The sequence below is a fragment of the Azorhizobium sp. AG788 genome, assembly GCF_943371865.1.
GTDB lineage: Bacteria > Pseudomonadota > Alphaproteobacteria > Rhizobiales > Xanthobacteraceae > Azorhizobium.
Genome location: NZ_CALRWL010000003.1, coordinates 1 through 228,099 on the forward strand (window position 1 = coordinate 1; position 228,099 = coordinate 228,099).

Genomic DNA, 228,099 nt, shown 5'->3' on the forward strand with positions numbered 1-228,099 from the left:
GCGGTTTATAGGGGGCGCCCTTTTTCCTGTCAACACCCGAAAATCGAGTGACGAAAGCTCGACCCGCGCTGTGGACAGCGAAGGCGAAAAGAACCCACAACCGCATACTCCATCAGGATTGCGACGCCCGCAAGACCCTGTGTGAAAACACGGCGGATGCGGCGTTCGGCCCGGCATGAGCGATGGGCACGGATGCCGGTCGAAGCGCGGAGAATCCTGCCGCAGCAACGCTTGCCGTGTCCTTGAGGCCGTGTTGGAAAAAAGTGCGGGCAAGGGCGAATACTGCCGGCAGGCGCGCGGCAGGGCCGGAAAAGCCGGATTATTCAGCCAAGAAGCTGTCGCAGGCGCGCCGCCGATGCGGCCAGCCGCCCGGGGCGCGGCTGGCTCAGCCGCTGCGCCAGCGCATCCCGCGCCTCGGTCATCGCGGCCAGGGCCGCGGTGCGGTCCATCAGGGCAAGCTCGGCGGATTTCAGTTGGTCGATGAGCCGGTCACGGTCGGCTTCGGCGGCGACGGCCCGCCGCAACTCGGCGACGTGCGCGGCCGCCAGCGCGATCTCGCCACGCAGGTGCAGGTCCCGCTCCGCCTCGACCTCCCCCACACGATGGGCAAGACGCTCTCGGTCCTGCATCGACGTGGCCGCCCGTGCCTGCAGGTCCGCCGCGGCCCGATCACGGGCGGCCTCGGCCGCGCGGGCGCGGTCCCGGAGGAGATTGAGTTCTGCGGTGAGCGCCGCCTGCGCGGCCACATGGGCGGTGACCAGGTCGGCGACCTCCTGCCCGTGCCGGCTTTGCGCCTGCAGCGACAGGTCTTGGGCCTCGCGCAACGCGGCGGCTTCCACGGTCGCGGCGCCGACTTGCGCGGCCAGAGCGTCCCGCTCGGCGCCGGCCACGTCGGCGCGCTCCGCCGCGGCACGGGCACAGCGCTCCGCCTCGGCCACCTGCGCCGACTGGGCCTTGCGGATCTTATGGACAAAGAACTCGTGGCGCTCCCATTCCGCGAGGGCGGCGTCCTTCAGCGCTTCCACGAACGTCGCCGCCTGCGGGGTGCGGCAGCTGGCGCTGATCATCTTGGTGAACTGGTTGATGGTATCGACCACATCCTGGGTCGAGCGGACCGCCATTGGCGAGGCGTCAAAGCTCAGCCGCACGTCGGAGAGATCCACGGGGCTGCCGACCATCCGGCTCAGTTCCACCTCCACCTTGCGCCGAAGCACCGGATGGGTCGCCATCGCAGTGACATCAACCAGAAGCTCGCTGTCCTCAAAGGCCTGGGCCGAGAGGTAGAGATGCAGGATCAGAAAGGCCTGAAACAGCTTCTCGTCGGTGGGGGAAATGGTGCGGTCGGCGGTCCATAGATCCACCGCCGCCAGAAACGGATCGTGCCGCGACGCCTTGAGGGTGAGGTCGATGGTGTTGAGGAAATAGGGATTCCCATCCATCGCCTGACCGGCATAGGACGCCCATTGATGGAAGAGATTGCGGTGGCAGAACACCGTTCGCCCGCCAAAGGCCTTTCGCAGCGCCCGGGCCCGTCCCAGGCTACGGGTGCAGCACAGGACCGGAATCTTGCGGTTGGCATGGGCATTGGCGATCAGACGCGCCACATAGCTGCGCGCCGCATCGGGCAAGTCTCCATCCACGCCGCCGGCGGGAAGGAAGGACTCGAGCGCCATGTCCGCGGAGAAGCCGGGAATGCCGCCGGCGTCTTGCAGCAAGGGCAGGAACTCGAGGAAATAGGGCGCGCCGGAGGGATGCCGGGAGTCCCATCCGCTGTAGTTCAGCCCCGCAATATCCCGCACCGTGAGATGGCCGAGCGCTTCGTGGAAGATCTCGTAATAGGCGGTGGTGTGCGGCGTGGCGCGCAGCTTGCTCCAGAGCCAGGTGCTGGAGGTGCGAAAACTGGAGTGAACGAAGACCGGCGAGATATCCAGATGGGGGACGGCGATGGCGGCCGAGGAGCCAAGGTCTTTGGAGCCAAGGTCTTTCGTGCTGTGGTGCCCGCCCGCCAGGGCGCGGGACCCACGACCGGCGCCGCCGCTCGACACCGGGTGCCCTGCGTGCACCAGGACCGCACGGGAAGATTTACGTCCGCCCGGCATGACACCTCCGGCCGCCCGCTGCCCCGCTCCCGAATGGCTTCACCGGGTCGCCACCATGAAGAGACGCACCGTGGAGACACGCACGATGGGGAGACGCGCGATGGACAGATTCAGGATGAGTGCTGGCATGACAGACCAAAGTCGAACCGCTCATATTTAAAACGCCGCACGAACGCGACAGGTATAAAAAAACCGCGCGCAGCCATTGGCGCTCGAAAATGCCATGAGAAATGGTGAATTCTGCAACCGCTCATACAATGATGCGCACAGACGAGCCGGCGCATCAATCGTCTTCGACGAGAAAAACGGTCACAATTTTAAATGCTCGCAATATAGCGGCCGAAGATGGCAGCGAATTATTGCATCGCAACACGGAACAACTGGCGATGAGGGTGTTTTCCACCGCACCTTCTGTGGGCGCCGCTGCAAGCGGGGCGCGCTCAGGCGCCGAGCCGGTCCGCGTGCCAGGCGATATGGGCGCCCATGAAGGTGGAGATGAAATAATAGGAATGGTCATAGCCCTCGCGCAGATTGAGCGTGAGGGGAATGCCCGCCGCCGCGCAGGCATCCGCCAGCAAGGCCGGGCGCAGTCCGGTGTCCAGGAATGGGTCGGCGGTGCCCTGGTCCACCAGCAATTCGGGGACGCGATGGCCGTCGGCGATCAAGGCGGTGGCATCATAGGCCCGCCAGGCGGCGGGGTCGGGGCCGAGGTATTTCTCCAGCGCCGGGCGCGACCAGTCCGCCGTCATGGGCTGCACGATGGGGGCGAAGGCCGAGCAGCTCTTGAACCGATCTGGGTTCTTGAGCGCCAGGGTGAGTGCCCCGTGCCCGCCCATGGAATGGCCGAAGATGCCCTGGCGGCTCATGTCGGCGGGAAACTGCGCCGCCACCAGCGCCGGCAGCTCGTCACGCACATAAGAGGCCATGCGGTAGTTGGCGGCATAAGGCGGCTGGGTAGCATCCAGATAGAAGCCGGCGCCGGAGCCGAACTGCCAATTGTCCGGCTCGTCCGGCACCCCCTCGCCGCGCGGGCTGGTATCGGGGCACACGATCATCACCCCGCGCTCGGCGGCGGCGGCGCGATACTCGCCCTTCTCCATCACATTGACATGGGTGCAGGTAAGGCCCGACAGATACCACAGCACCGGCACCGGCCCGCGCGCCGCCTGGGGCGGCACGAACACGGCGAAGGTCATGTCGGTGCCGGTGGCGGCGGAGGCGTGGCGATAGACGCCCTGCATGCCACCCCGGGCGCGGACCTTGGACAGGGACTGCATCAGTAGATCACCACCGAGCGGATGGACTTGCCCTCGTGCATGAGATCGAAGGCGGTGTTGATCTCGTCCAGCGGCATGGTGTGGGTGATGAGATCGTCGATGTTGATCTTGCCCTCCATGTACCAGTCGACGATCTTCGGCACGTCGGTGCGCCCGCGGGCGCCGCCAAAGGCCGAGCCGCGCCAGTTGCGCCCGGTCACCAGCTGGAACGGCCGGGTGGCGATCTCCGCCCCCGCCGGCGCCACGCCGATGACGATGGAGGTGCCCCAGCCGCGATGGCAGGCTTCCAGCGCCTGGCGCATCACATTCACATTGCCGGTGCAGTCGAAGGTGAAGTCGGCGCCGCCGTCGGTCAGGTCCTGGATGGCCGAGACCACCTTGTCGGAGCCCACTTCCAGGGGATTGATGAAGTCGGTCATGCCGAACTTCTTCGCCATTGCCACTTTGGCGGGATTGATGTCGACGCCGATGATCTTGTCGGCGCCCACCATGCGGGCGCCCTGGATCACATTGAGGCCGATGCCCCCTAAGCCGAACACCACCACATTGGCGCCGGGCCACACCTTGCCGGTATAGACCACCGCGCCGATGCCGGTGGTCACCCCGCAACCGATGTAGCAGATCTTGTCGAACGGGGCGTCCTCCCGCACCTTGGCCAGAGCGATCTCGGGCAGCACGGTGAAGTTCGCGAAGGTCGAGCAGCCCATGTAATGGAAGATCTCGCCGCCATCGCAGGAGAAGCGCGAGGTGCGATCCGGCATCAGGCCCTGGCCCTGGGTGGCGCGGATCGAGGTGCACAGGTTCGAACGCTGCGACAGGCAGGTTTTGCACTGCCGGCATTCCGGCGTGTAGAGCGGAATGACGTGGTCGCCCACCTTCAGCGAAGTCACGCCCGCGCCCACTTCGCGGACGATGCCGGCGCCCTCATGGCCGAGGATCGCGGGGAACTTGCCCTCGGAATCCAGCCCGTCCAGCGTATAGGCGTCGGTGTGGCACACGCCGGTGGCCATGATCTCCACCAGCACCTCGCCGGGCTTGGGCCCGCCGATCTCGATGGTCTCGATGGTCAGCGGCTTCTTGGCTTCCCAGGCGACGGCGGCACGGGTTTTCATGGGACACCTCGGGTGCGGGGCTCGCGGCGGTCGTGCCGGAACACGGACAGGATCGGAACAGGCGCGGGCGCGCCCTATTCGGCGGCTTCGCCGTGGGGCACGGCGGCATAAGGGGCGTTGGGGTCGCCCGGCGCGGTCTCCCACGCCAAGCCGGGAATGGCGACGATGCGCTGGCCGCGGCCATCGGTGCGGCAGACGATGGCGCCCTGCTCTTCCATATAGGCCAGGATGCGCCGCGCGCGGCCGGAGGAGCGGCTGCCATAGGCATGGGCCACCGCCGCGTCGGACGGGCAGGGCTGGGTCTCGAACGCGGCGCGGGCCAGCACCAGGAACACGCTCTGCATGTCCTCGGGCAGTTGGCCGGCCATGGCGATGACCTCGCCCCAGGGCGAGCCTTCCTTGTCCAGTTCGGCGCTGTCGATGCCCGCATGGGCAATGGCGAGGCGGCGGCGGAAGGCGCGCAGGCTCAGGGGCTCGCCGGTGATGCGGCGGATGCGGCAGCGCACCAGGAAGTCCTGGTAGAGCACGGCGGCGGTGCGGAAGCCCGCCTCAGGATCGGTCAGGATCTCGCGCAGGGCCAGATCGATGGCCGCTTGGCGCTCCTCCGGCTCCATGGCCGGGGCGGCGGGCGCCGCCGTCGCGGGGATACGGGTGGCGCGGGCCAGCTGGGTGAGGATGTCGGCGGTGGGCACCGGCGCGGGCGCGCGGCGGGGCGGCGGCAGGATGCGCTCCTCGTCGGGGGCAGCGGTAAAGATCAGGTCCTGCGCATCGCCGCCCTCCATGGGGCCGGGCAGCGGCAGCAATTTGGGGCTGACGGAACGGGCGCCAGTTTCCACCCCGCCGATCTTCACCGGCAGCGGCCGGCGCGACAAGGCCGGCCCGAGGGCGATGAAATGCCCGGACTGGAGATCGCGGAACATCTCCGCCTGCCGGCGCTCCATGCCCAGCAAGTCGGCGGCGCGCGCCATGTCGATGTCGAGGAAGGTGCGGCCCATGAGGAAGTTGGAGGCTTCCGCCGCCACATTCTTGGCGAGCTTGGCCAGGCGCTGGGTGGCGATCACCCCCGCCAGCCCGCGCTTGCGGCCGCGGCACATGAGATTGGTCATGGCCCCCAGCGAGGCCTTGCGGGTCTCGTCGGAGACCTCGCCGCCGACGGCGGGGGCGAAAAGCTGCGCCTCGTCCACCACCACCAGCATGGGATACCAGTGGTCGCGCTCGGCATCGAACAACCCGCCCAGGAAGGCGGCGGCGGCGCGCATCTGCTGCTCGCTGTCCAGGCCCTCCATGTCGAGGACCACGGACACCCGATGCTGGCGCACGCGCGACGCGATGCGGTGCAGATCGGCCTCATTGCGGGAGGCATCCACCACCACATGGCCGTAGCGTTCGGCGAAAGTGACGAAATCGCCCTCGGGATCGATGATCGCCTGCTGCACCCACGGCACGCTCTGCTCCAGCAGGCGGCGCAAAAGGTGCGATTTTCCGGAGCCGGAATTGCCCTGGACCAGCAGGCGGGTGGCCAAAAGCTCTTCGAGATCCAGCGCCGCGGACACGCCCTGGCCCGTGAGACCGAGATCGATCGAAACCTTCATCGGCCCTCAGCCCTCACTTCGCCGTCGCACGACAGCGCCGCGCCGGCTGCACTTTATCAGGTTTGCCACCGCCACAAGACTCATGCGCCCGCTGATTTCCCGTTGGACAACGCAAAATCGGGCATGGCGTCTGCGGCCGGCGTCTGCTCCGGGCAGTTCATACCGATTCCCCCTCCGGTTTCAACCGCCGCCCGCACGGAGGTATCGACGCCCCTCAGGCGATGCCGCGGTCCCGGTCGCGGTCGGGATGGTGGAAGGCCAGCACCACGATCACCGAGGAGAAAGCCATGGTTGCCATCAGGATGAAGCAGTCGGTGAACGATCCGCGCAGGTTCAAAACCGCACCGGTGACCACCGGCGCCATGAAGCCGGCCACCGCGAAGGCAAAATCCATGACGCCGAGCGCGGTGGCCGCGCGCTGCGGCACCACGTCCACATTGACCGCATAATAAGCCGCATTCGCGCCCATGGAGGCCGCCACCGCCACCGTGATGCCGGCGATGGCCACGGTGAGGTTGTCGGTGAGCGCCACCGGCACGATGGCCAGTGCCGCCACCATCTGGCTGCCGGCGATGAGATAGGAGCGTGCAACCCGCAGCCGCCCGGTGGTCTTCAAGAGATGGTCCGACCACCGCCCCATGGCCCACAGCACCACGGCGGCGGAAAGCCAGGGCAGCACCGTGAACAGGCCCACCGCAGCGAGCTTCAATTTGTAGGCCTGCTCCAGATAGCTGGGCAGCCAGGACATGAAGAAGAACAGGAAATAGCCGAACACGAAGAAGGCCCATTAATTGGCCAGCAGGGTCGGATTGGTGAGCAGCAGGCGGATCAGGCCGCCCTGCGGCGCGGCCTCCCGCCGTGCCACCGGCGGGGCCGCGATTTCGGGGGCGCGGATCTGGGCCAGTTCCGCAGCATTCACGAACCGGGACTTGGCCGGATCGTCGCGGAACAGGAAATACCACGCCGGCACCCACACCACGGAGAGCGCGAACAGCACGGCAAAGGTGGCGCGCCAGTCCAGCCATGTGAGCAATTGGGTCACGATGGGCCCACCGATGGCCAGCGCCAGCGGCACCGCCACCAACGCATTGCCGAGCGCCGTCGCCCGCTCGTGCGGCGCCAGCCAACGGCTCACCGCGCCGGTGAGCGCCGGGAAGTTCGGCCCCTCCGAGACCCCCAGCAGCACCCGCGCCGCATAAAGGCTCATGAACCCGCCCGCCAGCGCCGTGGCGCCGATGGACACGCTCCACAGGATGGCGGCCATGGTGAGCACGATGCGGGCACCGTACTTGTCCACCGCAAAGCCACCCAGCAGCGTGGTCACCGCATAACCGATGCCGAACGCCCCCAGAATGCTGCCGGCGGCGGCCGGCGACAGGCCGAGATCGCGCTCCATCATTGGGATCGCGTAGGAAATGGCGGCGCGGTCAATGTAATTGACCACGGTGATGGTGAACAACAGGAAGACCACAAACCAGCGGTATCTGCTGGCGCCCACGCCTGCGCTGGACATCGCCACCATAGTGCCCTCCCCGGCGCCGCCCGGCGCAATGGCGCGAGCTTAGCCCAGATCGGTCGGCGATGGGACGCCGGGCAACCACCCATGCACGCGCGCGCCTCCGTTGTCCCCCGGACGGGGCGGCCTTCCGGCGTAAGAGCAACGGCTCCAGATGTGAGGTCACCGCGCCCGGGCTCTGCGTCTCGTGCCACCATGGCGCTGGCGTCTCCATTCTGGCATTGACCGGTTTACGCTGCCGCGTTCGTTCGCCACAGGAGCCTTGATCCCGCATGCCCGTCCGCCCGATCGTGCGCTTCCCCGATCCGCGCCTGCGCGCTGTCGCAACGGCGGTTTCCAGCTTCGATGCCGCATTGGCCGCGCTGGCCGCCGACCTGCTGGACACCATGCGCGAGGCCCCCGGCATCGGCATCACCGCGCCGCACATCGGCGTCGCGCAGCGGGTGGTGGTGCTCGACCTGCCGGAGGCGGGCGTGTCTTATTATGTGAACCCGGAGGTGATCGCCGCCTCGGGCGATGTGCAGCGCCACCCGGAAGGCAGCGTCTCCATGCCCGGCGTGGTGGAGGATGTGGAGCGCCCGGCCTGGGTGAGCGTGCGCTACCAGGATCTGACCGGCGCGCCGCAGGAGATCACCGCCGAGGGCCTGCTGTCCGTCTGCCTCCAGCATGAGATCGACCAGTTGGACGGCATCTTCTGGACCCAGCGCCTCTCCCGCCTGAAGCGGGACCGGGTGGTGAAAAAATACCAGAAAATCCAGTCAGGCGTCCGCGCCTGACTGGATCTAAGCCTTGGGTCGTTGCTCGATGAGCTTGATGGCGGCATCGATGTCGGCGGTATCGGCGAATGCGGCAATGGCCGGATGCCCCACCTCGATGAACTGGATCACCAGCCAGCGCGTATCCGCCGGCAGCGCGGCGATGATCTCACTGATCTTCAAACCGGCCTTCCAGCGAATGCGGTGAGTCTCGACGAAATACGCCAGCACGCCGGACCGCAGCATGCCATCAAGGAAACTGTCGCCGACGAAGACCGTCGGCGGGAGCAGGCGCGGGTCCGGCGAGGCCTGCGTGGCATGCTCAAAAATGTCGGTGCGAGCTGCCTGGGTGAAGCCGGCCGGCCAGTCCCAGGTCTGGCCGATCATCAGCATGTCCTCGGACGGGGGCACGAACAGCGGCATGAACATGGCGATCCCGCCGCTGCCGCGCTGGGTCACGATCTTCAACGGATGCGTCCAGACCGAGTTCGGCCGGCCTTCGATCTTGCTGATCTCATCCACCAGCGCCTTGCCGACCGGATAGGCCGCAGGATCGTTCCAGTGGAAATCCGTCAGATGGAAGATCCGCCGCGACTTCATGGCGGTCCGCAGGATCTCCGTGCTGTCAACGAAGCTCACCGCCGGCAACGCCCGCAGCTTGGCCACGAACTCATCGATCCGTGGCACCGCCGGGCGACGGACCGCGGAGGACGGCAGCAATTCCGGATAGAAGCGGTCGCTCATCATGTTGATCACGAAGGCGGTCTGGATTCCCGCTGCCTTCAGCGCGCGCGTCAGCCGATCGATCCCGGCGATGGCGGGCGCCTCGGCCGTGACGAGGGCCCGCTCCATATAGGGCTCCTCCACATTCAAGGTCGAGCGATAGAACAGCTGGCCGTCGCGCCCGACCAGCACGCGGTCGGACATGCCGAACACGGAGAAGTCCACTTGCGTCTTCAAGCGGATGAGGATGGGCCGCAGGCCGAAATGATCGGCGAACCAGCGATCCGCCACGCGCGGAATGGCGTCCAAGGGCGTCGCGGCGGTGACCGGCGGCGCAAGGGTCCGGTTCTCCTCCACGGGCGGGATCGGCACCAACCCCGTCAGCATCTGCAGGCCGGGTAGAAGCGTCAGGCCAAAGAACACGGCCACGAAGGCGATGCGCCACATGCTGCTGCGGTCCCTGGTTCAGAAGCGGAAATAGATGAAGGGGTTGAAGCCGTTCGCGGCGATCAGCACCGACGAATAGACAAACAGAAGCAGTGCCGTGCTGCGCTGGGCGAGCGCACGCAGGGGGCCGGCCGGTTCCGACCCGATGCCCGCCAGGATCCGCCCCACCGGCGCGACCGAGAGCACGGCGCCGAGGCAGAAGAACACGATTTTGTCCGGCGTCAGGAACGCCAGGACATCCACCGGCGCAGCGGCGTGACCGAACCCGGCCATGGCCTTCAGGAACGTCCCTGCCGCGCCCAGGCTATCCGCCCGGAACAGCACCCAGCCGACCATGACCAGCAGCAGCGTCACGGGCCAGCCGATCACGCCCGGCAGGGCACCGCCCCGGCGGATCGCCACCCGTTCGATGACCAGGAGCACGCCGTGGTAGCAGCCCCAGGCCAGGAAGGTATAGGCGGCGCCATGCCAGAGCCCGCACAGCACGAAGACCGTGAACAGGTTCACATAGGTCCGCACCGGCCCGCACTTATTGCCCCCGAGCGGAATGTAGAGATAGTCGCGGAACCAGCGCGACAGCGTCATGTGCCAGCGGCGCCAGAATTCGGTGATGCTGAGCGAGCGATAGGGCTGGTCGAAATTCTCCGGGAAGCGGAACCCCAGCATGCGGCCGAGCCCGATGGCCATGTCCGAATAGCCCGAGAAGTCGAAATAGATCTGCAAGGTGTAGGCAAGCGCCCCCACCCAGGCCGCGGCGGTGCTCAGTTGCTCCGGCGGCAGGCCGAACATGTGGTCGGCCAGCGTGCCCATGCCATCGGCGATGATGATCTTCTTGCCCAGGCCCCAGCAGAACCGCACGATCCCCGCCTCGACGTCGTCCAGGGCGATGGGGCGCCGCAGGATCCGGTCCTGCACTTCCACATAGCGCACGATCGGGCCGGCGATCAGCTGCGGGAACAGCGTGTGGTACATGCCGAAAGTGACAAATCCCCGCGCCGGCGCGATCTCGCCGCGGTAGATGTCCACCAGATACGACAGGCCCTGAAAGGTGAAGAAGGAGATGCCGGCGGGCAGGATGATCCCCGCGGGGGCCAGCATGATCTGGATGCCGGCCGGCATCAGCGCGTCATGGCTGACGCCCACCAGGAAGGTCCAGTATTTATAATAGATCAGCGGCAGGAGGTTCAGCAGGATGCCGAACCAAAGCAGGCCGAACCGCGCCCGGCCGGCCGGTGTCCGGGCGAGCATCACGCCGATGACCTGATTGACCACGATGGAGGCGATCAGCACCAGGCTGACGAAGCCCGCATCGATCGTATAGAAATACAGACTGCTAATCAGCAGGACAAGATTACGAATGCTCGCCGGAACGGCGTAATATATAAAGAAGAAGATCGGAAGGAAGGCGAACAAAAAGCCCGGCGAACTGAACGACATGGCCCGGCTTCCACCTTTTCGTGCCGATGTTAACTGTATTCGACGAGGTCGAACGCGTTCAGCCCTTCAGGCCGGCGGCAGTCCATCGTGCAGGTAGCATGGGCGGACCGATCAGGCAATCATCGCCCCCTGACGTTGCAACGCCGCCGTTGCTTGATCGCCGCACCGCGCCGAACACCTTGCACGACCCGCCGGATGCCTCGCCGAAACGCCGCGCGCCCCGTTCGACATCCGCCGGTCGGCAGCGTCGATCCTGTCCAAGGTCTGCGCCCCCGGGGCGCACGCCTGATGCTACCCCCTCACAGCACCGACGAAGCTTCCGCCGGTGAATGGGCCAGGGCGTGGGCCATGTATTCCAGCGCGTGCCGCACCTTGTCGCGGCCCACCGGCCCGCCCAGGCAGACACGGGCGGCTTCCGGCGGCGCGCCGTCGACGCAGAACGCATCGCTGGCGACGATGCCGATGCCGGTGGCCTGCATGTGGCCGACAAAGGCCGAGCGGGTCCACGGCTCCGGCAATTCCACCCACAGATTGAAGCTGAGCGGATCGGCCCGGAAGCTGCCCTTGGGCAGGATTTGGGTGGCGAGCGCCTGCCGGGCAGCGGTCTCGGCGCGGATGAAGCGCAGGATGGTGTCGGCGGTGCCGTCCTCGATCCAGCGGGTGGCCAGCGCCACGGTCAGCGGGGAAGCCATGACATTGGCCGCCCGCAGCGCCGCCGCGAACGGCCAGCCGGCCCGCGCTTCCGGCGCGATCACATAAGCCGCCCGCAGGCCGGCGCCGATACATTTGGCCAGCCCCGCCACATGCCAGGTGAGATCGGGGGCGATGGCGGCGAACGGCGGCAGGCCGTGGGCGGGGATGAAGCCATAGGCGTCATCCTCGACGATCTTCAGATTGAACCGCCGCGCCACCGCCACGATGGCCGCGCGGCGCGGCTCGGGAATGGTGAGCGTGGTGGGGTTCTGCAGGGTCGGGTTGAGATAGAGCGCCTTCGGCGACAGGCTGCGGCAGGCTGCGGTGAGGGCGTCCGGGTCGATCCCGTCCGCATCCATGGGCAGGCCCACCAGCTTCAGGCCCAGCTGGGCGGCGATGGAGCGGGCGCCGGGATAGGTCAGCGCCTCGCACAGCACCACGTCGCCGGCCTTGGCCAGCAGGCCGAAGATGCCCAGCAGGGCCGCATGGGCGCCGGGGGTGACGAAGATGCGTTCCTGCGCCGGCACCAAGGCCCGCCGCCCCAGCCAGGAGGAGGCGGCATCCTTGTCGGCGGGCGCGCCGCCGAAGCTCTGGTAGCGCAGCAGCGCCACCAGGTCGCGGGACACCTCCACCAAGCCGTCCTGCATCCGCGCGATGAGCGCGGGATCGTCCGGCTCCGGCGGCAGGTTCATGGTGAGATCCACCAGATCCGGGCGGGCGGAGCGCGCCTGCGCCGCCGCGCGCGGCACGCCGCGCACAAAGGTGCCCTGGCCGACGCGGGATTCCACCAGCCCCCGCTTCTGCGCCTCCACATAGCCCCGCGCCACGGTGGTGAAGTCGATGTCGAGACGGCTCGCCAGCTTGCGCTGCGGCGGCAGGCGGTCACCGATGGACAGGCGTCCGGCCTTGATGTCCTCGGCGATGCCATCGGCAATGGCGAGATAGCGCGGCTTGTCGCTGCGCGTCAGGTCCGGCGTCCAATCGGGCATGGGGCGGGGTGTCTTCTCCATGCGGACGGATCGCTTCCGCCCGCTCAAAATTGACTGTATAGTGTTGCAGTCATCGCTTGTCACGCGGTGCGGCGACGGCGGGCGTGGAAAAATTCCGCGCTGCAACACATGGCATTGCGTGCGGATCAGGCATCGGGCTGCCGGATTCCTCGGCGTGTGACTGCGAGTCGAGCACCGGGTCGCTGGCGCCTTCCGCTGCATTGATCGCAAGATTGAATGCATTTTGCATGCATTGCTGATGTTATGTGCAATCTGTCAATTGGCACATTGATTGCAATTTTCCCCTCGTGACCGCCCTTGCCCCCAGCAAGGCCGCAGGTCTCCCCCACGAGGAGAAGCCGATGCCCGCCGTGACCGCCCCCGCCCACCAGAAGGGTGATTTCTTCGTCGATTACGAGGACAAGAAGTTCGAGGACGTCAAAGCCCAGCCGGGCGAAAAGGCCCTGGTCACCTTCCATACGGTGGCGTTCGAGGGCTCCATCGGCTTCGTGAACCTGCTCCAGGCCACCCGCCTCAAGCGCAAGGGCTTCGAGACCTCGATCCTGCTCTATGGCCCCGGCGTGACGCTGGGCGTGCAGCGCGGCTTCCCGAAGCTGGGCGACGAGGCCTTCCCCGGCCACATGAACTTCAACAACCAGATCGTCAAATTCATCGAGGAAGGCGGCAAGGTCTATGCCTGCCGCTTCGCGCTCCAGGCCCTCTACGGCCATGGCGAGCCCTCGCTGATCCCCGGCATCATCCCCATCAGCCCGCTGGACGTGCTGGACCTGGTGCTGCTCCACCGCCGCGACAACGCCTTCATCCTCGACACCTGGACCCTCTGACGGCGCCGGCGCAACCAGCCACACCGTCACCTCAGGTCTCGTCATGGCCGGGCTTGTCCCGGCCATCCACGCCCGGCGGCCGGGCGCACCGTTCCATGCCCCGCTCTTTCGGCTCGGCGTGGATGCCCGGGACAAGCCCGGGCATGACGACCGGAACGTCAGGACAGAAAGGAAGATGGCCATGTCGGCCAAGACACCAGAGAAGCGCATCGTCCGGGTCGCCGCGGTGCAGATCGCGCCCGATCTCGACGACGGCGCCCGCACGCTGGACCGCGTGCTGGCCGCGCTGGCCGAGGCGGCCTCCAAAGGGGTGCAGATGGTGGTCTTTCCCGAGACCTTCCTGCCCTGGTACCCCTATTTTTCCTTCGTGCTGCCGCCGGTGCTGACCGGCGGCGAGCACATGCGGCTTTATGAACACGCGGTCACCGTGCCCGGCCCGGTGACCGAGGCCATCGCGGCCGCCGCCCGCCGCCATGCCATGGTGGTGGTGCTGGGCATCAATGAGCGCGACCACGGCTCGCTCTACAATGCCCAGCTGATCTTCGACGCCGACGGCACCCTTCTGCTCAAGCGCCGCAAGCTCACCCCCACCTTCCATGAGCGCATGATCTGGGGCCAGGGCGATGGTGCCGGCCTGAAGGTGGTGGACACCAAGGTGGGCCGTGTCGGGGCGCTGGCCTGCTGGGAGCATTACAATCCCCTCGCCCGCTACGCCTTGATGGCCCAGCACGAGGAAATCCACGCCGCGCAATTCCCCGGCGCGCTGGTGGGGCCGATCTTCGCCGAGCAGATCGAAGTCACCATCCGCCACCACGCCTTGGAGAGCGGCTGCTTCGTGGTCAATGCCACCGGCTGGCTCACCGAAGAGCAGGTGGCCCGCATCTCCCCGGACGAAAAACTGCGCAAGGCCCTCACCGGCGGCTGCATGACGGCGATCATCTCGCCCGAAGGCAGCCATCTGGTGCCCCCGCTCACCAGCGGCGAGGGGCTGCTGGTGGCCGATCTCGACATGGCCCTCATCACCAAGCGCAAGCGGATGATGGATAGCGTCGGCCATTACGCCCGCCCCGAACTGCTCAGCCTCGTGCTCGACACCCGCCCGGCGCTGCCCATGCACACCGATGCCGCCTTTCCCTCCCCGCCATCCTTCGGGAGTCGCCGCGATGAAGCAGACCAGCCCCAGCACCGCCCCCATCCTGCCGCTGCCGACGGCGGAGCTGATGAACGAATTGCAGTCCTACGGGGTCCGGCTCGCTGATCCTTCCGCCGGGGCTGAAAGCCGGCGCGGCGGGGCCGGCCCCTCCGACCACAAGGCGCTGACGCTGGACGGCATGACCGTCATGGTGCCGGTGCACACGGCGCCGGCCGCCCGCAGCCCCTATGCGGTGGAGACCCCCGACGCGCGCGGCGCCAGCCGCATCACCCGCGACGGCCTGCCCATCGCCCAGGTTTCGTTCCCGCTGCGGCCGCGCTTCTATGAGCGCACCACGGCGGACGGCATTCCCTATTCCAAGATCGCCGTGCTGCACGGGCGCGACGTGCTCGCCACCACGGTGTTGCAGGAGTGCGTGCGCTTCCAGAGCCGCACCAAGACCTGCCAGTTCTGCGCCATCGGCCAATCGCTGGCGGAGGGACGCACCATCGCCCGCAAGACCCCGGCGCAACTGGCGGAAGTGGCGAAAGCCGCCGTGGAGCTGGACGGGGTCACCCATATGGTGATGACCACCGGCACCCCGCCGGGCAAGGATCGCGGCGCCGCCATTCTCACCGAGAGCGCGGCGGCGGTGAAGGCTGCCGTGGACCTGCCGATCCAGGCCCAGTGCGAGCCCCCGGACAGCGACGCCTGGTTCGCCCGCATGAAAGCGGCGGGCGTGGACGCGCTCGGCATGCATCTGGAAGCAGTGACGCCGGAGGTGCGCGCCCGCATCATGCCGGGCAAGGCGCAGGTGCCGCTGGAGCGCTATTTCGCCGCCTTCGATGCCGCCGTGCCGGTGTTCGGGCGCGGGCAGGTGTCCACTTATATTCTGGCGGGCCTGGGGGACACAAAAGAGGCGATCCTGGGCATGTGCGCCCAGCTCATCGCCCACGGCGTCTATCCGTTCGTGGTGCCGTTCATCCCTATTTCCGGCACGCCGCTGGAAGGCCATGCGGGGCCGACGCCCGGCTTCATGCACGAGATCCTGGCGCCATTGGCGCAGATGGTGCGGGCCGCCGGCCTCCGCGCCACCGACATCAAGGCCGGCTGCGGCAAGTGCGGCGCCTGCTCGGCGCTCTCCACCTATGAGCGGGGGATCGGCTGATGTTCGACGCCTTCAAGCCGTTCACCGCCAGCGAATTCCAGGTGAAGTTCGCCATGGACCCGTGGGAGCGCGCCGGCGCCGCGGCCCTGCGCCGCCGCGTGTTCTGCGGCGAGCAGGGGCTGTTCGGCAGTGACGACCGCGACGCCATCGACACCCACGCCATCCCCATCGTCGCGCTGTCCCTGTGGGGCGTGGCGGCGGATGCGGTGGTGGGCACGGTGCGCATTCATGAGCCGGAGCCGGGCATCTGGTGGGGCTCGCGCCTCGCGGTGGCGGAAGACTATCGCAACGTCGGCACGCTGGGCTCGGCGCTGATCCGCCTCGCGGTCTCCTCCGCCCATGCCCGCGGCTGCCGGCGCTTCTTCGCTTATGTGCAGAGCCAGAACGCTTTGCTGTTCCGCCGCCTGCGCTGGCGCACCCTGGAGATCGTGGATCTGCACGGCCGCCCGCACCATCACATGGAGGCGGACCTGGCCTATTACCCGCCTTTCGCCGCCCCGGAGACCGGGTTCCTGGCCTTCCCCAAGCGGGCCGCGTGATGGAACAGGCGCTTGCCACCCTTGCCCACACCCTGCGGGCCAGCGCCGGCCTCGCCGGCAAGGCCGACATCGCCCAAGTGGCGGCGCGGCTCGGCCTGTCGGGGGCGGGCGCGGTGCCGGTGGGCGATGATTGCGCCGCGCTTCCCGATGGCGACGGCTGGCTGCTCTTGGCCATCGAGGGCTTCATGAACGGCTTCGTCGCCGGCGATCCCTGGTTCGCCGGCTGGTGCGGGGTGATGGTCAATGCCTCCGACATCGCCGCCATGGGCGGGCGGCCGCTGGCGGTGGTGGATGCGGTTTGGGCCGATGGCGAAGACGGCGCCGCCCCGGTGCTGGAGGGGCTGGCCGCCGCCTCCTCGGCCTTCGGCATTCCGGTGGTGGGCGGGCATACCAATATCCGCAATGATCGCGGCCAGCTTTCGGTTGCCATCCTCGGCCGGGCGAAGCGCCTGCTCACCAGCTTCGATGCCACACCCGGCCAGCGGCTGGTGGCGGGCATCGATTTGCGCGGGCGCTACCGCGCGCCGTTCGACAATTGGGAAGCGGCCACGGACGCCCCCTCCGGGCGCCTGCGCGGCGATCTGGAAGTGCTGCCGCTGATCGCCGAGGCGGGCCTGTCGCGCGCGGCCAAGGACATCAGCCAGGGCGGCATCGTCGGCACCGCCGCCATGCTGGCGGAATGCTCGCAGGTGGGCATCGCCCTCGACCTCGCCGCCGTGCCGCGCCCGGAGGGCGTGGATCTGGCCCGCTGGCTGCTCACCTTCCCCTCGTTCGGCTATCTGCTGGCGGCGGACCCGCAGGACGTGCCGGCCCTCGTCGCCCGCTTTGCCGCCCGCGGCATCGCCGCCGCCGACATCGGCGCGGTGACCGCAGACCGACGCGTGACTCTGAGCGATGGCTCAGGGAGCGAGACCATCTGGGACTTCACCCAGCGCCCGCTGCTGGGCTGCGCCCCCACCGGAGCCGCCGCATGAGGGGGCCGCTCGCCATCGCCATATTGGCCCATTCCACCAATCCGCGCGGCGGGGTGGTGCATGCGCTGGAACTGGGCGATGCCTTGGTGCGCCTGGGCCATCGCGCTTGCGTCCACGCGCCCGACGCCGCCGGACGGGGCTTCTTCCGCGAGACCCTGTGCGAGACCCTGAGCATCCCCGCCCGCGCGGTGACCGGCGACACCACCGCCTTGGTGGAAACCCGCATCGACGATTATCTCGCTTACTTCACCGATCCGGCCCACCGCGCGTTCGATGTCTTCCACGCCCAGGACGGCATTTCCGGCAATGCGCTGGCCACCCTCAAGGAGAAGGGCCTGATCCGCGCCTTCGCCCGCACCGTCCACCATATGGACGCCTTCGCCGATCCCCGCCTTTCGGTCTTGCAACAGCGCTCCATTGTCAGCGCCGACGCCCTGTTCACAGTCAGCCGCACCTGGCAGGCGCATCTGGCCGAGACCTTCGAGCGCCCCGCCGTGCGGGTGGGCAATGGGGTGGATCGCACCCGCTTCTCGCCGCGCCCCGATGGCCGCGATGCGGCGCTGCGCCAGCGCCTCGCCTTGGGGCCGGGGCCGGTGTTCCTGGCGGTGGGCGGCATCGAGGAGCGCAAGAATACCGTGCGCATCCTGGAAGCCTTCATCCAGGTGCGGGCGGTGCTGCCCACGGCGCAATTGATCATCGCCGGGGGCGCCTCGCTGCTGGACCATGACGCCTACCGCCGCGCCTTCGCCCACACCTTGCGCGCCAGCCCGCTGGCGCCCGGAGCGGTGATCGAGACCGGGCCGCTGGCGCAGGCGGACATGCCGGCGCTCTACCGGGTGGCGGATGCCCTGGTGTTTCCCTCGCTCAAGGAAGGCTTCGGGCTGGTGGTGCTGGAGGCCATGGCCAGCGGCCTGCCGGTGGTGGCCCCGGCCATCGCCCCCTTCACCGAATATCTGGGGCCGCAGGATGCGGCCTGGTGCGATCCGCTCACCGCCCATTCCATCGCCGACGCCATGATGGCGGTGCGCACCGAGCCGCAGCGCGGGCGGCTGGTGGCGCGCGGCGCCGAAGTCGCCGCCGCCCATGACTGGCAGCACACCGCCCGCGCCCATCTGGCCGCCTATGAACAGCTGACGGAACCCGCCCATGCCTGAGATGCGCTTTCATATCCGCTGGCCCGATGGCCGGGCGGAGGCCTGCTATTCGCCCTCGCTGGTGATCAAGGATTATCTCGTGCCCGGCCAGAGCTACGAACTGGCCGATTTCCTCGCCCGCAGCCGCACCGCCTTGCAGATCGCCAGCGACCGGGTGGCGGCGAAATACGGCATGCCCTGTTCCCGCGCCCTCAATCAGCTGGCCCGCATCGAGGCCGCCGCCCGCCCCTTTGCCGACAGCCCCCAGCCGCGCGTCACCGTCGACGCGTTCGACGAATGACCTTCGGAGCCCCAGCCATGACCGACATCCCACATCATTCCGTGATCGTCATCGGCGGCGGACAGGCCGGCCTGTCCATCAGCCATTATTTGAAGCAATACGGCGTGGATCACGCCGTGTTCGAGAAAGGCGAGGCGCTCGCCGCCTGGCGCGATCAGCGCTGGGACAATTTCTGCCTGGTGACGCCCAACTGGCAATGCGCTTTGCCCGGCCATCCCTATGACGGGCCGGAGCCGGACGGCTTCATGAAGAAGGACGAGATCCTGGCCTATCTCGCCGCCTTCAAGGCCAAGGTGGATGCGCCTCTGTTCGAGGGCGTAGCGGTGAAGCGCGTCTCCCCGCGTGCCGGTGGCGGCTTCCATGTGGCCACCAGCGCCGGGGACTTCACCGCCGATCAGGTGGTGGCGGCCTCGGGCGGTTATCACACCCCCATCATCCCCCGCTTTGCTGAGCGCTTGCCCAAGAGCATTGTGCAGCTGCATTCCGAGCAGTATCGCAACCCCGCCGCCTTGCCGGACGGCCCGGTGCTCGTGGTGGGCTCCGGCCAATCCGGCGCGCAGATCGCCGAGGATCTGCATCTGGCCGGACGCCAGGTGCATCTGGCGGTGGGCGATGCGCCGCGCTGTGCCCGTTTCTATCGCGGCCGCGACGTGGTCACCTGGCTGGCGGACATGGGCTATTACGACATGCCGGTGGAGCGCCATCCCCTGCGCGAAGGGGTGCGCGACAACACCAACCATTATGTCACCGGCCGCGATGGCGGCCGCGACATCGACCTGCGCAAATTCGCGCTGGAGGGCATGAAGCTCTACGGCCTGCTGGGCGATCTCGACGGCACCACCCTCTCGTTTGCCCCCACCTTGCGCGCCGCGCTGGACGAGGCGGACCGGGTCTATAACGGCATCAATGCGTCCATCGATGCTTATATCGAGAAGGCCGGCATCAGCGCCCCGCCGCCCTCGGTCTATGCGCCCGTGTGGCAGCCGGAGGCGGAACCGGCGCGCCTGGATCTGGCGGCGGAAGGCATTGCGGCGGTGATCTGGTGCATCGGCTTCCAACCGGATTTCCGCTGGCTGGATGCCCCGGTGTTCAACGGCGCCGGCCAGCCCAAGCATCATCGCGGCGTCACCTCGGAGCCGGGGGTGTATTTCCTCGGCCTGCCCTGGCTGCACAGCTGGGGCTCGGGCCGCTTCTCCGGCGTCGATCGGGACGCCCGCTATCTGGCCGAGCGCATCACCGAGGCGCTGGCCGGCACCGCCGCCCAGCCGCTGCGGGCAGCCAGCTGACGCCACACGGCGCAGCGCAGAGGAGGAGCCGGCCATGAGCATTCTGGTGTTTCCCCGCCGCGCCAACGCCCCGCCGCCGGTGCCGCAGGCGCTCTCGCCGCTCGCCCCGGCGGTGGTGGTCGGCATGCCGCATCTGAGCCTCGGCGGCCTGTCGGAAAGCTGGCTGCTGAAAGAGTGTGGCCACCGCCACTGGTTCCTGCTGGCGGGGGCGGCGGGCGAGGCATTGCCGGATTTTCGCGACGGGGACGGCGCCCCGGTCTACGCCGCCTTCTGCGGTGTGAGCGTGCGGGAGGCGGCCCTGGACGCGGTGGCCGAGAACGACACGCTCAGCTTCGCCTCCTCGCTGGCCCATGTGTCCCGCACCCAGTTCTGCAGCCGCCATGTGGTGCGCCTGGGCGAACGGATGGTGGCCGAGGTCGAACTGGTCTCGGTGTTCGTGAAGCGCCTGGAGCCGGGCCGCAACCGCTCCGCCGCCCGCGTGCGGCCGGAGGGCCTGCCGCCGTTCGTGCCCGGCGAGGTGAGCCGCACCGCGGCGCTGGCGGCGGCGCTGCGCAGCGGCCGCTGGGACGCGCATCTGGGATTCACCCGCGGCGCGGCGAGGGATCTGGGGACAATGGTGCTCAACCCCTGCCCGTCGCAGGATTTCAACGGCGCCCACTTCCTCTATTTCGCCGCCTTCCAGGCCTTCGCCGACCGCGCGGAATGGGAGCTTTTGGCGCCGGCGCCGGGCACGGTGAGCGTGGAGCGGGACATCCTCTATCACGGCAATATCGAGCCCGGAGAGCGCATCATCGCCCGGCTGAAAGGCGAGCGCCGGGCGGGAACGGATCTCGCCCACTGGCTGGCGCTGGAGCGGGAGGACGGCGGGCGACTGGCGGATGTCTTCACCCGCCGCCGCCTGCCGTGACCCGGCTGCGCCTATTGCTTCTCGATGCCGGCCTTGTCGATCACCGCCGTCCATTTGGCGATGTCGGACTTCAGCCGGTCGCCCAGTTCCTGCGGCGTGCTGGCCTTGGCTTCGATGCCCAGTTCCAACAGGCGCTTCTTCACATCCGGCATCACCATCACCTCGCCGATGGTCTTGTTGAGGATGGCGATGACCTCCTTCGGCGTGCCGGCGGGGGCGAAGATCGCGTTCCAGGAGGTGACCTCGAACCCCTTCACGCCGCTCTCGTCCACCGTCACCAGGTCCGGCGTCACCGGCGAGCGCGCCGGCCCCGACGAGGCCAGAGCGCGGATCTTCTTGTCCATCATCATGGCCTTGGCGGAGGCATAGCTGTCGATCATCAGATCCACATCGCTGCGGGTGGTGGCGATCACCAGGTCCGGCGTGGTCTTGTAGGGCACGATGGTGAAATCGATGCCCGCCATGGACTTGAACAGCTCCGCCGACAGATTCTGGCTGGAGCCCACATTGACGGTGCCCACATTCAGCGCGCCGGGATTGGCCTTGGCGAAGGCCACCAGATCCGCCACCGACTGATATTTGGAACCGCCGCCGGTGAGGAACAGGAAGTCGAAATAGCCCAGCGAGGACACCGGCTCGAAATCCTTCACCGGATTGAACGGCAGCTTCTTGAACAGCGGCACCGAGATCGCCGTGCCGTTGGTCATCAGCGCCAGCGTATAGCCATCGGCGGTGGCCTGGAGCGCGGCGCGCGCGGCGGTGATGCCGCCGGCGCCGGGCAGGTTCTCGATCACGAACTGCTGGCCGAGCTTCTCGGTGAGCTTTTCCGCCACCACCCGTACGGTGATGTCGGCAATGCCCCCCGGCCCGAACGGCACCGTGATGCGCACCGGGCGGGTGGGATAGGGGGTCTGGGCGATCGCCGGGGCAACGCTCGCCAGAAGGGCGGCGGCCACGGCGCAACCGGCGGCAAGCCGGGCAAGAATGCTCATGTTGTTTTCTCCCTGGGATGACGATGGCGCCGGTTGGTCCGGCGTCTGCTCAGTGGGGCCTTGGGCGGCTCAGCCCTTCAGATCGGACAGATCGTCCACATAGACGAGGCCGGCGGCTTTCAGCGGCTCGCGCATCTTGTAGAGGTCGAGGCCGAGCGTGCCGGCGGCCAGCACCGCGCGCTTGGCAGTCTCGTTTTCCTCGCGGGCCTTGGCCTTGGCGGCCACCGCCTCGGCGGTGGCATGGGGCACCACCACCACGCCGTCGTCATCGGCCACGATCACGTCGCCGGGGTTCACCAGCGCGCCGGCGCACACCACCGGCACATTGACGCTGCCGATGGTGGCCTTCACCGTGCCCTTGGCGGAGATGGCGCGCGGCCACACCGGGAAGCCCATCTCTTTGAGCGTATCCACATCGCGGCAGCCGGCATCGATGATCAGGCCGGCGACACCGCGCGCCTTCATGGAGGTGGCCAGCAGATCGCCGAACATGCCGTCGGTATTGTCGGTGGTGCAGGCCACCACGACGATATCGCCCGGCTTGCACTGCTCCACCGCCACATGCAGCATCCAATTGTCGCCGGGCTGCGCCAGCACGGTGACCGCATTGCCGGCGATGCGCGCGCCGGGCCAGATCGGCCGCATATAGGGCTTCACCAGACCGAAGCGGCCTTGCGCCTCATGCACGGTGGAGACGCCGAAGCCGGCCAGCGCCGCCAGGGTCTCAGGCCCCGTGCGGGGAATGTTGCGAACGACGACGCCGATCATGCCAGCTCCTCCAGAACCATGGGGAACAGGCGCTGATAGGCTTCGCCATAGGTCATGGCCCGGCCGGAATTGCGCCCGCCCTGCATGCCGCGGTTCAAGGCCACGCGGGTGTAATATTCCCAAAGGTGCTTCTGCGCCGCGAGCACCTCGAACGCCTTGCGCTTCACCTCCCACACGTCATCGATATTGAGGATGACGTTGGGCTTGTAGTCGCACTGTTCCGGCTGGTGCGGCTCGAACAGGAACACCGGCGGGGCGGAATAGGCGCGGGCGGGATCGGGCTTGTGGCCCGCCGCCTGGGCGATGATGCGGGCCTCCTGGGCAAGGCGCGTGGCCTCGGGATGATCCACATTGTAGGGATCGATCAGCGCGTGGGTGAGCACGAAGGCCGGCTTCTCCTCGCGATAGATATCGATCAGGCGATCAAGAATGGCCTCGGTGCCGCGCAGGGGATAATCGCCCGCATCGAAGAACTCGATGGAGGCGCCGAGGAGCGCGGCGGCCTCCTCCGCTTCCGCCTTGCGCTGGGCCTTGACGTCTTCCAGCTTCACGCCGGCGGTCTTCCAGGCCCACTGGCTTTCGCCGCGCTCGCCATAGGACAGGCAGGCGATCTTCACCTTGTAGCCCTTGCGCGCATGCAGAGCGATGGCGCCACCGGCGCGCCAGACGAAATCGCCCGGATGGGCGGTGACCACGAGGGCGGTCTTGGTTTGCGACATGGGAACCTCTTCACGCATGAAAATGGGATCGGCGGCTCATTCTGCCGCGACGGCCGCCGGCCAGGCGACATTCACACCGGGGCGGATGAACACCCGGCCATCGAACAACGGCCGCGCGGTGCGCAGCAGCCCGGCACGCTCCACCACCGGACGTTCCACGGTGCCGCCCAGCTCCAGCCGCACCGAGAACTCCCCCGTGGGATGCTCCACCGACAGGGTCTTGACCGGCCCCTCCGGCATCACCGCCACGGCGGCGGCGGGCGAGCCCGGCAAAGCGCAGGCGGTGGCGACCGTGACCGCCGCGAACACGCCGATGGAGGCGTGGCATTCGTGCGGGATGAAGCTGCGGGTGGAGACCGCGCCGCCGGCCTTGGGCGGGGCCACCAGGATCATCTTCGGCACCACCTTGGGGCCGACATCGCCCAGATTCATCAGCGGACCGGCGGCAAGGCGGATCTCCTCCAGCCGGGCCTTCAGCTCGGTGTCCTTGTCCAGCACGTCGCGCGGCTCATAGCCGGTGCGGCCCACGGACGAGGCGGCCAGCACCACGCAGGGCATGCCGTTGTCGATCAAGGTCACCGGCACCCCGGCCACGGTATCCACCACATTGCCGGTGGGCAGCAAGGAGCCGCACACCGAGCCGGCGGCATCCAGGAACACGATGGCCACCGGGCTGGCGGTGCCGGGCACGCCGTCGATGCGGGCGGTGCCGCCATAATCCGGCACGCCGTCCGGGGTTTCCACGGTGAGTTCGGCGATGGTGCCGGTGTTGACCGTGCGCACCGTCACCCGCGTCTGCGGTGACGTTGCGGTGATGAGCCTCCGCTCAATGGCGAACGGCGCGATGCCGGCGAGGATGTTGCCGCAATTGGGGGTGGTGTCCACCAGGGGCTTGTCCACCCCCACCTGGCAGAACAGGAAATCGATGTCGCAGCCCGGCAGATCGGACTTCGACACGATGGCCACCTTGCTGGTGAGCGGGTGGGCGCCGCCGATGCCGTCCACCTGGCGCGGGTCCGGCGAGCCCATGGCCGCCAGCAGCAGCGCGTCGCGCGCCGCAATGTCGGTCGGCAGATCCGAGGCCAGGAAATAGGCGCCCTTGGAGGTGCCGCCGCGGATCATCATGCAGGGAATGGAAGACTGGCTGCTCATCATGCGGCCCTCACCGGTTGCGCGTCCACGTCCTCGCCGTCCAGCACCCGCTTGAGGCGGTCTTCATCAAGGGCGTTCTCCCATTTGGCGATGGCGATGGTGGCCACCGCATTGCCGATGAGATTGGTGGGGGTGAGGCCCTCGGACATCAGGCGGTGGATGCCGAGGATCAAAGCGACGCTCGCCACCGGAATGGTGCCGGAGGAGGCCAAGGTGGCCGCCAGCACCACGAATGCCGCCCCGGCAATGCCGGCCGCGCCCTTGGAGGTGAGCAGCAGGATCAGCAGCAGGCCGATCTGGTGGCTGATGTCCAGATGGGTGTTGGTGGCCTGGGCCAGGAACACCGCCGCCGTCGCCAGATAGAGGCAGGTGCCGTCCAGATTGAAGGAATAGCCGGTGGGGATGACGAGGCCAACCACGCTCTCCTCGCACCCGGCCTTGGTCATCTTCACCAGCATCCGCGGTAGCACGGTTTCCGACGAGGTGGTGGCGAACACGATCAGCAATTCCTCGCGGATATAGCGGATCAATTTGAAGATGCTGAAGCCGCAGAAATACGCGATGGGGCCGAGCACGCCGAACACGAAGATCAGGCAGGTGACATAGAAGCTGATGAGCAGATTGCCCAAGGAGATCAGCGAGCCGGCGCCGAACTTGCCTACGGTGAAGGCGATGGCCCCGAACGCGCCCAAGGGCGCCGCCCACATGACGATGCCCACCACCTGGAACAGCATCTGCGACACCGTTTCGGTGAGATCCACCACCGGCTTGGCGCGCGGCCCCATCCAGATCAGACCGAAGCCGCACAGCACCGAGATGAACAGCACCTGGAGCACATGCCCCTCGGCAAAGGCGCCGATGAAGGTGTTGGGGATGATGTTCATCAGGAAGGAGACGGTGTCGGTCTTCTCCGTCTGGGCCAGATAGCCCTTGATGGAGGTGGTATCCACCGTGGACAGGTCCACATTCATGCCGGCGCCGGGCTGCCAGAGATTGACCATCACCAGCCCGAGGATGAGGGCGATGGTGGTGAGAATCTCAAAATAGATCAGCGCTTTGATCGCCACGCGCCCGACCTTGGCCATGTCCGCCATCTTGGCGATGCCATGCACCACGGTGCAGAAGATGATGGGGGCGATCAGCATGCGGATGGCCTTGATGAAGGCATCCCCCAGCGGCTGCATCTTGGTGCCGAGCTGCGGATAGAAATGGCCCACCAGGATGCCGATCACCATGGCGGCGATCACCTGCACCCACAATTGGGCATACCAGGCCCGTGCGGGCTTCTTGACCGCCAGCGGCGCAGCCATTCCGGTTACCGACATTCTCGAACTCCAGGGTGCAAGTGGTGGCGCGCCATGAGACCGGCGGCTGAAACCGGCGGCGGGATCAGGCGGCGTCGAAGCCGAACAGGCGGGCGGGATTGTCCACCAGCACCTTGCGCTGCAGCTCCGGCTCCGGGGCGAACAGCGGAATGAGGTCCACCAGGTCGCCGTCATTGGGCATGACCTTGACGTTGGGGTGCGGCCAGTCGGTGCCCCAGATCACCCGGTCCGGCGCGGTTTCCAGGATCTTGCGGGCGAACGGCACCGCATCGTGGAACGGCGGGCCGGCCGTGGAGACGCGCTCGGCGCCGCAGATCTTCACCCAGCACTTCTCGTCGCGCTGCATCAGGTCGATCAGGGTGCGGAACGGGGCCTGGTCCAGCCCCTCATTGGCCTGCACCCGGCCCATATGGTCGATGGTGTAGGGCACCGGCAGGCGGGCCAGCATGTCGGCATATTGGGGAAGGTCGATGGCATCGAAATGCAGATCGATGTGCCAGCCCAGCGGTGCCACCATGGCGACGATGCGGTCGAACACGTTCATGTCCGGCACGCCGCCCAGATGGCGCACGAAATTGAACCGGCAGCCGCGGAAGCCGCCGGCATTCAGTTCCTCCAGCCCCTTCTCGGTGATGGTGCCATCGATATTGGCCACCGCGCGATAGGCGCCATTGGACTGGGCAATGGCATCCAGCGCCACCCGGTTGTCGGTGCCGTGGACGCTGGCATTGACGATCACCGCCCGCTCGACGCCGAGGGTGGCATGCAGCGCCTTGAAGGCGGGCAGCGGCGCATCGGGCGGGGTGTAGGAGCGCTTGGGATCATAGGGATAGACATCGCCCGGCCCGAAGATGTGGCAATGGGTGTCGCAGGACCCCGGCGGCAGCTTGAACGCCGGGGTGCGGGTGTCCGGATCGGGGCCGGGGATGGTCTTGATGGGGCCGGGGGTCAGGGTCATGATGAACCTAATGGCTTTGATGAGCAGATGATGATCAGGACGCAAATCCGAACAGGCGGACCGGATTGTCCACCAGCAGCTTTTGCTGCTGTTTGGGGTCGGGCGCAAACTGCGGAATGAGATCCACCAGCACGCCGTCATTGGGCATGGCCGGCACATTGGGATGGGGCCAGTCGGTGCCCCAGAGGCAGCGGTCGGGCGCCGCCGCGATCAGCGCCTGGGCGAACGGCACCGTGTCGGCATAAGGCGCACCGGTCGCGGTCATGCGCTCGGGGCCGGTGATCTTGATCCAGGATTTTTCGTCGTTCCGGATCAGGTCCACCAAAGCGACGAACGGCTTCTGTTCCAGCCCGCCCGCCGCCTTGATCGTCCCCATGTGGTCGATCACGTAAGGCAAAGGCAGCTTTTGCAGGATGGGCACGAACTCTTCGATGATCGCTGGCTCAAGATACAGGTCCACGTGCCAGCCATAGCCCTTGATCTTGTCCGCCACGGTGTTGAACTTGGCCATGTCCGGCCGCCCGCCGAGGCGGCCGAGGAAGGTGAAGCGGCAGCCCTTGAACCCGGCTTCGGTCAGCGCCAGCAGTTCCTTGTCGGTGGTGGTCTCGTCCACATTGGCGATGCCCTTGTAGGCGCCGTTGCTTTGGGCGATGGCATCCACGATCACCTGATTGTCCAGGCCATGGACTGTGGCATTGACCAGCACCGCCCGGGTGATGCCGATCTTGGCATGAACCTCGCGGAACGCCTCCAGCGGCGCATCGTGCGGGGTGTAGCTGCGCTTGGCGGCGTAGGGGTATTTCGCGTTGGGGCCGAAGATGTGGGTGTGGGTGTCCACCGCGCCGGCGGGGGCCTTGTAGGTCGGGGTCTTGGTGTTGGGGTCCGGCGGCAGGATGGTGGGCGTCAGCGAAGGGGCTGCCTTGTCCTGCGCAATCGCCGGCCCGGTGGGCAGGCCGGCGGTGGCGGCGGCGGCGAGCCCCGCAAGGCAGGTGCGCCTCGACATCTGTGCCATGGTCGTTCTCCCGGTGGTCCGGCCCCTTGGGGGGCGCTGGTTTTTGAAAGTGGCGTGAACTCAGGTCTTGGGCTTGGCTTAGGTCTTGGGCTTGGCTCAGGCTTTGGGCTTGGCGCCGCGCTGCTGCGCCTCGGCCACGGCGCGGGCGAGATCGCTCACCACGCCGATGTCGGCCAGCATGTCGGCGGCCTCGCGCATTTCGGCGGCGCGGCGGATGCCGTGGGTGGCGACGCGCTCGGCCATGGTGTCGGCCAAGGTTGCGAAATCCATGCCGGGGAAGCTGGCGCTGAGCGAGCCGAACACCTCGTCTTCCACCTGGAAGGCGCGGGCGGCTTGGGCGCAATCCACGATCAGCGCCTCGATGCCCTTCACCATGATGGAGCGGCAGAGCTTCATGGCCGAGGCCCGGCCATGGGTCTCCGACACCGCGCGGATGTTCAGGCCGAGCGGGGTCAGCGCCTCCACCATGGCCTGCGCCTGCGGGCCGCCGGCCAGGATCGGCACCGCGATCCGCGGCGCGCCCACCGGCGCCATCACCGCGCCTTCCACATAGTCGGCGCCGCTGGCCTCCACCAGGCGGGCGGCGGCGGTCTTGGTGTGGGGGGCGGCGGAATTGAGATCCACCATCACCTGGCCCGGGCGCAGATAGGTGGCGGCCTGCTCGGCCACCGCCAGCACCGCATCGGCGGTGACGGCGGAAAAGACGATGTCGGCGCCGTCCGCCGCATCCGCCGCGCTGGACGCGGCGCGGGCACCGGCGCTCGCGGCACGGGCTAGGAGGGGGGCGGCCAGATCCGGGTGTTCGAACTTGATGTCATAGACTGCGACGGCGGCGGCGCCGTTCTTCAGCAAATCGGTGGCGAAGATGGTGCCCACCTCGCCGAAGCCGATGATCCCGATGCGTGGCGCCATGGCACGTCGTCTCCCGTTCGGCGCTGTCGCGCTCTGTTGCGGCGACCTTGGCGGATGCGGGTGGGATGAATCAAATGACAAGTTTTCCGCGATTAGTGAAAAACTTGCATCTTCACGCCGGGCGGCGGCCCCCGAGCCGGCTTCGGATCAGGCCCAGCAGCGCATCGGCGGCGGGCGACAAGGGCGCGCCGCGCTTGGTGAACACCGCCAGGGTGCGGGTGACCGAGGGGTTGCGCAGCGCCACCAGGGCCAAGCCCGGCGCGCGGGCCACGTCCAGCGCCAGCTTGGGCACCACGGTGAGGCCGATGCCCGCCTGCACCATGCTCACCGCGGTCTGCACATGCTGCACCTCATAGCGCCAGTTCAGGCTTTCGCGCCGGCTGCCGAGGGCATCGTCGATCAGCGCCCGGTTGCCCGCCTGCGGGCTGATGCGAATGAGCGGCGTGCCCTCCAACTCGCCCCAGGCCACCGACTTGCCGGCGGCGAAGGGATGGTCGGCGGGGCACAGCAACAGGAACGCCTCCTTGCGCAGCGGCGTCATCTCCAGGTCCCACACCGCGGCGGTGACAATTCCGATGCCGAACTCTGCCGCCCCCGAGCGCACCAGCCCGGCGATCTCGGAGGCGGAATTGTCATAGACCTTCACCGCCACGCCGGGATGGCTGCGGGCGAAATCCTGCAGGGCGAGGGGCAGATGGTTGGCGGCGATGGTGGGCAGGCAGCCCAGCGCGATGCGCGCCTGATGCTGGCGCGCCTTCTCGCGCAGCAGATCCACCTCGCCTGCCAGTTCCGCCAAAGCGCGGCGGGCCTTGGGCAGCAGGCTCTCGCCATCGGGGGTCAGCGTCACCTGGCGGGTGGTGCGGATCAGCAGGCGGATGCCGAGGTCATCCTCCAGTTTCTTCATGCGGTGGGAGAGCGCGGTCTGCGACAGATTGAGATGCGCCGCCGCCCGCAGGAACGAGCCCCGCTCGGCAATGGCCAGGAACGCCTGAAGGCCCAGGAAATCGATCCGCATGGCCCTTCACTGGCACAGCGGCCGCGGGGAGGAAAGGGGGCGACGTGTTCACAGCCCCGTCGCCAGGGTGTACACTTGCGCCATGAAACAGAAGCCGGATCCTCGAGCATCAGATCCTCGGACACCTGCGCCGTTTGTCCTCGGCCGGGCCCGGTTCGAACAGATCAGCGCGGTGGAGGGCATCTCGACGGCGCCGGAGACCGCCCGCATGTTCGCGGACTTCGACCGCACCGGCGCAGATGCGCAGCAGCGGCGCGCCCTCGTCCTCGCCAAGTTCCGCAGGACGGCCTGACGGTTCGTGTATCAGGGCGATCCTGATCCCGATTGCTATCCGGGCACGAGCGTCCTGCGCAATCTGCTGGATCTGCGGACGCAGGACGATCTCGACGCCTTCGAGCACGAAGCCGCGCTCGCCCGTTCCGACGAGCCCCTGCCCATCGGCGGGCTCGACGTCCGGCACTACCAGGCCATACATCACCATCTGTTCCAGGACGTCTATGCCTGGGCCGGAACCTTCCGCACGGTGCGGATTTCCAAGGGCAGCAGCATGTTCTGCTATCCCGAACACATCCCGGCCGAAATGAGCCGCCTGTTCAAAGGGCTGCGCCACACCGTCCTCGAGTCTCGCCTCGACGCGGTCACGTTCGCGGACAGGGCCGCATCCTTCCTCGCGACCTTGAACGCCATCCACCCGTTCCGGGAAGGCAATGGCCGCACGCAGCTGACCTTTCTTGCCTTCCTCGCCCACGAATCCCGCCATCCGTTGGATTTCGGGCGCGTCTCCGCCGATCGTCTTCTGGATGCCCTGATCCGGAGCTTCGCCGGTGACGAGGCTGCGCTGCGCGCCGCCATGGTCGATCTAACCGGACCGACGCAGCCTTAAGTCCGGCCCGCCCCCTCACCCCGCCGCACTCATGGAGGAGCGGAAGGCCCAGCCGGCCATGCGCCGTTCCAGCACCGCGAACACCGCGTACATGGCGATGCCCTCGATGGCGAGCGCCAGCAGGCCGGCGAACACCAACGGCATCTGGAAGTTGGAGCCCGCCTGCACCATCAGATGGCCCACCCCGGCATTGGCGCCGATGGTCTCGGACACCACCGCGCCCACGAAGGCCAAGGTGATCGCCACCTTCAGCGCCCCGAACAGATAGGGCGCGGTGCGCGGGATACCGACCTTGCGCATGATGTCGAGCTTGGAAGCGCCCAGCGCCCGCAGCACGTCCTCCAGTTCCGGCTCGGTGGTGGCAAGGCCCGTGGCCACATTCACCACGATCGGGAAGAAGGAAATCAGGAAGGCGGTGAGGATGGCCGGGATCTCGCCGATGCCGAACCACATGATCAGGATCGGCACCACCGCCACCTTGGGGATGGAGTTGAAGCCGATCATCACCGGATAGAGCCCGCGATAGATGGCGCGCGACCAGCCCACCACCAGCCCGAGCGCGATGCCGAACACCACCGCCAGGATGAAGCCGGCCACCGTGGTCCACAGCGTGACGAAGGAATTCTTCAGCAGCGGCCACCAATATTGCGCGGCGGCGGCGAAGATGGCGCTGGGCGCCGGCAGGATGAAGGTGTCGATCTTGAACAGGCGGCAGGCCGCCTCCCAGATCACGAACAAAGCCACCGTGAAGGCGACGGGGGTGATGTCCTCGGCCGCGATTTTCATGCCTGCCGAACCTCCGCGATCTTGCCGCGCAATTGGTGGACCAGATCGGTGAAGGCCGGCTCGTAGCAGACCTCCAGCGGACGGGGACGGGGGAAGTCGACGCTTCGGCTCTCGACGATGCGGCCGGGCCGGGCGCTCATCACATGGATGGTGTCGGCGAGGAAAGCGGCCTCGCGCAAATCATGGGTCACCAGCACCACGGTGAAGCCGAGACGCTGCCACAGGTCGCGCAGCACTGCCCACAGCTCCTCGCGGGTGAAGGCATCCAGCGCCGCGAACGGCTCGTCCAGCATCAGCAGGGCGGGCTCATGGATCAGCGAGCGGCACAGCGAGGCGCGCTGCTGCATGCCGCCGGACATTTCCCAGGGAAAGCGATCGGCGAAATCCCGCAGCCCCACCACGCCCAGCAGATCCAGGGCGCGGGTGCGATAGGCGGCCTTTTCGGCGCGGAAGCGGCTGCGATGGGGCTGCACGATCTCCAGCGGCAGCATCACATTGTCCAGCACCGTGCGCCACGGGAGCATGTTGGCGTTCTGGAACGCCATGCCCGCCACCTTCACCGGCCCGGTGACGATCTGCCCCTCCACCGACACCGTGCCGGAGGTGGGCCGGATCAGGCCGGTGACCAGCTTCATCAAGGTGGACTTGCCGCAGCCGGAGGGGCCGACCACGGCGGCGAACTCGCCGCGCTTCACATCGATGGAGGTGTTCCGCAGCGCGGTCACCTCGCCGCTGCGGCCTTTGTAGGACAGGGTCACGTCATCCAGGCGGATCAAGGAGGTTTGCCTTCTGGTTTGGCCGAAGGGCCGGTCCCGTGCGCGGGGCGTCGGCCCCGCCGTCCTGCGGCGGCGCTCATCGGAGCGCACGCCGGCCCAATCTCCGCGCCCCCTGCGGGGCAGGATTTACCCGCCGGGCGGACCCGGAAAGCCCTCTCCCGCTTGCGGGGGAGGGTTGGGTGGGGGCGACGGCCGCAGGCCGGCGGCGTGCCGCCCGGAGCCCCCCCTGTCGCTTCCGGCGCGGGCGGTTCCGCGCTGCCGCGCGGCCCCCACCCCCGCCCTCCCCCGCAAGCGGGAGAGGGAGCCATGGCGCGTCTGCGGTACCGGCATTCTGCGGCGAAGCAGCGGATCGCAAAATCGCCCCTCCCCCGCGCCACCTGCCCGCCTTCGCGGGGAAGGGGTCGGGCGCGGCAAGCGGCGAAGAGACGACGCTACTTCACCTTCCGCTCGGCGGCGGGGGGCAGGTATTCTTCGGTGAAGATGTCCAGCGCCGCGGGCTTGGCCTTGAAGTCGTAGGTGACGGCGATCTGCTCGATGGACTTGGTCATGCGGTCGTAATCGATGCCGCCGATGCCGTTCTTGGTCACCCATTCGGTGACGATATTGTCCTTGAGCGCCATCTTCAGGCGCGCCAGTTCCACCGCCTCGTCGCCGGTTTCGTTGCGCTTCATCACCGACTTGATGGCCGCCTCGGGGTCGCGGGCGGTCTCGATGATGCCCTTGATGGTGGCGCGCACGAAGCCGGCCACTTCCTTGGGATGGGCCTTGGCGAACTCAGGGTTCACGATGACGGCGTTGCCGTAGAGCACCAGGCCGTAATCGGCCATCAGCATGACCTTCACGTCCTCGGGCTTGATGCCCTTCTGCAGCAGGTTGAAATAGGACGAGAACGAGAAGCCGGTGATGGCGTCCACCTTGCCGTCCGCCAGCATGGGCTCGCGCACCGGGAAGCCCACGTTCTCCACCTTCACCTTGTCGGCGTCGATGCCGTTTTCCTTCACGAACGCCTTCCATTGGGCGAACGCGCCGTCGGGCGCCGGCGCGCCGAGGATCTTGCCTTCCAGATCCTTGGGCTTGGTGATGCCGGTCTTGGCCAGGGTGACGATGGCAAACGGCGGCTTGTCATAGACCATGAGGACGGCTTTCACCGCCTTGTCCGGATTCTGGTCGCGGAACTTCACCAGCGAGTTCACATCGAAGAAGCCGAGCGGATAGGTGCCCGCCGCCACGCGGGCGATGCCGGCCACCGAGCCGGGGCCGGTGTCGATGGTGACGTTCAGGCCCTCAGCCTTGTAATAGCCCTTGTCGATGGCGACGAAATAAGGGGCGGAGGGGCCCTCGAACTTCCAGTCCAGGGCGAACTTGATGTCGGTGTCGGCCAGAGCCGGCGCCACTGCCGCCAGCAGGCCCAACGCCCCGGCCACCCCCGCCCCGATCAGCCCGCGAATATTGTGCTTCATGGCCACGTCCTCCCGTTGCCTGGGGCAAAGCAAGGCACATGCCACCGTGAGAGGCAGTCGCCCGCAGTCTCACGCGGGGAGAAGTGAGACGAAAATGGGCATATGCCTGCGATGCCGCCCGAAGCATGGGCGCAACGTTGGTTACACCATCGCGCGGCGGCGAGACCGATCGCCGGGAGCCACCCGATCGGTCCCGCAGACCTTAGAAGGCGCCGCCGTCGAGGAAGCGCTCCACCTGGGCCTCATAGGGCGCGGTGTCGAAGCCCTGGGCGGCGATCCAGGCGTCGTCATAGAAGGTCTTGCCGTAGCGCTCGCCGCGGTCGCACAGCAATGTCACCAGCGACCCCTCCTCGCCGGCCTGGACCATGGCGCTGGCCAGGGCGCACAGCCCATAGAAGCTGGTACCCGTGGACGGACCCACCCGCAGCCCGAGCCGGCGGGAGAGAACCCGCATGGCGCCCACAGAGGCCGCATCCTGAACCTTGAGCATGTGGTCGATCACCTGCGGCAGGAAGGACGGTTCCACCCGCGGCCGCCCGATGCCTTCGATCCGCGAGCCGGTGCAGCCGGTCAGGGCGCGATCGCCGGAGAGAAAGGCATCATAGAACACCGAGTTCTGCGGATCGACCACGCACAGCTTGGTGGCGAAATGCCGATAGCGCAGATAGCGGCCGATGGTGGCGGAGGTGCCGCCGGTGCCGGCGCCCACCACGATCCACTGCGGCACGCCATGGGGCTCGCCCTGCATCTGCTGGAAGATGGATTCGGCGATATTGTTGTTGCCGCGCCAATCGGTCACCCGCTCGGCATTGGTGAACTGGTCCACATAGATGCCGCCGAGGCGGGCGGCCAAGGCCGCGGCTTCCGCATAGACCTGGCCGCTGTCGTCGACGAAATGGCAGCGCCCGCCCTGGCGCTCAATGTCCTCGATCTTCTCCGCCGAGGTGGTGCGGGTCATCACCGCATAGAAGGGCAGATCCAGCAGGCGGGCGAAATAGGCTTCCGACACGGCGGTGGAGCCGGAGGAGGCTTCCACCAACGGCACGCCCGCGCGGATCTGCCCGTTGCAGATGCCGTACAGGAACAGCGAGCGGGCCAGGCGATGCTTGAGGCTGCCGGTGGGATGGGTGGATTCATCCTTGAGATAGAGGGTGATGCCCGGCAGGCGATGACCTTCGAAGCGCAGCAGATGGGTGTCGGCGGAACGGCGCAAATCCCGCTCCAGGATCGCCAGGGCCTGATCGGCCCATCCGCGGTCCCGCGCGCGCTGCGCATCGCGCTCGGTGAAGGCCCAAATGGTGTCGGCGGAATCGGGCACAGCGCCCTCCATGTCGGTAACAGGGTCACGAACATGCGCAATGTTCATGCTAACCCCCGGGCCTTCCGGTAGAAAATGCCCGAATTTCGGCGCAATCTTCCTCCTCCCGCAGGGGAAATCATCCCCCGTTAGCAATGCTTTTGCCCCAACAACCGGTGATCCTATTTCACCGGAAGGCGTAAGGGCGCAATAATTTTGGCGCAACAGGGGTTTGAGCCGGTTGGTTGCATCTTCGCGCAGGTCCCTGTCCACTGCTGACGGATGGGGAGTCACCGTGTTATGGGCGAGATATCGAGCAACCTTTTGGAGCAAAAAATGTCAGCACAACCTGATGGTGCGCAGTTCAGCGACCAGGACTTTGGTGCCGACCCGTTGCAGCGGGTAACCCTGGGTTATCTGATCAACCTGCTGGCGCGCCTGTTGGCGCAATCCCTCAAGGCCCGAAACGGGATCGACGGCATCTTGCCCGGCCAGTTTCCCATCGTCCTCGAACTCTTGAAGTCCGACGGCCCCACCCAGCGCGACCTGTGCGAGTTCGTGAAGATCGAACAGAGCACCATGGCCAATACCCTGAAGCGCATGGAGCGCGATGGCATCATCGAGCGGCGCGCCTGCGCCGACGATGGCCGCCAGGCCACCGTGCATCTCACCGCCAGCGGGCGCGACCTGGCGCAAACGGCGGTGATCAACGCCTTCGACGTCAACCGCGTCGCCCTTGAGGCCCTCGACAAGGATGCCCAGGTGCAATTGCGGACCGGGCTGATCGCCATGGTGGAGCGGCTTGAGGCCGACATCGCCCGCCATCGCTGACGAAATTGCGAACTGGAAGGCGGATTTCGCTGGAAGGGCCTTTCGGGCCTGACGGCGTCCCGGCTTCCGCGTCTGGCGTCACGCTAGGCAAATCGGCGTCCCGACGGATGAATCTTTCGCCAGAGGACGATCTAGAAATAAATAGCTAGCCATGCAAACCTTTCGGGGGACAGGTCCGACCGGAAGAAATCGGCCGCGCCCATAAACATTGCATGCTATCAAAGTGGAGGAAGCGACGTGAAAGCAGCCGTCATCAGCGCCCACGGCGGGCCGGAAAACCTCACTTTCATGGCCGACTGGGCAAAGCCCACCGCCGGTGCGGGTGATGTCATCATCCGCGTGAAAGCCAGCTCTCTCAATTATCACGATGTCTTCACCCGCCGCGGCATGCCCGGCATCAAGCTCAACCTGCCGGTGGTTCCCGGCCTTGATCTCGCCGGCGAAGTGACCGAGCTGGGCGAAGGCGTCACCGAGGTGAAGGTGGGCGACCGGGTGCTGGTGGATCCGCTCAACCGCGTCGAAGGCGGCCTCATGGGCGAGACCAACGACGGCGGCCTGCAGCAATATGCCCGCGTGCGCGCCCACCAATTGGTGCCGATCCCCGACGGCGTCAGCTTCGAGCAGGCCGCGGCGCTGCCGGTGGCCTATGGCACCGCGCACCGCATGATGTTCACCAACGGCCAGATCAAGGCCGGCGACAAGGTGCTGATCCTCGGCGCCTCCGGCGGGGTGGGCACCGGCGCGGTGCTCCTCGCCAAGCTGGCCGGCGCCCATGTGATCGCCTGCGGCTCCAGCGAGGCCAAGCTGGAGAAACTGAAGGAAATCGGCGCCGACGAGGTGATCGACTACACCAAGGTGGATTTCGCCAAGGAAGTGTTCGCGCGCTTCGGCAAGCCCCACCGCCGCACCACCGAGGGCGGCGTGGATGTAGTGGTGAACTTCACCGGCGGCGATACCTGGGTGAAGTCCATGCGCGCGCTCAAGCGCGGCGGCAAGCTGCTCACCTGCGGCGCCACCGCCGGCTTCGATCCGGTGGAAGACCTGCGCTTCATCTGGACCTTCGAGCTGAAGATCCTCGGCTCCAATTCCTGGGCGCGGGAAGATCTCACCGCTCTGCTGGGCTACATCGCCGAGGGCCGGCTGAAGCCGGTCATCGACAAGGTGTTCCCGCTGGAAGAAGCGCAGGAAGCCCTGCGCCTGATCGAGGAGCGCGAAGTCATCGGCAAGGTGATCATCGCCCCCTGACCCCTGCCCCTGTCCTCTAGATTGCGGAAGACCCTCATGAGCGAGACAGAGCAAAAGACCCTGCCCACGGTGGCCGAACTGGACGCCCGCATTCGCCGCGCGCCCTACCACCAGTGGCTGGGCATCTCCGTGGTGGGCGTCGGCGACGGCGAGATCGTGGTGGAGCTGCCCTGGCGGGAGGAGTTCGTGGTCAATGCCGAGGTCGGCTACACCCACGGCGGCATCCTGGCGACCATGGTGGATCTGGTGGCCGACTGGGCCATCGCCACCAAGCTGGGCCGGCCCTTCCCCACCGTGGACATGCGGGTGGACTACCACCGCCCGGCCATGAAGGGGACGCTGACCGTGCGCGGAAAAGTCATCCGCCTCGGCTCCACCTTCACCACGGCGGAAGCCACGGTGGAGGATGCCAGCGGCAAGCTCCTGGCCTCAGGCCGCGGCACCTACGCCACCAGCACCAAATAAGACCCAGGCCCGGCGGCCTCCCCGCCGGGCCGTTTTGTTTGCGGATTGCGCTTTTCATTGCTGAGACGCCGGAGACTGGGCATGCACGATACCGAGACCTTCCGCGGCTTCCTCGACCGGCTCCGTTCCGCCGGCGAATTGATCGACCTGCACCAGGCCGTGGACATCCGCCACATCGCCACTTTGGTGGACCAGTCCGACAAGGCGTTGTTCTTCCACAATGTCATCGGCTACGACGTGCCGGTGGTCTCCGGCATCATCCGCACCCAGAAGCGGGCGATGATGTCGCTGGGGGCGGACCAGTATTCGCAGATCGAAGCCAAGCTGAAGGGCGCCATCGATGCCCCCGTGCCCCCCGTCACCCTCAACAGCTCGCCCACCCATGAGGTGACCATGAGCGGGGATGAGGTGGACCTCTACAAATTGCCCATCCCCATGAGCTCGATCTATGACGGCGGGCCGATGATCACCGCCGGGGTGGTGATCGCCCGCGATCCGGAATATGGGCTCAATTCCGGCATCTACCGCTTCATCGTCAAGGAAAAGAACCTCACCGGCATCGACATCGTCACGCCGAACAACATGCGCTTGTTCGCGCAGCGGGCGTTCGAGGCCGGGCGGCCGTGCCCCATCTCCATCTCCATCGGCACCCACCCTTACGAGATCATGGGTTCCGGCTTCCGCGCCCCGCTGGGGGTGGACGAGATGGCCATTGCCGGCGGCCTGCGCGGCGGGCCGGTGCAGCTGGCGCCGTGCCAGACCATCGACGTGCCCTATATCGCCGACGCCGAGATCGTGCTGGAAGCCGAGATCCTGCCTACCGGCTGGGTGTGGCCGGAAGGCCGGTTCGGCGAGTTCACCCGGCTCATGGGCGGGCTGCACTGGAACCCCATCGTGCGCATCAAGTCGGTGTCCATGCGCAAGGACGCCATCTATTACGCTTTGCACATGCCGTGGGAGAACACCTGGCTCGCCGCCCCCACCCGCTATGCCGCCATCCGCCAGGCGCTGAAGACCGCCGGCGTGGTGGTCAAGGACATCAATGTCACGCTGGGCGGCTGCGCCTTCTGGCACGCGGTCATCTCCATCAAGAAGCAGCCGGGCGAGGGCAAGAATGCGCTGCTCGCCGCGCTGTCGGTGATGGATCTCAAGCATGTGGTGGTGGTGGATGACGACATCGACGTCTTCAATCCCACCGACGTGGAATGGGCCATCGCCACCCGCGTCCAGGGCGACAAGGACATCATGATCGTCACCGGCGCGCGCGGAAAGCCGCTGGATCCCAGCCTGCCACCCACCCCGCCCGGCGTGGTGCCCACCACCGCCAAGGTGGGCATCGATGCCACCATCTCCGAAGGCATCCCGAAAGAGCGCTATGAGCGCATCGCCTATGCCTATGCGGACACCGCCAAGATCGGCGACTACGCCTCCGGCAAGACCGACCCCGCCGGGGCGCTGGGCAATGAGGACGAGGTGGTGAAGCTGGCCGAGGCCATCGCCGCCATGATCGGCGAAACCCCGCGCTACTATACGGACGTGGCCGAGGCCTTCTCCAGCTACGCCTTCCCGGTGGTGGCCCGCGCCTTGGGCCATCTCCACGCCACCGAGCGGCTGTGGCAGGATCCACGCGGGCGCATGTGCCTGCGCGGCTCGGCCTTCGCCGCCAAACCGCCGGGGCAGTAAGCTTCGCCGGGCCAATAAGGTCGCCGGCACAACACGGTTTTCGGCGCCTGCCACGCACATGCTGGACGCGCCGCCGCCACCGCCGCACAGTTACGTCAAGTGTGACATCGATAACGATAAGGTCCGCAGATCCAACCATGCGGCCAACGCCTTGGGACAAGACCGGTTTCCACGTATCCAGCGAGGGCAAACATGCGTCACGTCTTCTCATCCCTGATCGTCGCCGGCAGCCTGCTGCTGGCCCTGCCCGCCTCTGCGCAGACCCTGCTCAAGTTCGGCGCGGCGCAGAATTCCGCCGGCTCGCTGCCGTTGCTGGTGGCGCAGCAGAAGGGGCTGTTCGCCGCCGAAGGGCTCAAGATGGAGCGGCTGGACTTCAAGGGCGGCGCCCCGGCGGTGCAGGCCTTGGCCGCCGGCAGCATCGACATCTGCATCTGCGCCGCCGATCATGCGGTGCGGCTGCAGGAGCGGGGCCTGGGCGGCAAGGTGCTGGTGGCCCTGGCCGACCAGCACAGCTACGCCATCATGGCGCCTGCCGCCTCCAAGGCGAACAGCCTGAGAGACCTCAAGGGCCAGAAGATCGGCATCACCTCCGCCGGCAGCCTCACCGACACCACCCTGCGCTATGCCATCAAGAAACTGGGGCTCGATCCCGACAAGGATTTCGAGATCCTGTCCATCGGCACCGGCGGACCCATGCGGGCGGCGGTGGAAAGCGGGGCTGTGGCCGCCGGCCTGTTCTCCACCCCGGACATCCAGGCCAATGAGGCGCGGCCGGGCGTCTACAAGATCGTCGATGATTTCCGCAAGATGCCCTATGCGGCCCAGGACCTGGTGGTCACCGACGGCTGGCTCAAGGCCCATCCCAATGAGGCCAAGGCGGTGGCCCGCGCCGTGGTCAAGGCGCTGAAGCTGATCCAGACCGACCGCTCCGCCTTGCGGGCGGCGGTGGTGGAGATGTTCCCCAGCTTCGATCCGGCGCTGGTGGACAAGGTCACCACCGACGTGGCCGCCGGCTATCTCTCCCCGGACGGCAAGCTCAATCCCGAGAGCTACAAGACGCTGATCGAGATGATGACCATCGCCGACCCGGCCATGAAGAAGGTGCCCTACGACGACATCGTCGCCCTCGCTTACTATCCGCAGTGAGCGTGGTTCTGATGTCAGAGACCATCGCCATGGCCGAAGACGACACCGTGGCCGCCCCCGCGCGTCCCAAAGGCGCCTGGCGCATGGGTGCGGCGCAGGCGGCCCTGATCCTGGTGCTGCTGGGCCTGTGGGAAGCCGCATCCTGGACCGTGCTGAACCCGTTCTGGAGCAGCCGGCCCACGCTGATCCTCCAGCGCCTGTGGACCCTGGCCCGCAGCGGCGAACTCTGGGTCCACTGCTCCATCACCCTCCAGGAGGCCGGCGCCGGCCTGTTCCTCGGCGCCCTGGTGGGCGTGCCGCTGGGCATTGCGCTGGCCCGCGCGCCGCGCACCGCCAAGGTGGTGGAGCCGGTGGTGATGGGCCTCTACGGCCTGCCACGGGTGGCGCTGGCGCCCCTGTTCATCCTGTGGTTCGGCATCGGCCTGTTCTCCAAGATCATGATGGCCTTCACCATGGTGGTGTTCATCTTCATGCTCAATGTGATGGAGGGCATCCGCACCATCGATGCCGACCATCTGGACCTGATGCGCTCCATGCGCGCCGGGCGCTTCTATCTGGTGCGGCGGGTGCTGCTGCCGGCGGTGACGCCGTGGATCCTGGCCTCGTTCCGCATCGGCGTCGGGCTGGCGCTGATCGGCGCGGTGGTGGGCGAACTGATCGGCGCCAATCGCGGGCTCGGCTGGTATGTGGAGAAATCCGGCGGCCAATTGGACACCACCGGCGTGTTCACCGGCCTGGTGGTGCTGATGATCCTGGCCATGCTGGCCAACCAGATCATCGGCTTCGTGGAACGGAGGGTGGTGAAATGGCGCTGAGCCAAGCGGACATTCCTGTCCAACCGCGCGCCGCCGCCGCGCTGCCGCCCCGGGTCCGCATCGAAAACCTGCGCATCACCTTCCCCCGTCCCGACGCCCCGCCCCTGGAGGTGCTGTCCGGCATTTCCCTGGACGTGGCGGACGGCGAGTTCGTCGCGGTGGTGGGGCCGAGCGGCTCGGGCAAGTCCACCATCCTGCGGGCCATCTGCGGCCTGCTGAAGCCGGCCGGCGGGCGGGTGCGGGTGGACGGGCGCGATGTGTCGGCCCCACCGCCCGAAGTGGGCTTCATGTTCCAGAAGGACGCTTTGCTGCCCTGGCGCACGGTGGCGCAGAACATCCGCGTCGGCGCGGAGCTGGGCGGCGTTCCGGCCAGCCGGCAGGCGGCGCGGGTGGCGGAGCTGATCACCCTGCTGCGGCTGGACGGCTTTGCCGATGCCTGGCCCAAGCAATTGTCCGGCGGCATGCGCCAGCGGGTCTCGCTGGGCCGGCTGCTGGCCTATAATCCCAGCCTCATGCTCATGGACGAGCCGTTCGGCGCGCTGGACTACCAGACCAAGATCTCCATGGGCCGCGAATTGCTGCGCATCTGGGAGGCCGAGCGTCGTTCCATCGTCTTCGTCACCCACGATATTGAAGAGGCGGTGGCGCTGGCCGACCGGGTGGTGGTGTTCAGCGCCCGCCCCGCGCGCATCGTCGGCGACTATAAGGTGGACCTGCCCCGCCCCCGCGACCTGCGGGCCATGCGCGGCGAGCCCGCCTTCGTGCACCTGACCGAGACCATCTGGTCCGATCTGGCGCTGCCGGTGTGAGCGGCGAGGACACATGATGGACCAGTCCCCGGATGATGGCGATGCCGGCGAGGCGCTGAAAGCCTTCGCCCTGAAGGTCTATGGCACCGAGGGGGTGCCACCGGCCTGCCTGCTGCTCCAGGAGCGGTTCGGCCTGGACGTGAATGTGCTGCTGTTTGCCGCCTTTCTCGGCGCGGTGCGCGGCGAGGCCCTGGCGCCGGCCGATCTGGACACGGTGGCCGCCACCGTGGGCGACTGGCACCGGGAGGTGGTGCGTCCGCTGCGGGCGGTGCGCCAAAGGCTGAAGGCCGGCCCGGCTCCGGCGCCGGACGCGGCCACCGGCCTCCTGCGCGGCAAGCTGCAGAAGCTCGAGATCGAGGCGGAACTGATCGAATTGGCGGAACTGGGCCATCTGGCTGCCCGGCTGGGGGCACCGGTGGCCATCGGCACGCCCGAGGCCCGCGCCCTGGCCGCCCTGACCATGGTGGCCGCCGGCAGCGCCCATCGCCCGTTCAAGATTGACGAACGCGCGGCCCTGGCCGCCATCGCCACGGCGGCGGCGCAAGAGGGTGGCGACCCCGCTTGAGAGCGGGCCGGCATCAGTGGAGGCCGGGCTGGGGACGCCACGGGCCGTAGACGGACGGGATTGATCGCGGCAGGTTCCGTGATCCAGGGAGCGGACATGAAACGCCTGATCGTCGCCATCACCGGGGCCTCCGGGGCCATCTACGGCATCCGGGCCCTGCAATTGCTCAAGGACGTGGCGGAGGTGGAGACCCACGTCATCCTCACCCCCTCGGGCCTGCGCACCATCGTCGAGGAAACCGACTTCAAGCCGGACGACGTCCGCGCCCTGGCGGACCAGCTCTACAATGCCAAGGACATCGGCGCCGCCGTCTCCTCCGGCTCGTTCGTCACCGCCGGCATGCTGGTGGCGCCCTGTTCCATCAAGACCCTGAGCGGCATCGCCCATTGCTATAATGACGAACTGGCGGTGCGCGCCGCCGACGTCTGCCTCAAAGAGCGTCGCCGGGTGGTGCTGCTGCTGCGCGAGACCCCTTTGCATGCGGGCCATATCGAATTGATGGCCCAGGCGACCCGCAACGGCGCCATCATCATGCCGCCGGTGCCCGCCTTCTACCACCGCCCCGCCACCTTGGACGACATGATCAACCAGACCGTGGCCCGGGCGCTGGACCTGTTCGACATCTCTTTGCCGCTGATCAAGCGCTGGGGCGGCGAGACCGCGCGCTCCTGACCCAGCGATCTGTCCCGCGCCGGACCTATTCCCCCTGCGCCAGCAAAGCCGCATTGCCGCCGGCGGCGGCGGTGTTGATGGTCACGGTCTGCTCGCTGGCAAAGCGCAGCAGATAGTGCGGCCCGCCCGCCTTCGGCCCGGTGCCGGACAGGCCATGGCCGCCGAACGGCTGCGCCCCCACCACCGCGCCGATGATGTTGCGGTTCACATAGATGTTGCCCACCGGCAGCCGGGCGACGACCTTCTCCACCAGGCTGTCGATGCGGGTGTGCAGGCCCAAGGTCAGGCCGTAGCCGGTGGCGGCGATGGCATCCAGCACCGCGTCCAGATCCTTGGCCCGATAGCGCACCACATGCAGGATCGGGCCGAACACCTCTTCCTTGAGGTCGCCCGCCTGCTTCAGCTCGAACACATGCGGCGCCACGAAGGTGCCGGCCGCAGGCGCCGTCCCGGCATAATGCACCTTGGCAGTCCCCTTCAGGGCCTGCGCATAGGCCTCCAGCTTGCCCTTGGCCTCGGCATCGATCACCGGCCCCACATGGACGGAAGGGTCGCGCGGATTGCCCAGCTTCAGGGCGCGGGCGGCGCCGACGATCATCTCGATCATCCGGTCGGCCACATCCTCCTGCACCAGCAGCAGGCGCAGGGCCGAGCAGCGCTGGCCGGCGGAGCGGAAGGCGGAGGTCACCACGTCGTCGGACACCTGCTCGGGGAGCGCGGTGGCGTCCACGATCATGGCGTTGATGCCGCCGGTTTCGGCAATGAGCGGAACAATGGGACCATCCTTGTGTGCCAAGGCGCGATTGATCAGCCGCGCCACCTCGGTGGAGCCGGTGAACACCACGCCGGCAATGCGCGGATCGGCCACCAGACGGGCGCCGATGGCGCCGTCGCCAAGGACCAATTGCAGCGCGCTGACAGGCACTTGCGCCTCATGCAGCAGCTTGACCGCCTCAAAGGCGATGAGGGGGGTCTGCTCGGCCGGCTTGGCCACCACCGTGTTGCCGGCGGCCAGCGCGGCGGAGATTTGTCCCATGTAGATCGCCAATGGGAAATTCCAGGGCGAAATGGCGATGAACACGCCGCGGCCGCGCAGCGAGAGCACATTGCTCTCGCCCGTCGGTCCGGGCAGCACCGCCCCCGCCCCGCACAGCCGCCGCGCCTCCCCGGCATAAAAGCGCAGGAAATCAACGGCTTCGCGCAGCTCGGAGATGGCATCGTCCAGGGTCTTGCCGGCCTCGTCCTGGAGCAGGGCCAGGAAGCTCCCCTGCCGCGCCTCCAGCAGCTCCGCCGCCCGCTCCAGATACCCCGCACGGGTATCCGCCGGGGTCCGATCCCAAGCACGGAATCCAGCAATGGCAACGCTTATCGCCGCCTCTGCCGCCGCCGCATCCGCCTCGGTCACCCGCCCGATGCGGGCGCCATCATTGGGGCTGCGCACCTCCCGGACCGTCCCGGTAAGCGCCACCCCCTCCACCAGCGGCGCCGCCGTGACCTCCCGCCGCTGCCCGGCCACATCCGCCAGCAGATCGGCCAGCGCCTCGCGGCTGCCCAGCTCCACGCCGCGGGAATTTACCCGTCCGGGGAACAGGTTACGGGGCAAGGGGATGTTCAGATTGCGCGCACCCGCCGGCGTGCCGATCAGGCTGGCCGGCCGCCGCAGCAGTTCGGCCACCGGCACCGCCGGATCGCCGGCGACCGAGACGAATGACGAATTGGCGCCATTCTCCAGCAACCGCCGGACCAGATAGGCCAGCAGATCCCGATGCCCGCCCACCGGCGCATAGGTGCGGCAGCCCAGGCTCGGGTCGGACGCCAGCAGCTCGCCATAGGCCTGCTCGCCCATGCCGTGCAGGCGCTGGAATTCGAACCCGCCCTGCCCGCCGGCCAGCTCCACCAAAGTGGCGATGGTCTGGGCATTGTGGGTGGCGAACTGCGGAAAGATGCGCGGCCGCAGCGCCAGCATCTTGCGGGCGCAGGCGAGATAATTGAGGTCCGTCATGGCCTTGCGGGTAAAGACCGGAAAGTCGTCCAGGCCGCGCTCCTGGGCGCGCTTGATCTCGGTGTCCCAATAGGCACCCTTCACCAGCCGCAGCATCAGCCGGCGATCCAGCTTCTCCGCCAGCGCCGCCATATGGTCGATCACCGCCGCGGTGCGCTTCTGATAGGCCTGGATCGCCAGCCCGAACCCGTCCCAGCCCGCCAGCGAGGGGTCCGCCAGCACTGCGTCGATCACGTCGAGCGAGAGTTCGAGGCGGTCGGCCTCCTCCGCGTCAATGGTAAAGTTGAGATCGAAGGCCTTTGCCTGCCGCGCCAGATCGATCACCAGCGGCACCAGTTCCACCAGCACCGCATCGCGATTGACCGCGTCATAGCGCGGATGCAGCGCGGAGAGCTTGACCGAAATGCCTGGACGATCCGGCAGCGTGCCATTGCCGGCGCGGGCGCCGATATCGGCGATGGCATTGGCGTAAGAGCGGAAATAGCGCTCGGCGTCATCGGCGGTGCGGGCGCCTTCGCCCAGCATGTCGAAGGAATAGCGATAGGCCCGGCCGCTGGCGGACTGGGCGCGATCGAGCGCCGCATCGATGGTCTGGCCCAGCACGAAATGATTGCCCAGCACCTTCATGGCCTGGCGAGTGGCGGCGCGCACCGCTGGAACACCAAGACGCTTGGTGAGGCGGCCAAGCACGCCCTCCGGCGTCTCTCCCGGCTGGATCACCCGCGCGGTGATGCCCAGCGCCCAGGACGAGGCATTCACCAGCAAGGCATCGGACTTGGACGCGTGGTGCAGGAAGTCGCCCTGGGCCAGCTTGTCCTCGATCAGCCGATCGGCGGTGGAAGGGTCGGGCACCCGCAGCAGCGCCTCCGCCAGGGTCATCAGCGCCAGACCCTCCTTGGTGGAGAGGGCATATTCCCGCAGCATCTCCTCGATGCCCCCGAGGCCGCCGACGCCGCCACCGCTGCCGCCCTTGCGGATGGCCTCCACCAGCCGGGTCGCCAGCGCATCAATGCGGGCCTCGGCGGCTGCGGGCAGGCCGGCCTGGGCCAGCAGCGGGCCGGCCAGTTCCGCATCGTCCGGCGCATAGGGCGCGACGAAGGGCGGGACCGGGGACGACGCCACGGGGACGAGGGCGGTGGACACAAGGTGGGGCATGACACTCTCCGGCAGGTTTCTCCGCATAATCCAGCAACGACCGTAGCTCTATGGCGATTTTAGCCATATGTCCTTATATTCTAAGGAAAACAGGGAGATTAGGCGTCAATCATGGGCGACATTGATCGCACCGACCGGCGAATTCTCGCGATCCTTCAAAGGGATGGCCGCATTTCCGGGGTGGAACTGGCCGAGCAGGTTGGCCTCTCCCCGACCTCCGCCGGCGAGCGGCTGAAGCGGCTGCAACGGGAAGGCTATGTGGCCGGCTTCGGGGCGCGGCTCGACCCGCACAAGCTGGGGCTGGGCTTCCTGGTGTTCGTGGAGGTCCATCTGGACAAGACCACGCCGGACGTGTTCGAGCGCTTCGCCAAGGCGGTGCGGGCGGCGCCGGAAGTGCTGGAATGCCACATGGTGGCGGGCGGCTTCGACTATCTGCTCAAGGCCCGGCTGCCGGACATGGGCGCATATCGTCGCTTCCTGGGCAATGTGCTGCTGGGCTTTCCCGGGGTGCGGGAAACCCGCTCCTATGCGGTGATGGAAGAAGTGAAGAGCGACGCCCCGCTGCCGGTGTGATCGAGCGCCCGCCGAAAGTCCGGCTTTGCTTGGGCCTATGGATGAGTCCTAATGCGCGCCCGCCCGGCCCCGGGGCCAGGTGCGGCACCAACGGACGCGTCGGTCACCGAGCGATCGGACCGGCGGAAGAAACAAGGGGAGAGCGATGTTTCCTGAGCTGCGCCTGCTGTGCTTCGAAGACCTGGAACTGGGGATGACGGAAATCCTGACCAAGACCATCGCCTCCTCCGACGTGGTGGGCTTTGCCGAGGTGACCGGCGACCGCAACCCGATCCATCTGTCCGAGCATTTCGCCGCCCGCACCCCGTTCGGCACCCGCATCGCCCACGGTCTCTATACCGCCAGCCTGATCTCGGCGGTGCTCGGCACCCGCCTGCCCGGCCCTGGGGCAGTCTATATTTCGCAGACGCTGAATTTCCGGGCGCCGGTGAAGATCGACGACACCGTCACCGTCAAGGTGGAGGTGGCCGAACTGATCCCCGAGCGCCGCCGCGCGCGCCTCGCCTGCACCTGCAGCGTTGGTGACGAACTGGTTCTGGATGGCGAAGCCTGGGTGAAGGTGCCGCCGCGCAGCGAGACCGAGCGCTCGCCCTTGGCCCGCCCCGCCGCCGGCTGATCGGCTACGCCGCCGGTGCGGGCCTTGCGTCGCACCACAGATGCTCAGAAAACGACAGTACCCGATCAAAGCCAACGGCGCCTGGGAAGGCACCGTTGGCACGAGAGGTCGTCCTATTTGAAGCCGGCGTAGAGCGAGGCGCCGGTGGTGGCCGGCGAGGAGATCATCACAAAGACCTGCATTGCCTTCTGCACATCGGTGATGGGCGCGTTGGTGACATAGACCACGTCACGATTGAAGATCGGGAAGTGCTGCGCCACGAACAGGCTGTTGGTGTCACGCAGATCCAGACGATAGACCACCGGGGTCAGGCCGCCGCGCACCACCAGCGGGCTGTCGGGCCGCAGCTTGCGGGCGATGAATTCCGGCTCGTAACGCAGCACGAACACGCCCGACGGATCGGCGCGGGCATCCTGCAAGCCGCCCGCCTTGACCAGGGCGGTGGCCAGCGTGATGCCGGAGGCGTTGAACGGGATCTCCGCATTGGCGCCGGTGGCGCCATAGGCCAGGAACACCTGCGGGTCGCGGATCAGGGTCAGCACGTCGCCGGGCTGGAGATAGATGTTCTCACGCGGATTGGCGACCACCTGCTCCATGGCCACGCGCACCGTGCGCTGGCCGCGGGAGAGCTGGATGAAGGTCTCGCTGACCGGCGCGCGGACGCCGCCGGCGGTGGCCACCACGTCCAGCAGCCGGTCGCCCTTGACGTTCAGCGGCACGCGCGCGCCAGCAATGACTTCGCCGGTGACGGTGACGGTGTTGCTCACCGACTTGACCACGGACACCAGGACCTGCGGCTGGATCGCCTTGCCGGTCAGGGCCTGGACGATATCGTCCTGGATCTGCGCGGTGCTGCGGCCCGCGGCCTGAACTTCGCCCGCGTAAGGAATGGAGATGGTGCCGCTGGACTTGACGGCCTGCTCGGGAATGGTGGCGGTCTTCGATCCCGTGGTGAAGCTGCCGGCCACGACGGCGGAGGAGAACAGGCCGCCGGCGCCGGCTTCCCAGATGGTCACGGCGACGTAGTCGCCCACACCCACCACCGGGGTGCGGGCGGGTGCAGCAGAGCCGAGGGTGGTATAGAAACTGTCGGGCGCGCGCTGGCGGACGATGTTCAGCACCGCATTGTCGAGATCCACGATCTCGTAGCGCTGGATGTTCTCTTCGTTGGCCTGCGAGATCACCGACTTCGCGTTCGGCCCCACCTGCGGCAGCGATTCGGCGCAACCGGACAGCGCCAACGCCACACTCGCGAGGAAAAGCGGCCAACCCAACTGCTTGCGCATGAACGCTCCGTCTTCAACCACGTCGCCAGATACCATGCAGGCTGGGATGTACCAAGCCTGCCCGGCCGGAGGGCCACCACTCCTCTTAAAGCTGTTTCCCCTTTGCCACACCTGCGCAGCGCTCCAAACCGCCGCATATCGTTAACGCCTCTGCGTTTGGCGGCACCCGTTTACGGAGCATATTCGCCGTCGCCGACCTCATGCTTGTCGCATCGCAACACCGCCCATCGCCAAGCTGAGGGTTGGATTTTTCATCGGCACAACCTGCGCCGCTGCAAAATCCCGGCGAGAGACCCGGATTCCGTTGCGACAGCGCGCACAACACATTCCACACGCGCTGCGATTCAGGATAGATTGCACGCAAAGAGTGAGCCGCCACAAGCAAGGGTACCGCTGGGAAGGTCTGGGATATTGACCGTCGAGAGGGTCCGCTGCGATAAGGGAAAACGTCGCTCCAAGCACCGGAAACCCTGCGTTTCTCAAGAACCCTCATCCCCAGGTGAATGCATTGCGGTTCAAAAGTCCTCCCGGGATCGGGGCTTCGGATGCAACAGTGACAGCAATCGTTGGAGCCGCGTGTCGCCTTCCGGGGGCGCCTGACGAAGCCCGTTTCCGCCGCCTGCTCGCGGACGGCCGCTGTGCGGTGCAGCGATTCCCGGAGAACAGGTGGAGCGTCGAGCGCTTCCTGCATCCCCGCGCCAGCGAAGCCGGCTTCAGTTATTCCTTCGCCGGCGGCTATCTGGATGCCCCGTTCGACTTCGATCCCACCGTGTTCGGCATGTCGCCCCGCGAGGCGGCTCAGGTGGACCCGCAGCAGCGCCTGCTGATGGAAGTGGTCTGGGAAGCGCTGGAAGACGCGCGCATCGCGCCCTCTGCCTTGGCGGGGCATGAGGTCGGCGTCTATGTGGGCGCCTCAAGTCTCGACTACGGCAATCTCCTGGCCTCCGATCCCGCGGCCATCGAGAGCCACTTCATGACTGGCAACACCTTGTCGGTGGTGTCCAACCGCATTTCCTATGCGTTCGACTGGCGCGGCCCCAGCTTCACCGTGGACACCGCCTGCTCCTCCTCGCTGGTGGCGTTTGCGCAGGCGCTGTCCGACCTGCGCAGCGGGCGGATCGACACGGCGGTGGTCGCCGGCGTCAACATGCTGCTGACACCGGCCTCCTTCATCGGGTTTTCCCGCGCATCCATGCTGTCGCCGACCGGGCTATGCCGGCCCTTCTCCGCCGACGGAGACGGCTATGTGCGCGGCGAAGGCGCTGTTGCCTTCGTGCTGCGCCGGCAGGACCTAGCGGCACCTGGCTCGGTGCGCGCGCTCGTCATCGCAGCCGGGGTCAATTCCGATGGCCGCACCTCCGGCATCGCCTTGCCCGGCATGCACGGCCAGCGTTCTCTGCTGGAACGCCTTTATGGCGACGCCGGGCTTGGCCCGGACCAAGTCGCCTTTGTGGAAGCCCACGGCACCGGTACCCGCGTCGGCGACCCGGTAGAGGCCCATGCCATTGGCTCGGTGCTGGGACGCGGGCGCGCCGCGCCGCTGCCCATCGGCTCGGTGAAATCGAACATCGGCCATCTGGAGCCTGCCGCGGGCGTCGCCGGCCTGCTCAAGGCGCTGCATGCGCTGGAAACCCGCGAGTTCCCCCGCTCGCTGCATCTGGATGCCCTCAATCCGCTGATCGATTTCGGCGACCTGAACCTGCTGCCCGCCCGTGAGTCCGTGGCGCTCGATCGCTCCGCCGCAACCCTGTATTGCGGCGTCTCGGCCTTCGGCTTCGGCGGCACCAATGCCCATGTGATCCTGGCCAGCGCCCCGGCAGCGGCGGAACCGACCCAGCCGGCATCGGAGCCCCCCCGGCACCTGACGCTGTCCGCCGCCAGCGCGGAAGCCTTGATGGCCACCGCCGCCGCCCATGCCGTGCTGTTGGACGAGGGCGTCGATCCCGCGCGCCTGGCCGCAGCGGTGGCAGGCGGCCGCGAAACCTTGCGCCACAGGCTGGTGCAGGTGCTCGACGCCGGCGCGGTGATGGCCAAGTCCCTGCACGATTATGTCGGCAGCGGCAGTTCCAAGGGCGTGGCCCTGGGCAACGCCCCCAAGGCCGACGTGTCGGTGTGCTTCGCTTTCTCGGGCAATGGCGCCCAATATGCGGGCATGGGCCGCGCGGCCTATCTGCGCAACGCGGCCTTCCGCCAACGCATCGACCAGATCGACGCCGCCTTCCACGCGCTTGCCGGCGGCTCGATCAAGGACGATCTGTTCGACCCGAACCTGGGCCAGCGGATCGGCCGCGCCAGCGTGGCGCAGTATCTGATGTTCGCCGTCCAGTCCGCCGTCACGGCGGCACTTGCCGCCGAAGGCCTGCGGCCGGACATGGTGCTCGGCCACAGCATCGGCGAGGTCGCCGCAGCGGAAGCCTCCGGCGCCATCGATCTGGCGCAGGCGGTGCGCATCATCCACGCCCGCGCCACCACCCAGGAAGCCACTCACGGCATGGGCCTGATGGCGGTGTTCGCCGCCAATCGCGCGCGCATGGAAGAGTTCCTGGCCGGGTTCGAACGCGACGACATCGAGATCGCCGCGGAGAACGGCCCTTCGTCCATCACCTTGTCCGGCACGGGCGATGCGGTGCACCTTGCCACCCGCACCGCGCGCAAGCAGCGCATCGCCAGCCGGACGTTGGATCTGGAATATCCGTTCCACTCCAAGCTGTTGGAGGTCACGCACGACGATTTCCTGGCTGCGGTGGGCATGGTGCAGCCCGGTGCAGCCCGCGCCACGATGATCTCCACCGTTACCGGCGGCGCCCTCGACGGGCAGCAGTTGGACACGGCCTATTGGTGGCGCAACGTCCGCCAGCCGGTGCAGTTCAAGCAGGCGGTGGATGCCGCGTCCGAACTGGGCGCTGGCCTGTTCATCGAGATCGGCCCGCGGCCGATCCTGCTGTCCCCCATCACCGAGACCCTCAAGGAGCGCGGCGCCAGCGCCAGCGTGATCTCCAGCCTGCTGGAGAGCGACGAGCGTGATCCGGACCGCGACCCCATCGCCTGGATCGCCGCCCAGGCCCATGCCCACGGCGTCGCTTTGGCGGTGTCGCCCCTGGCGCCGCAGGTGGACCGGTCCCTGGACCTGCCGCATTACCCGTGGCAGCGCTCGACCTATCGTTTCCACGGCACCTCCGCCGCCCTGGACCTATTCGGTGACCGGCCGCGTCACCCGCTCATCGGCGGGCGGCTGGCGGACGGCCAGCCGGAATGGCGCACGACGCTGGACGCCGAGGTGGTGCCCTATCTCGCCGACCATCTTGTGGACGGCGAAGTGGTGGTGCCCGGCGCCGCCATCGTGGAGATGGTGCTGGCGGTGGCCCGCGAACTCAGGCCCGAAGGGCCGCTGGGCGTCGAGGATTGCGACATCCTCCAGCCGCTGGTGCTGCCGCGGCAGTCCATGCGCGAGATTTCGGTGCGCTATGCCGCTGCAACCAGAGATGTGGAGCTCTTCAGCCGCCCGCGCCTCGGACCCGACGAATGGACGCTGCATGCGCGCGGCCGGCTGGTGGACGTGGCCCATGCGCCGCGCACGCCGGGCAAGCCCCGCGGTCGCCTGTTTCAGGCCACGGCCGACGAAATCTATGCCCGTACAGAAGCCTGCGGCCTCGGCTATGGACCGGCCTTCCGGCTGGCGAAGTCCATCAAGCGCGATGCCAAGACCATTGAGGTGGAGCTGACGCCCGCCGAGGCCGGCACGGGCGCCTTCACCCGCCCGCAGCTGCTGCATCCGGCGAGCCTCGACGCGGCTTTGCACGGCCTGTTCCTGCTCATCGACATGGAGCCGGGCGTCCGTCGCACCTACCTGCCGATCCGGCTCGGCCGCCTTGCGCTGTTCCGCGACCATCCCGTGGTCACCGCCGCAACCATCACGGTGGACCGGCATACGGACCAGTCGCTGAAGGTCCATATCCTGCTGAAGGATGCGGACGGCCTGGTGGTGGCCGAAGTGGAGGACGTGCTGCTGAAATCGGTGGTGCTCTCCCGCACCGACCCCGATGCGGATTTCCTCTATGCGGCACTCCAGCGCCGTGGGCGGATTGCCGGGCGCATGGATCTACCCGCCATCGCCGCCAACGGTGTTGCCGCCGCCCCGGAACCGGACGTCTCCGACGGCTGGCTGATGCTGCGCGCCTTCGTGCGGGCCGTAGGGCACCGGGCCCTATGGAAGCTGGCGGACACTGCGGGTCTGGTGCATTGGGCAACCCTCACCACCACCGGCAAACTGGCTGCCCCATCGCTGGCCTTCGCCGCCATGCTGGCGGAGGAATTGGCCGCCGCGGAACTGGCCACACCGGAGCCGGGCGGGTTTCGCCTCACCGCCGAGTCCGGCCTGCCGGATCCCGAGCGAATCCTGCGCACCTTCGCAGCCGAGTGCCCGGGCGCCTCCGCGGAACTGTTGCTGGCGGCATGTACCGCCGCGGAAATCGACCAATTCCTCGCCACCGGCACCGCCGTCCATCACCGTGCGGAAGTGCGGGAGCAATTCTCCGCCCACGGACTGATCTTTGCCCCGACGGTCCGCGCACTCACCGCCGGGCTGGATGCGGTGCGGGCGGCAGGCGCCGGCGATGTCCCCCACGTCCTGGTGGCCGAGGCCGATGGCCGGGGGCTGCTGACGCCTTTGCTGGCGCTGAGCCGCGCCGGCCAGATCCGCCTGACCGTGGCCGGGCTGGATGCCGCCGCCCTCGAGCGTCTCCGCCGCCGCCTGCCGGCCACCGCAGCGGTGGATTTCCTCGCCCTTGATGCGACGCCAGACCCAGAACGACGTCCGGCATATGACATCGCCCTGATTCAGGGCTGGCGCGCATCCCGGAGCAGCGGCGCCACGCTGATCGGCAAGATCGCCGAACAGGTCGGGACGGGAGGAGCGGTGATGGTCGCCCAGCCCGCCGCCGATCCGGTGATCGATTTCTTCCTGGGCACCGATGCGGACTGGTTCACGCGGTCCGCCGACCTCACTTTGCCGCTGGGACAAGTCCCGTCGACGGACGAGACCCGCGCGGCGCTGGGCCAGGCCGGGTGCAGCGACATCCGCGTGCTCGCCCTTGCCGACGGCGGCTCATGCCTGGTGGCGAAGCCCCCGGTTCCAATGAAGCCCGCCTCGGAGCGGCCCTTGCGCATTCTGCGGGCGGGCGCCGGAGGCAGCCCGCTGGCGGCTGTGCTGTCGGAACGGCTCCAGGCGGCGGGCCTGGCGCTTACCGACACCGTGGCCTTCGGCGGCATCGAGCCCTGTGACGCGGACTTCATCTGCCTGCTCGACAGCATCGGCGGCGACGACCGTCAGCGGGCCGAACAGGAGATTGCCCACATCATCACCGCCCTTGGCGAGGCCACGACCGGCGGCGCGAAGCCGCGCTTGTGGCTGGTGGTCCGCGGCGCCCATGCGGCACCGCTGGATCCGGTCGCCGATGCGCTGTGGGGCTTCGGCCGCGTGGCGATGAATGAGTTTTCCGATATCGATATCCGGCTCGTGGATATCGCCCCGGCCTTGAGCCCCCTCGACGCCGCCCATCGCCTGGGCGCGCTGTTGGCCGCGCCGGATGCGGAGCGGGAGGTGGTGCTGGACGCCGACGGCCTGCAGGTGATGCGGGTGCACCGGGGCCTGCCTTTGGCCAAGGTGCCGCTCGGCCCGGAGACCGGCCTGACCCTGGAATTCCCCCGCAAAGGGGTCCTCGACCATTTCAGCTGGGTGCCCAAGCCCCGTGTCGTGCCGGACCGCGCCTCGGTGGAGGTGGAAGTGATCGCCGCCGGCCTGAATTTCCGCGATGTCATGCTGGCCATGGGCCTGCTGGATGACGACGTGCTGGATGATGGCATGGCTGGCGCCGTGTTCGGCTTCGAGTGCGTCGGCCGTGTGGTGGCGCTGGGCGCCGGCGTCCGCGATCTGGCCATCGGCGACATGGTGGTGGGCTTCGCCAAGAACGCCTTCTCCACCCATGTCACTGCGCCGCGCCGGGTGTTCATGCCTTTGCCCGCCGGCACCACGCCGGAAGGGGCGGCCGGCATCCCCGTGGCCTTCCTCACCGCCTGGTATGGGCTGGTGGAACTGGCCAAGGTGAAGCGCGGCGAGCGGGTGCTGATCCATGGCGCCGCCGGCGGCGTCGGCCTCGCCGCCATCCAGATCGCCCGCGCGCGCGGCGCCACGGTCATCGCCACGGTCTCGACCCCGGACAAGCGCGCCTTGGTGCAGTTGTTCGGCGCCCACGAGGTGCATGACTCCCGCTCCCTGGCCTTCGCCGACACCATCCGCCAAACCCATGGCGGGGTGGATGTGGTGCTGAACAGTCTCAGCGGCGAAGCCATGCGGGCCAGCTTCAAATGCCTGAAGCCGTTCGGCCGCTTCGTGGAGCTGGGCAAGCGCGACTATGTGGCCAATACCGAGCTGGGCCTGCGGCCGTTCCGGCGCAACCTGACCTATTTCGGTGTCGATCTCGACCAGTTGCTGGCGCAGGATCCGCGCCTGGTGGCCAAGGGGCTGAAGGAACTCGCCGCCGGCTTCGCCAAGGGCATCTACGCCCCCCTGCCCCACCGCACCTTCGCGGCGGAGGAGATCGGCGAAGCCTTCCGCCTGATGCAGTCCGCCGCTCATGTGGGCAAGATCGTGATCCGCCCGCCGGTGTGTGCGGACGTCACGATCCCGCAACCGCTTGCCCCCGCCTTCACCCCCGGCGATGGGGTGCAATTGGTGGTGGGCGGCGCCGGCGGCTTCGGCTTCGAGACCGCCGCATGGCTGGCCCAGAGCGGGGCGAAACGGGTGGTGGTCGCCTCCCGCCGCGGCGTGGTGGACGATGGCCTCCAGACCCGGATCGCCGCCTGGCGGGCCAAGGGCATCCTGTTCGCCGTGGAGCAGGTGGATGCCAGCGACGGCGCCTCGGTGGATGCGCTGATCGCCCGCGTTGCCGCCACTTACGGCCCGATCACCGGCGTGTACCACACCGCCATGGTGTTGCAGGACGGACTGATCCGCGGCCTGGAGCCCGAAGCACTGGCGGCGGTTCTGGCGCCCAAGATCGACGGCGCGGCCCATCTCGACCGCGCCACGCGCGACCAGCCGGTGGCGCAGTTCGTGCTGTTCTCGTCAATCTCGGCGCTGATCGGCAATCCGGGCCAGGGGGCCTATGTGGCGGCCAATGCCTATCTGGAGGGCCTGGCCCGCAAGCGCATCGCCGAGGGCCTGCCGGCGCTGGCGGTGGGCTGGGGCGCCATCGCCGATGCGGGCGTGCTCGCCCGCGACCAGGCCACCGCCGAGCAGTTGGAACGGATCAGCGGCATCACCGGCCTCGCCTCCGCCGATGCGTTGAGCCGGCTCGGCCGCCTGCTGCGGGCGGCGGGGCGGTTGACCGACCCGGTGGTCTATTGCGCCCGCTGGCAGCGCACCGGCCTGATGCGCGACCTGCCGATCCTCTCCACGTCGGCCTTTGCGAATGTCTTTGACGACGAGGGCCAGCAGAACGAAGCCGCCGAGATCGACATCGCCGCCTTGATCGCCGGCAAGAGCGATGCGGAAGCCCAACGATTGCTCGGCGACCTGATCGCCGGCAAGATCGCGCGGATTTTGCGTCTGTCCGCCCAGGAGATCGACGTGGATCGGCCGTTTGCCGAAATGGGGATGGATTCCCTCATGGCGCTCGAGCTGAGTATGAATATCGAGCATGAGCTGGGGGTCGGGCTGCCACTGGTGGCGATCACCTCGGTGCCGAATTTGCGCGAACTCAGCCGCCGCCTGCTGCAATCGGTGCGGACGCCCGGAGCCGCCGAGACCATTGACGCCGGGGATCGCCGCCTGATCGCCATGCATGGCGGGGATGAGGCCGATTTTGCCCAGATGGGCGACAGGCTCGCGGCCCGCCGCAACCAGGTGACGAGGGTGATGTGACCAAGAAGCCCACCGCCGACCGCCTGACCGCTACCGAGCGGACTGCCTTCCTCTCCTCCATGCGGCGGACCGCGGCCCCGACGACAGCGCGCGCCGCCACGGCCCCCGCCCCGGTGCGGGACGTCTCGTTCGAGACCTTGCCCGCGTTCCGCATGCTGAAGACCCAGCGGGCAGCGGGCGACATGTTGGGGATCGGCAATCCGTTCTACCTCACCCATCAGGTGCGGGCGGGGGCACGAACCGTCATCGACGGCCGGCCCATTCTCAATTTCGCCTCCTATGACTATCTGGGCCTGAACGGCCACCCGGAGATCACCGCCGCGGTGGCACAGGCGGCGGAAACCTGGGGCACCAGCGTCTCCGCCAGCCGGCTCACCGCCGGCGAGCGCCCGTTCCATGGCGCATTCGAAGCGGCGCTGGCGGCGCTGTACCAGACCGAGGACGCTCTGGTGTTCGTGGGCGGGCATGCCACCAATGTCTCGGTCATCTCCACCTTGCTGGGCCCCAAGGACCTGGTGATCCACGATGCCCTGGCGCACAATTCCATCGTCGTCGGCGCCGATCTGTCCCACGCCAACCGCAGGATTTTCGCCCACAACGACCTGGAGGCCCTGGAGGCGATCCTGGAAAGCGCCCGCGACAAGCACGAGCGCTGCCTGATCGTCACCGAGGGCCTGTTCTCCATGGATGGCGACGGCCCGGATCTGGCCCGCCTCATTGAGATCAAGAGCCGCTGGGGCGCCTGGCTGATGGTGGACGAGGCCCATTCCCTGGGCGTTCTCGGCGCTACCGGGCGCGGGCTGTGGGAGCACCAGGGCATCGATCCGGCCGGGGTGGATATCTGGATGGGCACCTTGTCCAAGACCCTGGTGGGCTGCGGCGGCTATGTGGCCGGCCCGGCGGATCTCATGACCCTGCTGAAATTCCAGGCCGCGGGCATGGTCTATTCCGTCGGCCTGCCAGCCACCACGGCTCTGGGCTCGCTCACCGCACTGCGCCTGATGCTGCGCGAGCCGGAGCGGGTGACCAAGCTCCAGGCCAATGGTCAGCGTTTCCTGGAGACAGCCCGCGCCGCCGGGCTCGATGTGGCCACCAGCTGGGGCTATGCGGTGACCCCGGTCATCGTCGGCGACAGCCTGCGCACCGTGGTGCTGGCCAATCGGTTGCTGGCGCGCGGCATCAATGCCTTCCCCATCATTCCGCCCGGCGTCCCGGAAAAATCCGCCCGTCTGCGTTTCTTCATTTCCGCCAGCCATTCGGACGAAGATATCGACACCGCGGTCGCCGCCGTATCGGAAGAGCTGAACAAGCTGATCGAAGAGGGCGTTTCTGTCGCCCATTATGCCGAGCTGATGAAGTGACCTGCGCCGCCCCTCGCCACATGCGCCGGGGGACACAGGCTTGAGCACGCCCGTCGTGGCCGCACCAGGAAACGCCGGCTTCACCGTGATCACCGGCGCCTCAAGCGGGATCGGCGCCGCGCTGGCCCGCCAATTGGCCAGCGCGGGCCACCGCCTCGCCCTGGTCGGGCGCAATGCGGAGCGCCTGGACGCGGTGGCCGGTGCCTGTCGGGTGCTGGGGGCCGAATGCCACATCGGCCGGTTGGACCTGCGCGATCGCGACAGTCTTGCAGCCTTTCTGGCCGACCTGGAGCAATCGGGGCCCATCGACCTGTTCATTTCCAACGCCGGTATCCTCGATGGCCGGCGCAACGGTGAGGCCGTGGAGGGCGCAGCGGCCGCCCACCGTGTGCTCGACACCAACCTTCTGGCCGCCATCGACGCGGTGCATATGGTTCTGCCGGGCATGCGCGCCCGACGCCGCGGTCGTCTGCTGTTCATCGCCTCACTCGCCGCCTTCGCCCCCTTGCCCGACGCCCCGGCTTATTCCGCCGCCAAGGCCGGCCTGCTGTCCTATGGGCTGGCCCTTCGGGACGCCTTGCGCGGGCAGGGCATCGGGGTTTGCGTCGCGTGCCCGGGCTATGTGAGCACCGGCATGAGCGACCTTCACCTCGGCCAGCGGCCGGGCGAAATCTCAGCCGATGATGCGGCCGCGCGCATCCTGAAGGCGCTGGGCCGCGACCGAGCCCTCTCGGGTTTTCCGTTCGGCCTCTACTGGGTCTCGCGCCTGTCGCTGCTGGCGCCGGCCTTTGTGCGGCGGCTCGGGATGCGGGGGCTGAGGTTCCACGTCGGGAACTGAAAGGCGGGTCGAGGGCGCGTGCGGGCTGGCCCAATTCCCCTACGGGAGCAACGCAATCTCAAAATTGCTGCATTATCGTGAGATCGCGCTGCGGCGGAGCGGATGCAGGCGGCCTGGCAATCTGCTAGGTTGGCGCATCTTCGGATGGCCGGCGGAGACAGGCTAAGGGATGAGCGTAACCGAGCGGTCCTTGCCGGCGATCGTGACCAATTTCCTTGCTGGTGCAAAGCCGCCCAAGGGCCTTGGTCGCGGGGCGGAAGCCTATATCGCCAATCTTCAGTTCCGTAAGAACATCACACGGATCAGCTTCATCGCGCTGGTGCTCGTTCCGACGGTTCTTGCCACGCTGTTTTACGGGCTGCTGGCCGCCCCGCGCTATGTGTCCGACGTGAAGTTCATCGTCCGCAGCGTCTCGACGCAGCGGGCCACCGGCCTGGACATGCTGTTCCGCACCTTCGGCATCGCCAAGACCGTGGACGATGCCAACGTCATCCAGAAATACCTGCAATCCCGCGATGCGATGCAGGGCGTGATCGATTCGGGCATTGACGTAAAAGCCATCTTCCAGCGCCCGGAAGCCGATTGGTGGTCGGCCTACCCCTACGTCTGGCGGCGGGACAGCCACGAATCCCTCTACGACTATTTCAGCGGTCATGTGACCGTCGATGAGGACAGTACGAAGGGCATCATCGAACTCAAGGTGGAGACTTTTCGGCCAGCGGATTCGCTCGAACTTTCAAAGACCCTGCTGCGGCTTGCCGAAGGCATGGTCAACAAGATGAACGAGCGGGCGCAGCGCGATGCCATGGGCGCGGCCAATCGCGAAGTGACCTTCGCCATGGACACGGTGATCCAGGCGCAGGCCGCCCTGACGGCATTCCGGAACAAGGAAGTCATCGTCGATCCGTCCAAATCCACCTTCTCGCTCATCGAGACCATCGGCAATCTGACCACCGACCTCTCCTATGCCATCGCCTCCCTGAAGGAGATGCAGACCTCCTCGCCCAACAATCCCGGCATTCCGGCCCAGCGCGCCAAGATCGCGGCGCTGGAGGATCGCGTCCGGGCGGAGCGGGCGAAAATGGCCGGAGGCGACGACTCGCTCGCCAACAAGATCGCCACCTATGAGCAATTGGCGCTGCGGCGTGATCTGGCGGATAAAGCGCTCGCATCCTCCATGAATGCCCTGGACACGGCCCGCCAGGAAGCGCGCCGCCAGCACATCTATGTGGAGGAAGTGGTCGAGCCGAACCTGCCGGATGAATCCACCGAACCGCGGCGTCTGCGCGCCATCATGACGGTCCTGGTGTTCGGCTTCGCTGCGTTCGCGGTGATCTGGATCATCTCCGTCGGCTCGGGGGAACACGCCCAATGAGCCTCTTGCAAGCCTTTGCGCGGTTCGCGGAACTGCCGCCGACCAACGGGTCGAAGACCTCGTTCGTGGCCGCCCTGAACGTGCAGCGCCGGGTGATCACCGCCCTCATGCTGCGCGATGCGCTGACGCGCTTCGGCCATGAGAATCTCGGATTTTTCTGGCTCATGGGCGAGCCGCTGCTGATGACCTGCGGCGTGATGATCATGTGGACCATGGCCGGCATGGACCATGGTCACGGCGTAGGCCTGATCCCGTTCGTCCTCACCGGCTACGCGATGCTGACCTTGTGGCGCCATCTTGTGGGGCATCTGGTCCATGCCATGACCCACAATGCGGGGCTGATGTTCCATCGCAACGTGCGCATGCTCGACGTGCTGGCGGCCCATGTGATCCTGGAGAGCCTCGGCGGCCTCGCGGCCTTTTTCATCGCCTATATTCCGCTCTACATGTGGGGCTCCGTGCCGGAGATCCATGACCCACTGCTGCTCATTGGCGGCTGGGCCATCCTCACTTGGCTGGGTTTCGGATTCGGCCTGTTCCTGGCCGGCGTATCGGAGATGAGCGAGGCCCTGCGCCGGTTCGTGGCGCCGGTGATGTACGTCACGCTCCCGCTCACCGGAAGCTTCTACATGTTGAACTGGCTGCCGGAGAAGGCGCAGAAAATACTGATCTGGTCACCGCTCGTGCATCCGTTCGAGATCTTCCGCGCCGGCCTGTTCGGGCCGGAGGTTCACGCGAAGTTCAGCATCCCCTACATGGTTGTGGTGTGCACGATCACCACCGCTGCGGGCCTTGCCATGGCGCGGGCCGCGCAAAAACACGTGCAAGTCTCATGAGCCGGACCGTCACCGATTCCGCAGCCGCCACCGGCGCGGCTCCCGCCGAGGTGGCGGCGCCGGCCCTCCCGGTCATGCGCCGGATTGAACTCATTCCGCTCGTGCCGGATGCCGGCGCCGAGACCCGGGACTCCGAGCACCCCAGCACCCCACCCCTGCCGTTCTGGCGGCGCTATGCGCTGTTCCTCAGCCTGTTCGTCCTGCCCGTGTTTCTGGCCATCGTCTATTTCGGCCTGATCGCCTCGGATATCTTCATCTCCGAAGCCACGTTCCTAGTACGCTCTTCCTCGCGTACCAGCGGGTCGAGCCTCTCGATGATGATGCAAAGCGACAGCATGTCGCGTGCCGCCGATGAGACCTATGCGGTCGCCGAGTACATGCTGTCCCGCGATGCGGCCACGGAGCTGGCGAAATCCGCCAACCTCAAGGCCATCATGGCGCGCGAGGAAGCCGACATCTTCAGCCGCTATCCAAGCCCGCTGGGCAAGGACACGCAGGAACAGTTTTATCGCGCCTACCGGCGGATCGTCGACGTGGTGACCGATGGGGGAACCGGCATCTCCACCTTGACAGTGCGAACCTATCGCCCCGAGGACGCCTCGACCTTGGCCCTGGCGCTCCTCGGCGTCACCGAGAAGTTCGTGAACCGGTTGAACGTGCGTTCCAATGAAGACGCCGTGAAATTCTCCGAGACGATGCTCAAGGAAGCCCAGGCACGCTTGGCGGACGTCGAGAGTCGACTGGCGGAATACCGCAACACGCAACTCGTGGTGGACCCGGAAAAGGAATCCACTCAGTCGCTGGCCATGCTCGGCAAGATGGCGACCGAAATCGCCCGCCTGGAAGCCACGCTGTCGCAGCAAAGGGCCATGGCCCCGGACAGCCCAGCCAACGCGCCCCTGACCGAACGCATCTCCGCCTATCGGGCCGAGATGCAGAAGCAGCGCAAGGCCGTGGTGGGCGGTGCCGACTCCATTGCCAGCAAGCTGCAGGGCTATGAACTTCTGGTGGTGGAACGTGAACTCGCGGCCAAGGCCTTGGCCGCGGCGACAACCTTCCTGGAGAGCGCGCGGCAGGAAGCCCAGTCCCAGCGCATCTATCTGCAGACCATCTCCGAGCCGAACGTTCCCGACCAGGCCCTGCAACCCAAGCGCTTGCTGGGCGTGATTGCCGTCTTGTTCATGTCCCTGTGCGTGTATTGGATCGCGCGCAGCCTGGTGGCGAACACCCTGGAACACCAGGCATGAACGACCATTGGCTGCCAGCGGATCGCCAACAGCCGCTCGCCCTGGCGGGACCGCCTTCCAGCAGGGCGGCCGTGCCGTCCATTCGCCTCGACCAGATCGTGAAGGAATATCATACGCCCATCGGCATGCGGCGGGTGCTCGACGGCATCGGCTTTGAGATCGTGAAGGGCGAGAAGATCGCCGTGCTCGGCCGGAACGGAGCCGGCAAATCAACCCTGGTGAAGATCATCGGCGGCGTAGAACCCCCCACGTCCGGCACGATCACCCGCGACCTCAGCATGTCCTGGCCCATCGCCTTCTCCGGTGGCTTCGACGTGACCATGAGCGGCCTGGACAACATCCGCTTCATTGCCCGACTTTATGGGGTGGATGGCGGGGATGCGGTGGCGCGCGTTGACGACTTTGCGGAGCTCGGCCGGCTGCTCAGCCTGCCGGTGAAGACCTATTCCTCCGGCATGCGCAGCCGGCTCATGTTCGGATTGACCCTGGCGGTGGACTTCGATTGCTTCCTCATCGACGAGGTGATCTCTGTCGGCGACCAGCGGTTCCAACGCAAATGTCACGATGAGCTGTTCGTGAAACGCGCGGGATGCGCCATGATCCTGGTCAGCCACGACATGCACATGATCCGCACCTATTGCAACAAGGCCCTGGTCCTGAAAAACGGGCGCGGTCGGGTGCTGGAAGACTTAGAGTTAGCCCTGAGCATTTATGAGACCATGTGACGGCGTGCGCTGCTTCATCAGACGTCGGCCGCCAGGCTCCATGAGGATCACAGACCATAGGGGCCGGCCCTCATGTTGATATCCACGTTTGGGCCTCCGTCAGGCTACACGCAATTTTGCCTCTTCATGATCCGCGCACTCGCCGAGGAGGTCCTGCAGGACCTCGATTATATCGCTGTGGACGAGATCGAGCAGATGCGGGCGGCCTGGGCGAAGCGCCAACATCCACATGTTCTCTTTTTTTCCTACAGCCCTGAGCGGGCGATGGTCGATGTTTTCCTGAAGCTTGACCGTCCCCTTCTTATTCTTACCGAGCACGTGGACGACATCACTACATACATCATGCGCGAACGGGCTCAGACATGGCCCTGGGCGGTGCGCCTGACCCATCAATGTCTCTTTGCCATCAATGATCTGATGCTGGGCTCGCGGGCGCTGATCCTGCGACGCGAGTATGAGCTGACCTTTGCCGAGTTCTTTCAGGCGATCGCCACCCATTTCCAGATTGAATTGGAAGAGCGCCACATGTTCGGGATCATGGCGCGGGCGAACTTCGGCGCGGACTTCGCTTTGTCCGACTCCATGGAGAAGGGACTGCTCGCCCGCTGGGAACATGCCCATCCGATGTATGAAGCGCCCGAAGGGCTTTCGCGCAGCGATGCCAAGGTCATCGAGCAGATCAACGCCCCGCTTAAATCTCTCATGAGCGGCCGCAACGTGGATCACTTCTTCTGGCCACAGGAAATATTCATCCCTGCGGATACTCCAAACGAGATTCTCATCGGCCCGATAGAGATGCTGGGCCCGGCCCGGTGCCTCTCTTACGGGCCCTATCTCCATCTCCCCATGGGTCGGTGGGATATCGCCGTCGAGCTTGCAGTCGAGGCGAACCTTTCGGGCAACCGCATCGAAATCCAGTTCGTGCACGGCAGCACTGTGGTTTCCGATGCGTTCGACCTGCCAAAGGCCGGTTCCTTTCTGGTTCGAGCGCACCTCGACATTGATGAGCCGCGCGCACCACTGGAAATCCGAATCTTCATGCGCGAGGGCGCCATCGAAGGGCGCCTCGATCTCAAGTCGGCGGTCGTTGATGCGACCGACGGCCCGGCCGCGCGCCGCGCCCCCAACCAGCGGAGCCTGCGACAGGACGCCTAAATCGTTCGCAGGCAGACACCCGGCTGCACCTGGCGGATGCGACTCAAACCAGACCAGCGCGTTGAAGCACGATCCCGGCCCGATAGGGGATATTGAGCAACTCATGCGCGCTCAGCGGCGTCAGTCCCATAGGTTCGATATCGTGGAACGCGAGCCCCATCGCCTCAAGCTCTGCCAGGAAGATGGGCGGATCGAAGCCCGCCGCAGAGATTTGGCCCGGTGACCACTCCATCACCGCACGGAGTTGCGGGTTGGTGGCGAAGGTCTCCTGTGCGCCCTGGAACACCAGGGGCTCGGCCCCCTCGACGTCCACTTTCAGGAAATCTACCCGTCCACCCATCTGCGGAAGCAAGTCGTCGAGCCGCACGCCTCGCACGGCAAAGGCTTGCGAGTCCGGCTCGGCAAGTGTGCGGATAAAATCCTCCGGCATCTTCGCAATGCTTGTATTGGCAGAACGGGTTCCGCGGCTGTGCAAAATTACATCTGCAGTGCTGTTTGACGCAGCGGCATGGATGACGCTGGCGATGCCTTCAAACCCATTGACGTAGATATTGTCGCGGGCAACGGCATAGACGTTCTGCTCGGCCTCGATACCAAGAATCCGGCCACTGGGACAGAAACGCGCCATAAGGCAGGTAAAGTACCCGAAATTTGTACCGACATCGATACAGTGACTATCCGGCTTCAGGTTGTCGGCAAAATAATTTGTCAGAATCTCTTCGTATCGACCCGAGACAATGAACCATGGGCTCAAGATGCGATCATCGGCTTCAAGAATGAAAGCGATGACATTGTTTCGCACCACACAACGGGTCAAGACGCGGTTGTTGCCAATGTAATTGGCGCGCCCGCCATGGCTGAAATACTCGATCTGATCGAGCTTCTGCTCGATGCGCTCGAGCCTTGCCAAGACGTCCTCAATGGCACTGGGCGGGTACATTTTCGCAAGAATGCCCATGATCTGGCGGGCGATTCTTTGCGCAACGCCATCCATCAATCTGCTCGCCTTCAACGCATGCTCCCGTGCGATCCTGGTGCCGGACACTCGTACAGCGCCGGGGAGAAACTTGATAGCCGCGCGGCGCGGCTGGCTGGTCAGCGCCGATGTCTCCGTTGAGAAAGGCCCATGCCTTGATTACACTAGCCGATCATAAAGGCTCTTCACCCGCTCCGCATAACGGGCCATGGAAAAGAACTCCGCCCGGACCCGGCCACGGGCCACGAGATCCGCGCGCAGGGTCTCGTTGGTGTCCAATTCGCGCATGGCCAGCGCAATGCTGCGCGTGTCGTAGGGATCCACCAGCAGCGCCGCGTCGCCGGCGATCTCCGCCGTTGCCCCCAGGTCCGAGGTGATGACCGGCGTGCCCAGCAGCATGCTCTCCAGGATCGGCAAGCCGAACCCCTCATAAAGTGAGGGGAATACGGTCGCCTTGGCGCCGCGAATGACGCTGGTGAGCAAAGAGAACGGCGCATATTCCAGCTTCCGCACCCGTTCGCGGGTGAAGGTGCGGCTGCCGACCTGCTCCACATATTGGTTGGTGGTGGCGCTGATGAGGCGCAATTCCTGCTCCGCCTTCCAGGCCGTATTGCCCAGCAGCACCAGGGGCGCCTCGATCTGGCTGCCCAGATAGGCCTCGATCAGCCGCCCCACATTCTTCTTCGGCTCGATCGCCCCGAAAAACAGGAAGTAACCCTTGTAGGGCAGGCCGAAGGCGCCTTCGATGTCGTTGCGGACCTCGTCTTCCGAGCGGTTGAGATACTTCTCCGGGATTTCCGCCGCCTGATAGGTGTTGGTCACCTTGTCCGGCGGGCACCCCAGAAGCTCGATGATGTCGTTGCGCGAGGTCTCCGACACGGTGACGATATGGTCGGCGGTCTGCACCAGCTTCTGCGACAGGCGCAGGTAGCGTGCCTTGTGATCCAGCGTGGTATAGGGCAGCCGCAGCGGCACCAGATCGTGCAGGGTGTAGATGTTCTTAGCGCCCGGCAGCGTCAGGGGCAGCGGATAGGTCCAGTGCATGATGTCCACGGGCGGCAGGTCGCGCACGGGCATGAAGCCGTTGGTCAGCGCGAATTGCGTGGTGGCGGCGCCGAACAGGTCATTGGCATTCCAGATCCGGTCGAAATGCGGCATGCGGGAGCGCTGGGACTCGATGATCACATCGCCCGTTACCGGCACCTCGAAGGCGCGGGGACCGAACGGGCGCGGCATCAGCCGCTGCAGATCCCGCCCAATCCTCTCCCAGGCATTCTGCGGCTGGTGCGGATCGAAGAAGGAGATTTCCCGCAGCAGGGACGACCGGCCAGGCCCGAAGGGTGCACCGTACAGGATCTCCGTACGCAACCCGATGTCGCGGCAGGCATAGCTCAGATTGCGCGCATAGGTCGCAACGCCCGTCCCCTTCTCCAGACCCAGGTTGAACCCATCGATCATGATCGAGTGCGGGGCGGCCCGGCGGTTCATGCGGATGTCCTCTGAGCGTCAAAACGGCGGGAGCGGACCACGCCACGAATCGGCAGCGGAGGCAACCGCCGGTCCAGCAGACACGCCGGGCGAGATGGCCCACCAACGGCTCTCGGCGCGTCGCACGGGCGGGGCCATGCCGGGATATGCGCCCGCCTGCCGCAGGTATCCAAATCCTGTCACGCAAGGCTCTGACGTAGGGGGAAACGTTAACGCGCCGAGCGGATATTTCCCATGGGGAGCATGGGAAATTGCCGCATTGCGGCGAAGAAGCTGTTGCCCCCTGCGGTCAATGCTGCGAAGAAAGATGTGGTGGGTGGTGGAGAAGCTCCCTTCGAGGGGACAGTGTTTTTCTCGGCGGTCGGGCACCCAACCCCTTGCGACTGCACATGCCTGTGTCGGCGTTGGAGTATGTTGGTGACCGTTCCCATCGCATATGATGTGACGCGCCTGTTTTTCGGTCCGCTGAGTCGCACGCCCCGCGGGATCGACCGGGTTGACTTCGCCCTCGCCGCCCGGCTGTTCCGGCAATCTGCCCAACCCTGCGTCGGCGTGATGCCGACCCTTCAGGGGATGCGGGTGTTCGAAAAGCACGCGGTGCGTCGCGGCCTGTTCCGGTTGCAGAAATTGTGGGCCGAGCGCCGCGGGATGGAAGATGACGTGCTCTGGCACCAGCTGGTGCAAGAGCTGCGCGGCGAACCCACCGGGCGAGAGGCGATGGCATCACCGCCGCGCTTCAGCCGCTGGCAGCGCGCCAAGCGCATGGGCTCGCTGGTCTCGGCGACCGGGTTCCAATTCGGCAGTTCAGCCAAGCATCATGTCCCCGATCGCGCGGTCTATTTGAACGTCGGGCATGTGAGCCTCGCCATGCCGCTCTACCTGCGCTGGCTGGATGCGCGGCCGGACGTCACGCCGGTCTTCATGCTGCACGACGTGATCCCGCTCGACACGCCGCAATATGTCTCGCCCGCCTCCGCGCGGCATCACGCCACCATGGTTGCGTCCACCGCTCGTTACGCCGCAGGCCTGCTGGTGACCACGGCGGCGGCGAAGGATACGGTCCGCAAGGCGCTCGGCCGGTTCGGCCGCGATGACATCATGACGCTGGCGCAGCCCCTGCCCGTGCCACGGGTGTTCGATACGCCGGCGGCCAAGGATTCCACCCTCGACGGCGCCAATTATTTCGTCATCTGCGGGGCCATCGAGCCGCGCAAGAACCATTCCCTGCTGTTCGACGTGTGGCGGGGGCTGGTGCAAGACATGGGGGAGGATGCCCCTCATTTGGTCATCATCGGCTCGCCGGGCTGGCGCAGTCACGAGATCCTCGCACCGGTGCGCGAGAACAAGGCGCTCGGCGCGCGCGTTCATGTGGTTTCCGGGCTCTCCAGTCCCTCGCTAAAGCGGCTGCTGACCGGCGCCATCGGCCTGCTGATGCCGTCACATGCGGAGGGCTTCGGACTGCCGCTGATCGAGGCGAGCCGCCTTGGCGTCCCGGTGATGGCCTCCAACATTCCCGCCCACCGGGAGGTTGTCGATGACAGCGCCCTGCTGCTGGATCCCTGCGCGCCGCAGGCCTGGGATTGCGCCATTCGCGCCTGGACCCGCGGGGAGCGCCCCCAGGTCGCGCCGCGCCCGGTGCAACACGCCGTGGACGCGCGCGAAGCCTATTTCGTGGCGGTCGAGACCTTCCTCAGCCAATGTGCGGCGCACCGATATGCGGAGCGGGTGGCGAGCGGCGCGGTCACCGATACCCGCCGTCACGGCCCCAACGGGGAGGCCCTCGTTCCGGCTGCACCGCGCGTCCGCCCGGCCCGGATCGAGTCGCTCTAGAGCCGGTGCCGGAACGATGGGACCCGATTTCGTTCGGCATGATGCGGTGCGCAGGGTAAAGGCTGTCGGGATGGCGAACGTCCATCCGTCTGAACCGGAGACCGCCGCTCAGCGTTGGCGACACAGCGGTCCCGAAATGGGGCGGACGTCCTCTTACCGCCATGACACGGAGACCATTCGCCAGTGACGCGCCCGGCCGAAAGCCTGTTCGAACGTTTCCACGAAAGCTTCCTCGCCGCTCCGGAACGCACGCTGCTGCGCTGGATGGCCGCGCGCCTGCCGTCCTGGGTCATGCCCGACCATCTCACCGCCTTCGGCGTATTCGGCGCCGTGCTGGTGATGGCCGGCTACCTCGCCTGCCATGTGTCCATCCACTTCCTGTGGCTGGCGAACCTGGGTCTGCTGGTGCATTGGTTCGGGGACTCTCTGGACGGTACGCTGGCGCGGGTGCGCGACATTGCGCGGCCCCGCTACGGGTATTTTCTCGACCAGAACATTGATGTGGTCGGCAATCTGCTGATTGCCGCTGGCATCGGCCTGTCGCCCTACGCCCGGCTGGACACCGCGTTGCTGGCGCTCACCGGCTACCACATGGTGTCCATCTATGTGTTCGTGCGCAATGTGGTGCGACGGGAGTTCCACTTGGCGGTCATGGGTTTTGGCCCGACCGAGGTGCGCATCGGCATTCTGATCATGAATGCCACGCTTCTGCTCTTCGGTGCGCCCTCCTTCGAGATCCTGTCGCAAAGATTCACCTGGTGCGACTTGGTTCTGATCGTCACCTTCGTGGCGCTTTCCATCATGTTCGTGATCTCCGCCACGCAGGAGGCGCGGCGTCTCGCCATTGATGACCAGCCCAACGCCCAAGACTAGGTCGAAGGCTTCCTCTTGGCTGAGGTCGACACCCGCTTGCCCCCAGCGCAGCCCTCAATCGCCGGGTCGCACGCGCGCCTCATCCTCGCCCGCAATGGGAGCGCCATGTGCCCACCCAGACCGGATAGTGTTCCTCGGAGCTTGCGATCCGCTTTCCGAGCAGTAACAAGGCAACGACCAGACAAGCGGGAGATTGACCACATGACGGACCACGACAAGACGCCGGTACAGTCTCATTCGGGACCGGCCGCAACGCCGGCGCCGCTGGAGGTGAGCATCCCCATTTCATTGGGTGAACTGCTCGACAAGGTCAGCATCCTGGAGATCAAGTCGGAGCGCATTACCCAGCCGGAGCGCCTGGTCAATGTGCACCACGAACTGGCGCTGCTGAACGCGGCCCGCGACGCCACCCTCGGCCCACTGAGCGCTGAAATCGCCAGTCTTGCCCAGCAGTTGAAGGCTGTGAACGAGCGGATTTGGGACGCGGAGGAAGTCGTGCATGGAGAAGACCATGCGACCTTGAGCGATGCCGCTTTTCTGCGCCAGGCGCGCATCGCGTTCGAGCAGAACGACTCGCGCGCCCGCCTGAAGCGCAAGATCAACGACCTGACCGGCTCCGCGGTGGTCGAAGAAAAAAGCTACCCGAACTTCGGCGAGGAAGGCTGAACCATCGCTGGCAAAGCGGCATTCTTGGCCCACCCGTGATGGCACTCTGCAGGATTGACGTGCCGTCGATCTGGGACACGGAGAGGCCGACGACGACCGCGTGCCGGGAGCCGGTCTCCTGGACCCGCCGCAGCGCGAAGCGCACCCTGCGGCGGCGCTAATTTGCCCCTGCACCTTCGCATGGGTGCGGACCGGCAGATATGATCCCCGGTCCGCACCCGGTCTTCAGTGACGTCAGCTTGCCGTGGGCTTCAGGCGGAAAATGACCACGTCACGCACGTTGACCCGCGCACCGGGCGAGACATGCAGGCGCAGCTCAAAGCGATCTTCGGGCTCTGTGAGGTCGAAGCTGAAACCGACCAGCCCGGCGATATCCGTCAGGATCTCATCGCCGGAGACGCTCCGCTTCCCGACGATGACCGACCCGCCTTTGCAGCTCGCATCCACATCCAGGGCGACGGTGTGCGCGCATGGGGCGGTTTTCCGGACGTGAAAGCCACCGAAATAGGTGCCCGGGCTCAGGGCCAGATAAGGACCGAAACTCAGATACCCGGGGCTACCATCCGAAGAGCGCGACCCGTCCGCTTGGTCAACACCGACATCGTGGGGAAGGTCGACCACGTTCTTGCGATAGTAAACGGTCATCGAGGCGCTCCTATTTGTTGAAGGCAGATGCGGAGTCTGCCGATGCAAGGCCCAGGCTGCGTTGTGTGATCCAACGGAACGGCGTCGCACACGCGGCTGGTGTTATCCGCAGCATGCTTAAGCCGAGAAATTGAACAGCCGTGACGGATCCTGCCGCGCCGCCGGATGCCCCGCGTCATGTGCCTTCGTGTAGATGGCCCGGAATGCCGCGATATGCTTCGAGAACCCGTCGAGATGCTTGAGGCGCATCAGAACCCGTGCGGCGGAGAAGTAGGCTGCGTTGCCCGCCCGGTCATCCTCGAAAATTTCCCGCCACATCAACTCCACCAACCACAAGCGGTTGGCCCGGCGGCGATCCACCTCCTGCGGCGGGCATCCCATCCGCTCCGCGAGATCCCACGCGCGCGGCAATTGCTCAAGATCGAGCAGCGTTCCATAGGCCTGCCAGGACACGTTGGAGTTCACCACCAAGGACGGCTCGCCAATCCAATAGGCCGACGCATCCGCCATATAATGGAGCGTGTAGTAAGACGTGGGGATGCACGACAACATGGTTGAAAACGGCCGTTCGCTCGTATCTTGACAATATGAGCGCATGCCATGATCGCGGCGATACACATGGGAATAGATCGCCGTATAGAAATTCTCGCACTTGGCTGCCAGCGCCTTGACCGTCGCCACCTCATCCGGTCCGGCGGGTTCAAGAATGTTGAAGTTGCTCAGGAACACGTCGAAGTCGGTAACGGTGCCCGGGTCCTTCTCCGACGTATAGCCGTAGTTCATATAAATCAGGGAGATCCGCGGACGCTCGGCGATGATCCTCAGAACCTGCTCGATCACCCCGTCCCGCGTCAGATCATCGTCCCCCAGGATCCAGATGTAGTCCCCCCGGGCCCGCTGCGCCGTGACCGCGAGATTTCCGAGCATCCCGACATTTCGCGGATTGCGGATATAGGTAAAATCAGCGCGATCCAAATAGGGCTGGACGACTTCGGGGGTGTTGTCGGTGGACGTATTGTCGACGACCAGCACTTCGAGATCGGACCTGACGTGCGGAATTTGCCTGAAGATATTTTTCAGGTTCACGCCGAGCCAGCCGGCTCGGTTATAGGTGCTGATACAGAGTGACAGCCTGGGGCGACGACGCAGTAAGGTCAGCCGCTCGAACACATCGGGTTGGCGACGGGTGTCCGGCACCGTCAGGCCGTCCCGCAACCGATCCGTCGCCAGCGCTGCGGCAATATCGTCCGCATAGTGCTGGAAGGATCGGACGGGGCGGGCCATCGCCTCCCCGGCCAGCTGGCTGCGCCATTCCGCGTCGGTGAGCTTAATCAGTTCCTGCGCAAAGGCAGGCGCGTGCCGCAGGTCCGCACTCACCACGCCATGACCCGCGAACGAAGCGGCGGCGCTCGCGGCCTTCTGCACCAGGCACGGCACTGCGTGCCACAGGCTGGCCGTCACCTCCGGCGCATCCGCTGCCGCCTCGCCCACATAGACGGCGAAGCTCGCGGCCTCAATGAGTTCCCAGGTCCGCGCCTCGCACGGTCTCTGCTCCCACTGCGCACCGGGAACCGTCTCAAGCGCGACCTTCAGCGCCGCGTCGGTGATGACGTCGGACTGGGGCAACAGGCAGACGAAATTGAACTTCAACCGGGTGGGCGAGAGCTTGATGGCCCGCGCGGCCGCATCGAACATCGCTCCGAGGTCGGCTGGATCATCGCTCGCCACCCACACCACACAGCGGGAGATGGCCTGATCGCCGCGCTTGGCCCTGAGGCGCCGTTCCCGCCCGACGATTTCGTTCGCGGGCGCGACGATCTGGAAGCGCTCCTCCGCACCGAGCACCTTCGCCGGCGAGGACAGAAGGAAGGCATAGAGATCGTCGTGCAGCGGCTGGGAGACCGCGAGAACTTTATCGAGTTCTCCCAGTGCGGCGTAAGCCTCGCGCGGGGTCTCGGGCGTAGCGGCGCCGGGGTCCCTGGGACGCTGAAGGGCGCTGATCCGGAGGCCAAAGCCATGCGCCGCGTGCGTAACAACCGTCAGCAGGCCGGCCTCAAGGGCATCAGGCATGAAGATCCATCCCGGCGCACCGGGGCGCCCGGGCGCAACCCACGAGGACCAGGTGAATCCGTCATACCCGTCCGTGTCCTCCAGCCCGTCCTCGCCGGGCGTGAAGCGCTGGGCCTGGAGGTCCCAGCTGATCGGAATGAGGTCGATGCCCCGTGCGGACAGCGCTGCCACAAGGTGGGCGTCACGCCCCTTCAGCGGACCGGCCGACCCGTCGTGCCAGACATAGAGCGAGGTGAGGTGGCGGGCCGGATCGGCAGCGTCGACCAACACGCCCTTCAGCTTCCGCACATAGGTTTCCCAAGGGTCCGAGCCATGGGCGTCGTTGACGGTGGGAAGCGCAACCTTCTTGGTGAGCGGCACCACGTCGGCGAGCTGATATTGAACGAAGAAGGCGTTGAGGTCGGCGGCGGCGACATCCGAGCCGGGAAGAATGACGTCCGCCAGCAGCAGGGCCTGCATGTGCAGTTCGTGCTGTTCCGCAAAGTGCCTGGCATAACCCTTCGAAAACAGCGGCTCGGCCCCGTGGAAGATGAAGGCAGACTTCACCCCGAGCCGGCGGCCTTCCAAAATCATGTCCATGGTCAGCAACGGGTAACGGCCCGGCGTGTCATGGAATGGCTCTGGCACCACCAGCCAGTCCCCGGCGCTGCACGAGGCCGGGTCCACCAGGACGGGCGGCTGGCCCGGTCCGGTAAAGCGGGCCGCATGCAGCCCGGAGCCATTCGCCGCGCCCAATTGGGTCCATTGCTTATGGGTTGGCAGTTGCAGCCGCTTGGTGGCGGCATCCCAAACCACGAGGTGAACCGGCTCCCCGCGTTGCTGCCATGTCCGGGCGAGACGAGTGACAAAGCGTGATGGCTTGGCAACATCGCCATCCACCACGCCGACCAGCAGGAACACCGCCGGCCCGGATGAGCGGATGGCGGGGGCGGAGGCAGGCGCGGCCAGACCCGCCTCGGCCGGTGCCGGCGCGGGAACGGCCGGTTCGGCCGCGGGCTCGGGCACAACCACCCCGGTGGCCTGACAGGCAATCTGGAGAAACTGCGTGCCTGTGAGCGCCAGCGGAGCCGGACCCGTGGTCGCCGGCCGCTGCCACGTGCCATCCAGAATGCGGGTCACGGCGGCAGCGAACTGCCACTCGCCGAAGTCGTAATAGGTCTTGATGTGCGCGGCGATTCCCAGCGCCATCAGATCGCGAACCGGCAGGTCCTCCACATAGGTGCCGCGCCCGAGATAGCTCGGGAACACACCCGCACGGGTGAACACCACCGCCTTTTCGGTGGTCATGCCCAGGCAGCTGAGACTCTCGAGATCGTCGGTCCGGGCGGGGTCGTTGAAGAAGACGAGAAGGCTCGCCCCGGCAAAATTGCCGATGATCGTGTCGGCGCCGGTCGGTATGGCCGTCACGGAGAGGGTGAGGCCGGGATATCCAGCATTTGCCACGTCAAGCGCGGCGATCCGAGCCCGAAATGCCTCGATTTCAGTGTCGCGGGCTTCGAGGTAGATCTCAACCTCGGGCAATGCCTCGGCGATCTTCGTCACCACCTCTTCAAGATTGGACCCGCTGGCGGCGAACCCGAGCATCCAGATGGATGGCGGATCACGACGCGATGCAGCTGCCGTAAAGAAGGGAACGATGGGCTGGCGCGGCAGGATGACAACGCTGTCGCTTGGCCCCGAGAATGTCAGTTGCGCGGCGCGCGGGTCGGCGGCGACGATCAGTTTCGGACCGGATACCCCTTCCACCACCGCCGTCCACTCGGCGACTTCACCGGGGCCGGCGCCCACCAAAATGGCGGCCGTGGGTTCAAACGTCTTGATGGTCTCCCGCAGCTCGGAGGCGTCGCCGTACGGCAGCGAGAGGATTTGCCGATTGCCAGACCGGCCCAGCGAATCTAGCAGCCGCTTGGCATAATCGGAGGCATCGAGGGCTTTTCCCGCTGCCCGCGACAGAACCAGAACACGCTCTGTCCGTAACGACAGCACCTGGCGGGGAGTGGCCGCCTCTCCGGGCGCAGCGTCGACGCCCAAAGCGATCAGCATCTGGTGGAAGCTGTCGCTGAACGCGGCCCGCGACCAATCCTGCTGGAGCTTGAGCACCTGCGGTGTCGTGGTCGCCATCGCCTGACGCAGGCCGATGACCGGATAGGGGGGGATGTAGCGATGAATATGCCGGAACGTGTCGTTGGAGAGCGTCAGCAACGGGCGACCGGACGTCACAGCCTGATCGGTCGTGGCCGCCAGTCCCGGTTGCGCCCGCGTATACATGAAGCAATTGAGATCATTACCGGCGCACCAGGCGACCAGTTCGTCGGGCGACAGGAAATCGTAGGTAAATCGGATTTCTATGCCCGGCTTGGCGATCTTTTTGCAAATCGACTCGATGTAGCGAGGATAATCCTGCTGGTGAAAGCTCTCCGTAAAAACATAGGTGCCGCTGGGGATGTTGATCCGCACGATGGCTCGGTCGAACTCGCGATTGACCGCCTCGACCAGCAGTTCAAAGCCTTTCCCCGGCGTCCCGAAACCGAATGATCCGATGACAGGAATCTCGTTCCGCTCCAGGCGCCCCATCCACGGGTCGCCGTCGAGGGGACGCGGGAACGGGAAGATGCTGTGGGTCGGATCCGCGGATGGGTCCAGCGCAATATGGCCGTCAAACACCCCCGGCGGGACCAACTGCAAAGGGTCATTGGGGGCGAGTTCAAGAACCACGGTAAACTTGGGCCGCGGCAGCCGGGCGATGCTATCCGGACTGAGCGTCGAGGCCATCGTGATGAAGTGCCAGTTGAACACATAGAAATCGTATTCAACCGTCTCTTGGCCCGAATCTGGACTCTGGCCGTCCGTGCGCCGAAGCTTCCCCTCACGCGAAAAGAGCTCGATATCCATCGAGTCGAGAGAAAAATATTCCAGATCATAAAAGGGTGAATCGCAAATATTGCGATACACCATGCGTCCGCTCTCATAAATGCTGCACTGTGCGGCGGCCGTATTTACATAGGCGCCACGCAAACGCTTCGACGGCGCGGCGGTGGACTGAGTGGACGGTGCGTTTTCGGATTTTGTGCGCATATCCATCACTCTCAATCGCCCCGCCGCTGCGTGCGGACCACAGCTCGTGCAATTCCGATCAAGCACTCGCCTTGGCGAGCGATGTTGTGCGTTTCGGCCCAATGGCGCGCCGCCCGATTGACTTCGAGCGCCTCAGGGGTCGCGGCTGCCAAGTCCGTCAGGGTCTGGAACATACCCGCGGCCAAGTCCTCCGGCGCAGTTCCCGCGGTTCGGAAGACCGCGCCGCCGAGGTCATCAAAGATCTCTAAAGGCGTGACAAGAACTGGACAGCCGGCCGCAAGGCCATAACGAGTCGATGCGCTCGCGGACTCGCCGGTCTTTTGGTAGGGGTTTATGAGGAGATCCGCCTCCCCCAACAGTCGGAGGCACACCGCGTCATCGAGAAACGCACTCACGAACTCAATGTCATCTTCTAACCCAAGAGCCTGAATGGCATCGCGAACTTTCTGGGCTTCGAGCTTCGAGGCGGGGTCGGGGTACTCCGCATTCAGCATGCGGCCTCGTACGGGACGGCCGTCGCGCTTGAGCTGGCCTACCGCGTGCACAAACTCCAGAAGACCCTTGTCCGGCAGGCAGAAACCAAATGTCGTGACCAGTGGGGTCGCGTCGACATTGCGCATGGAGCGCACGGCTCGCTGCTGGACCAGGACGCCAAGCGGGAACAGGGCCGCATTCTCCGCAAGCCCGAGGGCCTTCAGCCGGTTGAGATCACTCAGGCCATGAACCAACAGACGGTCGCATTTGCGGAACACATCCGCATAGTCCGCGAGTTGAATATCCAGAATATTCGCGGGAGGATCTAACGTAGAATGAAGCTCAATAACGACCGCAATTTTCTTTGCGAGAAGAGATTCGATCCACCCCTTCAATTCGCGTGAATTAAAGAAACCATAATTGAACTGAATAATAATAACGTCGATTGAGCAGGATTCTAGATACGGATCAATCGCGCTGAGACCATTGACACCGACGCTTTCATTCCAGATCCGGACGCAATTTTTATCATCATCGCGTAATTTTTCACCCATTTTGGCTTGGGCGGCGAAGACAATGTAGTCTTTTGACGAAATATTAGCGAGCAAGTGCCCCATATAAGTGGCAATACCGCACTTACTGTTCCAGGTGGAGACGAAACCCACCCGGGATTCGCGGGTGGCAGATCCAGGGCGGGCACCCTCCGTTTGCGCGAACTTTGCCGCACGAAGTGCCACGTCCTTCCAGCTCGCCTGCCCGATCAGATGCTTGCGCCCGGACCACGCCTTGGCAAAGCGCTCGGCGGGCTCGGCGCGAAACGCCAGCCACAGGGCTTCATCCAGCGCCTTCGGCAGCGCTTCGGCCCACACCGACGCGATCAACTCATGGGAGGTTTTGGCGTCCTGAAACTCGTAATCCACCAGCCAGGCGTTGTCCCGATCACAATAGTCCATATGCCCGCCCCAGGCGGTGGCGACCACCGGCAAGCCGGACAGAAGCGCATGGGCGATCGGCAGGCCATAGCCCCCCGCGCGGCTCGGGGCGAGGAACACTTGGCAGCGGCAGTAGAGCGCCTTCAGTTCGCCGGCGGTCAAGGCATCGGTAAGGACAATGACGTCCGGATAGGTCCGGTTCTTGGCCCGCAACGCCTTCAAGGTGGCGGTCAAATGCGCGGGCACGGGCCCGGTTGGCCGGACAATGAGGGATACCGCATCGTCGCTGGCAAAAACGCGCCCGAAGGATTCCAGCAGAAGATCCACGCCCGAGGCCGCATCGCAATCGGACACGTGCAGGAAGCGGAAGCTCTTGCCCGGCGCCTGGTAATTCAGGGCGGTTTCGATGCGCTCCCAGCCGTCGAGCCCCACGCCGACGGTCGCGGTGGGGATCGCAATGCCGTGGTCGATGAGAACCTTCTCCGCATGACGGGACGCACAGGCCACACCGGACAGCGTGGCGTTGATCCGCGCCATATCCTGCAGCGAATAGCCGCTCTCGCCCCAGTCGAACCCCACCAGCAGGGCAGCGTCCGTGGGAGACGCGCCGAGGGAGGTCGCGTCAGACGAGACCAGGGCGGTCACAGTCGCCCCACCGGCGCGACCGGCCGGCAGAACATCATGGCCAAGTTCCGTCAAAGCCTGCGCGAAGTCATGCGCCGCCGCGCCGCCCAAGCCGCTTGATGGCCCATGCCCGGCTTCAACCGACCAGGTCAGCGCCGGAGACCAGAACGCCTCGAAAGCCGGGCCGCGCGCACTGGCGGTGGAATCCCCTCCACCGCGGCGGACCTGACCGGTGGAGGCGCCCCCAGCGGCGGGGCCCCAGCCGCGCTCGACCTTGTCCTGGAGCAACTCGACGTCCTGGCCGAGGGACGACATCGCAGCGGAGATGGCCTCGTCGACATGATGCGCCAGAGCAGCGCGCCAATCATGGTGCTGAAGGTCCGCTCTGGCGCTGGCTTCGGCCACCGCCAGCTGAGCACGCCGCTCGATATCCTCCCATAACGCGCGGATGCGCTGCTCGCCAAACGCGGCTGCCTCATGGGTGGTGAGCTGGGCGCGCCGCTCGATGGCGTGGCGGAGGGCATCCTCCCGCTGGGCGGCTGCGGCATCGGCCTCGGCCAGGACCAATTGCGCACGGCGCTCGATTGCTTCGCGAATCTCCGCGTCGCGGCCCAATTTCCTGGCTACCCGCTTGATCCATGACGTCATAGTCGCTGCCGCCTCCCTATTCGCCGCAACGGCAGAGTATTAGAGCGGTTAAAAACGACCGCCTCCACTCTCATGTATGCCAGACGCGGCGAAATAGACAATTAAGAACCGCACGCCGATAGGAATCGGCAGAGTGATGTGAAATGGCTCGTGTTCGGTACCCCCTGAGGACCTCAGAAGGACCATTGGTCGGGATACAGCACACGTAGATGATGGCAGGATTGGCCGCTACGTCAGGTAGCTCAACCTGATGAGGGCACATGTAAGTGCCACTTGGACATCCGAATGCCGAGGGCCAGGAGGTCGATCCCCGGCGCCTCGGTCGTCAGCCATTCGCCGCAGAGCATAGCTGCGGCGCGACAGAGGAACGGTCGCACGAGGCGGAGTGCGCGCACCGGGACGGAACCGCCCCGCCCCGGTGAGCACGGGCAAGGCCTCAGACGATTTCGATTTCGGGGAACGGGAAGATGAACTTGCCCCCCTTGGCGATGTATTCCTTCTCGCGCTGGAGGATACCCTCCTTGAAATGCCACGGCAGGACCAGGAAATAGTCCGGCTGCATCGCCCGCGCTTCAGCCTCCGAGATGATCGGGATCCGCGTGCCCGGCGTCACCTTGCCGAACTTCTCGGTATTCACCTCGGCAATGGCGGACACCTCTTTTTCGGTGATGCCGCAGAACTGAAGCGTGACATTGCCCTTGGTCGAGGCGCCATAGCCCAGGACCTTCTTGCCGTCGGCCTCCAGCGCCTTCAACAGTCGGATCAAATCGGCCTTGTGCCGGAACACCCGATCCTCGAATTCGCGGAACGGGCGCACGGTGTTGAGACCCATGCGATCTTCCTGCTCCAGGAGCCAGTTGATGACCGCATCATTGGCCTTGATCGTGGATCCCTTGCGGGCGGCCGTCACGGCGAAGCTGCCGCCGTTCACGCCATTCATCTGCACATCCACCAGCCGCAGATCCGCCGCGTCGAGGATCAGCTTCACCACGCCGAGGCTGTAATATTCCAGATGCTCATGGCAGATGGTGTCATAGGACGTGGTGCGCAGCATGGCTGGCATATAGCTCTGCTCGAAGTGCCAGATGCCTTCGGGAGCCAGAACCGATGCGATGTCGCGGGCAAAGGCGATCGGCTCGTCGAGATCGTAGAACATGGCGATCGAGGTGACGATCTTGGCCGACTTGTCAGTCATCTTGCGGAAGTTAGCGGCCGAGAAGAAATCCGGCACCAGCTTGATATCGTCGGGATAATACTCGCGGAACTTGGCGCCGGTCGGATCGATGCCGACACGCTCCAGGCCCGGAGTGGTATAGGCCTTCAGCGACGTCGCGTCGTTGGAGCCGATATCCAGCACCACGTCGCCGGGCTTGAGGTCGGCGAGCTTCTCAAGGAAACCGATCTTGGCGCTCAGATGGCGCACCATCGAGGCGTTCAGCCCCGAGCGATAGCCGTAGTTATCACCATACATTTCTGCGGAATTGTAGGTATGAGCGAGCTGAAGCAGGCCGCTGTCGGGGCACCAGACGAGATCAAGCGGGCCAGACGTCACAGGCTGCCCCGGCGAGGGGAAAACACCCGTAAGTTCCTGGTGGCCAAGCTGCAGTACGGTGATCAAATTCTTGGAGCCACTGACGCGGCAGCCATCGATCTGCTTGTAGGCCTCGCTCATAAGACGTGATTCCTTTGCTAAGGCGCGATTGGTAGGTTGCTTTATACCGCTAAAATCGAATGCGTCACAAATTGCGAGACTAGGTCTTGCCATCGCGCCGACGACGCCAAGGCCTAGCTGCAAAAGGTGTCACTCGACGCCACCAGCGAATCGCTGAAGCGAGATACGCAAGTTCAAGCCGGACGACATCAAAACATGATTTAGGCCGTTTTACGTACTCAGACCTTAGATCTGCGTTACGCTTGTGGGGTGGGGTGCGCCAGACGACCGCGCCACCACTCCAACAATTCTTCGAGAATCTCCTCGATGGGACGCTTTGGCGCCCATCCGGTGAGCTGCATGAGCCGCGCAGAATCTCCCACCGCGCGGGGAATATCTGAAGGCCGCAGACGGGCAGGGTCGATCTCCACTTCGAACGGCCGTTTTGAGGCCTTCCGAAGCAGTTCAAGCAACGCCTCGATGCGGTAGGCGTGCCCCGAGGAAACGTTCACCAAGACCCGGCTCTCCGGTTCCGGATGAGTCAGCAACCGGACATAGGCATCCACCACGTCGGCCACATGGAGGAAGTCGCGCTCCGCGGAGAGATTGCCCACACGCATCACCGGCGGGATCTGCCCCGCCTCGATGCGGGCGATCTGCGCCGCAAACGTTGGCAGGACAAAGCGCTCGTCCTGGCCGGGACCGGTGTGATTGAAGGAGCGGGTGACGATCAGTCGCTTGGTTGCCGGCAAAACGTCGCTCAGCATGCCCTCAGCGGCCAACTTCGAGGATGCATAGGCGTTTTGCGGCCGCGGCACCGTCTCCTCCGTCGCCACACCGTCCTTGAAGCTTCGCCCGTAGACCTCACCGGATGAGGAGAAGAAAAACACTCCTTCCGGAGCGTGACGCGCAACGGACGAGGCAAGCGCAAAGGTGCCGCCGAAGTTCACGCGCCACGTGGCTTCCGCATCGCTCACCACATGCGACTGGGCCGCCAGATGCACCACCACCTGCGGGCGGAGGGCGGCAACGAGATTTTCCACCGATTGAGGGTCCAGGAGGTCGGCCTTGCCCACCTCCCAGCCGCGCGGGATGGCCTCGTCGCTTTCACGGCTCAGCAGAACGCGCCGATGCGCCGGAAACGCGGCTTCGAGCGCCGACGCAAAGTAGCCACCGACAAAACCGGTGCCACCAACCAGGAGCAAAGCTGGCGTGTCGGGCATGAATCAGGCCCGCCGCAGCCGTTCCAGGTCCGCATCGACCATCTCGCGGATCATCTCCTGCAAGGTGATCTTCGGCTCCCAGCCGAGCTTGGCCTTTGCCTTGGCCGGATTGCCCAGCAGGACATCCACTTCCGCCGGCCGGAAGAATGCGGGGTCGATTACCAGATGATCCTCCATGGGGAGGCCCACATGCTCGAATGCAATCTTGCACATGTCGCGCACGGTCGTCGTCTGGCCGGTGGCCACCACGTAATCATCGGCAACGTCCTGCTGCAGCATCAGCCACATGGCGCGGACATAGTCCTTGGCATGGCCCCAGTCGCGCTTGGCATCGATGTTTCCGAGCCGCAATTCGGACGCCAGGCCCAGCTTGATGCGCGCCACGCAGTCGGTGACCTTGCGCGTCACGAACTCGATGCCGCGCAGCGGGCTTTCGTGGTTGAACAGAATGCCGGAGGACGCGTGGAGCCCGAAGCTCTCGCGATAATTCACCGTGATCCAATGGCCATACAATTTGGCCACGGCATAAGGCGAACGCGGGTAGAAGGGCGTCGTCTCGCTCTGGGCTGCTTCCTGGATCTTGCCGTACATCTCAGACGACGACGCCTGATAGAAACGCGCCTCAGGCGCGACAATACGGACGGCTTCCAGCACGTTCGTAACCCCGACGGCGGTGATGTTCGCGGTCAGAATCGGCTGCTGCCAGGATGACGCGACAAAAGACTGCGCCGCGAGATTATACACCTCGTCCGGCTTGACCTCGCCCACCAGGCGAATGAGGCTGGAGAGGTCCGACAGGTTGCCGTCCAACATATGGACGTCCTTGTCGACACCGATCCAGCGTAGGCGATGGTCCGCGACGCCGAAATGCGACGAGCGCCGGACGACGCCATAAACCTCATAGCCATGCTCAAGCAGAAGCTGGGAAAGATAGGCTCCGTCTTGTCCGGTGATCCCAGTCAGCAACGCACGCTTGGCCATCAACGCCCCCAAACATCTGCAGAACGGCCTTCCTTATCCGAAGACCAACAACCTGTACACCCGTTCACATTGAACGTTTTTTAGCCTGCTCCCCAGGGAGCAGTCAGATGTCCGAGCAGATCCGCGAAAACCCGATCAGGCCTGCGCTCATCGCCTCAACGATCTGCATTCATTCCATATTCCCCGCGGCGAACCCATGTTCCATCATGAGCTGCGTCGAGAGGGCCTCGGCTTGGCTGTGACGCCCCAGATGGCGGAGCAACCGCACTTTCTCCCGCATGAGATCCACCGAGGCCGGCCCGTTCGCCCCCGCGCGAATGGTTGCGTCGTAGGCCTTTTGATAACGCCCGGATTCTCTTAACACTGTGGCATATTCAAGCCAAACGCCGGGGTCGGACGGCACGGCCGCGAGATAGGTGCCATAGAGGGCGCAGGCCACATCCCATGAGCTCCGGTCACGCGCCGCCTGTGCGTTCAGGAGCGCGCGCAGATCGTCCCCTGTCAGGACCTCGGGCGGCCGCTCGCTCGGCCCTCTGCTGTCCGGGGTAAAGGGGCGGGCGCCGTGATGGCCTTGGCCCTCAGATGAACCCATCCCGGAAGCGGCCCCTCGCCCCCACGCCCCCAGAGCGCTGAACTCGCGCACGGCCTCCGTGCCGCCGCCCAGTTCGGCGGCCAGGCGGAATGCCTCCCGCGCCTCGTCGAAGCGGTCCAACAGTTTCAGGAGGTGACCGAGTTGGAGGCAGGCCTCGGGCTGCGCCGGGTTGAGGTGCATGGCCTGCCGATAGGCCGCTTCCGCGGGGCCAAATTGCCGGGCTTCCTTCGAGACGTTGCCGAGTTGGACCCAGATGGCGCCATCGGCAGCCTCGGCCTCCAGATGCGCCCGGTAGTGGCGGGACGCCTCAAGCCAGTTGCGCGCGTCCCTCGCCGCGTCGCCGAGCATGCGGAACGACGGCCGCGTGGCGTCATCCACGGCGCGCCGCATCTCGTCCGCGCGCGGCGTGTGGGGGGTCCGCTCCAGCAGTTCAGCGCAGCGGCGGAAGACCGCCTCGGCCTCACTCTGGCGCCCCATGGTCTTCAGCAGATGGCCCAGATGGAGCAGGACGTCGGCATCCTCAGGCGCAGATGCAGCCGCATCCCGATAGGCCGCTTCTGCGCCGGGAAGGTTACCGGCCTCCTTCAAGGCATGGCCAAGCTGGACGCGAACGCCCCAGTCATCTGGCTTCACGGCAAGGTAGGCGGCGTAGGACTGTCCCGCCGCGGCCCAGTCCCGGGCATCGCGCGCCGCATCCGCGCGCTGCAGGTCCCGCATCGCGCGCCCCGTGCCGGACGCCAGCCAGCGCAACCACATCGCGCTCATGACAGGATCGCTCCGTATGTCGCCGCCGGGTGCTCCCCAGCGGAAGTGCGGCAGGCGATGCCGCGGGCGGCATTGGCGCCGCGCCGCGCCTCTGGGGAGGCCCGGCGGCGCTGCGCCACCGCTTGGGCCATCGGCGTGGCACTGGCCACGGGCATGAACCCGTCCGCGCCAGTCACCCGGCGCGGACGGGGCGCATTCGCCAGGATCGGAATGCCGGCCGCCATATCGTCGAGCAGCGTGAACCGCGCCTCATGGGTGCGGGAGAGGCGGCGGCAGAGATTGAGCAGCCGCGTCTCACCTGCGGTCTCCCCGGGCGTCATGTCACAGGGATTGAAAACGGCGATCCGCATCATGCGGCTCCCGTCAGGCGAGCCAGATCCGCAAGGACGATCTGCCCGGACGCGCGCCAGGAATAGGAGTCCGCACGCCGGATCCCCTTCAACGCGAGGCTTTTTCGCAGCGCCGCATCCTCGATCAGGCGCTGGAGGGCGGCGCTGATGGCGTCCATATCATAGGGGTCCACCAGCAGCGCGGCATCGCCGGCGATCTCGGCCATGGCCGAGCGATCCGAGGTCAGAACCGCAGTGCCGCACCGCATCGCCTCGAGGATCGGCAGCCCAGAGCCCTCATAGAGGCTCACACAGGCGCTGAACATGGCCCCGGAATAGAGGCACGCCAGTTCCTGCTCCGCGCCATCCGGCAGGATCTTGACCGCGCCCTCAAGGCCCGCCGCCCGGCGGAACGTCAGGATCTTCTCAACATCCCACCCCATCGTTCCGACGAACACCAGATCGGGCGCAGACGGGAGGCTTTGGCGAAGGGCCTGATAGGCCATCAGCAGACGCAGGTGGTTCTTGCACGGCTCCAGGGGCGCAACCGCGAGAATATATTGGCCGCGACCGAGGCCGAGTGGGGCCAGAGCCGTGTCGACCGCGGCGTCGGACTGAGGGGCGATGCCCTCGCTCGCCGCATTCGGCACCACCACGACCCGATCGGAGGGGATGTGCAGCTGGGTGACGAGGTCATCCCGCATGCAGCCAGACACCGCATAAACCCGGTCGGCATCCCTGAATCGCTTCACCGTCTCGGCGAAAGCCAGCCGTGCGTCGGCACGGACATACTGCGGCAGAAGGATCGGGGCGAGATCGTGTGCCCAGGCAATATTCACCAGCCCTGGTAGGGCGATGGGCGTAAAATGGTTGGCCACATAGGCTGTGCATCCATCCGCCTTCAGCCGCGCGGCGAGATCCCGGAGCATGCCCGCGCGTTCCGCCAGCGCCCGCGCCCGGCGCAGATCATGGATGATCTGGGCGCCCGGCCCCGGCTGCATGCGATAGGCCGGTTGCGCCGTGAAGTGCACGTCGACCGAGACCTCGGCGGCCTGGTCCGGAAACAGCGAGAGCGGAACGAAGCCCGCACCGTCGGTCCAACGGCCGCCGGCGTCGGCCTCGAAAAAGCCCTGCGCCAGACGGCGATCGGCCCCGGAGACCCGCACCACCTGACCTTGCGCCGAGATCTCGATGCCGGACACGCGGATGCCGCGACGCTGCGTCCCCCAACTCCCCGTTTCCGCCGTCTGGCTGCTCCGGCTGAGCACGGCAAAGCTGCGGCGGGGCGTCGGCCCCGCATAGCTCGCCACACCGCCCGCCATTGAGGCCGGCACGATCCGTCCATCGACCAGGAAGCGGAGATCCGGATCGTCGACCGTGGGCCAAGGCTCCCGCTCCTCGCCGGAGACCGCCAGGGGCGCATGGACCACCGGCGGCACAAAGGTCAGCCCCGCCAGGGCCTCGGGCCGCACCGGACCGTGGCGGGGATCGCAGACCAAGGTGACGCGAAACGCCGGGCTTTCCGCCTTAACCGCGTTGAGGATGCCGCAGGCGACCGCATAGACCCCGGCGGGACTCCCCTGCTGAAAGCAGCCGCCGTCAAATGCGATGTGCATGCGTCACCAAGGGCTGTTCAAGGAAGGGAGCGAGCACTCCCTCCCATTTGCGCAGCGTCGCGATGGTGGAGAAGAACGCCGCCCGCGCGCTCTGGGCGCGGATGAGCGCCATTCGCAGGTCCTGGTCCTCATGGACCATGACCACGCGCGCCGCGACGTGCTCAATGTCCGCATCCCGCACCAGAAGGCCCGCCGGGCCGCAGGTCTCGGTGACGGCACTGGAGGCCATGGCCACCACCGGGCAGCCCACGGCAAAGGCCTCGACCAGCGGCACCATGAAGCCCTCATGCTCACTGGCGGACACGAAGGCATCTGCGGACGCCAGCGAGGTGCGCAAGGCCTCGCGCGGCTGATTGACCTCGAACACCACGTCCTGCTCGATCCCCAGGTCCTCGCTGAGCCGGCGCAGGCTGAGATAATAGCCGCGCTCCCACACCTTGCCGTGCAGCCGCAGGCGCACCGGCTTGCCCGCCATGCGCTTCACCAGCGCCGCGATGCGGATCACATTGTCGGGCCGTTTGTTGGGAACATAGCGACCGATAAAGGCCAGGTTGATCGCCCCGGCCATGTGGCGCTCAAGGAAAGCCTCATTGTCCCCCGCACGGTCACGATAGAAATGCTCGTCGTAGAAGACGGGGATCACCACCGACGCGGGATACCCGACATCGGTCAGTTCCTGGGCATTATAGGCGGAATCCGCGACCACGGCGTCGAACCCGTGCCGCATCTCGCCGAGCATGGCCCGCGCCTGATCGCAGACGTCCGCCAGCCAGATCTGATCAAACCGCCGGAAGAAATAACCGGGGGTGATATTGTGATAAACCATGATTTTGCGACAAGACAGCTCAAGCAAGCGGCTGGCATTGGCGTCAAAAAAGGCGTGATGAAAGATCAGAACGTCGTCAGGATCGGGTTGTAGCGCGATCAAATCGGCCACAGTCCGCGTAAACGCCGGTGCTGCGGCCAGGGAATCTTCGCCGCAGACCAGAAACGACGAAACTCCGACCCGCAGCAGAGCGCGATGGAGGAATGTTAGTGAAAATCCGACCGCATCGCGCGCGACGATGGCTGGCGAATAGTGAAAAACCCGCATCAGTCCCCCGCCTTGCGCACAGCGTCTCCATGCAAGTGCCGCGCTTCGTCCAGGAGAGACCGGGTCAGGTCGAACATGGCGGTGAACTCGGCCTTGGCTGCGCTGAGCATAGCCTCCTGGCTTTCACGCACCCCATCCAACACCATCGCAGGCCGCGCACCGACCGCAGCAAGCTCGTCGGAGACGGCGTCGATGCGCCCCTCGGCCTTGGCCAGCATGCGCTCCATCCGCTCCAGGGCGGCGGTGAAGGCCTGGTCCCGCGCAGCCTGGAGCTGCTCCATGCGCACCAGGGCTTCAGCCATGCCGTCAAGGGCCAGGCGCAGACTGTGCGGGTCATCGGCATTCAGGGCTGGGGCGCTCTTGGTCCCTATCGGCCCGTCGGCCACACTGCCCTGCCGCAGCTGGAACCGATCGATCACCCTCTGGGCCGCGGAGGCGATCCGATCATCGTCCAAAGTCGTGGGCGTTGCTTCAGTCATGAGGGTGCAACCTGTCCAACACGGTCTGCAGAGGCGATAGCACAACCGCCGGTGCACCGTCCCTGCACGGACACAGAAATCTCCGGGGCCGATGGCGATCCTCGGCCCGCGCCATCTTAGCGTCGCATCGCCGCCGTCACCGGCAATCCACCGGCGGGCCGCAAGGTCAGGCGACACGCCGGCTCCACCTGCGTGCCCGCGGCCATCCGAACCTTGAATTGCTGCACCAGGATGGCGAAGCACAGGATGGATTCGGTCAAGCCGAACGCCAGCCCGGCGCAGATGCGCGGGCCGACGGCGAACGGGATGTAGGTGTAGGGCGTCGGGCGGTCCTTCAGGAAGCGCTCCGGCATGAAGCGCTCGGGCTGGTCCCACAGGCCCACCGAGCGATGCAGCAGCCAGGGCACCACCACGATCAGCGCCGCCGGATCTATGTCCACCCCGGCGATCCGGTCCGCATCCTTGGCCTGGCGGGCGAGGATCGGCACCGGCGGATAGAGCCGCAGCGTCTCCTCGATCACCGCGCGGCACCAGTCGAGGCGCGGCACGTCCGCCACCGTGGGTGGCCGGTCGCCGCAGACGGTGGCGAGTTCCGCCAGCACTGCCTCCTCCACCCAGGGGGCATTGGCGATGAGATACCAGGCCCAGGTGAGGGTCGCCGCCGTGGTCTCGTGCCCGGCCATGAAGATGGTGGCGGCCTCGTTGCGCAAAGCGGAGACGTCGAGGCCCAGGTCCGGGCTCTTCTGCTGGCGCTTCACCAGCAGGTCGATCATGGAATTGTGGTCGCCATGGCCCGACAGATGGTCGGACACCACCTTGCCGATCACCCGGTCGAGCTGGGCCACGGAGCGCCGCAGGCGCGGGCCGCGGAACACCGGCAGGCCCTCGTCGGCACCGAGAAAATAGCCGAGGTTGAAATTGTCGATCAGGCTCTGATAGCGGGTGAAGGCGTCCACCGCCTCGTGCGCGGCTTCCGGGCCGAGATGATTTCCGAACACCGCGCGGGCGATGATTTCGGCGGTGAGTTCCGCCATCTCGCTCAGGGCATTGAAGGTTTCACCGGCGGGACGGGCGCGCCAGCGCTCCACCATGGCCAGCGTCACCGCCTCCATGGTCAGGCCGAAGGTGGGCACCCGGTTCTTGTGCACGATGTCGCTGACCAGGGGACGGCGGCGCTTCCAGGTCTCGCCGTCGGAAATGAACAGCCCGTCGCCCAATAGATATTCCAGCGCGCGCCGCATCTGCGGGCTCTTGCGCTCATAATTGTCGTGGCGGGTGGCCATGACGTATTTCACCGTCTCCGGCGAATTGGCCAGGAACACCTGCCGGCCGAAAATGCGCATCTGCCCGGAGGTGGATTTGTAGTCGCTCACCTGCCACAGCGAGATCAGATTGTGCTTGGCGGCGAAGATCATCTCCAAGGTGCCGAGGCGCTTGGGATGCGGGCGGGGCCGGGCGGGCGCAAACCAGCCGGGACCGCTCTCTTCCAGAATCGGCGCCGGCGTATGGAAAAACGGCATCAAGCATCCGCCCCCGGCGACGTGTGGCATGGCGTGGCGCCCCGCGCTGCGACGGGCGCGTCGTGTGGACGCCCAGGCTTTAGAGCAGATCGTGGCACCGATACAGCGTCAATGCCGGCGGCAGCGACGCCGTCAGGATCACGCGCGGGCGTAGATGTCTTCCAGGCGCACAATGTCGTCCTCGCCCAGATAGGAGCCGGTCTGCACCTCGATCAATTCCAGCGGGATGCGGCCGGGATTGGCGAGGCGGTGCACGCTGCCGCACGGCAGATAGGTGGACTGGTTTTCATGGAGGGTGGAAACGCTGCCGTTCAGCGTCACCTCGGCGGTGCCGCGCACCACCACCCAATGCTCCGCCCGATGGTGGTGCTTCTGCAACGACAAGGTGCCGCCGGGCTCCACCACGATCTTCTTCACATGGAAGCGCTCGCCGCGGCAGATGGTCTGGTAGGTGCCCCATGGCCGGTGCATCTTCAGATGCTCGCTGACCTCATTGCGCCGGGACGCCGACAGGCGCGCCACCAGCGCCTTCACATCCTGGCTGCGATCGGATGGCATCACCAGCACCGCATCGTCGGTGGCGATCACGCTGAGACCCTCAAGGCCGATGCCGGCCACCAGCTTGCCGTCGGAATAGACATAGGAGCCGCGGCTGTCGGTGAGCGCGACCGGACCGTGGGTGACGTTGCCGGCCTCATCGGCGGGGTTCACCGCATGCACCGCATCCCAGGCGCCGATGTCCGACCAGCCGAAATCGCCCGCCACCACCGCCGCGACTTGGGTGTGCTCCAGCACGGCAAAGTCGATCGACTTGGACGTGGCGGCAGCGAAGGCGTCCGCATCCAGGGCGAGGAAGCCGAGATCCTCCTGCGCCTTGGCCACCGCGGCGGTGACGGCAGCGGTGGTGTCCGGCTCCAGGCGCGCGCCTTCCGCCAGCATCAGGCCGGCGGGAAACAGGAAATTGCCGGAATTCCACAGATAGCCGTCGCTCACATAGCGTTCCGCCGTGGCGGCGTCGGGCTTCTCCACGAATGACGCCACCCGCATGGCCGCGCCATCGAGGCTCGCGCCGCATTTGATATAGCCATAGGCGGTGCTGGGCGCGCGCGGCTGAATGCCGAAGGTGACGATATGCCCGGCCTGTGCGGCGGTAGCAGCCTCATCCACGCACGCCAGGAAGGCCTTGGGATCGGTCACCACATGGTCCGCGGCCAGGGCCAGCATCAGGGTGTCGGCGCCATAGCGGGCCTCCACATAGGCCGCGGCCGCCAGCAGGGCCGGCCCGCTGTCCCGGCGCACCGGCTCCAGCAGCACCGTGGCGTCAATGCCGATCTCGCGGGCCTGACGGGCGGCGAAGAAGCGGAACTCCGCGCCCGTAATGACCACCGGCGGATGGAACACCGGCCCCGCGGCCACCCGCAGCAGGGTGTCCTGATAGAGGGTATGGTCCGAGACCAGGGCCAGAAACTGCTTGGGCAGGCTTTGGCGCGACAGCGGCCACAAGCGCGTCCCGGTGCCACCGGCCAGAATAACCGGGACGATCTGCTGACGCGGACTCATGGCATCCCCATAGATCACAGAAGTAAATTCGGTCGCACAGCGGCCACTTGCCTGTCACTGCGGAAAAACGCCGCGTACTGGACCGATGATGATTTAGGAATTGTTAACCTTCATGATCTGCGTCTCTTAGCGGTGTGCACCGGGCACCCACAGCACGTCGTTGGCGCCATGGCCATTGACGTAACGGCCGGCCACGAACAGCAGGTCCGACAGGCGATTCACATACTGGATCGCCGGCGCGCTCACCGCCTCGCCCGGGACCTGCGCCAGGGCGACGATGTCGCGCTCGGCCCGCCGGATGATGGTGCGCGCCAGATGCAGATGCGCGGCGGCCGGCGCTCCGCCCGGCAGGATGAAGGAGCGCAGCGGGGGCAGCTCCGCATTCAGCCGGTCGATATCCTCTTCCAGGCGGGTGACCTGCCGCGCGACGATGCGCAACGCCTCGTACGCCGGCGGCGGCGCGTCGGGCCGCTCGGGCACGCACAGATCGGCGCCCAGGTCGAACAGGTCGTTCTGCACCCGCGCCAGAATCCCATCCACCTCCGGCTGGGTGTCCAGATGCAGGCGGGCGATGCCGATGGCGGCATTGCCCTCATCCACGGTGCCATAGGCGGCGACCCGCAGGTCATATTTCAGCACCCGCTCGCCGCTGCCGAGCCCCGTGGTGCCGTCGTCACCGGTGCGCGTGTAGATCTTGTTCAGCTTCACCATGGCCTTGGTCTGCTTTTCCCTGTCAGTGCCGCATGGCGTAGATGGTGACCATGATCACGACCACGGCCACGAATTGAAACAGGACGCGCAGCTGCATCAGCTTCTGCGAGCGCTGCGGCGAGCCGCCGGTGGCCAGATTGGCCAGCCCGAGGATCAGCACCCCGGCGACGCTGGCCAGCGCCAGCGGGATCAGCAGATAGATGGACCAATGCACCATGGGACCGCACCTTGTCGCCATCGGCACAGCAGCGTTCCGCTCACGCTTTGCCGATCAATGGAAGCTTTCCCTAGCATAAGTGCGAAATGAGGGCACCGGGCCGTGCGGTCGCGGCGGCCGATCCGGTCCGTGCCGGTTTGCACTCCTTGCGCTGGGCGCAGGTCCGCCATGCAGGAGATGTCGCCATTTTGTCATTTCAGACTTGAATATTGCGCTGCAACCGGGCACGGACAACCGCGATTTCCTCCCCCTTTCGCGTCGCCGCGCCGCAGAGCTTTGCCATGACCGCCCGCAAGTCGTCCCCCACCGCCCGTCCCAAGTCCGCCCGGCGCAGCAAGCCGAAGCCCGTCTCCGCCGCGACCGCATCGCGGCCCGCGGTGGCGCCTGCGCCCGCGGCGACGCGGGACCGGCATCCGCTCACCGGCAACGACATCCGCACCCTGGTGCTCTCCGCGCTGGGCGGCGCGCTGGAATTCTACGACTTCATCATCTTCGTGTATTTCGTCACCGTGCTGGGGCACCTGTTCTTCCCGCCGGAAATCCCGCAATGGCTGGTGCAATTGCAGGCCTTCGGCATCTTCGCCGCCGGCTATCTCGCCCGGCCGCTGGGCGGCATCGTCATGGCCCATTTCGGCGACACCATGGGCCGCAAGCGCATGTTCACCCTGTCCATCTTCCTGATGGCCCTGTCCACGCTGGGGATCTCCTTCCTGCCCAGCTACGCGACCATCGGCTATGCAGCGCCGGTGCTGCTGCTGCTGATGCGGGTGCTGCAGGGCGCGGCCATCGGCGGCGAGGTGCCCGGCGCCTGGGTGTTCGTCTCCGAGCATGTGCCGCGGCGCCATGTGGGCCTGGCCTGCGGCATCCTCACCTGCGGCCTGACCGCAGGCATCCTGCTGGGCTCGCTGGTGGCCACCGCCATCAACACGGTGTTCACGCCGGCGGATATCCTGGCCTATGCGTGGCGCATTCCGTTCCTGCTGGGCGGCGTGTTCGGCTTCATCTCGGTGTATCTGCGCCGCTGGCTGCAGGAGACCCCGGTGTTCAAGGAAATGAAGGCCCGGCGCGAACTGGCGGCGGAACTGCCGCTCAAGGTGGTGCTGCATCGGCACGGCCCGGCGGTGGTCGTCTCCATGCTGCTGACCTGGGTGCTCACCGGCGGCATTGTGGTGGTGATCCTCATGACCCCCACCTTGCTCCAGACCCGCTATGGCATTTCAGCGCCAGTGGCGCTGCAGGCCAACAGCGTCGCCACCTTCTTCCTGTCCATCGGCTGCGTGCTGGCCGGCACGCTGTGCGACCGCTTCGGCGGCGGGCGGGTGCTGGCGCTGGGCGGCGTGGCTTTGGGCGCCGCCACCTATGCGCTCTACACGCTGGTGGGGCCGCGGCCGGACCTGCTGATGCCGCTCTATGGCTTGGCCGGGCTCACCGTGGGCGTGATCGGCGCCGTGCCCTATCTGCTGGTGCGGGCGTTTCCGCCGGCGGTGGCATTTTCCGGCGTGTCCTTCTCCTACAATGTGGCCTATGCGGTGTTCGGCGGCCTGACGCCGCTGGCGGTCACGCTGGCCCTGCAGGTGGATCCCCTCGCCCACGCCCATTATCTGCTGCTGATCTCCGCCCTCGGGGTCGGGGTCGGCCTGTACGTGGCCCTGACCGGCCGGAAATCCGTCGCCGCGCCGGCGCGGGCCTGATGCGCGGACCGCTGGCGGCGCCACGCGCCCGCCAGCGGTCAAGTGTCTGTGCTGCCAAGGGTTCGCGGCCAGCGGCACCGCGCTTCACGCCGCAGCGCACGCGACCAACGCCACCCTGCGGTGCATTGCAACACCCATGCAATCAACAGAACTGACATACTGACGTAACGCGCTTTCGCGATATTCAATCCGTGGTTTGCAAAAAATGGCAATAAGATGCCAAATGTCGATGAACGCAAGGTTGGCGCAAGCCTGAGTCCATTTGCTTTGCTGGATTTTTGACCCACGCACCGGATTGAGCATTGATATGGCTGCTTTGAAACTCGGCATTGGCCTCAAACTGGGTATTGTATCAGGTATCTTGGTACTTCTCTCTGGTGGCGTAATACTTAGCCGCCAGATTGCCGCGGCCCGGATCGGCGCCGCGGATGAGGTGTCCCGCATCCAGGACCAGATCACCGCCCAGACCTCGGAAGCCAGCTTCCTGCTCAATGTGATCGTGCTGAACGCCAAGGACATCCGCCTGTCCTTCTCCGCCAACCAGATCGACACCTTGCTCAGCAAGGTCCAGGCGGACGTGGCCAAGTCCAACACCCTGCTCGACGGCGCCATGGGGCTGACGAAGAACCCAGAGGCGATCGACGCTTATACCCGCATCAAGACGCGCATCGCCGATCTCGGCGCGGCCACGGCCGATATCGCCAAGGCCCAGAAAGCGGAACTGGCCTCGTTCGATCAGCGCACCGGCATCACCGTGCGCTGGGACAGCGCACTGGACGACGCCAAGGCCGCCCTGCTGGACCTGAATACCCGCCAGGGCGAAAACGCCGTCGCCGATCTCGCTTTGCTGGATCGCAAGTTGCAGCAGATCAATCTGTCCTCCTGGCGCTTCATCGCCACCGAGGACACCAAGCAGCTGCCGATCATCGAGATGAACGAAAAGGCCGGCCGCGCCACTCTGGATTCCGTGGGCCAGGCCGCCGGCAACGACCCGCTGATCGCCTCCACCGTGAAGTCCGTGCGCACCTTCTTCGAGGATTACCTGAAGGCGGTGCGCGACGGCATCGTCCAGGTGCAGACCAAGCAGACCATCCTGGCGCAGCGCAGCCTCCCGGCCATTGAAGATGCCACGCGCCTGATCCAGGTGGCCGTCGCTGCTGCCGCGGACGCTTCCAAGGTCGCGGATGATGTCTCAGCGACAGCGCTCTCCAACGGCTTGCTGCAGATCCTGATCTTCTCCATCGTCGCCATTCTCGCCGCCATCGGGTCCGCGCTCTATTCGGTGTTCGGCGTTGCCCGCCCGATCAAGCATGTCAGCGACGCCATGGAGCAGGTCTCGAACGGCGACTTCACCGCCGCCATCCCCTACGGTGCCCGTCGGGATGAACTGGGCGACCAGGCCCGGGCCCTGATCGTGTTCCGGGACGGCCTGGCGGAAGCCGACCGTCTGCGTGCCCAGCGCGAGACCGCGGAACGCGAGGCATCCGAGCAGCGCAAGCGCGACATGCACGACATGGCCAATACGTTCGAGGCCGCCGTCGGTGCCGTCGTGGACACGGTGGCCTCCGCCGCCACCCAGTTGCAGCGTGCCGCCGAGACCCTGACCAAGACCTCGGAAGAAACCACCGCCCAGGCCACCGCGGTTGCGGCCGCGGCCAACCAGGCCACCACCAACGTCCAGACCGTGGCGGCGGCCATCGAGGAGCTGTCCGCCTCCGCCCGCGAGATCGGCGGGCGCCTCGCCCGCTCCAACGAAGTCACCGACCGCGCCGTCTCGGAGGTCGATCACACCAACGACCAGATGACCGAACTGCGCAGCTCGGCTGACCAGATCGGCACCATCATCGGCCTGATCGACAGCATTGCCGGCCAGACCAATCTGCTGGCGCTCAATGCCACCATCGAGTCCGCCCGCGCCGGCGAGGCCGGTCGCGGCTTCGCCGTGGTGGCCCAGGAGGTGAAGGGCCTCGCCGGCCAGACCGCCAAGGCCACCGCCGACATCTCCGAGCGCATCTCCGGCATCCAGGATTCCACCGGCGACGTGCTGGGGGCGATCACCGGCATCAGCCGCACCATCTCCGAGATCAGCGAGAGCACCACCGCCATCGCCGCGGCGATGGAAGAGCAGAACGCCACCACCGCGGAGGTCGCCCGCAACATCCAGCAGGCGGCATCGGGCACCAATGAAGTGACCATGAACATCGTCGGGGTGGAACGCGCGGCCCAGGCCTCGTCCACCGCCGCCATGCAGGTGCTCTCGTCTGCCACCGATCTGTCCCGCCAGGCCGAGGCGCTGCGCTCGGAAGTGCAGCACTTCCTGGGCACCGTGCGGGCCGCCTGATCACCTCCCACGCTGGGCACCAGACAAAAGGGCGGGCCTGTTCGCAGGCCCGCCCTTTTCATGTCAGGACCTGGAAAGAATATAGCTTGCACTCTACAGGGCCGAGGATCTTGGACGAGGCGGAGATAAGGTATTCGGGCGGCCGACCGGAGCAGCTGAACCGGCTTCAATTGCACCCAAAATGGGGTAGACCTGCCAGATTCTTCGTCTCCCCGCCCATATGGGGAGCAGAACGCAAGCCTGGAGCAAGCTCGGGAGGGCTCACATGTAGCCTCCTGATTGGCAATCCTTGGTTGCGGCGCAATGAAGACTTTTAAACTGGGCATTGGGCTGAAGCTCGGCATTGCTTCGGCGATATTGGTTCTGCTTTCGTTTGGCGTCATCGTCAGCCGACAGGTGGCCATGCAGCGCATGGCGGAAGCGAACGCTGACGCTCAGCTGCAGGCGGAAATCTTCGACCAGCTGCAGAATATGGGGCTGCTGTTGGGGCGCATCCGGATCAACGCCGCCGAGATGCGGCTGTCCTTTGCCAATCTCGACAATGAAAACTTCATGAAGCAGGTCAACAAGGACGTGGTCGCCGCCAAGCGACGGCTCGACGAGACCATGGTCCTGGAAACCCATGAGGACGATCGCCAGGTCTTCCGCAAGCTGCAAACATTGCTGGATCAGGTCAACGTCGCCGTCACCGACATCTACAAGACCCAGGTTGCTCAGTTGGATGCGGTGGATGCCCGCCCCGGCATCCGTCTGGCGGCGCGCTCGGCCTTCTCCAACCTTGCCACGCAATTGACCGAAGTGGGCGATGCCGACGGGGCCCGCGAAGTCGCTCCCCTCGAGGCCCTGCTTGAGCAGATCAATGTGGCGTCCTTCAGCTTCATCATCGAGGAGGATCCCAAGCAGCTCAATATCATCGCGGTGAGCGCCGATGCCGGGCGCAAGGCGCTCGACACCGTGCAGGAGACCCTTGGCGGGATCGGCATGATCGCCGCCAGCATCACCCCCGCACGCAAGGCGTTCGACGACTATGTGCAATCGGTGCGCGACGGCCTCGGCCAGGTCCAGGCCCGCGAAAAGATCGTGCGCGAGCGCCTCCAGCCGCTCATGGCCGAAGCCACCAAGCAGCTCCGGGCGGTGACGGACGAGGGCGTCAAGCAGTCCAAGGAGGCCGACGAACAGGCCGCATCCGCGCTGGAACACGGCATGCAGCAGATCCTGATTTTCTCGATCGTCGCCATCCTCGCCGCCATCGGCGCCGCGGTCTATTCGGTGATCGGCGTCGCCCGACCGATCCAGGATGTCAGCGCCGCCATGGAGCAGGTGTCCGCCGGCGATCTGTCCGCCGTCATTCCCCATGAAAACCGCAGCGACCAGGTGGGCGACCAGGCCCGCGCTCTGATCGTGTTCCGCGACGGACTGGCCGAGGCGGCCCGCATGCGCGCCCAGCGCGAGGCAACGGAGCGCGAGGCGGCCGAACAGCGCAAGCGTGACATGCACGCCCTTGCGGACAGCTTCGAAGCCGCCGTCGGTGCGGTGGTGGATACGGTGGCGGCGGCGGCCACCGAGTTGCAGCGCGCCGCCGAGACCCTCACCACCACCGCCGAGGAAACCACCGCTCAGGCCACTACCGTGGCGGCGGCGGCCAATCTGGCCACCACCAATGTGCAGACGGTGGCAGCGGCCATCGAGGAACTGTCCGCCTCCGCCCGGGAGATCGGCAGCCGGCTCAGCCGGTCGAGCGAGGTCGCCGGGCGTGCGGTGGCCGAAGTGGACCAGACCAACGGCCAGATGACCGAGCTGCGCAGCTCCGCCGACCAGATCGGCAATATCATCGGCCTGATCGACAGCATTGCCGGCCAGACCAATCTCCTGGCGCTCAATGCCACCATCGAGTCCGCCCGCGCCGGCGAGGCCGGTCGTGGCTTCGCCGTGGTGGCCCAGGAGGTCAAGGGCCTCGCCGGCCAGACCGCCAAGGCCACCGCCGACATCTCCGAGCGCATTTCCGGCATCCAGGATTCCACCGGCGACGTGCTCGGCGCCATCACCGGCATCAGCCGCACCATCACCGAGATCAGCGAAGGCACCACCGCCATCGCCGCGGCCATGGAAGAGCAGAACGCCACCACCGCGGAGGTCGCTCGCAACATCCAGCAGGCGGCGTCGGGCACCAATGAAGTGACCATGAACATCGTCGGGGTGGAACGCGCGGCCCAGGCCTCGTCTGCCGCGGCCACCCAGGTGCTCTCCTCGGCCACCGATCTCTCCCGCCACGCCGAGGCGCTGCGGGCGGAGGTCACCCACTTCCTGGGAACCGTGCGGGCGGCCTGACGGCGGCGGCGATCACGCGCGCCCGCCGTCACGCAACGAAGGCATTTCATCGCGCCATCCGGCGGCGGCGCGACGGTTATGGCGGACCATGTCTTGGTCCTTGGATCCTTGTGCCAAGGGCCACGTCTTCGACGGGTGCCACGTTGGTTTCGCTCACGGGCCGCGCGGGGGTGACCAGGGGCCGAAGGGTGTCAGGCGAGATCGCAGTGCGATCCCACCGGAATGCGGACCCCGTCTGTCTCCGATGAAGGAGAGGGCGATGACTGTTTGGATGGACCCCGCTGGTGGCAATCCTCCGGCGCGCACAATCGCGGGATGTTCATGGAACGAACAACCATCGCTTGCACCTTGCAAGTCCAAAGCAAGCCTCGCGTGAGAGAATGATATTTTATAATAAAAAAATCTAGCAGGGTGGACGATGGCTACGATCAAACTTGGAATTGGCTTCAAGCTCGGGCTTGCTTCAAGTCTCGTTGTCATTTTGGCTTGCGGCATACTATTGAGCAGGCACCTTGCCGCGTCAAGGATCGCAGAGGCCGACTTGGCCGCTGAGATGCAAGGGGAGCTCTTGAATCGGACCCAGCAGGTGGGTTTCCTGCTCAGTCAAATCCAGCTCAATGCAAATGATATCCGGCTCGCCGCCGCGAGTTGGGAGGTGGATGTCCTGCTCGGCAAGATCTCCCTCGACATCACGGCGGCCAACACCCAGCTCGACACCGCGACGACGCTGGCCGGGACCCCCGAGGATCAGGATGCCTACCGGCGCATCAAGTCCCGTCTCACCCAGATCGAAGCCGGGGTGACCGCCATAGCTGCTGCGCAGAAGGCCGAGCTGGCCTCTTTCAGCCTGCGCAGCGACATCGGCGCGCAATTGGAGAGTGTCCAGGACAGCCTCAGGGCCGCGGTGAGTGCCCTGCCCCCCGACCAAAGCGCGGCGGCCGTGGCGGCCTTGTCCGTTCTCGACCGCAGCCTTCAGAAGATCGACCTGACCACCTGGCGCTACGCCTCCACCGAGGACAGCAGCGAAATCCAGACCGTCGAATTGAATGAGAAAGCCGCGCGCAAGGCACTCGCCGCCCTTGCGGAGGCGGCCGGTCGTGAACCCGCGATTGCCGGCCAGATCAAAGCCGTTCAAGCCGCCTTCGACGAATATATCGGTGCCGTGGGCGACGGCGTCGCCCAGCTTCAACTGAAGCGGCAGATCCTGGAGCAGCGCAACCGGCCAGACAATGAATTTGCCGCGGGCCAGATCCAGGCCGCCGTGGCCAAAGCCACCGCGCAATCCAAGGCGCTCAACGAGGCGTCGGCGGCGGCACTCTCCGCCGGCTTCTTGCAGATCCTCGGCCTCACCCTCGTCGCCATCCTGGCGGCTGTGGCATCCGGCCTCTATTCGGTGTTCGGCATCGCCCGTCCGATCAAGCATGTCAGCGATGCCATGGAGCAGGTGTCGAACGGCGACTTCACCGCCGCCATTCCCTACGGCGCGCGCCGCGATGAACTGGGCGAGCAGGCCCGCGCTCTGATCGTGTTCCGGGACGGCCTGGCGGAAGCCGACCGTCTGCGCGCCCAGCGTGAAGCCGCGGAACGCGAGGCGTCCGAGCAGCGCAAGCGCGACATGCACGAGATGGCCAATACATTCGAAGCGGCCGTCGGTGCCGTGGTGGACACCGTGGCCTCCGCCGCCACCCAGTTGCAGCGCGCCGCCGAGACCCTGACCAAGACCTCGGAAGAAACCACCGCCCAGGCCACCGCGGTTGCGGCCGCGGCCAATCAAGCCACCACCAATGTGCAGACGGTGGCAGCGGCCATCGAGGAACTGTCCGCCTCAGCCCGCGAGATCGGCAGCCGCCTCGCCCGCTCCAATGAAGTCACCGATCGGGCCGTGTCCGAGGTGGACCATACCAACGGCCAGATGACCGAGCTGCGCAGCTCCGCCGACCAGATCGGCACTATCATCGGCCTGATCGACAGCATTGCCGGCCAGACCAACCTCCTGGCGCTCAATGCCACCATCGAGTCCGCCCGCGCCGGTGAGGCCGGTCGTGGCTTCGCCGTGGTGGCCCAGGAGGTGAAGGGTCTCGCCGGCCAGACCGCCAAGGCCACCGCCGACATCTCCGAGCGCATTTCCGGCATCCAGGAGTCCACCGGCGACGTGCTGGGGGCGATCACCGGCATCAGCCGCACCATCACCGAAATCAGCGAAGGCACCACCGCCATCGCCGCGGCCATGGAAGAGCAGAACGCCACCACCGCGGAGGTCGCCCGCAACATCCAGCAGGCGGCGTCGGGCACCAATGAAGTGACCGTGAACATCGCTGGGGTGGAGCGCGCGGCCCAGGCCTCGTCCACCGCCGCCATGCAGGTGCTCTCCTCGGCCACCGATCTCTCCCGCCACGCCGAGGTCCTGCGGGCGGAGGTCACCCACTTCCTGGGTACCGTGCGGGCCGCTTAGGCAAAACAAACCCACCCGCTACCAGCCAAGCTATAGATGGCCTGCGATGGATTTGGGATGGAGATTGGAAGGATGAAGTAAATTCCGCGACAGGGAACTTTTCCGTTCAATCTTGAATGCCGCACGTTCCAGAGAAGAATATGAGAGTTCCCGCCAATACTGCTCTTTGCGGCGGTGATTGGACGGATTTTTTCTCGACGCCAATCTCTGCCACTGTTACGTATGGTCGTCGTCCGATGTGCCAAGGACGCTGACGATTGCGAGATATGCGGGCCCAGGCGTCGCCGCGTACTCTCCCGTCCAATACGCATGGCTGATCCCGCCCGCCCGACGCCGGCGCGGATGGAGGTAGCGATGGACAGAATCATCAAGGCCAATATCGACCGCTACAAGAAGCTGCTGGAAACCGAAGTCGAGCCGGTCAAGCGGGCGATGATCCAACGCCTGCTGCGAGAGGAGCGGGTCAAGCGGGAGGAACGGGCGCAGCGCAAGGCGGAGATGCCCGCTTGTCCTGACGGTGCCGGCCGCAGCACCTGCGCGGATGTCGCCCCGAAGGCTTGAGGCCGTATCGGCGCGACTGGGCTCGGATCCCATTCCGCATTGGATCCCATTCCACTCCAGCTTCAGCTTGACCGGGACGCCGAACGCCGCGCCGGCCCCCAAAGGTCCCGTCGCGTCGGACCTTGCTCCGGCGGCGCGTCACCGATCGGTTTCGCCTTGCCCGGCCCAGGGCCGCCAGTGGGTGGGTTCGATGTCCACCACCTGCCGGCTTTCACAGTCCACCCAGTTGCGCCCCACCTTCTGGCAGGGGAAGACCAGGACGCAGGTTTCCGCGCCTTCGATGACGCACAACTCAAGCGCCTGATCCGTCGGCGCGATTGAGACGGGAAACCACGTATCACTGGGCCACGGACGACGGTTCATGGCTCCAGGCTAGGCCCGAAGCCATCCGCCCGCGTTGACCCGCATCAATCCGCGCGCCAGGCCCCGAAGGCACGGGAGCAATGACGTGCGGGCGATCCCGAAAAAGCGATCCCGAAAAATGGGCACGAAAAATGGGCACGAAAAAGGGCGGCACGAGGCCGCCCTTTCAAACTTGGAAGACGCCGGCCGGGAGAGCCCCGGCCGCGCGCCTCGGTCAGGATGACCTCACTCGGCGGCGCCGGCCTCGGCATCGTCAGCGGCGGCGTCCTTGGCCTTGGCTTCCAGGTCTTCACCGGTGACCTGATCGATGCCCTTCATGGACAGGCGGGTCTTGCCGCGCTCGTCGAAGCCGACCAGCTTGACCTTGACCTTGTCGCCTTCCTTGACCACGTCCGACACCTTGCCGACGCGCTCCTTGGAGAGCTGCGAGATGTGCACCAGGCCGTCCTTGGAACCGAAGAAGTTCACGAACGCGCCGAAGTCCACCACCTTCACCACGGTGCCGTCATAGACCACGCCGACCTCGGGCTCCGAGGCGATGGACTTGATCCAGTTGATGGCGGCCTTGATCGCATCGCCATTGGCGGAGGCGATCTTGATGGTGCCGTCGTCCTCGATGTTGATCTTGGCGCCGGTCTTTTCCACGATCTCGCGGATCACCTTGCCGCCGGAGCCGATGACTTCGCGGATCTTGTCGACCGCGATCTTCATCACCTCGATGCGCGGGGCATGTTCGCCCAGCTCGGCGCGCGCGGTGGTCAGCGCCTTGGCCATCTCGCCCAGGATGTGGGCGCGACCGCCATTGGCCTGCTCGAGGGCGACCTTCATGATCTCCTCGGTGATGCCGGCGATCTTGATGTCCATCTGCAGCGCGGTCACGCCACGCTCGGTGCCGGCCACCTTGAAGTCCATGTCGCCCAGGTGATCTTCATCACCCAGGATGTCCGAGAGCACGGCGAACTTGCCGTCTTCCAGGATCAGGCCCATGGCGATGCCCGCCACCGGACGACGCAGCGGCACGCCGGCGTCCATCAGGGACAGCGAGGCGCCGCAGACGGTGGCCATGGACGAGGAGCCGTTGGACTCCAGGATCTCGGACACCACGCGCAGGGTGTAGGGGAACTCATGCTTGGCCGGCAGCATGGGGTGGATGGCGCGCCACGCCAGCTTGCCATGGCCGATCTCGCGGCGGCCGGGCGAACCCATGCGGCCGGTCTCGCCCACGGAGAAGGGCGGGAAGTTGTAGTGCAGCAGGAAGTTTTCCTTGTAGGTGCCTTCCAGGCTGTCCACGAACTGCTCGTCTTCACCGGTGCCGAGGGTGGCGACCACCAGGGCCTGCGTCTCGCCGCGGGTGAACAGCGCCGAGCCATGGGCGCGGGGCAGGATGCCGACCTGCGACTCGATCGGGCGGACGGTCTTCACGTCGCGGCCGTCGATGCGGATGCCGTCGTCCAGGATGTTCCAGCGCACGATCTTGGCTTCCAGGCCCTTCAGGACCTCACCGATCTGCTGCGAGGTGGGACCGGCGACGCCGTCCTGGGCCTGCTCTTCGAAGAACTTCTTCACCTTGGACTTGGCAGCGCCGACCGCCTCGTAGCGGGTCTGCTTCTGCTTGATCTTGTAGGCGGCGCGCAGGTCGGCTTCGGCGATCTCGCGGATCTTGGCTTCGAGGGCGGAATGATCCGCCGGCACGAACAGGCGCGGCTCCTTGGCGGCCTTCTCGGCGAGGCGGATGATGGCCTCGATCACCGGCTGGAAGTGGCGATGACCGAACATCACCGCGCCGAGCATGATCTCCTCGGGCAGTTCCTTGGCTTCGGACTCCACCATCAGCACGGCGTCGGCGGTGCCGGCGACCACCAGGTCGAGGTCGCTTTCCTTGAGCTCATCCACGGTGGGGTTGAGCACATATTCGTCGCCGATGAAGCCGACGCGGGCGCCGCCGATGGGGCCCATGAACGGGATGCCCGACAGGGTCAGCGCGGCGGACGCGGCCACCATGGCCAGCACGTCCGGATCATTCTCCAGGTCGTGGGCGAGAACGGTGATCACCACCTGGGTGTCGTTCTTGTAGCCGGCGGGGAACAGGGGGCGGATGGGGCGGTCGATCAGGCGGGAGACCAGGGTCTCCTTTTCGCTCGGACGGCCTTCGCGCTTGAAATAGCCGCCGGGGATGCGGCCGGCGGCGTAGGTCTTTTCCTGATAGTTCACGGTCAGGGGGAAGAAGTCGAAGCCGGGCTTGGGCTCACGGGCGGAAACCACGGTGGCGAGCACGGTGGTGTCGCCATAGGTGGCGAGCACGGAGCCGTCGGCCTGACGGGCCATCTTGCCGGTCTCCAGGACCAGCGTGCGGCCACCCCAGTCGAGCTCTTCGCGATGGATGTCGAACATGGAAATCTCTCTCATTCTCAAGCGAAGCTAAGAGAGCCATGAGCAAGACGGCCGGACGCACCGCGCGCCAGCGCTCCCGGAACCGGGGGCGGCGACGACGGTTGCGTCCGGCGATCCTGCCATGACTTTCCTTGCACTTCGCGGTCTCGCGGCAAGCCCCATGCCCACCGCGTCTGTGCATGCCAGCAGAAAACGCCATCCGGCCATTTTCCGCGCGCGAGCGCTCATGCCCTCGCGCCTTACGTTACGGTCCTGCCATCGGTGCTGCGGGAGGAGAGGCCGTCTGGCCCGCCCTCCGTGCAGCGCGCGCTGCGACCGGGAGGCTCTGCCTGCCGACCGCGCCTGCGCGCCGTCATCCCCGACCAAAGCCGGAAAGTGCGCCGCGGGACAGTCCCGAAGCGCACCCGGTACCCAGCGTCAGCGACGCAGGCCCAGCTTGCCGATGATGGTCTTGTAGCGGCCCTCGTCCTTCTTCTTCAGATAGTCGAGGAGGCTACGACGCTGCGACACGAGCTTGAGCAGCCCGCGGCGAGAGTGGTTGTCCTTGTTATGGGACTTGAAGTGCTCGGTCAGGTTGGAGATGCGCTCGGAGAGGATCGCAACCTGGACTTCCGGCGAACCGGTATCGCCAGCCTTGGCACCATATTCCGTGATGAGCGCCAGCTTGCGCTCGTTGGTGATCGACATCGGGACGTCCTTTGCTGCTGATGGAAGCGGCGACCGGGGGCCAGAGGGCCGGAAGGGTCGCCTGAGCCGTTCGGTGGCCGGGCCGGGATGTCGTCCAGCGCGGTCAATCTCGAACGGAAACGGCGCGGGGGTTGAGCCCGCGCCGCGCAATATACAGAAATTCCCGTCGCCGACCAGTATTAAGTCAGGCGGGGCGCAACCCCTTGGCCCGCAAGGCGTTGCGGCGACACCTCACTGCAGGCCGATGGTGGTCAGGTCCTGGAACCAATGCTGGGCCTGCACGAAGCTCTTCACCTTGGGGTTGAGCGCGTGCGGGTTGGTGTCGTGCACCACCCAGACCAAGGCCGCATCGTCCACCACCAGAGCGTGGACTTGGGCCATCAGCTCGTCCTGCTTCTTGGGATCGAAGGTGGTCTTGGCCTCGTCGATCAGGGCATCCACCTTGGGGTTGTTGTAATAGCCCCAGTTCACGCCCACGGGGGCCACCTGGCGCGAATCGAAGAAGCGGATCAGCGCATAGAGCGGGTCCGAGGTCACATAAGCGATGTTGTTGGCGGTGATGCCGTTGTTGATCGGATCCTTCGCCCCCTTGCGCCAGTGGGTGTAGAGCGTCTCCAGCTCCACCACCTTGAACTCCACGTCGATGCCCACTTCCTTCAGATTCTGCTGGATGTACTCGTTCATGGGCAGCGACAGCATCTGCCCGGTGCCGCCCTGGGCGATGATGAAGGTGGTCTTCAGCGGCTTCTCCACCGAATAGCCCGCTTCCTTCACCAGCTTCTTGGCCGCCTCGGGATCATATTTGATGTCGAAGGTGGGCTTGCCGAACCAGGGGCTCTGGGAATCCACCTGGCCCTTGGCCGGGGCGGCGAGGCCGTTCATCAGCGCGACGATGCCCTCGCGATCGATGGCCAGATTGAGCGCCTTGCGCAGGCGCACATCGGTCCAGGGCGAGCCCGGCAGCTTGGACAGGTCGTAATTCCAGATGTGCGGCGTGACGTTGGTGACGATCTTCATCCCCGCCGCCTTCAGCTGCGGCACCGCGTCGGGCGCGGGGGTCTCGATGATGTCCACCTGGCCGGCCAGCAGCGCATTGGTGCGGGTGAGGGCTTCCGGCATGGGGATCAGGATCAGGCGGTCAGCCTTGGCGCTGCGGGCCTTGTCCCAATAGGCCTCGTTGCGCACCAGCTCCAGGCGTTCGCGCGGCACCAATTTATCCTGCTTGAACGGCCCGGTGCCGGAGGGGCTGGCGGCGAACTTGTCCCAGTCCTTGCCCACCTTCTCATATTGGGCCGGGCTGGAGACCAGGAACCACAGCAGCTGATAGGGGAAGAAGCTGTCGACCGACTTGGTGGTGATCTCCACCGTATAGTCGTCCACCTTGCGCCAGCTGGCCACGGAGGGCAGCCGGGTCTTCACCTGCGCTGCCTGACGCTGGTCGAACTGCGGTGCCTTGTCGTTGAGCACCTTGTCCAGGTTCCACACCACCGCATCGGCGGTGAAATCGGAGCCGTCGTGGAACTTCACGCCCTTGCGCAAGGTGAAGGTCCATTTCTTGGGATCGGCGGGATCCGCCTTCCATTCGGTGGCCAGGCCCGGCACCAGCTTGCCCGGCTTGTCGGCCACATTCATCTCCCACGCCACCAGCGGGTCGTAGATGGTGTAACCGGTGAATTGATAGGCACCGGCGCCGCGATCTGGCTGTCCGGTGGTCAAAGGAATGTCAGCCATGGAAATGCCGTAGCGCACCACGCTCTCGGCCTTGGCGGCGCCGGCCAGCGCCACGCCCGCAATCACAGCGGCTATACCCAATACTCGGCGCATCATGCCACGTCTTCCTTCCACAGGAGCGGATCGAACCGACCTTGAGGAAAGCAAGACGCATGCCGATTTTGTATACATTATCTCACGGATTTGTGTGCGGTCCGCCCCCTGCCCCCGGTCTCCCGCATTTGGCCCCGGGCACCTTGCTCTGCCGAGAGACGGCTGCGCCGCTCACCCATGGTCACCGCACCGGGATCGCGCCCCTTAGTACCGGTCATCGCGCCAATTGCCCGGCTTCTATTCATCGACATATGTTGCGCTGCAAAATTGAACCGACCTTGTCATCAATGCCGGTGCGGCGTTTAACTTGCACACTGGTGTCATTTCGAGGCCTTACGCTGCTTTTGTTTTTCCCGATACCTCCATGCGTGACGCTGCTTTGGCGTCCACACCAAGCGGAACTGCCCCCATGAAGCATTTTTTCAATCGCCGGGAGAGCATCGTCACCGAGGCCCTGGATGGGCTGCTGCGCACCGCGCCGGCGGGCAAGCTGGCGCGGCTGGATGGCTATCCGGGCATCAAGGTCATCGTCCGCGCCGACTGGGACAAGGCCAAGGTGGCGGTGATCTCCGGCGGCGGCGCCGGCCATGAGCCCTCTCACGCCGGCTTCGTCGGCAAGGGTATGCTCACCGCCGCGGTGTCCGGCGAGATCTTCGCCTCCCCCAGCGTGGAAGCGGTGCTCACCGCCATCCGCGCCGTCACCGGCGCCCCGGGCTGCCTGCTGGTGGTGAAGAATTACACCGGCGACCGCCTCAACTTCGGCCTCGCCGCTGAGAAGGCGCGGGCGGAGGGCTATGCGGTGGAGATGGTGATCGTCGGCGACGATATCGCCTTGCCGGACATTGCCCAGCCCCGCGGCGTGGCCGGCACCTTGTTCGTGCACAAGATCGCCGGCCATGTGGCCGAGAGCGGCGCCGACCTTGCGCAGGTGGCCGCCGCCGCCCAGGCGGCAGCGGGGGACATCGTCTCGCTTGGCATGTCGCTCTCCACCTGCTCGATTCCCGGCCAGGCCCATGAGGAGCGCCTCGGCGAGGCGGAAGGCGAGCTGGGCCTCGGCATCCATGGCGAGCCCGGCGTGGAGCGCATCGCGGTGCAGTCCGCCGATGCGCTGATCGCCACCATGACCGAACGCCTCGCTGCCCGGCTCACGCCCGGTGCGCCGCAGGCCCTGCTGATCAACAATCTGGGCGCGGTGCCGCCGCTGGAAATGAGCCTGATCGCCGATGCGGTGCTCTCGTCACCCTTGGCCGCGCATGTGAAGCTGATCATCGGCCCGCGCCCCCTGATGACGGCGCTGAACATGAACGGCTTCTCGCTGTCCCTGATCACGCTCGATCCGGCCCGCGAAGCGGCCCTGCTCGCCCCCGTGGACCCCGCCGCCTGGGCGGTGCCGGTAGAGCGGCAAGAGATCCAGGTGCTGCCGCTGCCCAAAGGCGCGGGCGAGGCCGTTGCCCCCGCCGCCAGTGCCGATGCGGCGCTCGAAGGCGTCTTGGCTGCCGTGTGCGCCCATCTCATCGCCCAGGAAGCGGAGCTGAACCGGCTCGACGCCCGCATCGGCGATGGCGACACCGGCTCCACCGTGGCCACCGCCGCCCGGGCCATCGAAGCGCGGCTTACGGAGCTTCCCTTGGCCAGCCTGCCCGCCACCTTCGGCGCCATGGGCCATATCCTGGGCACCCATATGGGCGGATCGAGCGGCGTGCTGGCCTCGATCTTCTTCACCGCCGCCGCCAAGGCGCTGGACGACACCGCCGACCTGCCCGCCGCCTTGTTGGCGGGCCTGGAACGGCTGACCTTCTATGGCGGCGCCACGCCCGGCGCCCGCACCCTGGTGGATGCGCTCGATCCCGGCCTGCGGGCACTGGCAAGCGAGGGACCGCTGGGGGCCGCCCGTGCGGCCCGCGCCGGGGCGGAAGCCACCCGCACCATGACCCGCGCCATGGCGGGACGCGCGGCCTATCTCAGCGCGCAGAATTTGGACGGCGTGGCCGATCCCGGCGCGGTGGCGGTGGCGGGCATCTTCGAGGTGATCGCCGGCCATCGGGCCGGTGCGGCGCGCGCCGCCTCGTAGACTAGTCGCCCCCCAGAAGCGCAAAAAGGGCACGGCGCGCACGCCGTGCCCTTCTAGTTAAAGGCCAATCAGGCTTCGAAGTCGGGCTCGTCGCGGGGCAGGTCCGCGGGGGCAAAGTCCTCGCGGGCCGGGCGCGGCGCGGCGGGGCGCACCGGCGGCCGGCTCTGCTTGGCCCAGTTGAACACCCGGTGCGGCAGCACTTCGCCGCCCTGGGCATCGCCGATAGCGATCAGCGACTCCTGGCACAGGATGGCCACATGGCCTTCCAGGATCGGGGCATCGCGGCCGCGCAGGATCACCGGCTGGCCACAGCGCAACCGATGGGCATCGGACGGCGTGACCGAAAGCTGCGGGATCTCCTCCAGCGCCGAACCGACCGGGTCAAGGGCCTCGAACAGGTCCGCATCGCCAGCCTCGGCGCGGGCGCGCAATTCGTCCAGCGGCACCAGATCCTCTTCCAGGAACGGGCCGACGCAGGCGCGGCGCAGCATGGAGACGTGGCCGCGGGTGCCCAGCAGCCGGCCCAGATCGCGGGCGATGGCGCGCACATAGGTGCCCTTGCCGCATTCCGCTTCCAGCACCGCATGGTCCGCATCGGGACGCTCCACCAGCTCGATGCGGTGGATGGTGACCGGGCGGGCTTCGAGGATCACCTCGGCGCCCTCGCGGGCGAGGTCATAGGCGCGCTCGCCGGCGATCTTCAACGCCGAATAGGCCGGCGGCACCTGCATGATCTGGCCGAGGAAGCCCTCCAGCGCGGTGCGAATCTCGTCGTCCGAGGGGCGGTGATCGCTCTCGGCGACGCTCTTGCCTTCGCTGTCGTCCGTATCGGTCTCGATGCCGAAGGTCACGGCGAAACGGTAGGTCTTGCGGCCGTCCATGATGTAGGGGACGGTCTTGGTGGCCTCGCCCAGAGCGATGGGCAGGCAGCCGGAGGCGAGCGGATCGAGCGTGCCCGCATGGCCGGCCTTCTTGGCCGCGAACAGGCGCTTCACCACCGCCACCGCCTGGGTGGAGGTCATGCCGCTGGGCTTGTCCAGCAGCACCCAGCCGTCCACGTCGCGCTTCGGCGCGCGGGGGGCCTGATCGCGCTGGCCCTGGCCGCGCGGGCCACGCCCGTCACGGCCACGGGGCGCCCGCGCAGCGAGGTCGGCGAGGTCTGCGGACGCTTCCTCGGGGCGGGGGAAAGGCGCGTTCATGCTTGTTCGTCCTTGTGGGCGTCGGCGGTGTGAGCGTCGTCGGAAGGGGGGGCGTCGGCGTCATGCGCCGGATCTTTGCCGAGGTCGCGGGCGACCTCGGGCTTGCGCAGCAGCGCGTCGATGCGGGCGCCCTCGTCGAACGAGGTGTCCTTCAGGAAGCGCAGCGAGGGCACGGACTTCAGTTCCACCCGCCGGCCCACTTCGGTGCGCAGCATCTTCTGGTTCGCCGCCAGGGCTTTCAGCACCGGCGTCACGTCCTTGCCGCCCAGCGGCATCACGTAACAGGTGGCGATCTTGAGGTCCGGCGACATGCGCACTTCGGGTACGGTCACCAGCACCCCGGACAGCACCGGGTCCACATGGTCGCCGCGCTGCAGCACATCGGCGAGGGCATGGCGCACCAATTCGCCCACGCGCAGCATGCGCTGGCTCGGGCCGGAGCCCGAACGGTCATTTGTCTTCATGAGTCCAACCTTCAAAGGCCCGGCAACAGCGGCGCGGGCCTGCGGAAAACACGAAGCGGGGCGGACTTGGACCGCCGCGCTCCGGGTGAATCTGACGCCACGGCCAAGGCGCGGCCCGGTCGGCGCGACGCCGGCCCGGTCCTGCGCCCCAGCGGGGCCTTCCTCGTGTCCGGCATGCCGCCGGCCGTCATATTCCGCGATGCTTCGCCGGCTCAAGATGCCGGGCGCGCGTCGGGACTGAGGGGCGGGCGACCGAGGAACCGCAGTCCCGAAGGACCGGACGGCACCGGATCTGAACGAAAACGCCGGCGCCGGAGATGTCCCCGGCGCCAGCTGTTCCGTAGGCCTGGACTACAGCGACCGCTGCACGATCTCGACGCGATAGCACTCGATCACGTCGTTGGCGCGCATGTCCTGATAGCCTTCGAACGACATGCCGCACTCCTGGCCGGCCACGACTTCCTTCACCGCATCCTTGAAGCGGTTCAGGGTCGCCAGCTTGCCTTCGTGGATCACGACATTGTCGCGGATCAGGCGCACATGCTGGCCCCGCTCCACGGTTCCGTCCGTGACCCGGCAGCCCGCCACCTTGCCGACCTTCGACACAGCGAAGATCTCCAGGATGAGCGCGTTGCCCAGCATGGTCTCCCGGGTGATGGGCGCGAGCAGGCCGCTCATGGCCTTCTTCACGTCATCCACCAGGTCGTAGATGATGTTGTAGTAGCGGATTTCCACACCCGCCCGCTCGGCCGCGTCGCGCGCTTCCTTGTTGGCACGCACGTTGAAGCCGATGATCGCGGCGCCCGACGTTTCCGCCAGCGTCACGTCGCTCTCGTTGATGCCGCCGGCGCCGGAATGGATGATCCGGGCCTGGACTTCCTCGTTGCCGACCTTTTCCAGGGCGCCAATGATCGCTTCCACCGAGCCGGACACGTCGCCCTTGATGATGAGCGGGAATTCCTTGCGGCCCGTGGACCGCACCTGGCTCATCATCTGCTCCAGCGAACCGCGGATGGTGGCGGAACGGGCCGCCGCCTTCTCGCGCTTCTGGCGCTGGCGATAGTCGGTGATTTCGCGGGCACGCGCCTCGCTCTCCACCACCGCCAGACGGTCGCCCGCCTCCGGGGTGCCGGAGAAGCCCAGCACTTCCACCGGCAGGGACGGCCCCGCGGTGTTGGTGTTGGCGCCGGTGTCGGTGATGAGGGCGCGGACGCGGCCGAACTCGGCCCCGGCCACCACCACATCGCCCACCTTCAAGGTGCCGCGCTGAACCAGCACGGTCGCCACCGGGCCGCGACCGCGATCGAGCTTGGCTTCCACCACCGTGCCCTCGGCGGGACGGTCGGGATTGGCGCGCAGATCGAGCAGTTCCGACTGCAGCGCGATCATCTCGAGCAGCTTGTCGAGGTTGATCTGCTTGGTGGCGGAGACCTCCACTTCCAGCGTCTCGCCGCCCATGCTTTCCACCTGCACCTCATACTGGAGCAGTTCGGAGCGCACGCGCTCAGGCTTGGCGTCGGGCTTGTCGATCTTGTTGATCGCCACGATCAGCGGCACCTTGGCGGCGCGGGCGTGGTTGATGGCCTCGATGGTCTGGGGCATCACGCCGTCGTCCGCCGCCACCACCAGCACCACGATATCCGTCACCTTGGCGCCGCGGGCGCGCATGGCGGTGAAGGCGGCGTGGCCGGGGGTGTCGATGAAGGTGATCTTGCTGCCCGACGGCGCCGTCACTTGATAGGCGCCGATGTGCTGGGTGATGCCGCCGGCTTCGCCGGAGACCACGGTGGTCTTGCGCAGCGCATCCAGCAGCGAGGTCTTGCCGTGGTCGACATGGCCCATGATGGTCACGACGGCCGGGCGCGGCAGCAGGTTCTCGGGCTCGTCCGCAGTATCGAACAGGCCTTCTTCCACGTCCGATTCCGAGACGCGGCGCACCGTATGACCCAGTTCCACGGCGATCAGCTCGGCGGTGTCGGCGTCGATCACGTCGGTGATCTTCACCATCTGGCCTTGCTTCATCAGCATGCGGATCACGTCCACGGCGCGTTCCGACATGCGGTTCGCCAGTTCCTGGATCGTGATGGTCTCGGGCAGCACCACCTCGCGGGTGATCTTTTCCTTGCTCTCCTGGGCGCGGTGCCCGGTCATGCGCTGGGTGCGACGACGGAACGATGCGACGGAGCGCTGACGCTCCTCCTCACCGGACTGCGCGGTGACCAGCGTCAGGCGGCCGCGATGCTTTTCGCCACCCGGACCCTTGGGCAGCTTGACCGGCGCCACCGGGCGAACCGGCGTCGCGCCACGGCGCGCGGGACGACGATCGTCCTCCTCGGTGGTGGCGGTGGTCGGGGCGCCCGGAGCGCCGGGCGCACGGGGGGTGGTCGGACGGGCGGCAGTGCCGGTGGAGGGCGCCGTGCCGCTGATGGGGCGACCATCCTCGCCGAAGCGCTTGCGCGCTTCCTGCTCGGCCCGACGCTTGCTCTCGTCGTCATTGGCCTTGCGGCTTTCCTCCTCGCGCTTGCGCGCTTCGGCGGCTTCCCGCTCGGCGCGCTCGGCGCGCTCACGCTCGGCGCGGCGACGGGCTTCGTCCTCCGCGATCCGGCGCTCTTCCTGCATGCGCTTTTCTTCGCCCTCGCGGACGCGGGCGTCGGCCAGCGCACTGGCGCGCATGTTGCGTTCTTCTTCGGTCAGGGTGCGCAGCACCACGCCGGAACCGCCGGGGCGGTTGGCACCGGGACGGGCGGGCGGGCCGCCGGCACCGGGCCGACGCTCGCCGCCGGGACCACCGGAGCGCTGATTGTTGGCGCCGGGACCGCTATTGCGGTTCTGGCTGCCGGCCGGGCCGCTGCCGGTGCGCTGCGGCGCGCCGGGACGCTGGGCGGCGCCGGACGGACGCGAGGTCGAGCCGGCCGAAGAGGTGGCGGCCGGACGCGGCGCGCTCGGTGCCGGGCGGGCCTCGGGAGCCTTGGCCACGACCGGGGTCGCGGGAGCTGCGGCAACCGGTGCGGCCGCAGGTGCAGCGGCAGCCGGAGCCGCGGCAACGGGCGCCGGAGCGGCCGGGGCAGCGGCGGCCTCAGCAACCACAGGCGCCGCAGGCGTCGGAGCCGGAGCTGCCACCGGAGCCGCAGCGACCGGCGCCGGAGCGGGGGTCGCAGGAGCAGCGGGAGCCGCCACGGGCGCCGCGGCCTTGGCGTCGACCGGCGCGGGCGCCGCCTCCGCTGCAGCGGCAGGAGCCGGGGTTGGGGTCGGGGCAGCCGGGCGCGGCGCGGCGGGAGCCGCAGCGGCAGGAGCCGCGGGGCGCGGCGCAGCAGCCGCCGGCGCAGGGGCCGGTGTGCTGGGCGCGGCAGCGCCGGCGGCGCCGGCTTCACCCGGGCCGATCACGCGCCGCTTCACCTTCTCCACCACCACCGCCTTGGAGCGGCCATGGCTGAAGCTCTGGCGAACGGTGCCCTGCTCCACCGGGCGCTTCAACGTCAGCGTCTTGCCGGGGGCGGGATGGAGCGTCTTGTCGCCGGGGGTCTTAGTGTCGTTCATTCCGTATCCGTTCCTTGCATCCGGTCGGGCGGCGGGCAATGCCCTTCCGGAGCGCTGGCGGCTGAGCCCATTCGCCAGCGCTCGAGCCTACGGCAGCGCGCGAGAAATCCCGCGGTCGTCGGATGCGCGAGCAGCGCTGCATGTACCACATTTGACCGCCCCAGCGCCAAGTCCAATTCGAGCCCTGAAAAGCAGTCTACGACGGCCACCGGACGCATCCCGGCAGCCTCCATCTGACGGGCGAACCCGTTCAGTTTGCGAACCCCGTCGGGACGGGCGTCCGCGGCGTGGAGAATGAGAGAAACCGTATCGGAGGCGAGCGCCGCTTCCGCTTTGGTGGTGCCGGTCACGACCTTGCCCGCCTTGTTGGCGATGGACAGCGCTGCGCGGGTGTCGGCCAGCAGCAGCGTTTCCACAAGATCCGGCAGGGCGGGCGTAGTGGTTCCCTTGCCCTTGAAGGCGCGCCCGAACGCCTTGCGCTTCAGCACAAGGTTCAGGGCATCGCGAGTGGCGGTAACCCAGGCGCCACGCCCGGGCAGCTTACAGGCGAGATCCGGAACGACACTGTCGTCCGGCCCCACCACAAACCGCAGCATATCGGATACCGGCGTCACCGTGCGGGTGGCGAGGCACAGACGTGCTTCGGGCGCCCGCGCGGAATTCAGCCCGCGCGGCCCCCCATCCGTCTCTTCCTGGTCCACACTCGCTAGCACGCTGGGTCATCTCCTTGCGCTCAGGCGGATTCATCATCGGACGCGGCGTCTTCGCCTTCGTCCGATGTTTGATTCATATCGTCTTCGGTGATCCAGCCGGCCGCGACGCGGGCCTGGAGGATCAACTGTTCCGCGTCTTCGCGGGTCAGTTCGAAGCCGTCGAGGGCGCCGGGGAAGCGGACGGTCTCGCCGTCCTTGCGCTCGCTCCAGCCCACCAGATCGTCGGTGGCGCAGCCGGCGAGATCCTCGGTGCTCTTGATGTCGTTCTTGCCGAACGCCACCAGCATCTTGGAGGTGACGCCGGGCACGGTCTTCAGATCGTCCGCCACACCCAGCTCGCGGCGCTCGGCGTCGAGCGCCTCTTCCACGTCGGCCAGATGCTTGAGGGCGCGGGCCTGAAGTTCGCCGGCGGTCTCTTCATCGAAGCCTTCGATGGAGCCCAGTTCCGAGATCGGCACGTAAGCGATTTCTTCCACCGAGGTGAAGCCTTCGGAGGTGAGCAGCTGGCCCATCATCTCGTCGAGGTCGAGGGCCTCGGCGAACATCTGGGTGCGCTCGGCGAATTCCTTCTGCCGGCGCTCGCTCTCTTCCTGCTCGGTCATGATGTCGATGTCCCAGCCGGTGAGCTGGGAGGCAAGGCGCACATTCTGGCCGCGGCGGCCGATGGCCAGCGACAGCTGGGCGTCGGGCACCACCACTTCGATGCGCTCGCGATCCTCGTCCAGCACCACCTTGACCACTTCGGCCGGGGCAAGCGCATTGACGATGAAGGTGGCGATCTCCGGGCTCCAGGGGATGATGTCGATCTTCTCGCCCTGCAGCTCGTTCACCACCGCCTGCACGCGCGATCCGCGCATACCGACGCAGGCGCCCACCGGGTCCACGGACTGGTCGCGGGAGACCACGGCGATCTTGGCGCGGGAGCCGGGATCACGGGCCACCGCCTTGATCTCGACGATGCCGTCGTAGATTTCCGGCACTTCCTGGGCGAACAGCTTCGCCATGAACTGCGGATGGGTGCGGGAGAGGAAGATCTGCGGGCCGCGGGGTTCGCGGCGCACGTCATAGATATAGGCGCGGACGCGATCGCCGGTCTTCACCACTTCGCGCGGCAGCAGTTCGTCGCGGCGCATGATGGCTTCGCCGCGGCCGAGATCGACCACCACGTTGCCATATTCGACCCGCTTGACCAGGCCGTTGGAGACCTCGCCGATGCGGTCCTTATATTCGTCATACTGCCGGTCGCGCTCGGCCTCGCGCACCTTCTGCACGATCACCTGCTTGGCCGACTGGGCGGCGATGCGCCCGAAGTCGAACGGCGGCAAGGTGTCCGCGATGGTGTCGCCCACCTGGGCGGCGGGATTGTGCCGGCGGGCGCCATCCAGGGTGATCTCGATGGCGGAATTGTCCACCTCGTCCACCACCAGCAGATGCCGGGCGAGCCGCAGTTCGCCGGTGCGCGGGTTGATCTCCGCGTGGATGTCCGTCTCCTGGCCGTAGCGCGAGCGCGCGGCCTTGGCGATGGCGTCTTCCATCGCCGCGATGACGATGCTCCGGTCGATGGTTTTTTCCCGCGCGACCGCTTCGGCGATCTGCAGCAGTTCCAGCCGGTTTGCGCTGACGGCAACCATCAGTGCGTCTCCTTCGCTTTGGGCTTGCCCGTCCGCTCGGCGCGGGGGACAGGATTGGAGGTGGCGAGGTCGATCTCTTCGGTGGCAGAGCGCTTGCCCTTGCCGGCCTTCTTCAGCTGCGTCGCCTTTTCGGCCTTGGCCGCCTTGCGGGCGGCCTTCTCGGCGCGCTTGTCGGCGGTCGCCGCCGCCTTCTTGGCATTGGCCCGTTCCGCATTGGCGGCGTCGGTGGCCATCTTGCGGGCGTCGGCCTCGGCCTCGGCGTCGTCTTCGACCGCGTCGTCGAGATCATCGTCGTCGCGCTCGGCGGCCTTGGCCCGGCGCAGCGCCTCGGTGATGAGGGCGTCGGTCAGCACCAGCTTGGCTTCGCCGATGTCGGCGGCGGGCAGGTCCACATCGGGATCTTCGCCGGCGGGGGCATCGGTGCGGCGCAGCACGGCGGCTTCGCCCTTGGTGCCCAGGAGGATGCCGCGGAACCGCTTGCGACCGGCCACCGGCACGGCCATTTCCACCTTCACCTCATGGCCGGACCACCGGGCGAAGTCCGACAGCCGCACCAGCGGCCGGTCGATGCCGGGGGAGGACATTTCCAGGCGGTAGGCGCTGGCGATGGGATCTTCCACGTCCAGGACCGGCGATATGGCGCGCGACGCAGCCTCGCAATCCTCGATGGTCATGGAACCGTCAGGCCGTTCGGCCATGATCTGGCAGGTGCCGCCGTCCCGGGCGGTGATCTTCACCCGCACCAGGCGCAGGTTCAGGTCCGCGAGCACGGGCGTGACGATGGCGGCCACACGGGCGGCCACGCCATTTTCGGTGATCAGGCGCGGTTCGTTGGGATCCAGCGCGTCGAGAGCTTCGGTCATGTCCCTCCGGGACGGGTCGTTTGGCTTGAACAAAAGTTGGCTTGAACACAGGGTCGTGTTGCCGGGCGTTCTGAGGACCCGGCGGGGATGCCGCCCCCGGCGCACTGCCGGACGGGCATCAAAATCTCTGCAGTCCGACCCGTTTCCGGGCCGGCTCGGAGCCGCCAGCCGAGACGGGATGATCCGCGTAAGCAGAAAACGAGCGGGCCCCGCTGGGGACCCACTCTCATCACCTTCGACGACGATGGCTCTGAGGCATCCCCATGGGGGACGGCTGCAATATAGACGTAAAACCAAAAGGCGCAAGCGGAAGCAGACCGGCTTCTTTTCCGTCGTTTTCGCCGCCGTCCGGAGCGGCGGGACGGCCCCGGGAATGACCCGGTTGGCCCGATCATCTCCACCCGGCGGCCTGCCTGTGGCGGGCGCAGCACCGGGATGATCTCGATCGGAGGGGGAGTTTGGTTTGCCGGACGCCCTGAAAGCGCCCCGGAGCGCCTGAGGCGTCCGGGGCAGTGCAGCAAGGGTCAGAAATGCAGCACGCTCGGTGCCGACATTGATCATTCAAATCAATTGAACGCGGTCGGTCCAATCGTTTGCGTGCAAGGATTGATCGACGCTGTCTATGAAGTGGCGCCGTCGTCCGGCCAGGTCCAGCGCTGCGCCAGCCGCAGGAAGGCGGCAGCCACCGGGGCCAGCGGATCGCGCTCGGCCAGCACCAGGCCCACCGGCTGGCCGCATTCCGGCCCCTCCAGCGGCACCGCGGCGATGTCGGCACTGCGCCCGAAGGTGGCCAGATGGGTGTGCGGCACGATGCTGGCCCAGGCGCCGGAGCCCACCTGCGACCACACGCCGAAAAACGAATTAGCCTCGATGCGCGGCAGCGAAGCGACACCGGCCCGCGCCAGAGCCTCATCGATGATCTGGCGGTTCTGCATGTCCGGCGTCAGCAGGCACAGCGGATAGCTCGCCGCCTCCGCCCAGGTCATGGTCGCCGGCAAAGCTGCGCCGGCACGGGCGGTCACGAATACGTAGCGCTCCTGGTAGAACGGCAGCCAACGCATGCGGGCGGGGCGCACGCCGGTGAGATAGCTCACCCCCGCATCCAGCGCCTGATCGTCGATGCCGCGCTGAATGGCCAGCGCGCTCAGGGAGTTGATCTGCACCCGCACGTCGGGATGGCGGGCGCAGAACGCCGTCACCAGATCCGGCAAGGCCGGCAGCGTCGCCGGCACGGCGCCGAGGCGCAGGATGCCGGAGAGGCCGGCCTCGGCGCCGGAGAGATCCTGCCGCAGGCTCTCATAATCGTCGATGATACGCTGGGCCCAGCCCAGCACCCGCGTGCCTTGGTCGGTCAGGCCCATGAAGCGGTGCCCGCGCAGCACCAAAGGCTGGCCCAATTCCTCTTCCAGCTTGCGCAGGCCGGCGGACAAGGTGGGCTGGGTCACATGGCAGGCATCGGCGGCACGGCCGAAATGGCCCTCGCGGGCCACGGCCACCAGATAATGCAGCTGGCGGACGAACATGGCCGTGCCCCTCGTGCGGTCAGAACGCCCTTTTAGGCTTTCGCCGGGCGGCGCCACAAGGCCGGACGCGCAGCGTCAGATGCGCTCGAACGCGAGATAGGTGGGCACCCGGCCCACTTGCAGCGCCTTGGCCTCATAGCGGGTGCCGGGCCAGAACGGATAGGGCGTGCGCCAGTCGTCGGCGCGGGTCTGGGTCCAGCGGAAGGCGCCATGGGCGCGCACTTCGCGCAAGGTCCAGTCCACATAATCGGCCACGTCGCTGGCAAAGCGGAAGGTGCCGCCGGGGCGCAGGGCGCGGGCGAGCAGATCGAGATTGTCGGGCCGGACGAACCGCCGCTTCCAGTGCCGGCGCTTGGGCCAGGGATCGGGATAGAGCAGTTCCACCTGGGCCAGCGACGCCGCGGGCAGGCGCTCCAGCAGCAGCGCCGCATCCTGGTTGAACAGCCGTACATTGGGCAGCGGGCGGTCCGTCAGGGTCTGGGACATCTTGGCCATGCCGTTCAAGAACGGCTCGATGCCGATATAGCCCATGTCCGGGCAGCGGGCCGCCTCCGCCATCAGATGCTCGCCGCCGCCGAAGCCGATCTCCAGCCGCAATTCGGCGATCGCGTGCGGGAACAGGCCCGCCAGCGGCAGCAGATGGTCGAGATCGATGAGATAGCCGGGCAAGGTGCCATCGAGGGCATCCTGCTGCGCCTGGCGCAGGGGCTTGCCCACGCGACGCCCGTAGAAGGCGCCCTTATGTTCGCTGTCGGAAATCAAAGTCTCACGCCGGCGCGCCGGCATCCTTCCGGGGCTTGAAAATGCGCATGGCCGGGACGAACCCGGCCATGCGGACCACGATGGCGCGAACCGATCAGGCCAGAGCGGCCTTCAGGGCCGCGGCGATGTCGGTGCGCTCCCAGGAGAAGCCGCCATCCGCTTCCGGCGCGCGGCCGAAATGGCCGTAGGCGGAGGTGCGGGCATAGATCGGCTTGTTGAGGCCCAGGTGCTCGCGGATGCCGCGGGGACGCAGGTTCACCACTTCGCGCAGGGCGAGTTCCAGCTTGGCTTCGTCCACCTGGCCGGTGCCGTGCAGGTCCACATAGACCGCCAGCGGATCGGACACGCCGATGGCATAGGCCAGCTGGATGGTGGCGCGGTCGGCGAGGCCGGCGGCCACCACATTCTTGGCCAGATAGCGCGCCGCATAAGCGGCCGAGCGGTCCACCTTGGTGGGATCCTTGCCGGAGAAGGCGCCGCCGCCGTGGGGCGCCGCTCCGCCGTAAGTGTCCACGATGATCTTGCGGCCGGTGAGGCCGCAATCGCCATCGGGACCGCCGATCACGAACTTGCCGGTGGGATTGACGTGCCACACGGTCTCGTCGGTCACCCAGCCGGCGGGCAGGGCTTCCAGGATGTAGGGCTTCACCAAAGCGTGCACGTCCTGGGAGGTCATGGCCTCGTCCAGATGCTGGGTGGACAGCACGATCTGGGTGACGCCGACCGGCTTGCCATTCTCATAGCGCACGGTGACCTGGCTCTTGGCGTCGGGACCGAGCTGCTTGGCGTCACCGGAGTGACGGGCATCGGTCAGCACCTTGAGGATCTTGTGGGCGTAGAAGATCGGCGCCGGCATCAGCTCCGGGGTCTCATTGACCGCATAGCCGAACATGATGCCCTGGTCGCCCGCGCCTTCGTCCTTGTTGCCGGCGATATCCACGCCCTGGGCAATGTCGGCGGACTGCGCGTGCAGCAGCACTTCGATCTTGGCATTCTTCCAGTGGAAGCCCTCCTGCTCATAGCCGATGGCCTTGATCGCCTTGCGGGCGAGGTCATCGATGAGCTCGGGGGTCACGGCGGACGGGCCGCGGGTCTCGCCGGCGATCACCACCCGATTGGTGGTGGCCAGCGTCTCGGCAGCCACGCGCACCTGCGTGGTGTCGAAGCCGTTCTCAATGGACGCCCGAAAGAAGGCATCGACCACTTCATCGGAGATCCGGTCGCAAACCTTGTCGGGATGCCCTTCGGAGACGGACTCGCTGGTGAAAAGATAGGACTGACGCGCCATGACTGCTTCCTCTTGCCCCCCACGCGGCTTGCCGTCTTGTGGCAAGCCAGCGCGGGCGGGTCAAGATCGACGAAGCGAAAGCGTTCGTCAAATCGAACGCTGGATCTCCGCTTCCTCGCCGGCAATGGCGGAAACCAGTTCCACAATCCGGCGGCGTACCTTCGAGTCGCTGATGCGCATGAAGTTGCGTGTCAGCACCAGGCCATCGGACGTGGCCAGGAAGTCGGAGACATAGGCCGGCGAGTGTCCCTCGCTGAAGCCTTCTCCGTCCCCGTCGGGATTCATGGACGGCGCACCTTCGAAGAAGAAGGCGACCGGAACGGACAAAACGATTGAAATCTGCTGAAGACGGCTTGCCCCGATCCGATTGGTTCCCTTTTCATACTTCTGGATCTGCTGGAACGTAATTCCAAGATGCTCGCCAAGTTTTTCTTGGCTCATGCCAACCATCATTCGACGCATTCGCACGCGGCTGCCCACATGCTTGTCGATAGGATTCGGCGCCTTCTTGACCATGGTCTCTCCGGCTATGTCGGAAAAGATTGCTCTCACTTCGCACTGCGAAGGCTGCCCTGAGTGCGGCCAAGATAGGCACACAAACTTCAAGCGTCGATCAACTTATGCGTGTAGCCTGACGCGAGCTATGCAAAATCGCAACCGCGATTGCTACCGCTATGGTTAAGATAAGGACCAAGTTGGAATGACGTGCCCCAAATGGGGGATGTTCCACCCTTTTTGGCAGCATGCCATCTAATACGTCCTGTTTTCCAAGGGGTAGCGATGCGACGATGCGCCCCAGGGGATCAACGATGGCGGAGATTCCGGTGTTGGCGGCACGCACCAGCGGCAAGCCCTCCTCGATGCTGCGCAGGCGGGCCTGAAGGAAGTGCTGATAGGGCCCCGGCGTCTCGCCAAACCAAGCGTCATTGGTGAGATTCAAAAGGAATCCCGGCCGCTCCCCTTGGGGAAGCACCGCCCCGGGGAACACCACTTCGTAGCAGATCAGCGGCGCGGCCACGGGGGCGCCCGGGATCACCAGCGGGGCCAGCCGGGCGCCCGCGGAGAAGCCGCCGCGTACACGCGTAAGTTGCTCAAGTCCGAACGATTCTAAAGTGGACTGGAGCGGCAGATATTCCCCAAAGGGAACAAGATGCACCTTGTCGGCGGTCTGCAGCACGTCGCCCTGGGCATTCATCACCCGGATGGAATTGAAGAAACTGGAGGACTGCCCCGGCGGCGGCGGCCCCATGCGCGCCGCCCCCGTCACCAGGGTCACATTCTCCGGCAAGGCCGCCCCGATGCGCGCCCTGGCCCAGGGTTCGCGCTCATAGATGAAAGGAAAGGCGGATTCCGGCCAGATCAGCAGGCTGACGTCCGCCAGGCCGTTCGGATAGGTGGCGCTCGGCCGGGCGCTGAGGGCGAGATAGTCCCACAGCACCTGCTCGCGCTTGTCATAGGCGAACTTCTCCCCCTGCGGGACGGCCGGCTGCATCACCCGCAGACGCACATCGGGCACGAAGGTGGTGGGCGTGGTGGCGAGGCGCACGCTCCCGGCGATGAAGGTCGCGGCCAGGACGACACCGGCGACCGCCGGCCACGCCAGCCGGCGGCGCCAGGATCCCGGCGCCAGCAGCAGCACCGGCGCGGAGAATACCAGCACGGTCCAGAAGGTCAGGCCCCAGAGCCCCACCACCGCCGCCGCCTGGGCCAAGGCCAGGGAGTCCGCCGGGCCATAGCCGAAGGTGTTCCAGGGAAATCCGGTGAAGGCATGCCCGCGCAGCCATTCCGAGACCGTGAGCGCCGCCGCAAAGCTGCACAGCCGCGCCGGCCCCTTGGGCCAGGCCAGAGTGGCCAGCGCCGTGCCTAAGGCGGTGAACAGCGCCAGGCCCGCCGGCAGCACCAGCACCGCGAACGGCAGCAGCCAGGCGAACACGTCCGCATCCACCAGGAACGCATCGCCGATCCACCACAGCGAACCGAGGAAATAGCCGAAGCCGAACGCCCAGCCGGCGGCGGCAGCGGCGCGGGCCACCGCCCAGCGCCCCAGGGACCGGCGAGCCGCGGCGCCATCGATGAGCAGCACCAGCACCGGAAAGCTCAGGGCCAGCACCGGCCAGAGGCCGAACGGCGCCATGGACAGCGCCGCCAGCGCGCCGGATCCGAGCCCCAGGGCCAAGCGCCGCCAGCCGGACTGGCCGGCGACCCATGCGGCGATCGAGACCGTCACCCCGGCCGTCAGATGCCGTTGCCCGTAGACGCGGCGACCACCGCCTCGGCCATGGGCGGAATGATCCGCAGGGCCTTCACCCGGCGCGGATCGGCTTCCATCACTTCCACCCGATAGGCACCGGGCAGGTTGATGATCTCCCCCCGCCCGGGCACCCGGGCGGCCAAAGTGACGATCAATCCGCCCAGCGTGTCCACCTCGTCGGCGGCATCGCCGGGAATAAAGTCGGCGCCGACCATTTCCGCCACATCTTCCAAGGCGGTGCGGGCATCGGCCAGGAAGCTGCCGTCCGGCTGACGCTGGATCAGCGCCGCCTCGTCGTCATGCTCATCCTCGATGTCGCCGACGATCTCCTCCACCACGTCCTCCATGGAGACGAGGCCATCGGTGCCGCCATATTCATCGATCACCAGCGCCAGATGGATGCGCGCCGCCTGCATGGACACCAGAAGGTCCACCGCCGGCATGGAGGGCGGCACATAGAGCAGCCGCCGCAGCAGCCCGGCCTCCACCAGGGATTGCGAGAGATTGACCGCGGACAGGTCCGGCATCGGCTCGGCCGCATCGTCATCGTCGCCGGGGTGAACCCCGGTCATGAAGGCGAGCAGGTCGCGGATGTGGACCATGCCGACGGGGTCGTCCAGCGTGTCGTCATAGACCACCAGCCGGGAATGGGAGGCCTTGGCGAACTCGATCAGCAGCGCGCCGAGGGTGATGTCCTTGTGGACCGCCACGATCTCCGCGCGCGGCACCATGATGTCGTCGATCCCCACCTCCTTGAGGTGCAGGATGTTGCGCAGCATCTGGCGCTCGGAGGGGGTGAATTCGCTGACCTCCTCGGACGTTCCTGTGGCGTCCAGCACCTCAACGAGGTCGGTGCGGAGCGAGCCATGCGGCCGGAACGTGCCGAGGAGGGCACGCAATCGATCGAGAAAACTTTGCGGCTCGGAAGCGTTCGGGTCGCCCGATAGGTCGGTGGAGGACATGGTCTCCCTTTAAAGCCTGTCAGCTTTCGGTGGGTAAAGCGTAGGGGTCGCTGATGCCGAGGCCTGCCAGGATTTGGCGCTCGGCCGCCTCCATCTCCTCGGCTTCCGCGTCGTCCTCATGGTCGAAGCCCATGAGGTGCAAGGTGCCGTGGACCACCAGATGTGCCAGGTGGTCCTGCGGTCGCTTGTCTTCGGCGAGGGCTTCCGCGAGCAGCGTCTCACGCGCCACGATCACGTCGCCCAAAGGTTGCGGGGTCACGTCTTCCGGCAGGTCCGGAGACGGAAAGGACAGGACGTTGGTGGCCTTGTCCTTGTCGCGCCAGTCGCGATTGAGGATGCGGATGCGGGCATCGTCGGTGAGCGTGATCGCCATCTCCGCGCCCGGCGGCACCTCGTCGCCCAGGCTGGCGAGGGCCGCACGGGCGGCACGCTCGGCCACGCCCTCCGCATCGGGCACAGCGCTCCAGCCGTCGTCATCCACCATCACGTCGATGACGACGGCGGTTTCGTCCGGCGGGACGTCGGAACCGGGCGCCGGATCCGCTGCGGCAGCGGGGACGCCCGAGGATCGTTGTCGCGCAGCGTCGCCCATGTCAGTGGGCCTCGCGGGCGGGCGGGAGGTCGATGACCGGCGGTTCCAAGGACGGTTCCAAGGACGGTTCTACGTCCGAAGGGGCTTCCACCGTATCCGGCGGCGTGATCTGCGCCGAGGGGCGGGGATCGCCATAGGCCCGGCGCACGGCGGTGGCGCGGGCGGCGGCTTCGTGGGTCTCATAGGCCGAGACGATGCGCTGCACGAGTTCGTGCCGCACCACGTCTTCCGCCTTGAAATGCGCCACACCCACGCCCTCGACCCCCTCCAGCAAGCGCACGGCTTCCGCAAGACCGGAGGTCATGCCGCCGGGCAAATCCGTCTGGCTCGGATCGCCGGTGACGATCATATGCGAATTCTCGCCCAGGCGGGTGAGGAACATCTTCATCTGCATGGAGGTGGCGTTTTGCGCCTCGTCCAGGATCACCGCCGCATTGGCCAGCGTGCGCCCGCGCATGAAGGCCAAGGGCGCGATCTCGATCTCGCCCGACTGCATCGCCCGCTCCACGAAGGCGCGGTCCATCAGGTCATGGAGCGCGTCATAGATCGGCCGCAGGTAGGGATCGACCTTTTCCTTCATGTCGCCGGGCAGGAAGCCGAGCCGCTCGCCCGCCTCCACCGCCGGGCGGGTGAGGATGATGCGGTCCACCATCCGGCGCTCCAGCAGATGCACCGCATAGGCCACCGCCAGCCAGGTCTTGCCGGTGCCGGCGGGGCCGGTGCCGAACACCAGGGTATGGCGCTTGAGCGATCGGATATAGGCATCCTGCGCCGCCGTGCGCGCCCGCACCGGGCGCCGGCGCAACTGGATCTCGTCGAACGCCTGGCGCTCCTCGCTGGGATCGAAATCGAACAGCGAGCCCTGCGCCACCGCTTCGCGAATCGCCCCGTCCACGTCGCCGGGGCCGACGTCGCGGCCGCGCTTGAGATGCTCATAGAGATATTCGAGCACCCGCCGGGCCTGCTCGCAGGCATCGCGCGGGCCTTCCAGGGTCAAATGATTGCCGCGGGACTCCGCCTTCACCCCGAGCTTGCGCTCCAGCAAGGCGAGGTTGCGGCCATAATGGCCGAACAATTGGGTGGCGAGACGATTGTCGTCAAAGGCCAGCACCACTTGCGTGCTGCCGGATTCCCCCTGCGCCGCCCAGGGGTCGGTCACGGCGGCGCGCGCCGGACCTTGATTTGCGGCAACGGGACGCTCTCGATCGTTCGCTCTTCGCACGCTCAAGCCTCCATGGCCGCGAGCGGACGGTCGCTCGCCAAGCCCCGATCCTCGACATCCTGATGCTCAACCACCCGGCCCGCCAGAGAGTTCGGCCCCACCTCGGTGATTTCCACCGCCAGGAGTTCGCCGATGCCGGCGGGCGGTGCGGTCACCACCACGCTCTGCAAATACGGCGAACGGCCGATGAGCTGACCCGGCAGACGGCCGGGCTTTTCCAGAAGAATGTCGAAGCGGCGGCCCTTGCAGCCGGCATCGAACGCGGTCTTGGAGGCTTCCAGGCGCGCATGCAGCCGGGCGAGGCGATCGGTCTTCACCTCTTCCGGCACCTGCGCCCCATAGCCCGCCGCCGGCGTGCCGGGGCGGGTGGAGTATTTGAACGAATAGGCGCTGGCAAAGCCGATCTGGTCCACCAGATCCAGCGTCGCCTGGAAATCCTCTTCGGTCTCGCCGGGGAAACCGACGATGAAATCCGAGGACAAAGCCATGTCCGGGCGGGCGTCGCGCAGTCGGGCGATGATGTCCACGAACAGCTCGCGCCCATGGCGGCGGTTCATCGCCGCCAGGATCCGGTCCGAGCCGGACTGCACCGGCAGATGCAGATAGGGCATCAGCACCGGCAGATCGCGATGGGCGGCGATCAAAGCGTCATCCATGTCGCGGGGATGGCTGGTGGTGTAGCGCAGCCGGGCCAGGCCCTCGATCTGCGCCAGCCGCTCCACCAGGGCGGCGAGGCCCCAGGTCTTGCCGTCCGGCCCCTCGCCATGGAAGCCGTTCACATTCTGGCCGATCAGGGTGATCTCGCGCACGCCCTGGTCCACCAGACGGCGGGCCTCGTCGACGATCTTCAGCACCGGGCGGGAGACTTCCGAGCCGCGGGTGTAGGGCACGACACAGAAGGTGCAGAACTTGTCACATCCCTCTTGTACTGTGACAAAGGCCGTGGGGCCCCGAGATCGTGTGGCCGCAGCGCTTGGCGCGGGCAAATGGTCGAATTTGTCTTCCGTGGGGAATTCCGTGTCCACCGGGCGTGCACCGGCCTTCGCCTGCGCCAGCAATTCCGGCAGGCGGTGGTAGCTTTGCGGCCCGACCACCAGATCCACCACCGGCGTCCGGCGCAGAATCTCCGCCCCTTCCGCCTGGGCCACGCAGCCGGCCACGGCGATGATCGTATCCCGACCGTCCTCCTGCTTGGCTTTGCGCAGGCGGCCCAGCTCGGAATAGACCTTGTCGACGGCCTTCTCGCGGATATGGCAGGTGTTCAGGATGACCAGGTCGGCGTCCGCCGGGTCCTGTGTCTCCACATATCCCTCCTTGGCCAGCGTGTCCGCCATACGATGGGAATCGTAGACGTTCATCTGGCAGCCGAAGGATTTCACATAGAGCTTGCGGGGTTCGTGCATCGTGCCTGTTCTGTCGTCTCCAGCATCGCGCAGGGGCGCGACGCTCCCGTGACGCCCGCGTGGCCCATCCCCCGTCCTAATGGTCTCTTCACTCTTATCGGCATTCGCCCGATTTGAAAACTCACGGCGTCTCGCGCAAGCCGACCAGCCCTAAGCCGTTCAATGTGCGCACGTCCGCCTCGCCGGCGCGGGTGACCTCCTTGCGGTCGTGATCGTCCGCCAGCGCCATGGGGGTGCCGAATCGCACCTCCACGTCCACCGCCCCCTGGCGCAGCAGCGCCATGAGATGGGGCGCCAGATCCATGTCGCCATACCAGGCGGCGATGGGGCGATGGATGCGCCCCATGGGCACGCCCTGGATGCGCACATAAGAGACAGCCACCGGCTGCACCATCACCGTGCCGGCGGCCGCCACCGCCTCGCGCGCCGCCCCCACCAGAGCGGAGCGGAACGGCAGCACCCGGTTGCCGTCGCTGGAGGTGCCCTCGGCGAACAGCACCACCGGATCACCATCCGCCAGACGCGCGGCGATCTGCTGGTTGACCGCCCCGGTGGCGTGGCGGCGGGCGCGGTCGACAAAAATGGTGCGCTGGAATTTGGCCAGCAGCCCGATCAGCGGCCAGCCGGCCACCTCGCTCTTGGCCACGAACACCAGCGGCATGAGCGAGCCCACCACCGAAATATCCAGCCATGAGCAATGGTTGACCAACAGCAGCAGCGGCCGCCCGGCAGCAGGCGCGCCGGTGACGATCACCCGCACCCCGATCAGGCGCAGCACGATGCGATGATAGAGGGCGGGGATGGCCCGCCGCGCCTTGAGCTTCAGCCGTAGCGCCAGCCATTGCAGCGGCAGGCCGATCAGCGTCACCAGCCCCACCAGGGTCATCACCACGCCGATGCGCAGGCCATCGAGGATGCGGCTTGCCAGCGGCTGTTCCGGCCCCAGCGGATCCAGCGGATAGCCATCGCCCGGCGCGGGGCGGGCGCCGGGGGCGCGGCCGGTCACGAGGCGTCCTCGTCGAGGGGAAGCACATACAGCTCCAGCCGGTGGCCGACGATCTTGAAGCCCAGCTTGCGGGCAATCTCATCCTGCAAGCGCTCGATCTCCTCGGAGCGGAATTCCACCACCTGCCCGGAGCGCAGGTCGATGAGATGGTCGTGATGCTCGTCCGGCACCGGCTCATAGCGCGAGCGGCCGTCGCCAAATTCGTGGCGGGCGATGATGCCCGCATCCTCGAACATCTTCACCGTGCGGTAGACGGTGGAGATGGAGATGTTGGCATCGATGGCGCTGGCGCGGCGGTACAGCTCTTCCACATCGGGATGATCGTCGGCCAGACTGAGCACGCGGGCGATCACCCGGCGCTGCTCGGTCATGCGCATGCCCTTGGCGAGGCAGGCCTCTTCAATGGCGCTGATCTTCTCGCTCAACCGCACGCACCCCTGATTTGATCACTGCCGACACAGGCCAGAGGCGTCTCCCCGGCGTTCCGGCGCGAGCTTATCACCCTGTGGCCCCGCCGCCGCAAGCACGCGCATACAAAGGGGTCAGAAATCCCGCCGCATCACCAAGGCGTCGGCGGCGCCGTCCGGCCCGGCATAATAGCCTTTGCGCCGGCCCACCTCGCCATAGCCGGCGCGGCGATAGAGCGCGAGAGCGGCGACATTGCCCGCCTCCACCTCCAGGAACGAGGCCGTCACCCCCAGGGCCGCCAGGCGGCCCAGATGGTGGGTCAGCAGCGCCCGGCCATGGCCGCGCCCCTGCGCGCCTTTGTCCAGGACGATGGACAGGATCTCCGATTCCGGCGGCACCATGTGGGAGAGCACGAAGCCCAGCATCTTGCCCTTGGGAACCGCCAGCACGTGGGCGATGCCGGCCCGCTCCGCCAGCAGGCGCTCGAACTCCTCCGCCGACCAGCCGCGATGGAACGCGCCCGCGTGCAGGCGCGCCATTTCCGGCGCATCGGCGCTGGTGGCGGTGCGAAGTTCGGGGGCAGGCGATCCCGAAAACAGCCGGGAGAACGGGGTCATCGCCGGGCGATGCGCGCCGCGTTCTGGGGCTTGGCATCGGGCGGGCGCAGATAGAGCGGGCGCGGTTCGGCGCGGGCGGGATCGGCCACGGCGCCGAGACGCGCCACCCAGGCCACGTCCGGGGCCACCATCACTTCCACCGCCATGGGCGGGCGCTCGCCCGGCGGCCAGACATCGGCCACCAATTGCGCCCCCGAGCCCACCAGCCGCACCGCGCCGATGGCGGCGGCCCGGGCCGCATCGCGCACCGCGGCGATGCGCGGGGCGATCAGGGTGCGGCCGCCGGCGCCGAACATCTGCAGAAACACATGGCCGTGACGGGCATCGATGGCGGCCACCACCGGCAAGGTATCGTCCATGGCCAGGAACGGCGCGGCCAGCGCCGACAAGGTGGTGACGCCCACCACCGGCTTCTGCGCCACCAGAGCAAAGCCGCGCGCGGCGGACAGGCCGACCCGCAGGCCGGTGAAGCTGCCGGGGCCGACGGTGGCCGCCACCCGCCACAGATCCTGGAATTCGAGACCGGCCTCGCGCATCACCTGCTCGACGATGGGCACGAGCGCTTCCGCATGCCCGCGCTCCATCAGCAGCGAATCGCCGGCGATGATGGCGTCGGCTTCCGCATCGAGCACGGCGACGGAACACGCCGCCAGCGCAGTATCTATGGCCAGAACATACATGAAGGTGGACGCTCGCTCCCCGCGTCCACGATCCATCGAAAACGCCGCTGACGGAAGGGGATAGAACACAATCCCCCGGAAAAGATCGCGAAATCGGCGATGCGCTCAGACCGGGCGCACCTCGAGCACTTCCGGCACGAAGTGGCGCAGCAGGTTCTCGATGCCGTTCTTCAGCGTCGCCGTGGACGACGGGCAGCCCGAGCACGAGCCCTTCATGTTGAGATAGACCACACCTTCCTTGAAGCCGCGGAAGGTGATGTCGCCGCCGTCATTGGCCACCGCCGGGCGCACCCGGGTCTCGATCAGCTCCTTGATGGTGGAGACCAGCTCGGCATCATCGGGGGCGAAGAACTCATCCGAATCCTCGCTGTCGCTGGCCACCCCATCCGCCAGCACCGGGGCGCCGGACATGAAATGCTCCATGATGGCGCCGAGGATGGCCGGCTTCATGTGGGCCCATTCGCCATCGGTCTTGGTGACGGTGACGAAATCGGAACCGAGGAACACCCCGCCCACGCCCTTCACTTCGAACAGGCGCTGAACCAGGGGCGAGCGCCCGGCCTCTTCGGGGGAGCGGGCTTCGAGGGTGCCGTCGCCGAGCACGGTGCGGCCGGGGAGGAACTTCAAGGTCGCCGGGTTCGGGGTCGCCTCGGTCTGGATGAACATGGCTCTGCTCCTTGAGCAAATATCTGGTCGCGGCCGGGCCGCGTGTCCACGCCAACATAAGCGCGCAACCGCTGTTCGGGAAGGGCGCCGCCGGTCCGTGTGCCGGATCGGGACGCTGCCGCAGGGCGCGCGGAACGGGAGCGGAACAAAGCCCGTCCGAATCAGGCAACGGCGGCTGTGCCCGATTCGGTCCCGCAGGGGCGCGTCGGAGCGGGTTCTGCCCTTGCGGGAGGCAGCGGCCATGCCCACGTCTTGCCTCGCGGGCGGGCGCGGGCATGCGTCGCGTCATGGAGGAAGCAATGAATTACGTGCGCACGGCGATCCTGCTGGCGGGACTGACCGCGCTGTTCATGGTGGTGGGCTTCGCGCTCGGCGGCCGGGGCGGGATGATGATTGCCTTCCTGGTGGCGGCAGGCATGAACCTGTTCAGCTACTGGAATTCCGACAAGATGGTGCTGCGCATGTATGGCGCGCGCGAGGTGGACATGGCGACCGCCCCCGAGTTCGTCGGGATGGTGGCGGAACTGGCGCAGCGGGCCAATTTGCCCATGCCCAAGGTCTATCTCATGGACAATCCCCAGCCCAACGCCTTCGCCACCGGGCGCAATCCGCAGAACGCGGCGGTGGCCGCCACCACCGGCCTGCTCCAGGCGCTCAATCGCGACGAGATCGCCGGCGTCATGGCCCATGAGCTGGCCCATGTGAAGAACCACGACACCTTGACCATGACCATCACCGCCACCATTGCCGGTGCCATCTCCATGCTGGCGAACTTCGGCATGTTCTTCGGCGGCGGCAATCGCGAGAACAACAATCCGTTCGGCTTCGTCAGCATGATCCTGATGGCGATCCTGGCCCCCATGGCGGCCATGGTGGTGCAGATGGCCATCTCCCGCTCGCGGGAATATGAGGCGGACAAAGGCGGCGCCGAGATCTGCGGCCAGCCTTTGGCCCTGGCCTCGGCCCTGGCGAAGATCGCCGGCGAAGCCCATCGGGTGCCGAACTATGAAGCCGAGGGCCACCCGGCAACCGCGCACATGTTCATCATCAACCCTTTGTCCGGGGCGCGGATGGACAATCTGTTCTCCACCCACCCCGCCACCGAGAACCGCATCGCCGCGCTCCAGGAGCTGGCGCAGCGGATGGGCGGGAGCGGGTTGGGGCGTGGACCGCAGATCGCGACCGGCGGGGCCATGCCCCGCGGGCCATGGGCTGGTGGCGCGCGCAAGCGGGGGCCGTGGGGCTGAGCCTCACGCCAGCTCCTGCACGGTGAGGTAGGTTCCCGCGCCGTAGTGAAGGGTATTGCGGGCGAAATAGGGCGGCCCGGGCATATCGAAATGCACGTAGCCCTGGCTGACGTTGCTGCGCAGCAAGTCGAGCCGGCTTGCCACGTCGAGCCGCAGCCGATCTCCGGGCTGAAGCAGGGTCGGGCCGGGGGTGAGGCTGAAAGCGAGGTCCACCGGTTCTCCCGGCACCAAGGGTTCGCGGACCGAAGTATCGTGGACGATCTCGCAGGCCGTATCACGGGCGGGGTCCCGCCGACGCCGCGCCGGGCTCATGGCCCCCAGCGAGAGCAGATGACTGCGCCCGTCCGCCCCGATCCGCGAGAGGCGCGCGACGAGATGGGAATCAATCTCGTTGGAGCTGAAGGAGAGATTCAGCGAAACCGGGCCGGCGAGGGTCATGGGACGATCGGCGGTGAACTCGAACGCCAAGACCTGATTGGCCACCTCGTCGAAGCCGCCGAGGATGGGTAGCCCCAAGGGCACGGCGGCCCACCGATTTTCCCCCTCCCCCGGCTGCGCCCGAAGATGATGAATGTCCGCATCCGCCCCGCCCGAGGCCAGATAGAGGCGCCGTGTGGCGGCCTGCGGAGGAGGAAAGTCCGGAGCGCCGGCATAGGCGTCCGCGCCTTCCACCCAATAGCGCACGGCCGGCTGGGCCGCATAGCCATTGTCCGTTCCATGCAAGACATGGTCGAAGAACGCCAGCGCCTCCAGCTGCCACGCATAGACCGGCAATTCATAGGCCGGGGGCGCGAGGATCATCCATTTGCGATGCTTGGGCGTGCTGGCGTTCTCGAACAGGTCGTAGGTGCCGAACTGATGCAGGTTGAAGTAGCCCAGGTTCTGCACCACCACGAACGGCACATCGATCCGGTCCAGCTGGCCAGAGGGGCCAGATTGCAGGGACGCGGTGTCGCGGGATTTCGCGTCCAGCATCCAATTGGCGTAGATCTCTCGCACCTTCTTCTGCGGTGTCTTCGCCATGAAGGCACGATAGAGCGCATCCACCCGCTTCATCATGAACGGCTGCCAGAAACGCTTGAGCGGTGAATTGGTGATGTGGCTCACCAGCGCCCGCACCACCGGCGGCACGCGCAGGCGATACATGGCCGGGGTGAAATTGGCCCCCATCCAGAGATTGAAGAAATAGAGATTACAGACCCCGCCGAATGCCAGGAGGTGGCGGAAATAGTCCGTGCAGATTTCGTTGCAGAAGAAGGCTTTCAGCGCCGGCGGGCGGCGCACCGCCACCAGCGGCTGCGTCATGCCGTAATAAGACGTGCCGAACAGCACCACACGCCCGTCGCACCACGGCTGCTCCGCGGCCCAGGCGATGACCTGCTCGTGGTCGTCCACGTCCTCCGGCGACAGGAACACCGCCTCGGTGCCACCCGAACGGCCCATGCCGCGACGCATCACCACCACCTGGCCATAGCCGCGATCGGTAAAGACCGGCGGGCAGCCGATCTCATTGCTGCCCGTGGGCATGCCTGCCGTATGCAACTCGCGGGAATAGGCGGCGAATTGGACCACGGCGGGATAGCGGCCCGGTATGCGCGGCACGTAGACGTCGGCGGAGAGGGTGACACCGCCCGCGACGGGAATGCGCCGGTCCGCCAGCAACCGGCAGCCAAGCCCCTGGGCCGCTAGGCTGCCCGGCTGCCAGCCGGCCAACTGCTCATGGTCCAGCGCTGGCGCCTTGATCGGCACCAGATTGTCCAGCCACTCCCCCATAGCCGCACTCCTGTTCATGCCGCGCCGGACGGGCCGGCGCTGTCGTCCTCCGCCGCCGCCGCATCGGCGGCCAGCAAGCGGAACATTTCGATGAAAACCATCATGTTGAGCTCTCGCCCCGCATCGGGGCCGAGGGCCGCACCCATGACCGCGAGGCCCGTTCCCAAGGCGTGCAGCAAAGCCACCTTGGCAGGCTCAGGCGCAAGGCCGGCGCCTGCCAACACCCCGGCGGCACGCCCGCGCATCGCCGTTACCAGCGCGCCATAGAGTTCGCGAAAGGCGGGGTCGCCGTCGGCCGCCAACACCAGCGCGACGAGAACACGGGTGTTCTCCGCATCGGTCAGCGCCTCGGCCAGAGCGGCGATACGCGCTCCATGGGTGGCAGGCGCCGCCATTGCCGCGCCGAGATTGGCGATCTGGCCGGCCACGGCGGCTTCCAGCACGGCGCGCAAGAGGTCCGTGCGGGTGGGGAAATAATAGGTGAGGTGGCTCTGCGACACCCCGGCGGCCTTGGCCACGCGCGGCTGCGTCAGCCCCGCCAATCCATGCTCCCGCAGGAGGCCCATGGCCGCGGTCAGAAGGCGCTCGCGCACATCGGGGGGAGTCATGCGGCTCCTTGGTTAGTGTACCAACTAAACCAGGGCACATCAGAGGGCAAGGCCCGATCGCACCATCGCAGCACCTGGCGCAGCGGATGGGTGGGGCAGATTTAGGCGAGGACCTCAGATGGCGCCTGGTGGGGCGCAAAGCGGGCGCTGTGGGAAGGTACGGGGCTGCGCCACACAGGGATGGACAGCGACAGACGCACCCCGCGCGAGACGCGTCGTTTGCGCTGCTCATGCCACAGGCGTCAAGCCTTCCAAAACCTCATTGCCCCTACGCGTCGCAGCCCCGTCCGGCCCGGATCTGGCGGCTTAATCGCCCTGTGACGCATTGCCATTTCGCACCTTTGAGGCCTACGTTCGAGACGAATGGTACTCGGAAGGGTGGGAGACAATGCGCAGCATTCCGTTTTCGGAGCTGGATGAGCTTTTGGTCTATTTCGATGAGGGATACAAAACATCTCACGATGAAGCCTACAGGCGTTTTTCAGAAGTCCAACTTCTCCCACCCGAAGATTTGCCGGCTGACCCCTTTTCCGATGAATACTCAAAAGTATTCATGGACCTCTACAAAAAGATATCTCATCAAACGAATTATTCGGTTCAAAATGAACGCGCCGAATTCGATGTGGAATATCACACCCTTCGTCCATATCCATATTTCACGAAAAGCCTCAAGCGGACCGCGCAACACTACGACCTGATGGCCAAACTGTTCGACATGATGGACCTTGAGCCAGGTTCCAGCATTTTGGAGTGCGGCTTCGGCTGGGGGAACACAACCCTCGCCCTGGCCATGGTTGGATATAATGTCACGGCGCTCGATATTGAGGAGAAATATTGCAAGCTCGTTCAGAATCGAGCCGATATTTTGAAGCTATCAAATGTCAAATTTGTGCATTCTGATTTCCTGTGGGTCGAAACGACAGACGAGAAATTTGATGCTGTTGTTTATTTCGAGTCATTCCATCACTGCTGGGAGTTCGACCGGCTATTGAAAGCCTTGCATCGGGTGATCAATCCTGGTGGAAAGATTTACTTTGGCGCCGAGCCCATAAACGAGCAATTCACCGTCCCCTGGGGTGTGCGCCTGGACGGGGAATCCCTGTTTGTCGCCCGCCGCTCCGGCTGGATGGAGCTTGGTTTTCACAGTACGTTTTTTCAGGAGCTGCTTCGGCGCAATGGCTGGCGGGGGCAATGCGTCAGTCCGCATTTCTGGGTCGCGGTGCGGCGGAACGAACCGATCGTCATTCTGGCGGATGATCCACGCCTGCAAACCCAGATTGGCGTTCGCGCGGGCAACACGCTCAAGCTCTCTGCGCCGGCGACCGAGGGCGGACGGTATTTTGGCCTGTTTGGCCCCTATATCAATCTTGCAAACGGTATCTACAATATAGATATCGCAATGACGATCCCCGATCATGTCTCCGGGACAGTCACTTTCGACGTCTGCTGCGAGTCTGGTCAGAACATCATTTATTGTTCCGATTTTGATATCGAAACTCTCCGTTCCGGACACCTTGAAGTTCAGGTTACAGCACCTGAATGCGTAAGCAGCGTGGAATTCCGGCTGAATGTACCCGCCGGGTTCGAGGCGGAAATAGAAAAAATTACCATCACGGAAGTCTACTGAGACATGGAATAAGAGGTTGGCCAGATCCGATATTCCGATCTGGCCAACCGACCAGCTCCCCTTCCCCCTTGCCCTCGCGCCCCGGTCCGCTTAGGTGCTCGCTATGAAAGCACCTTCCAGACCCAAGGCCCCCGGCCGCTCCGCCCCGCGCTCCACCGCTCGCCCGGCCCCGCGAGGCCGGCCGGAAGACACCGCGGGCCTGCCCGCCCGGCTGCTGGCCGCCGATGCGCTTGATCGCGTCCTGCGCGGCAACACCGCCCTGGAAGACGCCTTCGCCAATGACGCCGGCCTGGAACCCCGCGACCGGGCCCTGGCGTTCCGCATCGTCGCCACCTGCCTGCGGCGGCTGGGGACGCTGAAAGCGGTGATCGGCGGGCTGCTGGAGAAGGGCGCGCCGAAATCCGCCCCCAAGGTGGAAACCATCCTCTTGGTCGGCGCCGCCCAGATCCTGTTCATGGATGTGCCGGACCATGCGGCGGTGGGCCTCTCGGTGGATCTGGCGCGGGGCGATCGCACCACCGCCGGCTTCGCCGGCCTCATCAATGCGGTGCTGCGCCGCCTGACTCGCGAGCATGTGGAGCGCCTCGCCGCCATCGATACCCTGGCGGTGGACACGCCCGAATGGATGCGCGCCCGCTGGGTGCGCGCCTATGGCGCCGAGCGCGCCCGCGCCATCTGCGAGATCCATGCCTTCGAGCCGGCGCTCGATCTCACCGTCACCGGCGATCCGGCCCATTGGGCCACCGAACTGAATGGCGAGGTGTTGCCCACCGGCTCGGTGCGAGTGCTCCAGGCCGGTCTGGTGCGCGCTTTGCCCGGCTATGAGGACGGCGCCTGGTGGGTGCAGGACGCCGCCGCCGCTTTGCCCGCCCGCCTGCTGGGCGATATCGGCGGCAAGAGCGTGGCGGATATGTGCGCCGCCCCCGGCGGCAAGACCGCCCAGCTCGCGGCCGCCGGCGCCAAAGTCACGGCGGTGGATCGCAACGGCCAGCGGCTGGTGCGGCTGAAGGAGAATCTGGCCCGCCTCAAGCTCAGCGCCGACGTGCGCGAGGGCGATGCCGCCAGCATCCAGGCCGGCCCGTTCGATGCCATTCTGCTGGATGCGCCCTGCTCGGCCACCGGCACCTTGCGCCGGCATCCGGACATCGCCTGGAGCAAGCGCCCGGCGGATATCGGCACGCTGGCCACCGTCCAGGGGCGGCTGCTGGACCATGCGCTCGACCTGCTCAAGCCCGGCGGCGTGCTGGTCTATGCCACCTGCTCGCTGGAGCCGGAGGAGGGCGAAGACCAGATCACCCGTATCCTCGCCACCCGAAAAGACGTGAAACGCGACGAAATTCGCCCCGATGACGTTCCGGGCATCGCGCCGTTCATCACTCCTCAAGGTGATGTGCGCACTCTGCCCTGTGATTGGGTGCGCGGAGAGCCGGAACGCTCGGGCCTGGATGGCTTCTTCGCGGCCCGCTTACGCAAAAGCGGCTGACGCCGCCGAACGAGGGCCATGAGGACGACTTCCGCCACGCCCCGCACGCCGGCCCTTCGTTCGAGGGGTAGCGCGCGGTCGGCGCGAGGGAGCCTCGCGGCCCGGTGGGGAGCGCAGCGATGGCAAACACGACCGCAGGATCAGGCCCGGCAGGCTGGCCATGGGCCGGCAGCCGGCGCCGTCCGCGCGCCGGGGGCCATCGCATGACCCGCGTCGCTCTTCTGGAGCGGGCGCGCCTCGCCGCCTTTCTCGCCGGTCGCTCCTGGCGCCTGCTGGCGGCGCGCGCCCCCGGCGCGCCGCTCACTTTGGCGCAGGTGGCCGTGCCGGTGCCCGAGCGGCTGCTGATCGCCCCGCAGGATCTGCGCACCGGCGATGCCACCCGGGCCACGGAAATCTATTCCGGCCGCTTCGCCTTCGCCGGCAAGGTGGCGCTGCTGGAAGGCAAGACCCCGTTCGAACTGGACCCGCCCTCCCAGGAATGGGCGGAGGCGCTGCACGGCTTTTCCTGGCTGCGCCATCTGCGCGCCGCCGGCACCACCATCGCCCGCGCCAATGCCCGCGCCTTGGTGGGCGACTGGATGCGCAATCCCGGCCGCTCCAAGGCCATTGCCGGCCGGCCGGATGTGATGGCCCAGCGCATCATCTCCTGGCTGACCCAGGCGCCCTTCATCCTCCAGGACGCCGACCACGATTTCTATCGCCGCTTCATGCGCTCCATCGCCCGGCAGGTGCGCGCGCTGCGCCGCGCCGCCAATGATGCGCCCGACGGCTATCCGCGCCTCTTGTCGGTGATCGCCCTGGTGTTCGCCGGCCTGTGCATGTCGGAGCAGTCGCGGCTGCTGCGGGCGGCGCAGAAGCGCCTCACCGAGGAACTGGAGCGGCAGATCCTGCCCGATGGCGGCTGCATCACCCGCAGCCCCGGCATGCTGATCGATTTGCTGCTGGACCTTTTGCCCCTGCGCCACGCCTTTGCCGCCCGCAACCAGCCGGCGCCGCCGGCGCTGATGAATGCCATCGACCGCATGATGCCCATGCTGCGCTTCTTCCGGCATGGGGATGGCGCCTTCGCGCTGTTCCACGGCATGGGCCATACGGCGGCGGACCAGCTGGCCACCATCCTGGCCTATGACGATGCCCGCGGCGCGCCGGTGGCCAATGCGCCCCATTCCGGCTTCCAGCGGCTGGATGCCAAGGGCACGGTGGTGATCGCCGATACCGGCCCGCCGCCGCCATTGGCCGCTTCCAACGAGGCCCATGCCTCGTGCCTGGCGTTCGAATTCTCCTCCGGGCGCAACCGCATCATCGTCAATTGCGGCATGACCGGCATCAATCGCGAGGTGTGGCGCCAGGTGGCACGGGCCACCGCCGCCCATTCCACCGTCGTGGTGGGCGATACGTCTTCGTGCCGCTTCCTGCATGGCAGCCGGCTCACCGCCTTTGCCGGCGTGCCCATCGTGTCGGGACCGCGCGATGTGCCGGTGCAGCGCGGCGCGCGGGAAGGCACCTTGCTGCTGCGCGCCAGCCATGACGGCTATGACGAACCGTTCGGCATCATCCATCAGCGCTCCTGGCGTCTCGCCGCCGACGGCGCCCGCCTGGATGGGGAAGACCTGTTCCGCCCGGCGGACGGGGCGCCCGCGGCACTGCCGGCCACGCCGTTCGCGGTGCGTTTCCACCTTCATCCCCAGGTGCAGGTGGACCGACTGGACGATCCCTCCACCATGCTGCTGGGCCTGCCCAATGGCGAAGCCTGGGCGTTCGTGGCGCCGGGGCAATCCATCATCCTGGACGAGAGCGTCTATCTCGCCGCCACCGACGGGCCGCGCCGCACCACCCAATTGGTGCTGATCGGCACCCTGGCGGACATGCCCCGCCTGGTCTGGACCCTGCTGCGCACCCGCGAGGCAGAAGTGCCCCGGCCGAGCGGCTCACGGGGCAGCGGCTCCAGATCGGCGTAGGGCGCGGGCCAGCTCCCAGCGTGGCGGCGGGTGACGGCTCGCCCCGCCCGTGATAGGGCGACGGGCAAATCCGCCGCCATCTGGAGTGCCTCATGTCCGTCAACGTCCGTCCCGTCACCCGTGCCCTGCTGTCGGTGTCCGACAAGACCGGGCTGGTTGCGTTCGCGACCGCATTGGCCAAGACCGGCGTGGAACTGGTCTCCACCGGCGGCACCCGCAAGGCGCTGGCCGACGCCGGGCTGGCGGTGAAGGACGTGGCCGATCTCACCGGCTTCCCGGAGATGATGGACGGCCGGGTCAAGACCCTGCACCCCCATGTGCATGGCGGCATCCTCGCCATCCGGGCCGATGCGGGCCATCAGGCCTCGCTGGCCGAGCACGGCATCGCCCCCATCGATCTGGTGGTGGTGAACCTCTATCCGTTCGAGGCCACCGTCGCCCGCGGCGCGCCGTTCGACGACGTGATCGAGAATATCGACATCGGCGGCCCGGCCCTGATCCGCGGCGCCGCCAAGAACCATCACGACGTGGCGGTGGTGGTGGACACCTCCGACTATGAGGCGGTGCTCTCCGAGATCACTCTCCACGGCGGCACCACGCTGAACCTGCGCCGCCGCCTCGCCCAGACCGCTTATGCCCGCACCGCCGCCTATGATGCGGCGATCTCGAACTGGTTTGCCGGTGAAGTGCATGCGGATGCGCCGCTGTTCCGGGCCATCGGCGGCAAGCTGATCGAGCCGCTGCGCTATGGCGAGAACCCGCATCAGAAGGCGGCCTTCTACGCCACCTCGGAGGCCCGCCCGGGTGTCGCCACCGCCCGGCAGGTGCAGGGCAAGCAGTTGTCCTTCAACAATATCAACGACACCGACGCCGCCTTCGAGGCGGTGGCCGAGTTCCACCCCGCGCGCAGCCCGGCGGTGGTGATCGTCAAGCACGCCAATCCCTGCGGCGTGGCGGAAGGCAAGACCCTGGCGGACGCCTACAGCAAGGCGCTGGCCTGCGATCCGGTCTCGGCCTTCGGCGGCATCATCGCCGTCAACCAGACCCTGGATGCGGACGCCGCCAAGCTGATGGTGGAGATCTTCACCGAGGTGATCGTCGCCCCGGATGCCTCGGAAGAAGCCATCGCCCTGATCGGCGCCAAGAAGAATCTCCGCCTGCTGCTCACCGGCGCCCTGCCCGACCCGCGCGCGGTGGGCCTGAATGTGCGCACCGTGGCCGGCGGCCTGTTGGTGCAGAGCCGCGACAACGCCAGCGTCGACGATCTGGAACTGAAAGTGGTCACCAAGCGCGAGCCCACGGAACAGGAACTGGCGGACCTGCGCTTTGCCTTCCGCGTCGCCAAGCATGTGAAGTCCAACACCATCATCTATGCCAAGAACGGCGCCACGGTGGGCATCGGCGCCGGCCAGATGAGCCGGGTCGATTCCGCCCGCATCGCCGCCCGCAAGGCGCTCGATGCGGCGGAAGCCGCGGGCCTCGCCGAGCCGCTGACCAAGGGCTCGGTGGTGGCGTCCGACGCCTTCTTCCCGTTCGCCGACGGCCTGCTGGCGGCGGTGGAAGCAGGCGCCACGGCGGTGATCCAGCCGGGCGGCTCCATGCGTGACGCCGAGGTGATCGCCGCCGCCGATGCGGCCGGCCTTGCCATGGTGTTCACCGGCGTGCGTCACTTCAAGCACTGATCCCACCTCCACGGGCGCCGGTCCGCCGGCGCCCGTGCGCGACGCACCGCACAGACGGGCGCGCCATCCAAAGGATCTCCGAGGGGGAAACGCCACAGAACCTGCCACACGGGGGCATTCGGCATGAGCACATCCCTGGCCGCCACCGCGCCCCACCTGCGCCCGCGCTTCTGGCTGGTGCCGGGGACGCTGCTGGTGCTCTCCGCCGCGCTTTATGCCGCCGGGCCGGCCCTGGGATTGGCGCCGCGCACGGCGCTGGGGGCGGCCATCGGGCTGCTGTGCATGGGCCTGTGGGCCAGCGCGGCGCTGCCGGAAATCGTCACCACCTTCCTGTTCTTCGCCTTGGCGACGCTCACCGCCATCGTGCCGCCGCCGGTCGTGTTCTCCGGCTTTGCCGCCTCGGCCTTCTGGCTGGTGCTCTCCGGCATGGTGGTGGGCCTCGCCATCACCCGCACCGGGCTCGCCGCCCGCATCGCCCAGGCGCTGGCGGTGCCGCTGTCGCGCTCCTATCCGCGGCTGATCGCCGGGGTCATTGCCATCACCTATGGGTTGTCGTTCGTGATGCCGTCCAACATGGGCCGCATCGCGCTGCTGATCCCCATCATGCAGGCCTTGTGCGATCGCATCGGCCTCGCGCCCGGTCGCAAGGGCCGCACCGGGGTGATGCTGGCGGTGGGGTTCGGCACCTTTCTGCTCTCCGCCTCCATCCTGCCGGCCAATGTGCCGAACCTGGTGATGACCGGCGCCGCCGAGCAACTCTATGGGCTCCACTTCGGCTACCTGCCCTATTTCGCGCTGCATGCGCCGGTGATCGGCCTCGGCAAGGGCCTGCTGCTGATCGCCCTGATTTGCCTGATGTTTCCCGACAGCCTCGCCCACGAGCCGCCGCTGCAGGACGGCGCCCCGCCGACCCGCTGGAGCGGGGCGGAAAAGCGCTTGTCGGTGCTGCTGGTCATCACCCTGGCGCTGTGGATGAGCGACAGCGTCCACCACATCTCGCCCGCCTGGGTGGGGCTGGCGGGGGCGATGGTGTGCCTGATGCCGGGCATCGGCGTGCTGCCGGCGGAGGCGTTCGCGCAGATCAACATGCGCACCATCTTCTATATCGCCGGCCTGCTGGGCCTGATCGGCACGGTGAATGAAACCGGGGTCGGCAGTGCTCTGGGCCATGGGCTGGTGGGGCTGATGCCGTTCTCGCCCGAGGCGCCGGCGGCCAATTTCGCGCTGCTGCTGGGACTGGGCAGCGTGCTGTCGCTGGCGGCCACCGCCAATGGTGTGCCGGCGCTGCTCACCCCCATGGCCAAGGAATTGTCCGCCGCCACCGGCTTTTCCTTGCCGGCGGTGCTGCTGACGCAGGTGCTGGCCTTCTCCACCGTCATCCTGCCCTATCAGGCCCCGCCGATCATCGTGGCGCTGGAACTGGGCAAAGTGCGCCTCGCCGACGGCACCCGGCTGGCGTTGGCCAGTTCGGCCCTCACCTTCCTGCTGCTGGCCCCATTGGATTATGCGTGGTGGCGGCTGCTGGGAGTGATCTAGCCCAGCTTCAATCCGAGGCTGCTGATCAATTCGGCCGCCTGCGCGCGAGAAATGATGGCACCCTTGAAGCGGGTCACATCCGCCAGCTTGAGCCCGCCCAGATCGGCGCCACGCAGGTCAGCGCCCTCGAAGCGGGCGTGGGTGACATTGGCCTCGCGCAGATTGCAGTCCTTCAGCACCGCCTGACGGAAGTCCGCCTCGGTGAGGTCCGCATCCTGGAAGTCCAACCCCTCCAGATCGGCGCGCCGAAACGACATGCCCTTGAGATGGGCATTGATCAGCAGGCAGCGGGTGAAGGTGAGGCCGAAGGTGCTGGTGGCCACCAATTGGATGCCGGTGAGCTTGCAATCGGCAAAGGTCGCCGAGGCCAGGGTCGCCCGGCGGAACACCGAATTGTTGAAATCGCTACCGGAAAACTGCGCCTCGGTGAGGTCGCAGGAGGAGAAGTCCGCCCGCCCGCCCCGGCAGCGCACGAAGGCGCAGCCGCGCAGGTCCAGAGCAGAGAGATCCGCGTCGGCCAGCATCCAGCCGGAGAAGCGCACCGGCCCGCCATGGGCATCCAGGGCGGCTTCCACATGGGCGCGGCCAGCCGGCCCCGCCGGTGGGGTCGGCTCCGGCAGGGGCATTGATACGCGCGACACGCTCAGCGCGGGGCGCGCTTGGCGAGGATGCGCTGCAAGGTGCGGCGATGCATGGTCAGCCGGCGCGCCGTCTCCGACACGTTGCGGCCGCACAATTCATAGACCCGCTGGATATGCTCCCAGCGCACCCGGTCGGCGGACATGGGATTTTCCGGCGGCGAGGGCTTGTGGTCGGTGGTGGCCATGAGGGCCGCCATCACGTCGTCCGCATCGGCGGGCTTGGCGAGATAGTCCACGGCGCCCAGCTTCACCGCGGTCACGGCGGTGGCGATGTTGCCGTAGCCGGTCAGCACGATGGCGCGGGCATGGGGGCGGTGCTTCTTCAGGGCCGAGATCACATCCAGCCCGGTGCCGTCGCCGAGGCGCATGTCCACCACCGCATAAGCGGGCGCGGACTGCTCCACATGGGCCAGGCCCTCCGCCACGCTCTCGGCGGTGGTGACCACGAAGCCACGGGCTTCCATGGCGCGGGCAAGCCGCTGGAGAAACGACTTGTCGTCGTCGACGATCAGGACGGAACGCTCTTCAGCGGTCTCGGACGGCAGGGGCTCAGACATTGTTCTTTCCTTCGGGCGCCGGTGGCCAGCCGGCGCGGGTACGCGCGACGCTCCGGGCTTTTACGCTCCTTTTATCCCCTCGGGGGCATGGGTGCGTTGATTTGACGCAGTTTCATCCCCATCGAGGGCCACGGCGCTGCGCGGCCAGGAGATATGGACCTCCGCCCCGCGGGCCGGCAACGGACGGTTCTTCACCGACAAGGTGGCGCCGGTGCGCTCCAGCAAGGTCTTGGCGATGAAGAAGCCGAGGCCGAGGCCGCTCTCCTCCACCCCGTCGGCGCGGTCGCGGGTCCGGCTGGTCACATAAGGCTGGCCGATGCGGTCGCTGACTTCGGGCGAGAAGCCCGGTCCATCGTCCAGCACGATCAGTTCCATGCGGGTGCCGGTCCAACGGGCGGTGAGGTGCACCCGCTCGGCGGCGAAGTCCACCGCATTCTCCACCAGATTGCCCAGGCCGTAGATCAGGCCGGGATTGCGGGCGATCACCGGCTCGGCGTCGCGGTCTTCCGGCAGGTCCACCACGATGTCGATGCCGAAGTTCCGGTGCGGCTCCACCACTTCCTCGATCAGGATGGAGAGCGGCATGCGGTCGAACGGCGCGTCGCCGGAGCCGAGGGAGGTCAGCGTCTGGAGAATGTCGCGGCAGCGCTTCACCTGATCGCGCAGCAGGGCGATGTCGTCCGCATGGGGATCGTCGGGCTTGGTGGAATGCTCCAGTTCCCGCACCACGAGGGCGATGGTGGCCAGCGGCGTACCCAGTTCATGGGCCGCGGCCGCCGCCAACCCGTCCAGTTGGGAGAGATGCTGTTCGCGCGCCAGCACCAGTTCGGTGGCGGCAAGGGCGTCGGCCAGTTCGCGCGCTTCCTCGGCCACCCGCCAGGAGTGCAGGCCGATGAAGCCGACGGAGACCGACAGCGCCACCCAGGTTCCGGCCAGGAACAGGTCCGGCAGGACCGGCACATTGGTCTCCGCCCACGGCAGCGGCCAGTGCCACAGCCCCACCGCCCCGGCGCACACCACCGCGAACGCGCCCAGCATCACCGTGGTGCGCCATGACAAAGCGGTGGCCGAGATCATCACCGGCGCCAAATAGAGCAGCGCGAACGGATTGTTGAGGCCGCCGGTCAGATAGAGCAGCGCGGTCAGCTGAAGCACGTCATAGGCAAGCAAGGGACCAGCAGCCAGATCCGGCAGCCGACGGGCCACCGGATACTTGATGCGCAATAGAACATTTACCATCACCGACAATGCCACCACCACCAGGCAGGGGATCATCGGAACCGGAAAACCCAGCAAAATGGATACAATGACCAGAGCCAGCGTCTGGCCCACAACTGCCAACCATCTCAAGCGGATAAGGGTGTCCAGCCGAAGTCCTAAAGACCGCGCATGGGGGGCGAAAGCATGCTGCATGGAAGTGATTCTCTGCTGTTCTTTACGGCCGACCAGCCTCACGCAAGCAACGGCCGGCCAGTATCTGCCTGATATCAGGGGGAACTTTTGTCGTAATTGACGGTTCAATCATCCGCGGACAGTCTCTGCCCTGATAGATAAAAAGGACCCCTTCCATGGCGGCCATTGGTGAGTTTGTCGGCCCGGTGCGGCAACCGGTTGAGGGCGCGGCCCTCCAGTCATCGCCTCTCTACTGGATGTACGAGATGAGCCACGCCGCGCTCAACCCGTCGCGGGCCATGGCCGACGTCAGCCGGCTGCTGTTCAAGAACCCGATCAATCCGGTGTCCCATACTCCCATGGGCAAGTCGATGGCTGCCGCCTTCGAGCTGTTCGAGCGCACCACCCGGCGCTACGCCAAGCCGGAGTGGGGCATCACCGATACGACGGTGAATGGCCACCGCGTGCCGATCCATATCAATGCGGTGTGGGCGCGCCCGTTCTGCCGCCTGCTGCATTTCGAGCGGGAGTTCGCCCAGCCGCTGCGCCGGCCGCAGCCGCGGCTGGTGATCGTCGCGCCCATGTCCGGCCACCACGCGACCTTGCTGCGTGGCACCGTGGAAGCCTTCCTGCCCACCCATGACGTCTATGTCACCGACTGGCTCGACGCCAAGACCGTGCCTCTGGCGGACGGCAGGTTCGGTCTCGACGATTATGTGGACTATCTGATCTCCATCTTCCACCGCCTCGGCGGCGACTGCCATGTGCTGGCGGTGTGCCAGCCGGCGGTGCCGGTCTTGATGGCCATCGCCCGCATGGAGGCCGAGGACGATCCCTATGCGCCCAAATCCATGATCCTCATGGGCGGCCCCATCGACACCCGCGAGGCGCCCACCGCGGTGAATGCGCTGGCCAAAGACAAGGGCATCGAGTTCTTCCGCCGCAACGTCATCACCCAGGTGCCCTGGTCCCATGCAGGGGCGACCCGCCATGTCTATCCCGGCTTCCTCCAGCTCACCGGCTTCATGAGCATGAATCTGGATCGGCATGTGAAGGCCCATTACGATCTGTTCGGCCATCTGGTGAAGGGCGACGGCGACAGCGCCGAGAAGCACCGCGAATTCTACGACGAATATCTGGCGGTGATGGATCTGGACGCCCGCTTCTATCTGGAGACCGTGGAGAGCGTCTTCATCACCCATGCCCTGCCCACCGGGCAGATGCAGCACCGGGGCCAGCCGGTGAAGACCCAGGCCATTCATCGCACCGCGCTGATGACGGTGGAGGGCGAGAAGGACGACATCTCCGGCATCGGCCAGACCAAGGCGGCGCACACCTTGTGCCCGCGCATCCCCGAGGCCAAGCGCGCCCATTACATGCAGCCGGGCGTCGGTCACTATGGCGTGTTCAACGGCTCGCGCTTCCGTTCCGAGATCCAGCCGCGCATCGCCGATTTCATCCTGTCCCAGGAGTTTCCCCGGGCGGTGGACATGGACGGCGCCAACGTGACCGCCCTTTATCCGCGCTGAGTCTCGTGCGGCGGCGGGGCGTCGCCTGCGCCCCGCGTCCCCGCGCCGGAGCGGAGACCGTGCGGGCCGATCTGTCCTGTACCGGTCACACTTTATCAGTAGCGTGACGGGACGAATCTGACCAAGATCGCGGCGAACCCGCTTGGACCGCCATGCTCTTCCGCCGTCAGGACAGGCAGCCAGCCCCACCCGCCGCCAGGCCCCTGCGCGGCGCGGAGCAGGTTGCGCTGGTGCTGGACGACGAGACGCTCAAGGTCGAGATTCGCCGCCATCCCAGTGCCCAGCGCCTCACCCTGCGGGTGCGCGCGGCGTCGCGCGATGTCACCCTGACGGCCCCGCCCCACGTGCCTTTTGCCACCGCCGCCGCCTTTGTGCAGCGGCATCGGGAATGGGTGCGGGTGCGGCTGGGGCGGTTGCCGGAAGGGGTGCCCTTCGTCCATGGGGCGATGATCCCGCTGCGCGGCATTCCCCATCGCATCGATCATCGGCCCGAGGCCCGCGGCACCGTCTGGCTTGAGCCGGAAGTGGACGGGGAGCCCCCGCTGATCTGCGTCGCCGGCGATGGGCCGCATGTGGCGCGGCGGGTGGAAGACTTCCTCAAGCGTCAGGCGCGCGCCGACATCACCGCCGCCAGTCGGCGCCATGCCGCATCCATGAAGGTGGAGATCGGCCGCATCACCTTGCGCGATACCGCCAGCCGCTGGGGATCCTGCTCCTCCCAGGGGGATCTGTCGTTTTCCTGGCGGATGATCCTGGCGCCGGCCTTCGTGCTGGATTATCTGGCCGCCCACGAGGTCTGCCACCGGCTGGAGATGAACCACGGGCCGCGCTACTGGCGGCTGGTGGAGAGCATCTTCCCCGAGCGCCGCACGGCGGAAGCCTGGCTGCGCGCGAACGGCGCCGGCCTGCATCGCTACGGCGCGCAATAGCTGCCCTTCGCTCCCGCGCACCAAAAAGGGCGCCCCGGTGAGGGAGCGCCCTGTTCAAACCTCAGCCGGGGAAACGTCCCGCGACGCGCGCCCGGCGCAGGGGGCTCAGCGGCGGCGCATCAGCGCGAAGGCGCCCGGGCCAGCGGCGAAATAGAACATCGTGCCGGCGATGATCGCCATGTTCTTGAAGAACTGGGTCTGCTGCGCAGCCTGGGCGGCGGCATCGGGCATGGCCCAGAAATTGTGCGAGGTCAGGGTCGCCACCAGGGTGAACCCACCCACCAGGATCGCGGTCAAGCGCGGCAGCACGCCGAGAATCAGCAGGATGGAGCCGCCGATTTCCACGCTGGCCGCCAACGCCGCCAGGAGATCGGGGGAGGGCAGGCCCTTGCCGGCGAGCATGCCCGCCATCTTGCCCAGATCCATCGCCTTGTTGACGCCGGCAGGCAGGAACAGGGCGGCCATGAGCAGGCGGCCCACCAACAGCGCGAGATCGTCCAGACGGTTCATCATGTCTACCTTGTTCGGTCCGCGTCGCCTGAGGCTGGAAAGAAGCCTTTCTGGACGCGGTTCATGGGGGCACGCGGTTCATACCGCAATGCAGCATGTGCGTGAGAGGCGCCGTCCTTGGCAAGGCCGGGCTAAAACACAACTTCTTGACGACGCTCGTCCGCGGCCTCGAACAGGCTCAGCGCTGGTGTGTCTTCGAGAGCGAAAACAGCAGATGCGCCGACAGCGGCAACGCCACGGACAAAGCGGCGAACCGGAACAGATGATGCGCGCTCATGAAGGCCGGGTCATAGCCCATGGCGAAGCCCAAAGCCGTCATGGTCTCCAGGGCGCCGGGCGCAAAGGCGGTGACCATCTTGCCGGTCTCTTCCCCGGTGAGCGCCGACGCCAGCACTGCCATGCCCAGCGAGATCACCACCGCCACCACAAACCCGCCCAAGGAGGCCAGGAAGCTGGAGCGCAGGATCGCCAGCGAGGTGCCCTGGAACCGGATCCCGACGCTGGCCCCCAGCACGATGAAGGCCGGAATCAGCATCTGCGCCGGTAGATGCGCCTGCGAGATCCCCGACAGGTGCAGCCCGGCGCTGCCCGCCATCGCCCCCAGCAGCATGCCGCCGGGAATGCGCACCCACGCAAACAACAGGGCCGCCACAGCACTGGCCAGCAGCAGCACCGCCACCGCGCCTAAGGGCGAGTCCACCGCCGGCGTGGGACTGCCCATGGCATGGCCGCCGGCCACCCCCAAGAGATGCGGCAGGCCGGCCACCAGCAGGAACAGCCTCAGGCCCTGGGAGAAGGCGACCTTGCGCATGTCGGCGGAGGTGGTCTCGGCCATGGCGATCACCGCCGACAGCGCGCCGGGCGCCGAGGCATAAAGCGCGGTGGCCAGATCCCAGCCCGCCACCTTGCGGAAATAGAGCATGCAGCAGGCGATCACCGCGATGACGCTCACGGCGAGACAGGCCATGCTCACCGGCCAGGTGCTGGCCTGGGCCAGGGTGTCCGAGGACAAAGCCGCGCCCATGGAGGCGCCGAGCACCACGAAGGTCACCCAGCGCACCGGCTCCGGCACCGCCATGGGGCGATCCGCCAGCGCCCACAGGGTGGTGGCCACCAGCGCCCCGGACATCCAGGGCGCGGGAAATCCCAGGGCCGAGGCCAAGGCGCCGCCGGCCGTGCCCACCCCTGCGGTCAGGAGCACGGCCAGCCAGACAGACGCATCCGGCGCGAGGAACCGCCGCACGCCGGGCTACGGTGCCGGCTGGCGATCGAGCCAGGCCACCAGGCGGGCGGTGGCTTCTTTCAGCTGCGCCTCGCCGCGGGCGTAGCACAGCCGCAAATAGCGCTCGCCGCCGGGACCGAAGGCGGTGCCGGGGGCCAGGCCCACATTGGCCTCGTCAATGAGCTGCAAGGCGAGGCGGCGCACGTCGTCATGGCCGGGAATGGACAGGAACAGATAGAAGGCGCCGTGCGGCTTCACCAGATCCACCTTGCCGGTGGCGATCAAGGGATCGGCCACCAGGTCGCAGCCGTGCCGGGCGCGGGCGATCTGCTCGGCGACGAACGGCTCGCCCTGTTCCAGCGCGGCGATGGCGCCGCGCTGCATGAAGGCGGCAACGCCGGAGGTGGAATATTGCACCAGATTTTCCACGATCTGGCCCAAAGCCGGCGGGGCTTCCAGCCAGCCGATGCGCCAGCCGGTCATGGCCCAGTTCTTGGAAAAGGTCTGCACGAACAGGATGTGGTCGTCCGCATCCATGATGTCGTGGAACGAGGGCGCCCGCGCCTCGTCGCCATAATAAAAGCGGCCATAGATTTCGTCGGCCACGATCCACAGGCCGTGCTTGCGCGCCAGGGCCAGGACGGCGCGCAGATCATCGTGGCTGGCCACGAAGCCGGTGGGATTGGCCGGGGTATTGATGAAGATGGTGCGGGTGCGGGGCGTGATCGCCGCCGCCAGCCGCTCGATATCCAAGCTGAAGCCGGCGGGGCCGGAGGTGAACGGCACATAGACCGGCTTGGCGCCGATCTTCTCCGCCGCCGCCGCCGCATTGGGCCAGGCCGGGGTGGGGATGATGATCTCGTCGCCCGCCGCCAGGGTCATGGTGAAGGCGATATGGATCGACTGCATGCCGGAGCCGGTGACGAAGAAGCGCTCCGGGTCCACCGGGATATTGTAGAGCCCGGCCATGTAGCGGGCGATGGCACCGCGCAGATCCGGCAGGCCGCGCTGCCAGGTGTAGAAGGTCTGGCCGCCGTGCAGGGCCTGCGCCGCCGCTTCGCAGATGAAGGCGGGCGTGGCGATATCGCCTTCGCCGACCCACAGCGGAATCAGGCCTTCGCGGCCGGCGCCGTAATTCTTGACCTCGACGATGCCGCTCTGGGGCAGCGCCGCCACATGGGCGCGCACCTCGGCAAACAGGCGATCTTCAGGGGCGGGGGAGGCGAGGCGGGAGGCGGCGGCAAGGGCGGAAGCGGGCATGGGATATCGGCAAGTCATTGGAAACGAAGGCCGGACCATAGACCGATTTGGTGGCTCGCGCCCATCAATTCCCGTGTACGGCCCATCGCTGCCGGTGATGCGAGCGCCTCAAGACACCTCTCCATGCTGTCAAAAGCGGCGTTGGCGCCTTCGCCGTTTGCATGGATGCAAGCATTTCTTGCGCAGTGGTGTCTTGCTCCATACCGCCATTGGCTTAAGTGCTGGCGCAGGCGGCATCGGCCGCTCCCGCCCAAAAGGTGATCCCCATGAGCTACAAGATCGACCAGGCCGCTCTGGACCTGCTGTTCCTGAAGGCCCGCTCCCACAACGGCTGGACCGCGCAGGACGTCACCGACGCCGAGCTGAAGGCGCTGTACGAGCTCTATATCTACGGCCCCACCTCGGCCAACACCCAGCCCGCCCGCCTGGTGTTCGTGCGCTCCGCCGAAGCCAAGGCCCGGTTGCAGCCGGCGCTGTCGGAAGGCAACCAGAAGGCGCTGGCCGCCCCGGTCATCGCCATCATCGGCTACGATCTGGAATTCTTCGAGAAGATCCCGCAGCTGTTCCCGCACAATCCGGGCTTCAAGGATCTGTTCGTCAACAATCCCGGCATGGTCGAGCCCCACGCCTTCCGCAATTCCTCGCTCCAGGGCGCCTATCTGATCCTCGCCGCCCGCGCGGTGGGCCTGGATGTGGGCCCCATGTCCGGCTTCAACGCCGCCAAGGTGGATGAGGAATTCTTCGCCGGCACCAAGATCAAGACCAACTTCATCGCCGCTCTGGGCCATGGCGATCATTCCAAGGTGTTCGACCGCCTGCCGCGCCTGTCCTTCGACGAAGGCGCCAAGATCGTCTGATCCTGCGCCGCGACCCGCCGCTCTCGTCGGCGGGTCGCGGGCACAAGGCTCAGTCTTCGCCGGGATCGGCCAGATAGCCGGCAGCAACGATGCCGGCCACAGCGCAGGTTTCGTCATTGTCCGACGTGTCGCCGGAGATGCCCACCACGCCGATGACCTTGCGGTCCGCATCGCGGATCAGCACGCCGCCGGGCACCGGCACCAGATCGCCGCCGGTGGCCGAGGCCGCCGCGGAGATGAAGAACGGCTGGTCCTTGGCTCTACGGAACAGCGAGCGCGAGCCCATGCCCAGCGCCAATGCGCCCCGGGCCTTGCCCAGCGCAATTTCCGCCCGCTTCAGGCTGGTGCCGTCCTGGGCTGCGAAGGCTTTCAGGGCGCCGCGCGCATCCAGCACGGCGATGGCCAGGGGGCTCAAGGCCAGGCTGCGGGATTTCTCCAGCGCGGTGGCGACGATGGTCTGGGCCTGATCCAGGGTCAATTCGGACATGCTGCCTCCCAAGGCGTTGAAAGCCGGTCTCCCGCCGGCACGCACCACGGGCCGACTGCGCGGTTTAAGCCGAATCGCGCGGCCGCGCACCCCCGGCGCGCGCGCCCTCATGGTGCGCCGCCCGGCGGGCGGTCACGGCGCGGGAGGGGCCAGGGTGAACACCGTGCGACGGTTGCCCTCGTCATCCAACCATGCCGCCTCCAGGTCGGCCATGGGGATCGTTCGGGTGGCGATGCGCAGGCCGGCCGGCACCGCGGCGCGCAACACCCCATCGATGGCCCGCAACAGCCCTTGGGGCGCGATGCTGCCCATGCCGCTGCCCATCAAGGTGAGCGCGGACGAGCGCAGCACCGCACCGGGCAGGCGGATGATGGGTCCGCTCGCCTCGCCGATCTGGACGAAGCGGATCGGCACCGCGTCGGGACCGGCCTTGGCCGCGGCGACCAGCAGCGCTTCGGCGCTGGGGCCCCAGAGATAATCGAGCACCACATCCACGCCGCCGGCGAACGCGGCCATTGCGCCGGCCTCGAAAGCCTCCATGTCCGCTCCGAGCTCGAGCGTGACGTCCGCGCCGAGCGTCTCCAGCTCCCGCAGGGCCTGCGCGCTGCGCCCGGTGGCGATGACTTTTCCCGCACCCAGATGCCTGGCGATCTGCACCGCCAGCCGCCCGGAAATGCCGGTGGCGCCGTTGATGAGCACGGTCTCGCCCGGCTGGAGCCGCGCCCGCTCGGTCAAAGCCGCCCAGGACGACATGCCGGGATTGGCGATGGCGGCGGCGGTCGCGTCATCGAGGGCCTCCGGCAAGTCCAGACAGTGCGTGGCAGCAACGACGGTGCGCTCGGCCATGCTGCCGAACGGGGCCCGCGGCAGAACGAAGTAGACCCGTCGCCCCTGGGAAGTGCGGCCGACGCCGTCAATGCCGACCCCGAACGGGAAGGTGCCGGTGGCGCTGTAGTGCCGGCCGGAAGCCCGGCTGCGGGTGAGTTGGCTGAGCGCGGCGGCGGTGACCGCCACAAGACATTCGTGATCCCCCGCCTGCGGTTCCGCCACCGCGCGGAGCACAGGCGTCTGGCCTGCCCCTTGGACAATTGCTGCCTGCATGGACGTGAGTCTTTCCCTGGTCGTTATTGCGTGTAAAATGCACATAAATCCAGCGAGCGACCCCGTCAATGAAAACCGTGCAAAATACACATAATAGATCCCAGCTGCGCGCGCTCCATGGCGCAGTTCTGGACATTGTCGCCATCATCAACCGGCCGCAGGGCGACGATGTGCTGATCCAGGAAGCCGCCATTCCCCTGGACCGGGCGCTGTTTCCGCTGCTGGTGGGGGTGGAGCGGTTCGGCCCCATCGGCATCGTCGATCTTGCGGATCGGGCCGGGCGCGACCACACCACCGTGAGCCGTCAGGTGGCCAAGCTGGTGAGCCTGGGGCTGGCGGAACGCCGGGAGAGCCCGGTCGACCGTCGCGTGCGCGAAGTGGTCATCACGGCGAAGGGCAAGGCGATGACCGATGCGGTGGACGCGGCGCGAGACCGGTTGGGGCAGGCGATCTTCGCCGCCTGGGACGCCCGCGAGGTGGACGACCTGGTCCGGCTGATGTGCAGGTTCGCCGACGACCTGAAGGCCGGCATCGCGCGCGCCGCGGCGGGGGACAGGGGCTGAGGCGGGGCGATTTCGCATTCTCACGCCGCCGGCGCCATGGCAGCATCGCCATGGGTGCGATCCGCGCCGCATGAAGCGACCGCCATGAGCCTGAAGCGCCAGAGCCACGAACCGGGCCATCGCCGCAAATTCCTGGTGATCGTGGACGACACCCCGGAATGCGATCGCGCGGTCTATTACGCCGCCCGCCGCGCCGCCCGCACCCGTGGCGGCCTGGTGCTGCTGGGGGTTCTGGAACTGGAGGACGCCCACCAGCAATGGCTGGGCGTCGCCGATCTCATGCGCGCGGAAGCCACCGAGACCGCCCAGCGGCGGCTGGACGATTATGTGGCCCGCGCCCGTCAGGTGGCCGGCATCACCGCCGAGACGGTGATTCGCGAGGGCAACCGCACCGCCATCCTGCCGGCCTTGATCGCCGAGGATCGCGACATCGCCATTCTGGTGCTGGCCGCCGGCATCCACCGCGAAGGCCCCGGCCCGCTGGTGAGCGCCCTGGGCGGGGCGCATTCCGCCTCCTTCCCCATTCCCATCACCATCGTCCCCGGCGCGCTCTCCGACGAAGATCTCGACGCCATGGCCTGACCCGCACCCTGGCGGGGGGCGGCGGCATCCGGCACAGTGCGCGCGCCATGGGAGGGACACCGTGAAACTGTTCGAGGCGCGTCGGCCGGCCACGCTGGAAGAGGTGTCGTGGCTGCGCAAGGCGCTGCGGCGGCAGTTCGCGCAATTGCGCATCGGCGCCGACATCGCCGATGAAGTGGTGCTGGCCATGGTGGAACTGGCCACCAACATCGTGCGCCACGCCATCCCCCCGGCCAATGAGATCGGCCTGGATGCGGATCTGGACGGGGTGGTGATCACCCTCACCCTCACCGACGACGGCGGCGCCTATCCCCAGTTCGAGGATCGCTGGCGGCGGGTGCGGCTGGCCGGCTCCGATCCGGAAGGCGGCAGCGGCCGGGGCCTCGCTATCGCCCGCGGCGCGCTCGACACCGCCAGCTATGAGGCCGGGCCGCCCAACCGCCTGATCGTGCGCCGCCAATTGGCGCGGCGGCGGCCGCAGGTGCTGGTGGTGGAGGACGAGCCGGTCCTGCTGGATGCCTATCTCACCTTGCTGGAACCCTATTACCGGGTGCTGCCGGCCCAGACCTTGCGCAATGCCTTGGCCATCGCCCGCAAGACCAAGGTGGATCTGATCCTCACCGATTTCCACTTGGGGTCGGAGCCAGGCACGGCGCTGTTGGAAGCGCTGGAGAATGACAGCGAGCGCCCGCCCATCCCCATCGTCATGATCACCGGCGACCCTACGGTGCGGCTGCGGGTGCTGGAACTGGGGGTGGATACCTTCCTCACCAAGCCGGTGGTGCCCGAGCGGCTGCTGGAGACGGTGAAATTGGCTTTGGTGCGCTCAGCGCGGCAGCGGGCGCGGCTGTTCCAATATTTCGCCTCCTCGCTCGACCTGCTGCTGCGCCCGACCCTGCCGGAGCGGCTCGGCATCTTCGCCGCCGCCTTGCGCTGGGAAACCGCCGATATCGGCGGCGGCGACCTGGTGGTGCATCTGCCCCGCGCCGATGGCGACCGGGTGGTGCTGGTGGACGTTATGGGCCACGGCATCAATGCCAAGGCCGGCGCCATCGCCCATGCGGCCATGATCCGCGCCCTGGATGTGGGGCAGGGGCTCCCGCCCGGCCCATTCCTCGCCCGCTGGTCGCGCCTCGTGTTCAGCGAAGCGGGGTTTGACGCGGTGGTGGCCACCGCTCTGGTGGTGGACCTGCATGCGGGCGGGCGGATCGAGATCGCCTCCGCCGGCCATCCCCGACCCATGGTGGTGTCCCGCGACCGCGCGATCGCCCTGGAGGTGGATGGCCCGCTGCTGGGCTTCACCGACCATGGCGACTACCGGACCGTCAGCCTGACCTTGGCCGCTGGCGAGCGCCTGCTGCTGGCCACCGATGGCCTCGATCCGGCGGAACTGGCCAGCGGCGGGCCATGCCCGGACTGGCTCACCGGCGATCTGTGCAGCCGCCATGCGGCGGCGCTGGAAACCGCCGCCAGCCGCGCCGCCAGCCGGGTGGCCGCGCGGCTGGGTCCCGATCCGCAGGATGACTGGATGATGGTGCTGATCGAACGGGCGGACGATCGCCCGGCGCAGCCCGACGCCCTGCCGCCCATGGCCGGGCAGGTCCGGCACGCGGACCCGGCGCCGATTGATGCAGCGGTGGCGTCAGACCCGGCGCCGGTGTGGACCATCAAGGCGGACGCCGCCACCATCGCACCCGCAGCTGTCACGCCGCAACCGTCCGCTCCCGCCGCCGCGCCAGAAGCGCCGAGCGAGGACGGGCCGCAGTTTCATCCCGCCGGCATCGCCGCCTTGCGCAAGGCGGTGGGGGAGGATGCCTTTGGCCGGCTGGCGTCCCGCTTCCTGGAGAATGTGGCGCAGAAGATCGCCCAATGGGACGCGGCGCAGGATCCCGCGGCGGTGGTCTCCGCCGCCCACGCGCTGGCCGGCCTGCTGGGACAGTTCGGCCTGGCGGGTGCGGCGGCGCGGGCGCGGGCGGTGGAACTGGAGCCTGATCCGGAGGTGCGTCTCATCCTGGCGCGCGGGGTCGGCCCGCTGGCGCGGGAAGAGATCGCCCTGTTCCAGGCCTGGTTCGCGCAGGACGGATGACCAAACCGGCGCCGGGCAGGGCGGTTGCGAGCGGAGCCTGGGGTGGATCTCGCCGCAGAAACGCCGCGGGCGCTATTTATTTGCCGGCGAAATGAACTTTCGTCGCAGCTAAGCTTTTTCCGCCGTGATCTGCTTGTGGAGTGACGAGAGCCCCTCCGCATAGGTCGGATAGGCCAGATGCACGCCCAAAGCCGCCTTCAGCCGGGTGTTCCGCACCCGCTTGCTCGCGCCCCAGAAGGACAGCGCCATGGGACTCATGGTCTTGGCGGCTTCGCTAAAGCTGATCGCGGGCGGCGGCGCCAGGCCCAGCAGGCCGGCGGCAAAGACGATGGGATCACCTGGGGGCGCTGGGAGGTCGTCGGTGACATTGAGCAGGCCGCCGAACCGCTGCGCCAGCACCGCGGCGATGGTAGTGGAGATGTCGTCCACATGGATGCGGTTGAACACCTGGTCCGGCTTCTCGATCCGCCGCGCCTCGCCGGCCAGGACTTGCACGAAGGCGTTGCGCCCCGGGCCATAGATGCCCGCCAGCCGCAGCACCGCTACCGGAATGCCCCGCGCGGCGCCGAACGCCAGCAGGTTCGCTTCCGCCGCCAGCCGCCGCTCGAGCCGGGCGCTGCCGGCCTTGGGCGGGGTGTCCTCATCCACCCAGCCGCCCTGATGGTCGCCATAGACCCCCAAGGTGGTGAGATAGATGATCTGCTTCAGTGCCGGACTGGCGGTGAGCGCCGCGCGGGCCACGGCCAGCAGCGGATCGCCATTGGCCTCCGGCGGCGCGGACAGCAGCAGCACATCCGCCGCCGCCACCGCATCGGCCAGGGCGGGGGTGAGGCTTGTGCCATCGAACAGCACGCCCTCGAAGCCGGCGTCCTGCACCTTCGCCACGCCCTCGGGCGTGCGGGCGGTGCCGATCACCCGGTCAAAGGTGGCGGGGAAAGCGGCGAGAAAATGCCGGGCGCAATAGCCCAGCCCGACGGCGAGCAGAGTGGTCATGCCCCCAGGTGTGGCGAAGAAGTTCGACAAGGGCAAGACGGCTGGCCCCGCAGTGGGTCGCGTTTCGGCCCGGACCCATCTCCGCTCACCGACGGGCAGGGATCACCCCCGTCGCCGCAGACTGATCCTCAGGCCAAAGGGCCGGGATTGGCCGCCCACTCCGCCGCCACCTCCGGATCGGCCTCTCCCGGAGCGTGCGTGCCGGCCAGCAGCGCGAAGGCCTTGGCATCCAGCAGGCGCGAGAGTGCCCACACCGCCGCCCCACGCACCAGCGGCTCGGGATCGGCCAGCAGGGCGCGCGCCGGCTCGGCCTGTGCCGGATCGGCGGAATTGCCCAAAGCGATCAGCACGTTGCGCAGAAACCGCGCCCGCCCGGTGCGCTTGATCGGGCTCTTGGCGAAGCGGGCGCGGAAGCCGGCGTCATCCAGCGCCGCCAGTTCCGCCAAGGCGGGGGCGCGATTGTCGTCGCGGGCGGCAAGCTTTGCCTCCTGGCCCAGCACCGCGAACTTGTTCCAGGGGCAGGCGGCCAGGCAATCGTCGCAGCCATAGATGCGGTTGCCCATGAGCGGGCGCAGCTCGCGCGGGATCGGCCCCTTATGCTCGATGGTCAAATAGGAAATGCAGCGCCGCGCATCCAGTTGATAGGGCGCCGGAAACGCCGCCGTGGGGCAGGCCTCCAGACAGGCGCGGCAGCCGCCGCAATGATCGCCGGAGGGGTCATCCGCCGGCAGGTCCAAGGTGGTGGCGATGGCGCCGAGGAACAGCCAGGAGCCCCGCGCCCGCGACACCAGATTGGTATGCTTGCCCTGCCAGCCCAGGCCCGCCGCCATCGCGAGGGGCTTTTCCATCAGCGGGGCGGTGTCCACGAACACCTTCACATCGCCCGCGCGCGCCGCTGCCAGCAGGCCGCGCGCCACGCGCTTCAGCTTGGCCTTGATCAGGTCGTGATAATCCTCGCCCTGGGCATAGACCGAGATGGCGCCGTGGCTGCGCTGGGCGAGGATGGCACGGGGATCCTGGTCGGGGCCGTAATTCAGGCCCAGCATCACCACCTTGAGCGCCGCCGGCCACATGGCGCGGGCATGCACCCGGCGATCCACGGTCTCGGCCATCCAGCCCATGTCGCCATAGCGCTCTTCGGCGATCCAGGCCCGCAGGCGCTCGCCGGCCGGCCCCACCATGTCGGGCTCGGCGATGCCGAAGGCATCGAAGCCTTCCGCCAGGGCCAAGGTGCGCGCGTGATCCTTGAGGGAGAGCGGATCGGGAGAAACAGCGGGGCGCGCGCTCATGGGCGGGACCGCGCATTTGGTTTCACGTGAAACTTATTGCCGGCGATCCACCCGCCGGCGTGCCAAGCGAAACTCAGAAGTCCAGATCCGCATAGGTCTTGGACGCCGGCATGCCGGGAATGGAATCCGACAGGATGGCGCGGAAGGTCGGGCGGGATTTCACCCGCGCGTACCAAGCCTTGGCATCCTCGTCCACGTCCCACGGCACATCGCCCAGATAGTCGGCGACGGAGAGATGCGCGGCCGCCGCCAGATCCGCATGGGTCAGCTGCTCGCCGGCCAGCCAGTTCCGCGCCTTGGCCAGCCAGCCGATATATTTCAGATGATAGCGGATATTGGCCCGCGCCGCGCGCAGCGCGGTGGCGTCCGGCGGACCGCCGCCCTGGTCCGCCTTCATGTAGCGCTTGTAGATGCGCTCGCGCACCAGATGGTCGGTGACGTCGAGGAACATCTTTTCATTGTACCAGGCCACCAGGCGCCGCACCTCGATGCGCTCCAGCGGGGCATGGGGCAGCAGCCGGCGATCGGCCAAAGCGAGGCCCCGGGTCTCGTCGAGATATTCGGCGATGATCGCCGCGCCGGGGGCGGAGGGCACATGCTCTTCCACCAGCACCGGGGTTTCGCCGGCCGGATTCAGCGCCAGGAACTCAGGCTTGCGCTCCCACACGCGCACTTCCACCAGGTCCGGCTCGATGCCGTATTCCGCCAGTAGCAGGCGGACGAAGCGCGAATGGGGGCAGAAGGGATGATGATGGAGTTGCATGAAAGGGGAACTGGCCGCCGTTCAGAGCAGGATGCGGGAAGAGGAGAAGCGGTTTTCGGACGACATGATGCTCCGACCTTTAGGGCTCGGCCGCAGTCTGGAACTCGAACCCAAGGGCTGCGAAATCCAGGCGACCGAACGGGGGTGGGCCGCTCCGGTCCCCATCGTCTAAATGCGTTCTTGCGGTGCCGCAAGCACACAATCACCGGAGCGCTGTGGCAAGGCCGCAACATGGTTCACGTATTTCCACAACCTGCCGTTAAGCAAAGCGCCGCCGCTGTGGAGGATATTCAGGGGCTCTGTTTCGCAAGTCCGTGGCGGATTTCATAGCAAAATCAATCCTTGCTGCCGCGCGCCTGTGTCTGTCCGCGCGCCCGTGGCCGCCAGAACCCCGATTGCGCGGCGCGGTGCAAGGCGACAGGATGCCGGGCGCGCGCCGCATCGCGCCAGTCTCTCTCCTCCGTTCGCCTGGATCTGCGACCCCATGACCCTCGGTACCTTGCTCGAAGCCCTCGCCCTCGGCCTGCTGGAGGGCTTCACCGAGTTCATTCCCGTCTCCTCCACCGCCCATCTGCTGCTGGCCGCCCACTTCATCGGCTTCGAGAGCACCGGCAAGGCGTTCGAGGTGCTGATCCAGCTGGGCGCGGTGCTGGCCATCCTCACGGTCTATTTCCAGCGCTTCCTGCGGGTGGCGGTGGCGCTGCCCACCAATCCCGGCGCCCGCCGCTTCGTGCTGGGGGTGCTGATCGCCTTCCTGCCCGCCGCCATCATCGGCGCGGCGCTGCACGGCTTCATCAAGCAGGTGCTGTTCGAGAGCCCGGCGCTGATCTGCGGCACGCTGATCTTCGGCGGCGTGGTGCTGATCATCATCGACAAGATGACGTTCCAGCCGCGCTTCAACAATGCCATGGGCTTCCCGCTCAAGGTGACCCTGGGCATCGGCTTCTTCCAGTGCCTGGCCATGATCCCCGGCATGTCGCGCTCGGGCTCCACCATCGTCGGCGCCATGCTGCTGGGGGCGGACAAGCGCTCGGCGGCGGAATTCTCCTTCTTCCTGGCCCTGCCCACCATGGCCGGGGCGTTCGCCTACGATTTGTTCAAGAACCGCAACGAACTGTCGGTGGATGACGGGCTGCTGATCGCGGTGGGCTTCGTCGCCGCCTTCTGCTCGGCGGTGCTGGTGATCCGCAGCCTGCTGGATTTCGTCTCGCGCAATGGCTACGCGGTGTTCGGCTGGTGGCGCATCGTGGTGGGTCTCGCGGGCCTTGCCGCTCTGGGGCTTGGCTACTGAGCCGCCTTTGTCCATCCCCGTGCCCGACACCCCGCCCGGCTCGGCCGCGGCGGGGTTTCTTTTGCGCCGGAGCGGATCAGAAGTCGGTGGCGATGCCGCCCACTTCCCAATCGCCATAGCGCACCGGCTCCTTGCCGCCGCGGCCATTATATTCCTTGGGCAATTGCGCCGCCGCATCGATGGCAGCGCGCCGCGCTTCGGCTTCCGCCAAGGCCCGCTTGGCCGCTTCGCTCAAGGGCTTGCGGGGGCTGGCATCTGATGCCAACCGAGGATCCTCTACGTCGCGCTCGGCCACTTCTTTCTCCCGGTACCAGAATGACGTGACTTCAAAGCCGAGGTGCATTTAGCTTGAGGTCAGCGGTTGCATTCTAGCGCGGTCGGGAGCCAAGACCATGCACATTGCCGAAATCAAAATTGAGGACGTGTGGCTCGAGATCAGCATCGAAAAGGCGCTCAAGCTTTCAAACAAATACCTGATGCGCTGCGCCGGCTGTCAGGGTCGAGTGCACGCCAACAAACCATATTCTGACGGAGCCGCTGCACAGTTCTCGCATGCCCAAGCCCATTCCGGATGCAAGCTGTCGCTCTATCATTTCGAGCCCCCAGCTTCGAGGCACCCTAATCCCGTCTCGTGACGAGCTTTCCGCTCCTGTAGGGGGGTGAAAAGGGCCGGGTGGTTGCCCGCCGCGCCGGGGCATGGTAGCGACCCGCCACCTTCGCCGGGGGCGAACCCGTTTCAAATGGAGATTAGCATGTCGACGCAAAATGGCAGCCCGACCGATCCCAAGGCGCCGGCGCTCAACGTGCTGGTGCAATATATCAAGGACTTCTCGTTCGAGAATCCCAATGCCCCCCGCTCGCTCGGCGCCCCCCAGGGCCAGCCCGACGTGAACATCCAGATCAACGTCAACGCCCGCCCGCTGCAGAATGGCGAGTTCGAGGTCGAGCTGAAGATCGACGGCAATGCCGCCGTGCAGGGCAACACCCTGTTCGCGTTCGATTTGACCTATGGCGGCATCTTCCGCGTCATCAATGTGCCGGAGCAGAGCCTCCAGCCGGTGGTGCTGATCGAGTGCCCCCGCCTGCTGTTCCCGTTCGCCCGCCAGATCATCGCCGAAGCGGTGCGCGGCGGCGGCTTCCCGCCGCTGATGATCGATCCGGTGGATTTTGCCGCTCTGTTCCAGCAGCGCATGGCGTCCGAAGCCCAGAACATGCAGACCATCGGCGAAGCCTGAGCCGAACGCTCCGCGCCTGCGGGCGCGGCAGATGCTGACATGAAGCAATCCCCGGCCCGCGGCCGGGGATTTTTTGTTTGCGCTGCCGGTTCTGATCGCACCGCCCGAGCCGGCGCGGCGGCCGGGATCGGGACATAAAAAACGCGCCCAAGCGTGAGCCGGGGCGCGTTTTCGTGTCCGGTGGCTGCGGGCGTCGGCCCGCATCCGGTCAGGTGTTCATCGAGTCGAAGAAGTCCTGATTGGTCTTGGTCTGGCGCAGCTTGTCCATCAGGAACTCGATGGCGTCCACCGTGCCCATGGGGTTCAGGATACGGCGCAGCACATACATCTTCTTGAGCACGTCGGCGGGAACCAGCAGCTCTTCCTTGCGGGTGCCGGACCGGGTGATGTCGATGGCGGGGAACACCCGCTTGTCGGACACCTTGCGGTCCAGGATCACTTCGGAATTGCCGGTGCCCTTGAACTCTTCGAAGATCACTTCGTCCATGCGCGAGCCGGTATCGATCAGCGCGGTGGCGATGATGGTCAGCGAGCCGCCTTCCTCGATATTGCGCGCCGCGCCGAAGAAGCGCTTGGGGCGCTGCAAAGCGTTGGCGTCCACGCCGCCGGTCAGCACCTTGCCGGAGGACGGCACCACGGTGTTGTAGGCGCGGCCCAGGCGGGTAATCGAGTCGAGCAGGATGACCACGTCGCGGCCATGCTCCACTAGGCGCTTGGCCTTCTCGATGACCATTTCGGCCACCTGCACGTGGCGGGTCGCCGGTTCGTCGAAGGTGGAGGAGACCACCTCGCCCTTCACCGAGCGCTGCATGTCGGTGACTTCCTCAGGCCGCTCGTCGATGAGCAGCACGATCAGGAAGCATTCCGGATGGTTGGCGGTGATGGACTTGGCGATGTTCTGCAGCAGCACGGTCTTGCCGGTGCGCGGCGGCGCCACGATCAGGCCGCGCTGGCCTTTGCCGATGGGCGAAACCACGTCGATGATGCGGGCGGAGAAGTCCTTCTTGCCGCCGGCGTCCTCGAATTCCAGCTTCAGCCGCTCGTCGGGATAAAGCGGGGTGAGGTTGTCGAAATTGATCTTGTGCTTGGTTTTCTCAGGGTCTTCGAAATTGATCGTGTTGACCTTGAGCAGGGCAAAATACCGCTCGCCCTCTTTGGGACTGCGGATCTGGCCCTCAACGGTGTCGCCGGTGCGCAGGCCGAAGCGGCGGATCTGCGAGGGCGAGACATAGATGTCGTCCGGGCCGGGCAGATAATTGGCGTCCGGCGAGCGCAGGAAGCCGAAGCCGTCCTGAAGCACCTCGACGACGCCCTGGCCGATGATGTCGGTCTCGGTGGCCGCGAGCTGCTTGAGAATGGCGAACATCAGCTCCTGCTTGCGCAGGGTGCTGGCATTTTCCACCTCGTTCTCTTCGGCAAAGGCCAACAGTTCGACGGGGGTTTTGGACTTGAGATCCTGGAGTTTCACTTCCCGCATAGGGGAAAGCCTCGAAATCTAAGGTGATGCCGCGGACTCCACAGGGGGGAAGGTCCGACAAGCAGGGAGGGGGAGGGGGTCACAGGTCTTCAGGGGGAGCAGATGTCTGTCCACCTGACGCGCCGGACAGTCTCATGACGGGACCGGCGTACGGGGAGCGCGCTGCCTGTGTTGGGGGAAGCATGGGCACATTACAGGAACATTCAGGCGATGCGCAAGTCCCCCAATGGGATATGCGTCGCGCTTTCGCCCAGGGACGGGACGATCAGAATGGCTTGACGATCACCAGAATGACGATGCCGACCATCAACAACGCCGGTATCTCATTGGCGATGCGATAGAATTTCCCGCTGTGGGTGTTGGCGTCATTGGCGAACTGGCGGGTCCATTTGGCATTGGCGCCGTGCATGCCGCTGAGCAGGAGAACCAGCGCCAGCTTGCCATGCATCCAGCCGGAGCGGATCCAGCCGCCTTCGTACAGCAGATAGAGGCCCGCCAGCCAGGTGACGATCATGGCCGGGGTAGCGATGCCCTTCAGCAACCGGCGTTCCATCACCTTGAAGGTTTCCGACTGCACCGAGCCCTTGGCCGCCTCGCAATGATAGACGAACAGGCGCGGCAGATAGAGCATGGCCGCCATCCAGGAGATGACCGCCATCACGTGCAGGGCCTTGATCCACAGGTACAGCATGGCGGTTTCTCGACGGCGCCCCGCAGGGGGCTTGGTTCTCGGGGCGGGGCCAGGGTCGGACCGGCAGGGGCCGTCTTCGGCAACGGCATAGGGGCACGGGCCGGGGTCCGCCGATAGCCGTCACCGCCATCTGTCCCCGTTATGCCCGTTGGCCTCAGCCGGCGAAAGGCCGGAGCAAATGGGCCTTTTGCCGGCTCTTAATCACAGCTTTTCCCGCACCTTTTCCACAAGCTTTTCCACATGCGCCAGCGGCGTTTCCGGCTTGATGCCATGGCCCAGATTGAAGATGTGCCGGGTGCCTTCGAAGTCATTGCGAATAGAAAGGATTTCCTCTTCCAGCTGGGCCCCGCCGGCGATCAGCCGCAAGGGGTCCAGATTGCCCTGGACCGCCACCTTATCCACAAGCCGCTCGCGCGCGGCCGTGCGATCGACCGTCCAGTCCAGTCCGATGCCGTTCAAGGGCAAATGGGCGAGGCGTTCCATCGCTTCCAGGCTTGCGCCTTTGGGAAAAGCGATGATCCGCGCATTGCGATGGGAGGCCCGCAGCGCGGTCACGATTCGCCGCAGCGGCCTGAGGCACCAGCGGTCGAACGAAGCGGGATCGAGAACCCCGGCCCAGCTGTCGAAAATCTGCACGGCGTCGGCGCCGGCATCGATCTGGGCGCCCAGATGGGCGATGGACGCGTCCACCAGCCGGTCGATCAGCGCCTGAAACAGATCCGGATCGCGCAGCGCCATCATCCGGGCCGGGCCTTGGTCGTCGGTGCCGCGGCCGGCGATCATGTAGGTGGCCACCGTCCAGGGCGCGCCGCAAAATCCGATCAATGCGGTTTCGCGGCTGAGCTGGGCGGAAACCTTGTTGATGGCCTCGTACACCGGCTGGACCTTGGCCGGATCGAGCAACAGCCGCAGCGCCTCCAGCCCGGCCCGGTCGGTGATGGGATCAAGGCGTGGCCCTTCGCCGGCCTCGAACCGCACGTTCATGCCCATGGCGTGGGGCACGACCAGAATGTCGGAAAAGATGATCGCCGCATCGAAGCCGAACCGGCGGATCGGCTGAAGCGTCACCTCGGCGGCCAGTTCCGGTGTGTAGCACAGGGTCAGGAAGTCCCCGGCCTTGGCGCGCACCTCGCGATATTCCGGCAGATAGCGACCGGCTTGCCGCATCATCCAGAGCGGCGGCGTGTCCTGCGGGAATCCGTCCAGCACGTTTAGAAAGGGGGAGGGCTTGGCCCGCAGCTCGCTCATGCCCACACACACCCTCTTTAATGAATAAGATTCTCTTAGATATGAGAGTCGTTAGAGTCTTAACGGTTGATTAACTATTCGCGCCGCGATCGACAACCGGTCCACAGGCAGACATGAAAGCGCACCCCGATTTGCGGCGGCAATGAGTCCGATCAAGAGCCGGTTAACAAAAGGTTAACCATGACGGTTCCGGCGATATCCCCATCCGCCCACAGGCGGTACCTGAATCGTGTCCACACAGGTTCGATTGTGGACGGCGCTCCCCATGTTCCTCAGGCGACGCTTGCAAGGCCGGTTTGGGCATGCGTTCCTGCACACGCTGTCCACAGACCGGTGGAAAACCCAAAGTGACCACTCCCCCCGTGCCGCATCAAAGCTATTTCCACCTGCATCTGGTGTCGGACTCCACCGGCGAAACCCTGATCAACGTTGGCCGCGCGGCCTGCGCCCAATATGTGAACGTGCTGCCCATCGAGCACGTTTATCCTTTGGTGCGCTCCACCAAGCAGCTGGAGCGGGTGCTGACCGAAATCGAGGCCAGTCCCGGCATCGTGCTCTACACCTTGGTGGACAAGGAAATCCGCGACCAGCTCAAGAGCCGCTGCCGCGATCTGAGCGTGCCTTATATGTCGGTGCTGGCCCCGGTGGTGCAGCTGTTCCAATCCTATTTGGGCGGCGAGCCGCAGCCCCGCGTCGGCGGCCAGCACGCGCTGGACGCCACTTATTTCAAGCGCATCGATGCCCTGAACTACACCGTCGCCCATGATGACGGGCAGCTGAGCGATGATCTGGAACAGGCGGACGTGATCCTGTTGGGGGTGTCGCGCACCTCGAAGACGCCCACCTCCATCTATCTGGCCAACCGTGGCATCAAGACCGCTAACATTCCCTTAGTGCCCAATGTGCCGATCCCCCCCGCCATCACCCGGCTGAAGAAGCCGCTGATCGTGGGGCTGATCGCCAGCGCCGAGCGCATTGTGGAAATCCGCCAGAACCGCCTGCTCGGGCTGAACGCGCCCACCACCAGTTCCGCTTATGTGGATCGCGAGGCGGTGAGCGAGGAACTGGCCAATTCGCGCCGGCTGTTTTCCCGCAACGGCTGGCCGCTGATCGACGTCACCCGCCGCTCCATCGAAGAGACCGCCGCCGCCATCATCGGCCATCTCTCCGAGCGGCGCCGCCGGAGCATTGCCGAAACATGAGCCTGTGGCGCGCCGGAGATCCGCTGTTGCTGGCGTCCCGCAGCCTGGCGCGGCTGGCGGTGTTGCGCGGGGCCGGGCTCTTGGTGGAAGCCCGCGCTGTGGATCTGGATGAGCGGGCCATCGAGGCCGAGGCCCGCAATGCCGGGGCCGCTCCCGATGATGTGGCCCGCGTGCTGGCACGGGAAAAGGCGCTGGCCGCCTCCGCCCTGGCGCCGGATCGGCTGGTGCTGGGGGCGGATCAGACCCTCGCCATTGCCGGCGATATCCTGCACAAGCCGGCGGATCTGAACGAGGCGCGGGCGCAACTCCAGCGCCTGTCCGGGCGCACCCATGTGCTGCATTCCGCCGTGGCGGTGGTGCGCGGCGAGGAAGTGCTGTTCGAGGTGGTGGAAAGCGCCCGCCTCACCATGCGCGATCTGAGCGCCGATTGCCTGGACAGCTATCTGGCGGAGGCGGGCGCGCTGGTGCTCACCAGCGTCGGCGCCTACCAGATCGAGGGGCCGGGCGTGCATCTGTTCGAGGCCATCGACGGCAATCATTTCACCATTCTCGGCCTGCCGCTGTTGCCGGTGCTGGCCTATTTCCGCAGCGAGGGCCTGGTTCCGTGACGCATATCGCCATTGTCGGCCATCCGGTCAGCCATTCCCGCTCGCCTTTGGTGCATGGCTATTGGCTGAAGCTGCACGGCATCGCCGGCGACTATGGCTATCGCGATGTGGCGCCGGAGGACGCAGCGGCATTCTTCGCCACCTTCGCCACCCAAGGGCTGGCGGGCTGCAATGTGACCGTGCCGCACAAGGAGGTGGCATTTCAGGCCCTGGCCCATGCGGACCCGGTGGCGACCGCTCTGGGGGTCGCCAACACCCTGTGGCTGGAGGATGGCCGCCTGTGCGGCGCCAATACCGACGCGCCCGGCTTCATCGCCAATCTGGATGCCTCGGCGCCCGGCTGGGATGACGCGCGGGCGGTCGCATTGGTGCTGGGGGCGGGCGGGGCTTCCCGAGCAGTGGTCTATGGCCTGCTGCAACGGGGTTTTGAGCGGGTGCTGCTGGCCAATCGCACCTTGGCGCGGGCGGAAGCCGTCGCCGCCCAACTGGGGAAGGGCGTGGTGCCGGTGGCCTGGAGCGAGGTGCCCGCGGCGATGGCGCAAGCCACGGTGCTGGTGAACACCACCTCGCTCGGCATGAAGGGCCAGCCGCCTCTGGATCTGGATCTCTCGCTTCTGCCGGCCTCCGCCGTGGTGGCCGATGTGGTCTATGTGCCGCTGGAAACGCCGCTGCTGAAAGCCGCCAAGGCGCGCGGCCTGAAGACCGTGGATGGCCTCGGCATGCTGCTGCATCAGGCGGTGCCCGGCTTCGAGCGCTGGTTCGGGGTGCGGCCGGTGGTGGATGCGGGCTTGCGCGAGGTGATCCTCGCCGACCTCAAGGCCAAAGGCCAGTTGGAGGCATAGCTTATGTGGATCGTCGGCCTCACCGGCTCCATCGGCATGGGCAAGTCCGCCACGGCGGGCCTGTTCCGGGATCTGGGCGTGCCGGTGCATGATGCCGATGCGGCGGTGCATGCGCTCTATCGCGCCGAAGGGGTGGCGCCGGTGGAAGCGGAATTTCCCGGCGTGAGCGTGGATGGGGTCATCGATCGCCCGAAACTCTCGGCGCGGGTGTTGAACGATTCGGCCGCCATGAAACGACTGGAATCCATCGTCCATCCTTTGGTGCGGGCGCGGGAACAGGCGTTTCTCGACGCGGCGCGGGCCAGCGGGGCGCGGCTGGTGGTGCTGGATATTCCGCTGCTGTTCGAGACCAAGCGGGCGGGGGCCATGCATGCGGTGGCGGTGGTCAGCGCCGCGCCGGAGATTCAATCGGCGCGGGTTCTGGCCCGGGACGGCATGACGCCGGAGCGCTTCGCCGCCATCCTCGGCCGCCAGATGCCCGACGCGGACAAGCGCCGCCGGGCGCATTTCCTCATCGACACCGGCCGCGGTTTTGATGCCGCGCGGCATCAGGTGGCCGGGATCGTGCGGGCGCTGGCGGGGCCGGGCCGGGGCAGCCGGTAGGAGACGTGCCGCGTTTGCGGGAGGATCGGCATCGCCATTAGGCATCCGGCGCGGATTCCAGTGGATGGCGTTTCACCCCCCTCCCTAACCCTCCCCCGCAAGGGGGGAGGGGACTATGGTGCGCTAAGATTGACAGTTCCGCTCAATGCGGCGCGAACCCTCCCCCCTTGCGGGGGAGGGCAGGGAGGGGGGTGAAACGGCTACGGCCGGGCGCCCGCTCCCGGTCGTGCATGAACCCCAATGCGGGGCGCGACGGGACATGCATCCGGCAGCCGCCGGAGCCAGAAAGATGACGGACTAAGCCATGCGCGAGATCGTGCTCGATACGGAAACCACCGGACTTGAAGCCAACAATGGCGACCGGGTGGTGGAGATCGGCTGCGTGGAGATGGTCAACCGCATCCTCACCGGCAACACCTACCACGTCTATATCAACCCCGAACGCAACATGCCGGTGGAAGCGTTCAACGTTCATGGGCTGTCGGAGGAGTTTCTCTCCGACAAGCCCAAGTTCGCCGAAGTGGCTGATGCCTTCCTCGAATTCATCGCCGAAGACACCCTGGTCATCCACAATGCGGCGTTCGACATCGGCTTCCTGAATGCGGAGCTGGCCCGCGCCAGCAAGCCGGCCATCGCCCGCGATCGGGTGGTGGACACCCTGGCCCTCGCCCGCCGCAAGCATCCCGGCGCCTCGGCCAAGCTCGACGATCTGATGAGCCGCTACGGCATCGACAGCTCGCGCCGGGTGAAGCATGGCGCGCTGTTGGATTCCGAGCTGCTGGCCGAGGTCTATAGCGAACTGCTCGGCGGCCGGCAGGCCATGCTGGTGGGGCTGGTGGTGGAGGACGGCTCCGCCGCCCCGCGCTTGGTGGTGGATGCGGTCGCCGCCCGTCCCCGTCCCGAGCCGCTCGCCCCCCGCCTCACGCTGGAGGAGGTCGCCTTCCATCGCGACTTCATTGCCGGCATGGGCGAGAAGGGGATCTGGAATCAGTTCCTGGTGGACGAGGTCCGCGCCGCCGAGGGCTGATGGACCACGCGCCGTTTTGCAGCGCAGCATTTTTGCTGCAAGGGGACCGGAGGTTTCACGTGAAACCTTTTCGGTGCGCGTTGCAGCCGGATTTCGGCATCTGCAACCAAAAGATGCAAAAAATGGCGATGAGTCCCGAAAAAATCGGTCTCGTAGGAGAGCCTCTGGCGGCAGATCGCCCTGTTGTCCGATCCATTCTTCATCCGAAGAAAAACGCCCGCCAGCGGCCTCGGTACGCGATCCTAGGGCCTGTGGCGATTTCTGCCCGGCCGCGAATCGCGTCCAAAGCCCTCATACCGCCATTTCCGCCAAGGTGACCGCCAAAAGCGCGGGATCGGTCACCGGCAGCGAGCAGCGCTCCGCCACGCACACGAAAGCGGCCCCTTCCGCCGGCGCGGTCTCCGCTCGCGCACGGGCGAGGCTGCCCTCCGGCAGCTCATCGCCCTGCGCCGCGCGCACCAGCACCCGATTCAGGAACGGCACCCGCAGCGCCGCCTGGGCGAAGTCCTCCCGCCGCGCCCCCACCGCGACGATCTCCGCCAGCCGCAAACGGGTGTCGAGCGCGTTCAGCAGGCTGGAGTGGGCGAGGGGGTTTTGCGCCGCCGCGCCCGACAGCCCGCCGATCACCCGGTCCGCCCGCTCGCGCAAACTGTCGTCGCCCAGCAGGGCCGAGAGCCGCACCAGGGCATCAGCGGCCACCGCATTATAGTTGGGCAGCGCCTCGTCCAGGCTGGAGAGCGGCCGCAGCACCAAGGCATCCGCATCGTCGGCAGTAAGGAAATAGGCCCCGGTGGCCGGGTCGGCATAATGGCTTTCCAACTCCTCCAGGAAGGCCTTGGCCTGGAGCAGGGGGGCCGGATCGCCGGTGGCTTCATGCAAAGCGATGCCCGCCCGCGCCATGGCGGCCAGGTCCGACGCCAGCCCCGGCAGCAGCAGGCGCCCGGCGCGATAGGAATGGCCGAGGCGGCCGTCCTGCACCATCACCCGCACCACCGCCTCGAAGGCGCGCGCGCCGAGCGCCACCCAGCCGGGCTCCTCCAGCAGGGCACCGCCCCGCGCCAAGGCGGCGATCATCAGCCCGTTCCAGTCCGCCAGCGCCTTGTCGTCGAGGCCGGGACGCACCCGCTTGGCCCGCGCCGCCAGCAGCTTGGCCTTCAGCGGGGCGAGGCGCGCCTCTTCCACCATGCTCACATCGCCAACGCCGGTGCGGTTGAGGATGATGCTGTCTTCCCAATTGCCGGCGTCGGTCACGTCATAGAACGGGCCGAAGAAAGCGGCGTCTTCCGCCCCCAGCACGGCCGCGATCTCGGCCTTGGTCCACACATAGAACTTGCCTTCATGGCCCTCGCTATCCGCATCCAGGCTGGCGGCGAAGGCGCCTTCCGGCGTCAGCATCTCCCGCTCCAGCCAGCCGACGGTCTCGCGGGCGCGGGCGAGAAACAGCTCGTCGCCGGTGTGGGCATAGGCCAGCGCCAGCAGTTCGAGCAGCTGGGCATTGTCGTAGAGCATCTTCTCGAAGTGCGGCACCAGCCACATCTCGTCCACGCTGTAGCGGGAGAAACCGCCGCCCAGATGGTCATAGATGCCGCCCTCGCACATGCGGTTCAGCGTGAAGGCGGCGACCGCTTTCAGCCGCTCGTTGCCGGTGCGATCCCCCGCCCGCCACAGCAATTCCAGCAGGCCGGACTGGGGGAATTTCGGCGCCCCGCGCAGGCCGCCATGGGTGCGATCGAACAGGCCGGAAATCTGCTGCGCCGCCCGGTCCAGATCGGGGAGGGCCAGCGTCACCCGGTCCGCCGGCTTGGCGGCCTCCGCCAGGCGCGAGAGGATGGCGTCGCGATTATGGGCGATCTTGTCCGGGGTCTCGCCATAGACCTGGGCCACTTGGCGTAGCACATCCATGAAGCCGGGGCGGCCATAGCGGGCGGTCTTGGGGAAATAGGTGCCGCCCCAGAACGGCGCGGCCTTGTCGTCCAGGAACATGGTCAGCGGCCAGCCGCCCTGTTCGCCCAATTGGTGCAGGGCGCCCATATAGATCTGGTCCACATCGGGCCGCTCCTCGCGATCCACCTTGATGTTCACGAACAGGGCGTTCATGAGAGCGGCGACCTCGGTGTCCTCGAAGCTCTCATGGGCCATCACATGGCACCAATGGCAGGCGGCATAGCCCACCGAAAGCAGCACCGGCTTGCCGGTGCGCTGAGCCTCCGCGAAGGCCTCGGGACCCCAGGGCCACCAATGGACCGGATTGTCCTTATGCTGGAGCAGATAGGGGCTGGTCTCGGCCCCGAGGCGGTTGTCGCTCATGATCCGGCTCCATTTCTCGTCACGCGCTTCAGGCAAAAGGCCCCGTCAGCATGACCCGTTCTTCGGACACCATCTTCGCCCTGTCCAGCGGGCGCCTGCCCTCCGGCGTCGCGGTGCTGCGCATCTCCGGGCCGGACGCGCGGCAGGGGGCGCTGCGGCTGGCCGGCACGCTGCCCCCGGCGCGGCTGGCACGCTACGGTGCCTTGCACCACCCGTCGAGCGGCGAGCTGCTGGACCGGGCCTTGGTGCTGTTCTTCCCCGGCCCGCGCAGCGCCACCGGCGAGGATACGGTGGAATTGCATCTCCATGGCGGCCCGGCGGTGGTGGCCGTCGTTCTGCGAACGCTGGGAGATCTGCCGGGGTTCCGCCCCGCCGATCCGGGCGAGTTCACCCGCCGCGCCCATGCCCATGGCAAGATGGATCTGGCCGAGGTGGAGGGCCTTGCCGATCTCATCGCCGCCGAGACCGAGGCCCAGCGCCGGCAGGCTCTGGCGCAATCCGCCGGTGCCTTGTCCCGCGCGGTGGTGGGCTGGCGCGAGCGGCTGATCCGGGCGCTGGCCCTGGTAGAGGCCACCATCGATTTCGCCGACGAGGACGATGTGCCCGAGGACCTCACCGGCCCGGCGCTGCATGAAACCGGCCTGCTGCGGGCCGAGATCGCCGCCGCCGTGGCCGATGGCGAGCGGGGCGAACGGGTGCGCGACGGGCTGGTGATCGCCATCGCCGGCCCGCCCAATGCGGGCAAGTCCACCTTGTTGAACCGCCTGGCCGGGCGCGAGGCGGCCATCGTTTCCGCCGTGCCCGGCACCACGCGGGACGTGCTGGAAGTGCATCTGCAACTGGCCGGGCAGGCGGTGACCTTGGTGGACACCGCCGGCCTGCGCGAAACCGAAGACGCGGTGGAAGCCGAAGGTGTGCGCCGCGCCCGTGCCCGCGCCGGCAGCGCCGATCTGGTACTGTGGCTCGCGGATGACGGCACGCCAGCGCCATCGGACCTGCCCGGCGCTCTGACGGTGCGCACCAAGAGCGATGCGGGGGAGGGGGGTGCGCTTGCGGGCGGGCTCGCCATATCCGCCCGCACCGGGGCGGGGATGGACGCGCTTTTGGCGGAGATCGAGCGGCGGGCGGAGACTCTCGGCGGTGGCGAGCCGGCGCTGGTGACGCGCGCCCGCCAGCGTGCGGCGCTCGGCGCTGCGCTGGAGCATCTGGATGCGGCCCTGGCCCATGGCAGCGGCGCGGAGGATCTGCTGGCGGAACATCTGCGCCTCTCCGCGCGGGCGCTCGATGCGGTGGTGGGACGGGTGGATGTGGAGGATGTGCTGGACGCTTTGTTCCGCACCTTCTGCATCGGCAAATAGGGGAGGGCTGTTTCACGTGAAACACGGACGGCGGTCCGGGCGGGGCATGCCGAGATGTTTCACGTGAAACAGAGACTGCGACCCCAGCGCGACCTCGGCCAGTGTTTCACGTGAAACATCCACGCCGCTTCAGAGGAAATAGCCCGGAGGCATTTCAGCCCTCTTGTCCGGCATTGCCTGCCGAGCCTCCCACCGGCGTCGGCCCGCCGCTTGATGGCGAACGTCACCCGGTCGGCGCGGCGTGGATGGCCGGGACAAGCCCGGCCATGACGGACCTTAAGTCCGACTCTGAGCATCCCGTTCCTATGGCCCAGGCCGGTGCGGAGGTCCCCCGGAATCGCGCTGAGGATGTCCTCGTCGCCCTCCGCCTTGACGCCGCCGCGAAACTGCCGTTCCTGAGCGGCCAATCCCTTTCTCCGGCGGCTCCTTCCGCCAAGGCGAGCCCGCCCGCGGGCCTGGACGAACGATGACCGGCATAAGCCTATTCGATGTGATGGTGGTGGGTGGTGGCCATGCGGGCTGCGAAGCCGCAGCCGCCGCCGCGCGCCTGGGGGCGCGCACCGCGCTGGTCACCCACCGCGCCGACACCATCGGCGCCATGTCCTGCAACCCGGCCATCGGCGGCCTGGGCAAGGGGCATCTGGTGCGGGAGATCGATGCGCTGGACGGCCTCATGGGCCGGGTGGCCGATCAAGGCGGCATCCAGTTCCGCGTGCTCAACCGCCGCAAGGGGCCGGCGGTGCGTGGCCCGCGCGCCCAGGCGGATCGCAAGCTCTATGCCCAGGCCATGCAGACGGCGCTGGCCGCGCAGGCCAACCTCACCATCGTGGAAGGGGAGGCCGATGACCTGACCCTCGATGCGGCGGGGCCCATCAGCGGCCTGATCCTGAAGGATGGGCGGGCGTTCGCCTGCGGCGCCGTGGTGCTCACCACCGGCACCTTCCTCAATGGCCTGATCCATATGGGCGAGGTGCAGATCCCCGCCGGGCGCATCGGCGAAGATCCGGCGCGCGGGCTGTCGGGCACGCTGGCCCGCCTCGGCCTGACGCTGGGCCGGCTGAAGACCGGCACCCCGCCGCGCCTCGATGGCCGCACCATCGATTGGGCGAGCCTCGAGATGCAGCCGGGCGATGACGAGCCGGAGGCGTTTTCCGCCCTCACCAGCCATCTGCCCAATCCCCAGGTGGCCTGCGGCATCACCCGCACCACGCCGGCCACCCATGAGGTGATCCGCGCGAACCTGTCCCGTTCGGCCATGTATTCCGGCCGGATCGAGAGCACCGGGCCGCGCTATTGCCCGTCCATCGAGGACAAGGTGGTACGGTTCGGCGATCGCGACGGCCACCAGATCTTCCTGGAGCCGGAAGGGCTGGACGATCCCACCGTCTATCCCAACGGCATTTCCACCTCGCTGCCGGAAGATGTGCAGCGCCTCGTGCTGGCCACCATTCCGGGGCTGGAGCAGGTGGTGATGTCGCGCCCCGGCTATGCCATCGAATATGACCATGTGGACCCCCGCGAACTGGCCCCCACGTTGGAGGCCAAGCGCGCGCCGGGCCTGTTCCTGGCCGGGCAGATCAACGGCACCACCGGCTATGAGGAAGCCGCCGCCCAGGGCCTGCTGGCGGGGCTGAATGCCGCGCGCCGCGCCGGGGGCGGGGAGGGCGTGGTGATCGACCGTGCCGAGGGCTATCTGGGCGTCATGGTGGATGATCTCGTCACCCGTGGGGTGAGCGAGCCCTATCGCATGTTCACCTCCCGGGCCGAATATCGCCTGACGCTGCGGGCCGACAATGCGGACCAGCGCCTCACCGCCCGTGGGCTGGCGCTGGGGCTGGTGGGCGCGGAACGGGCGGCGGTGTTCGGCGCACGGATGGGAGCTCTGGATGGCGCACGCGATCGCGCCCGCGCCGTGAGCATCACCCCCAATGAGGCCGCCAAGCACGGTCTGGCCATCAACCATGACGGCCAGCGCCGCACCGCGTTTGATCTTTTGGCCTATCCCGATATCGGCCTGCCGGAGATCGCCAAGCTGTGGCCGGAGTTCGCCGGCCTCGCGCCGGCCATCGCCGCGCAATTGGAGATCGACGCCAAGTACGCGGTCTATATGGACCGCCAGGCCGCCGACATCGCCACCTTGCGCCGGGATGAGGATCTGCTGCTGCCCGAGACCCTGGCCTATGAGGGGTTGCCGGGCCTGTCCAACGAGCTGAAGGCGAAGCTGGCGCGGGTGCGCCCGCGCACCATCGGCCAGGCGGGCCGCATGGAAGGCATGACCCCGGCGGCGCTGGCGCTGCTGGTCACTTATGCCCGCCGGCAGGGGGCGGTGCGCGAGAGTGCGTGAGGGCAGGGGGCGATCAGGGCTGCCCGGCTTGGTCCGGGCTTAACCCAGACTTTGGGCGCGTTACTCGAACAGGTCGGCGTGGGTGCCCGCGCGGACGAAGATGATCTGGTCGTCTTCCGCCTGATAGATCAGCAGAAAATCGCCGCCCACATGGCATTCGCGGTGGTCGGCCCATGCGCCTTTCAGCGGATGGTCCAGCCATTCCGCCGGGAGCGGCGCATCGTTGGCGATCAGCAGCATCATGGCCTCTTTCAGGCGCACCATGTCATAGCGCCCGGAGCGGGACAGACGCTCCCAATCCTTCGCGAACGCCTGGGTGAAATCGCACGCGCGCGGCAGTCTGGCCCGCTTCCGCTCAGCGGGCTTTCTTGTCGAGGGCATCGATCATGTCCTGTCCGGCGCGAAAGCGGGCCAGTCGCGCCGCCATCATGGCGCGGGCCTCGGCCATGGCCGCTTGGGTTTCCGCGTTCGGCACCTTCAATTCCAGCGGCAACGCCTTATCATGGGCGATGCGGGTCAAGGTCATGCGCACCGCGTCGGAAACCGTGAGCCCGAAATAATTCAGGACCGCCTCGGCCTCTTGCTTGACGTCCTCGTCGATCCGGGCGCGCACAAAAGCAGTGGGCATGGGTGTCTCCAGTCTCCGCCTCTTGTAGCTCAATTGAGCTACAAGAGGAAGAAATTCGGAGTGGGACCGAGAGGTCCGTGCGGGATGCGCGCTGGCGTCCCTCACGCCTTGATGCGCAGCATCCGTTCCGCATTGCCGCTGGCCACCGCGAGGCGCTGGGCGTCGGGCAGTTTGGCGGCGTCCATGAAGCGGCCGGCGGTCACCGAATCCTCATAGGGATAGTCGATGGAGAACAGCACCCGATCCGCGCCGAGCGCCGCGACGGCGGCTTGCAGCGGCACCTCGTCGAACTGGCCGGACAAGGTGATAGCGATGTTGCGGCGGATATAGTCGGAGGGCGGCAGCTTGATGCGGCGGTCGGTCTCGGTCAGCGCATAGCGGCTGTCCAGGCGCCAGAGCATGTAGGGCAGGGTCTCGCCCGCGTGGCCGAGGATCACCTGGGCGCGGGGGAAGCGGTCGAACACGCCGGTCACGATCAGGCGCAAGGCGTGGGTCGAGGTCTCGGTGGTCCATTCCCACACCGGCTTGTCCAGTTCCGGCACGCCGCCCAGCACATGGGGCATCACAAAGGCATCGCCGGGGTGGAGATAGAGCGGCACGTTGAGGGCCTGCAGCCGCTCCCAGAACACGTCATTGCCGGGGGCATCCAGATAGACGCCATTGGTGTGGTGGTTGATCATGACGCCGCAGAACTTCAGATCGCGCACGCAGCGCTCCAGTTCGTCGGCGGCGGCCTTGGGGTCCTGCATAGCCACATGGGCAAAGCCCGCATAGCGGTTGGGGTGCTTGGCGATCTCGGTGGCCAGCACATCATTGGCCTGGGCCGCGAGGCGAGTGGCGGTGTTGGTATCCTTCTCGATCTGCACCCCCGGCCCGGACACCGACAGCACGGATTTGGTCACCCCCGCCGCATCCATGGCCGCGAGGCGCTCATCGCCGAAATCGGCGAGGCGGCGCAGCAAGGTGGCCTTCTCGTCCGCCGTCACCTTGGGCAAAGCCTGGAGCAGATAAGGCAGCAAGGGCGGGGTGATGAAATGCTCTTCCAGCGCGATCTTCGGCAGCGCCTTGACCGGGGTCGCCGGGACCGGAGTGGCCCCCTGGGCGACGGCCTGGCTGCCAAGGCCGGCGGTAGCGGCGGTGGCGATGAGGGAGCGACGGGTCAGGCTCATGGGATCACCTCAGGGAAGACGCCGCCCTGATACCACCGTCGCACGGCGAGGTCTCTCCCGCTGACACGGGGGCGCGTGAAAGAATGGCCGCGACGGTACCGGAGGCCGCCACACGGAACCGTGCTGGTTTGGGAAAGCCCGTAGGACATGTCGGGACTTTTAGATCATTCGAACGCCTGCCGGTAATAAGGTGTCGAAATCGATCAGCCGCCCGAGATGGCGCGGAATAGTGACCCCGATGAGCACCGACGGAGCGTGTGCAAGGTGAGTTAAAATGGACTCCAAAGAAATATATCAATGGGTTTTGAAAAAATTTAGCTTAAAACTATGGGTTAGCCTGACGCTTATCGCAGTCGGGAGCGCATCAAAGTTCACATGGTCGATCGAACATTCGTTTCGTATTTTGTATTTGGTTCCAATTGTATTATTCGGACTCTTTTATATTTGGTTTATCGGATGTATTATCTACCGTTATTTTGTAGAGGGTGATGAATGGTACCGAAAATAGCTCCCAGAGGGTCAAGCTCGGCTGTGAAAACGCGGTCTCGGCGACGGACTCGATAGGCAATGCGGCCAGGGCCGCGCGGCGGATGCGGGTGTGAATATCGGGGACGATCGCGCTCGATCCGCGCCGGCAAATGCAGAGCCGATGCTCCAGAATGTCGCAAAAGGGGAATTGCGGGGAATACGTGGGAAACGACGTGTCGTATAAGGGGAACATCATGTCCCAACATTCCGGCCGCGATGCCGTCGCCCGCACCGTTTCACGTGAAACACTGGAACGCCTCGACCAGCTATCCGCTCTGCTAACCCGTTGGCAGAAGACGATAAATCTTATCGCGCCCAAGTCTCTGCCCGAGCTTTGGACGCGCCATATCGCCGACTCGCTGCAATTGATTCACCATGTTCCCGACAGCGTTTTGCGCTGGGTGGACCTGGGGTCCGGTGGCGGTTTCCCCGGCCTGGTGGTCGCCGCCGTGCTGGCGGACCGTCCGGGGGCGCAGGTGATCCTGGTGGAGAGCGACACCCGCAAGGCGGCGTTCCTGCGCGAATCGGCCCGCGCCGCGGCGCTGCCCGTGGAGGTGGTGCCGGAGCGGATTGAGCAGGCGGCGCCGCGACTTGCCCCCGGCACGCAGGTGGTGTCCGCCCGGGCGCTGGCGCCGTTGCCGCGTCTGCTGGAGCTGGCGGAGCCGTTCATCACCGCCGGCGCGGTGGGCCTGTTTCCCAAGGGCCGCGATTGGGAACGCGAATTGACCGATGCCCGCAAAGGCTGGACACTCCAGCTCGACCTCCACCACAGCCTCGGTGATCCCCAAGGGCGCATCCTGGCCGTCACCGCGGCGGAGCGGGTGGCACCGGCTTCCGGCGCCGCAGCGCCCGGCGGCGCCTTGACTTCATCGACCGAACGCGCGGCCTCGCCCGCGCGTGTCCGCACCGTTCAGGGGAAAGCCCCATGACCCAGCCGCTGAACCCCGCCGATCCGTTTTCCGGCATGCCCCTGTCCGGCGGGCCGGTGCCGCGCATCCTGGCGCTGGCCAACCAGAAGGGCGGGGTGGGCAAGACCACCACCGCCATCAATCTGGGCACCGCTCTGGCCGCCATCGGCGAGACCGTGCTGGTGGTGGATTTGGACCCGCAGGGCAATGCCTCCACCGGCCTGGGCATCGATCGCCGCGCCCGGCGCCTGTCCACCTATGACGTCTTGAGCGGGGAAGCTTCGCTCCGCGAGGCTATCCTCGAAACCGGCGTGCCGCAGCTCTATGTGGCGCCCTCGACCCTGGACCTGTCCGGCCTGGAGCTGGAAATCGCCAATGCCCGCGACCGCGCCTTCCGCCTGCGCAATGCGGTGCGGGCGCTGGCGGAGGACAGCGAGGGGCCGCGCTTCACGTATGTGCTGATCGACTGCCCGCCCTCGCTGTCGCTGATCACGGTGAATGCCATGGCGGCCGCCCATGCCATCGTGGTGCCGCTGCAATGCGAGTTCTTCGCTCTGGAGGGGCTGTCGCAATTGCTGAAGACGGTGGAGCAGGTGCGCACCGGGCTCAACCCGACCCTGACCATCCATGGCATCGTGCTGACCATGTATGACGCCCGCAACAATCTCTCCGACCAGGTGGTGCAGGACGTGCGCCAGTTCATGGGCGAGAAGGTGTATGAGACCGTGATCCCGCGCAATGTGCGGGTGTCGGAGGCGCCGTCCTATGGCAAGCCGGTGCTGCTCTATGATCTGAAATGCGCCGGCTCGCAGGCCTATCTGCGCCTCGCCTCGGAAGTGATCCAGCGCGAGCGCGCCGCTCGCGCGGCGGCGGCGGCCTGAACGGCACACCTGAACGGTACAGTGGCAAAGAAGGACCGGGACACCATGGCGGATGAAGGTCGCTCGCGGCTGGGGCGTGGGCTCGCGGCCCTGATCGGCGACATGGGGGAGGGCGATACGCCCGACCGCGCGCCGCCCCGCGCCGGCGGCGTGCGTCGCCTGCCCATCGAGCAGGTGCGCGCCAGCCCGCGCAATCCCCGCCGCACCTTCAATGAGGAGGGGTTGGACGAACTGGCCAATTCCATCCGCGAGAAGGGCATCATCCAGCCCATCGTGGTGCGCCCGCAGAACGGGGCGTTCGAGATCGTCGCCGGCGAGCGCCGCTGGCGGGCGGCGCAGCGTGCCAATCTGCACGAGGTGCCGGTGGTGGTGATCGAGCTCACCGACCGCGAGGCGATGGAAATCGCCATCATCGAGAATGTGCAGCGGGCCGACCTCAACGCGCTGGAAGAGGCCATGGGCTACGAATCGCTCATGGCGCAGTTCGACTACACTCAGGGCGACCTGGCCAAGGTGATCGGCAAAAGCCGGCCGCACATCGCCAACACCTTGCGGCTGCTGAAACTGCCCGAGAGCGTGAAGGCCTATGTGGCGGACGGGCGCCTGTCCGCCGGCCATGCCCGTGCCTTGCTGGGGCATGAAGACCCGGAGCGGCTGGTGCGGGCGGTGGTGGAAAAGCGCCTCACCGTGCGTGACGTGGAGGCGCTGGCCAAGACCAAGCAGGCCCTCACCGGCAAGCCATCGGCGGCGGCGGTGAAGGATGCGGACACAAGGGCGCTGGAGAAGCGCCTCAGCGAGACGCTGGGTCTGGCGGTCAACCTGCTGACCAAGGGCGAAGCGGGCGAATTGCGCATTCGCTATGGCGATCTGGAGCAACTGGACCAGATCTGTCGCCGTCTCGGCGTGGAGTGAGCGGATCCCTCTGACGCGGGCGGCGGTGGATCGGTGCGGGTCTGGTTTACCGCCGTACCGTCATTGCGATGTCACCGCCATCGGGCAACTGATCCCCCAGGGCTGGGTAGCGCATGCCTCAGGCGTGCAAGGGGGGATCGTGCCACATTCCGCGACACAGGCCGCGCTTCACGCGGCAGCCAGTCCCGGCGCTGAGCCGCTGGTGAAGCTGGACCGGGACAAGAGCCTGCGGGAGCAGTTCCTCTTCTTCGCCGCTTTGCTCGCCGGCCTCGGCTATGTGTTCTGGTCGATCTGGAGCGATGTGCAGAATGCCGCCCCCGGCTCGCTGACCTTCCTGCCGTTCCTGTTCCTGGCCCTGGCGCTGCTGATCGCTTTGGGCTTCGAGTTCGTGAACGGCTTCCACGACACCGCCAATGCGGTGGCCACCGTCATCTATACCAACTCGCTGCCGGCGCATTTCGCCGTGGTGTGGTCCGGCTTCTGGAACTTCTTCGGCGTGCTGGTCTCCTCGGGCGCGGTGGCGTTCGGCATCATCTCGCTGCTGCCGGTGGAACTGATCCTCAATGTGGGCTCCGGGGCCGGCATGGCCATGGTGTTCGCGCTGCTGATCGCCGCCATCATCTGGAATCTCGGCACCTGGTATCTGGGCCTGCCGGCCTCCTCCTCCCATACCTTGATCGGCTCGATCATCGGGGTGGGCGTCGCCAACCAACTGATCCAGGGCAAGAGCGGCGTCTCCGGCGTGGATTGGGACCAGGCCGCCACCGTCGGCTATGCGCTGCTGCTGTCCCCGGTGGTGGGGTTTGTGGCCGCCGGCCTGCTGCTGCTGTCCATGAAGGTGCTGGTGAAGAACCCGGCGCTCTATCGCGAGCCCAAGGCCCACAAGGCCCCGCCGTGGTGGATCCGCGGCATGCTGGTGCTCACCTGCACCGGTGTCTCCTTCGCCCATGGCTCCAATGACGGGCAGAAGGGCATGGGCCTGATCATGCTGATCCTGATCGGCATCGTGCCCACCACCTATGCCTTGAACCGGGCCGTGGCGCCCGCCGAGGTGGCGCAGTTCCGCGCGTTGGCGCAGCTCACCCAGCAGGTGCTGCTGAAGACTGCGCCCGCCGCCGCGCCGGTGGCCGATCCCCGTCAGGTGCTCACGGTCTATGTGCGGGATCGCGAACTGTCGCCGGAGACCGTTCCGGCCCTGGCGCAGGTGGCGGCGGAAGTGGGCGCCACGGTCGCCGATCACGCCAGCCTCGGGCAGGTGCCGGCCGCCGCCGTGCACAACATGCGCAATGACATGTATCTGGCCTCCGAGACCATCCGCCTGATGCTGAAGACCAAGACCCCGGCATTCGACGTCGAGACCCGCGAGGATCTGGCCGCCTTCAAGCGCTCGCTGGATCAGGCCACCAAATTCATCCCGCTGTGGGTGAAGGTGGCGGTGGCCATCGCCTTGGGCCTTGGCACCATGGTGGGCTGGAAGCGCATCGTGGTGACGGTGGGCTCCAAGATCGGCAAGACCCATCTGACCTATGCCCAGGGCGGGGCAGCGGAATTTGTCGCCATGGGCACCATCTTCGCCGCCGACATCTACGGCCTGCCGGTGTCCACCACCCATGTGCTGTCGTCGGGCGTTGCCGGCACCATGGCGGCGAACCGCTCCGGCCTGCAATGGTCCACGGTGCGCAATCTGGCCATGGCCTGGGTGCTGACCCTGCCGGTGGCGATCATGCTGTCGGGCAGCATTTATATCCTGCTGCGCCAGTTCATCTGATCCGGCGCGGTCTTCCGATCTCTTACCGGCGCGGGCTCCCAAGGCCCGCGCCGGTTGCGTTTGGGAGGCCCTGCGCCGGGGCCGGGCCGGCAAACTTCTGAATAGCGGTCAATTCCAATGCCTGCCCGGTACCCTTGGTGGCAGGGGATGGGCTAGCGTGCGGCCATGACCGACGACACCGCTTTGCCCGCCGAGACCACCCCCATGCCCGAGGCCGAACCGGCCCCCGCCGCCGCTCCCGCGGAGCCGGAGCGCGATGCGGGCAAGGTCTCGCCGATGATGGCGCAATATGTGGAGATCAAGGCCGCCAATCCCGGCAGCCTGCTGTTCTACCGCATGGGCGATTTCTACGAATTGTTCTTCGAGGATGCGGAAGCCGCCTCCCAGGCGCTGGGCATCGTGCTGACCAAGCGCGGCAAGCATCTGGGCGAGGACATTCCCATGTGCGGCGTGCCCATCGTCCGCTCCGAGGAATATCTCCACAAGCTCATCGCTTTGGGATTCCGGGTGGCGGTGTGCGAGCAATTGGAAGACCCCGCCGAGGCCCGCAAGCGCGGCGGCAAGAGCGTGGTGCGCCGGGACGTGACCCGGCTGGTGACGCCGGGCACCCTCACCGAAGACGCCCTGCTGGATGCCAAGCGCGAGAACGTCTTGCTCGCCGTCGCCCGCACCCGGGGGGCCGGGGAGGGCGAGTATGCCTATGCGCTGGCCTTCGCCGATGTCTCCACCGGCTCGTTCCGGGTCGCCTCCACCGATTTCGACAACATCGGCGCGGATCTCGCCCGCATCGATCCGGCCGAGGTGCTGGTATCCGATGCGCTCTATGACGATGACGACCTGCGCGCCTATTGGCGCGAGCTGGAGGTGCCGGTCACCCCGTTGCCGAAGCAGAGCTTCGACGGGCCCAATGCGGAAAAGCGCCTCGCCGGCTTCTTCGGGGTGGCCACCGCCGAGGCGTTCGGCGCCTTCACCCGGCCGGAGCTGATCGCCGCCGCCGCCATCGTCGCCTATGTGGAGCGCACCCAATTGGGCGCCCGCCCGGCGCTGGCGCCGCCGCAGCGGGATGCGGACGGCGGCGCCATGCTGATCGACGCCGGCACCCGCGCCAATCTGGAGCTGGTGCGCACCACTGGCGGCGAGCGGCGCGGCTCCTTGCTGGCGGCGGTGGACCGCACCGTGACCGCCGCCGGTGCCCGGCTGCTGGCGCGCCGGCTGGCGGAACCGCTGACCGATCTGGCCGCCATCCGCGCCCGGCATGATGCGGTGGGTTTCCTGGTGGAGGAGAGCGAACTGCGGGAGATCCTGCGCCGCCGCCTTGCCGCCGCCCCGGATCTCGCCCGCTCTTTGTCCCGCCTGTCCTTGGGGCGCGGCAGCCCGCGCGATCTCGGCGCCATGGCCGCCGGACTGCGGGAGGGCTTCGCCGTGGCTGCCGCCTTCCACACCGAGCCGCCCCAGGATCTGGCCCGTTGCGCCTATGCTTTGACCCAGGTGGAGGCGGCACTCGCCGATGATCTGGCCGCCGCCTTGGCGGACGACCTGCCCCACAACCGCCGCGACGGCGGCTTCGTGCGCCCTGGCTATGATGCCGACCTCGACGCCACCCGCGCTTTGCGCGATGAGAGCCGCCGCGTGGTAGCGGCGCTGGAGCGGCGCTATGCGGAAGAGACCGGGGTTCGGTCGCTCAAGATCCGGCACAATGCGGTGCTGGGCTATTTCGTCGAGGTGACGGCGCAGAATGCCGACCGCCTGCGCGAGCCGGCGTTTGCCGCCACCTTCGTCCATCGCCAGACCATGGCGGGCGCGGTGCGCTTCACCTCGGTGGAACTGGGCGATCTGGAAAGCCGCATCGCCAGTGCCGGCGAGCGCGCGCTGGGGCTGGAGCAGGCCATCTTCGATCGCCTCGCCGCCGCCGTGGTGGAGGCCGCCCCACCCATCCGCGCCGCCGCCGAGGCGCTGGCGGAACTGGACGTGCTCTCCGCCCTCGCGCGCCTCGCGGTGGACGAGCGCTATGTGCGCCCGGAGATGAGCGAGGGCGTGGACTTCGCCATCTCCGGCGGCCGCCATCCGGTGGTGGAACAGGCGCTGGCGCGCGGCGGCGGGCCGTTCGTGGCCAATGATTGCGACCTCTCCCCGCCTTTGGGGCAGGCGGATGCCCGGATCTGGCTGGTGACCGGCCCCAACATGGCCGGCAAGTCCACCTTCCTGCGCCAGAATGCCTTGATCGCGGTAATGGCCCAGGCCGGCTCGTTCGTGCCGGCGCGCAGCGCCCGGGTGGGGGTGGTGGACCGGCTGTTCTCCCGCGTCGGCGCGGCGGATGATCTGGCGCGCGGACGCTCCACCTTCATGGTGGAGATGGTGGAGACGGCGGCGATCCTGAACCAGGCCACCCGGCGCTCGCTGGTGATTCTCGATGAGATTGGGCGGGGCACCTCCACCTTCGATGGCATGTCCATCGCCTGGGCGAGCCTGGAACATCTGCATGAGATGAACCGCTGCCGGGCGCTGTTCGCCACCCATTTCCACGAACTGACGGCACTGACCCAGCGCTGCAACCGCCTCGCCAACGCCACCGTGAAGGTCACCGAATGGCAGGGCGACGTGGTGTTCCTGCATGAAGTGGTGCCCGGCGCCGCCGACCGCTCCTATGGCATCCAGGTGGCCAAGCTCGCCGGCCTGCCCAAGGCGGTGATCGCGCGGGCCAAGGCGGTGCTGGCGGAACTGGAGGCGGCCGAGCGGGTGTCTCCGGCGCAACGGCTGCTGGATGAACTGCCCCTGTTCGCCGCTGCTGCCCGGCCGGCGCCGCAGGCGCTCGCGGCGGGGCCGCATCCGGCCGAACCGGTATTGATGGAACTGGCGCAGATCGATCCCGACGCGCTCACGCCCCGCGCGGCGCTGGAGGCGCTCTACCGGCTGAAGGCCTTGTGGGCGGAAGGGAACGAAGCGGACTGAGACCGGCCCGCGCGGGCCGGGTCAGATGACAAGCCGGGCAGGGATGACGGGCATGATGCGCCCGAGCGCGGGTTTGAAGCCGGTGGCGCGGAGCGCCACCTCAGGGCGCCGCGCGCCCTGAGTAAAACGAGGCTCAGCCGCCGTTATTGGGCCGGCATGGGCGACGGCGCGGGCGGCTGATACAGCTCACCCCAGGCCGAGAACGCATCCTGGAACGCCTGCTCGCCCACGGGGCCCTTCTCGAACGCCAGGATCGCCCGCTTGTTGTTGGTGTAGACGATGGGGATATCGATCCACGGCCGGGTCTGGAGCAGCTGCAGATTGCGCTGCCGATCCACCGGCACCGCCGACAGGCCCACCAGGAAATAGGTCGGGCTGACGCGCACGGACAGGCCGGCCAGCGGCGCGCCCTGGGCCTGCTCGGTCTGCTTCACCCGCACGCCCGGGACATTGCTGATGCCGCCATAGGGGAAGTCCGCCGGCAGGTTGAACGAGATCTCGATGGTGTGCGAGGCCGGCAGCGTCTGGTCGAGATTGCGCCGCAAGGTGAAGCTCACGCCGATCTTGCGCTCGGGAATCTGGATGTCCGCGCGGATGCCGATATCCGGCGGCTGGCCGGGGCCGCCGTTCACGGTCTCGGTCTTCCAGGTGACCGTGCCTTCGAACTGCTGCAACGCCTGGGTGTTGCCCTGGCTTTCCTCATAGAGGAAGGCGCGCTGGGTGGTGGCGGCATTGGGATTGCGCGGCGAGGTGGGCGCCGGCGCCGGGCGGCGGCTGGGATCGCCGGCGGCCTGGGCGACGCGGTCGCTGCTCTTGGCTTGCTCGGGCGCTGCGGGCACCGGGATCGTCGGCGCGGTGGCGGCGGTCTGCGGCGCGCTGGAGCCGAACAGGGCGGCGATGGCGTCGCGCTTCACCACGGCGAGCGCGATGCCGCCGAAAATCAGCACAGCCAGCAGCAGGAAGACAGCGATGCGCTTCCAGGGGGATCCGGCGTCTTCGTCCGCGGCGCTGCGGGCGTCGCTGCGGCTGCGGACCTTTGAGGCACCAATGCGCGGGCGGCGCACCGTATCGGTGTCGGCCTCCTCGCTGGCGGGCTCGGGATCGGGAGTGGTGTCCGCGGCCTCGGTCAGATCGGGGACCGGCTGCGGCGCGGGAGCCGCGCGGGAGAACGACAGCCGACCGTCCGGCATGCGCGCCTCGGTCACGTCGTCGCCGATATGCTCGCGGCGGGGCGTCAGGGGCGCGTGCGGCGCGGCTTCCCGCCGGGGTTCCGGACGGGGGGGGCGCGGTGCCGGTTCGGGGGCCGGAGCTGGCGGGGTTTCGCCCGCATAATCGGCTTCCACCCGCCGAATGGCCTCTTCGAGGCCGAGCCGCTCGCGGCCGATCTCGCCCTCGGGCAATGGCGGATCGACGCTCCGCAATTGCTTCAGGAGGGCGGCCCGCGCCCGGTCGAACACGATCTTCCGGGTCTCGCCCGTGTTTTGGGCAAGGCCGGAGATCGCGCGGACCAGGAGAGGGTAGTAATCAGCCATCGAGCGGGCACTTTACGGAAAAAAGGAAAACTTCGGTTAAGCCTGGAACGGATTTTGAACCAGGATGGTGTCGTCGCGTTCCGGGCTGGTGGACAGAACGGCCACCGGGCAGCCGATCAATTCCTCGATCCAGCGCACGTATTTGACCGCTTCCGCCGGCAGATCCGCCCACGAGCGCGCACCCTGGGTGGATTCCTGCCAACCGGGAATGGTCTCGTAGATCGGCTCGGCCCGCGCCTGGGCGCCGCTTTCGGCCGGCAGATAGTCGATCTTCTCGCCATCCACCATGTAGCCGACGCAGACCTTCAGCTCCTTGAAGCCGTCCAGCACGTCGAGCTTGGTCAAGGCGATGCCGTGGATGCCGCAGGTGCGCACGGTCTGGCGCACCAGAACCGCATCGAACCAGCCGCAGCGCCGCGGACGCCCGGTGACCACGCCGAACTCGCGGCCACGCGAGCCCAACAGCTTGCCGTCGTCATCCAGCAATTCGGTGGGGAACGGACCCTCGCCGACGCGGGTGGTGTAGGCCTTGGTGATGCCCAGCACGTAGTCCAGCGCACCGGGGCCGACGCCCGAACCGCTGGCGGCCGAGGAGGCCACCGTGTTGGACGAGGTCACATAGGGATAGGTGCCGTGGTCGATGTCCAGGAGCGCGCCCTGGGCGCCTTCGAACAGGATCTTCTTGCCCTCGCGGCGGGCCTTGTCCAGCAGCTCCCACACCCGGTCCATGAAGGGCAGGACCTTGGGGGCGATGGCCAGGAGTTCCGCCACCAGCGCATCGCCATTCACTTCTTCCAGCCCAAGGCCGCGGCGAAGCAGATTGTGATGGGTGAGAAGGCGCTCCACCTTGGCGGGCAGGGCGTCGGCGTCCACGAGATCCACCAGGCGGATGGCTCTGCGCCCCACCTTGTCCTCATAGGCCGGGCCGATGCCGCGCTTGGTGGTGCCGATGCGGGTACCCGCGCTGGCAGCATTCTCGCGCAGCGCATCCAGCTCGCGGTGCAGAGGCAGGATGAGCGGGGTGGTCTCCGCGATGCGCAGCCGGTCCGGCCCCACATGCACCCCCTGGCTGGCGAGGCGAGCAAGCTCGTCCACCAGGGCCTGGGGGTCGAGGACCACGCCATTGCCGATCACCGACAGCTTGCCGGGGCGCACCACGCCGGACGGCAGCAGGGAGAGTTTGTAAGTGATGCCGTTCACGACCAGTGTATGGCCGGCATTGTGCCCGCCCTGGAAGCGAACAACGACGTCGGCCTGCTCGGAGAGCCAGTCGACGATTTTGCCTTTACCTTCGTCGCCCCATTGAGAGCCGACCACGACCACGTTGGCCAAGGGTGGGATCCTCCACCGTACGGGCCCGGGAGGGGCCACGCGAACAAAGCAAAGCCCCGGCTTTGGTTCCGGGGCCTCCTGAGGTGCCTCTTAAGGGATCAAGGGGGGAGTGGCAAGGTTTGCCGCTCGCCCCCAGGTGCGCGCGATGCCGCGCCGGCTCATCAGCCGCTGTTTCGCAACCCGGCGGAGATGCCGTTGATGGTCAATTGGATGCCGTGCAGCACCTGGTCGTCGCCCTCGTCGCGCCGGTGCAGTTTCAGCAATTCCACCTGCACATGGTTCAGCGGATCCAGATAGGGAAAGCGGTTGCGGATCGAGCGATCCAGCAGCGGATTGGCCTCCAGCAAGGTTTTCTGGCCCATGATCGCCAAAAGGCTGGTGATGGAGCGCTGGTATTCCGCGCTGATGCGGCTGAAGATGCGGTTGCGCAATTCCTCGTCCGGCACCAGCTCCGCATAGCGCGAGGCTACCGCCAGGCTGCTCTTGGAGAGCACCATGTCCATGTTGGACAACAGCGTGCGAAAAAACGGCCAGTCCCGATACATGGCCTGAAGAAAGGCGATGCCGTTGGTGGGATGGGCTTCCACGAAGGCCGCCACCGCGGTGCCGAAGCCATACCAGGCCGGCAGCATCAGCCGGCACTGCGCCCAGGAGAACACCCAGGGGATGGCCCGCAGCGATTCGATGGCCCGCGTCTTGTTCCGCGAGGCCGGCCGTGAGCCGATGTTCAGGGTGGCGATCTCGTTGATCACCGTGGACGACCAGAAATAGTCCTCGAAGCCGGGGGTGTCGTAGACCAGCGAGCGATAGGCGTCATAGGCCGCCTTGGAGAGGTCTTCCATGGCGGCGAGGAATTCCAGCCGCGGGCCGGGCTCGCCGGCATCCAGCAAGGTGGATTCCAGGGTGGCGGAGACCAGGATCTCCAGATTGCGCCGCCCCGCTTCGGGGCTGGAATATTTGGACGAGATGATCTCGCCCTGCTCGGTGACGCGGATCTGCCCGTTCACCGCGCCCGCCGGCTGGGCCAGGATGGCGTCATAGCTCGGTCCGCCGCCGCGGCCCACCGAGCCGCCGCGGCCATGGAACAGGCGCAGTTTGACCTTGTGCCGGGCGAACACCTCGATCAGGCCGATCTCGGCCTTGTAGAGCTCCCAGCCGGACGAGACGAAGCCGCCGTCCTTGTTGCTGTCGGAATAGCCCAGCATCACTTCCTGCACGCCGCCGCGGCTGTCCACCAAGGCGCGGTACTCCGGCAGGCCGAGCAACTGGTCCATGACGCCGGCGCAATTCTGCAAATCGGCGATGGTCTCGAACAGCGGGATGACGTGCAGCGCGCTGGTGCCGTGGGCGCTGACCAGGCCCACCTCCTTCAGCAGCAGCGCCAGCTCCAGCATGTCCGAGACGCCCTCGGCCTTGGAGATGATGCAGTTGGGAATCACCGCCTCGCCCAGGCTGGCATGGGCCTGCGCCGCCGTGCGCAGGATGGCCAGTTCCGAGCGGGTCTCCTCCGTATAGGCCAGGAACGAGGAGGCCAGCGGACGGGGATTGACCAGTTCCGCGCGCAGCAAGGCGATGCGGGCGGCTTCGTCGCGGTCGCGATAGGCGGTGCCGGGGCTGGCCTGCTCCAGCAGATCGGCGACGGTGCGCTCATGCACGTCGGAATTCTGCCGCAGGTCGAGGCTCGCCAGATGGAAGCCGAAGCAATCTACCGCCCGCCGCATGGCGCGCAGGCGCCCCCGCGCCAGGGCCTTCGAGCCGTTCGCCATCAAGGAGTGGTGGAGAATATCAAGGTCGGCGCGGAAGGCGGCGGCGTCGGGATAGGGCAGGGCGCCGCCGGGTTCGGCGGCGGGAGCGGTGCCGTCTTCGGCCCGCTGGACCGCGATGGTCGCCCGCAGCCGGTTGAGGATGCCGGCCAGCGCCAGCCGATAGGGCTCGTCCCGATGCTCCCGTGCCCGGTCGCCGGAGCGGGCGGCCAGGGCGTCAAGCTCGGGCGAGGTCCGCACCAGGCGGCTGGCCAGGGACAGTTCGTTCAGCAGGATGCGGACCTGCTCCTCATGGAAGGCCATGGCCCGGTCGCGGTGCTGGCGGACGGTCTCGCGCAGCACGTCGGCGGTGACGAAGGGATTGCCGTCGCGGTCGCCGCCGATCCAGCTGCCGATGCGCAGGAAGGCGGGCACCTCGGTGTCGGCGTTGCCGGCGTCGACGGCTTCGCCCTCCAGCCCTTCCAGATGATCCTCGATGGTGCAGAGCAGGCGCGGCACTTCGGCGAGGAAGGTGTAGTCGTAATAGGACAGGCCGTTGGCCACCTCGTCCAGCACGGTCAGCTTCACCCGCCGCAGCAAGGCGGTCTGCCATAGCGCCAGGATCGCCCGGCGCAGGCTTTCGTCCTGGACCCTGGCTTCCTCGGGCGTGGCCTGCACCAGTTCCTTGAGCTTCAGCAGCTCGGCGATCTCCATCTCGCGGTTGAGCGTGCTCTTGCGCCGCACTTCGGTGGGATGGGCGGTGAGCACCGGGCTCACCAGGGCGTCCGCGAAGAAGTCCCGCAGTCCGGCGGCGTCCACGCCGGCCTTTTCCGCCCGCTCCAGCGCATTGGCCAATGTGCCGGGGCGCGGCGGCGATCCGGCGATGGCGTGGGCGCGGTTGCGGCGGCTGTGGTGCTGGTCCTCGGCGATGTTGGCCAGATGGGAAAAATAGCTGAAGGCGCGGATGATCTGCACCGCCACCAGAGGCGGCATGCCGTCCAGCAGGGTGCTCAGCTCCTGGCGCGCGGCCTCGTCGGCGTCGCGATGGAAGCGGATCGAGGTCTGGCGGATCTTCTCCACCAGCTCATAGATCTCCGGTCCTTCCTGCTCGCGGACGGTGTCGCCCAGGATGCGGCCCAGATGCCGGATATCATCCCGCAGCGGCTGGTCCTTGTCGCGCTCATTGCCCTCATTGTCCGCCATCACCGCCCATACCGCGCTCGACATGCTCTCTCCTCGTGTCCATGGCCGGGCGCGGTTACCACTCCCCTGGATGTCCATTTAGAAGAGTTTTCCGCCCGAACGAAAGAGCCGCGGCGGCAGACGCCACAATCGAACCATATTAGGCTTCGATAGCGCCAAGGCCGCCAAACGTTGTCATCAAAGGCGTGGCGGCCAAGACTATGGTTTCATGTTACGGGTTGGGGCTGTCCGCAGCGCGATGGGGTGGGGGAATTATGTCGTTTGCGAACTTGCGGCAGCGTTGGCCTGCGCCGAAGACCGATACCGCCCTGACCGCGGCGGTGCGCGCGGCGCGCCCCGCGCTCGTGACGGCGGTGGTCTTCAGCCTGTTCATCAACATCCTCGGTCTCACCGGGCCGCTCTACATGATGCAGGTCTATGACCGCGTGCTGAGCAGCCGGAACATCTCGACTCTGGTTGTGCTGACCATCCTCATCGCGCTGCTCTATGCGGTCTCCGCCGCCCTGGAATCGCTGCGGACCCGCCTGCTGGTGCGCTCGGGCCTCAAGTTCGACGAGGAACTGAACGAGCACGCCTTCGACGCGGTTCAGCGCGCCTCGCTGCGCAAGCCCTCGCCGGGCCATGTCCAGGCGCTGCGCGATGCCGACACCGTGCGGGAGTTCTTCTCCGGCGGCGGGCTGGTGGCGCTGTGCGATTTGCCCTGGGTGCCGATCTATATCGCCTTCGCCACCGCGCTCAGCCCCTGGTATGGCCTGCTGGCGGTGCTGAGCTGCCTCATCTCCGGCGCGCTGGCTTATGCCAACGACCGCGCCACCCGCCGGCTGCTGGACCAGGCCACAAGGGCCAATATCGCCGCCGCCAACCAGGCCACCACCACCTTCCGCAATGCGGAGGTGCTGCAAGCCATGGGCATGGTGCCCAATCTGCGCCGGCGCTGGGTCACCAGCCATGCCGAGGCGCTGGGATGGCATGCGGCGGCGTCCGATCGCGGCGGGCTGCTGATGGCCGCCACCCGCTTCAACCGCATGTTCATGCAGAGCCTGATCCTGGGGCTGGGGGCATATCTGGCCATCAATCGCGAGATCTCGCCGGGCATGATGATCGCCGCGTCCATCATCGTCGGGCGCTGCATCCAGCCCATCGAGATGGCCATCGGCAACTGGAAGGCCATCGTCAACATGCGCTCGGCCTACAACCGGGTGCAGGATCTGATGCGCGCCGTGCCTCCCGCCGCCGAGCGCATGCGCCTGCCGGCGCCGCGGGGCATCGTGCAGGTGGAGAACCTCATCGCCCATGCGCCGGGCACCGAATTTCCGGTGCTGCGCGGGGTGTCGTTTGCGGTGAAGGAGGGCACGGTGCTGGGCGTCATCGGCCCCAGTGCGGCCGGCAAGTCGAGCCTGGCGCGGGTGATGGTCGGGGTCTGGCAGGCCACCGCCGGCTCCGTTCGCCTGGATGGCTCGGACCTGCGCCATTGGGATCCGGAGCAATTGGGCTCGCACCTGGGCTACCTGCCGCAGGACGTGGAACTGTTCGCCGGCACCATCGCCGACAATATCGCCCGTTTCGGCGAGCGCGACGAGACCAAGATCGTGCAGGCGGCACAGATGGCCGGCACCCATGACATGATCCAGCGCCTGCCCAATGGCTATAATACGGAAATCGGCGATGGCGGCGCCTCCCTCTCCGGCGGCCAGCGCCAGCGGGTGGCGCTGGCGCGCGCCCTCTACGGCCTGCCGGCGCTGATCGTGCTGGACGAGCCCAATGCCAGCCTGGACGCCGCCGGCGAGCAGGCCCTGATGGTCGCCGTGCAGGCGCTCAAGCAGGCCGGGCGCACCGTCATTCTCATCACCCACAAGACCAACAATCTCAGCCTGTGCGACCAGGTGCTGCTGTTGAACGAGGGCACCGTGCACGGCTTCGGGCCGCGCGACGAAGTCATCGCCAAGCTGCTCGGCCCGCGCCTGGTGCAGCCGGGTGCGGCGCCGGCCCGCCCCGATGCCGCCGCCGCGGCCGGGGCCTGAGGAGGAAGCCATGTCAGAGACCGTGGACATCATCGGCGCCAGCGCAACGGCCCCCGCAGCAGCCCCCCCGGCGGCGCAGCCGGCATCCCCTGTGCCGCCCGCCCTCACGCCGGCGGCCATGGCTCCGGCGCCCGCCCCGCGGCCGCCGCGGACCGACTTCGAAGCCAAGCCGCCGGTGGCCAGCAGCGACTTCCGCAAGGTCGCGGCCATGGGCTACGGCATCATCTTCCTGACCTTCGGCGTCGGCGGCGCCTGGGCGGCGCTGGCCCATATCGACAGCGCGGTGGTCGCGCCGGGCGTCGTGTCGGTGGAGAGCAAGCGCCAGGTGGTGCAGCATCTGGAAGGCGGCATCATCGCCCAGATCGACGTCAAGGACGGCCAGAGCGTGAAGGCGGGCGAGCTGTTGTTCCGCCTTGATCCCACCAGTTCGCGCTCCAGCTATGACGCCCTGCGCGGCCAATTGGATTCGCTCACCGCCGCTGAGGCGCGGCTGGAGGCCGAGCGTGCCCAGGCCAATGAAATCACCTTCCCGGCCCCGCTGCTGGCCCGCGCCTACGAGCCCATCGTGAAGGCGGCACTGGCCGACCAGCGGGCGCAGTTCCGCGACCGCAAGGCCTCGCTGAACGGTCAGGTCGACATTCTCAATAGCCGCGCCCGCCAGGGTGCCACCGAGGTGGACGGCCTGCGGCGAGAGCGCGAAGCCCTCGACAGCCAGCTGTATTTTATCGATGACGAACTCGCCGGCATTCGCGCGCTCAGCGACAAGGGCCTGGTGTCCAAGCCGCGATTGGCGGAGTTGCAGCGGGAGAAGGCTCGGCTCCAGGGCATGGTCGGCCGCAACACCGCCGACACCGCGAAAGCGCAGAACACCATCGGCGAGATGACCCTGCAGATCCAGCAGCTACTGCAAAAGCAGCAGGAGGACGTGGCCGCCCAGATGGTGGAGACCCGGCAGAAAATCTCCGACATCAAGGAGAAGTTCAACGTCTCCGAAAACATCCTGAAGCGGGTGGACATCCGGGCGCCGCGCGACGGCGTGGTGCAGAACATCAACCCGAAGATCTATACCCTGGGCGCGGTGGTGCGGCCGGGCGACACGCTGCTGGAGATCGTGCCGCAGAATGAGGAGCTGATCGTCGATGCCCAGGTGCCCACCACGGACATCGACCGGCTGCATGGCGGCGTCACCGGCGTTGAGGTGCGCTTTCCGGCCTTCCATTCGCGCACCACGCCGCTGATTCTGGGGGATCTGCGCAGCGTCTCGCCGGACCGGCTGATTGATGAGACCACCCACCAGCCCTATTTCCAGGCGGTGGTGGCGGTGTCCAAGACCGACATCCCCGACGAGATGAAGGCGCGGCTGCGGCCCGGCATGCCGGCGGAGGTGGTGTTCAGCACCGGCGAGCGCAGCGTGCTGAGCTACCTGACCCGGCCGCTGGTGGATGCGGTGTCCAAGTCCATGCGCGAGAAGTGAGGCCAAGCGCGCGCCGTGGCGGCACGCGCCGCCCGGTTCAGCGCGGCGCGCGCAGCGGCGCGTCGGGAAAGTGGAGCCGGTCGTCGGTGATGACGGTGCCCCACTGGGCCTTGAACGCCGCCTCCGCCATCGGGTCCGGCACCGGCGCGGCGCAGGGAGCGCGACGGGCCACAGCGAACGGTGTCGTGACGATGCTCTGCCCCAGCAGTCGCATGCGCAACGCCATCTGGGCCGCCTGATAGGCGCTGGGCAGGTTGGGGCTGAAGCCATTGACGGCTTCCAGCGCACTTTTGCGGGCGGCGATGAGCGGGGAGGTCGGCACCGCGAATTCGCGATGGACAAACCCGCGGTCGGGCCAGGTCGCCGGGTCGAAGCCGAACAGGGCCGCCGCCGCCTCGGGTGCGTCCTGCTGCCCGTCCAGGACACGGCCGCTGACCATGCCGACGTTGCGGTCGGCGGCGAGGCCCACCAGGGCGTCAATCCAGTCCGGTGTCTCCGGCGTCAGGCCGGCTTCGGTAAACACCACCAGTTCCGACGGCGCCGCACGCCAGAGGGCGTTGCGGTGATCAGCCTCGCCCGCGCTCACATGAACCGAGGCGCGGCGCCAGGACACCGGCTGCGTGCCGGCGTCCGCCCCGCCGGTGTCCAGGCGCGGATCGGCAATCACCTCCAGGCGGTCGAGCGGCCAGGGGCCACGGGCAAGAGCGTCGAGAACCGGCCCCAGGCGCTGTGCCGTGGGCTCGGTCCCAGGACCGGGCCGCACCAGGATCGTGACCCGGGGCGGGGCGGCAAAGGCCCGGCGGAGCTGAAATGTCGCGGGCGCAAGACCCGCACTGATCCGCCAGGGGTGCCCCGCGTCCGCATTCCACCCGTTGAGAACGTCGAGGCGCGCGGGGCCGCTGAGGGCACGGGGCGGCATGATATGTGCCAGATGTAGCGACAGATGTTCCACCACCAGCCCGTTGGCCACCGCCCGCAGGGCGAGGTCATAGCCCCCCGCCAGGCCGGTGGCCGGTCGCACGCCACCCAGCGCCGCGAGAGCCGACGCGCGGATCAGCAGGGGCAGGCCGACAATGTCCAGCGCGGCCAGCAGGATCATTCCGGCAGCGGGCTTGGGAATCCGCGGCCCGCCGAGCCAGAGGCCGTCCTGGCCGAAGAACAGATCGATATCCGGGCGCGCGCGCGCCGCCGCCGCCACCGTGCGACGCACCCTTTGGCGCAGCACCGTGAACGGCTTCACCAACGCGATCCATCCGCCCGGCTCCTTGGCGGCCAACAGCGCTCTGGCGACACGGCTCGGCGTCGCCGGAAGGGTCAGGGTAACAAGGCTCATGGCTGTGGATCGCGCGTCGCCACTAGACCCGCAGGCCCGCGCGGGCCACCCGTGACAGGCTGGCATCCATCTGGTCGGCCACCGCCCAGGGCGAGAGCCGCTCGGCCACCCGCGCCCGCGCCCGGCTGCCCAAGGTGCGGTCGCCGGCATCCACGAGCGCGGCGGCGCGCAGCAGCGCATGGGACAAGTCGGGAATGCTCACCTCGCACCACACGCGGCCGCGGCTGTAGGGGCCGTGATCCTGCTCCAATTGCACCAGGGGGCCGGACACCGGAAAGCCGCAACTGTCGTCGAGAAAGTCCCGGCTGCCGCCATAGTCGGTGGCGACCACCACTTTGCCGCGGGCCATGGCCTCGGCGATGGTCAGTCCGAACCCTTCCGAGCAGTGGGGCGAGGCATAGATGTCGGCGCGATCCAGCAGCTTGGCCATCTGCTCCCCGGGGAGGGGCTTGGTGATGAGGGTCACGCTGGGGTCCCCCGCCACGGCAGCGATCAGCGCGGCCGCCGGCTCGGGCGAATCGGCCAGATTCTTGGTTTTCAGCACCAGCTGCCAGCCGCGCGCGCCCAGGCCCGACAGGGCAAAGGCCTCGACCAGGGCCATGGGCCGCTTGCGGGCCAGATAGCTGGCCCCATCGAACGCATACAAAATGCTGCGCCGTCCTTCCGTCGCCAGCGCGGGGGAAGGGCCGTCCAAAGGCTCCGGCGGCACCGGGACCACGTGGGGAATCACTTCCACCCGGCGGTCCGTGCGGCGCGCCAGCACATCGGCGCAGAAGCGACTGGGGGTCCAGATGGCATCAACCCGGTTCACAACCGGCATCCAGCTCTCCGGCACTTCGTCCATTTCCCAGACAAACAGGCCGATGCGGGCGCGTGCCTCGTCCACGATCCGGCGCTGGGCATCGGAGAGGAACATCTCCCATCCGTCCGGATTGAGATCGACGATGGCCACGTCCGCCGGCCCGGTGAAGGCCCCGACGTCGCAGGACGGCGTCAGGCGGGCATGGACGTGAAACGGCGGATGGATCGGATGAATGCTCAGGGCATGGTGGGTATGCCAGAGTGCGGAGAGGTATCCGCGGGCTCCCACACCTTGGCCATTAGAATAGTTCCATGGGCCGATGAAGGCGATCCGAAGCGGCAGCCGACTTGAGGGACTGTCCACATGCTTCATTTCGTCCACATCCTTCAGAACAATCACCGGCCTGCGCGGACTCAAAACGCCTACTGAGGCCACTATCACTCAAGTTGGTTACCAGACTGGTATGCTTCACCGGAAGGGCCGCGAAAACCCCGCCCGTTCGACGTTGACAGGGTTTCGGGCCACTCCTAGGGTGCCGCCCCCAAGGCCACCTCGCCGCACAGAGCACGCCGACTCAGGCAAAATTGCAGCGCGGCATCACATCTTTTGTTCAGGGGGAGCACGCCTCGATGAAGATCCTGGTACCCGTCAAGCGCGTGGTTGATTACAACGTCAAAGTGCGGGTGAAATCTGACGGATCCGGGGTTGAACTCTCCCACGTCAAGATGTCCATGAATCCGTTTGATGAGATCGCCGTCGAAGAGGCGCTGCGCCTCAAGGAAGCGGGCATCGCAACGGAAGTGGTGGCCGTGTCCATCGGACCGGCTCAGGCCTCCGAGACCATTCGTACGGCGCTGGCCATGGGCGCGGACCGCGGCATCCTGGTGAAGACCGATGCGCTGGTGGAGCCGCTGGCGGTGGCCAAGATCCTCAAGGCGGTGATCGCCGAGGAAGCCCCCCGGCTGGTGATTCTCGGCAAGCAGGCCATTGACGACGACGCCAACCAGACCGGCCAGATGCTGGCCGCGCTGCTGGGCTGGGGTCAGGGCACGTTTGCCTCCAAGGTGGTGATCGACGGCGATGCCGTCCTGGTGACCCGCGAGATCGACGGCGGCGCGCAGACCGTGCGCCTGGCCCTGCCGGCCATCGTCACCACCGACCTGCGCCTCAATGAGCCGCGCTATGCGTCGCTGCCGAACATCATGAAGGCGAAGAAGAAGCCCATCGACGAGAAGACGCCGGAAGCTTACGGCGTGGACGTAGCCCCGCGCCTGAAGGTGCTGACCACGGCGGAGCCCGCGGGCCGCAAGGCCGGGGCGAAGGTGGCGTCGGTGGCGGAACTGGTATCGAAGCTCAAGGACGAGGCGGGAGTGATCTGATGGCAACGTTGCTTCTCGCTGAACACGACAACAAGGCGCTGAACGGCGTCACCGCCAAGGCCCTGACCGCCGCCGTCGCCCTCGGCGGCCCGGTGCACATCCTCGTCGCCGGCCAGGACGCCAAGGGTGTCGCGGACGCCGCCGCGACCCTCGACGGGGTGGAGAAGGTGCTGCTGGCGGACGATGCGCTCTATGCCCATCGTCTGGCCGAGCCTCTGGCCACCCTGCTGGTCTCGCTGGCCGGCAGCTATGACGCCATCGTCGCCCCCTCCACCAGCATGAGCAAGAACGTGCTGCCGCGCGTCGCCGCGCTGCTGGACGTGATGCAGGTGTCCGACATCATCAAGGTGGTCTCGCCCGACACGTTCGAGCGGCCGATCTATGCGGGCAATGCGGTGCAGACCGTGCAGAGCACGGACGCCAAGAAGATCATCACCGTGCGCACCGCCTCGTTCCAGGCCATCGGCACCGGCGGATCTGCGGCGGTGGAAAGCGTCGGTGTGCAGACGGATCCCGGCCTGTCGTCCTTCGTGGACGAGAGCCTGGCGGTCTCCGACCGGCCGGAACTGACCGCGGCGCGGATCATCGTCTCCGGCGGCCGGGCGATCGGCTCCAAGGAGAAGTTCGCCGAAGTGATCGAGCCCCTGGCCGATGTGCTCGGCGCCGCCGTTGGGGCCTCGCGCGCCGCGGTGGATGCGGGCTATGCTCCCAACGACTGGCAGGTGGGCCAGACCGGCAAGGTGGTGGCGCCCGAGCTTTATGTGGCCATCGGCATTTCCGGCGCCATCCAGCATCTGGCGGGCATGAAGGACTCCAAGGTCATCGTGGCCATCAACAAGGACGAGGAAGCGCCGATCTTCCAGGTGGCCGATTACGGCCTCGTGGGTGATTTGTTCGCCATCGTTCCCGAACTCCAGGCCGAGATCGCCAAGGTCAAAGGCTGAACTTCAGACCGGCGCGACCTGGGGTCGCGCCGCCCTTAACCGAGAGCCGAAAGACCACAGCATCATGCCACTCGAGATCAAGAAGGTCGGAGTGATCGGCGCCGGTCAGATGGGCAATGGCATCGCCCATGTCTGTGCCCTGGCCGGCTACGACGTGGTGCTGAACGACCAGGACCCCGACCGGGCCCGCGCGGGCCTTGCCACCATCAATGGCAACATGGCCAAGCAGGTCGCCAAGGGCACCGTCACCGAGCAGGATCGCCAGGACGCACTGAAGCGCATCGTCACCTCCGACGTGGTGGACGGCTTGGCGGAATGCGATCTGGTGATCGAATCCGCCACCGAAAAAGAAGACGTGAAGCGGAAGATCTTCGCCGGCGTCTGCGAGGTGCTGCGGCCGGACGCTTTGCTCGCCAGCAACACCTCCTCCATCTCCATCACCCGCCTGGGCGCGTCCACCGACCGCCCGGAGCGCTTCATCGGCATTCATTTCATGAATCCGGTGCCGCTGATGGAATTGGTGGAACTGGTGCGCGGCATCGCCACCGATGACGACACCTTCGAAAGCTCGAAGCAGTTCGTCACCCGCCTGCACAAGACCTATGCGGTGGCCGAGGATTTCCCGGCCTTCATCGTCAACCGCATCCTGCTGCCGATGATCAACGAAGCCATCTACACCCTCTATGAGGGCGTGGGCTCCGTGGATGCCATCGACCGTGCCATGAAGCTGGGCGCCAACCATCCCATGGGGCCGCTGCAATTGGCGGACTTCATCGGCCTGGATACCTGCCTCGCCATCATGCAGGTGCTCCATGAGGGGCTGGCGGACAGCAAGTATCGTCCGTGCCCGCTGCTGGTGAAATATGTGGAGGCCGGCTGGCTGGGCCGCAAAACCCAGCGCGGCTTCTATGATTATCGCGGCGAAAAGCCGGTCCCGACCCGCTGACGTTTTATTGCGGCTGAGATTTGGACGGGCAGGCGGGCCAGGGTCCGCCTGCCCGTTTCTGTGACGCGTGCGGGGTCTGAGGCGTGCGGGGTCTGGGGCCTGCGGAGTCGGCGGCTGGGCGGCTCAGGCGCCCCCGCCCATAGCCGCCTTGATTACCGCCAGCGCATCGCTGCCCGCCCATTCGGCCGGGCCGGCCAGATAGCCGATCTCGCAGCCCTTGGCGTCCACCAGCAGGCTGGTGGGCAGGCCGAAGCCGCGCCCGACGCTGCGCAGGGCCTGGAAGGTCTTGGTGTTGGGATCGGCATAGAAGGCCAGCGACGACACGCCGATTTCATTCAGGAACGCCTGCGGCTTCTTCGGGTCGCGGGTATCCAGATTGATCGCCACCACCTGAAATTTGTCGCCGCCCAGCGTGCGCTCCAGGGCGTCCAGGGCCGGCATTTCCTTCCGGCACGGCACGCACCAGGTGGCCCACAAATTCACCAGCAGCACCTTGCCCTTGAAGTCCTCAAGCGTCACCGGCTTGCCGGCAGCGTCGGTGAAGGCGAGGGGAGGCATGCGGCGGGCGGAGGTGGCCAGCGACAATGCGGCCAATTCGCCCTTGGCCAAAGGCGCGATGGTCTTGCCCAGGTCCACGGCGCCCTGGCATTGCGGGTCGGCAATGGCGGCGGTGGCGGCCGGGACGGTGCCGTCGGACTGCGGTTTCGTCGCTGATGCATTGCCCGCGGGCCCATTAATCCCGTATAGGGCGAGCGCGCCGACCATGGCACCGGCCACCACCGCTCCCGCCACCAGACCGATCATGCGCCAGGGCCCTTGCCGGGCCGGGTGAGGTTCGGGCGAAGGCGCGGACGATGCGGCGGGGTCAGTGCCCGGGGGCGGCACGTTGAGATCGGTCATCACCGGAGGTCCGTCATGAGCAACAAGATGTGGGGCGGGCGGTTCTCCACCGGGCCGGACGCCATCATGGAGGAAATCAACGCCTCCATCGGCTTCGATCAGCGTCTTTACGCCCAAGACATCGCCGGCTCCAAGGCCCATGCCGCCATGCTGGCGGCCCAAGGGATTGTGGCGGCGAAGGATGCGCAGAAGATCCAGAAGGGTCTAGACACGATCCTGTCAGAGATCGAGGCGGGCAAATTCACCTTCCGCCGCGACCTGGAGGACATCCACATGAATGTGGAAGCCCGCCTCGCGGAGATCATCGGCGCCCCCGCTGGACGCCTGCACACCGCCCGTTCGCGCAACGATCAGGTGGCCACCGACTTCCGGCTCTATGTGCGCGACACCGTGGATGCGCTCGACGACCAGCTGGCCGATTTCCAGCGCGCCTTGGCGGAGAAGGCGCTGGAACATGCGGGCACGGTGATGCCCGGCTTCACCCATCTCCAGACCGCCCAGCCGGTGACCTTCGGCCACCATCTGATGGCCTATGTGGAAATGGCGGGCCGGGATCGCGGCCGCTTCGCGGATGCCCGCAAGCGCCTGAACGAATCGCCTTTGGGCTCGGCGGCTCTGGCCGGCACCTCCTTCCCGATCGACCGCGACGCCACCGCCGCGGCGCTGGGCTTCGACCGGCCCACCGCCAATTCGCTGGATGGCGTGTCCGATCGCGACTTCGTGTTGGAATGCCTGGCCGCGGCGTCGATCTGCGCCATCCACCTCTCGCGCCTCGCGGAAGAGATCGTGATCTGGACCTCGCCGTCCTTCGGGCTGGTGCGATTGTCGGATGCCTTCACCAGCGGCTCCTCCATCATGCCGCAGAAGCGCAATCCCGACGCCGCCGAACTGGTGCGGGCCAAGGCGGGGCGGATCATCGGCGCACTCACCGGCCTGATGGTGGTGATGAAGGGCCTGCCTTTGGCCTATGCCAAAGACATGCAGGAAGACAAGGAAGGCGCGTTCGACGCCTTCTCCGCTCTGTCGCTGGTGATCGCCGCCAGCGCCGGCATGATCCGCGACCTGGAGCCCGACCTGGCGCGCATGAAGGCCGCGGCGGGGCAGGGCTATTCCACCGCCACCGATCTGGCGGACTGGCTGGTGCGCACCATCGGCATCCCGTTCCGTGATGCCCACCATGTAACCGGCCGCATCGTCGGCATCGCCGCCGAGCGCGGCATCGCGCTGCACAAGGTGCCGCTGGCGGACATGCAGGCGGTGGAAAAGCGCATCACCCAGGATGTGTTCTCGGTGCTCTCCGTGGTGCGCTCGGTGCGCAGCCGAACCAGTTATGGCGGCACCGCACCGGCCCAGGTGCGGGCCCAGGCGCGGCGCTGGCTGAAGAAGCTCGGCCCGGCGTGAGCGCGCCGCGCTTCACCCCGGCGTTCCGCGCGCAGCTTCAATCGCTGTTCGCGTGGCGCCGGGATGTGCGCGCCTTCCGCCCCGATCCCTTGCCGGATGGCCTGCTGGAGGAATTGATCGCCACCGCCTGCCTTGCCCCCTCCGTGGGGCTGAGCCAGCCGTGGCGATTCGTGGAGGTGACGGACGCCGCCCGCCGGGCGGAGATCCGCGCCAATTTCGAGGCGTGCAATGCCGCGGCCTTGGCGGCGCAGCCGGCGGACCGGGCCGGCATCTATGCCCGGTTGAAGCTGTCCGGACTGGATCAGGCGCCCTGCCATCTGGCGGTGTTCGCCGACGGCGCGACGGCGCAAGGCCATGGGCTGGGCCGCCGCACCATGCCGGAAGCCATTGCTTACTCTGCGGTGCTGGCCATCCATACGCTGTGGCTGGCGGCGCGCGCCGAGGGCGTAGGCGTGGGGTGGGTCTCCATTCTCGATCCGGAATCGTTGACCAAAGTCCTCGATATCCCCTCGCGATGGCATTTCATCGGCTATCTGTGCATCGGTTACCCGGCCGCGGACCAGGACACGCCGACACTCGAAACCGACGGCTGGGAGTATCGGCGCCAGCCGGAGCGTTTCCTGCTGCGACGATGAGCCAGGGCGGATCTTCCCTGTCGGCGTGGCATGGGAGACGGCGCTGGTTCCAGGCGGGGGGCTCGCCTTTGCGGCGCCGCTCGCTATAGTGAGCGCGATTTTTTCCGAGGTGGTTCCGTGTCCCGACGCTTCCGCACTCCCGCTGCCCTCATTCTGATCCTGGCCTGCGCCGGGATGCTGGCCGGCTGCGGCGTCAAGGGCCCGCTGGAGCCGCCGCCCAAGGCTGCCGCCGGTACCCCGCAGGCGAGCACCGGTGCCGTTAGCGGCGCGTCCGCAGCGGCCGGCGAGGCCAGCAGCGAATCGTCCTGGAACATCAACCAGGCGAGTATCGTCGCGGATACCGGAACGGCAGCGCCGCCTTTGTCCACGACGCCGCCCGCCCCGACGGCATCCACGTCGGCGGGCAGCAGTCAGCAACGCACAAAATCAACGCACGTTGGCGGTACGTCGTCGGCTCCCACCAGCCTCGACCAGATCACGCGCCCCAATACGCCCTTCATCCTGGACGGGCTGCTCTGATCACCACGGCCTGACGCGGCGCGCGCGGTCGCCGCTTGTCGGGACCACGCCCCGCCAAGCGGGCGATGTGGCGTTAACCGCTCGTATTTGCTTAGGCTCACCATGCATCATTTCGTTTATCACGACGGCCGCCTGCGGGCGGAGGATGTGGACCTGACGGCGCTGGCCGACGAGGTCGGCACGCCCTTCTATTGCTACTCCACGGCAACCCTTGAGCGGCACTATCGGGTGTTCCGTGCCGCGTTCGCCGAACGCGACATGCTGCTGTGCTACGCGCTGAAGGCCAATTCCAACCAGGCGGTCATCGCCACTCTGGCCCGCCTCGGTGCCGGGGCCGATATCGTCTCGGGCGGCGAGTTGAAGCGGGCGCTGGCGGCGGGCATCCCGCCGGAGCGCATCGTCTTCTCCGGCGTCGGCAAGACCCGCGATGAGATGGCCCAGGCGCTGCAAGCGGGCATCCTGTGCTTCAATGTGGAGAGCGAGCCGGAACTGGTGGCGCTGTCCCAGGTGGCCGGTGCGCTCAACCGCACCGCTTCGGTGTCGATCCGGGTCAATCCCGACGTGGACGCCAAGACCCATGCCAAGATTTCCACCGGTGGCTCGGAGACCAAGTTCGGCATCCCCATTTCCCGGGCGCGGGAGGTCTATGCGGAGGCGGCCAAGCTGCCGCATCTGGCGATCACCGGCGTGGACATGCACATCGGCAGCCAGATCACTGACATGGCGCCATTCGAGAATGCCATCACCCTGCTGGCGGACCTGGCCCGCGATCTCCTGGCAGCGGGCCATCGCCTGCACCATGTGGACCTCGGCGGCGGGCTGGGCGTGCCCTATGCGGCCTCCGACCCGCTCCCCCCGGCCCCCGATGCCTATGCGGCGGTGGTCAAGCGCGCGCTCGGTGATCTCGACCTGCCGCTGGTGTTCGAGATGGGCCGAATGATCGTGGCCAATGCGGGAATCCTGGTGACCCGCGTGCTCTATGTGAAGCACGGCGAGGGCAAGACCTTCGTCATCGTCGACGCGGCCATGAACGATCTCATCCGCCCGACGCTGTACGAGGCCCATCACGAGATCCAGCCGGTGCACCAGCGGGCGAATGCCAAGCAGGTGCGGGTGGATGTGGTGGGGCCGGTGTGCGAAACCGGTGACTATCTGGCCCTGGACCGGCTGATGCCCGAAGTCATGCCCGGCGACCTGCTGGCGGTGATGACCGCTGGGGCCTATGGCGCCGTGCAGGCCAACACTTACAACACCCGTTCCCTGGTGCCGGAAGTGCTGGTGAACGGCCACCAGGCGGCGGTGGTGCGCCCGCGGGTGGATGCCGAGGCGCTTATCGCCCTTGACCGGCTGCCGTCTTGGATGGCCTGAGGTGCCGCCCGGCGGACCCACAGCAGGCGCCCGCGGGGCGCCTGGTTCAGGTCCGTGAGGGGCGCTTGGGCTTGATCTTCGCCAAGTCGGCTTCGGAGATGGGCCGGGCGAAATGGAAGCCCTGGACCTCATCACACCCGCCCTTGCGCAGCCAGGCGAACTGGGCGGCGGTCTCCACGCCTTCGGCGGTCACCGACAGGCCGAGGGCGCGCCCCAGCCCGAGGATCGCCTCCACGATGCCTTGTGCATCACGGCTCTGATCGAGATCCCCGACGAAGCGGCGATCGATCTTGATGCGGTCGAACGGGAAGTGCCGGAGGTAGCTGAGCGATGAGTAGCCGGTACCGAAATCGTCCATGGCCAGTCCGACGCCCAGCTCCTTGATCTGGAGCAGGACGTCCAGCGCCTTCTCGGTGTTTTCCAGCAGCACGTTCTCGGTCAGCTCCAGCTCCAGGCGGTGGGCGGGAAGCCCGCTGTCCTGCAGCGCCGATTCGATGGCCTGCAGCAGCTGCGCCCCCTGGTGGAATTGCACCGGCGACACGTTCACCGAAACAGAGAGGTCCGGCCACTTCGCGATGGTGGCGCAGGCCTTGCGCAGCGCCCATTCGCCCAACTGCACGATCAGGCCGGTGCTTTCCGCCAGCGGGATGAACTGATCGGGGCTCAGCAGTCCGAAGCGGGGGTGCAGCCACCGCACCAGGGCTTCCACCGAAACCATCTCCAAGGTCGCGGCATTGAAGCGCGGCTGGTAGAGCAGCACGAAATCTTCGCTACCCACGGTGCGGCGCAGGTCATGCTCCAGCGAGCGCTTGGCCAGCACCTGCTCATTCATGTCGGCGGTGAAGAAATGACAGCCGGCCGGCTCCTCCGCCTTCGAGTGCTGGAGTGCCAGTTCCGCGCAGCGCACCAGGCCTTCGGGATCCAGCGTATCCATGGGCGCGAGCGCCACCCCGATGGCGCAGGTCACATGCGCCTCATCGCCCTCGGGAAGGTGGAAGGGCTTGGCCAGCGCCTGCTGGAGTGCCGCACAGAGGGTCTTCAGCACCGCGACGCTCCCGGGCGCGCTCACCACCAGGGCGAAATCGTCGGCGCCGAGGCGGGCCACCAGGTCATTGTCGTGCATGGTCTGGCGCAGCCGCTGGGCGGCCTCGGTCAGAACCACATCGCCGGCCGGCAGTCCGAAGCGTTCGTTCACTACCTTGAAGTTGACGAGGTCGATGCGCAGCAAGGCCACAGTGCGCTTGCCTTCGCGGGCGCCACTGAGCGCACCCGCGAGGAATTCCATCAGCAAAGTGCGGTTGGGCAGGCTGGTGAGGGGGTCGTAGAGCGCCAGATGCTCCACCTTGCGATGGGCCTCCACCTCGGCGGTGATGTCGGTGGCGGTGCCGCGGAAGCCAACCACGGCACCAGAGCCGTCGCGCACCGCTTTGGCGGCCACGCGGCAGATGCGGACGTCGCCACTGACCGTGATGTAGCGGCAGCGCAGTGCCGTCAGCGGATGGTCCGTGGCGCGGGAGGCCCACAGCTCCAGCGATCCCTCACTGGCATGCAGGATGGCGCCCAGGGGCTGGCCCAGCAATTTGGACGGCGTGTGCCCGGTCAGCGCTTCGAAGCGCTCGGACAGATAGGTCAACGCGAGCCGAGCATCCGCCTCCCAGATCCAGTCGGAGGCGGCTTCGGCGACGTCGCGAAAGCGGGCCTCGCTCGCGAGCAGGGCTTGGCGATTGGCGGCCATGGCCTGGGCGGAACGCTCGATGGTCCTGGCATTCTTCGCGGCCCGCCCCAGCACCAGCCACGTCAGCAGGACCAGGGCGCCGCCGCAGGCCGCAAACCAGGGCACCACCACCTGGGCCACGGACTTTCCCGGCAGGACGTCGGTCCAGCTCAGGACCAACGGCGCGCCATTGCGGGTGGGAATGTCAATGCGAGGGGCTGCTGCATCGGTCCGCTGAGCCACGTGCAGATCGTTCAGCGCTGCGAGTTCGCCCACGGACGCCAGAAGCTGAACCGATAGGATGCGGACGAAGGCCAACCGGCTCGGCGGGCCGGATTTCAGCGCCACCGTTGCATCGCCGCCGGGCGTGATGGGGGCGACAGCGACGAAGGCCGGCTGTCCATCGATCCAGAACAGATCGTGGACCACCTCCCCGTCGAAGGTCTTCAGGATGGGCGCAATGCCTTCGGGAAGCGAGCCGGAGTCGTCGCGCTGGCCCTTCGCCAGATGGTAGACCACCGTGTTTTCGCTCGAAATGACGAACACATGGTCGATCCCCATCAACTTGTAGATTTTTGGGCCAAGATTATCCCGCTCGAATGCCCAATCGAGATCCAGCGTCAGGTGCAGGTTGCGATAGGTCGAGCCATGGTTCGCAAAGGCCAGGATCGTCTGCACCAGTCGCGTTTCATCGACTTTCACCGCCGCGCGAAGCTGGGCCTGGGTCCGCGAATAGGTCCGGTCATCCTGTTGCCGGACGGATTGAATGAGCAGGACGCCGGCGGCGATATAAGTGGTGGCCACGAGCACGGCGATGGCCGGAATGGTCCACTTGGCAAAGATTGTCGCGTTCGCGGTCTCCCGCGAATTGAACCAGGACCGCGACATAAGCCTTCCAACGTCAAAACAGGGTGGCGGCATCCTAGAAGGCAACCCTATGCCGCGGCCAGTATGGTCATGGTTGTGTTGCGTTTAAATTCCCGAGAAAGCTGTTTCGCTTCTGCGCTGTGTCCCGGTCCTTTTTCAACGCAGGTATTGGGTGGTTGTGAAACAAACCCTTGCTGGGCAGGAGGCGGCGCCCGATCTTGGTCTCTCCAGGCCGCAGTGCAAAAGCATTCTTAACTATGGATACGATTTCAGGGTGCTGCCAAAAATAAACAGGTGTTCAGGTTGTCGCAGCGGGCTGTGCGGCTGAAAGGTCAAGGTCGACGCGTACCACGGTGGGATCATCGCAGCCGGGCCGGACCTTGAAGCCGAGATCCTGGGCCAGATGCAGCATCGGCATGTTCTCGCGCAGTACGTCACCGAAGATGCGCTTCAGGCCGCGGCGGCGGGCATGGTCGAGAATTTCGTTCATCAGTCGATACCCGAGCCCGCGCCCCTTCATGTCGGAGCGCACCATGATGGCATATTCAGCCGCCTCATTATCCGGGTCGGCGATGATCCGCACCACGCCGAGGATCTCCCCATCCGCCGCCACCGAGACCAGCGCCATCTCGCGATCGTAGTCGATCTGCGACAGGCGGGCGGCCATCAGGTGGGGAAAGTCCTTGAGCGAGCCAAGAAAGCGCATGCGCACGTCGCGCGGGTCGGAGCGGCGCACCATTTCCCCCAAAGCCGGCTCATCTTCGGGGCGGATTGGCCGCAATTGCAGTTCCTGGCCGTCGGTCAAGGTCATCACCCGCGCCATGGCGCTGGGAAATGGCTTGATGGCAAAGCGCTCGGTGCCGACGCCTCGGGTGGGGTGGACGACGATCCGCGCATCAAGGGCGATCACGCCATGCTCGTCCGCCAGCAGCGGATTGATGTCCAACTCGCCGATTTCCGGCATGTCGCCCAGGAGTTCGGCCACCTTCACCAGGGTGTTGGCGATGGCATCCATGTCCGCCGCCGGCTGGTCCCGATAGCCCGCGAGGCGGCGGGCGATGCGGGTGCGCTCGATCATTTCGCGCGCCAGCCGGCCATTCAGCGGCGGCAACGCCACCGCCCGGTCGGCGATCACTTCCACCGCCGTGCCACCCTCGCCGAACAGCACCACGGGGCCGAAGGTCGGATCATTGGCAATGCCGGCGATCAGCTCCACCGCCCGCGGCCGGTGGATCATGCGCTGAACGGTGAAGCCCTCGATCCGGGCTTCGGGCGCCCGCTCGCGCACGCCGGCCAGCATCAGTTCGGCCGCCTCCTGCACTTGGGCCGGCGTGCGCAGGTCCAACCGCACGCCGCCCACGTCCGATTTGTGGATGATGTCGTCGGAGAGAATCTTCAGCACCACCGGCCCACCGATGCTGGCCGCCACAAGGCCGGCCTCCACGGGGTCGCGGGCAATGCGGGTTTCGACCACGGGGATGTCGTAGGCCGCGAGCACGGCCTTGGCCTCCACCTCCGTCAGCACGCTCCGTCCGGCGGCGATCACCGCCGCCACCAGTTGCTTGGCCTTGTCGCGGTCCGGTTCGTCGAAGGTGCGGGCGGGCGGCGTCTCCATCAGCAGGGTCTGGTTGCGCTTGTAGGACACCAGATGGCCGAAGGCTCGGACCGCTTCGTCCGGGGTGTCATAGGTGGGAATGCGGCGCGCGACGAACCGCCGGCGCGCCTCGGATGCCGCGGTGTCGCCCAGCCAGCAGGTCAGCACCGGCGCGCGCGGGCGGTGTGAGAGAATTTCGATCACCGCGTCGGCGGCCTCGGCGCTGTTGGCCAGCGCGGTCGGGCAGTTCAGCACCAGCGTCGCATCGGAGCCGGGATCTTCAAGGAGCGCGGTGAGCGCGTCGGCATAGCGCTTGCCAAGCGCATCCGCGGCGATGCCCACCGGATTGCCGTGTGACCAATGGGCCGGCAGCAAACGGTCGAGCCGCGCAACGGTCTCCGGGGCGAGGGCCGCCAGCCGGCCGGGAGAGGTGTCCAGCGCGTCGGTGGCGAGCACGCCCGCTCCCCCGCTATTGGTGAGAATGGCCAGACGGTCGCCGGTGAGGCGAATGCCGGAGGACAGGGTGGTGACGGCCTCGAACAGTTCGCGCAATTCATAGACCCGCAGCATGCCCGCGCGCCGGAAGGCGGCGTCATAGACCGCGTCGCTCCCGGCCAGGGCGCCGGTATGGGACAGAGCGGCGGTGGCCCCGGCGGCGCTGCGCCCGGACTTGATCACGATCACCGGCTTGGTGCGCGCGGCGATGCGCCCGGCGGACATGAACTTCCGGGCATCGATGATGCTTTCCACATAGAGCACGATGGCGCGGGTGGTGGCGTCGAGGGCGAGGTGGTCCAGCATGTCGCCGAAATCCACGTCGGATTTGTCGCCCAGCGAAACCACATGGGAAAAGCCGAAGCCGCGTCCGTCCGCCCAGTCCAGCACCGCCGTGGCCATGGCGGCGGACTGGCTGACGAAGGCCACGTCGCCCTTGCGGGGCATGAGGTGGGCGTAGCTGGCGTTGATGCGCGCCGCAGTGGAGATGAAGCCGAGGCAATTGGGTCCGACGATGCGCAGCAAATGGGGCTTGGCTGCGTCCAGCATCCGTTGCCGAATTTCGGGACCTTCCACGCGATCATCGGTCCCGAAGCCGCCGCTGATGACCACGGCGGCCCGACAGCCCTTGGCGCCCAGGTCAGCGATGGCCTGGGGGATGGCGTCGGGCGGTCCGGTAATAACCGCCAGGTCCACGGTGATGGGCAGGTCCTTCACCGCCGCATAGTTCAGCGACGAGCGCACCGCCCGTTCCTTGGGATTGACGCTGAGGATGGGGCCCTCGAACCCGGCCTCGAACAGATTGCGCGCCACGACCGCCCCGATGGAGCCGGGCCGGTTGCCGGCGCCGACAAGGGCGATGGCGCTGGGATTGAACAAGGCGTCGAGATTGCGCGTCGTCATGGGCCACCTTGAGCTGCGCGCCGTGCGACCGGAGCCGGCTCCGCAGAGTGGCGCGCGGATGTGTCAGAGGGAAGGATGTCGGCGCCACGGATGACGTCGCAGCAGCCTCGGCAGCGACCGGGGCGCGGACGTCGGCGCGGGGAGGGTCAGTGGCGGGCGAAGCTCTCGCGGACGGCATCGCTCAGCGCGTTGGAAAACAGAGGCTTCTCGATGATTGCGACGCCGGCCGAGGAGGCGCGCTTGCGCACCATGTCGGTGGGATGGGTGGTGATCAGAATAGCGGGAAGCAGCACGTTGCGTCGCTTGAGTTCGCGCAGCAGGTCGAGGCCGTTCTGGCCGGGGAGATTGTAATCCACCACCAAGCAGCCATCGAGGGGCAGGTTGGCGTCATGCAGGATCTCATCGGGGCTGGCGAAGATGCGAACGTCGAACCCCTCAAGCTCCAGGGCGAACTTGAGCGAGGCGCGCACCGCCGGGTCGTCATCCACCACCAGCACGACCGGCAGAATGGGGTCCCGGATCGCCTCGTTGTCGCCGATCAAATACATCTGGCCCCCCACGCCCCGTTCGTGGATGACGAGGTCGGAGGCCCAAACTATCCCCGGCGCCACCACCCTCGACCTTGAGGCAGATCAAGAGTGCAAGATGGTATACTATTTTACCGCGGGTTCGGCGGGGGCAATTCCCGCCAGCAGGGCCATCCGCACCAGTTCCGGCAGGCTGCCGGCCTTCATCTTGGTCATCACGTTCGCGCGATAGACCTCCACCGTGCGCGGACTGATGCCGAGGTCATAGGCGATGGTCTTGTTCGCCAGTCCGGCCACCAGGCATTCCAGGACCTGACGTTCGCGCTGGGAGAGGACGGCGAGGCGCTTGGTGACTTCGGCACGGGCGCTATCTTGCTTGTCCGCTTCGGCGGTGCGTCCAAGGCAGGCGCGCACAGACCCGAGGATGGCGGTGTCCTCGAACGGCTTCTCCAGGAAGTCGGCAGCACCGAGCTTCATCGCCTCCACCGCCAGCGGCACGTCGCCATGGCCGGTCATGACGATGACCGACAGGTTGGCGCCACGTTCCTTGAGGACCTTGAGCAGTTCCACACCGCTCATTTCCGGCATGCGCACGTCGGTCACCACGCAGCCGCGATCCAGCGAGACGCCGGCGCGCAGGAAAGCCGCGGCAGACACATGCTGACGCACCGTGAGGCCGTTGCTTTCCAGCAGAAAGGCGAGCGATTCGCGCACCGCGTCGTCATCGTCGATCACATGGACCGGCAGCGCGTCAGGCATCGGTCAGGGCCTCCTCGTCCACGGTCCTGAGGGTAAAGCGGAAAATGGTGCCGCCGCCGGGGTTTGGCTCGGCCCAGATCCGGCCGCCGTGGGCCTCGATGATGGTGCGGGAAATCGACAAGCCGACTCCCATGCCCTGCGCCTTGGTGGTCACGAATGGCATGAACAATTGTGCATTCATGTCCTGCGAAATGCCATGGCCGGTATCGGAGACCGAGACGGTGACCATGTCGTCCTCCGCCGGCGCGGTTTGCACCAGCAGATTTCGCTTGGGGGCGTCCATCATGGCTTCCAGGGCGTTGCGCATAAGGTTCAGCAATACTTGCTGCACCTGCACCTTGTCGGCGAGCACGACGTCGCAGGCCGGATCGAACTGGAACCGCACCTGAATGCCGTGCTCCTTGGCGCCCACCAGCGCCAGGGCGCTGGCTTCCTCCACCAGCTTGGACAGGACTTCCAGGCGGCGCTCGCTTTCGCCACGGGAGACGAAGTCCCGCAGCCGGCGGATGATCTGCCCTGCGCGCAGCGCCTGTTCGGCCGCCTTGTCCAGCGCACCCTGCAACATGGGCAGGCGCTTGGGGTCGCCATCATCCAGCAAGCGGCGGGAGCCCTTGATGTAATTGGCGATGGCGGAGAGCGGCTGGTTCAGTTCGTGGGCCAGCGTCGATGCCATCTCGCCCAGCGCGGTGAGACGGGAGATGTGCACCAGTTCCGCCTGGAGTTCCTGGAGGCGCGCCTCTGTCTCCTGGCGTTCGGTGAGGTCGCGGATGAAGCCGGTAAAGAAGCGGCCGGAGGCGGAATTCATCTCGCCCACCGCCAGTTCCATGGGGAAGGTGGCGCCGTCCTTCCGCTCGCCGGTGACCACCCGGCCGATTCCGATGATCCGCCGCTCTCCGGTGGTGCGGTAGCGCATCAGATAGCCATCGTGATTCTCGCTGTGGGCGCGCGGCATCAGCATGGAGACGTTGCGCCCGATCACCTCGGAGGCGGTGTAGCCGAACAGGCGTTCCGCCGTGGTGGAGAAGGACTGCATGATGCCGTGGTCATCAATGACCACCATGGCATCGGGCACGGTGTCGAGGATGGACGACAAATGCGCCTCGCGCGCCAGCAAAGCCCGATCGCGGCTCACGGCGTCAATCCGCGTCCGGCGCAGCCGCTCGCCGAGGATGGCGACAGCGGTTCCGGCGGCGGCGAACAGCGCCAGTCCCACCCAGTCCGCCGGTGCAGGGCCCGGAACCAGTTCATACAGCAGGATGCAACCGGCGCTCGCGGCGAGCGTGGCGGCGAAGCCCGGCACGAAGCCGCGGGCGCTGGTTATCGCCACCACCGCCACCTGGAGCAGCAGCATGCGGGCATCGAAGGCGCCCGCACCGAGCGAAGCCGCGGCCAGAAGCGCCAGCACCGCGCTCGCCACTCCGGGCATGGCCTGCCGGAGTGCCGCGGGTAAGCTCTGGGCGATCTGGCCGGTCTTCGGCGGCAGCGCCTGTGTCGGCATTTCGCTCATACCCAGCTTGTGCTCCGTCGGTGCGGGAAGGGCCATAGGCAATCGCAACATAGCTCCGGAAAACCCCTTAGGGGATTCTACCTAAGGGGCAAGCCCTAAGGAGTGCATCCGAATTTCTGTAACGCGGTCAAAGAGCTATCCCTTGGTTCATGAGAAACCCGGAGATGAGTTCGATGTCGACCGCCCATAGCGTCATCGCCCAAATCGCCCCCGTCGTCGCAGTCATCCCCCCTGCTTCCGTGTCCGCGCAAGCCTATGCGCATCCGATGCCGTCTGGAAGGTGGAGCGAGATGGCCAAGGGGGCCTCGACCGATGAGTGCGCACGCCCGTCCCTGGTGGTGGCCGCGCTCGGCGCCCCGGTGACCTTCTCCCGCAACAGCGAGATTTTCGGCGACGATGAACTGGCCGAGCACGTCTATGTGGTGCTCAGCGGCGTGGTTCGCGTCTGCAAGCTCATGGGTGACGGGCGTCGGCAGATCGAGGCCTTCTGCCTCCCCGGCGATGCCTTCGGCTGGGAAACCGGCGACCGCTATCGCTTCTCCGCCGAGGCGGTGAACGAGTGCCGGGTGGCCCGCGTCAAGCGCTCGGTGCTGTTTGCCCGCGCCGGCAGCAATCCGGAACTGGCCTGCGCCCTGTGGGCGCTGAGCTTTGCGGAACTGCAGCGGGCGCAGGATCATCTGCTTCTGCTCGGCCGCAAGACCGCTCAGGAGCGGGTCGGCACCTTCCTGCTGGATCTGGCCCGCCGCTCGGCGGCCGCCACCGGCGCCAGCCTGACCGAAGTGCAATTGCCCATGTCCCGTCAGGACATTGCCGATTTCCTCGGCCTGACCATCGAGACCGTGTCGCGCACCCTGACCTGCCTGGAAGAGCAGGCGACCATCTCGCTGCCGTCGTCCCGGCGCGTGCTGCTGCGGGATCGCTCCGCGCTGCGCCGGCTGGACTCCTGAGCCGAGCGCCGCCTGCGGCGCCCGCCCCTTCATTTCTCCCCGCCTCATACCGCCGCCGCGTGCCTCTTGGGCCCGGCGGCGCTTTCTTGTGCCGGCAGCCGGGCGTCAAACACCGCCGCCACCACCCGTGTGAACGCCCGCACCCCGTGGGGAATGGCGAGCCGCGCACCGGTGCGCACCACCAGCCCATCCTGTTCCAGCCCCTGCAGACGCTCCAGTTCGGGCGCAAAGGTGCCGGAAGCGAAGCCGTGGGCCTGCAGTTCCGCGTCGAGATCCACGGAGGCCTCGCACATCAGCCGCTCAATCACCGCCCGACGCAGCCGGTCCTCGGCCGACAGGGCGATGCCGCGGGCCACGGGGAGGCCGCCCGCCTCCAACGCCGCATGCCAGGCCGGGGTCGCGGGCAGGTTCTGCACATAGCCCTGCGGCAGCATGCCGATGGCGGATGCGCCGAACCCGAGCAGCACCGGGGCATCGTCGGTGGTGTAGCCCTGGAAGTTGCGCTTGAGCTGTCCCTCGGCCGCTCGCTGCGCCATGGCATCGTCGGGCCGGGCGAAATGGTCGAGGCCGATGGCCACATAGCCTTCCCGCTCCAGCACGTCGGCGATCGCCTGGGCCTGGGCGAGGCGGGCGGCGGCATCCGGCAAGGTGTGGTCGGGAATGAGGGCCTGATGCTTCTTCATCCACGGCACATGGGCATAGCCGAACACGGCGATGCGGTCCGGTTCCAGCGCCAAGGCGGAACGCACGGTGCGCAGCACCGAGGCGACGGTCTGGTGCGGCAGGCCATAGATCAGGTCGAGATTCAGGGACGAGACGCCCGCCGCCCGCAGCGCATCCGCGGCGGCCTTGGTCTCCTCGAACGATTGATGGCGCCCGATGGCCGCCTGAACCGCTTCGTCAAAATCCTGCACTCCGAGGCTGGCCCGGGTGATGCCGGAGGCTGTGAGGGCGGCGATCATGTCCGGCCCCAGCACCCGCGGGTCCACCTCAATGGCCAGTTCCGCGTCGCTCTGCACGTCGAAGCGGGCGCGGATCAGCGCCATCACCGCCTGGAAGTCGTCGCCGGACAGCAAGGTCGGGGTGCCGCCGCCCCAATGCAGATGCGATACCGCCAACCGTCCGGGGATGCGGTCAGCGACCCGCGTGATTTCTTCCCGCAGCCGTGCCGCATAAGCGGCCACCGGTGCGGGACGGCGGGCGACCGTGGTGGTGCAGCCGCAATAGAGGCACAACTCCGCGCAGAACGGCACATGCAGATAGAGCGAGGCGCGGGCGCCCATCGGCAGGTCGGCCAGCCACTGCGCATAGACCCCGCCATCCACCTGCGGGCCGAAATGCGGCGCGGTGGGATAGCTGGTGTAGCGCGGCACCGGCCGGCCATAGCGTGCCAGCAGATCGTCGGGGGTCGTCGCAGGGGCGGAATAAGCGGTGCAGGGGGCGTTCATGGCATCCAGACATGCCGGGACCATGGCCGGCGTGCCTTGATGCAGCGCAAGCCCTTGACGTCACCACGCGGTGAACCTGGGACGAACCCGGTGCGTATCAGGACATGCGCGCCGGAACAGGCGGGCGGTCACCGGGTTGAACCTCCATGGCACAGCGCATCGCTTCCCCTCTCTTCGCCTCCAGCCTGCTGGCCCTTGGGCTTGTGGCGGGCCTGAGCGAGACGGCATTCGCCACCTCGCTGGACGACCTGCGCTGGAAGGCGCGACCCCTGGTGTTGTTCGCGCCGGCCGCGGATGATCCGCGCCTGAGCGACCAGCTGGGACAGCTCAAGGCCGCGGCCGCGGGGTTGAAGGATCGCGACATGGTGGTGCTGACCGTATTGGCGCCGCAGGATCCCCTGCGCGCCCGGTTGAAGGCGCCGCAGGATGGCTTCCTCATGGTGCTGGTGGGCAAGGACGGCCATATCGCCCAGCGCTGGACGACGCCCCAAACCCCTGGGTCGATCTTCGCCCTGATCGACCGCATGCCCATGCGTCGCGACGAGATGCGGCGCGACGGGCAATAGTTTGTGGCCCGTCACCAGTCGAGTGCGGGGCGCAGATCCGGATCATAAAGTCCCGCCAGCCGACCGGCGGCGGCGCGGGCGAACCGCAGGGTCACGGCTTTGCGGGTGGCTGGCGGCAGCGGGTGGACCGGGGGCGCCCGCAGCAGTTCGGCGCCGAACGCATCGCCGACCAGGATGCCCACCTCGGAGGGCAGGATATCCACCGGGAAGTCCAGCGGGACCGCAAACAGCAGGCGATCACAATAGAGCCGGTAGTCCGGCCATTTCCCGTCGGTGCGGAAATCCACCACCGAGGACTTGATCTCGACGATGGTGATCGCTCCCTTGGGGTCGATGGCGATCAGATCCGCCCGCCGACCGGAGGCCAGCGACAGTTCCGGCAGGCCGAACAGTCCGTGGGCCACAAGATAGCGCAGCACGCCCCGCTGCAGCGCCTGCGCCGTCGGGGACTGCCGGCCATCGGGGCGCGGGACAGGATCCTGCCCGATCACGGGCGCGCCTCGGCGGTGCGCTCCGCCTCGCTGAGGCCGCGGGTGAGCAGGTGGGCGTCGTGGGCGCGCTTGATGGCCGCATTCAGTTCGCCGCCGAAGATGAAGGCCGTGGCGGTGAGATAGAGGAACACCAGCGCCACCATGACCGAGGCCAGGCCCGCATAGGTGGTGACGTAATTGTTCGAAAACTCGGCCAGATAGCTGCCGAACGCGGTGGCCGCCACCAGCCACAGGGTCAAGGTGATCACCACCCCCGGCAGAACCTCTCGCAGCGACCGCCGCCCCGCCGGGAGCCACAGATGCGCCATGAGCAGCGCGGCGATCAGGATGAGGGTCGTGGTGCCGAGGCGCGCCACGGTCACGACCCCGCTCAACGGTTGCAAGGCCGGGACATTGCTAACAATGGCCTGCCAGATCAGCGGCCCGAGCACGACGAAGAACGCCAGCGCCAGCATGCCGGCGGCGCCCACCACCACGAAGACGGCCGAGCCCGCCCGCAGCCGGTACCACGCCCGGTGCTCCTTGACGCCATAGGCGCGGTTGAGCCCGATGCGCAGGCTCTCGATGCCGTTGGAGGAGAAATAGATCGCCAGCGCCACGCCCGCGGTGAGCACGTCGGCGCGGACCTGGTTCACCACATTGTGGATCTCGCGGGCAATGGGCTCGGCCACCTTTTCCGGCCAGGTCTCCAGGATGAGCTGAATGGCTTCATTGGCCAGCGGACGCAGGTCCAGCACCCCGGCGAGCGCGGTGAGGAAGATCAGGAAGGGAAACAGCGACATCAGCATGGACAAGGCAATGTGGCTGGCGATGGCCCAGCCGTCATCGGCAAGGAAGGTCCACACGGCATCCATGACGATGCGATAGGCCCGAAGCAGCATGTTTTCCGTTCCAATCCCCGTGACATCGGCCGTGGTGCATCATAAGCCAAGAGGAGGCCATGATGGACCCGCAGGCGGTGCCGTTTTCCGGGAATAACCCTCGGGGGGAGGGTTCGGTTCGATATCTCCTTCAGGTTTGACAGGTCCCGCCGAGTTCCGATGCCCATGCAGAAACCCCGCTGGCTCTCCACCGACCGTTTCTCTTTGTCCTGGCCGCCGTTCGACATGGCGCATCTGCGCCTTGCGGTGCGGGCGACCAGCGCGGCGCTGCTGGCCTATGGCATCGCCTGGGCGCTGGATCTGCCGAAGGGCTATTGGGCGGTGCTCTCGGCCATATTGGTGGTGCAGTCCTCCCTCGGCGCGAGCGTTGCCGTGGCCCTGGATCGCGGCGCCGGGACCGTGGCCGGCGGCATCATCGGCGTGGCATTGGCCATGCTGGCGGGACCCTCGCAGAACCTGACCGTGCTGCTTCTGACCATCGGCACGCTGGCCACGGCTCTGCTGGCGGCGTACCGGCCCAGCTTCAAGCTGGCGCCGGTGACCGTGGTGGTGGTGATGCTGGCCGATCCCACCCATGCCCAGCCGCTCATCTCCGGTCTCCAGCGGGTGTTCGAGATCACTCTGGGCGGCGTGGTCGGCATTGGCTGCGCGCTGTTCATCTTTCCCACCCGCGCCCTGCTGCTGCTGTTTCCCCATGCGGCGGACGCCATCGACGCCTGCGCGGCGCTGCTGGAGCAGGGCGGCAGCGGCCTCCTTGACGGTACGCTCGACCCAGCGGAAGTGGATCGTCTGAATGCCCAGGCGCGGACCACTCTGCGGGCGGCGGACCTGCGGGTGGGCGAAGCGTTGCGCGAGCGCGCGGGGCGGCTCTCCAGCGCGCCCGATGCCGCCCCCGTGGTGCGGCTCTGCCGGCGGCTGTGGCATTCGGTGATCATCTTGATGCGGGTGGCCGACCAGCCCTTGCCGCAGTCCCTCTCCGATCCGGTTCGCCCCAGCCTGCAGGCGGCGGTAGCGGCCTTGGCCATGGAGTGCCGGGATCTCGCGGAGAGCCTGCGGACCGGCAAGGCGCCAACCACCGGGATGCTTGCCGCGACGGGCGCTGAAGGGCTGGCGCAGGACGAGCGCCTGTCGCGGGCGGGGGCTGGCGTTGCCGCGGCCGTGGCGGCGCTGGAAGCAGAGATGGACCGCGCGGGCGCCGCCGGCCTGTTGCGGAGCGATGGGGCCAGCCTGACCCGGCTCTACACCGCCGTCTCCGCCTGCATTCAGGTGGCGGAAAATCTCAACGAACTGAGCGCACAGATGGAATCCTATCGTTCCGAAAACGCGTAACGCGACGCGTATGCCGATGATGGCTTTAGCCAAAGTGCGCGGGCGGACGTGGTTTCCCGATGGGGCAAAAAATCAAATGCATTTTTGAATTTATGTAACCGATTTCAGATCGCAAAAATCGAATAATACAAGTGTGTTGCGGAACTCAGCTTGATCTTGACCGTTGCAGCGTGACCCTAGTTTGACGCGCGTATCGGGTAGGATTTCGTTGCGAAAACGTCCGGATCGATTATCCCTGAAATGGAATCCTCCCAATCTGACAACCCCAGGCTGATCCAGGCTGAGCATGGTGACGATATTGAAGACGCAAATGGCGAATTGGGCAGCCTATGCGTCGGTCATCCTCATGATTTCTGTGTCGGCGATTCAGGGGTACTTGATCTGGAATTCCTATTTTGATCGATGGGAAGGGGCTGTCCATTCGGCGGAGAGCATCCTCAATATCGTCTCGGCAGACATCGAAAGAAACCTCAAAATAATAGACCGCTCCCTGGTCGGATTGTCCGATACGCTTGAGCGTATCGATGTGTCGAAAATGACGACAGAGGTGCGGAACAAGATCCTCTTTGACGGGATGGCGGCGGCGGAATATGTAGGCGCTAGCCTTGTCCTGGCTAAGGATGGGGGCGTCCTATACGATTCTGCTTTTGTGGAACCCCGCAAGGGCAACTTTCGTGATCGAAATTACTTTAGGTTTCACGAGAATAATCTTCGAAAGATGTTCATAGGTGGACCTTATACTGTCAGATCACGGGGCGGAGAGAAGGTGTTTCTTCTAAGCCGGGGCGTTTTCGAGAAAGACAATGAGCTTCTCGGCGTGGCCGTGGTCTCGCTTAAGATATCTTATTTCATGAAGATGTTTGAGAGTGTTGACATTGGTTCGGATGATTACATAGCTCTCCTTGATAATGAGGGTCGTATCATTGCCCGTGCGCCGTCACTGGATGGGCACGGTGATGTCGGACTCGACGCCAACGACAACCCCGTGCTGTCTCGGATTGTGAGCGAGCCTGGATTGCGCTTCGTGGCTAAAACACCTCTGGATGGCATCCAGAGGCAATTCGTGGCCAAGGCTCTAGGCCCCTATCCCCTTGTTCTGGTGGTGGGATTTTCGACTGATACCGCGATGAGAGGGTGGGTCAAGCGGACCGCAATTCTCGCGGTGCTGACCCTATTGACCTCGGCGATCGGTGTCTGGCTGGTGATGGCGCTTCAGCGCTCACTGCGCCGGCAATTTGCCGTCGAGGCCGAATTGCAGAACATCGCGGCCACAGATTCGCTGACCGGCCTGCCCAACCGGCGCGCGTTCGACGAGCATCTGGAGCGGGAGTGGTCGCGCGCCGGCAGGGAAAGCGCGGTACTGTCGCTGCTCCTGGTGGATCTCGACCGTTTCAAGGTCATCAACGATACGCTGGGCCATAGCGCCGGCGACGAATTGCTGCGATTGGTGGCCGCCCAGATCAGGGCCAGCATCCAGCGGCCGGTCGACCTCAGTGCCCGTTATGGCGGCGAGGAGTTCGCCATCATTCTTCCCGGCACCGACCATGCGGGCGCGCTGACCTTCGCTGAGCGCGTGCGCGCCGATATCGAGCGGGCGACAGCGGGCTATCGCACCGACGACCGACCTCACGCCACCGCAAGCATCGGCGTTGCCACCGCCCATCCACGGCCTCGGCAAGCCATGACCTTGCTGGTGGAGGCCGCGGACCGGGCGCTTTACCAAGCCAAGGCAGGCGGGCGGAACCGGGTTTGCGCTGAGGCGGTGGAGCGGCCCGAGCCGGTCAGGGCGTCCGCTCCCGCGGCATAGTCTCCCGCCCCACGGGGCCGAAGGCCGGCCTGCCGATTGGCCGAACGATGCGCCTTCGCCATTCTCCCGTTGCGTCCGCCGCGATGCGGCGCAAGGATAGGGAAAATACTGCAACGCACAACCTTCCGGGAGCCAGAGCCATGTCCAGCAGCCTCGCACTCAAAGCAGCGCCGGATGCTGTCGATCCGGTCGAACTGGCGCGGACCGCCCTCGTCGCGCTTGAACGCGTCCTGGCGGAAGCCACCAGCAGTGTGCGCGCCCAGGTGAGCGAAGGCGGCAAGCTGTCGGCGGCGCTGCTTGAGAGCGAGCAGCGGGCCGTCCATGGCCTGTCCTGGCTGGCGACCTACGTCTTCGGGGTGCGTGAACTGGTCCATTATGCGGATCGGCTGGCGGAAACCGGCAAGTTCGGCGCCGCCGAACGGCTGATCGTGCAGATCGGCGCGGGCGAATACACCGCCCAGATCCTCGGCGGCATTCCCATGAGCCAGGGCGAGATGGTGCGCCTGGAGGATATGTTCGTGACGGAGGCCGCGATCGCGGCCCTGCGCGAGGATGCGGCGGTGGCGGCTCTGGTGCGCCAGGGCAATACCGCTCCGGCCCGCGCGGCGCTGGCCGCCATCATCCGCGCCGGCCATGGCGGCACGGTGGGCGATGCGGGCCTGGACGAGACCCTGGAAGCCATGCGCAGCGAGATCCATCGCTTCGTGGAGGCGGAAGTCGCCCCCCATGCGCACGAATGGCATTTGAAGAATGCCTATATCCCGCTGGAGATCGTGTCCGGCCTCGCGGACATGGGCGTGTTCGGGCTGACCATTCCGGAGGAATTCGGCGGGCTGGGGCTTCCGAAGGAAGCCATGTGCGTGGTCACCGAGGAACTCTCGCGCGGCTATATCGGCGTCGGCTCTCTCGGCACGCGCGCCGAGATCGCCGCCGAACTGATCCTGGGCGGCGGCACCGAGGCGCAGAAGGCGCATTATCTGCCTAAGCTCGCCTCCGGCGAGATCCTGCCCACCGCGGTGTTCACCGAGCCCAACACCGGCTCGGATCTCGCCTCGCTGCGTACCCGCGCGGTGAAGGAAGGGGAGGGCGAGGCCGCGGTCTACAAGGTCTCCGGCAACAAGACCTGGATCACCCATCCGGTGCGGGCCGATCTGATGACCTTGATGGTCCGCACCGACCCGAACCAGCCGGGCTACCGGGGCTTGTCGCTGCTGCTGGCGGAAAAGCCGCGCGGTACCGATGAAGACCCGTTCCCGGCGCCGGGCATGACCGGCGGTGAGATCGAGGTGCTCGGCTATCGCGGCATGAAGGAATATGAGATCGGCTTCGATGGCTTCGAGGTGCCGGCCGGTCAATTGCTGGGCGGCGAGGAGGGCCAGGGCTTCAAGCAGCTCATGAACACCTTCGAATCCGCCCGCATCCAGACCGCCGCCCGCGCGGTGGGCGTCGCCCAGGCGGCCATGGAGACCGGCCTGCGCTATGCGGAAGAGCGGGTCCAGTTCGGCAAGCCGCTGATGGCCTTTCCCCGCGTGGCGGACAAGATCGTCATGATGGCGGTGGAGATCGCCATCGCCCGCCAGATCACCTATTTCGCCGCCCGCGCCAAGGACGAGGGACGGCGGACCGACCTGGAAGCGGGCATGTCCAAGCTGCTGGGCGCCCGCGTCGCCTGGGCCGCGGCGGACAATGCCTTGCAGATTCATGGCGGCAATGGCTTCGCCCTGGAGTATCCGGTGTCGCGCCTGCTGTGCGATGCCCGCATTCTCAACATCTTCGAGGGCGCCGCTGAGATCCAGGCGCAGGTGATCGCCCGCCGCCTGCTGGAGGGCGGCAACTAGCCTCCGTCGGCCGCGTGCTACTGCGCCGCCGGCTTGGCCGGGGCCGTGGGGATGGGGAAGCGCTCGATGCTGACGAGGGCATCCTGCATGGGCTTGGGCGAGACGGCGATGAAGCCGTCGAACGGCCCGCTCATTTCCAGGATGAGGAACAAGGCCCCGCCGATGGAGGCCGAGCACAGGGTCAGCGCCACGATGCTGATGGCGTTCGCCGGCGCGAACAGGCCGAAGCTGGCGAAGATCAAGGTCAACCATATCACCAGCACCACGATGAAGATGGTGGGAATGGCGGCGGTGCTCTCCTCCAGAACTGACCAACGGGTGGTGATGATGGCATTGAGCCGCGCCAGCGCCTCGGGCCGCAGTTCCTGCGCCTCGGGCGTGGATGGGGCCAGTTGCCGGACAGCGGTTTCCAAATTCCCCAGCAGGACCTCGGAGGATTCGGGCCGGCGCAGCGTTGGAAGGTTCGGCGTGCCGTCCCAGGTCTCATTGATGACCGCGCGCCCGTAGTCATCCAGGAGCGTGCGTGCGACCGCTGTCTCCGGGCCGTAATGGCGCAGCGAGGCGTCGAGGCCGAGGATGTAGGTGGCGTAGGTGTGGACGTCGCGGTCGGTGGTGTCGAAATTGCCTTTCACCGAGGCGGTCATGAGGCCGAGGATCAGCGAGGCCATGGCGGCAATCATGCCCACCCCCAGCTTCACCGCGTCCTGGGTTTCCTTGGAGACATGATGCGCCGGGAGAAAGCGGGCGAGGGCCATGGCGCCCATGGCACCGGTGAACATGCACGCAAATGCAATGGCAGCAACGGCCCATGACGCCATACCCGGATGTCCTCACCTGCCGCGCGCAGCGCGAAACGCGTCACGCTGTCCCCACCACAGCAGACCGCCCCACCTGGCGACAGGTCCCGCTGTGCATGTATCGGTCATTTGCCGTACCGGGATGGGCTATAGCCGCGCGCCCTGATGCCGGCAAGCCGCCAGCGGCGTGTCTTAAGCTGTGTGTCCCTCATCATGGAGCCGCTCCGCCAACGCTGCGATGTGGCGATGGTCGGTGCCGCAGCAGCCGCCCAGAACGCGCAGGCGGTAGTCCCGCCGCAGCCCCATCATGTCGGCGGCGAAGGCGTGCGGATCGCCGGCATCGAGCTGATCGAGCGCCACCAGCTCTTCCGGGGGCCGGGCGGAGGCATTGGCCTTCAGTCCCACCACCCGTGGCCCGAGCGCGCCGGCAACCCATTCGGGAGCCGCAGTCGTCGCGGGAAGAACACCGGCCTCCTGCGCCGCCCGAAAGCGGCTGGGGTGGGTGCAGCCGACCATGAAATAGGCCGGCGGCGGCACCACTTCGGCGTCGATGCGGGCGATGGCGTCGGTCAACGGGCTGAGGTCGAGCAGTCGGCCCTGCGGGTCGATCACCGGCGCCAGCACATAGGGCAGGCCGGTGGCGGCCATGGCGCGGGCCACCCCTTCCATTTCCGCAGCGCTGGCGAAGGTGGGGGCGTAGAGCAGGTCGACACCGGCGGCGGCAAGGATCTCCGCCTGCTCCCGGTGATAGGCGTGTGCCGCGTCGCGGTCGGGGGCGTGGGTGGGATCATAGCCATCCCCCTGCGGGCCGATGACGCCGGCGATCACCACCTGGTCCTCAAGCCCCGCCGCCTGTCGCAGCTCCATGAGAAAGGCGACCGCGTCGGCATTCACCCGCGCCACGTCGCCGGGCGCGGAAAAGCCCTGCCGGGTCAGGCAGGCCCTATGGGCGCGCCAGGTGGGCGTGCCGATCTGCAGAGGCAGGCCCGAGCGGGCGGCGATGTCGAGATAGGCGCGATAGATCCCCGCCAGAACCTCCCGCTCGCCGGTGCGATACAGGGTCAGGAAGGCGGCGAACTCGGGCAAGGCAATGCCATGCCCATAGATCAGCTGGGTTTCCAGCCCCCCATCCGCCAGCCAGACCGGCGCGCTGGCGCGCAACCGATCAAACCGTGTGGCCGGGGCCGAAGCCACGGGGCTACTCGGCCGCCTTCTGCGCCAGATGGGCGGTGACGCCGGCGATGGGGGCCGACTGCTCCGCGGCAATCTTGGCCTCGGCGTCTTCCTGGGCTTTCAGCACGTCCGGGTGCGGCATGGACATGATGTTGTAGCCGCTGTCCACGAAGTGGATCTCGCCGGTAACGCCGCCGGACAGGTCCGAGAGCAGATAGAGGGCCGAGCCGCCCACCTCCTCTAGGGAGACCGTGCGGCGCAGCGGGGCGTTGCGCTTCTGATAGTTGAACATCAGCCGGGCGTCGGCGATGCCCGCGCCCGCCAAGGTGCGCACCGGGCCGGCGGAGATGGCGTTCACCCGGATGCCCTGCGGGCCATAGTCGGCGGCCAGATAGCGCACGCTGGCCTCCAGCGCCGCCTTGGCCACGCCCATCACATTGTAGTTCGGCATGACGCGGGTGGCGCCGCCATAGGTCAGGGTGATGATCGAGCCGCCATGGGTCATCATCTCCGCCGCCCGCCGCGCGATCTCGGTCAGCGAGAAGCAGGAGATGAGCATGGTGCGGGAGAAGTTCTCGCGGCTGGTGTCCGCATAGCGGCCCTTCAGCTCCGACTTGTCGGAGAAGGCGACCGCATGAACGATGAAATCGATGCTGTCCCACTGCGCCTTGAGGGCGGCGAACAGGCCGTCCACGCTGGCGAGGTCTTCCACGTCGCACGGCACCACCAGCGAGGCGCCCAGGCTCTCGGCCAGCGGACGCACGCGCTTGGCCATGGCTTCACCCTGATAGGTGAATGCCAGTTCCGCACCCTGACCAGCCAAGGATTTGGCGATGCCCCAGGCGATGGAGTGGTCATTGGCCACGCCCATCACCAAGCCGCGCTTTCCCTTCATCAGGTCGTGCATTGCCGGTTGTCCTCACATCTAATGGTGTCACGGCGATAGCAGACCTCACGATCAAGCGCCATGGCGCCGCCGATCACCTGAGGTTTCCGATCGTGACCAAGACCAGCGCCCGTGCGGGGCACGGGCGGGTTCTTGTCAGGCGTCCAGGTTCTTCAGCACCAGGCTGGCATTGGTGCCGCCGAAGCCGAAGGAGTTGGACAGGACGCAGCCGAGCTTGGCATTGTCGATGCGCTTGCGCACGATCGGCATGTCGGCGAAGGCCGGGTCCAGTTCCTCGATATTGGCGCTCTCGCAGATGAAGCCGTTCTGCATCATCAGCAGCGAATAGATCGCTTCCTGTACGCCAGTGGCCCCCAGCGAATGGCCGGTGAGCGACTTGGTGCCGGCGATGGGCGGGCACTTCTCGCCGACGCCGAACACCTTGCGGATGGCCTCGATTTCCGGCGGGTCGCCGGCCGGGGTCGAGGTGGCGTGCGGGTTGATATAGTCCACCGGGATGTTCACCGTGGACAGGGCCTGGCGCATGCAGCGCTCCGCGCCTTCGCCCGAGGGCGCCACCATGTCGTAGCCGTCCGAGGTGGCGCCATAGCCGGCGATTTCGCCATAGATCTTGGCGCCGCGGGCCTTGGCATGCTCCAGCTCTTCCAGCACCAGCACGCCGGCGCCGCCGGCGATGACGAAGCCGTCGCGGTTCACGTCATAGGCGCGAGACGCCTTGGCCGGGGTGTCGTTATATTTGGAGGACATGGCGCCCATGGCGTCGAACAGCACGGACAAGGTCCAGTCCAGTTCCTCGCAGCCACCGGCGAACATCACGTCCTGCTTGCCGTACTGGATCATCTCATACGCATTGCCGATGCAATGATTGGATGTCGCGCAGGCGGACGAGATGGAATAGTTCACGCCCTTGATCTTGAACCAGGTGGCCAAGGTGGCGGAGGCGGTGGACGACATGGCTTTCGGCACCGCGAACGGGCCGACGCGCTTGGGGCCCTTGTCGCGGGTGATGTCGGCGGCTTCCACGATGGCGCGGGTCGAGGGTCCGCCGGACCCCATGATGATCCCGGTCTTCGGGTTGGAGATCTCGCTGGCTTCCAGGCCGGAATCCAGGATGGCCTGGTCCATGGCCACATGGTTCCAGGCGGTGCCGCCACCGTGGAAGCGCATGGCGCGGCGGTCCACCACCGCGCTGGCGTCCAGCGTCGGGGCGCCCTGCACCTGGCAGCGGAAGCCGAGCCGAGCAAACTCGGTGGCCGTGGAAATGCCGCTCTTGGCCTCGTGCAGGCTGGCAAGCACTTCCTGAGTGGAGTTCCCGATAGATGAGACGATGCCCATCCCGGTGACGACGACGCGCCGCATGTCACCTCCCAAGGTGAAAATCCGAGCAGCCGCGCGCAGCGAATCCCGCGATCGACTGTGCTTTATGAAAAGCAAATCCTGTGCTGCCACAATTTCCCAGCGGGACTATTCCTTCACCGAGGGACACGCAGCGTCAACTCCGCTCAGGGGTCGCAAGAAAACATGGCGAGGCGGTGTCAGGCGCCGGTCGATCCCGGTGCCGCGTCGGTCTGGAACAGGCCGACCTTGAGATCCTTGGCACGATAGATGACCTGGCCGTCGGCTTCCAGCCAGCCATCGGCGATGCCGAGCACCAGCTTCGAGCGCATCACCCGCTTCAGGTCGATGCCGTAGACCACCTTCTTCATTTCGGGCAGCACCTGGCCGGAAAACTTCAGTTCTCCAAGGCCCAGCGCCCGCCCGCGGCCGGGGGAACCCAGCCAGCCGAGGAAGAAGCCCACCAGCTGCCACATGGCATCCAGGCCCAGGCAGCCGGGCATGACCGGGTCGCCCTTGAAGTGGCAGGGGAAGAACCAGAGGTCCGGATTCACGTCCAGTTCGGCGCGCACCATGCCCTTGCCGTAGGCGCCGCCGGTCTCGGAAATCTCCGAGATGCGGTCAAACATCAACATGGGCGGGAGGGGAAGCTGCGCGTTGCCGGCGCCAAACAGTTCGCCCCGCCCGCACGCGAGGAGATCCTCGTAATCGAAGCTGGTCTGCCGGTCCGCCATTCTCTCTGGTATCGCCATGCTGTCCACAAGGGAGGATTTCGAGGGCCTTTCGGGCCGCGTCCGAGACCGAACGCCGGCACTCCCTAACATAGGAGCCCACGCGCTCAAAGTCTTGAAAACGTCACAGCCGCGCTTGCCAACGGACAAGCGCGTCCGTGAAGCTAAGGTTCGTGCTCTGCGTGGGGCAGGTGGGATGATACATCCAGAAACCCCGGGGAGGGGCACAAATGCGCGCGCCCTGCGTTACGGGCTGACAGCGAGGAGACCGGAATGCTCAGACAGTTTCGCCAGTTCGCCATGCGGGGCAATGTCGTGGATCTCGCGGTCGGCGTGATCATTGGCGCGGCCTTCGGCAATATCGTCACCTCCATGGTGGGCGACATCTTCATGCCGGTGATCGGCTCGGTGACCGGAGGACTGGATTTCTCCAACTACTTCCTGCCGCTGTCGTCGGCGGTCACGGCGGACAACCTCGCGGACGCCAAGAAGCAGGGCGCGGTGCTGGCCTATGGCAACTTCATCACCATCGCCATCAACTTCATGATCGTCGCGGCCATCCTGTTCTTCATCGTGCGCGGCATCAACAAGTTGAAGCTGGCAGAGGAAAAGAAGGCCGATCCGGCGCCGCCGCGCTCGGAACAATTGCTGGAAGAGATTCGTGATCTGCTGGCGCGCGAGGTCGCCGTCAAAGGCGGCGGCCCCGGAGGAGCTTGAGCGCAGTCCTCGCTTACGCCGGATACGTCAGGGTCTGCGACGGCTGGCGGGTCAGCGGATGTCCGCGCCCACCGCCGCGCCGACGCTGGCGAAGCCGTCGGCCTTCAGCCGCGCAGCGAGGTCCGCCTTGATGCGCGGCACCAGGGCGGGGCCGTGGAAGACCAGCCCGGAGTATAGCTGCACCAGATCGGCACCGGCGCGGATCTTGGCATAGGCATCCGCCCCTGAGGAGACGCCGCCGGCTCCGATCAGCGGAATGCGTCCCCGCACCAGCCGGTAGAGTGCACCGAGCCGTTCCGTGGACAAGGCAAACAGCGGCTGTCCGGACAGGCCCCCGGTCTCGCCCTTGTGGCTGCTCTTCAGGCTGGCCGGGCGCGACAGGGTGGTGTTGCCCATGATGATGCCGTCCACGCCCTGCTCCAGCGCCACCTCAGCGATGACTTCCAGGCCCGCGTCGTCCAGGTCGGGGGCGACTTTCACCAGCAGCGGCGGCCGGGTCGCGGGATCGGGCATGCTCTCATTGCGGGCGGCAAGCGCATGGCCGATCACGGCGGCCATTTCCGCCCGCGCCTGGAGGAGACGCAGCCCCGGCGTATTGGGGGAGGAAATGTTGCACACCAGATAGTCCGCCACCCGGCAGGTGGCGGAGATGCCGGCGGCATAGTCCTCGCTGGCGTCCTCGCTCTCCTTGTTCTTCCCCACATTGGCACCGACGATGCCGCCGGCGCCGGCGGCGCGCCGCCGGCCCC

The 228,099-nt window shown here is 66.9% G+C and carries 187 protein-coding genes and 1 pseudogene; 82 read left to right on the forward strand and 106 right to left on the reverse strand.

Translation table 11 applies throughout. The features are described 5' to 3' along the window. Nucleotides 1-323: 323 nt before the first annotated feature. The 5 genes and pseudogenes from AAG816_RS02920 to AAG816_RS02940 all read right to left on the reverse strand — a co-directional run bounded on the left by AAG816_RS02920 (nucleotide 324) and on the right by AAG816_RS02940 (nucleotide 7,602). Complete coding sequence (locus AAG816_RS02920; RefSeq protein ID WP_341987986.1) at nucleotides 324-2,099, reverse strand: hypothetical protein; 1,776 nt, start codon at nucleotides 2,097-2,099, stop codon at nucleotides 324-326. 440 nt (nucleotides 2,100-2,539) lie between these two features. Further along, a complete protein-coding gene (gene fghA / locus AAG816_RS02925) occupies nucleotides 2,540-3,376 on the reverse strand; it encodes an S-formylglutathione hydrolase (RefSeq protein WP_341987987.1) in 837 nt (278 codons plus the stop codon). Beyond that, on the reverse strand, nucleotides 3,376-4,488 hold the full coding sequence (locus AAG816_RS02930; protein ID WP_341987988.1) for an S-(hydroxymethyl)glutathione dehydrogenase/class III alcohol dehydrogenase: 1,113 nt from the start codon (nucleotides 4,486-4,488) through the stop codon (nucleotides 3,376-3,378). Before AAG816_RS02930 ends, fghA begins: the two co-directional genes overlap by 1 nt. 74 nt (nucleotides 4,489-4,562) lie before the next feature. Continuing rightward, nucleotides 4,563-6,080: an ATP-binding protein gene (locus AAG816_RS02935; protein WP_341987989.1), complete on the reverse strand. Its 1,518-nt coding sequence runs from the start codon at nucleotides 6,078-6,080 to the stop codon at nucleotides 4,563-4,565. A gap of 214 nt (nucleotides 6,081-6,294) precedes the next feature. Then, nucleotides 6,295-7,602, reverse strand: a pseudogene (locus AAG816_RS02940) (MFS transporter). 266 nt (nucleotides 7,603-7,868) lie between these two features. Between AAG816_RS02940 and AAG816_RS02945 the strand changes: the two are divergent. Then, nucleotides 7,869-8,372, forward strand: a complete 504-nt coding sequence (locus tag AAG816_RS02945; protein WP_341987990.1) for a peptide deformylase — start codon at nucleotides 7,869-7,871, stop codon at nucleotides 8,370-8,372. A 6-nt stretch (nucleotides 8,373-8,378) separates the two neighbouring features. Here the strand turns inward: AAG816_RS02945 and AAG816_RS02950 are convergent, their stop codons facing one another. The 3 genes from AAG816_RS02950 to AAG816_RS02960 all read right to left on the reverse strand — a co-directional run bounded on the left by AAG816_RS02950 (nucleotide 8,379) and on the right by AAG816_RS02960 (nucleotide 12,640). Further along, the gene (locus AAG816_RS02950; protein WP_341987991.1) at nucleotides 8,379-9,521 is read right to left on the reverse strand and encodes a hypothetical protein; all 1,143 of its coding nucleotides are present in this window, start codon (nucleotides 9,519-9,521) and stop codon (nucleotides 8,379-8,381) included. A gap of 18 nt (nucleotides 9,522-9,539) precedes the next feature. Further along, entirely contained in the window at nucleotides 9,540-10,958 is a 1,419-nt protein-coding gene (locus tag AAG816_RS02955) for an MBOAT family protein (RefSeq protein WP_341987992.1), read from the reverse strand. A 299-nt stretch (nucleotides 10,959-11,257) separates the two neighbouring features. Continuing rightward, nucleotides 11,258-12,640 (reverse strand): PLP-dependent aminotransferase family protein, encoded by a 1,383-nt coding sequence (locus tag AAG816_RS02960; protein ID WP_341988188.1) that lies wholly within the window; start codon nucleotides 12,638-12,640, stop codon nucleotides 11,258-11,260. 362 nt (nucleotides 12,641-13,002) lie between these two features. On the opposite strand from AAG816_RS02960, the gene AAG816_RS02965 reads away from it, so the two are divergent. The 9 genes from AAG816_RS02965 (at nucleotide 13,003) to AAG816_RS03005 (ending at nucleotide 20,925) form a co-directional block, all read left to right on the forward strand. Next, entirely contained in the window at nucleotides 13,003-13,485 is a 483-nt protein-coding gene (locus AAG816_RS02965) for an MSMEG_0572/Sll0783 family nitrogen starvation response protein (RefSeq protein WP_341987993.1), read from the forward strand. Nucleotides 13,486-13,660: 175 nt separating this feature from the next. Then, nucleotides 13,661-14,743 (forward strand): Nit6803 family nitrilase, encoded by a 1,083-nt coding sequence (locus AAG816_RS02970; RefSeq protein ID WP_341987994.1) that lies wholly within the window; start codon nucleotides 13,661-13,663, stop codon nucleotides 14,741-14,743. Continuing rightward, entirely contained in the window at nucleotides 14,649-15,785 is a 1,137-nt protein-coding gene (locus tag AAG816_RS02975; RefSeq protein WP_341987995.1) for an MSMEG_0568 family radical SAM protein, read from the forward strand. Before AAG816_RS02970 ends, AAG816_RS02975 begins: the two co-directional genes overlap by 95 nt. Further along, nucleotides 15,782-16,324 carry an MSMEG_0567/Sll0786 family nitrogen starvation N-acetyltransferase gene (locus AAG816_RS02980; protein ID WP_341988189.1) on the forward strand — a complete coding sequence of 181 codons (543 nt, stop codon included), beginning with the start codon at nucleotides 15,782-15,784 and terminating at the stop codon, nucleotides 16,322-16,324. Before AAG816_RS02975 ends, AAG816_RS02980 begins: the two co-directional genes overlap by 4 nt. Continuing rightward, nucleotides 16,324-17,298, forward strand: a complete 975-nt coding sequence (locus AAG816_RS02985) for a sll0787 family AIR synthase-like protein (RefSeq protein ID WP_341987996.1) — start codon at nucleotides 16,324-16,326, stop codon at nucleotides 17,296-17,298. Before AAG816_RS02980 ends, AAG816_RS02985 begins: the two co-directional genes overlap by 1 nt. After that, the gene (locus tag AAG816_RS02990) at nucleotides 17,295-18,452 is read left to right on the forward strand and encodes an MSMEG_0565 family glycosyltransferase (protein WP_341987998.1); all 1,158 of its coding nucleotides are present in this window, start codon (nucleotides 17,295-17,297) and stop codon (nucleotides 18,450-18,452) included. The genes AAG816_RS02985 and AAG816_RS02990 overlap by 4 nt, the downstream gene beginning before the upstream one ends. Next, on the forward strand, nucleotides 18,445-18,732 hold the full coding sequence (locus tag AAG816_RS02995) for an MSMEG_0570 family nitrogen starvation response protein (protein ID WP_341988000.1): 288 nt from the start codon (nucleotides 18,445-18,447) through the stop codon (nucleotides 18,730-18,732). Before AAG816_RS02990 ends, AAG816_RS02995 begins: the two co-directional genes overlap by 8 nt. A 17-nt stretch (nucleotides 18,733-18,749) precedes the next feature. Then, a complete protein-coding gene (locus tag AAG816_RS03000) occupies nucleotides 18,750-20,018 on the forward strand; it encodes an MSMEG_0569 family flavin-dependent oxidoreductase (RefSeq protein WP_341988001.1) in 1,269 nt (422 codons plus the stop codon). 34 nt (nucleotides 20,019-20,052) lie between these two features. Then, entirely contained in the window at nucleotides 20,053-20,925 is an 873-nt protein-coding gene (locus tag AAG816_RS03005; RefSeq protein ID WP_341988002.1) for a Pnap_2097 family protein, read from the forward strand. A gap of 11 nt (nucleotides 20,926-20,936) precedes the next feature. On the opposite strand, the gene AAG816_RS03010 is transcribed toward AAG816_RS03005, so the two are convergent. From AAG816_RS03010 to AAG816_RS03050, 9 genes are all read right to left on the reverse strand, one after another. Further along, nucleotides 20,937-21,917 (reverse strand): tripartite tricarboxylate transporter substrate binding protein, encoded by a 981-nt coding sequence (locus tag AAG816_RS03010; protein WP_341988003.1) that lies wholly within the window; start codon nucleotides 21,915-21,917, stop codon nucleotides 20,937-20,939. A gap of 69 nt (nucleotides 21,918-21,986) precedes the next feature. Beyond that, nucleotides 21,987-22,685, reverse strand: coding sequence for a 4-carboxy-4-hydroxy-2-oxoadipate aldolase/oxaloacetate decarboxylase (locus AAG816_RS03015; protein WP_341988004.1), 699 nt, complete (start codon nucleotides 22,683-22,685; stop codon nucleotides 21,987-21,989). Further along, nucleotides 22,682-23,404: a PIG-L deacetylase family protein gene (locus AAG816_RS03020; RefSeq protein WP_341988005.1), complete on the reverse strand. Its 723-nt coding sequence runs from the start codon at nucleotides 23,402-23,404 to the stop codon at nucleotides 22,682-22,684. The genes AAG816_RS03015 and AAG816_RS03020 overlap by 4 nt, the downstream gene beginning before the upstream one ends. Nucleotides 23,405-23,440: 36 nt before the next feature. Beyond that, complete coding sequence (locus AAG816_RS03025) at nucleotides 23,441-24,559, reverse strand: 4-oxalomesaconate tautomerase (RefSeq protein WP_341988006.1); 1,119 nt, start codon at nucleotides 24,557-24,559, stop codon at nucleotides 23,441-23,443. Continuing rightward, nucleotides 24,556-25,881, reverse strand: a complete 1,326-nt coding sequence (dctA, locus tag AAG816_RS03030) for a C4-dicarboxylate transporter DctA (protein ID WP_341988007.1) — start codon at nucleotides 25,879-25,881, stop codon at nucleotides 24,556-24,558. Before dctA ends, AAG816_RS03025 begins: the two co-directional genes overlap by 4 nt. A 64-nt stretch (nucleotides 25,882-25,945) precedes the next feature. Next, complete coding sequence (locus tag AAG816_RS03035) at nucleotides 25,946-26,839, reverse strand: amidohydrolase family protein (protein ID WP_341988008.1); 894 nt, start codon at nucleotides 26,837-26,839, stop codon at nucleotides 25,946-25,948. 34 nt (nucleotides 26,840-26,873) lie between these two features. Beyond that, the gene (locus AAG816_RS03040) at nucleotides 26,874-27,851 is read right to left on the reverse strand and encodes an amidohydrolase family protein (RefSeq protein WP_341988009.1); all 978 of its coding nucleotides are present in this window, start codon (nucleotides 27,849-27,851) and stop codon (nucleotides 26,874-26,876) included. Nucleotides 27,852-27,947: 96 nt separating this feature from the next. Next, complete coding sequence (locus AAG816_RS03045) at nucleotides 27,948-28,763, reverse strand: DUF1932 domain-containing protein (protein ID WP_341988010.1); 816 nt, start codon at nucleotides 28,761-28,763, stop codon at nucleotides 27,948-27,950. A 112-nt stretch (nucleotides 28,764-28,875) separates the two neighbouring features. Continuing rightward, on the reverse strand, nucleotides 28,876-29,778 hold the full coding sequence (locus AAG816_RS03050) for a LysR family transcriptional regulator (protein WP_341988011.1): 903 nt from the start codon (nucleotides 29,776-29,778) through the stop codon (nucleotides 28,876-28,878). A gap of 82 nt (nucleotides 29,779-29,860) precedes the next feature. Here AAG816_RS03050 and AAG816_RS03055 point away from each other — a divergent pair, with 82 nt between their 5' ends. Together AAG816_RS03055 and AAG816_RS03060 are read left to right on the forward strand one after the other, a co-directional pair. After that, nucleotides 29,861-30,070, forward strand: coding sequence for a hypothetical protein (locus AAG816_RS03055; protein WP_341988012.1), 210 nt, complete (start codon nucleotides 29,861-29,863; stop codon nucleotides 30,068-30,070). 6 nt (nucleotides 30,071-30,076) lie between these two features. Next, nucleotides 30,077-30,661 carry a Fic family protein gene (locus AAG816_RS03060; RefSeq protein ID WP_341988013.1) on the forward strand — a complete coding sequence of 195 codons (585 nt, stop codon included), beginning with the start codon at nucleotides 30,077-30,079 and terminating at the stop codon, nucleotides 30,659-30,661. Nucleotides 30,662-30,676: 15 nt separating this feature from the next. On the opposite strand, the gene AAG816_RS03065 is transcribed toward AAG816_RS03060, so the two are convergent. The 4 genes from AAG816_RS03065 to AAG816_RS03080 form a co-directional block, all read right to left on the reverse strand. Next, nucleotides 30,677-31,447, reverse strand: coding sequence for an ABC transporter permease (locus AAG816_RS03065; RefSeq protein WP_341988015.1), 771 nt, complete (start codon nucleotides 31,445-31,447; stop codon nucleotides 30,677-30,679). After that, nucleotides 31,444-32,223, reverse strand: coding sequence for an ABC transporter ATP-binding protein (locus AAG816_RS03070; protein ID WP_341988016.1), 780 nt, complete (start codon nucleotides 32,221-32,223; stop codon nucleotides 31,444-31,446). Before AAG816_RS03070 ends, AAG816_RS03065 begins: the two co-directional genes overlap by 4 nt. 431 nt (nucleotides 32,224-32,654) lie before the next feature. Further along, entirely contained in the window at nucleotides 32,655-33,683 is a 1,029-nt protein-coding gene (locus AAG816_RS03075; protein ID WP_341988017.1) for an ABC transporter substrate-binding protein, read from the reverse strand. Between the two features lie 202 nt (nucleotides 33,684-33,885). Further along, entirely contained in the window at nucleotides 33,886-35,049 is a 1,164-nt protein-coding gene (locus AAG816_RS03080; protein ID WP_341988018.1) for a PLP-dependent cysteine synthase family protein, read from the reverse strand. 267 nt (nucleotides 35,050-35,316) lie between these two features. Here AAG816_RS03080 and AAG816_RS03085 point away from each other — a divergent pair, with 267 nt between their 5' ends. The 9 genes from AAG816_RS03085 (at nucleotide 35,317) to AAG816_RS03125 (ending at nucleotide 43,211) form a co-directional block, all read left to right on the forward strand. After that, entirely contained in the window at nucleotides 35,317-35,811 is a 495-nt protein-coding gene (locus AAG816_RS03085) for a MarR family winged helix-turn-helix transcriptional regulator (protein WP_341988019.1), read from the forward strand. Between the two features lie 237 nt (nucleotides 35,812-36,048). Beyond that, nucleotides 36,049-37,056, forward strand: coding sequence for a zinc-binding dehydrogenase (locus tag AAG816_RS03090; RefSeq protein WP_341988020.1), 1,008 nt, complete (start codon nucleotides 36,049-36,051; stop codon nucleotides 37,054-37,056). Nucleotides 37,057-37,092: 36 nt separating this feature from the next. Beyond that, nucleotides 37,093-37,521, forward strand: a complete 429-nt coding sequence (locus AAG816_RS03095) for a PaaI family thioesterase (RefSeq protein WP_341988021.1) — start codon at nucleotides 37,093-37,095, stop codon at nucleotides 37,519-37,521. Between the two features lie 81 nt (nucleotides 37,522-37,602). Continuing rightward, nucleotides 37,603-39,204 (forward strand): UbiD family decarboxylase, encoded by a 1,602-nt coding sequence (locus AAG816_RS03100; RefSeq protein ID WP_341988023.1) that lies wholly within the window; start codon nucleotides 37,603-37,605, stop codon nucleotides 39,202-39,204. Nucleotides 39,205-39,396: 192 nt separating this feature from the next. After that, on the forward strand, nucleotides 39,397-40,350 hold the full coding sequence (locus AAG816_RS03105) for an ABC transporter substrate-binding protein (protein ID WP_341988024.1): 954 nt from the start codon (nucleotides 39,397-39,399) through the stop codon (nucleotides 40,348-40,350). Between the two features lie 11 nt (nucleotides 40,351-40,361). Further along, nucleotides 40,362-41,165 carry an ABC transporter permease gene (locus AAG816_RS03110; RefSeq protein WP_341988025.1) on the forward strand — a complete coding sequence of 268 codons (804 nt, stop codon included), beginning with the start codon at nucleotides 40,362-40,364 and terminating at the stop codon, nucleotides 41,163-41,165. Beyond that, a complete protein-coding gene (locus AAG816_RS03115) occupies nucleotides 41,156-41,974 on the forward strand; it encodes an ABC transporter ATP-binding protein (RefSeq protein WP_341988026.1) in 819 nt (272 codons plus the stop codon). Before AAG816_RS03110 ends, AAG816_RS03115 begins: the two co-directional genes overlap by 10 nt. 13 nt (nucleotides 41,975-41,987) lie before the next feature. Beyond that, a complete protein-coding gene (locus tag AAG816_RS03120; protein ID WP_341988027.1) occupies nucleotides 41,988-42,539 on the forward strand; it encodes a TIGR02444 family protein in 552 nt (183 codons plus the stop codon). Nucleotides 42,540-42,635: 96 nt separating this feature from the next. Beyond that, complete coding sequence (locus AAG816_RS03125; RefSeq protein WP_341988028.1) at nucleotides 42,636-43,211, forward strand: UbiX family flavin prenyltransferase; 576 nt, start codon at nucleotides 42,636-42,638, stop codon at nucleotides 43,209-43,211. Nucleotides 43,212-43,236: 25 nt separating this feature from the next. Here the strand turns inward: AAG816_RS03125 and putA are convergent, their stop codons facing one another. Continuing rightward, on the reverse strand, nucleotides 43,237-46,368 hold the full coding sequence (gene putA, locus AAG816_RS03130) for a bifunctional proline dehydrogenase/L-glutamate gamma-semialdehyde dehydrogenase PutA (RefSeq protein ID WP_341988029.1): 3,132 nt from the start codon (nucleotides 46,366-46,368) through the stop codon (nucleotides 43,237-43,239). Between the two features lie 111 nt (nucleotides 46,369-46,479). On the opposite strand from putA, the gene AAG816_RS03135 reads away from it, so the two are divergent. Both AAG816_RS03135 and croR read left to right on the forward strand, forming a co-directional pair. Continuing rightward, nucleotides 46,480-46,941, forward strand: a complete 462-nt coding sequence (locus AAG816_RS03135) for an Lrp/AsnC ligand binding domain-containing protein (RefSeq protein ID WP_341988031.1) — start codon at nucleotides 46,480-46,482, stop codon at nucleotides 46,939-46,941. 145 nt (nucleotides 46,942-47,086) lie between these two features. After that, the gene (croR, locus tag AAG816_RS03140) at nucleotides 47,087-47,557 is read left to right on the forward strand and encodes a 3-hydroxybutyryl-CoA dehydratase (RefSeq protein ID WP_341988032.1); all 471 of its coding nucleotides are present in this window, start codon (nucleotides 47,087-47,089) and stop codon (nucleotides 47,555-47,557) included. A gap of 113 nt (nucleotides 47,558-47,670) precedes the next feature. Here the strand turns inward: croR and AAG816_RS03145 are convergent, their stop codons facing one another. After that, nucleotides 47,671-48,843: a polysaccharide biosynthesis/export family protein gene (locus AAG816_RS03145; protein ID WP_341988034.1), complete on the reverse strand. Its 1,173-nt coding sequence runs from the start codon at nucleotides 48,841-48,843 to the stop codon at nucleotides 47,671-47,673. A gap of 553 nt (nucleotides 48,844-49,396) precedes the next feature. Between AAG816_RS03145 and AAG816_RS03150 the strand changes: the two genes are divergently transcribed. From AAG816_RS03150 to AAG816_RS03185, 8 genes are all read left to right on the forward strand, one after another. Beyond that, entirely contained in the window at nucleotides 49,397-56,764 is a 7,368-nt protein-coding gene (locus AAG816_RS03150) for an SDR family NAD(P)-dependent oxidoreductase (RefSeq protein WP_341988035.1), read from the forward strand. Continuing rightward, nucleotides 56,761-58,125: an aminotransferase class I/II-fold pyridoxal phosphate-dependent enzyme gene (locus tag AAG816_RS03155; RefSeq protein ID WP_341988036.1), complete on the forward strand. Its 1,365-nt coding sequence runs from the start codon at nucleotides 56,761-56,763 to the stop codon at nucleotides 58,123-58,125. Before AAG816_RS03150 ends, AAG816_RS03155 begins: the two co-directional genes overlap by 4 nt. 40 nt (nucleotides 58,126-58,165) lie before the next feature. Further along, a complete protein-coding gene (locus AAG816_RS03160) occupies nucleotides 58,166-58,963 on the forward strand; it encodes an SDR family NAD(P)-dependent oxidoreductase (RefSeq protein WP_341988037.1) in 798 nt (265 codons plus the stop codon). Nucleotides 58,964-59,132: 169 nt separating this feature from the next. Continuing rightward, complete coding sequence (locus AAG816_RS03165) at nucleotides 59,133-60,338, forward strand: hypothetical protein (RefSeq protein ID WP_341988038.1); 1,206 nt, start codon at nucleotides 59,133-59,135, stop codon at nucleotides 60,336-60,338. Beyond that, complete coding sequence (locus AAG816_RS03170; RefSeq protein WP_341988039.1) at nucleotides 60,335-61,174, forward strand: ABC transporter permease; 840 nt, start codon at nucleotides 60,335-60,337, stop codon at nucleotides 61,172-61,174. The genes AAG816_RS03165 and AAG816_RS03170 overlap by 4 nt, the downstream gene beginning before the upstream one ends. Continuing rightward, nucleotides 61,171-62,421 (forward strand): hypothetical protein, encoded by a 1,251-nt coding sequence (locus AAG816_RS03175; RefSeq protein ID WP_341988040.1) that lies wholly within the window; start codon nucleotides 61,171-61,173, stop codon nucleotides 62,419-62,421. Before AAG816_RS03170 ends, AAG816_RS03175 begins: the two co-directional genes overlap by 4 nt. Continuing rightward, a complete protein-coding gene (locus tag AAG816_RS03180; RefSeq protein WP_341988041.1) occupies nucleotides 62,418-63,146 on the forward strand; it encodes an ABC transporter ATP-binding protein in 729 nt (242 codons plus the stop codon). Before AAG816_RS03175 ends, AAG816_RS03180 begins: the two co-directional genes overlap by 4 nt. 72 nt (nucleotides 63,147-63,218) lie before the next feature. After that, nucleotides 63,219-64,301 carry a hypothetical protein gene (locus AAG816_RS03185; protein ID WP_341988042.1) on the forward strand — a complete coding sequence of 361 codons (1,083 nt, stop codon included), beginning with the start codon at nucleotides 63,219-63,221 and terminating at the stop codon, nucleotides 64,299-64,301. 43 nt (nucleotides 64,302-64,344) lie between these two features. On the opposite strand, the gene AAG816_RS03190 is transcribed toward AAG816_RS03185, so the two are convergent. Both AAG816_RS03190 and AAG816_RS03195 read right to left on the reverse strand, forming a co-directional pair. Next, entirely contained in the window at nucleotides 64,345-65,295 is a 951-nt protein-coding gene (locus tag AAG816_RS03190; RefSeq protein WP_341988043.1) for an FkbM family methyltransferase, read from the reverse strand. A gap of 141 nt (nucleotides 65,296-65,436) precedes the next feature. After that, nucleotides 65,437-66,765, reverse strand: coding sequence for a glycosyltransferase family 1 protein (locus AAG816_RS03195; protein ID WP_341988045.1), 1,329 nt, complete (start codon nucleotides 66,763-66,765; stop codon nucleotides 65,437-65,439). 417 nt (nucleotides 66,766-67,182) lie between these two features. On the opposite strand from AAG816_RS03195, the gene AAG816_RS03200 reads away from it, so the two are divergent. The 3 genes from AAG816_RS03200 (at nucleotide 67,183) to AAG816_RS03210 (ending at nucleotide 70,134) form a co-directional block, all read left to right on the forward strand. Continuing rightward, entirely contained in the window at nucleotides 67,183-68,595 is a 1,413-nt protein-coding gene (locus tag AAG816_RS03200; protein ID WP_341988046.1) for a glycosyltransferase family 1 protein, read from the forward strand. A gap of 183 nt (nucleotides 68,596-68,778) precedes the next feature. Continuing rightward, the gene (locus AAG816_RS03205) at nucleotides 68,779-69,468 is read left to right on the forward strand and encodes a CDP-alcohol phosphatidyltransferase family protein (RefSeq protein ID WP_341988047.1); all 690 of its coding nucleotides are present in this window, start codon (nucleotides 68,779-68,781) and stop codon (nucleotides 69,466-69,468) included. Between the two features lie 201 nt (nucleotides 69,469-69,669). After that, nucleotides 69,670-70,134 carry a DUF6165 family protein gene (locus AAG816_RS03210; RefSeq protein WP_341988048.1) on the forward strand — a complete coding sequence of 155 codons (465 nt, stop codon included), beginning with the start codon at nucleotides 69,670-69,672 and terminating at the stop codon, nucleotides 70,132-70,134. A 234-nt stretch (nucleotides 70,135-70,368) separates the two neighbouring features. Here AAG816_RS03210 and AAG816_RS03215 read toward each other — a convergent pair whose 3' ends face one another. From AAG816_RS03215 to AAG816_RS03285, 15 genes are all read right to left on the reverse strand, one after another. Continuing rightward, nucleotides 70,369-70,779 carry a hypothetical protein gene (locus AAG816_RS03215; protein ID WP_341988049.1) on the reverse strand — a complete coding sequence of 137 codons (411 nt, stop codon included), beginning with the start codon at nucleotides 70,777-70,779 and terminating at the stop codon, nucleotides 70,369-70,371. 117 nt (nucleotides 70,780-70,896) lie between these two features. Beyond that, on the reverse strand, nucleotides 70,897-75,930 hold the full coding sequence (locus AAG816_RS03220) for a glycosyltransferase family 2 protein (protein WP_341988050.1): 5,034 nt from the start codon (nucleotides 75,928-75,930) through the stop codon (nucleotides 70,897-70,899). Between the two features lie 5 nt (nucleotides 75,931-75,935). Beyond that, nucleotides 75,936-78,602, reverse strand: a complete 2,667-nt coding sequence (locus AAG816_RS03225; protein WP_341988051.1) for a glycosyltransferase — start codon at nucleotides 78,600-78,602, stop codon at nucleotides 75,936-75,938. 436 nt (nucleotides 78,603-79,038) lie between these two features. Beyond that, complete coding sequence (locus AAG816_RS03230) at nucleotides 79,039-80,274, reverse strand: class I SAM-dependent methyltransferase (RefSeq protein WP_341988052.1); 1,236 nt, start codon at nucleotides 80,272-80,274, stop codon at nucleotides 79,039-79,041. Between the two features lie 236 nt (nucleotides 80,275-80,510). Next, nucleotides 80,511-81,476 carry a GDP-mannose 4,6-dehydratase gene (locus AAG816_RS03235; protein ID WP_341988053.1) on the reverse strand — a complete coding sequence of 322 codons (966 nt, stop codon included), beginning with the start codon at nucleotides 81,474-81,476 and terminating at the stop codon, nucleotides 80,511-80,513. A gap of 3 nt (nucleotides 81,477-81,479) precedes the next feature. Beyond that, complete coding sequence (gmd, locus tag AAG816_RS03240; protein WP_341988054.1) at nucleotides 81,480-82,457, reverse strand: GDP-mannose 4,6-dehydratase; 978 nt, start codon at nucleotides 82,455-82,457, stop codon at nucleotides 81,480-81,482. 169 nt (nucleotides 82,458-82,626) lie between these two features. Then, complete coding sequence (locus AAG816_RS03245; RefSeq protein WP_341988055.1) at nucleotides 82,627-83,814, reverse strand: tetratricopeptide repeat protein; 1,188 nt, start codon at nucleotides 83,812-83,814, stop codon at nucleotides 82,627-82,629. Beyond that, the gene (locus AAG816_RS03250) at nucleotides 83,811-84,167 is read right to left on the reverse strand and encodes a hypothetical protein (protein ID WP_341988056.1); all 357 of its coding nucleotides are present in this window, start codon (nucleotides 84,165-84,167) and stop codon (nucleotides 83,811-83,813) included. The genes AAG816_RS03245 and AAG816_RS03250 overlap by 4 nt, the downstream gene beginning before the upstream one ends. Beyond that, a complete protein-coding gene (locus AAG816_RS03255; RefSeq protein WP_341988057.1) occupies nucleotides 84,164-85,759 on the reverse strand; it encodes a glycosyltransferase family 1 protein in 1,596 nt (531 codons plus the stop codon). The genes AAG816_RS03250 and AAG816_RS03255 overlap by 4 nt, the downstream gene beginning before the upstream one ends. Next, entirely contained in the window at nucleotides 85,743-86,585 is an 843-nt protein-coding gene (locus AAG816_RS03260; protein WP_341988058.1) for a glycosyltransferase, read from the reverse strand. Before AAG816_RS03260 ends, AAG816_RS03255 begins: the two co-directional genes overlap by 17 nt. Nucleotides 86,586-86,851: 266 nt before the next feature. Continuing rightward, complete coding sequence (locus AAG816_RS03265) at nucleotides 86,852-87,331, reverse strand: hypothetical protein (protein ID WP_341988059.1); 480 nt, start codon at nucleotides 87,329-87,331, stop codon at nucleotides 86,852-86,854. A gap of 116 nt (nucleotides 87,332-87,447) precedes the next feature. Beyond that, on the reverse strand, nucleotides 87,448-88,851 hold the full coding sequence (locus AAG816_RS03270) for a cytochrome P450 (protein WP_341988060.1): 1,404 nt from the start codon (nucleotides 88,849-88,851) through the stop codon (nucleotides 87,448-87,450). A 138-nt stretch (nucleotides 88,852-88,989) separates the two neighbouring features. Further along, the gene (locus AAG816_RS03275) at nucleotides 88,990-90,411 is read right to left on the reverse strand and encodes a mannose-1-phosphate guanylyltransferase/mannose-6-phosphate isomerase (protein ID WP_341988061.1); all 1,422 of its coding nucleotides are present in this window, start codon (nucleotides 90,409-90,411) and stop codon (nucleotides 88,990-88,992) included. 126 nt (nucleotides 90,412-90,537) lie between these two features. Beyond that, complete coding sequence (locus tag AAG816_RS03280) at nucleotides 90,538-91,122, reverse strand: cob(I)yrinic acid a,c-diamide adenosyltransferase (protein WP_341988062.1); 585 nt, start codon at nucleotides 91,120-91,122, stop codon at nucleotides 90,538-90,540. A 22-nt stretch (nucleotides 91,123-91,144) separates the two neighbouring features. Next, a complete protein-coding gene (locus tag AAG816_RS03285; RefSeq protein WP_341988063.1) occupies nucleotides 91,145-91,339 on the reverse strand; it encodes a twin transmembrane helix small protein in 195 nt (64 codons plus the stop codon). Nucleotides 91,340-91,620: 281 nt separating this feature from the next. Between AAG816_RS03285 and AAG816_RS03290 the strand changes: the two genes are divergently transcribed. Beyond that, a complete protein-coding gene (locus AAG816_RS03290) occupies nucleotides 91,621-93,030 on the forward strand; it encodes an MFS transporter (RefSeq protein WP_341988064.1) in 1,410 nt (469 codons plus the stop codon). A gap of 84 nt (nucleotides 93,031-93,114) precedes the next feature. On the opposite strand, the gene AAG816_RS03295 is transcribed toward AAG816_RS03290, so the two are convergent. Further along, nucleotides 93,115-93,333 (reverse strand): hypothetical protein, encoded by a 219-nt coding sequence (locus AAG816_RS03295; RefSeq protein ID WP_341988065.1) that lies wholly within the window; start codon nucleotides 93,331-93,333, stop codon nucleotides 93,115-93,117. Nucleotides 93,334-93,463: 130 nt separating this feature from the next. On the opposite strand from AAG816_RS03295, the gene AAG816_RS03300 reads away from it, so the two are divergent. The 4 genes from AAG816_RS03300 (at nucleotide 93,464) to AAG816_RS03315 (ending at nucleotide 100,712) form a co-directional block, all read left to right on the forward strand. Continuing rightward, nucleotides 93,464-95,371 carry a HAMP domain-containing methyl-accepting chemotaxis protein gene (locus AAG816_RS03300; RefSeq protein ID WP_341988066.1) on the forward strand — a complete coding sequence of 636 codons (1,908 nt, stop codon included), beginning with the start codon at nucleotides 93,464-93,466 and terminating at the stop codon, nucleotides 95,369-95,371. Between the two features lie 303 nt (nucleotides 95,372-95,674). Next, entirely contained in the window at nucleotides 95,675-97,699 is a 2,025-nt protein-coding gene (locus tag AAG816_RS03305) for a methyl-accepting chemotaxis protein (protein WP_341988067.1), read from the forward strand. A 568-nt stretch (nucleotides 97,700-98,267) separates the two neighbouring features. Beyond that, the gene (locus tag AAG816_RS03310) at nucleotides 98,268-100,151 is read left to right on the forward strand and encodes a HAMP domain-containing methyl-accepting chemotaxis protein (RefSeq protein WP_341988068.1); all 1,884 of its coding nucleotides are present in this window, start codon (nucleotides 98,268-98,270) and stop codon (nucleotides 100,149-100,151) included. 309 nt (nucleotides 100,152-100,460) lie between these two features. After that, entirely contained in the window at nucleotides 100,461-100,712 is a 252-nt protein-coding gene (locus AAG816_RS03315) for a hypothetical protein (RefSeq protein ID WP_341988069.1), read from the forward strand. 138 nt (nucleotides 100,713-100,850) lie between these two features. Here the strand turns inward: AAG816_RS03315 and AAG816_RS03320 are convergent, their stop codons facing one another. From AAG816_RS03320 to AAG816_RS03335, 4 genes are all read right to left on the reverse strand, one after another. Then, nucleotides 100,851-101,003, reverse strand: coding sequence for a hypothetical protein (locus tag AAG816_RS03320; protein ID WP_341988070.1), 153 nt, complete (start codon nucleotides 101,001-101,003; stop codon nucleotides 100,851-100,853). Nucleotides 101,004-101,300: 297 nt separating this feature from the next. Further along, complete coding sequence (gene pnp, locus AAG816_RS03325; RefSeq protein ID WP_341988071.1) at nucleotides 101,301-103,466, reverse strand: polyribonucleotide nucleotidyltransferase; 2,166 nt, start codon at nucleotides 103,464-103,466, stop codon at nucleotides 101,301-101,303. A gap of 417 nt (nucleotides 103,467-103,883) precedes the next feature. Next, on the reverse strand, nucleotides 103,884-104,153 hold the full coding sequence (gene rpsO, locus AAG816_RS03330; RefSeq protein ID WP_341988072.1) for a 30S ribosomal protein S15: 270 nt from the start codon (nucleotides 104,151-104,153) through the stop codon (nucleotides 103,884-103,886). A gap of 231 nt (nucleotides 104,154-104,384) precedes the next feature. Further along, complete coding sequence (locus AAG816_RS03335) at nucleotides 104,385-105,980, reverse strand: ABC transporter substrate-binding protein (protein WP_341988073.1); 1,596 nt, start codon at nucleotides 105,978-105,980, stop codon at nucleotides 104,385-104,387. 406 nt (nucleotides 105,981-106,386) lie between these two features. Between AAG816_RS03335 and AAG816_RS03340 the strand changes: the two genes are divergently transcribed. Next, a complete protein-coding gene (locus AAG816_RS03340) occupies nucleotides 106,387-108,048 on the forward strand; it encodes a dihydroxyacetone kinase subunit DhaK (RefSeq protein ID WP_341988074.1) in 1,662 nt (553 codons plus the stop codon). A 68-nt stretch (nucleotides 108,049-108,116) separates the two neighbouring features. On the opposite strand, the gene truB is transcribed toward AAG816_RS03340, so the two are convergent. The 20 genes from truB to AAG816_RS03440 form a co-directional block, all read right to left on the reverse strand. Beyond that, entirely contained in the window at nucleotides 108,117-109,247 is a 1,131-nt protein-coding gene (gene truB, locus AAG816_RS03345) for a tRNA pseudouridine(55) synthase TruB (protein ID WP_341988075.1), read from the reverse strand. Further along, nucleotides 109,244-109,711 carry a 30S ribosome-binding factor RbfA gene (gene rbfA, locus AAG816_RS03350; protein WP_341988076.1) on the reverse strand — a complete coding sequence of 156 codons (468 nt, stop codon included), beginning with the start codon at nucleotides 109,709-109,711 and terminating at the stop codon, nucleotides 109,244-109,246. Before rbfA ends, truB begins: the two co-directional genes overlap by 4 nt. 351 nt (nucleotides 109,712-110,062) lie before the next feature. Then, nucleotides 110,063-113,248 (reverse strand): translation initiation factor IF-2, encoded by a 3,186-nt coding sequence (gene infB, locus AAG816_RS03355; RefSeq protein ID WP_341988077.1) that lies wholly within the window; start codon nucleotides 113,246-113,248, stop codon nucleotides 110,063-110,065. After that, nucleotides 113,245-113,949, reverse strand: coding sequence for an RNA-binding protein (locus AAG816_RS03360; RefSeq protein ID WP_341988078.1), 705 nt, complete (start codon nucleotides 113,947-113,949; stop codon nucleotides 113,245-113,247). Before AAG816_RS03360 ends, infB begins: the two co-directional genes overlap by 4 nt. 32 nt (nucleotides 113,950-113,981) lie before the next feature. Beyond that, complete coding sequence (nusA, locus tag AAG816_RS03365; RefSeq protein WP_341988079.1) at nucleotides 113,982-115,592, reverse strand: transcription termination factor NusA; 1,611 nt, start codon at nucleotides 115,590-115,592, stop codon at nucleotides 113,982-113,984. Continuing rightward, complete coding sequence (gene rimP, locus AAG816_RS03370; RefSeq protein WP_341988080.1) at nucleotides 115,592-116,455, reverse strand: ribosome maturation factor RimP; 864 nt, start codon at nucleotides 116,453-116,455, stop codon at nucleotides 115,592-115,594. Before rimP ends, nusA begins: the two co-directional genes overlap by 1 nt. Nucleotides 116,456-117,075: 620 nt before the next feature. Next, nucleotides 117,076-117,978 (reverse strand): LysR family transcriptional regulator, encoded by a 903-nt coding sequence (locus AAG816_RS03375; protein WP_341988081.1) that lies wholly within the window; start codon nucleotides 117,976-117,978, stop codon nucleotides 117,076-117,078. Nucleotides 117,979-118,053: 75 nt separating this feature from the next. Beyond that, nucleotides 118,054-118,695, reverse strand: a complete 642-nt coding sequence (locus tag AAG816_RS03380; RefSeq protein ID WP_341988082.1) for a tRNA (guanine(46)-N(7))-methyltransferase TrmB — start codon at nucleotides 118,693-118,695, stop codon at nucleotides 118,054-118,056. A 139-nt stretch (nucleotides 118,696-118,834) separates the two neighbouring features. Beyond that, entirely contained in the window at nucleotides 118,835-120,028 is a 1,194-nt protein-coding gene (gene metK / locus AAG816_RS03385) for a methionine adenosyltransferase (RefSeq protein ID WP_341988083.1), read from the reverse strand. Nucleotides 120,029-120,115: 87 nt separating this feature from the next. Then, complete coding sequence (locus tag AAG816_RS03390; RefSeq protein WP_341988085.1) at nucleotides 120,116-120,544, reverse strand: helix-turn-helix transcriptional regulator; 429 nt, start codon at nucleotides 120,542-120,544, stop codon at nucleotides 120,116-120,118. A gap of 97 nt (nucleotides 120,545-120,641) precedes the next feature. Continuing rightward, complete coding sequence (lnt, locus tag AAG816_RS03395) at nucleotides 120,642-122,255, reverse strand: apolipoprotein N-acyltransferase (protein ID WP_341988086.1); 1,614 nt, start codon at nucleotides 122,253-122,255, stop codon at nucleotides 120,642-120,644. 8 nt (nucleotides 122,256-122,263) lie between these two features. Next, nucleotides 122,264-123,241 carry a hemolysin family protein gene (locus tag AAG816_RS03400; RefSeq protein ID WP_341988087.1) on the reverse strand — a complete coding sequence of 326 codons (978 nt, stop codon included), beginning with the start codon at nucleotides 123,239-123,241 and terminating at the stop codon, nucleotides 122,264-122,266. Nucleotides 123,242-123,260: 19 nt separating this feature from the next. Then, the gene (gene ybeY, locus AAG816_RS03405) at nucleotides 123,261-123,833 is read right to left on the reverse strand and encodes an rRNA maturation RNase YbeY (protein WP_341988088.1); all 573 of its coding nucleotides are present in this window, start codon (nucleotides 123,831-123,833) and stop codon (nucleotides 123,261-123,263) included. A 1-nt stretch (nucleotide 123,834) separates the two neighbouring features. Next, a complete protein-coding gene (locus AAG816_RS03410; RefSeq protein WP_341988089.1) occupies nucleotides 123,835-124,992 on the reverse strand; it encodes a PhoH family protein in 1,158 nt (385 codons plus the stop codon). Nucleotides 124,993-125,057: 65 nt separating this feature from the next. Then, a complete protein-coding gene (gene miaB, locus AAG816_RS03415) occupies nucleotides 125,058-126,458 on the reverse strand; it encodes a tRNA (N6-isopentenyl adenosine(37)-C2)-methylthiotransferase MiaB (protein ID WP_341988090.1) in 1,401 nt (466 codons plus the stop codon). 121 nt (nucleotides 126,459-126,579) lie between these two features. Then, nucleotides 126,580-127,464, reverse strand: coding sequence for a lysophospholipid acyltransferase family protein (locus AAG816_RS03420; RefSeq protein WP_341988091.1), 885 nt, complete (start codon nucleotides 127,462-127,464; stop codon nucleotides 126,580-126,582). Beyond that, nucleotides 127,461-127,841, reverse strand: coding sequence for a Fur family transcriptional regulator (locus tag AAG816_RS03425; RefSeq protein WP_341988190.1), 381 nt, complete (start codon nucleotides 127,839-127,841; stop codon nucleotides 127,461-127,463). The genes AAG816_RS03420 and AAG816_RS03425 overlap by 4 nt, the downstream gene beginning before the upstream one ends. 165 nt (nucleotides 127,842-128,006) lie before the next feature. Further along, on the reverse strand, nucleotides 128,007-128,489 hold the full coding sequence (rimI, locus tag AAG816_RS03430; RefSeq protein WP_341988092.1) for a ribosomal protein S18-alanine N-acetyltransferase: 483 nt from the start codon (nucleotides 128,487-128,489) through the stop codon (nucleotides 128,007-128,009). Then, on the reverse strand, nucleotides 128,486-129,169 hold the full coding sequence (gene tsaB, locus AAG816_RS03435; RefSeq protein WP_341988093.1) for a tRNA (adenosine(37)-N6)-threonylcarbamoyltransferase complex dimerization subunit type 1 TsaB: 684 nt from the start codon (nucleotides 129,167-129,169) through the stop codon (nucleotides 128,486-128,488). The genes rimI and tsaB overlap by 4 nt, the downstream gene beginning before the upstream one ends. A 105-nt stretch (nucleotides 129,170-129,274) precedes the next feature. Then, nucleotides 129,275-129,835: a NifU family protein gene (locus tag AAG816_RS03440; protein ID WP_341988094.1), complete on the reverse strand. Its 561-nt coding sequence runs from the start codon at nucleotides 129,833-129,835 to the stop codon at nucleotides 129,275-129,277. 299 nt (nucleotides 129,836-130,134) lie between these two features. Here AAG816_RS03440 and htpX point away from each other — a divergent pair, with 299 nt between their 5' ends. Beyond that, a complete protein-coding gene (gene htpX / locus AAG816_RS03445) occupies nucleotides 130,135-131,082 on the forward strand; it encodes a zinc metalloprotease HtpX (protein ID WP_341988095.1) in 948 nt (315 codons plus the stop codon). Between the two features lie 3 nt (nucleotides 131,083-131,085). On the opposite strand, the gene AAG816_RS03450 is transcribed toward htpX, so the two are convergent. Together AAG816_RS03450 and AAG816_RS03455 are read right to left on the reverse strand one after the other, a co-directional pair. Continuing rightward, nucleotides 131,086-132,855, reverse strand: coding sequence for a CocE/NonD family hydrolase (locus AAG816_RS03450; protein WP_341988096.1), 1,770 nt, complete (start codon nucleotides 132,853-132,855; stop codon nucleotides 131,086-131,088). Nucleotides 132,856-132,869: 14 nt separating this feature from the next. Beyond that, nucleotides 132,870-133,463 (reverse strand): helix-turn-helix domain-containing protein, encoded by a 594-nt coding sequence (locus tag AAG816_RS03455; protein WP_341988097.1) that lies wholly within the window; start codon nucleotides 133,461-133,463, stop codon nucleotides 132,870-132,872. Between the two features lie 388 nt (nucleotides 133,464-133,851). Here AAG816_RS03455 and AAG816_RS03460 point away from each other — a divergent pair, with 388 nt between their 5' ends. From AAG816_RS03460 to AAG816_RS03480, 5 genes are all read left to right on the forward strand, one after another. Beyond that, a complete protein-coding gene (locus tag AAG816_RS03460) occupies nucleotides 133,852-135,090 on the forward strand; it encodes a methyltransferase domain-containing protein (protein ID WP_341988099.1) in 1,239 nt (412 codons plus the stop codon). A 103-nt stretch (nucleotides 135,091-135,193) separates the two neighbouring features. Then, a complete protein-coding gene (rsmB, locus tag AAG816_RS03465; RefSeq protein WP_341988100.1) occupies nucleotides 135,194-136,573 on the forward strand; it encodes a 16S rRNA (cytosine(967)-C(5))-methyltransferase RsmB in 1,380 nt (459 codons plus the stop codon). A gap of 203 nt (nucleotides 136,574-136,776) precedes the next feature. Next, nucleotides 136,777-138,531 carry a heparinase II/III family protein gene (locus AAG816_RS03470; protein WP_341988101.1) on the forward strand — a complete coding sequence of 585 codons (1,755 nt, stop codon included), beginning with the start codon at nucleotides 136,777-136,779 and terminating at the stop codon, nucleotides 138,529-138,531. 92 nt (nucleotides 138,532-138,623) lie between these two features. Continuing rightward, a complete protein-coding gene (purH, locus tag AAG816_RS03475) occupies nucleotides 138,624-140,213 on the forward strand; it encodes a bifunctional phosphoribosylaminoimidazolecarboxamide formyltransferase/IMP cyclohydrolase (protein WP_341988102.1) in 1,590 nt (529 codons plus the stop codon). A 123-nt stretch (nucleotides 140,214-140,336) separates the two neighbouring features. Further along, nucleotides 140,337-141,749, forward strand: coding sequence for an SLC13 family permease (locus tag AAG816_RS03480; RefSeq protein ID WP_341988103.1), 1,413 nt, complete (start codon nucleotides 140,337-140,339; stop codon nucleotides 141,747-141,749). Here AAG816_RS03480 and AAG816_RS03485 read toward each other — a convergent pair. The 3 genes from AAG816_RS03485 to AAG816_RS03495 are packed head-to-tail and all read right to left on the reverse strand — an operon-like array spanning nucleotide 141,746 to nucleotide 144,360. Further along, nucleotides 141,746-142,390 (reverse strand): pentapeptide repeat-containing protein, encoded by a 645-nt coding sequence (locus tag AAG816_RS03485; protein ID WP_341988104.1) that lies wholly within the window; start codon nucleotides 142,388-142,390, stop codon nucleotides 141,746-141,748. The two genes, AAG816_RS03480 and AAG816_RS03485, sit on opposite strands and share 4 nt — an antisense overlap. A 2-nt stretch (nucleotides 142,391-142,392) precedes the next feature. Continuing rightward, nucleotides 142,393-142,947 carry an ActR/PrrA/RegA family redox response regulator transcription factor gene (locus tag AAG816_RS03490; protein WP_341988105.1) on the reverse strand — a complete coding sequence of 185 codons (555 nt, stop codon included), beginning with the start codon at nucleotides 142,945-142,947 and terminating at the stop codon, nucleotides 142,393-142,395. Between the two features lie 60 nt (nucleotides 142,948-143,007). After that, nucleotides 143,008-144,360, reverse strand: coding sequence for an ActS/PrrB/RegB family redox-sensitive histidine kinase (locus AAG816_RS03495; RefSeq protein ID WP_341988106.1), 1,353 nt, complete (start codon nucleotides 144,358-144,360; stop codon nucleotides 143,008-143,010). 155 nt (nucleotides 144,361-144,515) lie between these two features. Here AAG816_RS03495 and phaZ point away from each other — a divergent pair, with 155 nt between their 5' ends. Beyond that, complete coding sequence (phaZ, locus tag AAG816_RS03500) at nucleotides 144,516-145,868, forward strand: polyhydroxyalkanoate depolymerase (protein WP_341988107.1); 1,353 nt, start codon at nucleotides 144,516-144,518, stop codon at nucleotides 145,866-145,868. Between the two features lie 152 nt (nucleotides 145,869-146,020). Then, nucleotides 146,021-146,797, forward strand: a complete 777-nt coding sequence (locus AAG816_RS03505) for a SprT family zinc-dependent metalloprotease (RefSeq protein WP_341988108.1) — start codon at nucleotides 146,021-146,023, stop codon at nucleotides 146,795-146,797. 105 nt (nucleotides 146,798-146,902) lie between these two features. Here the strand turns inward: AAG816_RS03505 and AAG816_RS03510 are convergent, their stop codons facing one another. The 3 genes from AAG816_RS03510 to AAG816_RS03520 form a co-directional block, all read right to left on the reverse strand. Then, nucleotides 146,903-147,310 (reverse strand): DoxX family protein, encoded by a 408-nt coding sequence (locus tag AAG816_RS03510; protein ID WP_341988109.1) that lies wholly within the window; start codon nucleotides 147,308-147,310, stop codon nucleotides 146,903-146,905. Between the two features lie 175 nt (nucleotides 147,311-147,485). Then, nucleotides 147,486-148,508, reverse strand: coding sequence for an AbrB family transcriptional regulator (locus tag AAG816_RS03515; RefSeq protein WP_341988110.1), 1,023 nt, complete (start codon nucleotides 148,506-148,508; stop codon nucleotides 147,486-147,488). A 48-nt stretch (nucleotides 148,509-148,556) separates the two neighbouring features. Continuing rightward, entirely contained in the window at nucleotides 148,557-149,789 is a 1,233-nt protein-coding gene (locus AAG816_RS03520; protein ID WP_341988111.1) for a pyridoxal phosphate-dependent aminotransferase, read from the reverse strand. A gap of 266 nt (nucleotides 149,790-150,055) precedes the next feature. Between AAG816_RS03520 and AAG816_RS03525 the strand changes: the two genes are divergently transcribed. Then, nucleotides 150,056-150,646 carry a malonic semialdehyde reductase gene (locus AAG816_RS03525; protein ID WP_341988112.1) on the forward strand — a complete coding sequence of 197 codons (591 nt, stop codon included), beginning with the start codon at nucleotides 150,056-150,058 and terminating at the stop codon, nucleotides 150,644-150,646. Nucleotides 150,647-150,695: 49 nt separating this feature from the next. On the opposite strand, the gene AAG816_RS03530 is transcribed toward AAG816_RS03525, so the two are convergent. Both AAG816_RS03530 and AAG816_RS03535 read right to left on the reverse strand, forming a co-directional pair. After that, a complete protein-coding gene (locus AAG816_RS03530) occupies nucleotides 150,696-151,133 on the reverse strand; it encodes a heme-binding protein (protein ID WP_341988114.1) in 438 nt (145 codons plus the stop codon). A 132-nt stretch (nucleotides 151,134-151,265) separates the two neighbouring features. Beyond that, nucleotides 151,266-152,234 carry a zinc-binding alcohol dehydrogenase family protein gene (locus AAG816_RS03535; RefSeq protein WP_341988116.1) on the reverse strand — a complete coding sequence of 323 codons (969 nt, stop codon included), beginning with the start codon at nucleotides 152,232-152,234 and terminating at the stop codon, nucleotides 151,266-151,268. 68 nt (nucleotides 152,235-152,302) lie between these two features. Between AAG816_RS03535 and AAG816_RS03540 the strand changes: the two genes are divergently transcribed. The 3 genes from AAG816_RS03540 to AAG816_RS03550 all read left to right on the forward strand — a co-directional run bounded on the left by AAG816_RS03540 (nucleotide 152,303) and on the right by AAG816_RS03550 (nucleotide 155,465). Then, entirely contained in the window at nucleotides 152,303-152,797 is a 495-nt protein-coding gene (locus AAG816_RS03540; RefSeq protein WP_341988118.1) for a MarR family winged helix-turn-helix transcriptional regulator, read from the forward strand. A gap of 84 nt (nucleotides 152,798-152,881) precedes the next feature. Beyond that, nucleotides 152,882-153,379 carry a universal stress protein gene (locus AAG816_RS03545; protein WP_341988119.1) on the forward strand — a complete coding sequence of 166 codons (498 nt, stop codon included), beginning with the start codon at nucleotides 152,882-152,884 and terminating at the stop codon, nucleotides 153,377-153,379. Nucleotides 153,380-153,440: 61 nt separating this feature from the next. After that, nucleotides 153,441-155,465, forward strand: a complete 2,025-nt coding sequence (locus AAG816_RS03550) for a SpoIIE family protein phosphatase (RefSeq protein ID WP_341988120.1) — start codon at nucleotides 153,441-153,443, stop codon at nucleotides 155,463-155,465. A 108-nt stretch (nucleotides 155,466-155,573) separates the two neighbouring features. Here the strand turns inward: AAG816_RS03550 and AAG816_RS03555 are convergent, their stop codons facing one another. The 3 genes from AAG816_RS03555 to AAG816_RS03565 form a co-directional block, all read right to left on the reverse strand. Continuing rightward, nucleotides 155,574-156,458: an SDR family oxidoreductase gene (locus tag AAG816_RS03555; protein ID WP_341988122.1), complete on the reverse strand. Its 885-nt coding sequence runs from the start codon at nucleotides 156,456-156,458 to the stop codon at nucleotides 155,574-155,576. Nucleotides 156,459-156,586: 128 nt separating this feature from the next. Next, a complete protein-coding gene (gene queG / locus AAG816_RS03560) occupies nucleotides 156,587-157,747 on the reverse strand; it encodes a tRNA epoxyqueuosine(34) reductase QueG (RefSeq protein ID WP_341988124.1) in 1,161 nt (386 codons plus the stop codon). Between the two features lie 73 nt (nucleotides 157,748-157,820). Continuing rightward, nucleotides 157,821-158,510 (reverse strand): glutathione S-transferase family protein, encoded by a 690-nt coding sequence (locus AAG816_RS03565; protein WP_341988126.1) that lies wholly within the window; start codon nucleotides 158,508-158,510, stop codon nucleotides 157,821-157,823. 484 nt (nucleotides 158,511-158,994) lie between these two features. Here AAG816_RS03565 and AAG816_RS03570 point away from each other — a divergent pair, with 484 nt between their 5' ends. Further along, nucleotides 158,995-159,801, forward strand: coding sequence for an undecaprenyl-diphosphate phosphatase (locus AAG816_RS03570; RefSeq protein ID WP_341988127.1), 807 nt, complete (start codon nucleotides 158,995-158,997; stop codon nucleotides 159,799-159,801). A gap of 76 nt (nucleotides 159,802-159,877) precedes the next feature. On the opposite strand, the gene AAG816_RS03575 is transcribed toward AAG816_RS03570, so the two are convergent. Then, nucleotides 159,878-160,096, reverse strand: a complete 219-nt coding sequence (locus AAG816_RS03575) for a DUF1674 domain-containing protein (RefSeq protein WP_341988128.1) — start codon at nucleotides 160,094-160,096, stop codon at nucleotides 159,878-159,880. Nucleotides 160,097-160,193: 97 nt separating this feature from the next. Here AAG816_RS03575 and AAG816_RS03580 point away from each other — a divergent pair, with 97 nt between their 5' ends. Further along, entirely contained in the window at nucleotides 160,194-160,436 is a 243-nt protein-coding gene (locus tag AAG816_RS03580) for a hypothetical protein (protein ID WP_341988130.1), read from the forward strand. 117 nt (nucleotides 160,437-160,553) lie between these two features. Further along, the gene (gene secB / locus AAG816_RS03585; protein ID WP_341988131.1) at nucleotides 160,554-161,036 is read left to right on the forward strand and encodes a protein-export chaperone SecB; all 483 of its coding nucleotides are present in this window, start codon (nucleotides 160,554-160,556) and stop codon (nucleotides 161,034-161,036) included. Nucleotides 161,037-161,244: 208 nt separating this feature from the next. Here secB and rho read toward each other — a convergent pair whose 3' ends face one another. From rho to hemE, 3 genes are all read right to left on the reverse strand, one after another. Continuing rightward, nucleotides 161,245-162,513, reverse strand: a complete 1,269-nt coding sequence (gene rho / locus AAG816_RS03590) for a transcription termination factor Rho (protein WP_341988132.1) — start codon at nucleotides 162,511-162,513, stop codon at nucleotides 161,245-161,247. 265 nt (nucleotides 162,514-162,778) lie between these two features. Next, the gene (gene hemJ, locus AAG816_RS03595; RefSeq protein WP_341988191.1) at nucleotides 162,779-163,201 is read right to left on the reverse strand and encodes a protoporphyrinogen oxidase HemJ; all 423 of its coding nucleotides are present in this window, start codon (nucleotides 163,199-163,201) and stop codon (nucleotides 162,779-162,781) included. Nucleotides 163,202-163,405: 204 nt separating this feature from the next. Next, nucleotides 163,406-164,452, reverse strand: coding sequence for a uroporphyrinogen decarboxylase (gene hemE, locus AAG816_RS03600; protein WP_341988133.1), 1,047 nt, complete (start codon nucleotides 164,450-164,452; stop codon nucleotides 163,406-163,408). Nucleotides 164,453-164,799: 347 nt separating this feature from the next. On the opposite strand from hemE, the gene AAG816_RS03605 reads away from it, so the two are divergent. The 5 genes from AAG816_RS03605 (at nucleotide 164,800) to dnaQ (ending at nucleotide 168,734) form a co-directional block, all read left to right on the forward strand. Then, nucleotides 164,800-165,654 (forward strand): pyruvate, water dikinase regulatory protein, encoded by an 855-nt coding sequence (locus AAG816_RS03605; RefSeq protein ID WP_341988134.1) that lies wholly within the window; start codon nucleotides 164,800-164,802, stop codon nucleotides 165,652-165,654. After that, nucleotides 165,651-166,262, forward strand: a complete 612-nt coding sequence (locus AAG816_RS03610; RefSeq protein WP_341988135.1) for a Maf family protein — start codon at nucleotides 165,651-165,653, stop codon at nucleotides 166,260-166,262. Before AAG816_RS03605 ends, AAG816_RS03610 begins: the two co-directional genes overlap by 4 nt. Beyond that, entirely contained in the window at nucleotides 166,259-167,104 is an 846-nt protein-coding gene (locus AAG816_RS03615) for a shikimate dehydrogenase (protein ID WP_341988136.1), read from the forward strand. Before AAG816_RS03610 ends, AAG816_RS03615 begins: the two co-directional genes overlap by 4 nt. 3 nt (nucleotides 167,105-167,107) lie before the next feature. Next, nucleotides 167,108-167,707, forward strand: coding sequence for a dephospho-CoA kinase (gene coaE, locus AAG816_RS03620; RefSeq protein ID WP_341988137.1), 600 nt, complete (start codon nucleotides 167,108-167,110; stop codon nucleotides 167,705-167,707). Between the two features lie 304 nt (nucleotides 167,708-168,011). Next, on the forward strand, nucleotides 168,012-168,734 hold the full coding sequence (gene dnaQ / locus AAG816_RS03625; RefSeq protein ID WP_341988138.1) for a DNA polymerase III subunit epsilon: 723 nt from the start codon (nucleotides 168,012-168,014) through the stop codon (nucleotides 168,732-168,734). A 291-nt stretch (nucleotides 168,735-169,025) separates the two neighbouring features. On the opposite strand, the gene AAG816_RS03630 is transcribed toward dnaQ, so the two are convergent. Next, on the reverse strand, nucleotides 169,026-171,041 hold the full coding sequence (locus AAG816_RS03630; RefSeq protein ID WP_341988139.1) for a thioredoxin domain-containing protein: 2,016 nt from the start codon (nucleotides 171,039-171,041) through the stop codon (nucleotides 169,026-169,028). A gap of 50 nt (nucleotides 171,042-171,091) precedes the next feature. Here AAG816_RS03630 and mnmE point away from each other — a divergent pair, with 50 nt between their 5' ends. Together mnmE and mnmG are read left to right on the forward strand one after the other, a co-directional pair. After that, nucleotides 171,092-172,399 (forward strand): tRNA uridine-5-carboxymethylaminomethyl(34) synthesis GTPase MnmE, encoded by a 1,308-nt coding sequence (gene mnmE, locus AAG816_RS03635; protein WP_341988140.1) that lies wholly within the window; start codon nucleotides 171,092-171,094, stop codon nucleotides 172,397-172,399. 466 nt (nucleotides 172,400-172,865) lie between these two features. Further along, the gene (gene mnmG, locus AAG816_RS03640; RefSeq protein WP_341988141.1) at nucleotides 172,866-174,743 is read left to right on the forward strand and encodes a tRNA uridine-5-carboxymethylaminomethyl(34) synthesis enzyme MnmG; all 1,878 of its coding nucleotides are present in this window, start codon (nucleotides 172,866-172,868) and stop codon (nucleotides 174,741-174,743) included. Nucleotides 174,744-174,803: 60 nt separating this feature from the next. On the opposite strand, the gene AAG816_RS03645 is transcribed toward mnmG, so the two are convergent. From AAG816_RS03645 to AAG816_RS03655, 3 genes are all read right to left on the reverse strand, one after another. Continuing rightward, nucleotides 174,804-175,124, reverse strand: coding sequence for a type II toxin-antitoxin system YafQ family toxin (locus AAG816_RS03645; protein WP_341988142.1), 321 nt, complete (start codon nucleotides 175,122-175,124; stop codon nucleotides 174,804-174,806). After that, nucleotides 175,099-175,371 carry a type II toxin-antitoxin system RelB/DinJ family antitoxin gene (locus AAG816_RS03650; RefSeq protein ID WP_341988143.1) on the reverse strand — a complete coding sequence of 91 codons (273 nt, stop codon included), beginning with the start codon at nucleotides 175,369-175,371 and terminating at the stop codon, nucleotides 175,099-175,101. The genes AAG816_RS03645 and AAG816_RS03650 overlap by 26 nt, the downstream gene beginning before the upstream one ends. Nucleotides 175,372-175,472: 101 nt before the next feature. Then, on the reverse strand, nucleotides 175,473-176,540 hold the full coding sequence (locus tag AAG816_RS03655) for an amidohydrolase family protein (RefSeq protein ID WP_341988144.1): 1,068 nt from the start codon (nucleotides 176,538-176,540) through the stop codon (nucleotides 175,473-175,475). A 722-nt stretch (nucleotides 176,541-177,262) separates the two neighbouring features. Between AAG816_RS03655 and rsmG the strand changes: the two genes are divergently transcribed. The 5 genes from rsmG (at nucleotide 177,263) to mutS (ending at nucleotide 184,486) form a co-directional block, all read left to right on the forward strand. Further along, nucleotides 177,263-177,997, forward strand: coding sequence for a 16S rRNA (guanine(527)-N(7))-methyltransferase RsmG (gene rsmG / locus AAG816_RS03660; protein WP_341988145.1), 735 nt, complete (start codon nucleotides 177,263-177,265; stop codon nucleotides 177,995-177,997). 35 nt (nucleotides 177,998-178,032) lie between these two features. Beyond that, entirely contained in the window at nucleotides 178,033-178,857 is an 825-nt protein-coding gene (locus tag AAG816_RS03665) for a ParA family protein (protein WP_341988192.1), read from the forward strand. Between the two features lie 45 nt (nucleotides 178,858-178,902). Continuing rightward, a complete protein-coding gene (locus AAG816_RS03670; RefSeq protein ID WP_341988146.1) occupies nucleotides 178,903-179,769 on the forward strand; it encodes a ParB/RepB/Spo0J family partition protein in 867 nt (288 codons plus the stop codon). Between the two features lie 208 nt (nucleotides 179,770-179,977). Beyond that, the gene (locus AAG816_RS03675; protein WP_341988193.1) at nucleotides 179,978-181,537 is read left to right on the forward strand and encodes an inorganic phosphate transporter; all 1,560 of its coding nucleotides are present in this window, start codon (nucleotides 179,978-179,980) and stop codon (nucleotides 181,535-181,537) included. Nucleotides 181,538-181,813: 276 nt separating this feature from the next. Next, nucleotides 181,814-184,486 carry a DNA mismatch repair protein MutS gene (mutS, locus tag AAG816_RS03680; protein WP_341988195.1) on the forward strand — a complete coding sequence of 891 codons (2,673 nt, stop codon included), beginning with the start codon at nucleotides 181,814-181,816 and terminating at the stop codon, nucleotides 184,484-184,486. Nucleotides 184,487-184,629: 143 nt separating this feature from the next. Here the strand turns inward: mutS and AAG816_RS03685 are convergent, their stop codons facing one another. The 3 genes from AAG816_RS03685 to ppc all read right to left on the reverse strand — a co-directional run bounded on the left by AAG816_RS03685 (nucleotide 184,630) and on the right by ppc (nucleotide 190,295). Beyond that, nucleotides 184,630-186,018: a hypothetical protein gene (locus AAG816_RS03685; RefSeq protein WP_341988147.1), complete on the reverse strand. Its 1,389-nt coding sequence runs from the start codon at nucleotides 186,016-186,018 to the stop codon at nucleotides 184,630-184,632. A gap of 36 nt (nucleotides 186,019-186,054) precedes the next feature. Beyond that, nucleotides 186,055-187,350 (reverse strand): adenylosuccinate synthase, encoded by a 1,296-nt coding sequence (locus AAG816_RS03690; protein WP_341988148.1) that lies wholly within the window; start codon nucleotides 187,348-187,350, stop codon nucleotides 186,055-186,057. 161 nt (nucleotides 187,351-187,511) lie between these two features. Further along, nucleotides 187,512-190,295 carry a phosphoenolpyruvate carboxylase gene (gene ppc, locus AAG816_RS03695; RefSeq protein ID WP_341988196.1) on the reverse strand — a complete coding sequence of 928 codons (2,784 nt, stop codon included), beginning with the start codon at nucleotides 190,293-190,295 and terminating at the stop codon, nucleotides 187,512-187,514. Nucleotides 190,296-190,549: 254 nt separating this feature from the next. Between ppc and AAG816_RS03700 the strand changes: the two genes are divergently transcribed. Together AAG816_RS03700 and AAG816_RS03705 are read left to right on the forward strand one after the other, a co-directional pair. Beyond that, nucleotides 190,550-192,316, forward strand: a complete 1,767-nt coding sequence (locus tag AAG816_RS03700) for a type I secretion system permease/ATPase (protein WP_341988149.1) — start codon at nucleotides 190,550-190,552, stop codon at nucleotides 192,314-192,316. A 10-nt stretch (nucleotides 192,317-192,326) separates the two neighbouring features. Beyond that, nucleotides 192,327-193,790 carry an HlyD family type I secretion periplasmic adaptor subunit gene (locus AAG816_RS03705; RefSeq protein WP_341988151.1) on the forward strand — a complete coding sequence of 488 codons (1,464 nt, stop codon included), beginning with the start codon at nucleotides 192,327-192,329 and terminating at the stop codon, nucleotides 193,788-193,790. 37 nt (nucleotides 193,791-193,827) lie between these two features. Here the strand turns inward: AAG816_RS03705 and AAG816_RS03710 are convergent, their stop codons facing one another. Continuing rightward, complete coding sequence (locus tag AAG816_RS03710) at nucleotides 193,828-195,123, reverse strand: hypothetical protein (RefSeq protein ID WP_341988152.1); 1,296 nt, start codon at nucleotides 195,121-195,123, stop codon at nucleotides 193,828-193,830. 22 nt (nucleotides 195,124-195,145) lie between these two features. Further along, nucleotides 195,146-196,324 (reverse strand): glycosyltransferase, encoded by a 1,179-nt coding sequence (locus AAG816_RS03715; protein WP_341988153.1) that lies wholly within the window; start codon nucleotides 196,322-196,324, stop codon nucleotides 195,146-195,148. A 230-nt stretch (nucleotides 196,325-196,554) separates the two neighbouring features. Between AAG816_RS03715 and AAG816_RS03720 the strand changes: the two genes are divergently transcribed. The 3 genes from AAG816_RS03720 to AAG816_RS03730 all read left to right on the forward strand — a co-directional run bounded on the left by AAG816_RS03720 (nucleotide 196,555) and on the right by AAG816_RS03730 (nucleotide 199,194). Then, complete coding sequence (locus AAG816_RS03720) at nucleotides 196,555-197,304, forward strand: electron transfer flavoprotein subunit beta/FixA family protein (RefSeq protein WP_341988154.1); 750 nt, start codon at nucleotides 196,555-196,557, stop codon at nucleotides 197,302-197,304. Further along, a complete protein-coding gene (locus AAG816_RS03725; protein WP_341988155.1) occupies nucleotides 197,304-198,248 on the forward strand; it encodes an electron transfer flavoprotein subunit alpha/FixB family protein in 945 nt (314 codons plus the stop codon). Before AAG816_RS03720 ends, AAG816_RS03725 begins: the two co-directional genes overlap by 1 nt. A gap of 64 nt (nucleotides 198,249-198,312) precedes the next feature. Continuing rightward, nucleotides 198,313-199,194 (forward strand): 3-hydroxybutyryl-CoA dehydrogenase, encoded by an 882-nt coding sequence (locus tag AAG816_RS03730; RefSeq protein WP_341988156.1) that lies wholly within the window; start codon nucleotides 198,313-198,315, stop codon nucleotides 199,192-199,194. Between the two features lie 123 nt (nucleotides 199,195-199,317). On the opposite strand, the gene AAG816_RS03735 is transcribed toward AAG816_RS03730, so the two are convergent. Further along, on the reverse strand, nucleotides 199,318-199,998 hold the full coding sequence (locus AAG816_RS03735; protein ID WP_341988158.1) for a TlpA disulfide reductase family protein: 681 nt from the start codon (nucleotides 199,996-199,998) through the stop codon (nucleotides 199,318-199,320). A 111-nt stretch (nucleotides 199,999-200,109) separates the two neighbouring features. Between AAG816_RS03735 and argH the strand changes: the two genes are divergently transcribed. The 4 genes from argH (at nucleotide 200,110) to lysA (ending at nucleotide 204,017) form a co-directional block, all read left to right on the forward strand. Further along, nucleotides 200,110-201,495 (forward strand): argininosuccinate lyase, encoded by a 1,386-nt coding sequence (argH, locus tag AAG816_RS03740; RefSeq protein ID WP_341988159.1) that lies wholly within the window; start codon nucleotides 200,110-200,112, stop codon nucleotides 201,493-201,495. After that, nucleotides 201,492-202,130: a 5,6-dimethylbenzimidazole synthase gene (bluB, locus tag AAG816_RS03745; RefSeq protein ID WP_341988160.1), complete on the forward strand. Its 639-nt coding sequence runs from the start codon at nucleotides 201,492-201,494 to the stop codon at nucleotides 202,128-202,130. Before argH ends, bluB begins: the two co-directional genes overlap by 4 nt. A 117-nt stretch (nucleotides 202,131-202,247) precedes the next feature. Further along, nucleotides 202,248-202,649: a lipoprotein gene (locus AAG816_RS03750; protein ID WP_341988161.1), complete on the forward strand. Its 402-nt coding sequence runs from the start codon at nucleotides 202,248-202,250 to the stop codon at nucleotides 202,647-202,649. A 102-nt stretch (nucleotides 202,650-202,751) separates the two neighbouring features. Next, complete coding sequence (lysA, locus tag AAG816_RS03755; RefSeq protein ID WP_341988162.1) at nucleotides 202,752-204,017, forward strand: diaminopimelate decarboxylase; 1,266 nt, start codon at nucleotides 202,752-202,754, stop codon at nucleotides 204,015-204,017. Between the two features lie 46 nt (nucleotides 204,018-204,063). Here the strand turns inward: lysA and AAG816_RS03760 are convergent, their stop codons facing one another. The 5 genes from AAG816_RS03760 to AAG816_RS03780 form a co-directional block, all read right to left on the reverse strand. Further along, complete coding sequence (locus AAG816_RS03760; protein ID WP_341988163.1) at nucleotides 204,064-206,619, reverse strand: EAL domain-containing protein; 2,556 nt, start codon at nucleotides 206,617-206,619, stop codon at nucleotides 204,064-204,066. Nucleotides 206,620-206,896: 277 nt separating this feature from the next. Then, the gene (locus AAG816_RS03765) at nucleotides 206,897-209,590 is read right to left on the reverse strand and encodes a bifunctional acetate--CoA ligase family protein/GNAT family N-acetyltransferase (protein WP_341988164.1); all 2,694 of its coding nucleotides are present in this window, start codon (nucleotides 209,588-209,590) and stop codon (nucleotides 206,897-206,899) included. 146 nt (nucleotides 209,591-209,736) lie between these two features. Then, nucleotides 209,737-210,138, reverse strand: a complete 402-nt coding sequence (locus AAG816_RS03770; RefSeq protein ID WP_341988166.1) for a response regulator — start codon at nucleotides 210,136-210,138, stop codon at nucleotides 209,737-209,739. A gap of 105 nt (nucleotides 210,139-210,243) precedes the next feature. Continuing rightward, on the reverse strand, nucleotides 210,244-210,876 hold the full coding sequence (fixJ, locus tag AAG816_RS03775; protein WP_341988167.1) for a response regulator FixJ: 633 nt from the start codon (nucleotides 210,874-210,876) through the stop codon (nucleotides 210,244-210,246). Then, on the reverse strand, nucleotides 210,869-212,383 hold the full coding sequence (locus tag AAG816_RS03780) for a PAS domain S-box protein (RefSeq protein ID WP_341988168.1): 1,515 nt from the start codon (nucleotides 212,381-212,383) through the stop codon (nucleotides 210,869-210,871). The genes fixJ and AAG816_RS03780 overlap by 8 nt, the downstream gene beginning before the upstream one ends. Nucleotides 212,384-212,673: 290 nt before the next feature. On the opposite strand from AAG816_RS03780, the gene AAG816_RS03785 reads away from it, so the two are divergent. After that, nucleotides 212,674-213,330: a helix-turn-helix domain-containing protein gene (locus AAG816_RS03785; RefSeq protein WP_341988169.1), complete on the forward strand. Its 657-nt coding sequence runs from the start codon at nucleotides 212,674-212,676 to the stop codon at nucleotides 213,328-213,330. A 44-nt stretch (nucleotides 213,331-213,374) separates the two neighbouring features. Here AAG816_RS03785 and hemN read toward each other — a convergent pair whose 3' ends face one another. Next, nucleotides 213,375-214,802 (reverse strand): oxygen-independent coproporphyrinogen III oxidase, encoded by a 1,428-nt coding sequence (gene hemN, locus AAG816_RS03790; RefSeq protein ID WP_341988171.1) that lies wholly within the window; start codon nucleotides 214,800-214,802, stop codon nucleotides 213,375-213,377. 122 nt (nucleotides 214,803-214,924) lie between these two features. Between hemN and AAG816_RS03795 the strand changes: the two genes are divergently transcribed. Next, complete coding sequence (locus AAG816_RS03795) at nucleotides 214,925-215,344, forward strand: DUF4174 domain-containing protein (RefSeq protein ID WP_341988172.1); 420 nt, start codon at nucleotides 214,925-214,927, stop codon at nucleotides 215,342-215,344. A gap of 11 nt (nucleotides 215,345-215,355) precedes the next feature. Here AAG816_RS03795 and AAG816_RS03800 read toward each other — a convergent pair whose 3' ends face one another. Continuing rightward, nucleotides 215,356-215,835, reverse strand: a complete 480-nt coding sequence (locus AAG816_RS03800) for an MmcB family DNA repair protein (protein ID WP_341988174.1) — start codon at nucleotides 215,833-215,835, stop codon at nucleotides 215,356-215,358. Further along, nucleotides 215,832-216,716 carry a YihY/virulence factor BrkB family protein gene (locus AAG816_RS03805; RefSeq protein WP_341988175.1) on the reverse strand — a complete coding sequence of 295 codons (885 nt, stop codon included), beginning with the start codon at nucleotides 216,714-216,716 and terminating at the stop codon, nucleotides 215,832-215,834. Before AAG816_RS03805 ends, AAG816_RS03800 begins: the two co-directional genes overlap by 4 nt. Nucleotides 216,717-216,881: 165 nt before the next feature. On the opposite strand from AAG816_RS03805, the gene AAG816_RS03810 reads away from it, so the two are divergent. The 3 genes from AAG816_RS03810 to AAG816_RS03820 all read left to right on the forward strand — a co-directional run bounded on the left by AAG816_RS03810 (nucleotide 216,882) and on the right by AAG816_RS03820 (nucleotide 221,690). Next, entirely contained in the window at nucleotides 216,882-218,045 is a 1,164-nt protein-coding gene (locus tag AAG816_RS03810) for an FUSC family protein (protein WP_341988176.1), read from the forward strand. A 310-nt stretch (nucleotides 218,046-218,355) separates the two neighbouring features. Continuing rightward, nucleotides 218,356-219,852 (forward strand): diguanylate cyclase, encoded by a 1,497-nt coding sequence (locus AAG816_RS03815; RefSeq protein ID WP_341988177.1) that lies wholly within the window; start codon nucleotides 218,356-218,358, stop codon nucleotides 219,850-219,852. A 140-nt stretch (nucleotides 219,853-219,992) separates the two neighbouring features. Next, nucleotides 219,993-221,690 carry an acyl-CoA dehydrogenase family protein gene (locus AAG816_RS03820; RefSeq protein ID WP_341988178.1) on the forward strand — a complete coding sequence of 566 codons (1,698 nt, stop codon included), beginning with the start codon at nucleotides 219,993-219,995 and terminating at the stop codon, nucleotides 221,688-221,690. A gap of 17 nt (nucleotides 221,691-221,707) precedes the next feature. Here the strand turns inward: AAG816_RS03820 and AAG816_RS03825 are convergent, their stop codons facing one another. The 5 genes from AAG816_RS03825 to fabA all read right to left on the reverse strand — a co-directional run bounded on the left by AAG816_RS03825 (nucleotide 221,708) and on the right by fabA (nucleotide 226,636). Then, the gene (locus AAG816_RS03825; RefSeq protein WP_341988179.1) at nucleotides 221,708-222,508 is read right to left on the reverse strand and encodes a hypothetical protein; all 801 of its coding nucleotides are present in this window, start codon (nucleotides 222,506-222,508) and stop codon (nucleotides 221,708-221,710) included. 171 nt (nucleotides 222,509-222,679) lie between these two features. After that, nucleotides 222,680-223,681 (reverse strand): homocysteine S-methyltransferase family protein, encoded by a 1,002-nt coding sequence (locus AAG816_RS03830; RefSeq protein ID WP_341988181.1) that lies wholly within the window; start codon nucleotides 223,679-223,681, stop codon nucleotides 222,680-222,682. A gap of 4 nt (nucleotides 223,682-223,685) precedes the next feature. Beyond that, nucleotides 223,686-224,567 (reverse strand): enoyl-ACP reductase FabI, encoded by an 882-nt coding sequence (gene fabI / locus AAG816_RS03835; RefSeq protein ID WP_341988183.1) that lies wholly within the window; start codon nucleotides 224,565-224,567, stop codon nucleotides 223,686-223,688. A gap of 135 nt (nucleotides 224,568-224,702) precedes the next feature. Beyond that, nucleotides 224,703-225,926 (reverse strand): beta-ketoacyl-ACP synthase I, encoded by a 1,224-nt coding sequence (fabB, locus tag AAG816_RS03840; protein ID WP_341988184.1) that lies wholly within the window; start codon nucleotides 225,924-225,926, stop codon nucleotides 224,703-224,705. A 176-nt stretch (nucleotides 225,927-226,102) separates the two neighbouring features. Then, nucleotides 226,103-226,636, reverse strand: coding sequence for a 3-hydroxyacyl-[acyl-carrier-protein] dehydratase FabA (fabA, locus tag AAG816_RS03845; protein ID WP_341988185.1), 534 nt, complete (start codon nucleotides 226,634-226,636; stop codon nucleotides 226,103-226,105). Nucleotides 226,637-226,906: 270 nt separating this feature from the next. On the opposite strand from fabA, the gene mscL reads away from it, so the two are divergent. Then, a complete protein-coding gene (gene mscL, locus AAG816_RS03850; RefSeq protein WP_341988186.1) occupies nucleotides 226,907-227,350 on the forward strand; it encodes a large conductance mechanosensitive channel protein MscL in 444 nt (147 codons plus the stop codon). A 51-nt stretch (nucleotides 227,351-227,401) separates the two neighbouring features. Here mscL and pyrD read toward each other — a convergent pair. Further along, on the reverse strand, nucleotides 227,402-228,099 hold a 698-nt coding region (gene pyrD, locus AAG816_RS03855; RefSeq protein ID WP_341988187.1), incomplete at its 5' end, for a dihydroorotate dehydrogenase (quinone).

Excerpts from the sequence above, each read along its gene's own strand:
- AAG816_RS02920 (WP_341987986.1), bottom strand. The coding sequence starts at position 2,099 with ATGCCGGGCGGACGTAAATCTTCCCGTGCGGTCCTGGTGCACGCAGGG.
- fghA (WP_341987987.1), bottom strand. The coding sequence starts at position 3,376 with ATGCAGTCCCTGTCCAAGGTCCGCGCCCGGGGTGGCATGCAGGGCGTC.
- AAG816_RS02930 (WP_341987988.1), bottom strand. The coding sequence starts at position 4,488 with ATGAAAACCCGTGCCGCCGTCGCCTGGGAAGCCAAGAAGCCGCTGACC.
- AAG816_RS02935 (WP_341987989.1), bottom strand. The coding sequence starts at position 6,080 with ATGAAGGTTTCGATCGATCTCGGTCTCACGGGCCAGGGCGTGTCCGCG.
- AAG816_RS02945 (WP_341987990.1), top strand. The coding sequence starts at position 7,869 with ATGCCCGTCCGCCCGATCGTGCGCTTCCCCGATCCGCGCCTGCGCGCT.
- AAG816_RS02950 (WP_341987991.1), bottom strand. The coding sequence starts at position 9,521 with ATGTGGCGCATCGCCTTCGTGGCCGTGTTCTTTGGCCTGACGCTTCTA.
- AAG816_RS02955 (WP_341987992.1), bottom strand. The coding sequence starts at position 10,958 with ATGTCGTTCAGTTCGCCGGGCTTTTTGTTCGCCTTCCTTCCGATCTTC.
- AAG816_RS02960 (WP_341988188.1), bottom strand. The coding sequence starts at position 12,640 with ATGCCCGATTGGACGCCGGACCTGACGCGCAGCGACAAGCCGCGCTAT.
- AAG816_RS02965 (WP_341987993.1), top strand. The coding sequence starts at position 13,003 with ATGCCCGCCGTGACCGCCCCCGCCCACCAGAAGGGTGATTTCTTCGTC.
- AAG816_RS02970 (WP_341987994.1), top strand. The coding sequence starts at position 13,661 with ATGGCCATGTCGGCCAAGACACCAGAGAAGCGCATCGTCCGGGTCGCC.
- AAG816_RS02975 (WP_341987995.1), top strand. The coding sequence starts at position 14,649 with ATGAAGCAGACCAGCCCCAGCACCGCCCCCATCCTGCCGCTGCCGACG.
- AAG816_RS02985 (WP_341987996.1), top strand. The coding sequence starts at position 16,324 with ATGGAACAGGCGCTTGCCACCCTTGCCCACACCCTGCGGGCCAGCGCC.
- AAG816_RS02990 (WP_341987998.1), top strand. The coding sequence starts at position 17,295 with ATGAGGGGGCCGCTCGCCATCGCCATATTGGCCCATTCCACCAATCCG.
- AAG816_RS02995 (WP_341988000.1), top strand. The coding sequence starts at position 18,445 with ATGCCTGAGATGCGCTTTCATATCCGCTGGCCCGATGGCCGGGCGGAG.
- AAG816_RS03000 (WP_341988001.1), top strand. The coding sequence starts at position 18,750 with ATGACCGACATCCCACATCATTCCGTGATCGTCATCGGCGGCGGACAG.
- AAG816_RS03005 (WP_341988002.1), top strand. The coding sequence starts at position 20,053 with ATGAGCATTCTGGTGTTTCCCCGCCGCGCCAACGCCCCGCCGCCGGTG.
- AAG816_RS03010 (WP_341988003.1), bottom strand. The coding sequence starts at position 21,917 with ATGAGCATTCTTGCCCGGCTTGCCGCCGGTTGCGCCGTGGCCGCCGCC.
- AAG816_RS03015 (WP_341988004.1), bottom strand. The coding sequence starts at position 22,685 with ATGATCGGCGTCGTCGTTCGCAACATTCCCCGCACGGGGCCTGAGACC.
- AAG816_RS03020 (WP_341988005.1), bottom strand. The coding sequence starts at position 23,404 with ATGTCGCAAACCAAGACCGCCCTCGTGGTCACCGCCCATCCGGGCGAT.
- AAG816_RS03025 (WP_341988006.1), bottom strand. The coding sequence starts at position 24,559 with ATGATGAGCAGCCAGTCTTCCATTCCCTGCATGATGATCCGCGGCGGC.
- dctA (WP_341988007.1), bottom strand. The coding sequence starts at position 25,881 with ATGTCGGTAACCGGAATGGCTGCGCCGCTGGCGGTCAAGAAGCCCGCA.
- AAG816_RS03035 (WP_341988008.1), bottom strand. The coding sequence starts at position 26,839 with ATGACCCTGACCCCCGGCCCCATCAAGACCATCCCCGGCCCCGATCCG.
- AAG816_RS03040 (WP_341988009.1), bottom strand. The coding sequence starts at position 27,851 with ATGGCACAGATGTCGAGGCGCACCTGCCTTGCGGGGCTCGCCGCCGCC.
- AAG816_RS03045 (WP_341988010.1), bottom strand. The coding sequence starts at position 28,763 with ATGGCGCCACGCATCGGGATCATCGGCTTCGGCGAGGTGGGCACCATC.
- AAG816_RS03050 (WP_341988011.1), bottom strand. The coding sequence starts at position 29,778 with ATGCGGATCGATTTCCTGGGCCTTCAGGCGTTCCTGGCCATTGCCGAG.
- AAG816_RS03055 (WP_341988012.1), top strand. The coding sequence starts at position 29,861 with ATGAAACAGAAGCCGGATCCTCGAGCATCAGATCCTCGGACACCTGCG.
- AAG816_RS03065 (WP_341988015.1), bottom strand. The coding sequence starts at position 31,447 with ATGAAAATCGCGGCCGAGGACATCACCCCCGTCGCCTTCACGGTGGCT.
- AAG816_RS03075 (WP_341988017.1), bottom strand. The coding sequence starts at position 33,683 with ATGAAGCACAATATTCGCGGGCTGATCGGGGCGGGGGTGGCCGGGGCG.
- AAG816_RS03080 (WP_341988018.1), bottom strand. The coding sequence starts at position 35,049 with ATGAACATTGCGCATGTTCGTGACCCTGTTACCGACATGGAGGGCGCT.
- AAG816_RS03085 (WP_341988019.1), top strand. The coding sequence starts at position 35,317 with ATGTCAGCACAACCTGATGGTGCGCAGTTCAGCGACCAGGACTTTGGT.
- AAG816_RS03095 (WP_341988021.1), top strand. The coding sequence starts at position 37,093 with ATGAGCGAGACAGAGCAAAAGACCCTGCCCACGGTGGCCGAACTGGAC.
- AAG816_RS03100 (WP_341988023.1), top strand. The coding sequence starts at position 37,603 with ATGCACGATACCGAGACCTTCCGCGGCTTCCTCGACCGGCTCCGTTCC.
- AAG816_RS03105 (WP_341988024.1), top strand. The coding sequence starts at position 39,397 with ATGCGTCACGTCTTCTCATCCCTGATCGTCGCCGGCAGCCTGCTGCTG.
- AAG816_RS03110 (WP_341988025.1), top strand. The coding sequence starts at position 40,362 with ATGTCAGAGACCATCGCCATGGCCGAAGACGACACCGTGGCCGCCCCC.
- AAG816_RS03115 (WP_341988026.1), top strand. The coding sequence starts at position 41,156 with ATGGCGCTGAGCCAAGCGGACATTCCTGTCCAACCGCGCGCCGCCGCC.
- AAG816_RS03120 (WP_341988027.1), top strand. The coding sequence starts at position 41,988 with ATGATGGACCAGTCCCCGGATGATGGCGATGCCGGCGAGGCGCTGAAA.
- AAG816_RS03125 (WP_341988028.1), top strand. The coding sequence starts at position 42,636 with ATGAAACGCCTGATCGTCGCCATCACCGGGGCCTCCGGGGCCATCTAC.
- putA (WP_341988029.1), bottom strand. The coding sequence starts at position 46,368 with ATGCCCCACCTTGTGTCCACCGCCCTCGTCCCCGTGGCGTCGTCCCCG.
- AAG816_RS03135 (WP_341988031.1), top strand. The coding sequence starts at position 46,480 with ATGGGCGACATTGATCGCACCGACCGGCGAATTCTCGCGATCCTTCAA.
- croR (WP_341988032.1), top strand. The coding sequence starts at position 47,087 with ATGTTTCCTGAGCTGCGCCTGCTGTGCTTCGAAGACCTGGAACTGGGG.
- AAG816_RS03145 (WP_341988034.1), bottom strand. The coding sequence starts at position 48,843 with ATGCGCAAGCAGTTGGGTTGGCCGCTTTTCCTCGCGAGTGTGGCGTTG.
- AAG816_RS03165 (WP_341988038.1), top strand. The coding sequence starts at position 59,133 with ATGAGCGTAACCGAGCGGTCCTTGCCGGCGATCGTGACCAATTTCCTT.
- AAG816_RS03170 (WP_341988039.1), top strand. The coding sequence starts at position 60,335 with ATGAGCCTCTTGCAAGCCTTTGCGCGGTTCGCGGAACTGCCGCCGACC.
- AAG816_RS03175 (WP_341988040.1), top strand. The coding sequence starts at position 61,171 with ATGAGCCGGACCGTCACCGATTCCGCAGCCGCCACCGGCGCGGCTCCC.
- AAG816_RS03180 (WP_341988041.1), top strand. The coding sequence starts at position 62,418 with ATGAACGACCATTGGCTGCCAGCGGATCGCCAACAGCCGCTCGCCCTG.
- AAG816_RS03185 (WP_341988042.1), top strand. The coding sequence starts at position 63,219 with ATGTTGATATCCACGTTTGGGCCTCCGTCAGGCTACACGCAATTTTGC.
- AAG816_RS03190 (WP_341988043.1), bottom strand. The coding sequence starts at position 65,295 with ATGGATGGCGTTGCGCAAAGAATCGCCCGCCAGATCATGGGCATTCTT.
- AAG816_RS03195 (WP_341988045.1), bottom strand. The coding sequence starts at position 66,765 with ATGAACCGCCGGGCCGCCCCGCACTCGATCATGATCGATGGGTTCAAC.
- AAG816_RS03210 (WP_341988048.1), top strand. The coding sequence starts at position 69,670 with ATGACGGACCACGACAAGACGCCGGTACAGTCTCATTCGGGACCGGCC.
- AAG816_RS03215 (WP_341988049.1), bottom strand. The coding sequence starts at position 70,779 with ATGACCGTTTACTATCGCAAGAACGTGGTCGACCTTCCCCACGATGTC.
- AAG816_RS03220 (WP_341988050.1), bottom strand. The coding sequence starts at position 75,930 with ATGGATATGCGCACAAAATCCGAAAACGCACCGTCCACTCAGTCCACC.
- AAG816_RS03225 (WP_341988051.1), bottom strand. The coding sequence starts at position 78,602 with ATGACGTCATGGATCAAGCGGGTAGCCAGGAAATTGGGCCGCGACGCG.
- AAG816_RS03230 (WP_341988052.1), bottom strand. The coding sequence starts at position 80,274 with ATGAGCGAGGCCTACAAGCAGATCGATGGCTGCCGCGTCAGTGGCTCC.
- AAG816_RS03235 (WP_341988053.1), bottom strand. The coding sequence starts at position 81,476 with ATGCCCGACACGCCAGCTTTGCTCCTGGTTGGTGGCACCGGTTTTGTC.
- gmd (WP_341988054.1), bottom strand. The coding sequence starts at position 82,457 with ATGGCCAAGCGTGCGTTGCTGACTGGGATCACCGGACAAGACGGAGCC.
- AAG816_RS03245 (WP_341988055.1), bottom strand. The coding sequence starts at position 83,814 with ATGAGCGCGATGTGGTTGCGCTGGCTGGCGTCCGGCACGGGGCGCGCG.
- AAG816_RS03250 (WP_341988056.1), bottom strand. The coding sequence starts at position 84,167 with ATGATGCGGATCGCCGTTTTCAATCCCTGTGACATGACGCCCGGGGAG.
- AAG816_RS03255 (WP_341988057.1), bottom strand. The coding sequence starts at position 85,759 with ATGCACATCGCATTTGACGGCGGCTGCTTTCAGCAGGGGAGTCCCGCC.
- AAG816_RS03260 (WP_341988058.1), bottom strand. The coding sequence starts at position 86,585 with ATGGTTTATCACAATATCACCCCCGGTTATTTCTTCCGGCGGTTTGAT.
- AAG816_RS03265 (WP_341988059.1), bottom strand. The coding sequence starts at position 87,331 with ATGACTGAAGCAACGCCCACGACTTTGGACGATGATCGGATCGCCTCC.
- AAG816_RS03270 (WP_341988060.1), bottom strand. The coding sequence starts at position 88,851 with ATGCCGTTTTTCCATACGCCGGCGCCGATTCTGGAAGAGAGCGGTCCC.
- AAG816_RS03275 (WP_341988061.1), bottom strand. The coding sequence starts at position 90,411 with ATGAGTCCGCGTCAGCAGATCGTCCCGGTTATTCTGGCCGGTGGCACC.
- AAG816_RS03280 (WP_341988062.1), bottom strand. The coding sequence starts at position 91,122 with ATGGTGAAGCTGAACAAGATCTACACGCGCACCGGTGACGACGGCACC.
- AAG816_RS03285 (WP_341988063.1), bottom strand. The coding sequence starts at position 91,339 with ATGGTGCATTGGTCCATCTATCTGCTGATCCCGCTGGCGCTGGCCAGC.
- AAG816_RS03290 (WP_341988064.1), top strand. The coding sequence starts at position 91,621 with ATGACCGCCCGCAAGTCGTCCCCCACCGCCCGTCCCAAGTCCGCCCGG.
- AAG816_RS03295 (WP_341988065.1), bottom strand. The coding sequence starts at position 93,333 with ATGCTCAATCCGGTGCGTGGGTCAAAAATCCAGCAAAGCAAATGGACT.
- AAG816_RS03305 (WP_341988067.1), top strand. The coding sequence starts at position 95,675 with ATGAAGACTTTTAAACTGGGCATTGGGCTGAAGCTCGGCATTGCTTCG.
- AAG816_RS03315 (WP_341988069.1), top strand. The coding sequence starts at position 100,461 with ATGGCTGATCCCGCCCGCCCGACGCCGGCGCGGATGGAGGTAGCGATG.
- pnp (WP_341988071.1), bottom strand. The coding sequence starts at position 103,466 with ATGTTCGACATCCATCGCGAAGAGCTCGACTGGGGTGGCCGCACGCTG.
- rpsO (WP_341988072.1), bottom strand. The coding sequence starts at position 104,153 with ATGTCGATCACCAACGAGCGCAAGCTGGCGCTCATCACGGAATATGGT.
- AAG816_RS03335 (WP_341988073.1), bottom strand. The coding sequence starts at position 105,980 with ATGATGCGCCGAGTATTGGGTATAGCCGCTGTGATTGCGGGCGTGGCG.
- AAG816_RS03340 (WP_341988074.1), top strand. The coding sequence starts at position 106,387 with ATGAAGCATTTTTTCAATCGCCGGGAGAGCATCGTCACCGAGGCCCTG.
- truB (WP_341988075.1), bottom strand. The coding sequence starts at position 109,247 with ATGAACGCGCCTTTCCCCCGCCCCGAGGAAGCGTCCGCAGACCTCGCC.
- rbfA (WP_341988076.1), bottom strand. The coding sequence starts at position 109,711 with ATGAAGACAAATGACCGTTCGGGCTCCGGCCCGAGCCAGCGCATGCTG.
- infB (WP_341988077.1), bottom strand. The coding sequence starts at position 113,248 with ATGAACGACACTAAGACCCCCGGCGACAAGACGCTCCATCCCGCCCCC.
- nusA (WP_341988079.1), bottom strand. The coding sequence starts at position 115,592 with ATGGTTGCCGTCAGCGCAAACCGGCTGGAACTGCTGCAGATCGCCGAA.
- rimP (WP_341988080.1), bottom strand. The coding sequence starts at position 116,455 with ATGACCGAAGCTCTCGACGCGCTGGATCCCAACGAACCGCGCCTGATC.
- AAG816_RS03375 (WP_341988081.1), bottom strand. The coding sequence starts at position 117,978 with ATGTTCGTCCGCCAGCTGCATTATCTGGTGGCCGTGGCCCGCGAGGGC.
- metK (WP_341988083.1), bottom strand. The coding sequence starts at position 120,028 with ATGGCGCGTCAGTCCTATCTTTTCACCAGCGAGTCCGTCTCCGAAGGG.
- AAG816_RS03390 (WP_341988085.1), bottom strand. The coding sequence starts at position 120,544 with ATGGTCAAGAAGGCGCCGAATCCTATCGACAAGCATGTGGGCAGCCGC.
- AAG816_RS03400 (WP_341988087.1), bottom strand. The coding sequence starts at position 123,241 with ATGTCCTCCACCGACCTATCGGGCGACCCGAACGCTTCCGAGCCGCAA.
- ybeY (WP_341988088.1), bottom strand. The coding sequence starts at position 123,833 with ATGGGCGACGCTGCGCGACAACGATCCTCGGGCGTCCCCGCTGCCGCA.
- miaB (WP_341988090.1), bottom strand. The coding sequence starts at position 126,458 with ATGCACGAACCCCGCAAGCTCTATGTGAAATCCTTCGGCTGCCAGATG.
- AAG816_RS03425 (WP_341988190.1), bottom strand. The coding sequence starts at position 127,841 with ATGCGCATGACCGAGCAGCGCCGGGTGATCGCCCGCGTGCTCAGTCTG.
- rimI (WP_341988092.1), bottom strand. The coding sequence starts at position 128,489 with ATGACCCCGTTCTCCCGGCTGTTTTCGGGATCGCCTGCCCCCGAACTT.
- tsaB (WP_341988093.1), bottom strand. The coding sequence starts at position 129,169 with ATGTATGTTCTGGCCATAGATACTGCGCTGGCGGCGTGTTCCGTCGCC.
- AAG816_RS03440 (WP_341988094.1), bottom strand. The coding sequence starts at position 129,835 with ATGTTCATCCAGACCGAGGCGACCCCGAACCCGGCGACCTTGAAGTTC.
- htpX (WP_341988095.1), top strand. The coding sequence starts at position 130,135 with ATGAATTACGTGCGCACGGCGATCCTGCTGGCGGGACTGACCGCGCTG.
- AAG816_RS03450 (WP_341988096.1), bottom strand. The coding sequence starts at position 132,855 with ATGGGGGAGTGGCTGGACAATCTGGTGCCGATCAAGGCGCCAGCGCTG.
- AAG816_RS03455 (WP_341988097.1), bottom strand. The coding sequence starts at position 133,463 with ATGACTCCCCCCGATGTGCGCGAGCGCCTTCTGACCGCGGCCATGGGC.
- AAG816_RS03460 (WP_341988099.1), top strand. The coding sequence starts at position 133,852 with ATGCGCAGCATTCCGTTTTCGGAGCTGGATGAGCTTTTGGTCTATTTC.
- rsmB (WP_341988100.1), top strand. The coding sequence starts at position 135,194 with ATGAAAGCACCTTCCAGACCCAAGGCCCCCGGCCGCTCCGCCCCGCGC.
- AAG816_RS03470 (WP_341988101.1), top strand. The coding sequence starts at position 136,777 with ATGACCCGCGTCGCTCTTCTGGAGCGGGCGCGCCTCGCCGCCTTTCTC.
- purH (WP_341988102.1), top strand. The coding sequence starts at position 138,624 with ATGTCCGTCAACGTCCGTCCCGTCACCCGTGCCCTGCTGTCGGTGTCC.
- AAG816_RS03480 (WP_341988103.1), top strand. The coding sequence starts at position 140,337 with ATGAGCACATCCCTGGCCGCCACCGCGCCCCACCTGCGCCCGCGCTTC.
- AAG816_RS03490 (WP_341988105.1), bottom strand. The coding sequence starts at position 142,947 with ATGTCTGAGCCCCTGCCGTCCGAGACCGCTGAAGAGCGTTCCGTCCTG.
- AAG816_RS03495 (WP_341988106.1), bottom strand. The coding sequence starts at position 144,360 with ATGCAGCATGCTTTCGCCCCCCATGCGCGGTCTTTAGGACTTCGGCTG.
- phaZ (WP_341988107.1), top strand. The coding sequence starts at position 144,516 with ATGGCGGCCATTGGTGAGTTTGTCGGCCCGGTGCGGCAACCGGTTGAG.
- AAG816_RS03505 (WP_341988108.1), top strand. The coding sequence starts at position 146,021 with ATGCTCTTCCGCCGTCAGGACAGGCAGCCAGCCCCACCCGCCGCCAGG.
- AAG816_RS03510 (WP_341988109.1), bottom strand. The coding sequence starts at position 147,310 with ATGATGAACCGTCTGGACGATCTCGCGCTGTTGGTGGGCCGCCTGCTC.
- AAG816_RS03520 (WP_341988111.1), bottom strand. The coding sequence starts at position 149,789 with ATGCCCGCTTCCGCCCTTGCCGCCGCCTCCCGCCTCGCCTCCCCCGCC.
- AAG816_RS03525 (WP_341988112.1), top strand. The coding sequence starts at position 150,056 with ATGAGCTACAAGATCGACCAGGCCGCTCTGGACCTGCTGTTCCTGAAG.
- AAG816_RS03530 (WP_341988114.1), bottom strand. The coding sequence starts at position 151,133 with ATGTCCGAATTGACCCTGGATCAGGCCCAGACCATCGTCGCCACCGCG.
- AAG816_RS03535 (WP_341988116.1), bottom strand. The coding sequence starts at position 152,234 with ATGCAGGCAGCAATTGTCCAAGGGGCAGGCCAGACGCCTGTGCTCCGC.
- AAG816_RS03540 (WP_341988118.1), top strand. The coding sequence starts at position 152,303 with ATGAAAACCGTGCAAAATACACATAATAGATCCCAGCTGCGCGCGCTC.
- AAG816_RS03545 (WP_341988119.1), top strand. The coding sequence starts at position 152,882 with ATGAGCCTGAAGCGCCAGAGCCACGAACCGGGCCATCGCCGCAAATTC.
- AAG816_RS03555 (WP_341988122.1), bottom strand. The coding sequence starts at position 156,458 with ATGACCACTCTGCTCGCCGTCGGGCTGGGCTATTGCGCCCGGCATTTT.
- queG (WP_341988124.1), bottom strand. The coding sequence starts at position 157,747 with ATGAGCGCGCGCCCCGCTGTTTCTCCCGATCCGCTCTCCCTCAAGGAT.
- AAG816_RS03565 (WP_341988126.1), bottom strand. The coding sequence starts at position 158,510 with ATGCAACTCCATCATCATCCCTTCTGCCCCCATTCGCGCTTCGTCCGC.
- AAG816_RS03570 (WP_341988127.1), top strand. The coding sequence starts at position 158,995 with ATGACCCTCGGTACCTTGCTCGAAGCCCTCGCCCTCGGCCTGCTGGAG.
- AAG816_RS03580 (WP_341988130.1), top strand. The coding sequence starts at position 160,194 with ATGCACATTGCCGAAATCAAAATTGAGGACGTGTGGCTCGAGATCAGC.
- secB (WP_341988131.1), top strand. The coding sequence starts at position 160,554 with ATGTCGACGCAAAATGGCAGCCCGACCGATCCCAAGGCGCCGGCGCTC.
- rho (WP_341988132.1), bottom strand. The coding sequence starts at position 162,513 with ATGCGGGAAGTGAAACTCCAGGATCTCAAGTCCAAAACCCCCGTCGAA.
- hemE (WP_341988133.1), bottom strand. The coding sequence starts at position 164,452 with ATGAGCGAGCTGCGGGCCAAGCCCTCCCCCTTTCTAAACGTGCTGGAC.
- AAG816_RS03610 (WP_341988135.1), top strand. The coding sequence starts at position 165,651 with ATGAGCCTGTGGCGCGCCGGAGATCCGCTGTTGCTGGCGTCCCGCAGC.
- coaE (WP_341988137.1), top strand. The coding sequence starts at position 167,108 with ATGTGGATCGTCGGCCTCACCGGCTCCATCGGCATGGGCAAGTCCGCC.
- dnaQ (WP_341988138.1), top strand. The coding sequence starts at position 168,012 with ATGCGCGAGATCGTGCTCGATACGGAAACCACCGGACTTGAAGCCAAC.
- AAG816_RS03630 (WP_341988139.1), bottom strand. The coding sequence starts at position 171,041 with ATGAGCGACAACCGCCTCGGGGCCGAGACCAGCCCCTATCTGCTCCAG.
- mnmE (WP_341988140.1), top strand. The coding sequence starts at position 171,092 with ATGACCCGTTCTTCGGACACCATCTTCGCCCTGTCCAGCGGGCGCCTG.
- mnmG (WP_341988141.1), top strand. The coding sequence starts at position 172,866 with ATGACCGGCATAAGCCTATTCGATGTGATGGTGGTGGGTGGTGGCCAT.
- AAG816_RS03645 (WP_341988142.1), bottom strand. The coding sequence starts at position 175,124 with ATGCCCTCGACAAGAAAGCCCGCTGAGCGGAAGCGGGCCAGACTGCCG.
- AAG816_RS03650 (WP_341988143.1), bottom strand. The coding sequence starts at position 175,371 with ATGCCCACTGCTTTTGTGCGCGCCCGGATCGACGAGGACGTCAAGCAA.
- AAG816_RS03655 (WP_341988144.1), bottom strand. The coding sequence starts at position 176,540 with ATGAGCCTGACCCGTCGCTCCCTCATCGCCACCGCCGCTACCGCCGGC.
- rsmG (WP_341988145.1), top strand. The coding sequence starts at position 177,263 with ATGTCCCAACATTCCGGCCGCGATGCCGTCGCCCGCACCGTTTCACGT.
- AAG816_RS03665 (WP_341988192.1), top strand. The coding sequence starts at position 178,033 with ATGCCCCTGTCCGGCGGGCCGGTGCCGCGCATCCTGGCGCTGGCCAAC.
- AAG816_RS03670 (WP_341988146.1), top strand. The coding sequence starts at position 178,903 with ATGGCGGATGAAGGTCGCTCGCGGCTGGGGCGTGGGCTCGCGGCCCTG.
- mutS (WP_341988195.1), top strand. The coding sequence starts at position 181,814 with ATGATGGCGCAATATGTGGAGATCAAGGCCGCCAATCCCGGCAGCCTG.
- AAG816_RS03685 (WP_341988147.1), bottom strand. The coding sequence starts at position 186,018 with ATGGCTGATTACTACCCTCTCCTGGTCCGCGCGATCTCCGGCCTTGCC.
- ppc (WP_341988196.1), bottom strand. The coding sequence starts at position 190,295 with ATGGCGGACAATGAGGGCAATGAGCGCGACAAGGACCAGCCGCTGCGG.
- AAG816_RS03700 (WP_341988149.1), top strand. The coding sequence starts at position 190,550 with ATGTCGTTTGCGAACTTGCGGCAGCGTTGGCCTGCGCCGAAGACCGAT.
- AAG816_RS03705 (WP_341988151.1), top strand. The coding sequence starts at position 192,327 with ATGTCAGAGACCGTGGACATCATCGGCGCCAGCGCAACGGCCCCCGCA.
- AAG816_RS03710 (WP_341988152.1), bottom strand. The coding sequence starts at position 195,123 with ATGAGCCTTGTTACCCTGACCCTTCCGGCGACGCCGAGCCGTGTCGCC.
- AAG816_RS03720 (WP_341988154.1), top strand. The coding sequence starts at position 196,555 with ATGAAGATCCTGGTACCCGTCAAGCGCGTGGTTGATTACAACGTCAAA.
- AAG816_RS03725 (WP_341988155.1), top strand. The coding sequence starts at position 197,304 with ATGGCAACGTTGCTTCTCGCTGAACACGACAACAAGGCGCTGAACGGC.
- AAG816_RS03730 (WP_341988156.1), top strand. The coding sequence starts at position 198,313 with ATGCCACTCGAGATCAAGAAGGTCGGAGTGATCGGCGCCGGTCAGATG.
- AAG816_RS03735 (WP_341988158.1), bottom strand. The coding sequence starts at position 199,998 with ATGATCGGTCTGGTGGCGGGAGCGGTGGTGGCCGGTGCCATGGTCGGC.
- argH (WP_341988159.1), top strand. The coding sequence starts at position 200,110 with ATGAGCAACAAGATGTGGGGCGGGCGGTTCTCCACCGGGCCGGACGCC.
- lysA (WP_341988162.1), top strand. The coding sequence starts at position 202,752 with ATGCATCATTTCGTTTATCACGACGGCCGCCTGCGGGCGGAGGATGTG.
- AAG816_RS03760 (WP_341988163.1), bottom strand. The coding sequence starts at position 206,619 with ATGTCGCGGTCCTGGTTCAATTCGCGGGAGACCGCGAACGCGACAATC.
- AAG816_RS03765 (WP_341988164.1), bottom strand. The coding sequence starts at position 209,590 with ATGACGACGCGCAATCTCGACGCCTTGTTCAATCCCAGCGCCATCGCC.
- AAG816_RS03770 (WP_341988166.1), bottom strand. The coding sequence starts at position 210,138 with ATGTATTTGATCGGCGACAACGAGGCGATCCGGGACCCCATTCTGCCG.
- fixJ (WP_341988167.1), bottom strand. The coding sequence starts at position 210,876 with ATGCCTGACGCGCTGCCGGTCCATGTGATCGACGATGACGACGCGGTG.
- AAG816_RS03780 (WP_341988168.1), bottom strand. The coding sequence starts at position 212,383 with ATGAGCGAAATGCCGACACAGGCGCTGCCGCCGAAGACCGGCCAGATC.
- AAG816_RS03785 (WP_341988169.1), top strand. The coding sequence starts at position 212,674 with ATGGCCAAGGGGGCCTCGACCGATGAGTGCGCACGCCCGTCCCTGGTG.
- hemN (WP_341988171.1), bottom strand. The coding sequence starts at position 214,802 with ATGGTCCCGGCATGTCTGGATGCCATGAACGCCCCCTGCACCGCTTAT.
- AAG816_RS03795 (WP_341988172.1), top strand. The coding sequence starts at position 214,925 with ATGGCACAGCGCATCGCTTCCCCTCTCTTCGCCTCCAGCCTGCTGGCC.
- AAG816_RS03805 (WP_341988175.1), bottom strand. The coding sequence starts at position 216,716 with ATGCTGCTTCGGGCCTATCGCATCGTCATGGATGCCGTGTGGACCTTC.
- AAG816_RS03810 (WP_341988176.1), top strand. The coding sequence starts at position 216,882 with ATGCAGAAACCCCGCTGGCTCTCCACCGACCGTTTCTCTTTGTCCTGG.
- AAG816_RS03815 (WP_341988177.1), top strand. The coding sequence starts at position 218,356 with ATGGCGAATTGGGCAGCCTATGCGTCGGTCATCCTCATGATTTCTGTG.
- AAG816_RS03820 (WP_341988178.1), top strand. The coding sequence starts at position 219,993 with ATGTCCAGCAGCCTCGCACTCAAAGCAGCGCCGGATGCTGTCGATCCG.
- AAG816_RS03825 (WP_341988179.1), bottom strand. The coding sequence starts at position 222,508 with ATGGCGTCATGGGCCGTTGCTGCCATTGCATTTGCGTGCATGTTCACC.
- fabI (WP_341988183.1), bottom strand. The coding sequence starts at position 224,567 with ATGCACGACCTGATGAAGGGAAAGCGCGGCTTGGTGATGGGCGTGGCC.
- fabB (WP_341988184.1), bottom strand. The coding sequence starts at position 225,926 with ATGCGGCGCGTCGTCGTCACCGGGATGGGCATCGTCTCATCTATCGGG.
- fabA (WP_341988185.1), bottom strand. The coding sequence starts at position 226,636 with ATGGCGGACCGGCAGACCAGCTTCGATTACGAGGATCTCCTCGCGTGC.
- mscL (WP_341988186.1), top strand. The coding sequence starts at position 226,907 with ATGCTCAGACAGTTTCGCCAGTTCGCCATGCGGGGCAATGTCGTGGAT.